Source organism: Sinorhizobium sp. M4_45 (assembly GCF_002885915.1).
Lineage (GTDB): Bacteria > Pseudomonadota > Alphaproteobacteria > Rhizobiales > Rhizobiaceae > Sinorhizobium > Sinorhizobium meliloti_A.
The window spans coordinates 57,672-284,596 of sequence record NZ_NWVE01000005.1; the positions used below are offsets into that span (position 1 = coordinate 57,672).

A 226,925-nucleotide genomic window follows, 5' to 3' on the forward strand; every position below is an offset into this window, starting at 1 on the left:
TCGTGCCCCTGATCGCGTCCGGCATCGGCGTGGCGGCCTTCTTCTGCTTCATGTTCTCGTGGGTCGAGCTGTTGATCGCCCGCACCCTGACGACGACCGACGCCAAGCCGATCGCCGCGACGATGACGCGCACGGTCTCCGCCTCCGGTCTCGACTGGGGCGTGCTCGCCGCCGCCGGCGTTCTGACGATCATCCCCGGCGCGCTGGTCATCTATTTCGTTCGCAACTACATCGCCAAGGGCTTCGCCCTGGGGAGGGTCTGATGGCAACCGTCGCCACTCGCAAGAACCGCTGGCCCGTCGCGCTTGCCGCCGTGCTCGTCGTCTACCTCACCGCGGCCGGCCTGCTTTTTTCCGTTCTGCCGGCCAAGGACGGCAAGACCGACTGGTTCGCCCCGCTGATCCCCGGCGGCTGGATGGCCTGGTCTTTCCCCACCGCCATGTTCTTTCTGACGATCTTCGCGCTCCTGTCGCTGATGGCCGTCTGGGAATATGCCCGGCCGGGCGGAAACCCGCGCGTCGGCATCCTGCGCTTCGAGACGACCCGCGGCGACCGGCTCTTCGTGTCGCTGCTCGGAAGCGCATTCATTCACCTCGCCTGGCTGGGGCTGGTCGGCGCAAATCTCTGGTGGGCGGTCGCCCTGTCGGTGATCTACGCGGTCGGCGTCTTCCGCTACGTCTGAGGAACCAAACGAAGGGCGCTCACCGCGGGCGCCCTTTGAAACTGCAAGTGAACGCAATCGCAAAACCCAAGGGAGGATTTAATGCGAAGGCATCTTTTGACAACGACGGCGGCTATGCTGCTGGCATTTACCGGCTCGGCATTTGCCGGGATGGACGAGGCAAAGCAGTTCCTGGACAAGGAAGTCGGCGACATGTCCTCGCTCGACCGCGCCGCCCAGGAAGCGGAAATGCAATGGTTCGTCGATGCGGCAAAGCCTTTTGCCGGCATGGAGATCAAGGTCGTTTCCGAAACGATCACCACGCATGAATACGAATCGAAGGTGCTCGCACCGGCCTTTACCGCGATCACCGGCATCAAGATCACCCATGACCTGATCGGCGAAGGCGACGTGGTCGAAAAACTGCAGACGCAGATGCAGTCGGGCGAGAACGTCTATGACGCCTATATCAACGACTCTGACCTGATCGGCACGCACTGGCGCTACCAGCAGGCCCGCAGCCTGACCGACTTCATGGCGAACGAGGGCAAGGACGTCACCAACCCCAACCTCGACATAGACGACTTCATCGGCAAATCCTTCACCACCGCTCCGGACGGCAAGCTCTACCAGCTTCCCGATCAGCAGTTCGCGAACCTCTACTGGTTCCGCTACGACTGGTTCAACGACGAGAAGAACAAGGCGGACTTCAAGGCCAAGTACGGCTACGAACTCGGCGTTCCGGTCAACTGGTCGGCCTATGAGGACATCGCCGAGTTCTTCACCGGCCGCGAGATCGACGGCAAGAAGGTCTATGGCCACATGGACTACGGCAAGAAGGACCCGTCGCTGGGCTGGCGCTTCACCGATGCCTGGCTGTCGATGGCCGGCAACGGCGACAAGGGCATCCCGAACGGCAAGCCGGTCGACGAGTGGGGCATCAAGGTCGACGAGAACTCGCGGCCCGTCGGATCCTGCGTCGCGCGCGGCGGCGACACCAACGGCCCGGCCTCGGTCTACGCCATCCAGAAATATCTCGACTGGATGAAGGCCTATGCGCCGGCTGCTGCCCAGGGCATGACCTTCTCGGAATCCGGCCCGGTACCATCGCAGGGCGAGGTCGCCCAGCAGATGTTCACCTATACGGCCTTCACCGCCGACTTCGTGAAGGAAGGCCTGCCGGTCGTGAACGAGGACGGCACACCGAAGTGGCGTTTTGCCCCGAGCCCGCACGGCGTCTACTGGAAGGACGGCATGAAGCTCGGCTACCAGGACGCCGGGTCCTGGACACTCCTGAAATCGACGCCGGACGATAGGGCCAAGGCTGCGTGGCTCTACGCGCAGTTCGTGACGTCGAAGACGGTGGACGTTAAGAAGAGCCATGTCGGCCTGACCTTCATCCGCCAGTCGACGCTGGACCATCAGAGCTTCACCGACCGCGCCCCGAAGCTCGGCGGCCTGATCGAGTTCTACCGTTCACCGGCCCGCCTGCAGTGGTCGCCGACCGGAACGAACGTGCCCGACTATCCGAAGCTGGCACAGCTCTGGTGGCAGGCGATCGGCGACGCTTCCTCCGGCGCGAAAACCGCCCAGGAAGCCATGGACTCGCTCTGCGCCGAGCAGGAAAAGGTGCTGCAGCGCCTGGAACGTGCCGGCGTCCAGGGCGACATCGGTCCGAAGCTCGCCGAAGAGCACGATCTGGAATACTGGAACGCCGAAGCCGTAAAGGCCGGCAACCTCGCACCGCAGCTCAAGATCGAGAACGAGAAGGAAAAGCCGACCACCGTCAACTACGACGAGCTGGTCAAGAGCTGGCAGACGAACTGATCGACAGACGCTGCGCGATCCGTCGGCGGCGTTGTTAAAAGGAGATGCGGCACCGGGGCTGGAAACGGCCCCGGTTTTTTCGTTTCGAATCGAGGGGGCCACCCCACGCCCGCCGCTGCGCTCACCGCAGCATTACCGCCCGCGAGGCGAAAACTGTTTCCCCTATTTCGGTAAGGCAGCGCCTCATCGTCGCTGACATTATTCGCCACCTTCTTCGTAAGAAGTGGATGACATGCAAAGGTATTGGAGGAGATTACCTTGGCAAACAGTGCAGAGGAAACCCTATCACCAACGCGTCCGGAGGATGAGAAGCTCGGAATCGGCGCCAATCTGGCCTATGGCCTGCAACACGTGCTGACGATGTATGGAGGCATCGTCGCCGTGCCCCTGATACTGGGTCAGGCCGCAGGCCTCGGCCCCGGCGACATCGGCCTGCTCATCACTGCATCCTTATTTGCCGGCGGCCTCGCCACCATCTTGCAAACAATCGGCCTGCCCTTCTTCGGAAGCCAGTTGCCGCTGGTCCAGGGCGTTTCCTTTTCCGGCGTGGCGACGATGATCGCCATTTCCGGCAATGGGGGGCTCCAGTCGGTGCTCGGCGCCGTCATTGCCGCCTCGCTGATCGGCCTGCTGATAACGCCTGTATTTTCGCGGATCACCCGCTTCTTTCCGCCGCTCGTCACCGGAATCGTGATCACCACCATAGGACTGACGCTGATGCCGGTGGCCGCGCGCTGGGCCATGGGCGGGAACAGCAGTGCCCCCGATTTCGGCAGTCCCGCCAATATCCAGCTTGCAGCGGTCACGCTCGTCATCGTGCTCCTGCTCAGCAAGCTCGGAAGCGCCGCGATCTCGCGGCTCTCGATCCTGCTCGCCCTGATCATCGGGACGGTGATAGCCTATTTCGCCGGCATGGCTGATTTCTCGCAGGTAACCGAAGGGCCTTTCTTCGCGCTTCCGCTGGTTTTCCACTTCGGCTATCCGACCTTCGAAGTCGCGGCGATCGCCTCGATGTTCATCGTCATCATGGTGACGCTGGTCGAGACTTCGGCGGACATTCTGGCGGTCGGCGAGATCATCGAAACGAAGGTGGATTCGCGCCGGCTCGGCGACGGACTCAGGGCCGACATGCTGTCGAGCCTGCTCGCTCCGATCTTCGGCTCCTTCACCCAGAGCGCCTTTGCCCAGAATGTCGGGCTGGTGGCGGTCACCGGAGTCAAGAGCCGCTATGTCGTTGCAACCGGCGGCCTGTTTCTCGTCACGCTCGGTCTTCTGCCGGTCATGGGCCGCATCGTCGCGGCGGTTCCGAGTTCGGTGCTCGGCGGCGCCGGCATCGTGCTCTTCGGCACGGTCGCTGCGAGCGGCATCCGCACCCTGTCGAAGGTGGACTACGCCAACAACATGAACCTTGTCATCGTCGCGACCTCGATCGGCTTCGGCATGATCCCGATCGCCTCGCCGACCTTCTACGAGCATTTCCCGGCCTGGGTCGAGACGATTTTCCATTCCGGCATCAGCTCCGCCGCGCTGATGGCGATCGGCCTCAACCTGATCTTCAACCATATGACCGCCGGGAACTCGGACCAGCAATCGGTGTTCGTCGCCGGGACGGAGCGGACGCTCCGCTACCAGGACATCGCGCGACTGCACGACGGCGACTATTTCCTCAACGGCAAGCTCTACGACGCCAACGGCACGGAAGTGCGCGTGCTTGCCGCGGAAGCGCATTGACGGCCGGCAAGCCGTTCCCCTGAACGCGATCCGGGCGCATGTCCGGATCGCCCGCGATACGCCCGATTACCCTCGAAAATCCGAAAGTGTTTTCACTTCCTGCACCCTTGCGGCATGCTCCCGCGGCGCGAAAAATTCCCCTCCTCGTTGGAGGACGGGAACGGACGGTGGCGGCGATGGAGGAGGAACCATGAACGACGCATCCAGCATACATCCCGTGGACGAGCGCCTGCCGATCGGCAGGCTTGCGACCCTCGGGATACAGCATGTTCTTGTCATGTATGGCGGCGCCGTCGCAGTGCCCCTGATCGTCGGCCGGGCGCTGCAGCTGAGCCCGGAGGACGTCGCCTTCCTGATCTCGGCGGACCTGTTCGTCTGCGGCATCGTCACCATCATTCAGTCGCTCGGGCTGACCAGGGGTATAGGCATCCGTCTTCCCGTGATGATGGGCGTCACCTTTGCCGCCGTCGGCCCGATGGTCTCCATGGCCGCCATGACGCCCGGAATCGACGGAGCAAGGACGATCTTCGGCGCGATCATCGGCGCCGGCCTCGTGGCCCTTCTCATCGCGCCCATCATGGGACGCCTGCTGAAGTTCTTCCCGCCCGTCGTCACCGGCACCATCATTCTCGTCATCGGGGTGACCCTGATGCGCGTCGGCGTCAACTGGATATTCGGCAACCCCTTCGGTCCGACGGCGCCGAAACTCGTCGATCCGGCTCACGCGCAATGGCTCGCCGATTTGAAGCAGCTCGCCGCAACCGGCGGTCCGGCCGTGCCGGACGGGCTGGTCCTGGGCGCCACGGTTCCGAACCCGATCTATGCCGAACCGGGCCATGTGGCGCTTGCCGCCTTCGTGCTGGTCTCCATTCTCGTAGTGGCCCGTTTCGGCAAGGGGCTCATCAGCAACATCGCGGTTCTGATCGGCATCGTGATCGGATGCGTCGCGGCAGCCATGCTCGGCATGATGCATTTCGATCGTGTGGCGAGCGCCGGCTGGTTCGCCGTCGTGACCCCATTGCGCTTCGGCATGCCGATCTTCGATCCGGTGCTGATCGCCACCATGTCGCTCGTCATGATCGTCGTGATGATCGAATCGACCGGCATGTTCCTGGCACTCGGCGAGATGACGAACCGCGAGGTCAAGCAACAGCAATTGACCGCCGGACTTCGGGTGGACGGTCTCGGCACCATCATCGGCGGTCTCTTCAATACATTTCCCTATACGAGCTTTTCGCAGAATGTCGGCCTCGTCGGCGTCACCGGCGTCAAGAGCCGCTACGTCTGCGTGATGGGCGGCGTCATCATGATCCTGCTGGGCATTGTCCCGAAGATGGGCGCGCTGGTCGAGGCGGTTCCGACCTTCGTTCTCGGCGGAGCGGGGCTCGTGATGTTCGGCATGGTGGCGGCAACCGGCGTCAGGATACTCTCGACGGTCGACTTCAAGACCTCGCGAAACAACCTGTTCGTGGTCGCCGTCTCCGTCGGCTTCGGCCTCATTCCGATGATCGCACCCAACTTCCTGATGTGGATGCCGCATGCGATCCATCCCATCATCGAGTCCGGCATAGTGCTCGCCGCGGCCTCGGCCGTCGTGCTCAATGCCTTCTTCAACGGCCTCAGCATCGAGCGTTCCGCATGCGTCGAGGCCGCGCGGCTGGCAGACGGCCATTGAACCGCGACCCCGCGAGCGAAGGCCCGCGGGATACGCGCCATACTTCGATCGGCACCGAAGCATCGCAGGGGCTCCGGACGCTAGGAATGGTCCGATGAACAACGATTCACAAGGACCGCATTCATGGACAGGCCACGTCTCGCTCTCGAACTGCTTCTGCTTGTCGCCCTGGCAACGCTCTGGGGCGCCTCCTACACCTTCATCAAGATCGGCGTCGAAACCATTCCCCCGGTGACGTTGATCGCCGCGCGAACGCTGCTTGCCGGCATGGTTCTTCTGGCGCTGATCGCATGGCGCGGCCTGACATTGCCGCGCGACGGGGCGATGTGGGGGCGGTTCCTGTTCCAGGCCTGCCTCAACAGCGTCGTCCCATTCACCTTGATCGCCTGGTCGGAGCGTACGATCGATGCCGGCGTCGCGGCCATCCTCAACTCCACGACGCCGATCTTCGCCTTTCTCCTGACGGCGCTGATCACCCGGCACGAGCCCGTTACCGCCCGCAAGTTCCTGGGCGTCCTTGCGGGCCTCGCCGGAATCGCGCTGATCATCGGTCTCGAGGCCTTCCGCGGCATCGGCAATCAGCTCATCCCGCAGCTTGCGGTCGTTCTTGCGACGGTTTGCTATGCCGGCGCGGCGATTTTCGGGAAGGGCTTCAGGGGCCTCGATCCGATGGTGCCCGCTTGCGGATCGCTTCTCGCGGGTGCGGCCCTGCTCATCCCGGCGAGCCTCGTCGTCGATCGGCCCTGGACGCTCGATCCCTCGCCGGAATCGCTGATCGCGCTCCTCTGCCTGTCCGTCTTCTCGACCGCGCTCGCCTTCGTCATCTATTTCCGTCTGATCCACACGCTCGGTTCCGTCGGCGCGACGGCACAGGCCTATGTGCGCGTTCCGATCGGCGTTGCGATCGGAGTGGTATTTCTCGGGGAAACGCTTTCGACCACCGCATGGCTCGGCCTCGGCTGCGTCATCGCCGGCGTCGCCGCCATGACCATGCCGACGCGCCCCAAGATTGCCGCCGTCGGAGGGTAATTCCGCTCAGTCCTTGCGCTTCCGGCAATAGAGCTCCAGCCGGTGGCGCACCAGGTCGTAGCCGAGTTCGGCAGCGATCTCCGCCTGCAACTGTTCGATCTTGTCGGAGCGAAACTCGATCACCGCACCCGTTTCGATATCGATCAGGTGATCGTGGTGGGGCGCATCCGCCGTCTCGAAGCGGGCAGTCGCATTCTCGAAGGCATGCCGCTGCACCACCCCTTGCTGCTCCAGCGCGGAAAGCGTCCGGTATACCGTCGAGAGCGACACCGTCGCGTCGATTTCCTTCGCGCGCCGGTGAAGTTCGCTGGCATCCGGGTGGTCCGCGGCCTCGGCCAGAATCTTGAGGATCGCGGCGCGCTGGCGCGTCACACGCACGCCGCCTTCCCGCAGGATTCCTTCCAGTTCCTCGATCCGATTCTTGCTCTGGCTCATCCCGCGACACTAGCCAAGGGGACGCCTTTTGGAAATAGCTAGTTGCAAATGCTTCTCATTTGCATTGACTTATGCAGACCATTCGCCTACCCATATTATGGTTCGCAAAGAGGAGAGCCGGATGATCCATCCAACGAGGCGCATGATCGTGGCGGCCGCAGCGGCGATGGCTGCTCTATCGCTCCTGCCGGCGGCGGCGCGGGCGGCGGAAAAGCTCAAGGCCGTCACCACCTTCACGGTCATCGCCGATATGGCGCAGAACGTCGCGGGCGACGCCGCGGTGGTCGAATCGATCACCAAGCCGGGCGCCGAGATCCACAATTACCAGCCGACGCCCCGCGATATCCTCAAGGCGCATGATGCCGACCTCATTCTCTGGAACGGGCTGAACCTCGAGCTCTGGTTCGAAAGGTTCTTCCAGAACTTCGACGGCGTTCCCGGCGTCGTCGTCTCCGAAGGCGTCGAGCCGATGGGCATCGCCGAGGGCCCCTATACCGGCAAACCCAACCCGCACGCCTGGATGTCGCCATCGGCCGCCCTGATCTATGTCGACAATATTCGCGACGCCTTCGTGCAACACGATCCCCCCAATGCCGAGGTCTACAAGGCCAATGCCGAGGCCTACAAGAAGAAGATCGAGGCGGCGGTCGCACCCATCCGCGCCGAGCTCGAAAGGATCCCGGCGGAAAGGCGATGGCTCGTTTCGAGCGAGGGCGCCTTCAGCTATCTCGCCCGCGATTTCGGCATGAAGGAGCTTTATCTTTGGCCGATCAATGCCGACCAGCAAGGCACGCCGCAGCAGGTGCGCAAGGTGATCGACGTGGTTCGAGCTAATCGGATACCCGTCGTCTTCTCCGAAAGCACCATTTCGCCGGACCCCGCTGAGCAGGTCGCGCGGGAGACGGGTGCAAAATACGGAGGCGTGCTCTATGTCGACTCCTTGAGCGAGGCCGACGGCCCCGTTCCGACCTATATCGATCTGCTGCGCGTTACATCGGAAACGATTGCGAAAGGCTTGTCGCAATGAACCTTCAGGAAAAGGCCCGCGCCTATCCGGGAGCTGCTCCGCAAGACGAGGATGGCGGCATTCGCGTCAGCGGTGCTACGGTGACCTACCGCAACGGCCACCGGGCGCTGCGCGACGCCTCCTTCGAAATCCCGACGGGCACCATCGCGGCCCTCGTCGGCGTAAACGGCAGCGGCAAGTCGACGCTGTTCAAAGCGATCATGGGCTTCGTCCGGCTGGCCAAGGGCGACATCTCGATCCTGGGCCTCACCGTGACGCAGGCATTGAAACAGAACCTCGTCGCCTATGTCCCGCAGGCCGAAGAGGTCGACTGGAATTTTCCCGTCCTGGTCGAAGACGTGGTGATGATGGGCCGTTACGGCCATATGAACATGCTGCGCATCCCCAAAAAGGCCGATCACGAGGCGGTCGAGACGGCGCTGACACGGGTCGGCATGAGCGAGTTCCGCAAGCGCCAGATCGGCGAGCTTTCCGGAGGCCAGAAGAAGCGGGTCTTCCTGGCCCGGGCACTTGCCCAGAACGGCCGCGTCATCCTGCTCGACGAGCCTTTCACGGGGGTCGACGTGAAGACGGAGGACGCTATCATCCGCCTGCTCGTCGCGCTTCGCGAAGAGGGTCGCGTAATGCTCGTCTCCACCCATAATCTCGGAAGCGTGCCGGAATTCTGCGACCGCACCATCCTTCTGAAAAATACGGTGCTCGCCTACGGTCCGACGGAAACCACCTTCACCCGCGAAAACCTGGAGCTCGCCTTCGGGGGCGTCCTGCGTCACTTCGTGCTCGGCGGAGAGAACCTCCATGACGATGCCGATCCACGCCAGCTCTCGGTCATCAGCGACGACGAGCGTCCGCTCGTCATGTATGGCGCCCGCGACCGCATGGTTGCGCAGCCGGCCAAACCGGAATCGGATTCCGAGGCGGACTCCGAATGATCGCCACGCTCATCGAGCCCTTCGCCTATAGCTACATGGTGAATGCCATGTGGGTAAGCGCACTCGTGGGCGCGGTCTGCGCGTTCCTTTCGGCCTATCTCATGCTGAAGGGCTGGTCGCTGATCGGCGATGCGCTCTCTCACTCGATCGTGCCGGGCGTCGCCGGGGCCTACATGCTCGGGCTTCCCTTCTCGCTGGGCGCCTTCTTTTCCGGTGCGCTTGCCGCCGGTGCCATGCTGTTCCTCAACCAGCGCACGCGGCTGAAGGAGGACACGATCATCGGCCTGATCTTCACCTCCTTCTTCGGTCTCGGCCTGTTCATGGTCTCTCTGTCGCCGACCTCGGTGAACATCCAGACGATCGTGCTCGGCAATATCCTCGCCATCACGCCGGCCGACACGTTGCAGCTCGCCATCATCGGCATCGTCTCGCTGCTGATCCTGTCCGCGAAGTGGAAGGACCTGATGGTGACTTTCTTCGACGAAAGCCACGCCCGCTCGATCGGCATCAACACCACCTTCCTGAAGGTGCTCTTCTTCACGCTCCTTTCGGCCTCGACCGTGGCGGCGCTGCAGACGGTCGGCGCCTTCCTCGTCATCGCCATGGTCGTCACCCCCGGCGCAACCGCCTATCTCCTGACCGACCGTTTCCCGCGGCTGATCGTGATCAGCGTCGCGATCGGGGCACTGACGAGCTTCGTCGGCGCCTATGCGAGCTACTTCCTCGACGGCGCAACCGGGGGCATCATCATCGTCCTGCAAACCGCGATCTTTCTGTTCGCCTTCGTATTTGCCCCGAAACACGGGCTGCTCGCCGCACGCCGCCGCGCATCCGAGGCTCTGGAGACCGCATGATGCCTTCGCTCGACATGCTCCTTGCCGTTTTCGACTTCGAGTTCATGCGCAATGCGCTCCTGATCTCGGTCTTGGTCGCAATTCCCACGGCGATGCTGTCCTGTTTCCTGGTCCTCAAGGGCTGGTCGCTGATGGGCGACGCGATCTCGCATGCGGTCTTCCCCGGCGTCGTCGTCTCCTACATTGTCGGCCTGCCGCTCGCCGTCGGCGCCTTTACGGCCGGCATGTGCTGCGCACTCTTGACCGGCTATCTGAAGGAAAACAGCCGCATCAAGCAGGACACGGTGATGGGCGTCGTCTTTTCCGGCATGTTCGGCCTTGGCCTTGTGCTCTACACCAAGATCCAGAGCGACGTGCATCTCGATCACATCCTCTTCGGCGACATGCTCGGCATCGGCTGGGGCGACATTCTGGAGACGGGCCTCATCGCGGTTCTCGCCGCCGGCATTCTCGGCCTGAAGTGGCGCGATCTGCTGCTCCACGCCTTCGATCCGGCTCAGGCACGCGCGATCGGTCTGAGGGTCGGTTGGCTGCACTACGGACTGCTGGCGATCCTGTCGCTGACGATCGTCGGCGCCCTCAAGGCGGTCGGGCTGATCCTGGCCATCGCCATGCTCATTGCCCCCGGCGCGATCGCCTATCTCGTCACGCGGACGTTCGGCCACATGCTGGCGGTCGCGGTGATCGTCGCCGTCGCCGCCTCCTTCTGCGGCGTCTATCTCTCCTTCTTCATCGACAGCGCACCGGCACCCACCATCGTCCTTCTGATGACGGCGATATTCCTGCTCGCCTTCGCCTATTCCACCTGGAAGGTGGCACGCGCCGAAGCGCAGCGGACAAGCGTGGAATAGAAGGAAGGAAGACCTCTCTTTCACCTCTTGGACGCCGGCGCCATGATCCCTTATGGTGCGCCACGACTGAAGGTTTGGAGCGGTCCGGTGGAATGCCGTGACCTTCCGTGGCGGAGCGACGGCGCAAGATGGAGAGGAAACAGCAAAGCCGTTCCGGCATCGCTTTCTTCCTCGTCGCCGTGGGGCTCGTCTTTACGGCGATCGCCGCGACCGTGCTCCTCGCCAACGAACAGCGCCACCTGAAGCAGCTGCTCGCAGGACTGGGTTTCTCGATGACGCCGCGGCAAGCGGAGCGGCTGCCGGAGACTGCCCGCAGTCCAAGTAAAAAGCCCGAACCGCCAAAGGCACTCCTGCCCGCCCACATCTTCGCGGATCTTGCAACGCCGGAACAGCAATTCATCCGTCAGATCCGCAGCGACCCGCGGGCGCTTTGCGAGGGACTGAGGGAAGCCGGCTTCCGCGATCTCGAATGGAAATCCGCCGAGAGCGGCCGCTGGGAGTGCTCGTCGCTCGTTCCCTTTGCCCGCCCGGGCCAGGAGCCGAGCTCGTCCATCTTTATCCTGGTCAAGGGCCGTGGCGAGGAGGAGATCACCTCCTTTCGCGTAAAACTCAACATCGAGCACAGCGGGGACACACCGGTCGTCACCAGCGCTGCTGCCAAGGCGGCATCCGTCTTCTTGAGGGAGGTTCGTTGGGCGGGGAGCGCAAGCGTCACTCTCCAGATTCAGGGTCTCCAGGAATTCGACCTCAAGCGCTTCGGCAGTCGTATCCAGTTCAAGCGGGAGATGGGGGACACGCCCCGCTACAACTTCCTTGCCAATCAGGCCGCACGCGCGCGGCCGAAGAGCATCGCCGAGCTCTATTTCGACCGCGAAAAATGGCTGATCCCGGGCGACGGCGCGAGCGTTTCCTATATCCGCGGCCCAAGCGCCTGGACGCGGCCGGTCCAATCGGCAGAACCGCAGAGTGCAGCGGGGCAGCCTGCCGGTCGGGGCGCAACGCCCGAGCATTGATGCGAACCTGCGTATCAGCGGTCGATGCGCGTCGAGAGAATGATGGAGGACAGGGTCTTTTCGACACCCTCGATTTCGCCGATCCGGTCGATCAACAGGTCCAGCTCGCTGATCGAGGCTGCAGCGACGACCGCGATCAGATCGAAGCTGCCGCTGACGGAATGCAGCATGCGGATTTCGCGAATGGCGGCGAGCTCGGGCGTGACCCGACCGAGCGCCCGCGGTGCAATCGTGATCAGAACATGCGCTCGCACGAGGCCTTTCTCGTAGTTTTCCGAGAGGCGCACGCCATAGCCTGCTATCACCCCCTCGCGCTCCAGCCGCTCGATGCGCGCCTGCACCGTGGTGCGCGACAGGCCGAGCCGACGGGCGATCGTCGCCGTCGGCATGCGGGCGTTCTCGCTCAGTATGGCGAGGAGTTCGCGATCCTTGTCCGTTACATGCATATCGTCGACCTTGATCGGCAAAATGCCGAATACAGACCGACGATTTAGCCATATCGACGCTTCAAATCAATATTCGGCCGCGAGACAATGGTGGTGAAAGAGGCTCATACCCCGGGGATACAAAATGAAAGACATCGTCGTCATCGGTGCCGGCAAGATCGGCTCCACCATCGCGCGCATGCTGGCACATAGCGGCGACTACCGCGTCTGCGTCGCCGATCGCGCCGAGCAGTTGCAGCAGGTCGAGAAGCACGATGCCGTCTCGACCGCAGTCGTCGACATCGCCGACATAAAGGCGCTCGTCGCCCTGCTCTCCGGAAAATTCGCCGTGCTCAGCGCCGCGCCGTTCCATCTGACGGTCGCGATCGCCGAAGCCGCAGCCGAGGCGAAAATTCACTATCTCGACCTGACCGAAGACGTCGAATCCACCCGCCAGGTCAAGGCGATCGCAGCTGAGGCCGACACCGCCTTCATTCCGCAATGCGGCCTTGCACCGGGCTTCATTTCGATCGTCGCCAACGATCTCAGCCGGCATTTCGATACGCTCGAAAGCGTGCGCATGCGCGTCGGCGCCCTGCCGCAATACCCGTCGAACGCTTTGAACTATAATCTCACCTGGAGCACCGACGGCGTCATCAACGAATATATCGAGCCCTGCGAGGCGATCGTCGAAGGTTCGCTGATCGAAGTTCCCGCGATGGAAGAGCGCGAGGAGTTCTCGCTCGACGGCGTCACCTACGAGGCCTTCAACACCTCCGGCGGCCTCGGCACGCTTTGCGAGACGCTGAAGGGCAAGGTCCGCACGCTCAATTACAAGACGATCCGTTATCCCGGTCATGCCGCGATCTTCAAGGCGCTCCTGAACGACCTCGGCCTGCGTCATCGCCGCGAGGTACTGAAGGACATCCTCGAAAACGCCCTGCCGACCACCACCCAGGACGTGGTCGTGATCTTCGTCACCGTTTCGGGCTTCCGCGAAGGTCGCCTGGTGCAGGAGACCTACGCCAACAAGGTCTATAGCGGCGTCGTTGCAGGACGCATGCAGAGCGGCATCCAGATCACCACCGCCGGCAGCATCTGCGCCGTTCTCGACATGCTCGCCCAGGGCAAGATCCCCACCAAGGGCTTCGTGCGCCAGGAAGACATCGCGCTCGACGCCTTCCTTGCCAACCGCTTCGGCCACTACTACGCCCAGAAGCACGAGACGGAACGCGCCGCGAGCTGAGGCCGAGGCTAGGTCGATTACCGAAATGCCCGGACCTCTCGTCCGGGCATTTTCGTTTCTGCTTTCCGCCCGCCCTAATCCGCCTGCCGGCACCTTCTCCCCGCAAGCGGGGCGAAGGAGACACGCGGCGGCGTCTGTTCTCTTTCCTCGAAGCGAGTGGCGGAATGGGGCTGGGCCCTCGCGGCTTGCCCCTTCCCGCCTGCGGGGAGAAGGTCGCGGCAGCGGGATGAGGGGCGGCAACGGGTGGAAAGTACCGGGTGTCTTGAGACGCTCTATCGGCCGCTTGCGGGGAGACACGAACTCGCTGAGACGAAAAACCCCGCTCGAGGCGGGGTTCGATAGGCATTATCCCTTATCGGGATGTCCCTTTCAGGCCGGGATCACGATCTCCCCGAGCTTCGTGAGTTCGGCGATGAATTGTTCCAGACGCGTCTTCTTCTCGTCACCGGCGCCTTCGAGTTCGGCGCGTGCCGCTTCGATGCGGTTTTCGAGAACCGTGCTGTCCAGTTCGTCGACATGGACGGCGGATTCGGCCAAAAGCGTGCAGCCGGAAGGCAGGATATCGGCAAAGCCGCCGAAGACGGCGTAGCGTTCGGTCTTGCCGGCGGCGGTCTTCACCGCCACGACGCCCGGCTTGACGGTCGTCATGGTCGGCGCGTGATTGGCCATCACGGTCATCTCGCCCTCGGTCGCCGGAATGACGACTTCGGTCACCTTCTCCGAGACAAGCAGACGCTCGGGGGAAACAAGCTCAAAATTGAAACTTTCGGCCATGACCATTCACTTCTGGTGAGCGCGCCGCTGGTCGGCGGGCTGTGCACGTTCTCCGCCTCAACTGTCAGGCGGGATGAAAGCCGTGGCGCAAGGAACTCCGCGCCACGGTTCCTGATGCAGATCAGGCCGCTTCGGCAGCCAGCTTCTTGGCCTTCTCGACGGCTTCCTCGATGGAGCCGACCATGTAGAAGGCAGCTTCCGGCAGGTGGTCGTACTCGCCGTTGACGAGGCCCTTGAAGCCCTTGATCGTGTCTTCGAGCGCAACCAGCTTGCCCGGCGAGCCGGTGAAGACTTCGGCGACGAAGAACGGCTGCGACAGGAAACGCTCGATCTTGCGGGCGCGGGCGACGGCGATCTTGTCCTCTTCGGAAAGCTCGTCCATGCCCAGGATCGCGATGATGTCCTGGAGGGCCTTGTAGCGCTGCAGGGTCGACTGCACTTTGCGCGACACTTCGTAATGCTCTTCGCCGACGATCATCGGGTCCAGCATGCGCGAGGTCGAATCCAGCGGATCCACGGCCGGATAAATGCCCTTTTCGGCGATCGAGCGCGACAGAACCGTCGTCGCATCGAGGTGCGCGAACGAGGTCGCCGGTGCCGGGTCGGTCAAGTCGTCGGCGGGAACGTAAATCGCCTGAACCGAGGTGATCGAGCCCTTGGTCGTGGTGGTGATGCGCTCCTGCATCTGGCCCATGTCGGTTGCAAGCGTCGGCTGATAGCCCACGGCCGAAGGAATACGGCCGAGCAGAGCCGACACTTCCGAGCCCGCCTGGGTGAAGCGGAAGATGTTGTCGACGAAGAAGAGAACGTCCTGGCCTTCGTCACGGAACTGTTCGGCGACCGTCAGGCCGGTCAGCGCGACGCGCGCGCGGGCGCCCGGCGGCTCGTTCATCTGACCGTAGACGAGTGCGGCCTTGGAGCCTTCGCCGCCGCCGTGCTTGTTCACGCCGGATTCGATCATTTCGTGATAGAGGTCGTTGCCTTCGCGGGTCCGCTCGCCGACGCCTGCGAAGACGGAGTAACCGCCGTGCGCCTTGGCCACGTTGTTGATCAGTTCCATGATCAGAACGGTCTTGCCGACGCCCGCGCCGCCGAACAGGCCGATCTTGCCGCCCTTCGCGTAGGGAGCGAGCAGGTCGACGACCTTGATGCCGGTGACGAGAATCTGCGCTTCGGTCGACTGTTCCACATAGGCCGGAGCGTCCTGGTGAATGGCGCGGCGGGCGGAAGTCTTCAGCGGACCGGCTTCGTCGACCGGCTCGCCGATGACGTTCATGATGCGGCCGAGCGTTTCCTTGCCGACCGGAACCGCGATCGGGCCGCCCGTGTCGGCGACCTTCTGGCCGCGAACGAGACCTTCGGTCGAGTCCATGGCGATCGTGCGGACGGAGTTTTCGCCGAGATGCTGTGCGACTTCGAGAACGAGGCGGTTGCCGTTGTTGTCGGTTTCCAGCGCGTTCAGGATCTGCGGGAGCTGGCCTTCTTCGAATGCGACGTCGACGACGGCGCCGATGACCTGCGTCACGCGGCCGACAGCACCCGTAGCCGCAACGACTGTCTTGGCGGAAGCTGCCTTCTTCGGAGCAGCCGGCTTCTTCGCCGCTGCGGTTTCTTTCGGGGTAGCTGCCTTAGCCATAATTCTTACCCTCTTCTCGTAACCTTAGAGCGCTTCCGCGCCAGAGATGATTTCAATGAGTTCCTTGGTGATCTGCGCCTGCCGCTGACGGTTGTAGCTGAGCGTCAGCTTGTCGATCATCTCACCCGCGTTGCGCGTCGCATTGTCCATGGCACTCATCTTCGCGCCCATTTCACCCGCGACGTTCTCGAGCAGGGCCCGGAAGATCTGCACGGAGATATTGCGCGGGATGAGATCGCTGAGGATCGCGCCGGCTTCCGGCTCATATTCGTAGATCGCCGATGCCCCTTCGCCTTCGGCGGCCACTTCGCCGGCCGATGCCGGGATGAGCTGCTGGGCGGTCGGGATCTGGGAAATGACGGACTTGAACTCGGAATAGAACAGGGTGCAGACGTCGAACTCGCCATTGTCGAAGAGCTCGATGACCTTGTGGCCGATCCGGTCCGCGTTCTCGAAACCGATCTTCTTGACTTCACGCAGGTCGACACGGTCGATGATCAGCGACGCGAAGTCGCGCCGAAGCATATCGAAGCCCTTCTTCCCGACGCAGATGATCTTGACCGTCTTGCCCTGGGCCAGAAGCTTGCGCACATGGTCGCGGGCAAAGCGGGCGATCTGCGAGTTGAAGCCGCCGCAAAGACCGCGCTCGGCCGTGCACACGATCACCAGGTGCGTGTCGTCCTTGCCGGTTCCCGTCATCAGCCGCGGCGCACTGTCGTCCGCGCCGACCGCCTGGGCGATATTGGCGAGAACGGCAGCCATGCGCTGCGAATAGGGCCGGGCGGCCTCGGCCGCCTCCTGCGCACGCCGAAGCTTCGCCGCGGCGACCATCTTCATCGCCTTGGTGATCTTCTGCGTCGCCTTGACGGAGGCGATCCGGTTCTTCAGATCCTTAAGTGAAGGCATCCGTTGTCCGTCCTAGTTGAGGTCCGCTCAGGCGAAGGATTTGGCGAAGCTGTCGATTGCGCCCTTCAGCTTGGCCTTGGTGTCGTCCGAGATAGCCTTTTCCGTACGGATGGTATCCAGAACGGCCTTGCCTTCCGAACGGAGGTAGGAAAGGAGACCGTGCTCGAACTTGCCGACCTCGCTGACCGGCAGCTTGTCGAGATAGCCGTTGACGCCGGCGAAGATGACCGCGACCTGCTCTTCCGTCTTCAGCGGCGAGAACTGCGGCTGCTTCAGAAGTTCGGTCAGGCGGGCACCGCGGTTGAGCAGACGCTGCGTCGCGGCATCGAGGTCCGAGCCGAACTGTGCGAAGGCCGCCATTTCGCGGTACTGGGCGAGCTCGCCCTTGATCGAGCCGGCGACCTGCTTCATCGCCTTGATCTGGGCGGAGGAGCCGACGCGCGAAACCGACAGACCGACGTTTACGGCCGGACGGATACCCTGGTAGAACAGGTCGGTTTCGAGGAAGATCTGGCCGTCGGTGATCGAGATCACGTTGGTCGGAATGAACGCGGACACGTCGTTGCCCTGTGTCTCGATGACCGGCAGAGCCGTCAGCGAGCCGGCGCCACGCTCGTCGGAGAGCTTGGCGGCGCGCTCCAGAAGGCGCGAATGCAGGTAGAAGACGTCGCCCGGATAGGCTTCACGGCCCGGCGGGCGGCGCAGCAGCAGCGACATCTGACGGTAGGCGACGGCCTGCTTGGAAAGGTCGTCATAGCCGATCAGGGCGTGCTTGCCGTTGTCACGGAAATATTCGCCCATCGCGCAGCCGGCGAACGGAGCCAGATACTGCATCGGCGCCGGATCGGAAGCCGTTGCGGCGACGATGATCGAATACTGCAGCGCGCCGCGCTCTTCGAGCACCTTGACGAACTGAGCGACCGTCGAGCGCTTCTGGCCGATAGCGACGTAGACGCAATAGAGCTTATCCCCTTCCGGGCCATTGTCGTGAATGGCTTTCTGGTTGAGGATCGTATCGAGAATGATCGCGGTCTTGCCGGTCTGGCGGTCGCCGATGACGAGCTCGCGCTGGCCGCGGCCGACCGGGATGAGGGCGTCGATGGCCTTGAGGCCGGTCGACATCGGCTCGTGGACCGACTTGCGCGGAATGATGCCGGGCGCCTTGACGTCGACGCGGGCGCGCTGCTTGGCATTGATCGGGCCTTTGCCGTCGATCGGATTGCCGAGTGCGTCCACGACGCGGCCGAGCAGCTCCGGACCTACGGGAACGTCCACGATGGCGCCGGTCCGCTTGACCGTGTCGCCTTCCTTGATGTCCCGGTCCGAGCCGAAGATAACCACACCGACATTGTCGGCTTCGAGGTTCAGCGCCATGCCGCGAATTCCGCCTGGGAATTCGACCATCTCGCCTGCCTGGACGTTGTCGAGGCCGTAGACGCGGGCGATACCGTCACCGACGGAAAGCACCTGGCCGACTTCGGAAACTTCCGCTTCCTGGCCGAAATTTTTGATCTGATCTTTAAGAATTGCGGAAATTTCCGCGGCGCGGATATCCATCAGCCGACCTCTTTCAGTGCAAGCTTAAGGGTAGAGAGTTTGGTGCGAAGGGAGGTGTCAATCTGGCGGGACCCGACCTTCACGATCAGACCTCCAAGAATAGACGGGTCGACGGTGACGTTTACCGCCACGTCTTTGCCGGTGACGCCTTTCAGCGCCGCCTTCAATTCGATTTCCTGCGCCAGCGTCAGCGCATGTGCCGACGTGACGTCGGCGGTGATTTCGCCCTTGTGACGGGCAGCGAGCAGACGGAACGCCTTGATGATGCCCGGCAGCACGAAGAGGCGGCGATTGCGCGCGACGACCTTCAGGAAGTTGCCGACCAGCCCGGAGAAGCCGAACTTCTCGACGAGGGCGGAAATGGCCTTGAACTGGTCGTCGGCGGAAAAGACCGGGCTTACGATCAGCCGCTTCAGATCGTCACTGCCGTCGATCAGCGCCTGGATGCGCGTCAGATCGGCGCCGACTGCTTCGATCGACCCGGCATCAAGGGCAAGCTCGAAAAGCGAGGAGGCATATCTTTCTGCAACACCGGAAATGAGCTGGGATGTGTCTGCCACGGGCACAAGCTTCTCTCAAAATCATCCAGGAATGCCAGGACAGGCGAACCGTCGACCTAACATCTTGAATTTGCTGCAATAACTCGCAGGATATCGAGGCCGGTCGACCCACTTCCCCCGCAGTTCGCGGTTCGTCTAGCATAGGATGTTTGGACTCGCAACACGCCAACGGCAGGAATGCGGCATTACCCGGCCGCTTCGGCCGAATTTTGCCGTAAATAGTGTCGCAGGCCCTTGTCGGCGATCAGATCAGCCCGAAAACATAGGCAAGAGGCAGGATCGCCAGCGCCGCCTGGACCAGGAGCGCGAGCCAGTTGAAGAGGGTCGCGCCGTTGTCGCTCATGATCGACAGGATGCGACCGAACGCCGCGAGTGCGAAAGCCGCGCCGACGGCGAGATACACCATTGGCTGGGCAAGCAGGATGGCGCCGAGGCCCAGGCCGAGATGCATGCCGCCCATGGTGGAGCGGGCCTCCGCCAGCCCTCCCCGCCGCCCCTCGGCGATGCCGATCCCGGCGGCGCGAAAGGTCAGGCGCGGCGCAAAGAGCATGACGAGCCCGATCAGCGCCGCGAGCGCGGCCGCACAAAAAGCCAGCAACTCCCCGGTTTCCGTCGGTATGTAGAACTCCATCTCCGTCCCCGCCCGTTGCTGTGGACCCTCCGCCTCGCGCCGAGCCGACGCGATGCGTGAAAGAGGTCTAGCCTATGTCCTTCCGGATGTGAATCGGTCGAAGGACGAAGATCCGGCAGTGATCACAAAAAACTCTGCGGATCGATGTCGAGCTGGACGCTGACCGATCCGCGCTCCTTGGGGCCGGCAGCGATCATCGCCCGGACGAAGGACTGCATGTCGCTGTTGCGCCGCCCGTGGACGAGAAGCCGGAAGCGATGTCGGCCGCGGATGAGCGCAAGCGGCGCTTCCGCCGGTCCGAGGATCGCTATGCCGTCGACGCGCGGCGCGGCATTGCGCAGTCCGCGGGCGTGGCCCTCGGCATCGCCGCGCGTATCGGCCGAAACGATGATCGAGGCGAGCCGGCCGAAAGGGGGCAGCACCGCCCTTTCCCGCTCATGGATCTCGCGTTCGTAGAAAGCGTCGGAATCGCCGGACACGATCGCCTGCATGACCGGATGCTGCGGCTGATAGGTCTGCAGAAGCCCGAGGCTCTTGAGGCCCGTCCGGCCGGCACGCCCCGTCACCTGGGAAAGGAGCTGGAACGTCCGTTCCGCAGCGCGCGGGTCGCCATTGGCAAGACCCAGATCCGCATCGACGATGCCGACCAGCGTCATGTTCGGGAAGTTGTGGCCCTTGGCGACGAGTTGGGTGCCGATGACGATGTCCGCCTCCCCGCGGGCGATCGCCTCGAGCTCCAGCCGCAGCCGCTTGACGCCCATCAGGTCGGAGGAGAGCACAATGGTGCGCGCGTCGGGGAAATGCCGCTCGACCTCTTCGGCGATGCGCTCCACCCCGGGGCCGCAGGCAACGAGATGATCGAGCGTGCCGCATTCCGGGCAGGCTTCCGGCGTCCTCTCCGAATAGCCGCAATGATGGCACTGGATCTGCCCGCGGAAACGGTGCTCGACCAGCCAGCTCGAGCAGTCCGGGCACTGAAAGCGATGGCCGCAGACGCGGCAGAGCGTCAGCGGCGCATAGCCGCGCCGGTTCAGGAACAGGAGCGCCTGCTCGCGCCGGCCGATCGTCTTGCCGATCTGGTTCACGAGCACCGGCGAAAGAAAGCCGCCGCGTTCCGGCGGATGGCGGCGCATATCGACTATGCCGAGATCGGGGAGCGCCGCATCGCCGAAGCGGGTGGGCAGATGGATCGGCCGGTAACGCCCCACCTCGCCGTTCACCCGGCTCTCGACCGAAGGTGTGGCGGAGACGAGCACGACCGGAAAATTGCCGATCCGCCCGCGTACCACGGCCATATCGCGCGCATTGTAGAAGACGCGGTCCTCCTGCTTGTAGGCGGGGTCGTGCTCCTCGTCGACGATGATGAGGCCGAGATCCTCGAAGGGCAGGAAAAGCGCCGAGCGGGCGCCGGCGACGACGCGCACCTGGCCGGTCGTCACCTGCCGCCAGACCTTTTCCCGCGTGCGCGGCGCGAGATCGGAATGCCACTCCGCGGGCTTCGCGCCGAAGCGCTCCTGGAAGCGTTCGAGGAAGCTTGCGGTCAGCGCGATCTCCGGCAGCAGGATCAGGACCTGCTTGCCGGCGCGCAACGTCGCCGCTATCGCCTCGAAATAGACCTCCGTCTTGCCGGAACCGGTAATGCCGTCGATCAGCGATACCGAGAATTTCCGCTCCTCGACGGCGACCAGCAGGTCGGCAGCCGCCTGCCTCTGCGGGCCTTCGAGGCGCGGCGCGGCGAAAGCCGGATCCGGCGCGGCGACGACCGGCGGCGGCGGCATGAACACGGTCTCGAACACGCCCTGCGACGTCAGGCCGTCGATGACGCTGGACGAGACCCCCGCGGCATGGGCAAGCCCCGAGCGGGTCCAGGAAAGCCCGTCGCTCGCGGTGGCGAGGACGCGCTCGCGCGCCGCAGTCATCCGTTCCGGCCGCATCTCGGTCAGACGCAGGGCCTCCACCATCGGCTCCGGATCGAACGCGGCCGGCGCCCGGAGTGCCATCCGGGCGACGAGGCCCGGCGGCGTCAGCGTGTAGCTCGCCACCCAATCAAGAAAGGCGCGCATGTCCGGGCCGAGCGGCGGGCAGTCGAAGACCTTCTCGATCTGCTTCAGCTTTTTCGGATCGACGCCGCCGTCGTCTTCGCCGTCCCACACGACGCCGACGACGAAACGGGGGCCGAGCGGCACCTGAACGATCGATCCCGGCTCGACCGCCATGCCGTCGGGCACCGCGTAGGAATAGGCCCTCGGCGCCGGCATGGGCACCAGGACGGGCACCACCCGGCGGTCGAGTACGGGGCCGAATAAATCGGTTGAATCAAGAGTCATTTTGCCGTGACCTTGCCACCGCTTTCAGTTAAAGAAAACTCGCAGCGAACCGCTGCCTTGCGGAAAGCAGGGTTTGTCACGGTTCCAACCGAGTTTCAACGCGCGCGATATCCGCCATGGAATTTCCTGCTGTGGAGATGCGCCCGAAACGGCTGAGTGCCAAAGGAAGACTCCGATGAAATTTTTCGTTGATACCGCCGATGTGAAGGACATCCGGGAACTGAACGATCTCGGCCTGCTCGACGGCGTCACCACAAATCCGTCATTGATCCTGAAGGCGGGCCGCGACATCGTCGAGGTTACCAAGGAAATCTGCTCGATCGTCGAAGGACCGGTTTCGGCCGAAGTGACCGCGACCGAATACAGCGCGATGATGAAGGAAGCGGCCGCGCTTTCGAAGATCGCCGACAATATCTGCATCAAGCTGCCGCTGACGCTCGACGGTCTCAAGGCCTGCAAGGCGCTGACCTCGGACGGCCACCAGACCAATGTGACGCTGTGCTTCTCGGCAAACCAGGCGCTGCTCGCCGCCAAGGCCGGCGCGACCTTCGTCTCGCCGTTCATCGGCCGCCTCGACGATATCGCCGTCGACGGCATGGACCTGATCCGCGAAATCCGCCAGATCTTCGACAATTACGGCTACGAGACGGAGATCCTCGCCGCCTCGGTGCGCACGGTCAACCACGTCAAGGAGGCCGCCCTCATCGGCGCCGACGTCGTCACCGCCCCGCCGGCAACGCTGAAGGCCCTGGTCAAGCACCCGCTGACCGACAAGGGCCTCGAAATGTTCCTCGCCGACTGGGCCAAGACCGGCCAGAAGATCGCCTGATCCTCCGCATCGAACGGAATTGACAAGGGGCCTCGCAGTGATGCGGGGCCTTTTTTCCGAGTTCGCCCGTCTTCTAAAGGTCGCTCTGCAGGCGGGCGAGGGGACGAGCACGCGGCCGTCATGTTGCCCTGCCTGCAGGGTGGCCGGCAGGCCAGATAAGAGAGCCCTTACTCGTCCTCCTCTTCGACCGCGCCGGTAAGGCGCATGCCGTCGATCCAGGTGGCTCCGTCCTTGCGAATCACACGCCGCGGACGAACGCCGCATTGCTGCCGGACCAGCTCGGCCAGGCGTTCGGAATGCGTGACGATCCAGATCTGGCTTTCCCGCGCGGCACTGGCGACCATGGCAGCCAGTGCCGGCAGCATATCCGGATGAAGGCTCGTCTCGGGCTCGTTGAGCGCGATGAACCGGGGACGGCGATAGGATAACAGCGCCGCCGCAAGTGCCAGGAAACGCATCTGCCCGTCCGAAAGCTCGCGCGGCGAAAATGCCCGGTGCGGAAAGTCCGGAAAGACGAGCGAGAATTCGGCGAACTGGCCGGGTTCGGGCACCTGCAGGCGGGCGCCTGCAAATGCGTCGGCAACCGCGCGATCGAGATCGACCGTATCCTGCCTCGTGTGCCGGAGTGTCGCGAAGACGGCGGCCATGTTGGCGCCGGTTTCGTCCAGCAATGGCGCGGTGATGGCGAGGCAGGGCATCCGCAGCGGCGATTCGCGGTCGGTGCGAAAGCCGTGAAAGAACCGCCATTGGTCGACCGCCCGGCGGAAGCTGCCGATTTCAGGGTAGTGGCCGGCGTCGCCGAGCAGCGCGATAGCCGTCTCCGAGGTCATCGCCTGCTCCGGATAGTCCACCATCCGGCCGCCCTCGCCGCGCACGAAGATACCGGGGCCGCTGCGCTTCATCACCGGAACCGGGCGCCGGCCCGTCTCGATCGTGAGCTCCTCCTCCTTGACCTGCGGCTCATAGGCGAAACCCGCCGCCGCTTTTGGCGGGCGGAAACCCGCCTCGATCCGGTAGCGGAAGGTGATCGCTCGCTCCTCGTCGATCAGTTCGGCGTCCAGCCGAATACGCGCCGGCTTGCCGACGCGCTGCGGGCCGCTCCAGATGGCGGACGCCATGCCGCCTTCTTCCGCAATCTCGCGGGCGAGATGGCCTCTCACGGCAGCCTGAACCAGCTGCAGGGCACGATAGAGGTTGGACTTCCCGACGCCGTTCTCTCCGATGAACAGATTGACGCCGGCCAAATCCATTCGGATCGAGCGCAGCGACCGGTAGTTCTCGGCGAACATCGAGCGAAGCATCATGGTGACGGCTTAGCCCGCTGCAACCGCCCTGGCAGACAGCTCGAACGCCGCGTCGCTGTCGGCAGCCAGTGCGTGTACCGTATGACGCTCCAGCGCACGCGTCACCTCCACCGGATCGCCGTCGAGCGCATCCGCCGGAATGAGATTGCCGATCCGGAAGTCGAAGCGGTCGCCCTTCTTGTTGAGGAGTTCGTGGAACACAGTCATGTCGCGCAGTTCCGTCGACCATTTGGCAAACCAGTAGAAGAGGCCGGAATTGCGCGCGCTCATATGCACCGGCAGGATCGGCAGGCCGTATTTGCGCGCGAAGCCGACCGCCGAGCTCTTCCAGGGGCGCTCGTTGAGCCGTCCCTCGGCCCAATAGGCGATGCGGCCGGAGGGGAAGAGCACGGTCGCCTTGCCCGCCTCGATGGCCCTGTTCGTCACCTGCAGCGTTTCGCGCGCCTTGAGCTTCGACTTGTATTCCTCGCGCCATTCGACCGGAATGACCATTTCCACGAAGCGCGGATTGACGCGGATCGCGTCGCGGTTCGCAAAGAACATCATGTCCGGCCGCCGGCTCTTCAGGAGATCGAAGACGGCGATGCCGTCGGCGATCCCCGTCGGATGGTTGCTGACGAGCAGGAACCCGCCCTTCTCGGGAATGCGCTCCGGCTTGTCGGCGCGGATCTCGAGAGCGAGAAGGGAACTCAGATGCTCGAAGGCCTGGAAGCCCGGCATATTGGCGACGGCATTGGCGAACTCGATCGCCTTGCGGTAGTTGAGCAGCGTGTAGAGAAAGGGCCGCATGACGGGCCACAGGGGATGGCAGACGATCTTCTGGCCGCGTTCCGCGATCAGCGTATCGACGATATGGCCGGGACGCCCTTGCGAGACCAGCGCAACTGCCTCCGCAAAATGCGCCAGAGCGCTCGCCGAATCACGTCTCGACATTGTCCCATCCGCTGTTGCTGGCCGAACATTGCAGTTCAATATGATCGAACAATGACAAATTCCAAGAGGCCGCAGCAGCAAACTTCAGCACGTTAGCAAAAACATAACACGCCCGATGCGATGCTCCGAGCCTGGATCAGTGAGCGCACCGCGCTGATGAACCCGCCGGGCCCGATGATGAACGAACTTCTTGCCATAGGCCATCCCGAAGTGATGGCGGAACGAAGGCGCTGGCTTGCGAGCCTCGCCGAGGAACGCCGGTTGTCCGAAAAGACGGTCGACGCCTATGAACGCGACACGCGGCAGTTCCTGACATTCCTGACCGGGCACCTCGCCGGTCCGCCGCGGCTCTCGGATATTCGCGCCCTTCGCCCCGCGGATCTGCGCGGCTTCCTGGCACAGCGCCGCAAGGGAGGCGCCGGCGCGCGCACGCTCGGTCGCGGCCTGGCAGGTCTGCGTTCCTTCCTGCGCTATCTCGAGAGAAACGGGCTCGCCAATGCGGCGGGTGCAGGGGCGGTGCGGTCCCCGAAGCAGCCGAAGTCTCTCCCCAAGGCATTGACCGACCGGGAAGCCCTGAAGGTCGTCACCGCGGACGCGCAACTGGCCGAGGAGCCCTGGATCGCGGCGCGCAATGCCGCAGTGCTGACCCTGCTCTATGTCTGCGGCCTGCGGATAGCGGAGGCGCTGGACCTGACCCCCGCCGATTTCTCAGGACCGGTGACGTCGCTCAGGGTCACCGGAAAGGGCGGCAAGACACGGATCGTGCCGATGATCGCCGCCGCCGCCGAAGCGGTCGAGACCTATCGAAAGCTCTGCCCCTACCATATCGAGCCCGGTGAGCCGATTTTCCGCGGCGCCCGCGGCGCGAAGCTCCAGCCGGCGATCATCCAGCGCGAGATGCAGAAGCTGCGCGCCGCACTCGGCCTGCCGGATTCGGCGACACCGCACGCGCTGCGCCACTCTTTCGCGACGCATCTTCTGGCGGGCGGAGGGGATCTCCGCACCATCCAGGAACTGCTCGGCCATGCCAGCCTGTCGACCACGCAGGTCTATACCGGCGTCGATTCGGCACGGCTTCTGGAAATCTACGACCGCGCCCATCCGCGCGCCTAAAATCTGACGTCCTTGGCCGTTAACCAAGCGTGTTAAGGAACCCGTGACCGTGGGGGAGTAGGGTTCCGTCAATGCCGGGGGCATCCATGAACACTTTCACCAGACCCGTCCGCGATCTCGCGGCCAAGGCGGCCGACGGCCTGTTGTGGCTGACGGCACTGCTCAATCTACTGACGGCGGCGAGCCTCGTTGCCGCCCTGCTCCATGTGTCGGAGGCACGGGCGGAAGAGACGGACTGCGCCGGCAGCAACATCTTGACCGGCCTCGAACATTCGGATCCGGCCCGCCTGGCGGCGCTGCGCGCGGAAGCGGCGGCGGTGCCCAACGGAAAGGGCCTGCTTTGGAAGATCGAAGGGCACGGTCAGGCGCCCTCCTTCCTGCTCGGCACCATGCATGTCACCGATCCGCGCGTGCTGGCGATGCCCGGCGGCGCGACGGAGGCCTTCGCAAGGGCTGAGACGGTGATCGTCGAGTCCGACGAGATCGTCGACCAGAACAGGGCAACCGCCGCGATCATGATGCAGCCGGAACTGACCATGTTCACCGGCGACAAGACGATCAACGATTTCCTGAAACCGGAGGACCGCGCGCTTCTCGAAAGCGGTCTCAAGGCGCGCGGCATCCCTCTGCCGCTCGTCACCAAGATGAAGCCCTGGATGATTGCCAGCTTCGTCGCCCTGCCGGCCTGCGAATTCTCGCGCAAGGCGGCCGGTGCCTCCTTCCTCGACAAGAAGCTCGCCGAGGACGCGTTGAGGGAGGGCAAGACGCTCAAGGGTCTCGAAACGCTGGTCGAGCAGCTTTCGGCAATGGATTCGCTGCCGGTCGAAATGCATCTCAAGGCACTGATCGAAACGCTTGCTCTCGGCAAGACGATCGACGACGTGATGACGACGACCACCGATCTCTACCTCTCCGGCGAGACGGGCACGATCATGCCCATGATGAAACTCGCCTCCGCTGGTATTTCATCCGACGACGCCGGCTATGCCGAATTCGAGCAGCGCATCATCATCGATCGCAACAGGATCATGGCAGATCGCGCCGCGCCCCTCCTGAAGGGCGGCGGCGTGTTCATGGCCGTGGGCGCGCTGCACCTTCCCGGGAAGGAAGGCCTCGTCGAACTCCTGCGTCAGCAGGGGTTCACTGTGACGCAGGTGGAATGACCGGCCGGTCAATGCGGTGGGAGGGCAGGGCCCTCCCGATAATCACATGTGGATCGGCTTGGCGAAGGTGGCGAGCGCCGCTTCCTTTACCGCCTCAGACATCGTCGGATGGGCGTGGCAGGTGCGGCCGAGGTCCTCCGACGATCCGCCGAACTCCATCAGCACCGCGATCTCGTGGATCATTTCGCCGGCGCCGAAGCCGATGATGTGGCCGCCGAGCACGCGGTCGGTCTCCTTGTCCGCAAGGATCTTCACGAAGCCGTCCGTTTGCAGCATTGCGCGGGCGCGGCCATTGGCGGTGAAGGGGAACTTGCCGACCTTGTAGGCGACGCCCGCGGCCTTCAGCTCTTCCTCGGTCTTGCCGACCGAGGCGACCTCCGGCTGGGTATAGACGACGCCCGGAATGACGTCGTAGTTCACGTGGCCGGCCTGGCCTGCGATGATCTCGGCGACGGCAACGCCTTCGTCCTCGGCCTTGTGCGCCAGCATCGGCCCACGCACGACGTCGCCGATCGCATAGACGCCGGTGATGCTCGTCTGAAAATGCTGGTCGATCTCGACGCGGCCGCGCGAATCGAGAACGACGCCCGCCTTGGCGAGACCCAAGCCGTCCGTCGAGGGCTTGCGTCCGGTAGCGATGAGCACGACCTCCGCATCGAGCGTGGTCGCATCGCCGCCCTTCACCGGTTCGAAAGTGACCTTGGCACCGTCGCCCGATTTCACGACACCGGTCACCTTGGCGCCGAGTTTGAAGTCGATGCCCTGCTTGGTCAGCATCCGCTGAAGCTGCTTGGCAACCTCGCCGTCCATGCCGCCGAGAATCGTGTCGAGGTATTCGACCACGGTCACCTTTGCGCCGAGACGCGCCCAGACGGAGCCGAGCTCGAGACCGATGACGCCGCCGCCGACGACGATCATGCTCGCCGGGACCTTTTCGAGCGCGAGTGCCCCGGTCGAGGAAACGATCACCTTTTCGTCGAACGCGACCTCCACGCCAGGAATGCCGGCGACATCCGAACCGGTGGCGATGACGACGTTCTTCGCCTCGAGCTCCTGCTCCTCTCCGTTTTCGTTCGTGACCGAGACCTTGCCCTGGCCGAGAACCTTGCCGGTACCCTGGAAGCCGTCGATCTTGTTCTTCTTGAAGAGGAAGGAGACGCCGTCGACATTGGACTTAACGGTCGCGTCCTTGTGGGCCATCATCTTCTGAAGGTTGAGCTTCGGGCTTGCGACCTCGACTCCCAACGCCTCCAGGCCGTGCTGCGCCTGATGGAACATTTCGGAAGCATGCAGCAGCGCCTTGGAGGGGATGCAGCCGACATTCAGGCATGTGCCGCCATAGGTGCTGCGCTTCTCGACCACGGCAACCTTCATGCCGAGCTGCGCCGCCTTGATGGCGCAGACATAGCCGCCGGGGCCGCTTCCGATAACGATGAGATCATAGGCCATTTGATAATCCTTCTTGGGAGGACGGTCTTGGGAGGGCTACCGCCCGCCACTGACGGTGAGAATGGTTCCCGTCACGTAAGTCGCCTTGTCGGACAGGAGATAGAGAATTGCATCGGCAACCTCGCCCGCCGTTCCGGGCCGCTGCATCGGGATCGTGGGTGCGAGGTCGCGGGCGCGGTCGGGCAGCCCGCCGGAGGCATGAATTTCCGTATCGATGACGCCGGGCCGGACCGCGTTCACGCGTATGCCCTCGGTGGCAACTTCACGCGCCAGGCCGACCGTGAAGCTGTCGATCGCGCCCTTCGTGGCGGCGTAGTCGACATATTGCCCCGGCGCGCCAAGCACGGCGGCGATGGAGGAGAGATTGACGATCGAGCCGCCCCGCCCGCCGTGGCGCGTCGACATCCGGAGCACCGCCTCGGCGGCGCAACGGATGGAGCCCGTCACGTTGGTGCGGAACAGCCGCTCGATCCGCTCGGGCGAAACCTCGTCTACGCGCTGCGGCGGACCGATGATCCCGGCATTGTTGACGAGGCCGTCGAGACGGCCGAAGGCGGTGTCGACGGCTGCAAAGATCGCCTTCACCCCCTCTTCCCTGCCCACGTCGCCCTCGACGGAAACGGCCGTGCCGCCGGCCTCCGCGATGCGACGGACCACGTCCTCGGCCGCATCGCGATTGGACGCATAGTTGACGGCGACCCGCCAGCCTTCGCTGGCCGCGGCAAGCGCGACCGCGGCGCCGATGCCGCGGCTGCCCCCGGTGACGAGAAGTACAGGTCCGCTGCTCATGATCCACACCCCTTGAACTGGAAGACATCCGAACTGTCGGTGGTGCCCTTGCCTTCGCCCCAGGCACTCGATTCACGCAGCGACGGTCCGAAATCCGGAAGCAGGATCCGATCGGCTGCGGGCGCGTCCTCTGGCTGAAGCAGCCCGATCTGGCCGGCCTTGTCGACCGCATAGATCGGGCCCTGCCAGACGGTGCAGGCCTCGAGTTCCGCGCCGGTCACGTCGCCGGTCGGGCAGTCGTTCATGACGATCCCGTTCGCCCGCAGCGGTTCACCGGACTGCATCACGACGCCATCGAGCAGAAGGCCGGTGTCCCCGATCCTGATCTTGAAGTGATTGCTGGTGACTGCTGCCTCCGATCCGACGGGCTCGAAGCGCAGCTCATAGGTTCCGGCCGGGTCGGCGTAGACCGCCTGCGCCTGGGTGCACTCGTCCGCAAGGGCCGGTGCTGCCGAAAGCATAAGCGAAACGAAGAGAACGTTGCGGCCGCAGATCATCACGCGGCCTTTTCCGTCGCCAGCTTCAGTCCGAGAGCGATGAAGACCATGCCACTCGCCCGGTCGATCCATTTGCTCGCGCGCGTGAAGGCCGCCCGCATCCGCGGCGTCGTCATGAACAGGCTGACCCCGACGAACCAGAGGATCAGCGCGCTCGCCATGACGAAGCCATAGCCGAACTTGACCGTCATCGGCGTATGGGCGCTGACGACCGTCGAGAAGATGGACAGGAAGAAGAAGACCGCCTTGGGATTGAGCGCGTTGGCGGCAAAGCCGAGGCCGAAGGCCTTCAGCGCCGACTGCTGCCTGCGGGCTTCGCCGGTCTCGGCCGCTGCCTCGACCGCGATTTCCGTCTGGCCGGCGCGAAGGGCTTTGATGCCGATGTAGATCAGGTAGGCGACGCCGCACCACTTGACGATGTTGAAGAGGTAGATCGACTGCGAGATGATCAGCCCGAGGCCGAGAATGGTGTAGGTCACGTGGAACATCAGCGACGCGCCGATGCCGAAGGAGGTGACGATCGCCGCGCGGCGGCCGTGCACCAGCGATTGGCGCAGCACCATGGCGAGGTCGGCGCCGGGCGAAACGATGGCGAAGGTGAAGATCGCCATTAGCGAAGCGAGTTCGATCAGATAGCTCATCATGGTTGCGACCGGTGCTTACGATGCCAACTGTCCGGGATGCGCGCATAGCGTGCCCCCAAAACCTAACCTCTGGTTCCGTGGCTGTCGATGCCCGTCAGACGTGCGTCCCGGTCCGGGCATCGGTGGAGATGGAAACGGGGGCACGCGGCCCCCGCCATTCAGGCCGATCCCGCCTAGATCACCGTAATCTAGAGATCCAGCACCAGGCGTTCCGGATCCTCGAGGCTTTCCTTGACGCGCACGAGGAAGGTCACCGCTTCCTTGCCGTCGACGATGCGGTGATCGTAGGAGAGCGCCAGATACATCATCGGCCGGATGACGACCTGACCGCCGATCGCGACCGGGCGGTCCTGGATCTTGTGCATGCCGAGGATGCCCGATTGCGGAGCGTTGAGGATCGGCGAGGACATCAGCGAACCGTAGACGCCGCCGTTGGAGATGGTGAAGGTGCCGCCCTGCATGTCGGCCATGGCCAGCGTTCCGTCGCGCGCTGCCTTGCCGAGACGGCCGATTTCCTTCTCGATTTCGGCGATCGACATCTGGTCGGCATCGCGCACGACGGGCACGACGAGGCCCTTGTCGGTACCGACGGCGACGCCGACGTGGCAGAAGTTCTTGTAGATGATCTCGGTGCCGTCGACCTCGGCGTTGACAGCCGGCAACTCCTTCAGCGCATGCGTCACCGCCTTGGTGAAGAAGCCCATGAAGCCGAGCTTCACGCCGTGCTTCTTCTCGAAGATGTCCTTGTACTTCGAGCGCAGGCTCATGACGGCGCTCATGTCCACCTCGTTATAGGTGGTGAGCATAGCCGCAGTGTTCTGCGCGTCCTTCAAGCGCCGGGCGATCGTCTGCCGCAGGCGGGTCATCTTCACGCGCTCTTCGCGAGAGGCATCTTCCGCCGGTGCCGGCGCGCGGGCCTGGATCTTGGCCGGCTCGGCTGCAGCCGGAGCCGAAATGCCCTTGGCGACGGCCGCGAGCACGTCACCCTTCAGCACCTGGCCACGCTTGCCCGAGCCGTCGATCTGATCGGCCGAAAGACTGTTCTCGGCCATGAGCTTGGCAGCCGCCGGTGCCGGCGGCATCGACGTGGACGTCTGCGTCGCGGCAGCGGCGGCCGGCTGTGCGGCCGCAGCCGGAGCAGCGGTAGCCGCCGCAGGCTCAGGCTTCTTCTCGGCCGCAGCCGGCGCAGCGGCGGCAGCACCCGCGCCGCCCTCGGAGATCTGGCCGAGCAGCGCGCCGAGGCCGACGGTTTCGCCCGCCTGCGCGACGATTTCGCTGAGCGTGCCGGCGGCCGGGGCCGGGACTTCGATCGTCACCTTGTCGGTCTCGAGCTCGAGGATCGGCTCGTCGGCCTTGATCGCGTCGCCGACCTTCTTGAACCAGGTGCCGACGGTCGCTTCGCTGACGGATTCGCCAAGAGTGGGAACGCGGATTTCTGTTGCCATGAGTTTTGTTCCGTTGATCAGATTTCTGTTTCTAGCTCTTCGAGTTACGCGCTCCCGGACGGAAAACCGCTACGCTGAAAGTGCCTCAGCGAGCGGCAGACCGTGAGGGGCTTGGTCAGCCCCCCAGCGCATCCTCGAGGAAGGCGGCAAGCTGAGCCAGATGCTTGGACATCAGGCCGGTCGCCGGCGAAGCGGCGGCCGGACGGCCGGTATAGCGCACCCGCTGGTACTTGGCATCGATATGGGCAAGGACCCACTCCAGATAGGGATCGATGAATGCCCAGGCGCCCATGTTCTTCGGCTCTTCCTGGCACCAGACCATCTCCGCGTTGCGGAAGCGGCTGAGCTCGTTGATGAGCGCCTTGGCCGGGAACGGATAGAGCTGCTCGACGCGCAGCAGGTAGATGTCGTCGATGCCGCGCTTCTCGCGCTCCTCCAGAAGGTCGTAATAGACCTTGCCCGAGCACATGACGACGCGACGGATCTTCGAATCCTTCTGCAGCTTGATCGGACCGTCCTTGATGACCTCGGCATCGTCCCAGAGGAGACGATGGAAGGAGCTCTCGCCGGCCATTTCCGACAGGCTGGAGACCGCCCGCTTGTGACGCAGCAGCGACTTCGGCGTCATCAGGATCAGCGGCTTGCGGAAATCGCGCTTCACCTGACGGCGCAGGATGTGGAAATAGTTCGCCGGGGTCGTGACGTTGGCGACCTGCATGTTGTCTTCCGCGCAAAGCTGCAGGAAGCGTTCCAGCCGGGCGGAGGAATGCTCCGGCCCCTGACCCTCGTAGCCGTGCGGCAGCAGGCAGACGAGGCCCGACATGCGCAGCCACTTGCGCTCGCCCGACGAGATGAACTGGTCGAAGACCACCTGCGCGCCGTTGGCGAAGTCGCCGAACTGGGCTTCCCAGAGCGTCAGGGCGTTCGGGCGAGCAAGCGAATAGCCGTATTCGAAGCCGAGGACGGCCTCTTCCGAGAGCATCGAGTTGATGACCTCGTAGCGTGCCTGGGTCGGCGACAGGTTGGCGAGCGGAATGTAGCGCTCTTCGGTCTCCTGATCGTAGAGAACCGAATGGCGCTGGGAAAAGGTGCCGCGCTCGCAATCCTGACCGGACAGGCGGATCTTGGTGCCCTCGGTCACCAGCGTACCGAAGGCGAGCGCTTCCGCCATCGCCCAGTCGATGCCCTCGCCGGTCTGGATCATGTTGGCGCGGTTTTCCATGAAGCGCTGGATTGTGCGGTGCGCGCTGAAGCCGGCCGGAATTTCGGACAGCTTGCGACCGACCTCCTTCAACTGCTTCATCGGCACCGAGGTGCGCCCGCGGCGCTGCTCATCCTGGTTGTCGGCCGTGCGCAGGCCCGACCAGGCGCCGTCGAGCCAGTCGGCCTTGTTCGGCTTGTAGGACTGACCCGCCTCGAATTCCTGTTCGAGATGGGCGCGCCAATCGGCCTTCATCTTCTCGACTTCGCCTTCGCTGATCAGGCCCTGGGCGATCAGCCGGTCCGAATAGAGCTGGACGACGGTCTTGTGCGCACGGATCGCCTTGTACATCTTCGGCTGCGTGAACGCCGGCTCGTCGCCCTCGTTGTGACCGAAGCGGCGGTAGCAGAACATGTCGATGACGACCGGCTTGTGGAACTTCATCCGGAATTCGGTCGCGACCTTGGCCGCATAGACCACCGCTTCCGGATCGTCACCATTCACGTGGAATATCGGCGCCTCGATCATCTTCGCCACGTCCGACGGATAGGGCGAGGAACGCGAGAAGGCCGGGTTCGTGGTGAAGCCGATCTGGTTGTTGATGATGAAATGCACCGTGCCGCCGACACGATGCCCGCGCAGGCCGGAGAGGCCGAGAATTTCGGCGACCACACCCTGGCCGGCAAAGGCCGCGTCGCCGTGCAGGATCAGCGGCATGACCTTGACGCGTTCGCGCAGCGGAATGATGTCGCCTTCGAATACGGTCGCCATCTGGTCCTGCTTGGCGCGCGCCTTGCCCATGACGACCGGATTGACGATCTCGAGATGCGACGGGTTTGCCGTCAGCGACAGGTGGACCTTGTTGCCGTCGAACTCGCGGTCCGAGGAAGCGCCCAGGTGATACTTGACGTCGCCGGAGCCTTCCACGTCATCGGGCGTGTAGGAGCCGCCCTTGAACTCGTGGAAGATGGCGCGGTGCGGCTTGGCCATGACCTGCGAGAGAACGTTGAGGCGGCCGCGATGCGCCATGCCCAGCACGATCTCCTTGAGGCCGAGCTGGCCGCCGCGCTTGATGATCTGCTCGAGCGCCGGGATCAGGGATTCGCCGCCGTCGACCCCGAAGCGCTTGGTGCCCTTGTACTTGACGTCGATGAACTGCTCGAAGCCTTCCGCCTCGATGAGCTTCTGCAGGATCGCCTTCTTGCCCTCGGGGGTGAATTCGACGCCCTTGTCCGGGCCTTCGATGCGTTCCTGTATCCAGCCCTTCTCTTCCGGGTTGGACATATGCATGAATTCGACGCCGATCGTCGAACAATAGGTCCGCTCGAGGATCTCGACCATCTCGCGCACGGTCGCATATTCGAGGCCGAGCACGTTGTCGATGAAGATCTTGCGGTCGTAGTCCTTCTCTTCGAAGCCGTAGGTCTTCGGGGAGAGTTCGTCGTAATCCTCGACCGGATCCGCAAGGCCGAGCGGGTCGAGCTTGGCGTGCAGGTGGCCGCGCATGCGATAGGCGCGGATCATCATGATGGCGCGGACGGAATCGCGCGTCGACTGATGCACCTCGGCCTCGCTGAGCGCCACGCCGGCAGCGGCTGCGGCCTCCTCGGCCTTGGCCTTGACCTTTTTTTCGATGACCTTCTCGACCGTGCCCCAGTCGCCGTCGAGGGCCGAGACGAGTTCGCCATTGGCGGGAATCGGCCAGTTCTGCTTCTTCCAGGAGGCGCCCTTGGCCGCCCTCACCACATCTTCGGGCCGGTCGGCAAGCGCCTTGAAGAAGGACTGCCACTCGGCCGAAACGGATGAGGGGTCCGCTTCATAGCGCGCATGGAGCTGCTCGATATAGGCGGCATTGGCGCCGTCCAGAAAGGATGTGAGCTGGAATTGCTCGTTGGCCTCTTGCCTTGTCATGGTCTATCGCGGACTTCAGCCCGCCTCCTGACTTAAGTTGGTGTGCCGGGTTGTCCCGGTCGTGTTTGCCTTCTGCCGGATCGGCGCCCTTCAACGGTCAGGCGCGTCGTTCCGGCTGCGTCGGCCCGATTCCGGCTGTTCGCCATCTGCACTGGACTTGACGCTCATCATCGTATCTTTCGTGGCTCCAATGGGGCGGCATGGCCTGCCGCCCCGCTGCACAGTGCCACGGCGACCTTTATGCGTCCGGCAGGACGCGCGGGCGCCGTGGGATTGTTCGTCAGCCCTTCAGGACTTCGACCAGCGTCTTGCCGAGGCGTGCGGGCGAAGGCGAGACGCGGATCCCGGCCGATTCCATCGCCGCAATCTTGTCTTCCGCACCACCCTTGCCGCCGGAGATGACGGCGCCGGCATGGCCCATCGTGCGGCCGGGAGGCGCGGTACGGCCCGCGATGAAGCCGACCATCGGCTTCTTGCGGCCGCGCTTCGCCTCGTCCTTCAGGAACTGCGCCGCTTCCTCTTCGGCCGAGCCGCCGATCTCGCCGATCATGATGATCGACTTGGTCTCGTCGTCTGCGAGGAACATTTCCAGCACGTCGATGAACTCGGTGCCCTTGACCGGGTCGCCGCCGATGCCGACTGCCGTCGTCTGGCCGAGGCCTTCATTGGTGGTCTGGAACACCGCCTCGTAGGTCAGCGTGCCGGAGCGCGAAAGCACGCCGACCGAACCCTTGCGGAAGATGTTGCCCGGCATGATGCCGATCTTGCACTCGTCCGGCGTCAGCACGCCCGGGCAGTTCGGGCCGATGAGGCGCGAAGACGACTTTTCGAGCCGGGCCTTGACCTTCACCATGTCGGCGACGGGAATGCCCTCGGTGATGCAGACGATGAGCGGGATTTCCGCATCGATCGCTTCGATGATCGCCGCAGCGGCACCGGCCGGCGGGACATAGATCACGGAAGCGTTGGCGCCGGTCGCATCGCGGCCCTCGGCGACCGTCGCGAAGATCGGCAGCTGCTCGCCCTTGGCACCGGTCCAGGTCTCGCCGCCCTTCTTCGGGTGGATGCCGCCGACCATCTTGGTGCCGTTATAGGCGAGTGCCTGCTCGGTGTGGAAGGTACCGGTCTTGCCGGTGAGGCCCTGAACGAGAACCTTGGTGTCTTTGTTGATCAGGATGGACATGAAACCTCAGGCTCCCTTCACGGCTGCAACGATCTTCTGGGCGGCGTCGTCCAGATCATCGGCGGAAATCACGTTGAGGCCCGATTCATTGATGATCTTCTTGCCGAGCTCGACATTGGTGCCTTCCAGGCGCACGACGAGCGGCACCTTGAGGCCGACTTCCTTGACCGCTGCAAGCACGCCCTCGGCGATGACGTCGCATTTCATGATGCCGCCGAAGATGTTGACGAGGATGCCCTTCACCGCCGGATCGGCCGTGATGATCTTGAAGGCCTGGGTGACCTTTTCCTTCGAGGCACCGCCGCCGACATCGAGGAAGTTCGCGGGCTCGGCGCCGTAGAGCTTGATGATGTCCATCGTCGCCATTGCGAGACCGGCGCCGTTGACCATACAGCCGATATTGCCATCCAGGGCGACGTAGGCGAGGTCGTATTTCGACGCCTCGATTTCCTTGTCGTCCTCTTCCGTCGTGTCGCGCAGCGCGACCACGTCCTCATGGCGGAAGAGGGCGTTGCCGTCGAAGGAGACCTTGGCGTCGAGGACGCGCATCCGGCCGTTCGTCATGACGATCAGCGGATTGACCTCGAGCAGGCTCATGTCCTTTTCGACGAATGCCTTGTAGAGGATCGGGAAGAGCTTCTCGGCATCGGCGCGCGCTTCGCCTTCGAGCTTCAGCGCGTCGGCGAGCGTCTTCAGATTTTCTGCGGTCACACCCTTTTCCGGATCGATCGCGACGGTGACGATCTTCTCCGGCGTATGTTCGGCGACTGCTTCGATGTCCATGCCGCCCTCGGTCGAAACGACGAAGGCCACCCGGCCCACGGAGCGGTCGACGAGGATCGAGAGATAGAGTTCGCGGTCGATATCGGCGCCGTCCTCGATATAGAGGCGGTTGACCTGCTTGCCGGCCGGACCGGTCTGCTTGGTCACCAGCGTGTTGCCGAGCATGTCCTTGGCATTGGCGACGACCTCGTCCACCGACTTGGCCAGGCGCACGCCGCCCTTGGCGTCGGGGCCGAGTTCCTTGAACTTGCCCTTGCCGCGGCCGCCGGCATGAATCTGGCTCTTCACCACGTAAAGCGGTCCCGGCAGCTTCTTCGCAGCCGCTTCTGCCTCGTCGGCGGAGAAGATCGCGACGCCTTCCGCGACCGGCGCGCCATAGCTCTTCAACAGAGCCTTGGCCTGGTATTCATGGATGTTCATGGGTTCTTTCCTGTCTGATAGGCCGGATGGCGGTTACTTCAGGCTGGGTGCGATGTTGATGCACGCTTCGCAAAGGCCGGCGACGGCCGCGACCGACTTGTCGAAGGCTTCCTTCTCGCCCTTGTTGAGGTCGATCTCGATGATGCGCTCGATGCCGCCGGCGCCGATCACGGTGGGCACGCCGACATACATGTCCTTGACGCCATACTGGCCGGAGAGATGAGCGGCGCAGGGCAGCACGCGCTTCTTGTCCTTGAGATAGGCCTCGGCCATTTCGATCGCCGAGGCGGCCGGCGCATAATAGGCCGAGCCGGTCTTGAGCAAGCCGACGATCTCGGCGCCGCCGTCACGGGTGCGCTGAATGATCTGGTCGAGCTTTTCCTTGGTGGTCCAGCCCATCTGGATCAGGTCGGGCAGCGGAATGCCGGCGACGGTCGAATAGCGCGCGAGGGGCACCATGGTGTCCCCATGGCCGCCGAGCACGAAAGCGGTGACGTCCTTGACCGAGACGTTGAACTCCTCCGCAAGGAAGAGCCGGAAGCGCGAAGAGTCGAGCACGCCGGCCATGCCGACGACCTTGTTCTTCGGCAGGCCGGAGAACTTCTGCAGCGCCCAGACCATGGCGTCGAGCGGGTTGGTGATGCAGATGACGAAGGCGTTCGGAGCGTATTTCTTGATGCCGGCGCCGACCTGTTCCATGACCTTGAGGTTGATGCCGAGCAGATCGTCGCGGCTCATGCCGGGCTTGCGCGGCACGCCGGCGGTGACGATGCAGACGTCGGCGCCCTCGATCGCGGAATAGTCGCTCGCACCGGTCATCGATGCATCGAAGCCCTCGACCGGAGAGGACTGCGCGATGTCGAGGCCCTTGCCCTGGGGAATGCCGTCGGCAATGTCGAAGAGGACGATGTCGCCCAGTTCCTTCAGGCCGGCGAGATGCGCCAGCGTGCCACCAATCATCCCCGAACCGATAAGTGCGATCTTGTTGCGCGCCATGAAAGTGCTTCCTTTGTGATCCCAAAATGATCAAGGCCTGAAACGCGGCAAACGCCAAACCTTCGCCGAAAGCCCTTAAACGGCAAAGTGAAAAATATCAATCGATACTTTTGAGCAGAGCAAATTCAATCGGTTAGATCGTAAAATTCTTACGTAAACGTAAGAATTCTTGTCGCCTAAGCGTCATTCCTCCGCTGAATCGTGCGGGTGAGCCGCAGCGTAATCCTGGCTTTGCATCTCGATGAGACGCGAAACCGTACGGTCGAATTCGAAGCCTTCGGTGCCCTTCCTGGCGGTCAGCAGATGCTGCGGTTCGGCGTCAGCCGAGGCGAACAGGCGGGCGCCCTGATCATAGAGAGCGTCGACCAGGATGATGAAGCGCTTCGTCTCGTTGCGCAGGTGGGGCCCGAGATGCGGAACGTGGTCGAGGAAGATGGTGCTGTACTGCGCGACGATCGCAAGGTAGTCGGCGGCGCCGAGCGGCTGCGCGCACAGGTCTGCAAAGGTGAACCGCGCGGCCCGGCCGGCGGCCGCCGGCACGCGGATCGTGCGCCCCTTGCGGCCGATTTCGGCCGAGGCGACCGGCGCTCCGCCCGTCTCCCGATACCAGGCGCGATCCATGGCGGCTTCCGTTTCGGGCCCGAGCGGCGACAGCCAGACGGGCGCGCCATCGGTCTTGCCCAGACGATAATCCGTTTCCGTGTCGAGCGAGATGATCTCGGCATTTGCCTTCAGAAGATCGATGAACGGCAGGAAGAGACCGCGATTGAGGCCGTCGCGATAGAGATTGTCCGGCTCGACGTTTGAGGTCGCGACAAGCACGCAGCCCTTGGCGAACAGTTCGCCGAAGAGCCGCGCCAGTATCATCGCATCGGCGATGTCGGTGACGGTGAACTCGTCGAAACACAGGAGCCGCGCTTCGCCGAAGAGATCGGAAGCGACGGGCGGGATCGGATCGGCCTGCTTGGTCTCGCCGTTCTTGAGCTTCTGCCGGTGCCTGTAGATGCGCTCATGCACATCGGCCATGAATTCGTGGAAATGGGCGCGGCGCTTGCGCTGGATCGGTACGGCGTCGAAGAACATGTCCATCAGCATGGTCTTGCCGCGCCCGACGCCGCCGTGGATATAGAGGCCCTTGACCGGCGGCTGGTCCTTTTTGCGCGCCGCAAAGAGCCAGCCGAGCGCATTGGTCTTGCGCGAGGGGCGGCTCGCCAGGAGCTTTGCCGTCAGGCTGTCTAGCCGTCTTGCGATTGCGAATTGAGCCGGGTCGCGCTGCCGCTCGCCGGCGGCAACGAGCGCCTCGAGCTTGCGAAGAATGCTGTCGTCGGGATTGAGCACGATGCGCTTCTATCGTTTCGTGGTTTTGCGGCTTTGGTCCATCATGCGGCGTGAAGCGGAGAAATGCTCAGATCACCTGCGGCATCACGCGCGCGTTCCAGTTCATAATGGCTTTGGAGATTAATCCAGAATTCCGGCGTCGTACCAAAGGCCTTGGAAAGCCGCAGAGCCGTATCGCCGGTCGTGATCGATTCTTGCAAGTTGAGATGCGGGATGCGGGCGAAACCGCACACACTTCTCCTCCGCCCTAGCGGCTGAGGCTGACCGGCTGCCCGCCATTGGTCGAGCCGTCGAAGCGCGCATCGGCCGTCTTGTAGAGCCGGGCGATCGGATTGCCGCTGCGGTCCTTGAGCACGACCTGCTTGCCCGCCACTTCCCAGGATCCCATGGCCGTCAGCTCGCCGGCGCAGCCGCGCGTGCCGCCGCGCGAACCGCTGCCGAGATTGGTGAGGGTCAGGAACATGTCGCAGGAACTGCCGGCGCTCGAAACGCGCCAGTTGCCGACCATCGACTCCTTCGTTACGTCGAGGGCATTGGTGGCTGCGGCCACTTCCGTGCCGGCCGCCGCGCCGGGCGCTGCGGTGCCCGTCGTCGGTGCGGCCGGGAACTGCGACGCCCCCGCCGGAGGCGGCAGTTGCCCCGCGGAGACGGAAGGTACGGGCTGCGCCTGCAGGGGAGCGGGAGCGCGAGAAACATCCTGAGACCCGAAACCACCGAAGGACGTCCGCTGGCATCCGGCTAGCGCAAGTACAACCGCCAACCCGGCCGCCGCATGTGAAACCCGCATATCTTTACCCCCGACATTGTCCGCGAACCATAACGCAACGCGATAATATAGGCCGAATTACAGCAAAACCACCTTTCAAATCAAGGCAAGCCATTTCGCGTCCGGCAGTTGCAGGATTGAGACGCCCGGCGGATTCGCTCGCATGTGCCTTCACACGGACATGGCCCGCGCCGGCGGACGGCCGGGTGTAATGCTCACAGTGCCGCGCCCGTCTGCCTGTCGAAGACATAGACCTGGCTGCGGTCCATCGCCGCCTTGAAGAGGGAACCATGGCGGGCGGGGTGGTCGCCGTCGACGACGGCGGTTATCTGTTCGCCGGCAAATTCGAAAAGCACATGCGTCTGGGCACCGGTCGGCTCAACCAGCAGCGTCTGGCCGGCAATAGCATTGCCCTCCCCGCCCGCGACGAAATGTTCCGGGCGCAGTCCGATCCGGACCGCCTGCCCGGGCCGCACCTTGCGCTCGGGCGCGATGCGGATCGCCGACCCGTCGCCGAGGCGCACCGCCGGCTCCCCGTCATCGGCATCGACCGTTCCGTCGAGCACGTTCATGGCCGGCGAACCGATGAAACCCGCAACGAAGAGGTTGGCGGGCGTGCGATAGAGCTCCAGCGGCGTGCCCACCTGCTCGATCCTGCCGCCGTTCAAGACGACGATGCGGTCGGCGAGCGTCATCGCCTCGATCTGGTCGTGGGTCACGTAGATCGAGGTGGTGGCGACCTTCTGGTGCAAGGCCTTGATCTCGGTGCGCATCTGCACCCGGAGCTTGGCATCGAGATTGGAGAGCGGTTCGTCGAACAGGAAGACGGCCGGGTCGCGGACAATCGCGCGTCCCATGGCGACGCGCTGGCGCTGGCCGCCGGAAAGCTGGCTCGGCTTGCGATCGAGAAGCTCCGTCAACGCCAGCATGCGCGCCGCCTCGCTGACCTTTCTGTCGATCTCGGGACGGGAGAGACCGGAGAGCTTGAGGTTGAAGCCCATATTCTCGGCCACCGACATGTGCGGGTAGAGCGCGTAGGACTGGAAGACCATGGCGATGTTGCGCTCGCGCGGCGTCAGCGGATTGACCACCTTGCCGCCGATCAGCACCTCGCCGTCGCTGATCTCTTCCAATCCGGCGATCATGCGCAGCAACGTGGATTTGCCGCAGCCGGACGGACCGACGAGCGCGATGAATTCGCCCTCCGCGATCGAGAGAGACACGCCGTGGACCACCTCGAGCGCAGCATAGCTCTTGCGGATGTCCCTGAGTTCGACCGATGCCATATGCTTTCTCCTTGGAACGACGCGTCAGGAAAGGGCTCAGGATTTCACCGCGCCGGCCGTCAGGCCTGCGATGATGTGCTTCTGGGCGAGAAAGAAGACGATCACCGTCGGCAGGATCGTCAGCGTGATGAAGGCGAGCACGAGCTGCCAATCGGTGCCGAACTCGCCGCGATAGACCATGATGCCGAGCGGCCAGGGATATTTCGCCTCCGTGTTCAGCATGATCAGCGGCAGGATGTAGCTGTTCCAGCTATGCACGAAGGTGATGATGCCGACCGTCGAGACGATGGGGCGGGAAAGCGGAAGGGAAATGTACCAGAAGAAGCGGATGTAGCCGCAGCCGTCGACGAAGGCGGCCTGGAAGAGTTCTTCCGGCAGGTTCCGGAAATAATTGCGGAAAAGCAGGATGCTCATGCCGAGGCCGAAGGCCACCTGGGGCAGGATCACGCCCCAATAGGTGTCGAGCAGGCCGAGATCGCGGATGCGGATGAAGAGCGGCAGGATCGCCGTTGCCGCCGGAAACATGAGCCCGATCAGGAAGTAGTTCAGCAAATGGTTCGAACCGAAGAACCTGACATGGGCGAAGGTGAAGGCGGCCATGGCCGAAACGATGACGGTCAGCGCCACCGTTATGGCCGCGATGAACAGCGAGTTCAGCATCTGCCGCCAGTAGCGGTCGCCGAAAAGGATATCGAGATAGTTCGACCACAGCCATTCGGAAGGCAGGCCGAACGGATTGACGCGCAGATCGCCGAGCGACTTGAAGCCGCCGAGCGCCGTGGTGACCAGGGGCAGCAGGACCAGCATCGCCACCAGCGACAGCGACACGTAGAGATAGAGGCGGGTGGCTGCGGTCATGCGAACGGAAGAAGTCGTGTCAGTCATGGCGCATGAATATCCGTTTGTAGCCGAAAGCGAGCGTGACGCAGATGACGAAGAGGACCACGCCGACCGCGCTTCCGAGCCCCACCTGCATGCGGGTGACGCCGTAGGTGTAGAGGAAGGTCACCATGGTCTGCGTCGAGTTCGACGGCCCGCCGCCCGTGAGGGGCATCACGAGGTCGAAGAGCTGCAGCGATCCGATGACGGCGAAGAAGATCGACAGCCTGACGGTCGAGCCGAGGAGCGGCAGGGTCACGTAACGGAATTTCTGCCAACCGGTCGCTCCGTCGATCTCGGCAGCTTCGAGCACGCTCCTGTCGACCGCCTGCAGGCCGGCGATGAACAGCATCATGTGGAAGCCGAAATACTTCCAGATGATGACGGCAAGCACCGCATAGATGGCAAGGCTGCGGTCGGCGAGCACGTAGGGGGTGGCGACGCCGAAGAAGCCGGCGACCGCGGCCACGAGCCCGTAGTCGCCATCATAGACGAAACGCCAGATGAGCCCGGCCGCGACATCCGCCAGCACGTAGGGCAGAAAGAAGATCAGCCGGAAGGCGACGACGCCGGCGATCCTGTGCGCGAGCATCATAGCAAGCCAGAGGGCGAGCGGAATCTGCAGGAGCACCGAAACGAGAATGATGATGCCGTTGTTGATCAGCGCCCGCGAGAAGGCCGCATTGTTGAACAGCACCTCGAAATTGCGCAGGCCTACGAACTGCGTCGGGGTTCCGTAGCCGTTCCAGCGATAGAGGCTGTACCAGGCCGCCTCTCCCATCGGCAGGATGACGAAGACCGTGAACAGCAGCAGGGCCGGCGGCAGAAAGAGGATGAGCACCGGCAGGCGCCCGCGCACGGTCGGGCTCTTGTACCGCACTTTCTTGCGGCTTGCCGTGGCCGGCGCCGCGGTGATCGTCGCAGTCGCGTCGGTCATCTGGTCCTCGCACCTTTCGTTCCGGATGGTCGAAGGAAAGCCGGGCGGCGGGAGCTCCCGCCGCCCTCGCTTACGCACTCATTCGAGTTCGCGGGCGTCCTGGATCATCCGGGCCGCCTCTTCCGAGGACATCTGTCCGGAGACGATTTCGACCGAAGCGTCGTTCACGACGCGGCCGAGGGAGGGGCCGAGATCCTGGTCGAAATAGTTCTGGTGCCAGGTAGAGGCCGCGAGCTGGTCGGCCGAAGCCCGCACCAGCGGGTTGGTGACGCCATCCTCGGCCCCTGCCGCCGCCGGGACGATCATGCCGATGCTCGCCATTAGCCGCTCGTTTTCCGCATTGGTCAGGTAGCGCAGGAAATCCAGCGCTTCAGGCGGAGCATTTTTGGTTACCGCCCAGCCGTTGAGACCGCCCAGTGTGTCGGTGGCAGCACCCGCCCCGCCCTCGACGGCGGGGAAGGGAAAGCGGCCGATATTCTCTGGCGCGAGGCCCTTGCCGTCGCCGGAATTGGCGCGCTGGGTGGCTTCGGTCGTCTCGAAGCTCAGGATCATCGCCGCCTTGCCGTCGCCGAACAGGCCGAGCGTCTGCGGCCAGCTCGCGCCGAGATAACCGCCCTGGAACGGCTCGAGCTTGCCGAGCTCGGCGAGCTGCTCGCCGGCCTTGATGATCGACGGATGCAGGAAGCCCTCGCCCTCGTTGTTCCTGGCATCCTCGAAGACCTGCTGGCCGCCATTGCGCATGACCAGGTAGCTCCAGTAGAAATGCAACGGCCACTTGTCGCCGCCGCCGCCGGCGATCGGCGTAATGCCGGCCTCCTTCAGCGTCTTCACGGCCGTGAGGAAATCGTCCCAGGTCTTGATGTCCTCGGCCTTGACGCCACCCTTCTGAAAGAGCTCCTTGTTATAGAAGAAGCTGATCGTTCCCATTTTGAAGGGAACCGCATAAATTCTGTCGTCAAAGGTGAAGCCCTTGAGCGCAGCGGGATTGTAGCTCTTCTCCCAGGCGCCGCCGTCGGCGCGCATCGCCTCCGTCAGATCCATGAGCGCCCCGGTCTCGGATTGCTGCTTCAGCACGCCGCCACCCCAGCTATAGAAGAAATGGGGCGCGTCGTCCGACTGCAGAAGCGTCGGCAGCTTCGCCTTGAATGCCTCGTTTTCCAGGAACTGGAGCTGAATATCGACGCCCGCATGTTCCGATTCGTACTTTGCGGCGATGTCCTCCCACATCTTTAAATAGGCCGGAACAGTCTCCAGATGAAGCCACCTGACCACCGTATCGGCGGATGCGTGGCTCGCATCGAAGAGAAGCGCCATGCCGGCTACGGCAGCAAGCGCGGAAAGTCTGGTGGCGCGCAGAGGCGCCGACCCACGTTCGAGCATCATCATCTTTCTCCTCCCAAACTCCTTCAAGGGGGCAAAACGTCCTCTTCATTTTGTCCCCAATACGGATTAATTCAGAGGAGATGCCGGCAAATGTCAACAGCCCTCGCGAATATTTCGGGAGCTCCGCTTGACAGGAGGCGCTAATTGCCCGTTATTTAATTCGTATTCCTGCTAAATGATTTCACCCCGCCCAGCCAACCAATCCAGCATGCGAGCATACTGAAGACCGATGAAGACCGCCGATCCCGAACTGATGCGCGCGATAAATCGCTTCAACGTGCTCGATACGATCCGCCGGCACGGCCCCATTTCACGCGTCGAGATCAGCGAACGCACCGAACTGTCCACGACCACCGTTTCCGCGATCACCGCGTCGCTGCTTGACGACGGCCTCATCCTGACCCGGCACGAGGGCGATATCCGCAACGCTGCCGCAAGGGGCCGCCCGCGCGTCATGCTGGAGCTCGACCCGGAGGCCGCTCGCGTCGTCGGTGCCAAGATCGCCGCCAATCGCATGGTTTTCGCCGTCTGCAACTTTCGCGGCGAAGTGCTCTCCGACCTGACTTTGCCGATCCGGGTCGACCGCCAGCCGATCGCCGTCATCGCCGATCTGATCGAGGACGGCGTGCGCCGCTGCGTGGTCGACGCCGACCTTTCGCTCGACGACATCGATTCGATCTGCATCGGTCTGCCGGGCGTGGTCGAACACCGCACCGGTCACGTCCGCTCCAGCCCGATCTTCCGGGAAACGGACGTCGATTTCGCAAGCGAAATGACGAGCAGGCTCAACGTCCCGACGATCGTCGAGAGCGACGCGCACGCCATCACGCTTGCCCATCACTGGTTCGGTCGCGCCCGCGACCTCGACGACATGGTTCTCGTTTCGCTGGAGCAGACCCTCGGGCTCGGCGTGCTGCATGGCGGCCAGCTTTTCCGAGGCGCCGGGGGCCTGAGCCACAATCTCGGCGATCTTGTGCTCGGCGTCGGCGAGAGCCGTACCGTCCGCCTTTCGACGCTCGCCGGGGAGAACGCGATTCTCGGCGAACACCCGATGGACGGGCGATTCGCCGAGGCGGTGCGCCTCGGACGGGGCATGACGCATGCGCAGATGCTGATCGCGGCCGAGGACGAAGCGCTGACCACGGCCGCCTCACGGGCCGGAGAAGCGGTCGGGCTCGCGGTCGCCAACATAGTTACGCTGTTCGGACCGCCGCGCGTCGTCATCGTCGGTTCGAGCCTGTCGCTCGGCACCGTTTTCGTGGAGAGCATCCGCCGGTCCTTTCAGAACGCGATCCCGCCCTCGATCTCGACGGTGGCCGAACTCGTCTTCGACGAATCGGCCGACGAGACCTGGGCTCAGGGGGCGGCGGTCGTGGCGCTCTGCGAACTCTACGAGTCCCCCTGGGGGACGACCGGACCGGCACCGGCGCTTTGATGCGCTGCGCCGAACTTATGTATCCATTTCGGGAGGAGACTGATGGAAAAACTCGGTATCGGCATCATCGGCTGCGGCAACATCTCGTCGGCCTATCTGAAGGCGATGGCAGCCTTTCCGATCCTCGACATCCGCGGCATCGCCGACCTGAACCGCAACCTTGCCGAAGAGCGCGCGGCGGAGTTCAAGGTCGAGGCGCGCGGCGTCGCCGATCTCCTCGCGGACCCGTCGATCGAGCTCATCGTCAACCTGACCGTGCCGAAGGCGCACGTAGCCGTCGCCATGCAGGCCCTCGAGGCCGGCAAGCACACCTATTCCGAAAAGCCGCTCGCCACCGACTTCGCTGACGGACGCAAGCTGGTGGCGCTGGCTCGGGAGAAAGGCCTGCGGATCGGCGCCGCCCCGGACACCTTTCTCGGCGGCTCGCATCAGACGGCACGCGCAATCGTCGATTCCGGCGTGCTCGGCACGCCCGTCGGCGGCACCGCCACCTTCATGTGCCCGGGTCACGAGCGCTGGCATCCCAATCCGGACTTCTATTACGACGTCGGCGGCGGACCGATGCTCGATATGGGTCCCTACTACATCACCGACCTCGTCAACCTTCTCGGCCCCGTCGCCAAGGTTGCCGGATTTGCCACGGCGGCACGGAAGGAGCGGACCATCACCAGCGAGGCGCGCAACGGCGAACGCATCCCCGTCCGCGTGCCGACCCATGTCGCCGGCATCATGGCCTTCGAGAATGGAGCCGTCGTGCAGATCGGCATGAGCTTCGATGTGGCGGGCCACAGGCATGTGCCTCTCGAGCTCTATGGAACCGAGGGCACGCTGATCGTCCCGGATCCGAACCATTTCGGCGGCCAGATCGAGCTACTGAAAAAGGGCGGCGCCTTCGAGCAGACCGCGACGAGCGAGCCCTATGCCGACGGCAATTACCGCTCGATCGGGGTGGCCGACATGGCACATGCGATCCGCTCGGGCCGGCCGCACCGGGCAAACGGAGACCTCGCCTTGCACGTGCTGGAGGTCATGGAAGCGTTCCACAAGGCGGCCGATACCGGTTCTACCGTCAGCATCAGCACGAAGGCCGAGCGGCCGGCCCCTCTGTCGCAATCGCTCGTCGACGGCCGCATCGGCCGCTAGTCAAATTTGAGGAGGAATGAGAATGCGCGAGGCACTGATCGTCTGGGGCGGCTGGAGCGGGCACGAGCCGCAGGAATGCGCCCATATCATCCGCGACATGCTGCAGGAGGACGGGTTCAAGGTCTATCTGGAACACACGACCGAAGCCTTCGCCGATCCGTCGATCCACGACCTGTCACTGATCGTTCCGATCATGACGATGTCGAAGATCGAGAAGGAAGAGGTAAAGAATCTCGCCGCGGCCGTCGAAGGCGGCGTCGGTATCGCCGGCTATCACGGCGGCGCGGGCGATGCCTTCCGCGAGAGCGTCGAATACCAGTTCATCATCGGCGGCCAGTGGGTGGCCCACCCGGGCAACATCATCGACTATCGCGTGAACATTACGCGCCCCGACGATCCGCTGATGGAGGGTATCTCCGATTTTCCCTATACCTCGGAGCAATATTACATGCATGTCGATCCGTCCAACGAGGTGCTGGCAACGACCACCTTCTCCGGCGAGCATGCCTCCTGGATCGAAGGCGTGACGATGCCGGTGGTCTGGAAGCGCAAGCATGGGAAGGGCCGGGTCTTCTACTCCTCGCTCGGGCATGTGGCCAAGGAATTCGAGGTGCCCGAGATGCGCACGATCTTCCGCCGCGGCGCGAATTGGGCTGCGCGCTGACGGGGGATACGGCGGATCGACCGGGTCCGCCGCGCTCGTCGATGGCGCTCCCTCGAGGTCTACGATGCAGCCCGGAGAAGCCTGCAGTGGCGGAGGACATCGAGCCGCAGTTTGACGCGCTCACCCAAGTCTGGCCACGGGGTAACTCAGCGCTGGACGTAGCCGCATAATTTACGTATTTTACGTATATTGGGAACGGAGCGACGCAGATGAAGCAATTCACTTTCAGCGAAATGAATCGCGCGTCCGGCGAGATCCTCGAGGCAGCGTTGATCGAGCCCGTAGCGCTTACCAAGCGCGGAAAGGAAAAGCTCGTCATCCTGTCCGCTGCTCAGTATCAGAAACTGGTTGGCCGACCTCACGCGGCCGCCTACACGCTCGAGAATGCGCCGGACGATATTCATGATGAACTCATGACCGGCCTCGATGCGATCATTGCCAGCGATGACCACGACGATGTTCAAGGCGGGTGACGTCCTTCGCTGCTACTATCTTTGGGCGAGGCAAGCCGGCGACGGTGAGGAATCGGGCCGCAAGGAGCGGCCGGTTTGCCTTTTGGTGAAGACACCGACGGAGCCGGTGAAGCTGTTTTTGTTCCCGATCACCTCACGGAGTCCGGATCCGTCGATCGTCCACATTGCCGTCAGCGAAATCGAATGCCGCCGTGGCGGGCTCCGTTTCCCGTCCTGGCTGATCCTGGACGAGTACAATCTGCTCCGTCTCGACGAAGCCTATGATCTCGCATCGACAACGCCGATCGGCACCTTCAGCCCGGCTTTCGTTCGCAAGGTGGCCACCCTGATCAAGCAAGCGGCGGCGCAACGCCGTCTGCGCGTTGTCATCCGAAAGTAGAAAGGATGCCTTCCGGACAGCGAAGGAGCGCGCTTCGAGAAACGCATTGACGCGGGCTACGCCCGCAAATGGGCTTGAAGAGAGGCCGGGCGCGAAAGCAAACCGGCCAATTGCATACCCAATCCTATCCAACACTTCTTATGCAGGATGCCGACGGGCGGATGAGGGGCAATCGATCAATGATCGACGCCTGCATAGGCGCGATCGCCCCAGAGCTTCTCGACAGTTCGGTTTCTGCCGCAGCCGTTGCGATAGTACCAGTAGCGGATCGGGTTCCGCTTGCCGAAGTCCTGATGGTAGTCTTCCGCCGGCCAGAATTTCGCTGCGCCTTCGACGGGCGTGACGATCGGCCGGCCGAGCTCCGCCTCGGCCTTGATCTTTTCCGCCTTCGCGTCCATCGCCTGCCGCTCGTTCAGCGCATAGATCGCGGTCGTATAGGCGAAGCCCCGGTCGCAGAACTGGCCACCGTCATCCGTCGGGTCCGTCGTACGGAACAGGACGCCGACGAGCTCCGCATAGGAGACCCGGTCCGGGTCGAACTTCACGCGCACCACCTCGCGGTGTCCACCCCTCGAATAATCTTCATAGGTCGGGTTCGCGCTCTTGCCGCCGGCATAGCCGGAGATCGTTTCGAGAACGCCGGGCACGGCGTCGAAGTCGCTCTCGACGCACCAGAAGCAGCCGCCGGCGAAGATAGCATATTGCGGTTCTGCCGCCCGCGCCGGCAGCAACAGGAAACAAGTGACGAGAAAACCGAGCAGCAGGCGAAGCATCGGCGACCCTCCATCCTCGGCTATTACCTAACTGCCTCGCGGCGCGTTTCAAATCACTTAGCAACACGTCGATGTGACGGACGTGAAAGCAAAACGGCGAGCCGAGGCCCGCCGTTGAAATGATGCTGAGAAACACCTGCAGGACGGAAGGGTCAGAACCGCCGCTCGACCAGCATCTTCTTGATCTCGCCGATCGCCTTGGCGGGGTTCAACCCCTTCGGACAGGCCTGGGCGCAGTTCATGATCGTGTGGCAGCGATAGAGCCGGAACGGATCTTCGAGATTGTCGAGACGCTCGCCAGTGGCCTCGTCTCTGGAGTCGATCAGCCAGCGATAGGCCTGCAGGAGGACGGCGGGGCCGAGGTAGCGGTCACCGTTCCACCAATAGCTCGGACAGGAGGTCGAGCAGCAGGCGCAGAGAATGCACTCATAGAGCCCGTCGAGCTTCAGGCGATCTTCGTGGCTCTGCCGCCATTCCTTGGCCGGCGTCGGCGAAACGGTTTTCAGCCAGGGCTCGATCGAACGGTGCTGGGCATAGAAATTGGTGAGGTCGGGCACGAGGTCCTTGACGACGGGCATGTGCGGCAGCGGATACACCTTCACGGCGCCCTTCACCTCATCCATGCCCTTGGTGCAGGCGAGCGTATTGGTGCCGTCGATATTCATCGCACAGGAGCCGCAGATGCCTTCGCGGCAGGAGCGGCGCAGCGTCAGCGTCGGATCGATGTTGTTCTTGATGTAGAGCAGACCGTCCAGAACCATCGGGCCGCAATCGTCGATATCGATGTAATAGGTATCGATCCGCGGGTTTTTGCCGTCGTCCGGATTCCAGCGATAGACCCGGTATTCGCGCAGGTTCGCCGCACCGACCGGTTTCGGCCACACCTTGCCTTCGGTGATCTGCGAGTTCTTGGGGAGAGCGAGTTCAACCATGTGCCTTAGTCCTCGAGATCAGTAGACGCGCGCCTTCGGCTCGATCTTGTAGGGATCGATGCCTTCGGCGATCAGCTCGGTGTGCACCGGACGAAAATCGAGCCGGACGTCGCCCGCTTCGTTGACCCAGGCAAGCGTGTGCTTGCGCCAGTTGACGTCGTCTCGACCGGCGAGCGGGCCGTCCTTGTAGTCCTCGCGCGCATGCGCGCCGCGGCTTTCCTTGCGCGCCTCGGCGCCGTAGACCGTGGTGATGGCGTTGGCCATCAGGTTTTCGAGCTCCAGCGTCTCGACGAGATCCGAGTTCCAGATCATCGAGCGGTCGGTGACCCTGACGTCCGGCAGTTCCTTCCAGATCGCAGACAGGCGACGGCAGCCGGATTCGAGCGACTCCTGCGTACGGAACACGGCCGCGTCTTCCTGCATGGCGCGCTGCATCTTGTCACGCAGCACTGCCGTGGGCGTGGTGCCGTTGGCGTGCCGCAGCCGGTCGAAACGCTCCATGATGCGGTCGCAGGAGGCCGTGTCGACGTCCGGCACCGCCTCGTTGCGGTCGATGATCTGGCCGGCGCGGATCGCCGCCGCACGGCCGAAGACGACAAGGTCGATCAGCGAGTTCGAGCCGAGCCGGTTGGCGCCGTGCACCGAGGCGCAGCCGGCTTCGCCGACGGCCATCAGTCCGGGCGCGATTCGCTCCGGGTTCTGGCCGTCCGCATTCAGCACTTCGCCCCAGTAATTGGTCGGCACGCCGCCCATATTGTAGTGAACGGTCGGCAGCACCGGGATCGGCTCGCGCGTGACGTCGACGCCGGCGAAAATCTTCGCCGATTCCGAAATGCCCGGCAGGCGCTCATGCAGCACTGCGGGATCGAGATGGTCGAGATGCAGGAAGATATGGTCCTTGTTCTTGCCGACGCCTCGGCCCTCGCGGATTTCCATCGTCATGCAGCGGGAAACGACGTCGCGCGAGGCAAGGTCCTTGGCAGAGGGCGCGTAGCGCTCCATGAAGCGCTCGCCCTCGGAATTGACCAGATAGCCGCCCTCGCCGCGGGCGCCTTCGGTGATGAGGCAGCCTGCGCCGTAAATGCCGGTCGGATGGAACTGCACGAATTCCATATCCTGCAGCGGCAGACCGGCGCGCGCAATCATGCCGCCGCCGTCGCCGGTGCAGGTATGCGCCGAGGTCGCGGAGAAATAGGCGCGGCCGTAGCCGCCGGTCGCCAGCACCACCATCTTGGCGGCGAACCGGTGGATCGTGCCGTCGTCGAGGTTCCAGGCGACCACGCCGGTGCAGCGGCCGTCAGCCGACATGATCAGGTCGATGGCGAAATATTCGATGAAGAATTCGGCATTGTTCCGGAGCGATTGGCCGTAAAGCGTATGCAGGATCGCGTGGCCGGTACGGTCGGCGGCGGCGCAGGTGCGCTGCACCGGCGGCCCTTCGCCGTAGTTCTGCATGTGGCCGCCGAAGGGGCGCTGATAGATCTTGCCTTCTTCGTTGCGCGAGAACGGAACGCCATAGTGCTCGAGTTCGTAGACCGCCTTCGGCGCTTCCATTGCGAGATACTGCATGGCGTCGACATCGCCGAGCCAGTCGGAGCCCTTGACGGTGTCATAAAGATGCCACTGCCAGCAGTCGGGCGTCATGTTCTGCAGCGAAGCGGCGATGCCGCCCTGTGCCGCGACCGTATGCGAACGCGTCGGGAAGACCTTGGTTATGCAGGCCGTCCTCAGGCCCTGCTCGGCCATGCCGAGCGTCGCGCGCAGGCCCGCCCCGCCGGCGCCGACGACGACGACGTCGAAGGAATGGTCGACATATTGATATGCCTTGCCGTTTGCAGCGGGTGAACTGATCGATGCCATGACGAAATTACCCTGCAAAAGCGATCTTCAGGACGGCGAAAAGACAGAGCCCGCCGACCGCGATCGTGAAGAATGTGTTGAGCATGAGAAGCGCTATCTTGGCGCCCTCCGCATGGACGTAGTCCTCGATGATGACCTGCATGCCGATCTTCATGTGAACGAGGCCGGCGACGACCATCAGCCCCATGGCAACCGCCACGAAGGGGTTCGAAAGGGCCGCGATCAGTTCCGCATGCGGTGCGCCCGCATAATGGGCGAGAAAGACGACGAAGAAGATCGTGAGAGGAATGCTGGCGACGGCCGTGAGGCGCTGCCGCCAGAAGTGATCCGTGCCTTCCTTTGCCGAACCGAGACCCCGGACCTTGCCGAGAGGTGTGCGCATATTCATGTCGAAGTCCCTTAACGAGCGAGGTAGCCGACGACCCAGATGACGAGCGTCAGCGTCGCCGATGCGACGATCATGGCCTTCGCCATTCTCGTGGCGAAGTGCTTCTCATAGCCGTAGCCGAGATCCCAGCCGAGGTGGCGGATGCCGCCCAGCAGATGGTGCACAAGGGCCCAGGTATAGCCGAAGAGGACGACCTTGCCGATGAACGTGCCGAACAGCCAGTTCACCCAGTCGTAGTAGGCAGCGCCCGAAGCAGCGGCGATCAGCCACCACGCCACCAGGACGGTGCCGAAATAGAGCGCGCCGCCGGTGATGCGGTGCATGATCGACATGATCATGGTGGGGATCGGCTTGTAGATTTGAAGATGCGGCGAGAGCGGCCGGCTTCTTGTGACATTCGTCATCGGAACCTCGCGGGATGACCGGATATGCGTCCAAAACTGGACTCTTTTCGTCCGGTATCGCACCCGATTGTGCGCAATTCAGTCACCCGGACCTTTAATCACCATAGGGCTTCACGACAAGTGTGTTTGCAGTGCAAAATCAATTTAATCGATTTGACGGAAAACGGCATTTTCCCGCCTCGGAGAGACATCCGGCCTTTTAACGATATGCACGAAAAAACCCAGCCGAATCCGTGACATTTCCCGTCGGTTGCCGCAGGATGCACTTTAACGGTTTGTTAACGATGATCCGGAGGCAGCGAGACATGAACCCCTCGCGAATGGTCCGCGCGGCCAAAGCTCTAGTCGTGGCCTTCGCACTTGCGATGCCCGCCGGTTTGCCGGCACGGGCAGCCGAAAGTGACGGTTTCGGCAATGTGGAGACCCGAACCCGCCATGTCCGGATCAAGCATCGCACGCCCCATCACACCTGGCGCAAGGCGCGCCACCGGTCAGTAACGACCGTCGGCGGTTTCGCATCTGCCGGTTCCATGGGCCTGCCCGATGTTCAGACCCGCACCCGGCACGTCCGGCCGAGATATCCCTGGCCGGGATATTCCCGGCATCGTTACGCTCCCCGCGGACGGGATCGTGGTCCTGTGATCGTCATCAATGGCGGCGGATACGCGTCCGGCGGTTACGGCAGCTATGGGAGTTACGACTTCCCGACACCCATTCCGGACATCGGCACCTATGCCGGCGGCCTTTCGGCGTTCCGCGATGAAGGAAACGGCATCTATTTCAGCCGGGACGGCGGCTACGCCTATCTTGCCGGCGAGACCGCAGCAGCCAACCCATCATCGAAACGCGCGAAGATCATCATCGTCTCGCCGCAGGTAAACGCCAGCGCTTGCTCCTGGGAGCACGGCGTCTGCGTCGTCCGGCCGTAGAGGGCGGACGTTCCTCTCAATCGTCGCCGGCGCCGACAGCCGGACCGAACCGCCAGACCGTCGTGCGCTTCACCTCGCTGTCTTCGAGCGCCCGGGTCACCGGCACCTCGTAGGTCGCAAGGTCAGTCATCCGCCCGCGTGGACAATAGGCCCGGCCCGGATCGCCGACGAGAACGACGGCACCGGCACGTTCGAGCGCGTCGAACCAGGGCAGAAGAAGATCGGCGAAGCTCTTGTCGTAGAAGACGTCTCCGGCGAGGTAGACGTCGGCCGCCCGTTCCGAGCCGACGATATCGTCTCCGGTGAAGGCGAGCGATACGCCGTTGAGCCCGGCATTCAGCCGCGCGGCCGTTTCGGACCATGGGTCGATGTCGGCGGCGGTGACCTCATCGGCGCCGGCCAACTTCGCCGCGATGGCGACGAGGCCGGAACCGGAGGCGAAATCGATGACGCGGCGGCCGCGCACCGTTTCGGGGTGATCGAGGACATAGCGGGCAAGCCCCTGCCCTCCCGCCCAGGCGAAGGCCCAGAAGGGCGGCGGCAGACCGATCCGTTCCAGCTCTTCCTCGGTCTTCAGCCACAATTCATGCGCCTCGCCCGCAAGATGCAGGCGGATTTCCGGCACGTGCGGCGGCGCGAGAATGTCGGTGTTGGCGCGGATGAAGCTTTCGGGATCGGTCTTCACGACATTCGGTTCGCTATCGAGGCGGATTGTCCAGCCCGCCCATGCGGCAGACCTCGATCCACTCGTCATCCGTCACCGGCTGCACCGAAAGACGCATCGACGTGACGAGCGACATCTTGGCGAGCTTCGGATTTTCCTTGATTTCCTTGAGTGAAACCGGCCGTGGCATGTCCATGACGGCGCGGATGTCGACGCAGTCCCAGCGGGCGTCGCCCTCTGCCGTCGAGTCCGGATGCGACAGCGCGCAGACCTCGGTGATGCCGACGATCTCGAGCCCCTCGTTGGAGTGATAGAAGAAACCCTTGTCGCCGATCGTCATCGCCCGCATGTTGTTGCGCGCCAGGTAGTTGCGCACGCCGGTCCATTCGGTGCCCTTCTCGCCGGCATCTTTCTGCATCTGCCAGGACCATTTCGCCGGTTCGGATTTGTAGAGCCAGAACGCCATCGCCCCTCAAGCCTCCGGATTGTTGAAGACCCAGTTGTAGGCCTTGATCTCGACATTGGCGAAGAGACCCGCCTTCGCATAGGGATCGGCCTCGGCAAGCGCCCTGGCCTCTTCGAGCGTGTCGGCCTTGACGATCACGAGGCTCCCCGTCGGCTTGCCGTCGGCGTCCAGGAAAGGTCCTGCGATCTTCAGGATGCCCCGGGCATTGAGGTCGTTGAGATAGGCGACATGGTCAGGTCGGGTGTCGACCCTGAGTTGCAGCGCGCCGGGCTTGTCGGTGCAGAGCAGTGCGAAGAGCATGGATCCTCCTGAAGACATCATTCGTGGGTGATCGGTCTGGACATCAGTTGTTCGAGAGCCGAGCGGACATCCAGCTTTCCGTCGACGATGGCTGCGACGGCCTCCGTGACCGGCATCTCGATGCCGAGTCCGCCCGCCACGCGGGCGGCGACGGATGCGGCAAAAGCGCCCTCCACCAATTCGCTGCCGGCGGCAGCCCGGCCGTCTTTACCGAGGGCTATGCCGAAGCGCAGGTTGCGCGACTGGTGGCTCGTCGCAGTCAGCACGAGGTCACCCAATCCCGAAAGGCCGCGCACAGTGTCCGCCTCGCCGCCCCTCGCGACGATGAAGCGCGACATTTCCGCAAGCCCGCGCGAGATCAGCGCAGCGCGGGCCGAGTCGCCGAGGCCGGCGCCTTCGACGATGCCGCAGGCGATCGCCAGCACGTTCTTGAGCGCCCCGCCAAGCTGAACGCCGGTGCGGTCCGCCGAGGGATAGAGCCGGAACGTCCGCCCGGAAAGCGCCTCCGCAAGCTCCGTCGCGATCGCGGTATCGGGGGCGGCGATCACCATGGCGGTCGGCAGGCCGCGAGCGATATCGGCGGCAAAGCCCGGGCCGGAAAGCACCCCGACGCGACTGCCCGGCAACTCCTCTTCGAGAACGTCGGTGAGGAGTCGGCCGGTCGATTGCTCCATGCCCTTGGCGCAGGTGACGACGATCGCCCTGGCGCCGATCGCGGCACCGTAGCACCGCGCCGCGTCCCGATGCGCTTGCGAAGGCATCGCAAAAAGCACGATGTCGGCGTCTTCGAGCGCGGTCGCCTGCGAAGAATAGGCAAGGCGCGGGGGAAGCGGAATTCCCGGGAGAACCGCGTCATTCCGCCCGGTACGGCGACACTGCGCGGCCGCTTCTTCCCGCCGGGCAAGCAGAGTGACATTCGCCTTGTCCTTCGCTGCCGCGACGGCCGAAAGCGCCGTTCCGAAGGCGCCCGCCCCGACGACCACGATTTTTTGCGCGCTCTTCGATTTGCCGCTCATCTTCCGTCCATCATGCCTTGGCGCCGCGTCTGCCGGAGCCGATCAATGCCTTGGCTTCGGAATCGAGCGGCCAGCGCGAACGCGGAGCCGCATCGAGCCCGTCCGCCGGCAGGCCCGCCGCGAGGCGCTCCGCACCGGCCCAGGCGATCATCGCGGCGTTGTCGGTGCAAAGCGAGAGCGGCGGCGCGATGAAGCGGAAGCCGTGCTCGTCGCAAAGCGACTGCAATGTCCGGCGCAATGTCTGGTTCGCGGCAACCCCGCCGGCCACGACAAGAGCCGGTTGGTCGACGGAAGCGAAGTCCGCCCTGAACCGTTTCAAGCCGCGTCCGACCCGATCCCTGAGCGTTCGGGAAATGGCGCGCTGGAAAGAGGCACAGACGTCTGCGATATCCTGATCCGTCACCGGCTCCAGCGACTGTGCGGCCTGGCGGACGGCGGTCTTGAGGCCCGAAAAAGAAAAATCGAGCCTGGCGTCACCGACGAGCGGCCGGGGAAAATCGAAGCGCTCCGCATTGCCGGCCTGCGCCGCCCGCTCGACGGCCGGCCCGCCCGGATAGGGAAGACCGAGCAGCTTTGCGGTCTTGTCGAAGGCCTCGCCGAGCGCATCGTCGATCGTCGTGCCCCAGCGTTCGTATTCGCCGACGCCCTTGACGAGGATCAGCTGTGTATGGCCGCCCGAGACGAGCAGCATCAGATAGGGAAATGAAAGGCCGTCGGTCAGCCGCGCCGTCAGCGCGTGACCTTCGAGGTGATTGACCGCATAGAGCGGCTTGCCGGTCGCCCGCGCGATCGCCTTGCCGGTCATCAGCCCGACGATGAGCCCGCCGATCAGGCCGGGACCGCTTGTCGCAGCGACCGCGTCGATGTCCCGGAGCGTCACGCCGGCGCGCAGGAGCGCTTCCTCGATCAGCGTGTCGAGCGCCTCGACATGGGCGCGCGCCGCAATCTCGGGAACGACGCCGCCATAGGCGCTGTGCTCTTCCAGCTGGCTCAGCACCACGTCGCCGAGAATCCGGCCGTGGCCCTCTTCGTCACGCAGCACGACCGAAGCGGCGGTTTCGTCGCAGCTTGTCTCAATGCCGAGGATGCGCAAAGGCGGGGACGTCACGTGCTATACTCAAAGATTGCGGTCGCAGTGAAAGGTGGTTACACGAAACTCAAACAGCGCCGTGCGCCTTCAGACGCACAAGGGACGCTGTAACGCTTTGAACTGCTGCATGGTTTTGTCCTGAACCGGTTCCGATCCAAGGAAGCATGCAGTAACAACGGATGGCGAAGGATGCAAACGAAACCTTTCCGCATCGGCACGCGCGGCAGCCCGCTGGCGATGGCCCAGACGCATGAAACGCGCGACCGGCTCGCCGCCGCCCATGGTCTGCCACCGGAAATGTTCGAGATCGTCATTCTTTCCACGAAGGGCGACCGGATCACCGACAGGTCGCTTGCGGAGATCGGCGGCAAGGGCCTGTTCACCGAAGAGCTCGAGCAGCAGCTTCTGTCGGGAGACCTCGACTTCGCCGTACATTCGTCCAAGGACATGCCGACGAAGCTGCCGGACGGGCTGTTCCTTTCGGCTTTCCTGCCGCGCGAGGACATCCGTGACGCCTTTGTCGGCCGCTCGGCCGAAAGGCTCGCCGATCTCCCGCAAGGCGCCACCGTCGGCTCGTCTTCGCTGCGCCGTCAGGCGCTGATCCGGCGGCTTCGGCCCGATATCGACGTGATCACCTATCGCGGACAGGTCGAGACACGCCTGCGCAAGCTTGCCGAAGGTCAGGTCGACGGCACGCTTCTGGCCTTCGCCGGCCTGAAGCGTCTCGGCATGGAGCATGTGCCGACGGAGCTGCTTGACCCGGAAGAATTTCCGCCGGCGCCGGCTCAGGGCGCGATCTGCGTCGAGGCCCGCATCGGCGACGACCGTATCAACACGCTGCTTGCGGCAATCGACGACCCCCGCACACACGAGGCGGTCTCCTGCGAGCGCGGCTTCCTGGCGACACTCGACGGCTCCTGCCGTACGCCGATCGCCGGCTACGCGCAATCGGACGGGACACATATCCGTTTCGCCGGCATGATCCTGACGCCCGACGGCACCACTTGCCACCAGATCGAAATCGACGGCAGAGCGGCAGACGCGGAAAGGCTTGGGCAGGAGGCCGGCGAGCGTATCCGCGCCAAGGCGGGACCGGGATTCTTCTCGAGCTGGAGCTGATCCGATGCGCGTGCTCGTGACCCGGCCACGCCCGGCCGCCGAAAGGACGGCGGCAAGGCTCAGCGCCATGGGTCATGAAGCGGTCATCCTGCCGCTCATGCAGGCGCAGCATCTCGCCGGCGCGGTTCGGGCAGCATTGAGCGAGCCCCACCAGGCGATCGCCGTCACCAGTGGGGAGGCGGTCCGCGTCCTCGGCGCGCTCGGTCCGGCGCTTGAGCCACACCTTGCAACACCGCTCTTTGCAGTCGGCGAAGCGACGGCGCGCGCCGCGGGCGATCTCGGATTTACCGACATCCGGATCGGACCGGGAACCGGCGAGGGACTCGCCGAGACGGTCGCCGCCCTTCTCCCCCCCGGCGAAATGCTGGTCTATCTCGCCGGTTCACCGCGGACCGAGGGTTTCGAACGGGCATTGCACCAACGGCAAATCGAGCACAGGATCGCCGAATGCTACCGGATGGCGCCGGTTCACTATCCTGCGGAGACGCTGCCGGGGCTCCTCCGCGCGGGCCCCTTCGATGCGGTAATGCTCTATTCCCGCGAGAGCGCGCGGCGCCTGGATGCAGCATTGCGGGAGAGCGGGCTTGAACCCGCGGACCTCGCCTCGCGCTTTCTCTGCCTGAGCTGGCCGATAAGAGAGACCCTGCCGGACGGTCTTGTTTGCGGGGTCGCGGCAGCGCCGGACGAGGAAAATCTCTTGCGGCTTCTTTGAGGCCAAATCAGCAAAGTCGGCGCCGGTTTTCCGCCTGCCTTGTGCACATTGCTCGGGTCATCTGGGCCATTTCCGTCAAAAAGCATGGTCTGGGGCTTTCCCTCGTCATCCTCGCTGACTAGGTTTGCGTTTAGAACGGAGGAAGGTGCGGAGCGTTCCTGCTGCAGATCCGCTCAGGCCCGACCGACAGGCAATGAAACGGTAATGAGGTGACCATGGCATCGGAAAAGCCGCCGCGCCGCTCGAAACCCGGGAAAGAACCGCTGACGATCGATCTCGAGGCGGAGAAGACCGAACCTGCAGCGGGCGAGGCAGCGGCCGGGCCGGATGCGACACCGGGCAAGCCGGCGGATATTTCGACGAGCGAGGCGGCGGAAGCCGGCGAAGTGAGGACCGGCGAAGTCGAAAGCAACGAAGCCGGCATCGGCGAATCTCCTTTGCCGGCGGGCGATCCGCAAGAGAAAGCAGAGACGGAGGAGGCACGCGCCGACGCGGCTGCGGCCGCCTTCGACGCGGAGCTTCCGCACGCGACCAACGGCGAACTGCCCGAGGCAAAGAGTAGACAGGCCACAGGCGCAGGTGCGCTTGCAGCCGGCATCCTCGGCGGTCTCATAGCGCTCGCCGGTGCCGGCGTGCTGCAATATGCCGGCTACGTTCCGGCGCCCGGACCGGAGCAGCCGGGTACCGAGCAGAACCTTGCGAGCGAGATCGAAGCGATCAAGGCGGAGCTTCAGGCGCAGGCCCCGGCGGCGGCGGTGGACGTCGCCCCTTTGGAAGACCGCCTCGCCGCTCTGGAACAGGCGGCCCGGGAGCCCGGCGCAGCTGCGGCGGACGCTCCCGAAATCAAGGCGCTCGAAGCGGAGGTCGCCAATCTGACGAATGAAATGGCCGCCCTGAAGACCGAGCTTGCCGAGGCTCGCCAGGCGGCGGACGCCGCCAGGGCGGAACTTGCCGGCCGTATCGACCAGGCGGAGCAGAAGCTCAACGAGCCTGCGAACGATATCGAGATGGCGAAAGCCGTTGCCGTCACCGCGCTGAAGACGGCGATCGATCGCGGCGGGCCGTTCCTCGCCGAACTCGACACATTGCGCAGCATCGCCCCCGAGGATCCGGTCGTCAAAGAGCTGGCCGATGTCGCCGCGACGGGGGTCCCCACACGGACGGAATTGAGGGAAAGTTTCCGGCCGGCGGCGGACGCGATGCTGGACGCGCTGCATCGGCCCGATCCCGATCAGGGCATTTTCGATCGCCTCGTCTCCAGCGCCATGTCGGGCATTCGCGTGCGGCCGGTCGGCAGCGTCGAAGGCGACACGCCGGAAGCGGTGATCGCCCGCATCGAAGACAAGCTCGACAACGGCGATCTCAAGGGCGCATCGCTCGAATGGGACAGCCTTCCCGAAGCGGCGAAATCCGCTGGCCAGGGGTTCAAGGAGAAGCTCGACCGGCGGCTTGGCGTCGAAACCGTGATCGATGCCGCCGTCGCCGGCACCATGACGCGCACGGGCAAGCAAGGTTAGCGGGAGAAAGAAGACCCATATGATCCGGATACTGTTCTTCGTACTCCTCGTCCTTTGCCTGGCTCTCGGCTTTGCCTGGCTCGCGGATCGTCCGGGGGAATTGTCGCTGATCTGGCAGGGCCAGCTCATCGAGATGAGCCTGATGCGCGCCGCCTCGATCTTGATCTCGCTCTTCGCTGCCGTTCTGATCGTCGTCTGGCTGCTTCGCACGATCTGGATGTCGCCGCACACCGTCACGCGTTACTTTCGCGCCCGCAAGCGCGACCGCGGCTACCAGGCATTGTCGACCGGCCTGATCGCGGCCGGCGCCGGCGACGCCAATCTCGCCCGCAAGATGGCCGCACGCACGCGAAACCTCATCAGCTCGGATCAGGAGCCGCTCATCCATCTGCTCGAAGCGCAGACCGCGCTGATCGAAGGCAAATACGACGACGCACGCAAGAAATTCGAGGCGATGGCGGACGACCCGGAGACGCGCGAACTCGGCCTGCGCGGGCTCTATCTTGAAGCCAAGCGCCTCGGCGCCAACGAGGCCGCGCGACAATACGCCGAGCGCGCCTCCGAGAAGGCGCCGCACTTGCCGTGGGCAACCCTGGCAACGCTCGACCATCGCAGCCAGGCGCGCCAGTGGGACGAGGCGATCCGTCTGCTCGACCAGAGCCGCGCCGCCCATGTGCTCGAAAGGAAAGAAGCGGACCGGAAAAAGGCCGTTCTTCTGACGGCGCGGGCAATGGAAAGATTGGATGCAGACCCGAAATCCGCGCGGGACGACGCGCAGGCGGCGCTGAAGCTCGACGACCGCCTCGTGCCGGCCGCCCTCGTTGCCGCCAAGGCGCTCTTTCGCGAGGACAATCTGCGCAAGGGTGCCTCGATCCTCGAGAGGATGTGGAAATCGGATCCGCATCCGGACATTGCGCGCCTCTATGTGCGGGCGCGCGGCGGCGATTCCACCCTCGACCGTCTGAAGCGGGCGAAGAAGCTCGAATCGCTCCGCAGCAACAATGCCGTCGCACTGGCGACCGTCGCCGAGGCGGCGCTCGATGCGCGCGAGCTCGCTCTTGCCCGGTCAAAGGCAGAGGCCGCCGCCCGGCTCGAGCCGAGGGAGAGCATTTTTCTGCTGCTCGCGGATATCGAGGAGGCCGACACTGGCGACGAGGGCCGTATCCGGCACTGGATGGCGCAGGCGCTGAAGAGCCCGCGTGATCCGGCCTGGACCGCCGACGGCGTCACCTCGCCCGTCTGGCTGCCGGTCTCGCCGGTCAGCGGCAGACTCGACGCTTTCGAGTGGAAGGCTCCGCCGTCGCAGATCGCGGCGGCAACGGAGGACGGGCATCTGAACCCCGACCAGGCAATTCGCAGCCTCCCGCCAGTCGCGACGGTGCTCCGCCCCGCCGAGGAACCGGCTTCTGAACGGACGGTCGAGGCTGCCCCGCCAGCGGAGCGCGAGCAAACCGAGAGAGAACGGGCCGAGGGAGAGCGGGACGAGAAAGAACGGGTCGAGCCGGAGAAGGCGATCACCGTTCCCGACCGGAAGGAACCGGCCGTATCGCCTGCAAAGGACAAGGATGCGGAGGAGGCGCCGGATCCCTTTTTCGGACGCCCCCCGGACGATCCGGGCGTGCGCGAACCGGCGGCGGCGGAACGGACCACCGCCAACTTCCGTCTTTTCTGAACCCCGACATATCCACAGGCTGCAGGCGATAGTGCATGTTTGAACGTTTTCGCGCATTTCTGGAAGGAATGACTGGCTCGGCGCGGATTGAAGTGGGGGACCCCCGCGTGGCGGTGATCGGCCTCTGCTTCCAGGTCATGGAAGCGGACGGCGCGGTCCGCAGCTCCGAGCGCCGCAAGATGCGCAAGCTCATCAAGGAGCATTACAAGCTTGACGATGCCGCTCTCAACGCCCTGGTCGCGGCCGGCGAGAGCGCCGAGAGCGAAGCGATCGATTTCTACCAGTTCACGTCAGATATAAAGCGGCACCTGCCCGAGGAGCAACGCATCGAGCTCGTCGGCATGCTGTGGGAAATCGTTTACGCGGACGGCGCGCGCAGCGAGATGGAAGATCACGTGATCTGGCGGATTGCCGACCTCCTCGGCGTTTCCGGGCGTGACCGGGTCTTGAAACGCCAGGAAGCAGCCGCCAAGATCGACATGGTGGAGGAAAACGAGGCGCAACAGGAAAGCTGACGATGCCGCCAGAGGTCCCAGACACCCAAAGAGACGCCAAGAGACCCATCCTCATCGTGCTTCACCAGGAGCGCTCAAGCGCCGGCCGTGTCGGCCACATTCTCGAGCGGAAGGGCTTTTCGCTCGACATCCGCCGCCCCGCGCTCGGCGACGAGCTGCCGCCCACGCTGGAAGCGCATTCGGGGACGATCATCTTCGGCGGACCGATGAGTGCCAATGACGAGGAGGAGTTCGTACGGCGCGAAATCGACTGGCTGTCCGTGCCGCTTCTGGAAAACAAGCCCTATCTCGGAATCTGCCTCGGGGCGCAGATGCTAGCCCGAAATCTCGGGGGCAAGGTCGCAGCCCATCACGAAGGCATCACCGAGATCGGCTGGTATCCCCTCAGAGCCACGCAGGCCGGCAAGGCCCTGATGGACTGGCCGGCGATGGTCTATCACTTCCACCGCGAAGGCTTCGACCTGCCGAAGGGCGCCGAATTGCTGGCAACCGGCGATACCTACCCCAACCAGGCCTTCCGCTACGGCGAAAATGCCTGGGGCATCCAGTTCCACGGCGAGCTGACGCGGGCGATGATGCATCGCTGGGTGGTGCACGGCGCCCATCGCTTCGACCTCCCCGGTGCCCAGCTGGGCAAAGCGCATCTGGAGGGCCGCATGCTGCACGACCATCCCTTGCGGACATGGATGGAGAATTTTCTGGAGCTGATTTTTATGGAGGGCGGGGCTGCAAGAGGGCGCGATCGCGGCGTGCAGCGGCAATTGCCCGCTTCCTGACCCCTCCCAATCACCCCCTCCGCTGCGCCTCCGGCACATCCAGCGTGTCGATCCGGCGCAATTGCGGAAAGCCGAGTGCCCACAGCAGCGACACGAAAAGCGTGCCTGCGCCGCCGAAGACGACCGCGAAGACCGCGCCGAAGCCGGACGCCATCATGCCGGCGCGGAACTCGCCGAGTTCGTTGGAAGCACCGACGAACACCATGTTGACGGCGTTCACGCGGCCGCGCAGCTCATCCGGGGTCCAGAGCGTAATCAGGATCTCGCGCACATAGACCGAGATCATGTCGGAAGCGCCCATGACGACGAGTGCGGCGATCGATATCCAGGGCGTCGCCGAAAGGCCGAAAACGACCGTCGCGAGGCCGAAAAGGGCGACGCCGACGAACATATAGAGACCGGCCCGATTGCGGATCGGGTGGGCGGCCAGCCACACCGCCATGCCGACCGCACCGACACCGGGTGCGGCCCGCAGGAGGCCGAGGCCCCACGGCCCGAGCGTCAGGACGTCCCGCGCGAAGACCGGCATGAGCGCGACGGCGCCGCCGAGCAGCACGGCGAAGAGATCGAGCGAGATCGCCCCCAGCACGATCTTCTCGGCCTTGATGTAGCGGAAACCCGCGGTAATCGTCTGCCAGCTTGCGGCCGACGGCGGGGAGCGCCTCGCGGGCTTCGGCACGGCGAAGACCATCAGGGCGCCGGCAGCGAAGAAGCCGAGGCTGACCGCATAGGGCACGGTCGGGCCGAATCCGTAAAGGAGCCCACCAGCCACCGGGCCGACGATCATCGCCGTCTGCCAGGAGGTCGAGTTCCAGGCGATTGCATTGGGCAGGTCTTCCGCAGGCACCAGATTGGGCGCCAGCGACTGGGAAGCGGGCCCCAGAAAGGCCCGCTCTATGCCGAAGACGACAAGAATCGCGTAAACCGGCCAAGGTGAAAACAGCCCCGTCACCGTCAAAAGGAGAAGTGCTGCGCCGCAGAGCGTGCTGACCAGCATGCAGATGCCCATGATCGCCCGGCGATTGTAGCGATCCGCCACGCTGCCCGTCACGAGAATGAGGGCGAGGGAGGGCAGGAACTGGAAAAGGCCGATGAGACCGAGCGAGAAAGGATCCCGCGTCAGATCGTAGATCTGCCAGCCGACGGCCACGGACATGATCTGGACGGCGAAATAGGCGAGCAGGCGGGAGAAGAAATAACGCCGGTAGCCGACATGCCTGAAGGCGGCGAAGCGGTGCGCGGCATGGACGGCCGACATGCTGGAATGCTCCTGCTGCAGGCTCCTGATATCGTCGCCGATCGACCGGCGGGAGCGTGCGGAAATTGAATCCTGCAGCGATCCTTGCGCATCGGAAGACCGCTGAGCACTGCAGGGAAGGTTAAAAAGGCGCGCTCCGTGCCATTAACATCATCGCGCGAGACGGGCCGGCGTACTTGCTCGTTTAGTTCCTAATGTCTACATGTCTGTCAACAACGAATTGGAGACTGGCATGCTTGCTGTCATCGGCACCTTGAATTTCATCATCAACATTGCGTGGTTTCTGATCATCGCCTCGGCCATCTTCTCCTGGCTCTATGCGTTCAACGTGATCAACGTGAACAATCAGGCGATCAACATGATCGGCCGCTCGCTCTATCAGTTGACCGAACCGCTCTACCGGCCGATCCGGCGCGTGCTGCCCGACATGGGCGGCGTCGACCTTTCGCCGCTTGTCGTGCTGGTGATCCTCTATTTCATCCAGCTCTTCCTGAACACCACCATCGCTCCTGCGCTGCTGCGCTAAGGAGATGTCGGCACGCATGGCGATGCGCTTGAATTCCTTCGTGCGCCACTGAACGTTTCCTTTGATCGTAGCCATTCAAAGGACAAAAACATGCAGCAGCTCAAAGTGCTACAGCGACCTGCGCGTCTCGTAAGACGCGCGGCGTCGTAGGAAACTTTTCGGAAACTTTAATCTCTCCTTCTTCCTTATCCCTGTGCTCGACACAGGGATGAGAGCAGCGCAGCGTCCGCAGCGCGGGAAGCGTTCTTTCAGCCCAAGGACTTGGTCTGGCTGGATTCCTGTGACAAGCACAGGAATGAGGAGATCAAACAAGCGGCGGCGGGTGGCCCGAATTTCAACAGGCCTCAGGAAGGTATCGGAGGACTGCAATCTCTCCTTTTGCCTCATCCCTGTGCTCGTCACAGGGATGAGAGCAGCGCCGCGTCTGCGGCGCGGGAAGAGCTCTTTCAGCCCAAGGACTTGGTCTGGCTGGTTTCCTGTGACAAGCACAGGAATGAGGAGATCAAACAGGCGGCGGCGACGGGCCCGGATCTCAACGCGCCCCAGAGCAGGGATGAGGAAAAGTGTGTGCGGTTTCGCCCGCGTCCCGTGCGCCTATTCGAGAGTTTACGGCGACCCGACCTAAGATCGTCCTGATCCAAGCGCAAAAAACCTCCGGGTCGAGGTCGAGCCGGAGGTTTTCAGTTTCGGAAAAACAGCGAAACGATTATTTCTTCGTCTTGGCGCGCTCGACCGCTTCCCGGATCAGCTGCTTGGCCATGCTGGCATCCTTCCAGCCGAAGATCTTCACCCACTTGCCGGGTTCCAGATCCTTGTAGTGCTCGAAGAAATGCTCGATCTGCTTGAGGGTGATTTCCGGCAGGTCGGTGTAATCGTGCACCTTGTCGTAGCGCTTGGTCAGATGGGCGGAGGGAACCGCGATGATCTTTTCGTCCTGACCGGAATTGTCTTCCATCATCATCACGCCGATCGGGCGGACATTGATGACGCAGCCGGGAACCAGCGGACGGGTATTGCAGATCAGCACGTCGATCGGATCGCCATCGTCGGAAAGCGTGTGCGGCACGAAGCCGTAATTGCCCGGATAGGTCATCGGCGTATAGAGGAAGCGATCGACCACCAGCGTGCCGGCCTCCTTGTCCATTTCGTATTTGATCGGATGCCCGCCGACCGGGACTTCCACGATTACATTGACATCTTCCGGTGGATTCTTTCCGATGGAAATCGCGTCGATCCGCATGAGCACCTCCAGGGGTCGTTTGAAAAGTCGTCCCGTCGGATAAAGGGAAACATGCCGCGATGCAACATGACTTTGGCTCCGGGCGGGCGGATTTGCTCTAGGCACGCCACGCGGCTAAAAAGGGGCGGGGCTGATATTTATCTTCGCAGGAGAGACAATGCGCCCGAAACTTCGCTGTTTTCTTTCCGCCGCCCTGATCTCTGCGCCTGCACTTGCCAATGACAGCGTCTACACAGACGTCAGCCGCGACAAGTGCCGGCTCCTGCGCGCGTGGGAAGGTGCCTCGTCGCAGAGCCTTTGTCCCGGGATAGGTGACTATCCCGTCCATTTCATCGAGAGCGATATCCGCCAGAGCTTCTTCTTCGGCCATGTCAGGCAAAGCTATCTGGAGAACGGCTTCGAGAGTTTCGGTCCCTTCAATCATGCCGAAACCACGGTCGAATGGCGCCTCGACGACAGCAGGAAGCCGGTCGCCGCCATCCTGCGCTGGATCATCGAGAACCCGGATCCGCAGACGGACAGGAGCACGAAGGCGTTCCAGGGACAGGTTCTGGTAATTTCGAAGGTCGCGCAGAAGGAGGACGGCGACGGCTGCGTCGTCGGCTATGTCGACGCGCTCGCCAATGCCGATGCGAACACGCTGGCCCGCAGGATAGCCGACGAAAGAGCGGCAAGCTTCCGCTGCGGCACGGACCAGGCATCCTATCACGGAAATCGCGGCGAGAAGGCGGGCGAACCCATGCACTTCCTGCCGGAATGAGGCTATCCTAAACGCCCGGACCGATGACAGCGCCTGGCGGCACTCCTCAACTCCAGACGAAGCCGACCTTCTTCAGATGCTTCTCGCCGAAATCCTCCATCCCTTCGGCAATATCGCGACCGCCTGCCGAATGGAAGAAATTACAGGCGTTCGCGCTGTCTTCCAGGCACCAGACGACCAGCCCTTCGCAGCCGAGCGATTTCAGAAGGCTCTTTGCTTCCCCGAAGAGGACACGTCCGAGGCCGATGCCCTGATATTCCGGCCTGAGATATATCTCGTAGATTTCGCCTTCCTGCGGCAGCGCCCGCGCCCGGCTCAGGCCCAGCGTCGCATAGCCGGCTATCGTGCCGGCGACGTCGACGACGAGAAGGGTCGCCGGTCCGCGCGTGGCCTTGCGCCACCAGGTCTCGTCGCGGCGATTGACCATTCGGACAAGGGGGCGGTGCGGAATGATGCCGCCATAGGCCTGCAACCAGGAAACGCGATGCACGTCGGCGATTGCCGCCGCCTCATGCGGCTCCCCAGGCCGAACCTCGATCGAAACAGTCTTCATGACTTGCGACTCTAAACACACGACGCGGCGGACAGGAATCCCGCCGGACTGTCGCGCGGCGTTAACCCACAGGCAACTTTAACGGCACCTGCCCCAAGGTTAACGCCTTTTTAACTTTATCCGCAAGCCGCCCGCGAAAGGCACACACAGCAAAAACCCCGGATCGCTCCGGGGTTCGTAAGATCGACGAAATCAGAAGGGTCGGACTCGCCCTCTCCTCGGGTCCAGCCCTTAAGCCGCGCCGGCCGTCCGCGACTTCTCGAAGCGCTTGCGCTCGTTCGGATCGAGATGCATCTTGCGGAGCCGGATCGACTTCGGCGTGACCTCGACCAGTTCGTCGTCCTGGATCCATGACAGCGCCCGGTCGAGCGTCATGCGGATCGGCGGCGTCAGCTTTACCGCCTCGTCCTTGCCGGACGCGCGCATGTTGGTGAGCTTCTTGCCCTTGAGGACGTTGACTTCCAGATCGTTGTCGCGCGTGTGGATGCCGATGATCATGCCGGCATAGACCTTTTCACCTGCGTCGATGATCATCGGGCCGCGATCTTCAAGGTTGAACATCGCATAGGCCACGGATTCGCCGGAGTCGTTCGAGAGCAGAACACCGTTCACCCGGCCGCCGATCTCACCCTTGTAGGGCTGATAGTCGTGGAACAGACGGTTCATGATTGCCGTGCCGCGCGTATCGGTCAGAAGCTCGGACTGATAGCCGATGAGACCGCGGGTCGGCGCGAAAAACACCAGCCGCACGCGGTTGCCGCCGGACGGACGAAGCTCGGCCATTTCGGCCTTGCGTTCGGACATTTTCTGGACGACGACGCCCGAATGCTCCTCATCGACGTCGATGACGACCTCTTCGATCGGCTCCAGAAGCTGCCCGTTCTCATCCTTGTGCATGACCACCCGCGGACGCGAGACGGCGAGCTCGAAGCCCTCGCGGCGCATCGTTTCGATCAGGACCGCGAGCTGCAGTTCGCCTCGGCCCGACACGTAGAACGAATCCTTCTCGGACGATTCCTCGATCTTCAACGCGACGTTGCCCTCGGCCTCCTTGAACAGACGGTCGCGGATGACGCGCGAAGTGACCTTGTCGCCTTCGGTGCCGGCAAGCGGAGAATCGTTGACGAGGAAGGACATGGTGACGGTCGGCGGATCGATCGGCTGCGCCTTCAGCGGCTCGTTGACGGCCGGATCACAGAACGTGTCGGCGACGGTACCCTTGGAGAGGCCGGCGATCGCTACGATGTCGCCCGCATGGGCTTCCTCGATCGGCTGACGCTCGATGCCGCGGAATGCAAGAATCTTGGAGATGCGTCCGGATTCGAGCACCTTGCCGTCCTGCCCGAGGACCTTGACCGCCTGGTTCGGCTTGATCGAACCGGAATGAATGCGCCCGGTGATGATGCGGCCGAGGAAGGGATTGGCTTCCAGAATGGTGCCGATCATCCGGAACGGACCTTCGCCGACGCTCGGCTCCGGAACGTGATCGAGAACGAGATCGAGGAGCGGTGCCAGGCCCTGATCCTGCGGACCTTCCGGCGCGACGTTCATCCAGCCGTTACGGCCGGAACCGTAGAGAATCGGGAAATCGAGCTGCTCATCGGTCGCGTCCAGCGCCGCGAAGAGATCGAATACCTCGTTGATGACTTCCTCGTGACGGGCATCGGGACGATCGATCTTGTTGATCGCCACGATCGGCCGAAGACCGACCTTGAGCGCCTTGCCCACGACGAATTTCGTCTGCGGCATCGGGCCTTCGGCGGCGTCGACCAGAACAATGGCGCCGTCCACCATCGACAGAATGCGCTCGACTTCACCGCCGAAGTCGGCGTGGCCGGGGGTATCGACGATATTGATGCGCGTACCCTTCCACTCGACCGAAGTCGCCTTGGCGAGGATGGTGATGCCGCGTTCCTTTTCCAGTTCGTTGGAATCCATCATGCGCTCGGCGACGCGCTGGTTTTCGCGGAAGGAGCCCGACTGCTTCAGGAGTTCGTCGACGAGCGTGGTTTTCCCATGGTCGACGTGCGCGATGATCGCGATGTTGCGAATGCTCATTTTTTGTCTCGGAAAGTTCGTGGGCACGCGCGACGAGGCAGGTACCGCTTTTCAGTTGCCGCGCTCATACAGGTTTTTTCCCGGAAGCGAAAGGGGGCCGGCGCGCAGGGCTGACCTGCGTGAAGCGCCGCCGGCTCAAACGGACACCGCCGGATCGAGGATTACCCGCCAGAGTTCCCGATCCTGCCGGTCCATCAGCCGCACCGTCATCTGCCGCGTCTGGCCGCTGATATCGACGATGCCGAAGAATTGCAGGCCCGCCGACGGCGGCAGGTTGCTGTCGATTCCTCCGCCCGACGCCTTGATGAAGCGAACCTCGGGGCCGAAGGTCATGTCGAGCTCCTTCGGTCCGTAGGTGCCGGAATGAAGCGGCCCGGAGACGAACTCCCAGAACGGCGAGAAGTCCTTGAAGGCGGCCCGCGAGGGATCGTAGTGATGCGCCGCCGTGTAATGCACGTCCGCCGTCAGCCAGACGATGTTCTCGATCGCGTTGTCGCGGACGAAGCGCAGGAGATCCGCAAATTCCGTCTCGCGCCCCTTCGGCGCGCCATTGTCGCCATCGGCGATGGCATCCGATCCGCGCCTTGCCGAATAGTCGTCCCAGACGATGAGGCCGATCGGCATGTCGCAGGCGATCACCTTCCAGGTGGCGCTGGACGCCGCAAGCTCGCGCTTCAGCCAGTCCGCCTGCCGCCAGCCGAAGAGGTCGCCACCCCCCTCGCCCTGGTTGGGGCCGCGATAGGAGCGCAGATCGACGAAGAAGACGTCGAGCAGCGGACCATAGGCGATCTTGCGGAAGATGCGGCCGGGCTCCGTCGGAAGCGTGCGGATCGCCGTCATCTCGTGGAAGGCGCGGGCCGCGCGGGCGGCATAGACGGCGACATCCTTCTCCGGATAGCGCGGATCGTCGCTGAGATCGGTCGAGGCCGACCAGTTGTTCAGGACCTCGTGGTCGTCCCACTGATAGAAGGTGGGACATTCGGCATGGAGCCTCCGCACATGCTCGTCGAGCAGGTTGTACTTCCACTGGCCGCGATATTCCTCGAGCGTGCGCGCGACGTCGCGCTTCTCGGGCGTGACGATCCGGTTCTTCCACATGCCGCCATCGCGCAGCCTGATCTCGTCGGGGATGGGGTTGTCGGCATAGATCGTGTCGCCGGAATGAATGAAGAAATCCGGCTCGTGCAGCCGCATGGTCGAATAGGTCTTCATGCCGATCTCGTCGATGCCCCAACCCTGCCCCGCCGTGTCGCCGGACCAGACGAAGCGCACGGAGCGGCGCCGCAAGGGAGCCGTCCGGAAGCGCCCGACGACCGGTTCGGAGACGCGATTGGCGTCGTAGAGATCGGTCGCGACGAAGCGATAGAAAATGTCCTGGTCCGGCAGCAGCTTGTCGAGCCGGCACTTGACGGCGCAGTCCGTCAGCGGCGTCGCATCGATATCGGCAAGCCTGACGGCATTCGAAAAGCTCTCGGTGGTCGAATATTCGACGGAAACGCGCGCCGGCCGATCGACCCGCGTCCAGATCATCCCCGAGCCCGTATCGACATCGCCGGACTGCACCCCATGGGCGAATTCCGGCCGCCCGTAGCCGCGCGCATAGAATGGCGTGGCGAGACCGGAAGAAGCGACAAGACCGGCGGCGCCGGCAGAGAAGAGGAAAGAACGCCTGGTGAGGGTGTTTCGAAGAGCGGCCAATCCCTGCCTCCGGTTCCGTTTCGCGAATCGTCGGTTCTCGCGAGCGGACCATTGGCCAGCCGGATGTCAGCGGCTTTACAGACGGATGAAACTATTCGGACTGTTTGGCGACAGTTCTGTGAAACGGGCGCGGGCCACCCGCCGCCGCTTGTTCGATTTCCTCATTCCTGTGCTTGTCACAGGAATCCAGCCAGACCAAGTCCTTGGGCTGAAAGAGCTCTTCCCGCGCCGCAGACGCGGCGCTGCTTGCATCTCTGTGACAAGCACAGAGATGCGGAAGAAGGAGAGATTTCAGTCCTCCGATACCTTCTTAAGGCCTGTTGAGATTCGGGCCACGCGCCGCCGCTTGTTTGATTTCCTCATTCCTGTGCTCGTCACAGGAATCCAGCCAGACCAAGTCCTTGGGCTGAAAGAGCTCTTCCCGGGCCGCAGACGCGGCGCTGCTTTCATCTTTTACAAGCAGAGAGATGACGAAGGAGGAGAGATTGCAGTCCTCCGAAATGAATCTCAGTAATGAAACAGGCCCTAATGCAGGAACCCGTAGTGATGGCGTATGTGCTGGTTGAAATAGTTGCCGGCGGAATCCGTATGCAACAGTTCCTCGTAAACCTCTTCCGGAACGTCGAGGTAGTGATAGGGCCTGCGGTTGCCGAGAAACCAGACGCTCAACGTCCGGCGCGGCGCATCGTATCTGACCTCGTGGATGGCGGAGGAGTCGAGGATTGCGGAGGATCGTAGAATTCGCATCGGCGTCTTCCAGATTGCTTGTCGCTATCGCCCCCTATTGTACATCAATCGTGCGATCCTTTAAATATTGGAGCGCTTCCAAGGACTTCCATCCGGACTTGGGCCGCAATTCACGAGGTTCCTTCCTTGCCCCCGTCAGATATGCCGTCCCGCGACCGAATCGAAGCCGTTCTCGCCCGACTTGACGGGCGGCGGAACGATGAACGCGTTTTTGTAAAGCTCTATCGGGAGCGAGCCCGCGCGGAAGCGGACGCTGCCGACGGGAGGCGGCGCGAGGGCACGAGCCTCGGGCCCCTCGACGGGCGGATCGTCTCCATCAAGGACCTCTTCGACATCGCCGGCGAGCCGACGCTTGCGGGCTCCATCATCCGCCGCGCGGCGCCTCCGGCAACAGCGGACGCGGCGATCGTCCGGCGCCTGCGCGCGGCCGGCGCCGTCATCATCGGCAAGTCTCACATGACGGAATTCGCCTTTACCGCCGTCGGCCTCAATCCGCATTACCCGGTGCCCGGCAACGCCGTCGACCCGAGCCTCATTCCCGGCGGTTCCTCCTCGGGTGCCGCTGTCTCGGCGGCGGAGGGCACGAGCGAGATCGCCATCGGCTCCGACAGCGGCGGCTCGGTGCGCATTCCGGCCGCCCTGCAGGGCCTGGTCGGCTTCAAGCCCACCGCCGGCCGCGTATCTCTGGAGGGCGCCTTTCCCCTGTCCCCCAGCCTCGATTCGATCGGCCCGCTTGCGCGCACGGTCGCCGATTGCGCGGCCGCCGACGCGGTCATGGCCGGCGAGACGCCGAGATCGCTCGAACCCGTACCGCTCGCCGGCCTGAAGCTCGGCATCCCCGAAGGCGCCCTTCTCGAAGGGCTTGCGCCGGAGATTGCGGCGGCTTTCGAAAGGAGCCTGCAGGCACTCTCCCGTGCGGGTGCGAAACTCGCCGCATGCAGGATCGACGATCTCCTTGCCCGCTTCGCCGAGGCAACCGCGATCGGCTCGCTCGCCGGCCTCGAGGCAAGCCGTGTGCACGCGGGCTGGCTCCTGAACGACAATGCGCCGGTCGACATCCGCGTAAAATCCACATTGCGCCGCCGCCTCACGGTCCCCGACGCCGCGATCCAGGACCTGCTGCGGACGCGGCAAGAGCTCATGCGCGCCATGGACGAGCGGCTGGCACCCTTCGATCTTACGCTGCTGCCGACCACACCCATCCCCGCCGTCAGCATCGCCTCGGTCGAAGAGGACAGGAGGGAATACCGCCGCGTGGAGGACCTGCTGCTGCGCAACACTCAGGTTGCCAACCAGTTCGACCTGACCGCAATAACCCTGCCGATGGCGGGCTCGAGCCGGCCGGCAGGGCTGATGCTGATGGGCCGGCACGGCGCGGACGCGATGCTGCTTGGCGCTGCGGCCGCAATGGAGGGTCTGCTCCAGAACGGGTGAACGGCTTCGCTTTCCCCTCGCGCGGGATGGCCGTTCGCGTGCAGGCTTACCGGCGATGCCTCAATGCATCGACCGGCTCGACCATTCCTCATTGAGAATCCGAAATGCGTCTTCGAGCGCGGCGACCAGCACGTCGGTCAGCTCGCCGCCATCATTATTCATGAGGTACAGCGCCACGGTCGCATCCTGCGGGTCGCCGTAGCGCTCAACATCGTCAGACATCGAATCGTCCTTCCTTCGCCGCATTCATTACGGCTGTCGGGCGACGTTAGAAAGGCTGACTTGTGCAGAACTGGAGCGGGACCGGCTTTCAAACCGAGGTTCAGCGGACACCGGATATTCGCTCGCCCCCATTCTGCCGGCGCTGGAGCGCTTCCAGGAAAGTGTGTAACGGTTTTCCGTCCGAAACTGCGTTGTATCCGTTAGAGAATTTCAGTGTTTCTATGAAACGGTGAAATGCTCTAGACCGCCCGGGAGAGTCACAAGCGGAGCCAAGATGGCGAAGAAAACCAAAGGCGACGACGCCCCCAACCTGCACCGCCTCAAGGCCGAATTTCCGGAAATCCACGCCGCGCTTGCCACCGGCAAAATCCCGTCGCTGCGCCAGGCGCTGGTCCTCGCCGGCCTGAAGCCGGAGCGCAGCCGTCTAGAGAAGCTCAAGAACTCCTGGGCGAAGGCAAGCGATGCCGAACGTGCAAGCTTTCTCGCCTGGCTCGTCTCCAAAGGCGCGCTGCCCGCGCCCGCCGCCGCCCCGCTGGAAGCCGGCCCGCAGCCCGCCGGAACCCCGATCGCCAGCGGCCGCTACCTGCTTCCCTCAGCAATCGCCGAGATCAGAACGATAATGGCCCGGCGCGGGCTGAAACCTGACGACGTGATGGCCGAACTGGGCTTCCCACCCGACGGCCGCCCGCTTGCCCGGGCGCTGACGCGCAACGCCAGTTTGAGGCTGTCGGTAATCGCGGGATTGGAGGCGTGGCTCAGCAGGAATGCGGGGGAGTGATGCTGAGGGGATGGATGAGGGCGCTTCGATGTTTGTGCTCACAGAATCAGACCGGGTTGAGATCCGCCTCTCGGGCTTGGTGAAGCCTACGACGGATGCAAAACCGGTGCGCAATTTCACCCCGCCTCATAAGATCGAGCGTGCCGGGAGCTATGGCAACGATGAAAAATTCGGAAATACGCAGTAAGGCATCTGGCGGAGAGGGGGGGATTCGAACCCCCGATGGGCTTGCACCCATGCCGCATTTCGAGTGCGGTGCATTCAACCACTCTGCCACCTCTCCGCGGGGCCGGTTGGCGCTTGTTCAGCGCGGCCGGTTCATAGCGGCAGTTTCTGCCGCTGGCAAGGGCTTGCGAGAAGAATATCTGCGATATGGTGGCTTTCGCCTTGACAAGCAAGGGCCGTTCCCGTAATCCGCGCCATGAGTTGGTGTGGGCTTAGCCCGTGCCGCGCCGGGTAAGTGTTGTGCCCGTTCACTGGCGAAGGTCGAGGATTTCCCAGACGCTTCGCTCCATGTAGCGACTGACAAAAAGACGGCCTTGTCTTCGGGCAAAGAGCCGGACCGAACATGAAAGGACAAAATATGTTCGCAGTCATCAAGACCGGCGGTAAGCAGTACCGCGTGGCGGCCAATGACGTCATTACCATCGAAAAGCTGGAAGGCGTTGCTGGCGACAAGATCGAATTCACCGAGATCCTGATGGTCGGCGTCGGCGCCGATGCCACCATCGGTGCTCCGTTTGTCGAAGGTGCCGTCGTCAGCGCCGAAGTCGTGGATCAGGGCCGCGCCAAGAAGGTCATCGCCTTCAAGAAGCGCCGCCGCCAGAACTCCAAGCGCTCGCGCGGCCATCGCCAGCATCAGACGATCGTCCGCATCCTGGACATCGCTGCCGCCGGCGGCAAGGCGAAGAAGGCTTCGAAGAAGACCGAAGCCGCCGCTGAAGCTGCAAACTGAGTTCCGGGATCGAAGGTTTAAAGGAGAACACCAATGGCACACAAGAAAGCTGGCGGTTCGTCGCGTAACGGTCGCGATTCCGAGTCCAAGCGCCTTGGCGTGAAGAAGTTCGGCGGCGAAGCCGTCATTCCAGGCAACATCATCGTGCGCCAGCGCGGCACGAAGTGGCATGCCGGCGTCAATGTAGGCCTCGGCAAGGACCATACGATTTTTGCGCTTACGACGGGCAACGTGGACTTCCGCAAGAAGGCCAACGGCCGAGTCTACGTGTCTGTAATGCCGAAAGCCGAAGCAGCGGAATAAGCCGGTAGCGCTCTAAAACAGCCGGCGTCTCATCGACCCGGCTGACGCACCGCAAGGTTCCAAAGCCAGACTTCAAAGGGGAGATGGGGCGATACCCAACTCCCCTTTTCGCATGTCTGGAGGAAGAACCATGCAAACCGAGCTCGTCAGGGAAGACCAATCCCGGTCTCCCGAACAAAGGCTGAGGCCTCAGCGGTCAAGGACCGATTGCCCGATATTGTTATCGCCCAGGCTCGTTTTGCGCGCGCCCCATGAAGACGATATCGACGCCCTTGCCCATCTTGCCAACAATGCCAACATCGCCAACATGGTCTCGCGCATGCCGCACCCCTATACGACGGCGGATGCGGCCGATTTCGTGCGACGCGCAAAAGCCGGCACGATTGGCAAGTGCGTCTACGCGATCACGAAAGCGGACAATGGCGCATTCCTCGGCTGCTGCGGTGTCGAGCCGCACGCCGACGAAAAAACCGTCGAGCTCGGCTATTGGCTCGGCGAGCCCTACTGGAACCAGGGCTATGCGACCGAGGCGGCACAGACTCTGACCGACATGGCCTTCCGCACCCGCGACATCGACCAGATCGATGCGCGCTGCCGGGTCATGAACATCGCGTCGCGCCGGGTCATCCAGAAGTGCGGCTTCCAGTTCCAGGGTTCCGGCATGGTCGGCAGCCTGGCGCTCGGCGGCATGGTCCCGGTCGAATGGTACAGGCTCGACCGCAAGACCTGGGTCTCGTTGAGAAGCTGGGGAGGTGTCCGATGAACGCCCTGGTCACAGAGCGCGCCCGGGCGGTCGCCCGTCCCGGCCCCGGCCCGGCGCCGGTCATCGAAACGGAACGGCTGCGGCTGCGGCCGCACCGGCTTTCCGATGCGGCGGCGATCGCCGACTCGCTCGGGGATTTCCAGGTCGCGCGGATGCTTTCGCGCGTTCCGGCGCCTTACCACCACCAGGATGCGCTCGACTGGCTCAACCGCCAGACGGCCGATGTGCTGTCGGACTGGACGCTCGCCATCACCACCCCGGGCGACGACGTTCATATCGGCTGCATCGGCATCGAGCTCCGGCACGGCCAATGGCATGTCGGCTACTGGCTGAACCGGTTCTACTGGGGCAAGGGGCTGGCGAGCGAGGCGGCCCATGCGGCGGTCGAGCGCTTCTTCCGCCGTATGCCGGAAACGGTGCTGCATTCGGGCGTCTTCGCCGACAACCCGGCCTCGCTCAAGGTGCAGGAAAAGCTGGGGTTCCGGATCACCGGCTGCAGCCAGATCTATGCGCTCGCCCGCAATGCGATGGTCGCGCATATCGAAACCCGGCTTGCGGCCGAGGACCTGCGCCGGCCGGACTGAACGGATAGGAAACCCCGCCGGTACAGCTCCTGGCGGGGTTCTTCATGTCGATAATCTTTGACCTCTGCCGGAAGCGCCTATATCGATGGCGCAAAAGCAGAGCGGGATCGGGAACGTGCGCGGGCTGCCCCGCATGCCGTCCTCGACTCGAAGCGATCACTCAGAAATGGCGAACCGATGAAATTCCTCGACGAAACGAAAGTCTATATCCGGTCAGGGGATGGCGGCGCGGGCGCCGTTTCCTTCCGCCGCGAGAAGTTCATCGAGTTCGGCGGCCCTGATGGCGGCGACGGCGGCCGCGGCGGCGATGTCTGGGTCGAAGCCGTCAATGGCCTCAACACGCTCATCGACTTCCGCTATCAGCAGCATTTCAAGGCCAAGACCGGCACGCACGGCATGGGACGCAACCGTACCGGGGCCAAGGGCGGCGACGTGACGCTGAAGGTGCCGGTCGGCACGCAGATCTTCGAGGAAGACAACGAGACGCTGATCGTCGACATGGTGGCGGAAGGGCAGCGCTACCGGCTCGCCGCCGGCGGCAATGGCGGCTTCGGCAACGCACATTTCAAATCCTCCACCAATCAGGCGCCGAGCTGGGCCAATCCGGGCCTGGAGGGCGAGGAAAAGACGATCTGGCTGCGGCTGAAGCTGATAGCCGATGCCGGCCTCGTCGGCCTGCCGAATGCGGGCAAGTCGACCTTTCTCGCCGCCTGCACCCGGGCTCGCCCGAAGATCGCCAACTATCCCTTCACGACTCTGCATCCCAATCTCGGCGTTGCCACCATCGACGAGAAGGAGTTCATAATCGCCGACATTCCGGGGCTGATCGAAGGGGCGCATGAGGGCGTCGGCATCGGCGACCGCTTCCTCGGCCATGTCGAGCGCACCCGGGTGCTGCTGCATCTCGTCTCCGCGCAGGAAGAGGATGTCGCCAAGGCCTACAGGACCGTGAAGCACGAGCTCGAAGCCTATGGCGGTGGGCTCGAGGAGAAGCCCCAGATCGTGGCCCTGTCGCAGATCGACGTGCTGGACGAGGAGGAATTGAAGGCGAAGGCCAAGGCGCTCGGCAAAGCCTGCGGCACGCCGCCGCTTCTCATCTCCGCCGTGACCAACAAGGGTATGACGGAGGCGCTGAGAGCATTGCGCAGCGTCATCGCCGCGGCCAAGGCGGGCGAAGAGGAAGCTTAGGCATGAACAAGGCCCGCAAAGCGCTCGAGAAATACCGCCGGGTCGTCATCAAGATCGGCTCGGCACTCCTCGTCGACCGCAAGACGGGGCTCAAGAAGAGCTGGCTCGACGCGCTCTGCGCCGATATTGCGGCCCTCAGGGCCAAGGGCGTGGAGATCCTCGTCGTCTCCTCGGGAGCGATCGCGCTTGGACGAACGGTGCTCGATCTGCCGGCGGGTGCGCTGAAGCTCGAAGAAAGCCAGGCGGCCGCCGCCGTCGGCCAGATCGTGCTGGCGCGTGCCTGGTCGGAGAGCCTCTCGACCCATGCGATCGTCGCCGGCCAGGTCCTCCTGACCCTCGGCGACACCGAGGAACGACGGCGCTACCTCAATGCCCGCGCGACGATCGGCCAGCTTATGAAGCTCGGCTCGGTGCCGATCATCAACGAGAACGACACGGTCGCGACCACCGAAATCCGCTATGGCGACAACGACCGGCTCGCAGCCAGGGTCGCGACCATGGTCGGCGCCGACCTTCTGGTCCTGCTCTCGGATATCGACGGGCTCTATACCGCGCCGCCGCATCTCGATCCGAACGCCTGTTTCCTCGAAACGGTCGCCGAAATCACGCCCGAGATCGAGGCAATGGCGGGCGGCGCTGCCTCCGAGCTTTCGCGCGGCGGCATGCGTACCAAGATCGACGCCGGCAAGATCGCCACCACCGCCGGCTGCGCGATGATCATCGCCTCCGGCAAGCCGGATCACCCGCTGGCCGCGATCGAGGCGGGCGCGCGCTCGTCCTGGTTCGCGCCGTCAGGCTCTCCGGTGACCGCCCGCAAGACCTGGATCGCCGGACAGCTCCTGCCGGCCGGTTCGCTCTCGATCGATGCCGGAGCCGAAGCGGCGCTGCGTTCCGGCAAGAGCCTGCTGCCGGCCGGTGTCCGGCAGGTGACGGGAAGCTTCAGCCGTGGTGATACGATTGCGATCATCGGCGATTCCGGCCGCGAGATCGCCCGCGGTCTTGCCGGCTACGATGCCGACGAGGCGCGCCAGATCGCCGGCAAGAAGTCGGCCGAAATCGCTGTTATCCTCGGCTATGCCGGCCGCACCGCCATGGTTCACCGCGACGATCTGGTCATGACGGCTCCATCGGGCGCGCGCCCTGCAGAGGAAAGCGACGAGGGAAAGGGCAAGCTCCATGCTTGAGACGGTCGAACAGGACAAGGACGCCAACGCGATGATGCTGGAGATCGGACGCCGCGCCAAAGCGGCCGCCCGACCGCTTGCGACTGCAAGCGCCGAGCGCAAGCATGCGGCACTCGTCGCCATGGCAGACGTCATCGTCGCACGGACCGCCGAGATCCTCGGCGCCAATGCGCTCGACCTCGAAAACGCGCGCGAAAGCGGTGTTGCCGCCGCCTTCATCGACCGGCTGACGCTGACGGAAAGCCGCATCCGCGACATGGCGGACGGCATCCGCGCGATCGCCGGACTCAGGGACCCCGTCGGCGAGGTGATCTCCGAATGGGACCGTCCGAACGGGCTCCACATCGAACGGGTGCGGACGCCCCTGGGCGTGATCGGCGTGATCTATGAAAGCCGTCCGAACGTCACGGCGGATGCCGGCGCGCTCTGCCTCAAGGCCGGCAATGCGGTGATCCTGCGCGGCGGATCCGACAGCTTTCACTCGTCGCGGGCGATCCATGCCTGCCTGACCGCGGGATTGAAGGCCGCCGGCCTGCCGGAAGATGCGATCCAGATGGTGCCGGTCGCCGATCGCGCTGCCGTCGGCGCCATGCTCACCGGCCTGAACGGCGCGATCGACGTGATCGTGCCGCGCGGCGGAAAGAGCCTGGTCGCCCGTGTTCAGAAAGAGGCGCGGGTGCCGGTCTTCGCCCATCTCGAGGGTCTCTGCCACATCTACGTCGATGCTTCGGCCGATCACGATATGGCGAAGAAGATCGTCGTCAATGCGAAGATGCGCCGTACCGGCATCTGCGGCGCCGCCGAGACGCTGCTGATAGACCGCAACGCAGCCGAGAAATTCGCAGAGCCGCTCCTTGAGGCGCTCGTCGATGCCGGCTGCGAGGTGCGCGTCTGCGACGACCTCGCAAGGCTCATGCCCGGCCTGAAAGCTGCGACCGACGAGGATTGGGCCACAGAATATCTCGATGCGATCATCTCGGTAAGACTGGTCGACGGCATTTCCGGCGCGATCGAGCACATCAACACCTGGTCGTCGGCCCACACGGAAGCCGTGATCGCCGAGGATCCCGCCGTGGTCGAGCGGTTCTTCTCCGAGATCGATTCGGCGATCCTCCTGCACAATGCCTCGACGCAATTCGCCGACGGCGGCGAGTTCGGCATGGGCGGCGAGATCGGCATCGCCACCGGCAAGATGCACGCCCGCGGGCCTGTCGGCGTCGAGCAGCTCACCTCGTTCAAGTATCGCGTGCGCGGCACCGGACAGGTGCGGCCCTGACGACACCGAACGAAGTGAATGCGCGCTATCTCAGCATGCCGCATGTCGAGTCCGGCATGGCCGTCGGCCTGTTCGGCGGATCCTTCAATCCGCCGCATGACGGGCATGCACTCGTCGCCGAGACCGCTTTGCGCCGGCTCCGGCTCGATCAGCTCTGGTGGATGGTGACGCCCGGCAATCCGCTCAAGGACCGCAACCATCTCGCACCTCTTGGCGAACGCATCGCGATGAGCGAGAAGATCGCCCGTAATCCGCGCATCAAGGTGACCGCTTTCGAGCAGGCGCTCGGCCAGAGCTACACGGCCCGCACGCTGGAGGCGATCCGCGCCCGCAACCGCGACGTCCGTTTCGTCTGGGTCATGGGCGCGGACAATCTCAAGAACTTTCACCGCTGGCAGGACTGGCGCAAGATCGTCGCCACTTTCCCTATCGCCGTTATCGACCGGCCCGGATCGACTCTTGCCTATCTCTCCTCGCCGATGGCGAGGGCTTTCAGCAAGGCCCGGGTCGACGAGGAGGATGCGGGAACCCTCGCTTTCCGCCGCGCGCCCGCCTGGACCTTCATTCACGGCCCGCGTTCGGGCTTGAGTTCGACGGCGCTTCGTTCGGCCAAATTCGGGTGATTTCCCGTAATTCGGATCTCGTGTCTTGAAACCGTATGGGTTTGATGCCTACATTTAAGTACGGTTCGAACAATTATTTCGAATCGAACGTGCCTGTTCTGTTCATTTGGAAAGGAAAAACCCTGACAACAGCACACGCCAAGGGATATGCGGCATCCGCATTCCCGCGCAGCACGGAATCGAGCGACGAAGCCGCTGTCCGTGCGCTTCAACTGGTCCTCGAAAGCCTAGAGGACTCGAAGGCAGAAAATATCGTTACCATCGACATTGCCGGAAAATCGGCGCTGGGAGACTTCATGGTCGTCGTCTCCGGGCGATCGAACAGGCATGTGATGGCCATTGCCGACCACTTGATCACGGACCTGAAGGACGACGGCCTCGGCAGGGCTCGCGTCGAAGGTCTCGAGGGTGGCGACTGGGTACTGATCGACACCGGCGATGTGATCGTTCACATCTTCCGGCCGGAAATCCGGGCGTTCTACAACATCGAAAAGATGTGGGCGGCTCCCGAGATCGAAGACGGTACCCTGCACTGAGACACGTCGCCCGATCCTGACCATCGACTCAGGACGGAGCGGCGGCCGGTGCCGAACGTGACATGCGATTGCCATCGCCGACAAGGCGGATGGCGGCAAGAATTTTGCCGGTCGATAACAACCGATCGGCGCCGGCGGGGACGGATCGGGTCATGCGTATCGGACTTTTCGCAGTCGGCCGCCTCAAGGCGGGGCCGGAAAAGGACCTTGCGGGCCGCTATCTCGACCGGTTCGCCAAGGCGGGTCCAGCCGTCGGCCTCGAATTGGCCCGTGTCGTGGAGACAGTCGAAAGCCGCGCCGGCAACGCGGAGACGCGCAAGCGCGAGGAAGCCGGACAGCTTGAAAAAGCGCTCGCCGACGGCAGCCTGCTCGTGCTGCTCGACGAGCGCGGCAAGGCGCTCGACTCGGAAGCTTTCGCACACCTGCTCGCTACCTTCAGGGATAGCGGCAAGCGCGATCTGATGATAGCGATCGGCGGTGCCGACGGACTTGATCCCGCGCTCCACGCCCGCGCCGACGCCGTGCTCAACCTCGGCAGGATGACCTGGCCGCACCAGCTCGTGCGCATCCTCATCGCCGAGCAGCTTTATCGCTCCGTGACGATCCTTTCGGGGCATCCTTATCATCGGGCCTGATCCGGCTGCCGCACCCCGCTGCCGCGCTTTCTTTCCGTAGATCCGGCCCGGTCCGCCTCCCGATACGATAACGCGAATATGTATTGGTTTGCCCAGCCAAATCAGATTAGGGTCTCCTAACTTTTGGACTTATGAGACGGGATGAGACCTCCAACGAATAGAGCCTGTTTGAAGCGGGGCGCGCGGCGGTTCGGCTGCGGTACTGCGGTCATGGCGCTTTTCCTGTCGGTGATCGGCCCGACTGCGGCTCAGGACGCGCCCGCCGCCGCGCCGGCCGATGCGGGTGCCGCCAAGCCGGCGCCGCCGGATCCGGCTGCCGATCTGGCGGTCCGGCGCGACAGTACCGCGAGCGAGCTCGAGGCACTGTCGAAGACGATCACGCTTTCGCGGGATCGCTCCGAGGCACTCGAAAAGACGATCGCCGAGATCGACAAGAGCAACGAGACCCTCCGCGAAGCCCTCGTGGATTCGGCAGCCAAGCGGCAGGAGCTCGAACGCCGGATCGCCGACGGCGAAAGGAAGCTCGGCGATCTGCGCGTCAAGGAGGATGTGGTGCGGCGTTCGCTGCGGGCCCGTCGCGGCCTTTTGGCCGAGGTGCTCGCCGCTCTCCAGCGCATGGGCCGCAATCCGCCGCCGGCAATCCTCGTGACTCCGGAGGATGCGCTCGGCTCCGTACGCAGCGCCATTCTGCTCGGCGCCGTCGTTCCTGAGATACGCGAGCAGACCGACAGCCTCGTCGCCGACCTGCAGGCGCTCGCCGATATCCGCAGCGGCATCGCCAGCGAACGCGAGGAACTGACCGCGGCAATGACCGCCCGGCTCGAGGAAGAGCGGCGGATGTCGATGCTCGTCGCCGAAAAGGAGAAGCTGAGGCAACGCAATGCGGCCGATCTGGCGGTCGAACAGCGCAAGGCCGAGGAACTCGCCCTGCAGGCGGAGAACCTCGAGGGCCTGATCTCATCGCTCGAAAACGAGATCTCCTCCGTGCGCGAAGCGGCCGCCGCCGCCCGCGCCGAGGAGGAGGAACGCCGCCGCATGAGCGAGGCCGAGCGCGAGGCTGCGCGGGAGCTCGCCCGGAGTGCCGTGCCTGACAAAAACCGCATTGCGCCGGCATATGTCTTTTCCGAGCTGCGGGAGCGGCTGACTTATCCCGTTGCGGGTTCGCTTGTGCGCCGTTTTGGCGACGCGGACGGAACGGGGCATTCGCTGCAGGGGATCATGCTCGAGACCAATGCAGGCGCGCTGGTGACTACGCCGGCGGACGGGTGGATCGTCTATGCCGGGAGTTTCCGCAGCTACGGGCAGATGATCATTCTCAATGCCGGTGACGGGTATCATATCGTGCTCGCCGGCATGGAAAACGTCAGTGTCCGGCCGGGGCAATTCGTCGTGGCCGGGGAGCCGGTGGCGGCGATGGGTGCAAAAAGAGTGGCGAGTGCGGCGGCCTTGGCGCTGGAAACCGACAGGCCAACGCTTTACATTGAATTCAGAAAAGACGGGAAGCCGGTTGATTCCCGACCGTGGTGGACCGCAGCAGAGGTTGGAAGGGCGCGAAATGATACGTAGAGCTTCACTTGTCCTGGTCGGGGCGCTGATGGGCGCGACGGCGATGGGCGTCGTCTACTCGGCAACCATGCCGGCCGTGGCCGCAAATTCGTCGACATACCGCGAACTGGCGATCTTCGGCGACGTGTTCGAGCGCGTGCGCGCGCAATACGTGACGCCGCCGCAGGATGACAAGTTGATCGAGAACGCCATCAACGGCATGCTCTCGTCTCTAGACCCGCATTCGAGCTACATGAACTCGACCGACGCCGAAGATATGCGTACCCAGACGCGCGGCGAGTTCGGCGGCCTCGGCATCGAGGTCACCATGGAAGAAGATCTCGTCAAGGTGACGAGTCCGATCGACGACACGCCCGCCGCGCGCGCCGGTGTGCTCGCAGGCGATTTCATCTCGAAGATCGACGGTCAGGACGTCCGCGGCCTCAAGCTGGAGGAAGCGGTCGACAAGATGCGCGGCGCCGTCGGCACGCCGATCAAGCTGACGATCCTGCGCAAGGGAGCCGAAAAGCCGATCGAACTGACGATCGTACGCGACGTGATCGCGGTCCGCGCGGTGAAGGTCCGTGTCGAAGGGGATGTCGGCTATCTCAGGGTCATCTCGTTTACGGAAAAGACCTTCGAGGACCTGAAGAAGGGCATCGAGAAGATCCAGGCGGAAGTTCCCGCGGACAAGCTCAAGGGCTATGTCCTCGACCTGCGCCTCAATCCGGGCGGCCTGCTCGACCAGGCGATCAATGTCTCGGACGCGTTCCTGGAGCGTGGCGAGGTCGTTTCGACCCGCGGCCGCAATCCGGATGAAACCCGCCGCTTCAATGCGACCCCGGGCGACCTGACCGGCGGCAAGCCTGTCGTCGTGCTCGTCAACGGCGGCTCGGCATCCGCGTCGGAAATCGTGGCCGGTGCTCTCCAGGACCTGAAGCGCGCCACCGTTCTCGGCACGCGCTCCTTCGGCAAGGGCTCGGTACAGACGATCATCCCGCTCGGCGACGCCGGAGCGCTGCGTCTGACGACGGCGCTCTATTACACGCCGTCCGGCAAGTCGATTCAGGGCACCGGCATCACGCCCGACATCAAGGTGGAGCAGCCGCTGCCGCCCGAGCTTCTGGGCAAGGTGGAAGCGCAGGGCGAATCCGATCTGCGCGGTCACATTCCGGGCCAAGAAGAGACCGAAGAGGGCTCCGGCTCGGTCGCTTACGTGCCGCCGGAAACCAAGGACGACATTCAGCTGAACTATGCGTTCGACCTGTTGCGCGGCAAGAAGACGGATCCGGCCTTCCCGGCCAACCCGGAACAGGCGCAGCTGAAGGAATAAGCCCCTCACCTGCAGAGTTCCAGGTGAGAGGAATCAAGGAGGCGCCGGGCTGTTCAACCCGGCGCCTTTATATTATCCATCGGCATGCAGTCGCATGTGCGATGATTCTGGCCTCCTTCAAGTCCATCGTCATGGCCAGCGGCGATTCGCGCCAGGATCGAAGCTCGACCGAGGCCCCGTTTGGCAACTGACCTCAACGCCCCGCTGGGCCAGAACCGCAAGGAGAGACCGGCACGCAAGCGCGATCTCCGTCGCGTCCTGCGTTACTGCGGCCTCAGCCTCGGAGCCCTTGCGGTCATCGGGCTTTCCGCATGGAGCGCCCTTTCTCCCGGCCACCAGACCCGTTCGCCTGCAATGCCGGCAGCGACCGCGACCCTCGCCACCGAACCGGCGCCACCCTCGGAGGGCCGAAAAGCCAGGCCGGAGGCGCTCCACCGGAGCGGCGCTCTCTCCGGCGCACATGTCGAGGCCGTTCTAACCGATGATGGCGCGACGGTCAGGAAATACACGCCCCGTTCGCGCGAAACCGGCGGCCCCGCGCTGATCGGTGTCGAGCCCACGCGAGGGCAGGACCCTCGCATGGCAGCCCTTCCAAATGAAAGCCTGCTGGAAGACCGCCCCGAAGGCCGCCTGCCGGTCATCGGCCCGGACGGGCTGAGGCCGATGGAGCAATATGCGCGCCCCTGGTCCGGCGCCCGCGGAACGCGGATCGCCATCGTCGTCGGCGGCCTCGGCCTCAGCCAGACGGGGACGCAGCGCGCCCTCCGCGCACTGCCGGCGGAAGTGACGCTTGCCTTCGCCGCGGCCGGAAACAGCCTGCAGCGCTGGATGCAGGAGGCGCGGCGTAACGGCCACGAGATCCTGCTGCAGGTGCCGATGGAACCGTTCGATTATCCGAACAACGATCCCGGCCCACACGCGCTGCGCGTTTCCTCCGATGCCGGGAAGAACCTTGCGGAACTGCATCGAAGCATGGGACAGATCACCAATTACACCGGCGTGATGAACTATCTCGGAGGCCGGTTTCTCTCCGATTCGGATGCGCTCGAGCCCGTCATGCGCGATCTCGGCAAGCGGGGCCTCCTGTTCCTGGACGACGGGACGTCGGCGCAATCGCTCTCGGGCACGCTCGCCGGCGCCTTCGACGTGCCGCACGGTTTCGCCGATCTCGTGCTCGATGGCGAGCTCAGCCGCAATGCCATCCTGCGCAGACTCGACGAGCTGGAGCGCATCGCGCGGAGGAACGGCACCGCGATCGGGGTCGCTTCCGCCTTCGACGAAAGCGTGGCGGCCATTTCCGAATGGATCGAGGAAGCCGGCGGGCGGGGCATCGAGGTGGTCGGCGTGGCCGCACTCGTCAAAGATCCGAAACAAAACTGATTTAAGCGCAGTGGACCATCGAGTCATACGGCTCGCGGCAACATGCAAAGGAAGGACGATATGGGGAAGGATAAGGGGCGCGTCATGACGGCTGAGGATCTGCCCTATCGGCCATGTGTCGGCGTCATGGTTCTCAACCGGCAGGGACTTGTCTGGGCCGGGCACCGGCTCGCCGTCGGCAATTCCGAATACGACGGTTCGCCGCAGCTCTGGCAGATGCCGCAAGGGGGCATCGACGAGGGCGAGGACCCGCTCGCGGCCGCCTATCGCGAACTCTACGAGGAGACCGGCATCCGCTCGGTCTCGCTCCTGGCGGAGGCGCCGGATTGGATCAATTACGACCTCCCGTCGCATCTGATCGGGATCGGTCTCAAGGGCAAGTACCGCGGCCAGAGGCAACGCTGGTACGCCTTCCGCTTCGAGGGCGAGGAGAGCGAGATCGCCATTAACCCGCCGCCCGGCGGCCACGAGCCGGAATTCGACGCCTGGGAATGGAGGCCCATGCACGAACTTCCGGGTTTGATCGTGCCCTTCAAGCGCAAGGCCTATGAAGAGGTCGTCGCGGCATTTTCGCATCTGGTGCGATGAGCGAAAGGATACCGGAATAAGCCCCTCATCCGGCTGCCGCCACCTTCTCCCCGCTTGCGGGGAGAAGGACACGCGGCTCCGCCTTGCCCCGCATTCGACGGCGGAAGACGCCTGGCGTTTGCCGCCTGTCCCCTTCGCCCCGCTTGCGGGGAGAAGGTGGCCGGCAGGCCGGGCTGATTTAATTCGCCGCCCTTGAGGGGGCTGGGATTTACTCGGCTTCGTCGGCGGAAGCGGCGTTGAGCTGGCCGTATTTTTCCTCACCGATCTTGCGGAGCAGATCGAGCTGCGTTTCGAGGAAGTCTATGTGGCCCTCCTCGTCGGCGAGCAGTTCCTCGAAGAGCTTCATCGAGACGTAATCGCCGGCCGCGTGACAGATGTCGCGGGAGTTCTTGTAGGCGGTGCGCGCGTCGTACTCGCCGGCAAGGTCGGCTTCCAGGACTTCCTTGACGTTTTGCCCGATGCGCAGCGGCGCGACCGTCTGCAGATTCGGATGACCTTCGAGAAAGATGATGCGGGAGACGAGCTTGTCGGCGTGGTGCATTTCCTCGATCGATTCGGCGCGCTCCTTCTTGGCGAGCAGCGTGTATCCCCAATCTTCGAGAAGGCGGTAATGCAGCCAGTACTGGTTTACGGCACCGAGTTCGAGATAGAGCGCTTCGTTAAGCTGCTCGATGACCTTTGCGTCGCCTTTCAAGATCCGCCCTCCGGTTTTCTTCATGGAATTGTCTGAGGCGGTTCATGAAATCAAATATATCGGCGTCCGTCGAGTCGCGGCGGGCGTGATATTGCTCGGTGGTGCGGATGATGATGTCGACGACGTTGGGAAAACATCCGCAGCAACGGCCGCGTTTTTCCATCGCATGATAGACTTTCGCCGGCACGATCAACTGCCAACAGTCCTCGTCGAGGAGGCCGACGATCGTGTCCTCGATCTCTTTCTCGGTGATGAAGTTGCAACTGCAAACCAGCATTTCGTCGTGTCCATCATACGCAACGCTCTGATTTTGCGATAAAGCAAAAGAGGACATTTGCCGTCAACTAAAAACTCTTCTCCATATGGTTGAAGGGTGCATTAGAGCGATTCTAAACTTGACGGAAATCGTCGCATTATCATTACATTAGGCGATTCTAAGGAGAGGATTTTTCCTCCATGACTTGTAATTCCGGCAACGGTGCCTGCGACATTTTTACACAGGTCGCCTTGGAGGCCTCAATCGCAAGGCGACGACTTCGCTGCGAGTAATGACGGGGCTCAATGAAAATTGCGCCCCTTCGGCATGACCTCCGCTACCTGGGCGGCCGCCTCGCCTTCCGGTGCTGCGCGAGCGGGCAGGCCCAGGCGCAATTGCCGGAGTTTTTTCTTTTCGCGGGCGTCCGCGCTCGGCCGCAAGACCTCGTCCGCGCGGTCGTTGACGCCGAAACGCCGCGCCTCCCGGCGCAGCAGGCCAAGCATCGGCGTTATATCCTCCAGATGATCGGCGACCACGTGAATGACGCCGCTCTGGTTCTGCAAGCGGCCGCGGACTTTCACAAGCCGCGATCCCATGACCTGCCGCCGGTATTTCTGGAACGTCTTTTCCCAGACGATGATATTGGCGATGCCTGTTTCGTCCTCGATCGTCATGAAGATGACGCCATTGGCAGAGCCCGGCCGCTGCCTGACCAGTACAAGGCCCGCCACAGTCACCCATCTCCCCGTCGCGGTTGCCGCCAGATCCCGGCTGCGCAGGATACCCATTCGCGAAAAATCCTCCCGCATGAAGGACACGGGGTGCGCCTTCAGGGAGAGCGTCAGGGTGCGATAGTCATGAATGACCTGTTCGCCTGCCGGCATTTCGGGAAGAGCGACCTTGGGCTCGATCTGCAGATCGTCGGAACCCGCCCCTTCGAAAAGCGGCAACCGCTCCACCGCCGACTGCTCGTCGAGCGCCTTTACCGCCCAAAGGGCCGCTCGCCGGTCGAGACCTACCGACCGGAAGGCATCGGCATCCGCAAGGCGCTCCAGAACGGCGCGGGAAAGCCCGGACCGAAGCCACAGGTCATGAACGGAGCGGTATCCCTCCCCCCGGCGCGCGACGAGCGCTTCCATATCCGTCTGCTTCAGGCCCTTGACCAATCGGAAGCCCAGCCGCACGGCCTTCCGGGTTTTGATCACCTCCCGCATGCTGGCGTGGCGCGGGTGGACAGCATTCTTGTCGAAGGAACCCTCGCCTTCGAGCAGGGCGTCCCAATCCGAATGGTTGATGTCGACCGGCAGCATTCTGACCCCGTGCTCGCGGGCATCGCGCACCAGTTGCGCCGGTGCATAGAAACCCATCGGCTGCGCGTTCAGGAGCGCGGCGCAGAAGATGTCCGGATAATAGGTCTTGAGCCAGGCCGAGGCATAGACGAGAGAGGCGAAGGAGGCAGCATGGCTTTCGGGGAAGCCATATTCGCCGAATCCCTTGATCTGGTTGAAGCAGCGCTCGGCGAATTCCCTCTCGTAGCCATTCGCGACCATGCCCTCCACCATCTTCCGCTCGAAGGTGTGGATCGTTCCGGTCCGCTTGAAGGTGGCCATGGCGCGGCGCAGGCGGTCGGCCTCGCTGGGCGAAAAACCGGCGGCGGTGATGGCGATCTGCATCGCCTGCTCCTGGAACAGCGGCACGCCCAGCGTCCTTTCAAGGACCGCCTTCAATTCCGGGCTGGGATACACGACCGCCTCGCCGCTGCGCTGGGCTTCGCGCCGTTTCAGATAGGGATGCACCATATTGCCCTGGATGGGACCGGGGCGAACGATCGCTACCTCGATCACCAGATCGTACATTTCGCGCGGCTGCAGGCGCGGCAGCATGCTCATCTGCGCCCGGCTTTCGATCTGGAAGACGCCGACCGTATCGGCGCGGCAGATCATGTCGTAAACCGCGTCCCGATGATCCTGGTAGATTTCAGCCAGCGTTATCGGCTTGCCGTAATGCGCCTCGAGCAGCTTGAAGCCCTTGGCAAGGCAGGTCAGCATGCCGAGCGCCAGCACGTCGACCTTCAGTATCTTCAGCTCGTCGAGATCGTCCTTGTCCCATTCGATCATGTAGCGGTCGGGCATGGCCGTGTTCATGATCGGCACGACCTCGTCGAGCCTGTCGCGGGTAATCACGAAGCCGCCCACATGCTGCGAGAGGTGGCGCGGAAAATTCATGAGCAGACTGGCATAGGCAAGCACGCGCCTGGTGAGAGGGTCCGCCGCGTCGAGCCCCGCCCCTTTCGCCTGCTCCTCGGTGAAAGGCGAGGTGCCCCAGCCCCAGATCGAACTGACGAGAGCCGATTGAACGTCTTCCGAAAGGCCGAAGGCCTTGGCGACCTCGCGCCCGGCGGAGCGCGAGCGATAGCTGATCACCGCGGCGGTCAGGCCAGCATGCTCCTTGCCGTAAGTCCTGTAGATATACTGGATCACCTCTTCGCGCCGCTCGTGCTCGAAGTCGACATCGATATCGGGCGGCTCGTCGCGATCCTTCGACAGGAAACGGTCGAACAGCAGGGTGAATTTCTGCGGATCGACATCGGTGATGCCGAGGCAGAAGCAGACCGAGGAATTGGCCGCCGATCCCCGCCCCTGGCAGAGAATATTCACGCTGCGGGCAAATTTCACGAGCTTGTGCACGGTCAGGAAATAAGGCTCGTATTTCTTGTCGTGGATGAGTTCGAGCTCATAGTCTATCTGACGCATCACCTTTTCCGGCACGCCTTCGCGATAGCGCTCGGCCGCACCTTCCGCGACGAGCCGCCGCAAGCTTTCGGCCGGCGTCTCGCCATCGGCGTTTTCATCCGGATATTGATGGCTGAGCTCGTCGAGGCTGAAGGTGAGCTCGCTGAAAAATTTCCGCGTATTGGCAAGCGCCTCGGGATAGTCGCTGAAAAGCCTGGCCATTTCCCTTGGGCCCTTCAGGTGCCTTTCGGCATTCTTCTGCAGAAGGAAGCCGGCGCCGGCGATCGGCACATGCTCCCGGATGGCGGTGACGACATCCGCGAGCGGCCTGTAATGCGGATCGTGATAGAGCGCGTCATTGGTGGCGAGCAACCCGATGCCGGTCTTTCGGGCAATGGCTGCCAGGACGGCAAAATCATGCCGGTCGAAACCGTCATAATGCGGCGCCAGCCCGAGATAGAGCCGGTTGCCCGCATGCTCCTGCAATGTCCCGAGCAGCACCTCCAGGCTCTCCGCCTCCGGCCGTCCTTCGCTTTGCATGACGATCAGAAGAAGCTCCTCCTGCCATTCGAGCAAGTCGGCGAGATGGAGCGTGCAGTCGCCCTTCTTCGAGCGCAGGTTCCCGGCGCTGAGCAGGCGGCAGAGATGCCCCCAGCCCCGCCTGTTTTTCGGATAGGCGAGAATGTCCGGCGTGCCGTCGGCAAAAACCAGGCGGGCGCCCGGCTGGAAGGGGTAGCCCTCCACCTTCGCCTTGGCATGGGCCCTGACGACGCCGGCGACGCTGTTGCGGTCGGCAATGCCGAGACCGGCAAGCCCCGCCTTCTTGGCGAAGACGACCATCTCTTCGGCCGGCGCCGCCCCTTCGAGGAAGGAGAAATTCGTGCGCGCACCGAGCTCGCAGAAGACAGTATCCGCGCTCATGCGAAAACTCCGTGCATGAACCAGCGGGGTGAGGCGGTCTCCCTTCCGTAAAGGCCTTCGCGAAACAGCCAGAAGCGGCGGCCCTCCTGATCCTCTATCCGGAAATAATCGCGCGTCGGATGATTCTCCCCGTCGATCCACCATTCGGCGGCGATGCGCTCCGGCCCCTCGGCACGGGCGACGCGGTAGCGGGTCTTGCGCCAGTTGAAGCTTCGCGGAGCGCCCTCGGGCACTTCCGCCGTCGCCTCCACCGGTTCGGGATGCGCGAAAATCCGAAGCGGACGGTTCTCGGGGAAAGCCTTCTCTTCAGGGGCAGGCGGCCTCAGGACCGCCGCCACGTCCGTCACGGCGGCAAATCCGCCCGCCCGTTCCGGCAGATGGCTTTCGGCAAGGGTCGCCTGCATCAGACACCCGGGCCCGAAACGGGCGGAGACCTTGTCGACGAAGGCCGCGAGCGGCTGGCTTTCGTCGGGGGCGCCGGAAAAATCCTGCTGCGCCGGATCGAGCCTTTCGCTTCCGAGGACCGAAAGCCGGACGATTTCGAAACCATATCCGGCATCGAGATCGTCATGAACCGCCTGCAGCCGCTCGCGAAAGAGGGCGGCTATGCGGGCGGCATCGTTCAAGGGCACGGCCGCATGGGCTCGGACGCGGAATACCCGGCCGTCGACGCGGAACAGGAGGAGCTCGAAGAGCCGCCCGCCTTCGCCATGCCGCTCAAGCGAGGAGCGGACATCCCTGGCGAGGTGACGGGTCAGTTCGAGAATGTATTCCTCGTCCTGCACCGGCTCGGCGAGCCGGCGCTCGGCGGAGAAGCTCGGCACGGGCAGCCGGGGCGAAAGCGGCTCGTCCTCGAAGCCTCTCGCCTGATCGAGTCTGAGGAGAAGGGAGGAGCCGAAGCGGCGGGCGAGCGGCGCCCGGGGCGCTTCGAGAAGATCGCCGATCTGTTTCAGCCCGACCCGTTCGAGTGCGGCCGCGGTGTCCGCCGGCAGTCGCAGCGCGGCGACCGGCAAGGGTGCAAGCACCGGGTCCCCGTCCTCGGGCGCAATGACGTCGGCATCGCCGTAACGGGCGACAGCCCAGGAAAGCCCGGCTGCGGAGGAGACGGTCGCCCGCGCCTCGACGCCGAGAGAGAAAAGACGCGACAGGACATCGCTGACGAGCGCCTTCTCGCCGCCTTGAAGATGGGCGCAGCCGGTGATGTCGAGAAACAGGCCATCCGTGCCGTCGAGTGCCACGAGCGGCGTATAGCGGTCGCACCAGTCGGCAAGCGCCTCCAGAAAGGCCTGGTCGGCGGCCGGATCGGCGGCAATCACGTCGAGCGAGGGACACATGGCGCGGGCTTCCGCCGCCCCCTGGCCGCGCTTCAGGCCGATACGCTCTGCAAAAGTATCGAGCGCAACGAGCCGCATGGCATTGTCGATCTTGGCGGCGAAGACGACGGGCGGATGGTCAGGACGCCCGCGCGAAAGCCAGGAGGCGCCCCATCGGCTGCGCGCGACGCGATCGGCCGGCAGATGCGGAAAGTGGATCGACAGGATCCGTTGGCTCATCGTTTGTCTGAAGAGCGGCGCTCCGGCGCTCATCGAGTGAGTAGAAGCGGCGGTCATGGGCGTTCCATTCGAGAAAGATGTCGTCAGAGGCTTGGCGCCTGCTTTTTTCGACAAGGAGGTGAAAGGCGGAATGGCCGATGCTGCCGCAAAGCACCGAACCATCGGGAAGAGGACGTTCGCCGGCCGGTGCCGGCTTGACCTGGATCCGGAAGAAGGCGCTGCTCGCCTCCTCCTCGCCCGCCTGACGCAAGACGAGAAGAGGCACGCCGCCCGCCCGGGCCCTCACATGCAGACGCCGGCTCTCGCTCAGGGCGAGACAGGCAGGGTTGCCGCGGATTTCCAGAACGACCACGGCGAAGACCGGTACCGAAAGCGCCGTCTCGGCGATCCACAGCGCATCCTTCACCGTGCGTGCCGAAACGAAGAGGAAGCGCTCGGCGTCGAGTCCATAGGCCTTGAGGCCCGGCGCATAAGGCTGACCCGCCTCACAGGCAGCAAGCGTCTGGCTGATCCAAAGGACCGGGGCCAGACGGCCATTCTCCTTCTTCTGCCGCTGATAGAGCACCGCAAGCGCCGCCACGAAGCCGGCGGCCGCGCCCGCATCCCGGGTCTCGGCATTGCGGATTTCCATCATGCCCTCGAGCGGCAACCCGCCCTGGAGGGCCTCATCGAATTGCGGGATGCCCAGCGGCAGGACCTTGCGGCGGGGCGCCTCCTCCTTGTCGCGGCGAAAGCCGGCGGGATCGGCCGACTTGGCCGGCCGGACGCATCCCGGCACCCCGCGATCTTCAATCCGCGCAATGGTCTCGCGAAGGGAAAGAACGGTTTGCCGTTGCACGGCGTTTCCGGCCATGACGGTCAGCTCCATCTGCATGTTCATGTTATGTTCTTATGGATTCCAGAGCTGCCCTCAAGAGTCAACAACCAATATTGAGAATATATTCCTCCTTCTTTCCGGGTTAGAATTCATCACTCGAAAAACAAAGGCAAAATCGCTATATGAGGGGCAACAAGGAGTGCCCATGGCCCGCATTGACCAAACCGATGATTGGCGGGAACGCCACGCACCGTCGCTTACCGTATTCGAACAGCTCGCGTTTGAAGCCTACAGCCATCTGCCTGAGGAATTCCGCAAGCTGACGACGGATCTCACGATCGAAATCGCCGACTTTCCAAGCGACGATGTCTTCGAAGACATGGCGCTCGAAACGCCGTTCGACCTGCTGGGCCTGTTCGAAGGCCGCGGCCTCGGCGAGCGCTTCACCATGGAAACCGGGGAGTTCCCGAACCGCATCACCCTTTACCGCCGCCCGATCATCGACTACTGGGCCGAAAACGAGGAAACGCTCGGCGATATCATCACCCATGTGCTGATCCACGAGATCGGCCACCATTTCGGCCTGTCGGACGACGATATGGAGCGGATCGAGGAAAGCGTGGAACACGTGGGCGGCTGAGGCCTGCCGAGAATCGCGCCACCCGCCGCCGCCTGTTTGATTTCCTCATTCCTGTGCTCGTCACAGGAATCCAGCCAGACCAAGTCCTTGGGCTGAAAGAACGTTTCCCGCGCCGCAGACGCGGCGCCGCTCTCATCCCTGTGACGAGCACAGGGGTGAGGCGAGGAGAGATTGCAGTCCCTACTGCTCCGACAGCTTCATGTCGGGATGATAATCCTTCCCCTCCACTTCCTTCACCACCGCCTGTCCGCATTGCATATGCTGGGTGTCGGCATTGAAGGCGTAGGTCGGCGGACCGTGCAGCGTCCACCCCTGGTTCAATGCCGCCGTCACCTTGTGGCAGAAGGAGGCATCGTCGGGGCCGGTGAGAAAGCGATAAAGTTTCAAGAGTTTGCCTTTCGTTTTTCGATGATGTCCGCCTTGGCGGCGATCCTCATCGCCTGTTCGAGATGGAGGCGCTCGACCATCCGCCCATGAAGGTTGATGACGCCCTTTCCGGCATTGTCCGGCAAGGCAAAGGCCTCGATGATCGCGCGCGCCTCCTCGACCGCAGCCTCGTCCAGGCCGAAATGCCGATTGGCCGCATCGATCTGCGCCGGATGGATCAGCATCTTGCCGTCATAACCCATGTCGCGCCCCTGCCGGCACTCCGCCTCGAAGCCTTCCGGATCGCGGAAATCGTTGAAGACCGCGTCGATGACGTCGAGCCCGCTGCCGCGCGCGGCAAGAAGGATCTGCATCAGCCACGGAACGAGATAGGTCCGGCCCGGAAAGGCGGGCACGCCCGTCTCCTTGCGAAGATCGTTCAGCCCGACGACGAAGCAGTCCAGCCGGCCGCCGGAGGTGCGGCCGGTCTCGGCGATCGCCGGCCCGTTCACGACCCCGCGCGGCGTCTCGATCATCGCCCAGAGCCTCAGCTCATCCGGCGCGTCCCTTTCCGCAAGCCAATCGAGCGCGCCCTGAATATCGGCGGGGCTTTCGACCTTGGGCAGGAGGATAGCATCGGGCCGCGCGGCAAGAGCCGCTGCGAGATCGGCCTCGCCGAAGCCGGAGCCCGCCGCATTGACGCGGATGACCGTTTCGCCCTGCGGCCGGTTGCCGGCAAGATGCCGGACGAGCGCATCGCGCGCCGCAGCCTTGCGGTCCGGCAAGACGGAATCCTCGAGGTCGAAGATCACGGCGTCCGCGGCCAATTCACAAGCCTTGGCGAGCGCGCGCTGATTGTCGGCCGGAACCGAAAGCACCGAGCGGCGCAGCCGCACGGGATGGTGGTCGATCGCTCTCATGCCGTTCCCTGTCATGCCGTTCGTTGTGCCTGCCTTTCAACCTTTGCGCAAGACGAGACGGGCGGACCCTCTTGCAAGCGGCGTGGCCAGCACCCACATGCCGAGCAGAAAGGTGACAATCATGCAAAGCATCCGCTCTGTTCTCTTCACGGCCGCCGCCATCACCATAACGTTGGTGGCCTTCGTGTTCACCGCCTCGCTCGCCCTGGCGCTCGCTGGGATCGCCGCCATTATTGCGGTCGGCAGCGCGATCGCCGCCAAGCTCAACGGACGGCCCGTGCATGCTCGAGCGGGCGCACGCGCCAATCCGGGAAGCACTCAGCGCGAGATGCGGGTGTGGAACGACGGGCGCGGGACGATCATCGATCTTTAGAATCGGATTGCCGGAAGCGGGAGAAGCGGTTTCCGCCCGCATCCCGCTCCATGAAAGCAGATTCTCCTTCATTTCGGCGCAAAACTGATCTAAACGCTTCTCGAACATTTCCGCTGAAATCGAAGGCCAAGTCATGGACAAGTTCGTCAAGCTCACCGGCGTTGCCGCTCCCCTGCCCGTCGTCAACATCGACACGGACATGATCATTCCGAAGGATTACCTGAAGACGATCAAGCGCACCGGTCTCGGCACCGGGCTTTTCGCCGAGGCGCGCTACAACGAGGACGGTACCCCCAACCCGGACTTCGTTCTCAACAAGCCTGCCTATCAGAACGCCAAGATTCTCGTCGCCGGCGACAATTTCGGCTGCGGCTCCTCGCGCGAGCATGCACCTTGGGCGCTCCTCGATTTCGGCATCCGCTGCGTCATCTCGACCTCCTTCGCCGACATCTTCTACAACAACTGTTTCAAGAACGGCATCCTGCCCATCGTCGTCAGCCAGGAAGACCTCGACAAGCTGATGGATGACGCCAGCCGCGGCTCCAATGCCATTCTCACGGTCGATCTCGAAGCGCAGGAGATCACCGGTCCGGACGGCGGCTCGATCAAGTTCGAGGTCGATGCCTTCAAGCGCCATTGCCTGCTGAACGGCCTCGACGATATCGGCCTCACGCTCGAAAAAGGCCGCTCCATCGACAATTACGAGAAGGCGACCGCCGCTTCCCGCCCCTGGGCATGAGCTGTCGGATGACGCGCAAGCTCATCTCGTCCGGTTCGCCCTTCGAAAAGACGGCAGGTTATTCGCGTGCCGTCGCGAAGGGCGACTGGTGCTTCGTCTCCGGCACGACCGGCTACGACTACGCCACCATGACCATGCCGGAAACGGTGGAGGAACAAGCCCGCAACTGCCTGAAGACGATCGAAGGCGCCCTGAAGGAAGCCGGCTTCTCGCTGTCGGACGTCGTTCGCAACCACTACTACGTCACCGATGCCAGCTTTGCCGACCGCGTATTCCCGATCTTCGGCGAGACCTTCGGCGAGATCCGCCCGGCCGCGACGATGATCGTCTGCGACCTCATCCGCCCGGAAATGCTGATCGAGATCGAGGTTACGGCATTTCGGGGATAAGGCCGCCCCGACGCCGGCGAATCCTTTTTCATTGACCGCGCGGCCCTCCTCGCGCTATCTACGATCCGTGGTGATTTGGCCGGCCGGCTTGCAGCCACGTTAAAGAAGTCGCTAAAGGGCCGAGGGAACAATGGATTTCCGAGGACCGGTCGCGATCGTTTCGCCGCCGGTTTTTTTGTATTGATCGAGTGGACGCCCATGCCCATCAAGATACCCGATACGCTGCCCGCCTTCGAAACTCTCGTTCACGAGGGTGTGCGGCTGATGACCGAGACCGAGGCGGTCCGCCAGGACATCCGGCCGCTGCAGATCGGGCTCTTGAACCTGATGCCCAACAAGATCAAGACCGAGATCCAGATGGCGCGGCTGATCGGCGCCACGCCGCTTCAGGTCGAATTGACGCTCGTCCGCGTCAACGGCCACCGGCCGAAGAACACGCCCGAAGAACATCTGCTCGCCTTTTACGAGACCTTCGAGGAGGTGGAGGCCCGTAAGTTCGACGGCTTCATCATCACCGGCGCGCCGATCGAGACGCTCGAATACGAAGAGGTCACCTACTGGAAGGAGCTGCAGCGCATCTTCGATTGGACGACGACCAACGTCCATTCGACGCTGAACGTCTGCTGGGGCGGGATGGCTGCGATCTACCATTTCCACGGTGTTCCGAAATATCCGCTGAAGGAAAAAGCCTTCGGCGTCTACCGCCACCAGAACCTGCAGCCCTCTTCGGTCTATCTGAACGGCTTTTCCGACGATTTCGCCGTGCCCGTTTCGCGCTGGACCGAGGTGCGCCGCGCCGATATCGACCGGGTGCCGGATCTCGAAATCCTGATGGAATCAAAGGAAGTGGGCGTCTGCCTCGTGCACGAGAAGAAAGGCAACCGGCTCTACATGTTCAATCACGTCGAATATGATTCGACGTCCCTGTCGGAGGAATATTTCCGCGACGTCGATGCCGGCGTGCCGATCAAGCTGCCGCACGACTATTTCCCGCACAATGACTCCGCACTTCCGCCGCAGAACCGCTGGCGCAGCCATGCACATCTCTTCTTCGGCAACTGGATCAACGAGATTTACCAGACGACGCCCTACGAGCTGGCGAAGATCGGAACCGAAGCGCGTTGACGTAAAAAGTATGACTTTCCGGTTGCCGCCTCGGCGGAAATGCAGCAGGTTGACGCCGACTCGCGGAAATGGGGAGATGCATGGGAACAGACACGGAAATCTTCGGCCACCTGCCCTCCGGCGAGCCCGTACAGCGCGTGACGCTTCAGGGCGGTGGGCTGACGGCGTCGGTGATCACATGGGGCTCGGTCATCCAGGATCTTCGGCTCGAAGGACATGCAGCCCCGCTCGTGCTCGGCTTCGAGGATTTCGAAAGCTATCCGGCCCATTCCTCCTATTTCGGCGCCACGCCCGGGCGCAACGCCAACCGCATCGGCGGTGGCCGCTTCGTGCTCGAAGGCAAGGCCTATCAACTCGAGCTCAATGAGAAGGGCGCCACGCATCTCCACGGCGGCAGCGACAATATCGCCAAGCGCAACTGGTCGATCCTCAGGCGGGCCGAAGACAGCGTAACGCTCGAGATCACCGATCCGGACGGCCGCGCCGGCTATCCGGGCAATTGCACGATCACCTGCACCTATACGCTGAAACCGGGCGGCACGCTCAACGTCGTCTACGAAACTCAGACCGACGCGCCGACCCTCGCCAATGTCTGTCAGCACAGCTATTTCAACCTCGACGGCGGCGCGGACGCATTCGGCCATGACATCATGATTGCGGCAGACCACTACCTGCCCACCGATGAACGGCAGATTCCGACGGGCGAGATCCGCCCCGTCGCCGGCACCGCCTTCGATCTGCGCGAAATGACCTCGCTGAGAAGGCAGCTGGACGGCGACGGGATCGCTTACGACCACAATTTCTGCCTCTCGCCGGAACGGACGCAGAAACGCTCCGTGGCGCTGGTACGCAGCATCAATTCCGGTGTGTCGCTGGAAGTGCTGACCACGGAGCCCGGCGTGCAGCTCTATACCGGAGAAAAGCTCGACGTACCGGTTCCCGGCCTCGACGGCCGCCGTTACGGCCCCTTCGCCGGCTTCTGCCTGGAAACCCAGATCTGGCCCGATGCGGTGAACCACGAAGGTTTCCCGAAGGCGGTGCTGAGACCCGGCGAAACGCTCCGGCAGGAAACGGATTACGTTTTTACGAAAAGCTGAGGCAGGGCAGGCCGTTAGAGCACTTTCAGTTTCACCGTTTCATCGAACAGTGAAACGCTTCCTGTCGCTCCTATCCGACCGATAACCGCCAACACCCACCGGCAGCGTGAGACCGGTGACGAATTCGGCTGCCGCAAAGGAAAGAAGAGAGCCCCAGCGTTTCAGTGTCAGAATCTGACTTGACAACTCCCGGCGATGTTACGTTATTACGTTCAATAAAACGAAATGTAATAACGTATCCACGAAGCCGGAGCATTGCCTCCGGCCGTCCATGCGACAGTGAGGTTCTCGTCAATGCCCGATCAGCTTGTCCCCACCCCCGTCACCGTCCTCACCGGCTATCTCGGAGCAGGAAAGACCACGCTTCTCAACCGCATCCTCTCCGAGCCGCATGGCAAGAAGTTCGCGGTCATCGTCAACGAGTTCGGCGAGGTCGGCATCGATAACGATCTCATCGTCGATGCCGACGAGGAGGTGTTCGAAATGAACAATGGCTGCATCTGCTGCACGGTGCGCGGGGACCTGATCCGCATCATCGAGGCGCTGATGCGCAGGCGCGAGCGGTTCGACGGCATCCTGATAGAGACGACGGGCCTCGCCGACCCCGCGCCGGTCGCCCAGACTTTCTTCGTCGACGAGGATGTCCGCTCCAAGACACGGCTCGACTCCATCATCACCGTCGTCGATGCCAGGCACCTTCTCGGCGAGATCGACCGCGCACATGAAGCGCAGGAGCAATTGGCCTTCGCCGACACGATCATCCTCAACAAGACCGATCTCGTATCGCCCGAAGGGCTGCAGGCCGTGGAGGATCGCATCCGCCGCATCAACCCGACGGCCGGCATCCTGAGGACGCAGCGCTGCAATCTCGACATCGCCAGCCTTCTCGATCGCAATGCCTTCGATCTCGACCGCATTCTCGAGGTCGAGCCCGACTTTCTCGAAGCGGACCACGGTCACGAGCATGACGACCATGTCACGAGTTTCTCTCTGGTCGAACGCCGACCCGTCGACCCGGAAAAATTCTTCCGCTGGCTACAGACGACCGCCCGGGCCTTCGGCACGGACATGCTGCGGATGAAGGGCATCATCGCCTTTGCCGGCGACACCGACCGCTATGTCGTCCAAGGCGTCCACATGCTGGTGGAAGGCGACCACCAGCGCCCCTGGAAGGCGGGCGAAGAGCGCGTTTCGCGCCTCGTCTTCATCGGCCTCAACCTTCCGAAGGACATCATCGCCGACGGCTTCGTGGCATGCTGCGCGAGCGCGGCCGACGTCGGATAGTCGTCAGCTCAGCACGATGCCGCCGTCGACATTCAGCGTCTGGCCGGTCACGAAAGCCGCATCGTCCGAAGCAAAGAAGGCCACCGCACCGACAACATCCTCGGGATCGCCGATGCGACGCATGGCGGTTTTGTCCTGCCACGTCCTCCTGACCGCGGGATCGTCGAGATTGACCCGCCCCATATCGGTGAGGACGATTCCGGGGCACACGCAGTTGGCGGTGATCCCGTCGGCACCCACTTCCTGTGCCAGCACGCGCGTCACGGAAAAATGCCGCATCGCTCCCGCTGTAGCACGGCGGGGCGAACGAGAATGCCCGAAGGGCTCATCAATCTGCTGAATTGTCCGAGGAATTTGGAGCGGGTGAGGCGATTCGAACGCCCGACCCCAACCTTGGCAAGGTTGTGCTCTACCCCTGAGCTACACCCGCTCATTAGAACCCAGGCCCGGGGGTAGTCGGTGGACCAGGGGTGTCGCCCGTCTTGCGGCGACGGGCGCTATATGGCCTAAGCCCTTTTCAAATGCAACAGGGAAATGACGCGGATGCCAAGATTTTTTTCGCGAGCGCGTTCGATGACCGGGAACGCCGCGTTTCCGGCCGCGCTGCGCCGCGCATGAGATTGCGGAACCTCTCGCTCCTCTTTAAAGCAGGCCGAGAGAAAATCGCGACGGCAGGAAGGATGGAGCATGAGCAAGGCTGAGCCGAAGACTGCGGAAGACCTCTTCCGCTTTCTCGACGAACTCGGGATCGAACACAGGACGAAGCGGCACGCGCCGGTCTTCACGGTGGCCGAATCGGTGGCGCTGCGCGATGAAATCCCCGGCGGACATACAAAAAACCTGTTCCTGAAGGACAAAAAGGACAATTATTTCCTTCTGACCGTCGAGGAACACGCGACGGTGGACCTGAAGACCGTTCATCAGATCATCGGCGCTGCAAGCAAGGTCTCCTTCGGCAAGCCGGAGAAGCTGATGGAGTATCTGGGCGTGATACCGGGCGCCGTCACCGCCTTCGGCGCGATCAACGACACCGAGGGCAAGGTGAAGATCATTCTCGACGAGACCCTGATGGAGTTCGAGACGGTCAACTGCCATCCGCTCTCCAACGACCAGACGACCTCGATCGCGTCGAAGGACATGCTGCGCTTCATGGAGGCAACCGGGCACGAGCCGCTTGTCTTGAAAGTGACGGCCTGACATACGATCTTTGGCGCGAATGCATGAAGCCGGACGCCCAAGTCCGCGAGGAGAGAAGAATGAGCGGTAGCGACAATCCCTATCAAGGTTCCTTCGGCACCCAGATGACGGGCTCGGCCTCCTTCGGCGGACAGCCGGCAAGCACTTCGAGCGCCCCGAACGGCCCGATCCCGGACGACCTGATCAGGGAGACGACCACCGCCGCCTTTACCCGCGACGTGCTCGAGGCATCGCGCCAGCAGCCGGTGCTCGTCGACTTCTGGGCGCCCTGGTGCGGGCCCTGCAAACAACTGACCCCCATCATCGAGAAGGTGGTGAGGGAGGCCGCCGGCCGGGTGAAGCTCGTCAAGATGAACATCGACGACCATCCATCGATCGCCGGCCAGCTCGGCATTCAGTCCATTCCCGCGGTGATCGCCTTCATCGATGGACGCCCGGTCGATGGTTTCATGGGCGCCGTGCCCGAAAGCCAGATCAAAGAGTTCATCGATCGGATCGCCGGTCCGGCCGCAGACGACGGCAAGGCAGAGATCGAGAGCGTGCTTGCCGATGCCAAGGCGCTGATCGATGCAGGCGACGCGCAGAACGCCGCCGGACTCTACGGTGCCGTTCTCCAGGCCGACCCGGAAAACGCCGCGGCTGTCGCCGGTATGATCGAATGCATGATTGCGCTCGGGCAGGTCGCCGAGGCGCGCCAGGCGCTTTCGGGCCTGCCGGAAGCACTCGCCGCGGAAGCGGCCGTCGCCGCCGTCTCGAAAAAGCTCGACCAGATCGAGGAGGCCCGCAAGCTCGGCGACCCGGCCGCGCTGGAGCGCCAGCTCGCGCTCGATCCGGACGACCATGCGGCACGGCTCAAGCTCGCCAAGCTCCGCAATGTCGAGGGCGACCGCACCGCCGCCGCCGAACATCTCCTGACGATCATGAAGCGCGACCGCAGCTTCGAGGACGACGGCGCCCGGCGCGAACTGCTGTCGTTCTTCGAGGTATGGGGACCGAAGGACCCCGCAACGATCGCGGCGCGGCGCAAGCTGTCGTCGATTCTCTTTTCGTAAGCGGCCTCCGCGTCGAATTTTTCGGCTCCACGTGATCGATTCCGGTGTATTTCTCCCTTGAGATTTCGAAGGGCCGCACCATTTTTTGGTCCTACGGCACCGCGCTTCGATGAGGCGCGGCCGCTATCTGCAGGGTCTGTCGGAATGCATGTCGGAAATGCGCGCTATCTCGGTCCGAAGGACTTACCGGAGATTCTTCCGGTGTTTCCCTTGACGGGCGCGCTGCTGCTTCCCGGCGCACAGCTTCCGCTCAACATCTTCGAGCCGCGCTATCTCGCCATGTTCGACGATGCGCTCGCCGGCAACCGGCTGATCGGCATCGTTCAGCCCTCCTTCGCGGAAGGCCGCAACGAGATCGACGCCTCGTCGGTGCCGGCGCTTTGCCAGGTGGGCTGCATCGGCCGGATCACCTCTTTCGCCGAAACCGGCGACGGCCGCTACATCACCTCTCTCACCGGCGTGTGCCGCTTCCGGCTTTTCGCGGAGGTGGCCGGCTGTCGCGGCTACCGCCGGTTCCGCATCGGCCCCTTCGGGAGCGATCTCGAAAATCCGGACGACGAGAGCCTCGTCGACCGGGAGGCGCTTCTCGCAGCCTTTCGGGCCTATCTCGACGCCAACAAGCTCGAAGCCGACTGGGAAAGCGTGGAACGCGCAAGCAACCGAACCCTCGTCAACTCCATGGCAATGATGTCGCCCTATGGACCGGCGGAAAAACAGGCATTGCTGGAGGCCCCCGACCTGAAGACGCGGGCCGAAACGCTGATCGCCATCACCGAGATCGTGCTCGCTCGCAATTTCGGCGACCTCGACAATATTCTGCAATGAAACGAGCGATGGACATCAACGCCAGCAAGGTCGATCCGAAACTCCTGGAACTGCTCGTCTGCCCTCTGACCAAGGGCCGCCTCAGCTACGATCCGGAAGCCAACGAACTGGTGTCCGAAAAGGCCCGCCTCGCCTATCCGATCCGCGACGGCGTGCCGATCATGCTGGTCTCCGAGGCGCGCAAGATCGAGGATTGAAGATCGATGTTTCGGCGGTCAGCCTGCCTGATCTGCCGTGTGGTTTGCCGCTCTCCGCGGGTTTAACGCGAAACTGGCCTTTCCCCGGGCCGACACAGGCGCAAGCCGTGGCGTTCAAATCGGCTCGCCGGCGAGCAGCCGCGGATCGGCTCTGCCGGGAGTGCCCGCCGCTTGGCGGATGAAGAACTTCTTGAGCGACGGCAGGCGATCGACGAGGCCGAGGCCGAGATCGCGCACGACCCGCACGGGCATGATGTCGTTGGAGAAGAGCCGGTTGAGGACATCCGTCGTAACGCCCATCCGGAAGGTATCGAAGCGTCGCCACGTCTGGTAGCGCTCCAGAACCGCGAGCGAACCGATATCGAGGCCCAGGCGGTCCGCCTCGACGATCGTTTCGGCGAGGGCCGCGACATCCTTGAAGCCGAGATTGAGCCCCTGGCCGGAAATCGGGTGGATGCCGTGTGCGGCATCCCCGGCGAGCGCGAAACGCGGCGCGACGAAGTCGCGGGCAAGCGTGAGGCCGAGCGGGAAGGCACGTCGGCCGCCGACCACCTTGAGACGGCCGAGCTTATGGCCGAAACGGCGCTCCAGTTCCTCCTCGAAGATGAAATCGTCCTCCTTCACCAGACGCTCGGCATCATAGGTGCTCTCGGTCCAGACGAGCGAGGAGCGGTTATTCTTGAGCGGCAGCGTCGCGAAGGGACCGGCAGGCAGGAAATGCTCCTCCGCCGTCCCGCCGTGCGGGCGCTCGTGCTCGACGGTGGTGACGATGCCCGACTGGCCGTAATCAAACTCCACGACCTTGATGCCCGCCGCCTCGCGCAGCCTCGAACGAACACCGTCGCAGGCGACCAGCAGCCGCGCCTCGATCGTCTCGCCGCCCGCCAGAGTGACGGCGACGGAATGATCTCCGCTCCGGAAACTCTCCACCACGGTCGACTGCCGGATCGGGGCGCCAAGTTCGTCGCAGGCGCGGCGCAGCGCACCGACGAGCGCCGTATTCGGCACCATATGAGCGAAGGGGCGGCCGTCGCCGCCATTGTCCTCGCCCGCGCCCCCGCCCTCGCCTCCGCCCTCGAATGTAAGGAATACCGGTCGGACCGGATCGGCCGTCTTCGAATCGGTGATCACCATCCTGCGGATCGGCTCGGCCTCGGGCGCGATCGCCTGCCAGACGCCCAGGACGTCGAGCATCCGCTCGGCAGCGGCGGCGACGGCCGATGCCCGTTCGTCCTTCTTCCACACGCCTTCCGGCGCGGCATCGACGACCATGACATCGAGATGGGGGGCCGCCTTTTTCAGCGATACGGCAAGCGAGAGGCCGACATAGCCGCCCCCGGCAATCAGAACGTCGATCATCCGTCTCGTCTCCCGTCGCACTTGAAGCATCATCTGGTGCCTATATAGATCAATGCCAACGCCGTTCCTACCATCGGAGACCGCCGAAAATGTCGCGCCCTACCGAGACCGCCACGCCCATGGATGCGCTCCTTGCGATACTCGACCTCGAGAAGCTCGAGGAAAACCTGTTCCGGGGCTTGAGCCCGCAGGTCGGCTGGCAGCGGGTCTTCGGCGGCCAGGTGATCGGCCAGGCGCTGGTCGCCGCCCAGCGCACGGTCGACGGGGGACGCTACGTTCACTCGCTGCACGCCTATTTCATGCGTCCGGGCGACCCTTCCGTTCCGATCATCTACGAGGTCGACCGGATCCGCGACGGCTCGAGCTTCGCGACGCGCCGCGTGGTGGCGATCCAGCACGGCAAGGCCATCTTCGCCATGTCCGCCTCCTTCCAGTACGACGAGGATGGATTCGAGCACCAGTTCGACATGCCGGAGGTGCCGATGCCGGAGACGCTGCCGGGCGAGCAGGAACTCAAGGAGAAGTTTCTCGTTCACGCGCCGGAGGCGATCCGCCGCTATTGGGAGCGGCCGCGGCCGATCGAGATCCGGCCCGTCTCGCTCGAACACTATTTCTCGCGCGCGAAGGCGTCCCCGAAGCAGGACGTATGGGTGAAAGCGGTCGGGACGGTGCCTGACGAGCGTCATCTCCAGGCCGCGGTCCTCGCCTATCTTTCCGACATGACGCTCCTCGACACGTCGCTTTACGCACACGGCACATCGGTCTTCGACCGCAGCCTCCAGGTCGCCAGCCTCGACCACGCCATGTGGTTCCACCGGCCCTCGAAAATGGACGATTGGCTGCTCTATACCCAGGACAGTCCCAGCGCGCACGGTGCCCGCGGAATGACCCGCGGCAGTCTTTTCGACCGCTCCGGCGTTCTGATCGCCTCTGTCGCCCAGGAAGGATTGATCCGCAAAAAGGCAATTGCGTAAATTTTTGCCATTTTTTGGATTCTGCTTATATTTTAATCATTCCGACTGGCCTATTTTCAGCGTTCCGCGGCAGCCCTCTCGCCGAACGTGTTTTTTCCATTAGATTTCAGTGGTTTGTTCTGCCTCATCGAATCTGGCACGCCCCTTGAATGTAGCTATCCGGTTGCCAGCGCGTCAGGCGCTCAAGCAGCAAGGAGAGACGGCCTCCGCTGGAGGCAGACAAGGATGGGAACTCGATGAAAATTGTGATGGCCATTATCAAGCCGTTCAAGCTCGATGAGGTTCGCGAAGCCCTCACTGCCGTTGGCATCCAGGGTTTGACCGTGACCGAAGTGAAGGGCTACGGCCGCCAGAAGGGGCACACCGAGATTTACCGCGGCACCGAATATGCCGTGAGCTTTCTGCCTAAGCTGAAAGTCGAGATCGCGGTCGCGACGGAGATCGTCGACAAGGCCGTCGAAGCCATCGCTTCGGCCGCCAAGACCGGCCAGATCGGCGACGGCAAGATCTTCGTCTACTCGATTGACCATGCCGTGCGCATCCGCACCGGCGAGACCGACTCAGAAGCGTTGTAAACCACGCCGTTCAGGGAGCTATTTTCGATGTCGTCATTCACCCTTTCCACCTCTCTTCGACGCGTGGGAGCGACTGCTGCCGCGATGCTCGCGCCGGTCGTCGCGTTTGCCCAGGAAGCGGCGCCCGCCGCGGCCGCAACGCCGGTGCCGGACAAGGCCGATACCACCTTCATGTTCCTTTCGACGCTTCTCGTGCTGTTCATGCTGATTCCGGGCCTCGCCCTATTCTACGGCGGCCTCGTGCGCGCCAAGAACATGCTGTCGGTGCTGATGCAGTGCACGGTCATCGGCGCCGTCATGATGATCGTCTGGGTCGTCTACGGTTATTCCTTTGCCTTCGGCGGCTCGACGAGCGCCTATTTCGGCGGCTTCGCCAAGCTCTTCCTCGCGGGTGTGACCGTCGACAGCACCGCGGCGACCTTCTCCGACGGCGTCGTCATTCCGGAATATCTTTTCATGCTGTTCCAGATGACCTTCGCCGCGATCACCCCGGCGCTCATCGTCGGAGCCTTTGCCGAGCGCATCAAGTTCTCGGCCGCGATCCTCTTCGCCATCCTCTGGGCGACATTCGTCTATTTCCCGATTGCGCACATGGTCTGGGACGCCAACGGCCTGCTCTTCGGCATGGGCGCGCTCGATTTCGCCGGCGGCACCGTGGTCCACATCAATGCCGGCGTCGCCGGCCTCGTCGGTGCATTCATGGTCGGCAAGCGCACCGGCTACGGCCGGGACATGATGGCCCCGCATTCCATGACCCTGACGCTCGTCGGCGCTGCCATGCTGTGGTTCGGATGGTTCGGCTTCAACGCCGGCTCCAATCTCGAAGCCTCCGGCGGTGCGGTTCTCGCCACCGTCAACACCTTCCTCGCAACGGCTGCCGCAGTCCTTTCGTGGTCGCTCGTCGAGACGCTTACGCGCGGCAAGGCGTCGATGCTCGGTGCCGCTTCGGGCATGATCGCCGGGCTTGTCGCCGTCACGCCGGCGGCCGGTATCGCCGGTCCGATGGGCGCGATCATCATGGGCTTGATCGTCTCGCCGCTCTGCTACTTCTTCGTCTCGGTGATCAAGAACAAGTTCCACTATGACGACACGGCAGACGTCTTCGGGGTGCACGGCGTCGGCGGCTTCTTCGGCGCGATCGCGACCGGCGTCTTCGCCTCCTCCTCGCTCGGCGGCATCGGCTATGCCGACGGCGTGACCATGGGAAGCCAGTTGATGACCCAGATCACGGCCGTCGCCATCACGATCGTCTGGTGCGGTATCGTTTCCGCCATCCTCTACAAGGTGGTCGATGCGCTTGTCGGCCTTCGCGTATCGATGGAAGCGGAGCGGGAAGGGCTCGACCTCTCCTCGCATGGCGAAGCCGCCTATCACGCGAGCTGAGCAGCGTCGGCAAACGACGCCGCCAACAGTCCCGTCGCGGTCCGCAGTCTGCGGATCGCCCTTGGCCCGGATCTCGCGATCCGGGCTTTTTTTCGCTGCATACGCGTCCCCAGCGGCAATTTTGCCGGCACACGCGCATGGTTAATGTCACATTAACCCTACTTCGCTTAGGTTGATTCCATGGGCACGCAATGTGCCCGGAGCATCCCGCTTTTCGCCCTGATTGAGGGTGAGAAGGCTGCTCCTCACCAAAAGGGCTGGAATATTCACGGGCGGCCTTTTCGCGCGCTCTCGTTCCGGCGGATCGAAACGGGCAAAGCAGGCAACATGAGCAGAAGCAATACCGCAACGCTTGACAGCCGTTCCAACCGGTTCGTGCTGACCCACTTCGTCTGGCGGCAGATCGCCTCGCTGGCGGGGTTCGTTCTCGTCGGTGCGCTGGCGCTCGCCATTGCCGCCCTTTCGACATGGAACGTCGCGGATCCTAGCTTTTCCTATGCAACTTCGAACGAGCCGACCAACCTGCTCGGCTATGGCGGCGCCGTCTTCGCGGACATCTTCATGCAGTTCTTCGGCCTTGCGAGCGTCGTGGCGCTGCTGCCGGCCGTCGCCTGGGCTCTCGTTCTCATCCGCGGCACGCATTTCGACAAGGTGGTCAAGCGGCTCGGCCTGTGGTTCGCCGGCTCGGTGCTGGCGAGCGCGGCCTTGAGCTGCGTTCCGGCGCCGATCACCTGGCCGCTGCCGAACGGCCTCGGAGGCGTCTTCGGCGACATGATCCTGCGTTTTCCCGCGCTCTTCACCGGAACCTTCCCGACGGGCACCTTCGCGACCGTACTCGCCTGCCTCTTCACCGCACCGGCAGCCTGGTGCCTCGTCTTCAGCGCCGGCCTCATCGGCGTCAGCGAGGATGAAGAAGCAGAACCGGCACCGGAGCCTGCACCCAGCAAGGCGCGCACCATACGCGACGAACTCGAAGAGGAAGACGAAGAAGGCCCCCTTACGGTGCTGATGGGCTCGCTCGCCCATATGCGCTACACGGCGCAGGCCAGGCTTCGCCGTGCCTTCGGCATGGGAGCAAAGCCGGCGAAGCGTCAGTATGACGAGCCCTACGACTTCAACAACGACGAATTCGGCACATTGAACGAGCCGGTCCGGCCGAAGGCGCAGGCCGGTCGTATCGAGCCCTCGCTCGATCGCACCGAGCGCCGCATCGTCACTCCGCCGCCGATCACGGGCGACGAAGACGACCCGCCCTTCGATATCGACGAGCGACGGCCCGCCGGCATCCTGCCGGACGACGAAGACGACGTGGCCGCAGACTGGGCTCCGCGGCCTGCACCGCCGAAGCCGGCTCTGGCAATGGCGGGTTCGCGCGTCGCCCCGCCGCCGCCCCGGCCGAAAGCCGGGCAGCGCGTCGAGCGCGAGGCGCAGCGCTCGTTCGTCGATGAAGACGGCGATTTCACGCTTCCGCCGATCCATTTCCTCGCCGAGCCGAAGAATGTCGCCCGCGACGCCTCCCTTTCGGCCGATGCGCTCGAGCAGAACGCCCGCATGCTCGAAGGCGTTCTCGAGGATTTCGGCGTCAAGGGCGAGATCATCCATGTCCGCCCCGGCCCCGTCGTCACCCTCTATGAGCTGGAACCCGCGCCCGGGATCAAATCGTCGCGGGTCATCGGTCTCGCCGACGACATCGCCCGTTCCATGAGCGCGATCGCCGCACGCGTCGCCGTCGTACCCGGCCGCAACGCCATCGGCATCGAGCTGCCGAACCAGCGGCGCGAGATGGTCTATCTGCGCGAACTGATCGGCTCCCGCGACTTCGAGACGACCAAGACGAAGCTCGCCATGGCGCTCGGCAAGACGATCGGCGGCGAATCCGTCGTTGCCGATCTCGCCAAGATGCCGCATCTGCTCGTCGCCGGCACCACCGGCTCGGGCAAATCGGTGGCGATCAACACCATGATCCTGTCGCTGCTCTACCGGCTGAGACCCGATCAGTGCCGCCTCATCATGATCGATCCGAAAATGCTCGAGCTCTCCGTCTATGACGGCATCCCGCACCTTCTCTCGCCGGTCGTGACGGACCCCAAGAAGGCGGTCGTGGCGCTGAAATGGACCGTGCGCGAGATGGAAGAGCGCTACAAGAAGATGTCGAAGATCGGCGTGCGCAACATCGACGGCTTCAACAGCCGCGTCGAGCAGGCGCTGGCCAAGGGCGAGGCGATCACGCGCACCGTCCAGACCGGTTTCGACCGACAGACCGGCGAGGCGGTCTACGAGACGGAGGAATTCGATCTTTCGCCGATGCCCTATATCGTCGTCATCATCGACGAGATGGCCGACCTGATGATGGTCGCCGGCAAGGATATCGAAGGCGCCGTCCAGCGGCTTGCGCAGATGGCGCGTGCTGCCGGCATCCACGTCATCATGGCGACACAGCGCCCCTCGGTCGACGTCATCACCGGCACGATCAAGGCGAACTTCCCGACCCGCATCTCCTTCCAGGTGACCTCCAAGATCGACAGCCGCACCATCCTCGGCGAACAGGGAGCCGAACAGCTCCTGGGCATGGGCGACATGCTCTACATGGCCGGCGGCGGCCGTATCCAGCGCGTGCACGGACCCTTCGTCTCGGACACCGAGGTCGAAGAGGTCGTTGCCTATCTGAAGACGCAAGGCGTGCCGCAATATCTCGACGCGATCACCGAGGACGACGAGGACGAGAGTGACGGCGGCGGTCCGGCCGGCACCTCCAACCTCGCCGATTCCGAGGACCCCTACGACCAGGCGGTGGCGATCGTGCTGCGCGACGGCAAGGCTTCCACCTCCTACGTGCAGCGCCGCCTCGGTATCGGCTATAATAGGGCCGCCTCGCTGATCGAGCGGATGGAGCAGGAAGGCATCATCAGCCCCGCGAACCACGCCGGAAAGCGCGAGATACTGGTGCCGACCGAAGCGGAGATCACCGGCCGGTAAGACAGCGCCACAGCGGCGTGATCAGCGCGCGGCGGGCGGTAACGGTCATTTGAAGGCGTCGTGTTTTCGGGATTTTCCAACGCCTTGAAGGCGCCCCACTTGCCCTTCAAATGGTCACGAATGAAGGAGACTGCGATGATGGAGACCAAAACCGACGGCCGCAACGGGGCAATCTCGCGGCGCGTCTTCGTTGGCGGCCTGGCGGCTCTCGCCGGCTTCGGCGCCACGACGTTGGGCGCCGGCGACGCTTCGGCTCAGGCGTCCGCCGTTGCCCAGAGGATCGCGGATCATTTTTCGTCCGTGAAGACCATGGCCGGCGAATTCGTCCAGTTCGGCCCGCGCGGCGAACAGACGGGCGGCAAGTTCTATATCCGCCGGCCGGGACGCATCCGCTTCAATTACGAAGCACCCTCGCCGATGCGGGTCATCGCCGACGGCAAGTCCGTCGTCATCGGCAATATGAAGCTCAAGACCTGGGATATCTATCCGCTCTCGAAGACCCCGCTCAATCTGCTGCTCAGCGAAAGGATCGACCTGAGCAGCAGGATGGTACGCGACGTGAGGGTGGAAGCGGACCTCATCACCATCGTACTCGGCGACCGCTCCATCTTCGGAGATTCGACCATCACGATGATGTTCGACCCGAAGAGCTACAATCTGCGGCAGTGGACGATCACCGATGCGCAAAAGAAGGACACCTCGGTGATGATCTTCAACGTCCGGACCGGCATCGCGCTCGACGACAAGGTCTTCCGCATCCCCTATGACGAGGTGCGCAACAAGCGCCGCGGCGGCTGATCGCGAAATGCTCCGACTTTGAAACCAGGCACTTCAGAACGGAAGACATTCTTCCTGGAAGTGCTTTAAGCCTGTTTAAATTCGGGATACCCCGCCGCGGGCTCGCGTCGCAGAGACGACACAAATCCCCGCGCTGACCGATGCGCTCGACAAGCTTGCCCGCTTGCCGTTCGTCTTGGCGACATGGTGGCTTAATCCGCCGGCAGATCCGCGCGAGAACGCGTCTTGACTGCCGGCTGCGAAAGCAGCGCCGGCAGCAAGCCTTGCGCGATCTCCGCACCGGGCGATTTTTTCAAGCTTGTCGATCGGTGGCTAACCTGTTTAAACGCTCCCGTTGCCGGACGCGTGATCCTTTTCCGGCAATTTCCCGGGAGAACGAGGAATGCCTCTTTCCATCGCCACATGGAACATCAACTCCGTTCGCCTGCGCATGCCGCTGGTCGAACATTTCCTCAAGACATGGCAGCCGGACATCCTCTGCCTGCAGGAAATCAAGTGTCGGAACGACCAGTTCCCCTCGGCGCCGCTGAGGAAGCTCGGCTACGAACACATCGAGATGCACGGGCAGAAGGGCTATCACGGCGTCGCCACCATCTCTCGCCTGCCGCTTCATGAGCTCTCCGACCGCCGCGACTATTGCGGCGTCGGCGATGCACGCCATCTCTCCGTCGTCTTCGCGGCCGGTGGAAAGACGATCCGCCTCCATAATTTCTATGTACCGGCCGGCGGCGACGAGCCGGACCGCACGGTCAATCCGAAGTTCGGACACAAGCTCGACTTCGTCGACGAGATGAAGCTCCTGCACGCGGAGGCCGAGGCCGGCGTCTCGTCGATTCTGGTCGGCGACCTCAACATCGCGCCGCTCGAGCACGACGTCTGGTCGCACAAGCAGCTTCTCAAGATCGTCAGCCATACGCCGATAGAGACCGAGGGCCTGGTCTCGGTGATGACCGGAGGTGCATGGGTCGACCTGATGCGCCTCCACACGCCGCCGCCGGAAAAGCTCTACACCTGGTGGAGCTATCGGGCGAAGGACTGGACCGCCGCCGACCGCGGACGCCGGCTCGACCACATCTGGTCCTCCGCCGATCTCGCGAGCCAGCTCGTGCGCGTCGAGATCCTCAAGGAAGCGCGCGGCTGGGAGCGTCCGTCCGACCATGTGCCCGTCATAGCCCATTTCGAGCTTTGACGGCGCCGTCCGCTTACGTAAACCGCCCGGCAAGCGCCTCCACGCGGCGGATCATCGCCTGGATGTTTTCCCGGATGCGGGTTTCCACCATGGCGGTCACCTCGGGATATTCCTCCAGCATCCGACGGAAGAGCGGACGGTTGATCCGGATCACTTCGCTGTCCTCCTGCGCCGTCGCGGTGAACTTGCGCTCGACCATCGAGATGAGCGCGAGCTCGGACAGGAGCGCGCCGCGGCCGACGGTCATCACCTGCTGCTGGCGGCCTTGCGCATTCGCATTCGAAAGCGCGAAGCTGCCGGCCGCCACGGCATAGGCGCAATCGGCCGGCGCGCCTTCCCGGAAGAGTTCGTGCCCCTTGGCCACCCGGCGGCGCTCTGCGCCGAAGGCGATAAGCCTCAGCTTGTCCTCGCCGATGTCGGCGAAGAGCGACACGTTGGACAAGAGTGCGATGTCGTCATTGAGCGCCAAGCGGCAAATCTCCCCCGGTCATGTCGTCCGGCTTAGGGAACGATCTTGTAGCCGCCGTTCTCTGTCACCAATATCTCGGCATTGGAAGGGTCGCGCTCGATTTTCTGGCGCAGCCGGTAGACATGCGTCTCGAGCGTATGGGTCGTGACGCCGGAATTATAGCCCCAGACCTCCTCGAGCAGCACGTCGCGGGTAACCACTTTCTGGTCGGCGCGGTAGAGATAGCGGATGATTGCGGCTTCCTTCTCCGTCAGGCGGATCTTCTGGCCGTTCTCCATGGTAAGCAGCTTCTGACTGGGCTTGAATGTGTAAGGGCCGACATTGAAGGTCGCGTCCTCGCTCTGCTCATGCTGGCGGAGCTGGGCGCGAATGCGGGCAAGCAGCACGGCGAAGCGGAACGGCTTCGTCACATAATCGTTGGCGCCGGCCTCGAGGCCGAGGATCGTGTCGGAATCGGTGTCGTGACCGGTCAGCATGATGATCGGGGCCTTGAAGCCGCCCTTGCGCAAGAGCTTCACCGCCTCGCGCCCGTCCATGTCGGGAAGACCGACATCCATGATCAGGAGGTCGACCTGTCGGCCACGCGCCATCTGAATGCCCTTCCCGGCGGTCGATTCCTGCAGAAGGTCGAACTCTTCGTAAAGGGAGAGCTGTTCTATCAGCGTCTCACGCAGATCATCGTCGTCGTCGACAAGGAGGATGGTGCGAGTCGCCATGGGACAGTTCCTGTTGCTTCCTGGTTCAAAACTAACTCAAATGCCGCTCTTGGCAAGCGCGGCAGTCGCTGCCGCATGTTTCCGTAAATCCTAACCTATTTAGGATAGAAACAGGCCGCAACTGAAAGTGGCCGCAGCGCCGTCTGCGCGTCTGATGAGACGCACGGCGCCGCAGGCATCGTCATATAGGAAAACCCGCTTAAGGTCGCGGCGCGATCACGGCAAAGCAAGAATTTGTGAGACCGATGCGCAAGAAGGCGTCGACAACAGGATCGAGAAAAGGGACCATCGTCGTCAGAACCGCTCCGCGCGACCGCAAGCGCGCCCTCGTGCTTTTCGACGGACGGGTCGAGCAGGCTGCGATCGGGCGGAGCGGCGTCACTGCCATCAAGCGCGAAGGCGACGGGGCGACGCCCCGCGCGGTCATGCGGCTCATCGGCGGCTATGTCAGGCGCGATCGCGTCCCGTTTCCCTCGACGCGCCTGCCGATGCGGGCCGTGCGGCGTGACATGCTCTGGTGCGATGCCCCGCAACACCCGTGCTACAATCGCCCCGTCAGGGCGCCGTTTCGTGCCGGACATGAACGCATGATGCGCGACGACGGGCTCTACGACATCTGCCTCGTCATGGATTGGAACATTTCCTCCCGAAGGCGCAATGCCGGCTCGGCGATCTTCTTCCACCTCATCCGTCCGGGCTACGAGCCGACCGAGGGCTGCGTGGCCGTCAGCCTTTCGGCCATGCGGCGACTGATCCGGCAAATGCACCGCGGGATGATCGTGAAGGTGGTGTAGCTTCGGTCGCGCAGCAAAGCCGAACGGGCACTCCGCATCAGCCCGACCGTTCCTCCTCAAGCATGCGCGGCGTCACGAAGCGAACCAGGCGGCCGGTGCCGGGCGCTATGTCCGACCAGCGCTCGACGTCGAAATCCATGACCGCAAGCCCGGCCGTCGGAAACTTCTCCCTCAGCCGCTCCAGAGCCGCTTCATCGCCGCGCCCGGCAAGCAGAAGCGCAAGATCGGCCATTCCCGGATTGTGGCCGACGAGGAGCAGTTTCTCCACCGTCGGCTCGACCCTGCGGATGGCGTCGAGAATGGCCGAGGCGGCGACCTCGTAAATGCCGGCCGCATCGCGCTCGGGGATCTTGTGCGGCAACGCCCCGGCGACGAGCTCCCAGGTCTCCTGGGCGCGCCGCGCGGTCGAAACGAGCGCCAGGTCCGGAGCAAGCCCTTGCCGGGCGATGAAGGCGCCGACGACGGGCGCCGCATTGCGCCCACGCTCCGAAAGCGGCCGGCGATGGTCGGCAACGCCGTCCGGCCAGGCGGACTTCGCATGGCGGAGCAGCATGAGTCGGCGTGTCGAGGGCCGGGCGTCATCGGGCATGAAAGCTCCTCAGGGCAGCGAACCGGGGGCGGCAGCGCATTGTCGCATCATCATGCGCATAAAAAAAGCCGCCCCGAAGGGCGGCTCAAACGCCGGAAAAGCTCAGAACCGGCTATTTCCACTCGCGAATGTCGACAAAATGACCAGCAACCGCCGCCGCGGCTGCCATTGCCGGAGAAAGCAGATGCGTGCGCCCCTTGAAGCCCTGGCGGCCTTCGAAGTTGCGGTTCGATGTGGAGGCACAACGTTCGCCGGGCTTCAGGCGGTCGTCGTTCATCGCCAGGCACATGGAGCAGCCGGGCTCGCGCCAGTCGAAGCCCGCTTCCTTGAAGATCTTGTCCAGGCCTTCCGCTTCCGCCTGTTCCTTGACGAGGCCGGAGCCCGGAACGATCATCGCCGAAACGGTCGGGGCGACCTTGCGGCCTTCGACCACCTGGGCGACGGCGCGCAGGTCCTCGATGCGGCCATTGGTGCAGGAGCCGATGAACACCCGGTCGATGGCGATGTCGGTGATCTTCGTGCCGGGCTTCAGGCCCATATAGTCGAGCGCACGCCACTTGGAGGTCCGCTTCGTCTCGTCCTGGATGTCGTCCGGGTCGGGAACGACGCCCTGGACGGAGACGACGTCTTCCGGCGAGGAGCCCCAGGAAACGATCGGCGGCAGATTGCCGGCATCGAGCACGACGACGCGGTCGTAATGGGCGCCTTCGTCCGTGTGCAGCGTCTTCCAGTATTCGACCGCCCTGTCCCAGGCCTCGCCCTTGGGGGCGCGCGGCTTGTCCTTGATGTACTCGAAGGTGGTTTCGTCCGGTGCGATCAGCCCGGCGCGCGCGCCGCCTTCGATCGTCATGTTGCAGACGGTCATGCGGCCTTCCATCGACAGCGACCGGATCGCCTCACCGGCAAACTCGATGACGTGGCCGGTGCCGCCTGCCGTGCCGATCTCGCCGATGATCGCAAGGATGATGTCCTTTGCGGTGACGCCCGGCGGCAATTGGCCGTCGACGCGCACCAGCATGTTCTTCGCCTTTTTCTGGATCAGCGTCTGCGTCGCAAGGACATGCTCGACCTCGGACGTGCCGATGCCGTGCGCCAGCGCGCCGAAAGCGCCGTGCGTCGAAGTGTGGCTGTCGCCGCAGACGATCGTCATGCCCGGCAGCGTGAAGCCCTGCTCCGGACCGACGATGTGAACGATCCCCTGGCGCTTGTCGTTCTCCGAATAATATTCGACGCCGAAATCCGCGGCGTTCCTGGCAAGCGCCTCGACCTGGATGCGGCTTTCCTCGTTCTTGATGCCGAGATGGCGGTCCGGTGACGTCGGAACGTTATGGTCGACGACGGCCAGCGTCTTTTCCGGGGCGCGAACCTTGCGTCCGGCCATGCGCAGTCCTTCGAAGGCCTGCGGGCTCGTCACCTCGTGAACGAGGTGACGATCGATGTAGAGGAGACAGGTTCCGTCGGCCTGGCTGTCCACCAGGTGATCGTCCCAGATCTTGTCGTAGAGAGTACGCGGTGCGCTCATGGGTTATGTATCCATCGTATTTTCAAGAATGTGGAATGGGGGCCGGCGCCAATGCGGCCGGTAACGCTGATCGTGCGATCAGGATAGGCGGCTGGTGAGCGCCCCTGAAACGCGCGCAAAAAAGCGTGCCGGCAGGCGCTTGTGATCCTGCAGCACGACGATCTTCTGCTCGCGACATCCGAATTTGGATTCCATGACCGTGCTCATATCAATTTTTTGACAGTTCGGCAATCGGCGAGGCGGGGAGCGAAACCCGATGACGGGCGTGCTCGCGTTGAATGGGCGGAACGGATATGATAAGCAAAACTTATTATTCAACGCGATCGATCAAATGCCCAGGAAACTCGAGTCCGATACGATCGGGATGCTCCTCACCGATGTCTCCCGCCTGTTGCGCGGCGCCTTCGATCGGAAGGTCAATGCGATGGACCTCGGGATCACGCCCGGCGAGGCGCGCACATTGGTCCAGGTGGCCGTCACCGAAGGCATCAAGCAGGCGGAGATTGCGACCCGCATGGGGATCGAGCCCATGACCCTCTCCGCCTATCTCGACCGCCTGGAAGCGATGGGCCTCGTCGCGCGTATCCCGGATCCGGCGGACCGGCGCGCCAAGAACGTCGTCGTGACCGACAAGGCCGACCCGCTCATCACCGAGCTGATGTCGGGCCTGCGTGAAATGATGAATGCTTATACCGAGGACCTGGGCGACGACGGACGGGAGGTCCTGCGCGCAAACCTGAGGATCCTGCGGGACAGTCTCCGCCGCCTCGACCCGTGTCTCGCCGGCAAGGAGAAGGGGGCGGCCGAATGACGCTCAGGATGAGCGAGCGGCGCACGAGCATCATCGGCGCCTTCCTGGTGGCGCTCGGCCCCATCTCGATGGCGCTCTACACGCCGGCAATGCCGGAGCTCGTGCGCGCCTTCGCCTCCACCGAAGCGGCGATCAAGATGACGCTGTCTCTCTATTTCGGTGGCTTCGCCCTTGCCCAGCTCGCCTCGGGCACGCTTTCCGACGTCATCGGCCGGCGACGAACAACGCTGATCTTCATGGTTATCTATCTCGCCGGCAGCCTCATGGCGGCCTTCGCGCCCTCCGTCCCGGTGCTGCTCGCGGGGCGCCTCGTGCAGGGAATCGGCGCCTCCGTCGGAATGACCGTGGCGCGCGCCATCGTTCGCGACCAGTTCACCGGCACAACGGCGGCGCGCATCATGAACATGATCGGCATGATGCTGGCGCTCGGGCCGGCGGTCTCACCGACCCTCGGCGGTATCGCGCTTGGCCTCTTCGGCTGGCAGTCGATCTTTCTGCTGATGGTCGGCTTCGCGCTGATGGCGTGCTTCATCGTACAGCTCTTCATGGCGGAGACGACGACGCCGGATCGCAACAAGGGGCATTTCCGGCCCATTCTCGCAGCCTATGGCGAGCTTATAAGGGACAGCCGCTTCGTGTCTTCGACATTGGTGATCGCCGGCGCGGTCGGCGCGCTCTATGCATGGGCGACCATGCTGCCCTTCGTGCTGATCAGCCAGGTCGGGCTTAGCCCGACCGAGTTCGGCATCGGCATGCTCATGCAATCGGGCCTGTTCTTTTCGGGCACGGTCACGATGCGTCTCATGATGCGTCGCTTCACGCCGCAGGCGCTCGTGCCGGCCGGTCTCTTCTTCATCGGCGCGGCGAGCCTCGCCCTCGCCTTCACCATGCATGCGCTGGAACCGACTTTCCTCTCGGTGATGACGCCGATCGGGATCTATGCCTTCGGCATCGCCTTCGTCATGCCCTATATGATGACGGCGGCGATGGCCCCCTTCCCGCATATCGCCGGCACGGCTTCGGCGATGATGGGCTTCATCCAGATGAGCGCCGGACTCCTCGGCGGCGCGCTTGCCGCTCTCGTCGGGGTGCCGGCCATGGCGCTCGGAACGATCATTCCGAGCTTCGGCCTTCTCTCGCTTGCAAGCTATTTCTGGTACCGCAGGTCCGTACGCCTAAGGCCGCTGGTCGCACCGGCGGCTGCGGAGACGCCGCTGAACGAAGCGGCGGAGTGAGCAAATAAAAAAACCGCGGCGGAGCGATCCACCGCGGCTCCCAACCTGCAATCCTTCAGAGCTTAGCGGTTGCGCGCTGCCAGCGTGCGCAGGCGCAGTGCGTTGAGCTTGATGAAGCCGGCGGCATCCTTCTGGTCGTATGCGCCCTGATCGTCCTCGAAGGTGACGAGCTTGTCGGAATAGAGCGACTTGCCGCTCTCGCGGCCGATGACCATGACATTGCCCTTGTAGAGCTTCAGCGTCACTTCGCCTTCCACATGCTCCTGGCTCTTGTCGATCGCCGCCTGCAGCATTTCGCGCTCCGGAGAGAACCAGAAGCCGTAATAGATGAGCTCGGCATAGCGCGGCATCAGTTCGTCCTTCAGATGCGCCGCACCGCGGTCGAGCGTGATGCTCTCGATCGCACGATGGGCCGCAAGCAGGATCGTGCCGCCGGGAGTCTCGTAGACGCCGCGCGACTTCATGCCGACGAAACGGTTCTCCACGAGGTCGAGGCGGCCGATGCCGTTGTCGCGGCCGTATTCGTTGAGCTTGGCAAGGAGCGTTGCCGGCGACATGCGCACGCCGTCGATCGACACGGCATCGCCACGTTCGAAGCCGACCTTGATGATGGTCGCCTTGTCGGGTGCCGCTTCCGGCGAAATGGTGCGCATATGCACATATTCGGGAGCTTCCTGGGCCGGGTCCTCCAGCACTTTTCCTTCCGAGGAGGAGTGCAGGAGGTTGGCGTCGACGGAGAAAGGCGCCTCGCCCTTCTTGTCCTTGGCGACCGGGATCTGGTGCTTTTCGGCGAATTCGAGCAGATCGGTGCGGCTCTTGAACGACCAGTCGCGCCAGGGGGCGATGATCTTGATGTCCGGATTGAGCGCGTAAGCAGAAAGTTCGAACCGCACCTGGTCGTTGCCCTTGCCGGTCGCGCCATGGGCGATCGCATCGGCGCCGGTCTTCCTGGCGATATCGATGAGGTGTTTGGAGATCAGCGGACGGGCGATCGAGGTGCCGAGCAGGTAGACGCCTTCATAGACGGCATTGGCGCGGAACATCGGGAACACGAAGTCCCTCACGAATTCCTCGCGGACGTCCTCGATATAGATCTCCTTGATGCCGAGCATCTCGGCCTTCTTGCGAGCCGGCTCCAGTTCTTCGCCCTGGCCGAGGTCGGCGGTGAAGGTCACCACTTCGGCGCCCAGTTCCGTCTGCAGCCATTTGAGGATGATCGAGGTGTCGAGACCGCCGGAATAGGCGAGAACGACCTTCTTGACGTCTTTATACGATGCCATGGTTTTTGTCCGTCTGCTCGTTTTGTCAGGCTCTCGGGCGCGGCGCTGCCGCATCGAAAATCTGCGGCACTTTAGCCAGAACTTGAGGGGATACAAGCGGAACTACTGCATGTCGCCCAAAACTGTGCCGCGTTTGAGCGCGGAGGACAGGCGCAAGAAAATGCAAGGCGGTCGCCAGATCGCGTGAATCCACTGGCAAAAGCCTCAGGCCGGAGGTATCAGCAAGGATCGTCGTTCGAGGAATGCGTCATGGATTTCGTTCCCAACCTGCCGACACTCATCGCTTTCGCCGCAGCAAGTCTCCTCCTCGCCGCGACACCGGGTCCGGACATGACGCTTTCGATCAGCCGGGCGCTGGCGCAGGGGAAGAAGGCCGCGCTTTTCGTCGTGCTCGGCACCGGACTTGGCATCGTCGTCCATACGCTGCTCGTCGCCTTCGGCATTTCGGCACTGATCACGGCATCTCCGACCGCCTTTCTGGTTCTGAAGACCGGCGGTGCCGCCTATCTCCTCTGGCTTGCGATCCAGGCGATCCGCTACGGATCCAGCCTGTCGGTGACGAAGGTGACGGAGGCGAAGGGAACTGCGCTTTCGAACGTCGCGACCGGCTTTTCGGTGAACATTCTGAACCCGAAAGTCGTGATATTCTTCATGACCTTCCTGCCGCAGTTCGTCAGCGCCGGAGATCCCGCCGTCACGGGCAAGCTCCTGTTCCTCGGCTTTTTCTTCATCGTCATCGGCATGCCGGTCAATGCGATGGTCGTGCTCGCCGCCGATTGGCTTGCCGCGTGGCTGCAGCGCAACAGGCGCGTCATGCGGGCGATCGACTACAGCTTCGCCGGAGTCTTCTCGATTTTTGCCGTGAAGATTTTCCTGACGCAGGCGCGCTGAGATTATCTCCGGGCGCTTGGGGTTATTTGCCGCTCATCTGCCTGCCTGCATCTTCTCCCCGTCCTGACGGGGAGAAGAGACAAGCGGCAAGATCCGCTACCCAAATTTCGAGCCGATATTCAAGGTTGCGGATCGAGCGCCGAGATCGCGGCGTGCGCTCTTCTCCCCGTCCTACGGGGAGAAGATGCCGGCAGGCAGATGAGGGGCCACACCCGCCTAAACCTTGTCACCCGATCAGCAGCGCATCGTCGTCCAACGTCTGCCCGCGAATGCGGCGGAACATGGCGATGAGGTCCTCGACCTGAAGCGTCTTGCGGCTGTCGCCCGCAACATCGAGCACGATCTCGCCGCCGTGGAGCATGACGGTGCGGTGGCCGAAATCGAGCGCCTGGCGCATCGAATGCGTGACCATCAGCGTCGTCAGCTTGCGGTCCGAGACGATCTTCTGGGTGAGGTTCATGATGAACTCGGCCATTCCCGGGTCGAGTGCCGCCGTGTGCTCGTCGAGCAGCAGCACCTCGGAGCCCGCAAGCGTCGCCATCACCAGCGAGACCGCCTGGCGCTGGCCGCCCGAAAGCAGGTCCATGCGGTCACGCATGCGGTTTTCGAGACCCAGATTGAGTTCGGCGATACGCTCGCGGAAATGCTCGCGCCGCCGCGAGCCGAGCGCCGGCGTCAGGCCGCGTCTTTCGCCGCGCCTGGCGGCCAGCGCCAGGTTTTCCTCGATCGAGAGAGCGCCGCAACTGCCGGCGAGCGGATCCTGGAAGACACGCGCGACGAGCCCGGCGCGGGCCGCCGTGCCCTTGCGCGTCACGTCGGTCGTGCCGATCGTGACGCGGCCGCCGCTCGGCAGCACGTCGCCTGCGAGAACCCCGAGCAGCGTCGACTTGCCGGCACCGTTTGAGCCGATGACCGTGACGAAGGAGCCTTCCTCGATAGTGAGGCTGACGCCGTTCAGCGCCTGCTTCTGGAGCGGCGTGCCCTTGCCGAAGACGACCTGGATGTTTTCGACGTTGATCATGCGGCACCTCCGCGGCGCAGGCGGGGCAGAATGAGCGCTATCGTCACCAGCAGCGCGGTCACGAAATTGAGGTCGGAAGCCTGCAGGCCGAGCGTATCGGTCGAAAGCGCCACCTGGATGGCGATGCGGTAGAGGATCGACCCGAGCACGCAGCCGATGAGCGCGATCAGAATGCCGCGGGCGCCGAGCAACGTCTCGCCGATGATCACGGCGGCAAGCCCCACGACGATCGTCCCGACACCCGAGGTCACGTCGGCAAAGCCGTTGGTCTGGGCAAACAGTGCACCGCCCAGGGCGACGAGTGCGTTGGAGATCGCCATGCCGAGATAGATCTGCCGGCTGGTGTCGACCCCTTGCGCCCGCGCCATGCGGGAATTGGCGCCGGTCGCCCGCATCGCAAGGCCCGCATCGCTTTCAAGAAAGCGCCAGACGAGAACGACGGCAAGGGCGACGAGAATGCCGACGAAAAGCGGGCGCACATAGAAGTCCCGCAGACCGAGGCCGTAGAAGGGCGAAAGCATCGTGTCGGCATTGATCAATGCGACGTTGGGCTTGCCCATGATGCGAAGATTGACCGAGAAGAGCGCAATCATCGTCAGAATCGAGGCGAGCAGGTTCAGAATCTTGAACCGCACGTTCAGGAGCGCCGTGACCATGCCTGCGGCAGCACCGGCGACCATCGCCACCGCTGCGGCAAGCCACGGATTGACGCCGGCGATGATCAGGACCGCGGTGACTGCGGCGCCAAGCGGAAAGGAGCCGTCAACGGTCAGATCCGGAAAGTCGAGCACCCGGAAGGCGAGAAAGACGCCGACGGCGACGAAGGCATAGACAAGCCCCAGCTCCACGGCTCCCCAGAAAGCGATTTGACTCAACGCCGGTAGTCCTCTTCTCGGATGCTCCGCAGGCGTAAGGCGCTGCGGAGCACGTATTCTGAAGTTGAAGCGGGATGCGTACCATTTCCGTATCCCGCTCGATAAGCGAACCGCCCCCGTATGGAACGGGGGCGGCAAAAAGACAATGATCGCCCGGAAAGGGGATCGCCCGGAGAGGGGGATCGTCCGGAGAGGGGGGATCGTTACTCGATCGTGCGGGTCGCCCGTCCGACGACGCTCTCCGGCAGTGTGACGCCCATCCGGGTGGCGGCGCCCTTGTTGATCACGAGATCGGTTCCGGCGGCGACCTTGACGGCGATATCGCCGGGGTTTTCGCCCTTGAGGACGCGAACGACGACCTCGCCCGTCTGCTTTCCGACGTCATAGTAATTGAAACCGAGGGCCGCCAGTGCGCCGCGGGAGACGGAATCGGTGTCGGCGGTGAAGAGCGGCAGCTTGCTTTCCTCTGCGACGGCGACGGCACCTTCGAGGGCGGAGATGATGGTGTTGTCCGTCGGGACATAGATCGCGTCGGCGCGGCCGACGAGCGCACGAGCCGCACCCTGAACTTCGGCCGATTTCGTCGCGGCGGATTCGATCACCGTCAGGCCGGCCTTTTCAGCCTCTTCCTTGAGGACCGCCAGCAGCGAGACGGAGTTCGCTTCGCCCGAATTGTAGAGATAGCCGATGGTCTTGACGTTCGGCAGGATCTCCTTGATCAGCGCCACGTGCTCGGCGACCGGGGACAGGTCGGAAAGACCGGTGACGTTGCCGCCGGGCTTCTCCATGTCCTTGACGAGCTGCGCGCCCAGCGGATCGGAAACGGCGGTGAAGACAACGGGAATATCGCGGGTGGAGGAAACCACGGCCTGGGCCGACGGGGTGGAGATCGGCACGATCACGCTCGGGGCTTCGCCCGCGAACTGGCGGGCGATCTGTGCTGCGGTCGCCGGGTTACCCTGCGCCGACTCGTAAATGAACTTGAGGTTCTCGCCTTCCTTGTAGCCGGCGGCGGCCAGCGCATCCTTGACGCCGTCGCGTGCGGCATCGAGCGCGGGATGTTCGACGATTGCCGTAACGGCAACCGTGACTTCGTCGGCGCGTGCCGGTAGAGAAAGCGCGACCGTGGCGGCAAGCGCGATAAGAAGCGAACGCATGGGTGTCCTCCGGTTTATGGTTGGCGATTTCCGGGAAGGCCGGCTAACGTCCCTCCCGCATCGCTTCAGAATAATTCCGCCGCTTTCTTAGGAAAGCAAGGGCCCGAAATCAATCGGCGCAAACAGCTTCATCCATCAAACTTCTTCATCGATCGCGGTGATCGTGCGGCACGCCCGAAACTGGTGGAAGGACGATGAGCCGCCTCAGTCCTCGCCGTGATTGGCGATCATCATCGCCTCGAAGGCGAGGCGGTCGACCTTGCGCATGCGTTCCGATTCCGACTTGAGCTGTCCGCAGGCGGCAAGAATGTCGCGGCCGCGCGGGGTGCGGATCGGCGAGGCGTAGCCGGCCTGATTGATGAAGTCGGCGAACTTCTCGATCTGCTCCCAGTCCGAGCACTGATAATTGGTGCCCGGCCAGGGATTGAAGGGGATCAGGTTGATCTTGGCCGGAATGCCCTTCAGCAGCTTCACCAGTTCCTTGGCGTCTTCCAGGCTGTCGTTGACGTCCTTCAGCATCACATATTCGAAGGTGATGCGGCGGGCATTCGACAGGCCCGGATAGGCGTGGCAGGCCTCCATCAGCTCCTTCAGCGGATATTTCTTGTTGATCGGCACCAGCATGTCGCGCAGATCGTCGCGCACGGCATGAAGCGAAATCGCGAGCATTACCCCGATTTCCTCACCGGTGCGGTAGATCTCCGGCACGATGCCTGAGGTCGAAAGAGTGATGCGCCGCTTCGACAGCGACAGCCCGTCGCCGTCGGACGCGATCAGCAGCGCCGTCTTGACGTTTTCGAAATTGTAGAGCGGCTCGCCCATCCCCATCATCACGATATTGGTGATCTTGCGGCCTTCCGCCGGCACGATCGCACCCTGCGGCGTGTCGCGCTCGGGGAAATCGCCGAGCCGGTCGCGGGCGAGCAGAAGCTGCGCGAGGATCTCTTCCGCCGTCAGATTGCGCACCAGCTTCTGCGTGCCGGTGTGGCAGAAGGAACAGGTGAGCGTGCAGCCGACCTGGCTCGAAATGCAAAGCGTGCCGCGGCCCTCCTCCGGAATGTAGACCGTCTCGATCTCTACCGGACGGCCGGCGCCGCGTGGGGGAAAGCGCAGCAGCCACTTGCGCGTGCCGTCGCCCGAAACCTGCTCTTCGACGATCTCCGGCCGTGCGATGGTGAAATGCTCCTTGAGCATCTCGCGCATGTCCTTGGAGACGTTGGACATTTCGTCGAAATCCGAGACGCCGCGAACATAAAGCCAGTGCCAGAGTTGGCTGACGCGCATCTTCACCTGCCGCTCCGGCACGCCCTTTTCGGCGAGCAGCTTCGCGATGTCTTCGCGCAACAGGCCGATCAGCGACGGCTTTTCCGGCTGTGGCGCAAGCCGCACCTGGGGCGCCTTGACGATGTCCGGCCTGTTTAGAATCTCGGTGGCTGCCATGCTCATCTGGTCCTGTCGTAAAGCGACGGCTCGTCCGGAGACGTTTCCGGATCCTGTTCCGATGCTCGAATTGAAATCTGGCGAGCCTCGGTCACGCGCTCAACGGGGGCGCGGGGGCTCCGAATTTGGGGGCGCTTTAGCATTCTTTTGGCGGCGAGTCACCATGGGACATTATTCTGCCCCTGGTCCGCCTGAACACCCGACGCAAAAAGGCCGACCTCATGGCCGGCCCTTGCATCGTCAAGCGCGCTTGGCTCTTACTTGCAGGCCTCGATCTGCTTCAGGGCGGCCGAAATGCCGGAGAGCGAATAGGAGTAGGAGGTTTCCGTGCCGCGCCGCGATTTCGCATTGACCGACATGGCCTTGCCCGATTTCATCGCAGCGACCAGTGCCGGCTCCTCGGCGGCGTTTTCCACCCAGGCGGAATTGCCCTTGGTGAACATGACGAAGGTGCGGCCGTCGACCACCACGTTGACCTTGGAATTGTCCTGCAGCGGGTACCCCATCATCGCCTGCGGCTCATAGCTGATGTTCTGTCCCGGACGCTGCGAAACGAGGAAGAAGATATCGCCGTGATCGACACCGGCCGGGGCCTTTTCCTTCGGCACGGACAGCACATAGCAGACCTTGCCGTTGCCGGCCTGGTAGGAATATGCGCCCCAGGCGTTGAACTGCTGGATTCGCGTCGGAGATTGAGCGGAAGCCACGCCGGATGCAGCCATTACGAGTGCGAGTGCAGTTGCGATCTTTCTTACAAACATGAGTTCCTGCCGCTTGTCTTGCTTACGGTCGCCCGAAACCGCGTGGGATGGGCAACGCATAATCACGATTTAAGTTTATTTTGACTTAATCCGGGTTACCAAACCGTCAACGATTCGGGAAAACGCCCCTTTTTGCGCCCGAATGCGCCTCAAGGTCCATTCGCACGCGGATTGCCGATCCGGTCGACGTCGATACTGGAGAGCCGCCCCTTGCCTCCCTCTATGTCACAAAGAATCGGGCAAGAGTTTGACTTTCCGGGCGGGATTGCGGCAAGGCGCCTCCGGCGCGGGCGGTATGAACAGACCCGCAAAGGCCGCAGCAGCGGGACAACTCACTGCTCGGCGCTGTCTCGCAGCACTTCGTCGGCCTTCTGGTAATGCCGTTCCTTGATCTGGCCGCTGATCGCGGCGAAGGCGGCCGTCAATACGGCGATGTCGTCGGAGAAGCCGATCATGGCCAGCATGTCCGGTACGAAATCGAGCGGCAGGACGAAATAGCCGAGCGCCGCGAGCAGAATGCCGCGCGTGCGCGTCGGCGTCGCCGGATCCACTGCGCAATAATAGGCGGCGACGAGGTCGCGGCTGAAGGGAATCTGCCGGGCCGCGCGCCGGAAGGTCGGCCAGAACCGGCGGCGCACCTTGTGTTCCTTGCGCTCCTGCTCGGATTCCTCGCCGGGGAGGAGAATTTCACCGATCTTGATATCGTCCATCGCGTCGATTCCGGTCGTTCAGGGTACTGCGCGGCATTGTAGTGCCGCAGCCTGATATGGGAACGGTGGCCGCTATTTCAAATGGCCGGGCATGCGCCTCTTATTCGATATGGTCGGGCATGAGGCCCTTATTTCATATGGTCGGGCATGCGGCCCTCGGCCGCCCGGTCCATCTTTGCCGCCAATTTGAAATCGAGTTCGGTCAGTCCTTCCGCGTCGTGAGTCGACAGGGTCACGTCCACCTTGTTGTAGACGTTGAACCATTCCGGATGATGATTGAGCTTTTCGGCGGCGAAGGCGCATTGCGTCATGAAGGTGAAGGCCTCGGCGAAGGTCTTGAACCGGAAGGTCTTCCATATAGAGCCGCCGTCCTCCGCAAGGACCCAGCCCTCCATCTTGTGCAAATGCTCGGCGATGGCCGCCGCGTCCAATTTTTCCGGCCGCATGCTGTTCCTCCTTGTGCATCCCGTCCTTATCAACGAACTTGCCCGCGACAATGTTCACGCGCAAGCCCGCCGCTCGACGAGGACGTTCCGATCCCTGTCCGGGAGCCGGCGGAGGCCTTCGGGGCGCTTTACCAGACGCTCGAAGCAGGATGCTCCTCATTGCTCGCGAGGTTCGAGCGCTCTTCGTGAAGCGGGAAGACCTCTTCCGTGAGATAAGGGCCGCCGCCGACCGAATCGCGTGACGACAGGAGCACGAAGCGGGAGACGGTGAAGGGAGCGGTGACGAAATTACCGCGCCCGGAGAGATATTCGACGACATCCTCGACGCGCGAGGAGCGCAGGCGCGCCAGCGTCACATGCGGGGTGAACTTTCGCGGATCCGAGGGCAGCCCTATGCGCTGGCAGATGCGCTCGATTTCGGCCTGAAGGGCGAACATTTCGGAAGCCATGCTGACGCCGGCCCAGACGGAGTGCGGTTTCTTGGAACCGAAGGCGCCGGTGCCCGACAGCTGCAGCTGAAACTCGGGCCGTTCGATGCGGTCAAGCCTGTCGATGATCTCGTCGGCGGTTCGCCAGTCGACGTCGCCGATGAAGCGGAGCGTGATGTGGTAATTCTCCACATCGATCCAACGAGCTCCGGGAAGACCTCCGCGCAGCAAGGAAAGACTCATTGCTGCATTGCGCGGAATTTCGAGGGCGGTGAATAGTCTCGGCATGGCGAGCTCCCCGAATCTCTTGCAGATGCTTGAAGCGAATCACGCATCGCATCTGCACGCAACCATTATTTGTCCCGTCGGAACGTTTACTTTCCCTTAACTGTGGATGCGCTGTCATTCTCCTTTCGCAAGTGAGCGGACGAAAAGCTCCGCCGTCGGCAGGAAGCGCTCTACCATGACGCCGACACCCCCGCCGTTCGGATGCATGCCGTCGTCGAGCTTAAGGCCGACCTCGGTCACGACGCCGTCGAGGAAGAAAGGGTAGAAGACGAGATTGTGTTCCTTTGCGAGGTCGGGATAGATCGGATTGAAGCGCGCCGCATAATCCGGCCCCATGTTCGGCGGCGCCATCATTCCCGCGAGCAGGACGGCGATGCCGCGCTCCTTGAGGCGCGCGACCATCGCCTCCAGATTCTTGCGCGTCTCTTCCGGCGGGATGCCGCGCAGCGCGTCGTTGGCGCCGAGCTCGAGGATTACGCCGTCTGTTCCGTCGGGGATCGACCAATCGATGCGGGCAAGACCGCTGGAGGTGGTGTCGCCGGATACGCCGGCATTGGCGATCGTGACGGCGAGCCCCTTGTCCTTAAGGGCCTTTTCGAGGCGGGCGGGGAAGGCATCTTCCGGGGGGAGTTGGTAGCCGGCCATCAGGCTGTCGCCGAAGCCGACGAGGCTGACGGGCTCGGCGCGAGCCGCCGCCGATAACACGATTGTCATTGTCAGGCCGAATAAAATGGGCAGAAAGTCTTTTAATGCCATAGGCTCGTTCCTAAATCGGCGGACAATTGTTTGATGATCCGTATCAAATTTTCATATAGGGCTCTTTCGCGTGGCAAAAACCATCATCGAGTTGAAAAATGCGGATCTGACGCTGGGCGAAGCCGCGGCGTCCGTGCATGTGCTGAAGGGCGTAAGCCTCGCGATCGATGCCGGCGAATCGGTGGGTATCGTCGGCCCCTCGGGCTCGGGCAAATCGACTCTGCTCATGGTCATGGCCGGGCTGGAGCGGCTCGACGGCGGCGAAATCATCATTGACGGCACGGCGCTCCACCGCCTCGGCGAGGACGCAGTCGCCGATTTCCGCGGCCGCAATGTCGGCATCGTTTTCCAGTCCTTCCATCTCATCCCGAACATGACCGCGCTCGAGAACGTCGCGGTGCCGCTCGAGCTCGCGAATGTCCGCAATGCATTCGACATAGCGCGTAAGGAACTGATCGCCGTGGGGCTCGGCGAACGGCTGACGCACTACCCCGGGCAGCTTTCCGGCGGCGAACAGCAGCGCGTGGCGATCGCCCGGGCGCTCGCGCCCTCTCCGAAGCTGCTGATCGCCGACGAGCCGACGGGCAACCTCGACGCGGAGACCGGCCGACAGATCGCCGACCTCCTCTTTGCCGAACAGCGCGAGCGTGGCATGACGCTCGTTCTCGTCACGCATGATGCGGCGCTCGCCGGACGCTGCGAAAGACAGATACGCGTCCGCTCCGGTGAAATCGTCCCCGACGCTGAACGGCTCTCCGCCTCGGCCCGGCAGGGAGCCGTGTCCGCATGAGCGGGACGGTTGCCGTCCGGCGGCTGCTCCCGACGATTTCCCTGCGCCCTCTGCTCGCGCTTCGCCCGCTGTTCGCGCTTCGTCTGGCGCTCCGGGAAATGCGCGGGGGCCTGAGGGGCTTCTATATTTTCCTCGCCTGCATCGCCCTCGGTACGACCGCGATCGCCGGGGTCAACTCGCTGTCCCAGTCGATCAGCGAAACGATCGCCTCGCAAGGGCAGGAACTGCTCGCCGGCGACATCCGGTTCGAGCTCAACAATCGGGTGGCGACCGCGGACGAGCGTGCCTTCCTCCAGGGTCTCGGCGAGGTTTCGGTATCCGCGGGTCTGCGTTCCATGGCGCGGCTCCCGGACGGCTCCAACCAGGCGCTGGTGGAGCTCAAGGCCGTGGACGGCGCCTACCCGCTTTACGGCAAGCTCGAAAGCGAGCCGGCAAAGCCGCTCCCTGAATTGCTGGCGAAGGACGGCGAGGTGTTCGGCGCAGTCGCCGCACCGCTGCTTCTCGAGCGCCTCGGCATCTCGCCGGGCGCGGAAATTCTCATCGGCAATGCGCGTATCCGGGTCGGCGCGGTACTCGCCAGCGAACCCGACGCTCTTTCCGACGGCTTCGGTTTCGCGCCGCGGCTGATGATTTCCTCCGATGCGCTTGCCGCTTCCGGGCTCGTGCAGACCGGCAGCCTTGTCGAACACACCTACAAGGTCCGCCTGCCGGATCCCGCAGACGTGCCGCTCATTCGCGTGCAGGCCGAGACGCGCTTTCCCTCCGCCGGCTGGTCGATACGGACGAGCGGCAATGCCGCACCCTCCCTCAATGCAAACATCACGCGTTTCTCCCAATTCCTGACGCTCGTCGGGCTGACGGCGCTGATCGTCGGAGGCGTGGGGGTTGCCAACGCCGTACGCTCCTATCTCGACGGCAAGCGCAGCGTCATCGCGACTTTCAAATGTCTCGGCGCTCCGGCGTCGCTGGTCGCGATGATCTACCTTGTGCAGATCCTGATGATCGCCCTCATCGGGATCGCGATCGGCCTCGTGCTCGGCGCTCTCATCCCCTTCGTGGCAGCGCAGTTCCTTGCCGGCCTGCTGCCCGTATCCACCGCATTCGTGCTCTATCCCTCGGCCCTGGGTCTTGCGGCGCTTTTCGGCCTTCTGACGGCGCTGACCTTCGCCATCCTGCCGCTCGGGCGGGCGCGCCGTGTGCCGGCAACCGCGCTTTTCCGGCAGCAGGGTTTCGAGCCGGCCGGCTTGCCTGCCCTGCCCTATCTCGCCGGCGCCTTCATCTGCCTGGCAGGACTTGCCGGGCTCGCGGTCTGGGCCGCCTATGACCGTTCCATTTCGCTGATCTTTCTTGGCGCGATCGCCTTTGCCTTCATCGTGCTGCGCGGGGTTTCGCTCCTCATATCCTGGCTGGCGCGGCGCAGCCCGCGCGTCAATTCGCCGGCGCTGAGACTGGCCATCGGCAACATTCACCGGCCGGGTGCCTTGACGCCGTCGGTGGTGCTGTCGCTCGGCCTCGGCCTCACTCTTCTGGTGACGCTGGCGCTCATCGACGGCAATCTGCGGCGCGAGCTCACCGGCGACATGGCCGAGCGCGCGCCCAACTTCTTCTTTGTCGACATTCAGGGCAGCGAGATCGAAGGCTTCCGCTCCGTGCTCGCGGGAGCGATGCCGGAGGGCAAGATCATCGAAGTGCCGATGCTGCGCGGGCGCATCGTCGCGCTCAACGGCGAGGATGTGAACAGCCGCAACGTTCCCCCCGGCGGCCAATGGGTGCTGCGCGGAGATCGCGGCATCACCTATGCCAAGAACAGGCCGGAAAATTCCAAACTCACCGAAGGCAGCTGGTGGCCCGAGGACTATGGCGGCGAGCCGCTCGTCTCCTTCTCGGCGGAGGAGGCCCGCGAGCTCGGGCTGAAGCTCGGCGATACGGTGACCGTCAACGTGCTCGGCCGCAACATCACGGCCCGGATCGCCAATTTCCGCGAGGTCGAGTGGGAGTCCCTTTCGATCAATTTCGTCATGGTCTTCTCGCCGAACACCTTCGCCGGCGCCCCGCATGCCTGGCTCGCGACCATCATCGATCCCGACGCCTCGGCCGAGGAGGAGGCGGCGGTGTTGAAGAGAGTGACGAATGCCTACCCGACGATCACCAGCGTGCGCGTGAAGGACGCGCTCGACATCGTCAATACGCTGCTCGGGCAGCTTGCAACTGCGGTGCGCGCGGCCGCGGCGGTCGCGCTTGTCGCTTCTATCCTCGTGCTTGCCGGCGCACTTGCCGCCGGCAACCGTGCCCGCATTCACGATGCCGTGGTCCTGAAGACGCTCGGCGCGACGCGGGCGACCCTGATCCGCGCCTTCAGCTACGAATACGTCATTCTCGGCCTGGCGACTGCCGTCTTCGCGCTTTTCGCCGGCAGCGTTTCGGCCTGGTTCGTCGTCAGCCGCATCATGACCCTGCCGTCGAGCTTCCTGCCGGACGTTGCGGTCGCGACCATCGTTCTTGCGCTGGTCGTGACGGTCGGGATCGGCCTCGCCGGAACCTGGCGCGTCCTCGGGCAAAAGGCCGCTCCGGTACTGCGGGAACTCTGATCCTGCCATGCCTGATGCGCGATTTCGGCCATGACGGCCGAGTTAACCGTAAATCACTCCAGTTTGATGGTCCGGCGGGCCGACTTTGTTCGATTCCAAGCGCTTCGCCCTTGTGCATGACGGCGTTCACCATCATATTTGTCCACAGGCATGCTGGAGCCCCGCAGCGGCGCCTGGGCGCGCAAAGGAACGACAAGGTTCGCCGCCCGACACCGTAACTTCAACCGGGGCTTAAATGAGGAAACAATGGCTGATCTGAGAAACTACCAAACCCGAATGTCGCCCGCCGGCGCTCAGGCGGGTGCCGTGATCGACGAAGGCCTTCGCGCTTATATGCTGAAGGTCTACAACCTGATGGCCCTCGGCCTGGCGATTACCGGCGTGGCAGCTTACGGAACCTATGCGCTTGCCGCCTCTAATCCGGCATTCGCCCAGCTTATCTACGGTTCTCCCCTGAAGTGGGTCGTGATGCTGGCGCCTCTTGCGCTGGTGTTCTTCCTGAGCTTCCGCATCAATTCCATGAGCGTTTCCGCGGCGCAGACGACTTTCTGGGTCTATGCGGCGTTGATGGGCCTGTCTCTGTCGTCGATCTTCCTGGTCTTCACCGGCCAGAGCATCGTGCAGACGTTCTTCGTGACGGCTGCTTCGTTCGGTGCCCTGTCGCTTTACGGCTATACGACGAAGAAGGACCTTTCGGGCCTCGGATCGTTCCTGATCATGGGCCTCTTCGGCGTGATCATCGCATCCGTCGTCAACATCTTCCTTGCCTCTTCGGCACTCGGCTTCGCGATCTCGGTGATCGGCGTGCTCATCTTCGCCGGCCTGACCGCCTACGACACGCAGAAGCTCAAGGAAATGTACTTCGAAGGCGATGACGCCTTGGTCGCCGGCCGCAAGGCCATCATGGGTGCGCTGACGCTCTACCTCGACTTCATCAACCTGTTCATGTTCATGCTGCAGTTCCTTGGCAACAGGAACGAGTAGTAGCGAACCGGTTTGACGGAAAAGGCGGCTTCGGCCGCCTTTTTGTTTGCCCGAAACCGGCCTTGATCGATCCGGCGCATCCATGCGAGACAGTACATCTCCAGCCATAATGCGCGAAGAATTCCATGACCGCCACGCTCCGCGACGCCGTTGCCGCCGACCTCCGCTCGATCACCGAGATCTATCGCGAGTCCGTTTTGAACGGGGTCGCGACCTATGAGGAGACGCCGCCATCCGAAGCCGAGATGGCGCTCCGCTTCTCCACGATCACCGGCAACGGCTACCCCTATGTGGTCGCGCTGGACGAGCGTGGCGCGGTTATCGGCTATGCCTATGCCTCCGCCTTCCGCAACCGCACCGCCTATCGGTTCCTGGTGGAGGATTCGATCTATCTTTCGCCGGAAGCACGGGGCAAGGGCATCGGCAAGGCGCTGCTTTCCGAACTGATCGGGCGCTGTACGGCTCTCGGCTTCCGCCAGATGATAGCGGTAATCGGCGGGGCGCACCCCTCATCGATCGCCCTGCACCGGGCGCTCGGCTTCGAACTGCAGGGGCTGATGAAGGCAACCGGCTTCAAGCATGGCCGGTGGCTTGATACGGCCTTCATGCAGCGGCCGCTCGGAGAAGGAACCGCAACGAAGCCCGCCGAGGGCGTCTATCCGGATACGCTTTATAGGAGCTGAGCTTGCGCAGGTGAGCTTCAAGCGTCAAATTCAGCGCCCAATTCCCGTTCGGTGAGGATGCGGTCGATCAGACCCCACTCCAGAGCTTCTTCCGCCGTCATGAAACGGTCGCGATCCATCGCGCGCTCGAATTCTTCATATGTTCGCCCGCAATGCTCGGCATAAAGCCGCGTCATGCGGTGTTTGGTTCGCCTGATTTCCTCGGCATGGATGAGCATATCGGAGGCCCGTCCCTGAAAGCCGCCCGAAGGTTGATGGACGAGGATGCTTGCATTGGGCAGGGCGGTGCGCTCGCCCGCTTCGCCTGCCATCAGCAGGAACGAACCCATCGAACGGGCCGTCCCCATGCAAAGCGTATGCACGGGCGCCCGGATGTAACGCATCGTGTCGTACATCGCGAAGCCGCTGGTAACGACACCGCCGGGCGAGTTTATATAGAGTTGGATCGGTTTTTTAGGGCTTTCGGCTTCCAGGAACAACAACTGTGCGCAAACGAGAGCAGACACTGCATCGTTCACCTCGCCGTTCAGAAAGATTATTCGCTCACGCAGCAGGCGGGAATAGATGTCGAATGAGCGCTCGCCACGGCTGGATTGCTCGACGACCATAGGGACGAGTTGCATCGCTTCGCGCATAGGCGAACTCCTGTCTGATGAGCTTGTTTTGGTAGAATGAGGCGTCAGGCGGCGCGCATCAGCCAAAGCCGGTTGCTGTTCGCCGCCGGCGGAGTTCGCGGAGCCAGCCGCTCATCCTCCAGCCCATGGATAATTTTCAGAATCGTGCCGCCGTCATTGCTGGGCCTGACCTGGAACGCCACGAGGCTTTCGAGAAAGGGAGGTTCGTCGTCGCGCATTCTGTAGCGAATTTCCTTGCCCGGTGCGGTGGAGACAGGCTCAGCCCCAGCCAGTTCCCGCCTGGGCAGCCATCGCTCACGGAACTCAGGCATGCTGATTGCCCGCCACACCTTTTCGGGCGATTCATCGAGTTCGTATTCGAGCACCAGATTCCTTGCCGGCTCGTTCAGTTCCACATCGTTCATTGATCCATATCCCTCAGCAAGACCTTCAACGCATCGATCCGCGCCGGCCAGTAGGCGCGATACTTCGCCAGCCATCCGGCAACGAGCGCCAGCCCCTCCGGGTCGACCTCGTAGTTCACGAAGCGCCCCTGCCGTTCCTCCCGAACCAGCTTTGCATTACGCAACACGTGGAGATGTTGGGACATGGCCGGCTGGCTGATGTCCATTCCGTTGCGCAAGGCACTGGCGTTCATGCTTCCGCTCGCCAGCTTCTCGAAGATTGCACGGCGTGTCGGGTCGGCGAGCGCTTTGAATATGTCGTTCTCAGTCATGACGTCAGATAAGCATACACTTATCTGATTCGCAACACGGATGGCACGCTTCGATGCAAGCGGTTTGGCGCCGCCAACCGATTCAGGGATAAATCCGCACGCGGGAAGAGGGGGCCGAGGCGAAGCGCTGCCGCTTGTCCCTTCGCCCCGCCTGCGGGGAGAAGGTGCCGGCAGGCGGATGAGGGGCGGCTCCGAGTGATATGTCGGTCAGGTTTTGACGAGCTTCAGCACCTTGTCGAAGGCCTTGAGCACCTGGGCGAGCTCGTGGCCTCGCTTCAATATCGTCCCGTGAGCGTTGAGCACGCTGAAGGCGCCCTGTTTCGCGGCGAGCTTCGGGTTTTTCTCGATGCGGTAGAGAGGCACTTCTCCGGCGCGCTTGAACACCGAAAAAACGGCCCGGTCCCTCAGGTGGTCGATCGCATAGTCGCGCCACTCCCCTTCGCCCACCATACGGCCGTAGACCTTGAGAATCAGGTCGAGTTCGCGGCGATGGAAGGTGACGGGCGGGGGGTTCTTGGCTTGCTTGTATTCGTGAAGATCGACGACCACATCGGAGGTGGTCTGGCCGTAGTGACGTGCTTCGCCTCGCGGCAAATCCGTTTCATCAGTCATCGGCATTTCGGCCTTCTAATGTGACAGGACCACGACAGTGTGCCTCACACGATCGGAAAAGCAAGCCGGAAGCTGTTGATCAATGTCAGCAATTCTTGGGGCTGCCGCAATTCAGTCAAAACGCCGCCCCAATTCGCCGCAACACTCCGACCGCTGCCGGACAGAGTCGTTGCCACCGTATGTCCGGCCAGCCGTCATGCTGCGGGAGGTTCTCGAACGCAGACATGGCTGGTTCGGTCCGGTAACTTCGAACCCTCAGCCCCAGCCCCTCGATGCTGCCGGGCCGAACCATCCCCTGTTCCGCCGCAAGCGATGCGGAACATTTCCTGTCATCAGAGCTTTCCCTGCGGCCCCGCGAGAACCGTTGCGGCACCGATAATGGCTCCCGGCGTTTCCTTGTCCTTCATCGATTGCAGCAGCACCGCGCAACCGCTGTTGCCCTGGCCTTCGAACAGGACGGAGGCCGGCAGCGTGAACTCCGCGGGCTTGCCCTCCCACATGCCGATGGTCTGGATGTCGCGCACGGCATGCCAATACGCGATCTCCTTGCCGCTGTTCTCGCCCTTCTCGACCTTGACCACCCTTGCCCGGTCGAAATAGACGACGACGACATTCGCCCTGCCTTTGCCGGCACCGACCTTGATGGAGATTTCATCGCCGCCGATCGAGGCGGCGATCGGCACCGACAGGCCCTTGCCCTTCTCGTCCATCAAGGCAAGCCGGTTCCTGATGGCCGGCAGGTCCGCGCCGTTGGCGTGGTCGCGCCCGTTCAGGATCGCCTGCGGCGTATAGACGCCGTAGCGGCCGAGCATGCGCGCATAGGCATATTGCCGCTCGGTATTTTCCTTGGAAGCGAGCGTGTCCGCCCATCCGAGATAGTTCCAATAGTCGACATGATAGGCGAGCGCGACGACCTCGCCTTCATCGACGAGCTTCTTGAGCGCCGCGTCCGCCGGGGGACAGGAGGAGCAGCCCTGGCTGGTGAAGAGTTCGACGACGCCTTTGAGCGCCCCGTCCTTGACCGCTCCATCCTTCACCGGCCCGCTCTCGGCCGCCCTGCCGTCATCCGCTGCGGATGCTCCGCAGAACGCACCAAACAGCCCGATCGCCAGGGCGAGACGTCGGATTGTTGGTGTGCAGGCGGATATCATGGCGTCTTTGTTCGTGCTCGTTAGAGCACTTCCGGGAAAATGTGGAACGTTTCCATCCGGAAGTGCGTCGCTTCAACGCGTTTGCCGCGCGGGGAGACCCCTACATACGACGGGTATTCTTCAACGAAAAGTCACGTTGGAGTGACTGCCGCAAAGCCGGCCAAAACCCTGTGGACCGGACAATAAAAAGCCGGGGCGTCGATGTGGACGCCCCGGCCTTTCTGTTCATACGTCGCCGATCAGGCGGCGAGATCGCGCAGAACCGTCTGCAGGATGCCGCCATTGTTGACGTAGGTGACCTCGTCGAGCGTATCGATGCGGCAAATGAGCGGGACCTCCTTCACCGAGCCGTCGCCATAGGTGATCTTCGCCACGCGCTTCTCGCGCGGCTGGACATTGGCGAGATTCTCGATCGTCACGACTTCGTCGCCCTTGAGAGCCAAAGATTCCCAGGTCGTGCCTTCCTCGAAGACGAAGGGTACGACGCCCATGCCGACCAGGTTCGAACGATGGATGCGTTCGAAGGACTGGGCAATCACGGCCTTGACGCCGAGGAGGTTGGTGCCCTTGGCCGCCCAGTCACGCGAAGAGCCGTTGCCGTATTCGACGCCGGCGAAGATGACGAGCGGAACGCCCTCCTCCTTGTACTGCATGGCCGCGTCATAGATCGACATCTCCTCCTTTGAGGGATAGTGGATCGTATAACCGCCTTCCTTGCCGTTCGGGCCGAGCATGTGGTTGCGGATGCGGATATTGGCGAAGGTGCCGCGCATCATCACCTCATGATTGCCGCGGCGCGTGCCGTATTGGTTGAAGTCGGCAATCCCGACGCCGTGCTCGAGCAGATAGGCGCCGGCAGGCGAGGCCGCCTTGATCGAACCGGCCGGGGAAATGTGGTCGGTGGTAATCTTGTCGCCGAAGAGACCGAGGACACGGGCGTTCTTGATGTCGGAAATGCCGGCGCCCTTCTTGCCCATGCCGACGAAGTAGGGCGGGTTCTGGACGTAGGTGGACCCCTCGTCCCAGGCATAGGTCTGGCCGGCCGGAACCTGGACAGCCTGCCAGTTGGCGTCGCCCTTGAACACGTCCGCATATTTGGTCGCGTAGAGCTCGCGGGTGACGTATTTGAAGATGAACTCCTGGATCTCCTGCGAAGTCGGCCAGATGTCCCTGAGGTAGATGGGTTGCCCATTCTGGTCTTCGCCGATCGGCTCCTTTGTCAGGTCCTTCTGGACGGAACCCGCCAGCGCGTAGGCGACGACGAGCGGCGGCGAGGCGAGATAGTTCGCCTGTACGTCCGGCGAGATGCGGCCTTCGAAGTTGCGGTTGCCGGAAAGCACGCCGGCGGCGATCAGACCCTTGTCGTTGATCGTCTTGGAGATCTCCGTCGGCAGCGGGCCGGAATTGCCGATGCAGGTTGTGCAGCCGAAGCCGACCAGATTGAAGCCGAGCTTGTCGAGATCTGTCTGGAGGCCGGATTTCGACAGGTACTCGGCGACGACCTGCGATCCGGGCGCCAGCGACGTCTTGACCCAGGGCTTCGTCTTCAGGCCCTTGGCGACCGCCTTGCGGGCAAGCAGGCCGGCGGCGATCAGCACCGAGGGGTTCGACGTGTTGGTGCAGGAGGTTATCGCGGCGATCGCGACGTCGCCATGACCAAGATCGTAGTCGGTGCCCTCGACCGCGTAGCGGTTGGCGAGCTGGCCGGGCTTCTTGTAGTCGTTGTCGAGCGCCGCCGCGAAGCCGGAGGCGATGTTCTCGAGCGCGATGCGGCCCTCGGGGCGCTTGGGGCCGGCCATCGACGGCACGACGTCGCCGAGGTCGAGTTCCAGCGTGTCGGTGAAGACGAGCTCGGAACCATCCCCTTCCCGCCACATGCCTTGGGCCTTGGAATAGGCTTCGACCAGCGCGATGCGGCTCTCTTCACGACCCGAGATGGTGAGGTAGTTGATCGTTTCGGCATCGACCGGGAAGAAGCCGCAGGTGGCGCCGTATTCCGGGCCCATATTGCCGATCGTCGCGCGATCCGCGAGCGTCATGTTGTCGAGGCCGGAGCCGAAGAATTCGACGAACTTGGAGACGACGCCCTTCTTGCGCAGCATCTGCACGACGGTAAGCACGAGGTCGGTCGCGGTCACGCCTTCCTTGAGCCTGCCGGTGAGCTTGAAGCCGATGACTTCCGGCAGGAGCATGGAAACCGGCTGGCCGAGCATCGCCGCTTCGGCTTCGATGCCGCCGACGCCCCAACCGAGCACGCCCAGCCCATTGATCATCGTCGTGTGGCTGTCCGTGCCGACGCAGGTATCCGGATAGGCGGTGACTTCGCCGTCCTCTTCCCTGGTCCAGACGGCCTGGCCCAGATATTCGAGATTGACCTGGTGACAGATGCCGGTGCCGGGCGGCACGACGCGGAAGTTCTTGAAGGCCTGCTGGCCCCATTTGAGAAAGCGGTAGCGCTCGCCGTTGCGCTGGTATTCAAGCTCGACATTGCGGGCAAAAGCGGTCGGCGTGCCGAATTCGTCGACGATCACCGAGTGGTCGATGACGAGATCGACGGGAACGAGCGGATTGATCTTTTCCGGGTCGCCCCCGAGCGAAACCATCGCGTCGCGCATTGCCGCGAGGTCGACGACGGCCGGAACGCCGGTGAAGTCCTGCATCAGCACGCGCGCCGGGCGATAGGCGATCTCGTTCTCGGCCGTGCCCTTGTCGCCGAGCCATGCGGCGATGTTTTCGATGTCCTTCTTGGTGACCGAGCGTCCATCTTCATTGCGCAACAGGTTTTCCAGCAGAACCTTCATCGAATAGGGAAGCTTCGAGATGCCGGCGAGGCCGTTCGCCTCCGCCGTCGGCAGGCTGTAGTAGACATAGTCCACGCCGTTGACCGTGAGCGTGGAGCGACAATTGAAGCTGTCTAGGGATTTGGACACTGGATGATACCCCGTTCCGTCTGATCGCCAAAAACTGACGTACGAACGCCCGAGCACCTGTGAGGCGCGAAGTGGGATGCGGGTACGGTCATTTCCGCTGTCCGTACGTGGAAGCTCGTTCCATGTTCGGCGCTAGGATGAAATTCACGCCGACCGCTGGCGTGTTGGCCGCCTTATAGATAATTTCTCCAAATCGTGCCAGACCAACCAAGGTTCAATCGGAACTTTTTTTGCTCCGCGCAAAGACACGTCAAGGGAAGCTGGAAATTCATGCGCCTCATGGCTGAAGGTTTGAGTGCGAGGCGCGGCGAGGACCTGATTTTCAACGATATTTCGTTCGCGCTGGCTGCCGGCGAGGCGCTTGTGGTAACGGGTCCGAACGGTGCCGGCAAGTCGACGCTCCTGCGCGTCCTGGCGGGGCTTCTCGAGCCGGAATCGGGCCGCGTCCGGCTGGAGGACGGCCCATCGGGATACGAACATCCGCGCGAACTCAGCCACTATCTCGGCCACCGCAACGCGATGAAGCGCGAGCTGACGGTGGAGGAAAACCTCACCTTCTGGCAGCGCTTCCTTGGCGATTCGCCGGGCGGCTCCGGCATCGGCCTCGTCGAAGCGGCGGAGGCAGTGGGGCTCGCCGACATCATTCATCTGCCCTTCGGCTATCTTTCCGCCGGTCAGCAGCGGCGCATGGCCATGGCGAAGCTCATTGTCGCCTTCCGGCCCATCTGGCTTCTCGACGAGCCGACGGCGGCGCTCGACGTCAGCGCCGACAGGCTTTTTGCCGGCCTGGTCGCCGCCCATCTCGACCGCGGCGGCGTCGTCGTCGCGGCCACCCACCAGCCGCTTGGATTCGCGGGGGCGAAAAGCCTTGAAATGACGGGGTTCGTCCATTGATCGCGCTCTTCTTCCGGGATCTCAAGCTTTCGGTGCGCGCCGGCGGCGGCGCGATGATCGGCGTGCTTTTCTTCATGACCGTCGTCGCGGTCATCCCCTTCGGCGTCGGCCCCGATCTGAACCTGCTCGCCCGCATCGGCCCGGCGATTCTCTGGATCGGCGCGCTGCTCGCGGCGCTGCTCGGGCTCGACAGGCTCTTTCAGGCGGAGCGGGAAGACGGTTCGCTCGACCTCATCATGATGCAGGAGACGCCATTGCTCCTGGCCGTCCTCGTCAAATGCGCCGCTCATTGGACCGCCACCGGCCTGCCGCTGGTGATCGCCTCGCCCTTTCTCGGACTGTTCATGAACATGGACGAAGGCGCCATCGGGGCCACCATGGTCACCCTGCTCGCGGGGACGCCGGCGATAACCTTCATCGGCGCGGTCGGCGCTGCGGTCGCGGTGGCGCTGCCGCGCGGCGGGCTGCTCGTCTCGATCCTCGTCCTGCCGCTTGCGGTACCGGTGCTCATCTTCGGCGTCAGCGCGGTCTATGCGGCGATCGAGGATCCGGCCCCGTTTCTGCCGCCTTTCATGATATTGATGGCGATAACCCTGTTCTTCGCGGTGATCGGACCAGTGGCGGCCGCGGCGGCACTCAGGCACTCGGCCGACTGACGAGACGCGGCACCTTAGGATGAATTGCGGAAGCCGGCCTTCCGCGTTAAAGAACGGTCATGAGTGAAAACAGCCTGGCCATACGGAAATTCAGCGAGCTCGCCAACCCCACCCGGTTCCTGGCGCTGACGGATCGCGTGCTGCCCTGGCTTGCTGCTCTCACGCTGCTCGTCTTTGCGGCCGGGCTCTGGCTCTCCTTCACCACCGAGGGCGACTACCAGCAGGGCGAGACGGTGCGCATCATGTATGTGCATGTGCCTTCGGCCTGGCTTTCCATGATGTGCTACACGGTCATGGCGATCTCCGCACTCGGCACGCTCGTCTGGCGTCATCCGCTCGCCGACGTCTCGGCAAGAGCCGCAGCGCCGATCGGCGCCTGCTTCACCTTTCTGGCCCTCGTCACCGGCTCGCTCTGGGGCAAGCCGATGTGGGGCACCTGGTGGGTCTGGGATGCGCGGCTGACCTCGGTCTTCGTGCTCTTCCTCATGTATCTAGGGCTGATCGCACTGAACCGCGCCATGGAGGAGCCGAGCCGATCGGCGCGCGTCTCGGCCGTGCTTATCCTCGTCGGTTTCGTCAACATCCCGATCATCAAGTTCTCGGTCGAATGGTGGAACACGCTGCATCAGCCTGCAAGCGTCATGCGCCTCGACGGGCCGACGATCGATCCGGAATTCCTGCGGCCGCTCATCGTCATGGCGATCGCCTTCACGCTCCTGTTCTTCACCCTGCATATCGCCGCCATGCGCAACGAGATCTGGCGCCGTCGCGTGGCCTCGCTCAGACGCCAGGCGGCGCGCAATGCCGGCCGGGAGCAGCTTACGCCATGATGAGCCATGCCGCCTATGTCATTGCCAGCTACGCGGTTGCCGCCGCCACGGTAGCCGGACTCATCCTCTGGGTCCTCACCGACGGCCGCGCCCGCAGGCGCGAATTGCAGCAGCTCGAGGCCGCCGGGATCCGCCGCCGCTCCGCGGAACTGCCGGCCGGAGGGGGCAAATGACGAACGCTGAGACGCCGCAGGACGAGCGCAGGCCCGGAGCCTTCCGCTATCTCATGGCGGCGCTTCCGCTCCTCATCTTCGCGGTGCTCGCACTTATCTTCTGGAGCCAGTTGAACTCCGGCAGGGACGTCAGCGAAATCCCCTCGGCGCTGATCGGCACCAAGGCGCCGATGCTCGCCATGCCGCCGCTCGAAGGGGCTGCAACGCCATCGGGCGAACCCATGCCGGCTCTCGACGACACGGCGGTCAAGGGCAAGCTCACGCTCGTCAATGTCTGGGCCTCCTGGTGCGTGCCCTGTCGGCAGGAGCATCCGATCATTCTTCAGCTGTCGAAAGACCCGCGCCTCACCGTCGTCGGCATCAACTACAAGGACCGGAACGAAAACGCGCTGCGCTTCCTCGGCGAACTCGGCAACCCTTTTTCTGCAATCGGCGTCGATCCGAACGGAAAGGCGGCGATAGACTGGGGCGTCTACGGCATCCCGGAATCCTTCCTCGTCGCCGCTGACGGCACGATCCTCTACAAGCGTGCCGGCCCCTTCGACGAAAAGAGCCTCAGGGAAGGGCTGCTGCCGGCGATCGACAAGGCGCTTGCGGGCTCGTAGACCGCGACCGCCCTCATCCGGCCTGCCGGCCACCTTCTCCCGCAAGGGGGGCGAAGGAGACTCGCGACACCTCACTTCCCTATCGAAGGAGCGGCTAAACGCCCGCCTGCCAAGCCTTCACCGCATCGAGCGGCCAGACCAGCATCAGCACGTTGAGCGTCAGGTTGTCGCGCACCATATAGCCGGTGAAGAGTTCGAAAACGATGGCGATCGCGACCGTGGCTGCGACCGGCAGCCGCAAGGCGATGAGAAAGCCGACAGCCATGGCGAGCGTGTCCATGGCCGAATTCAGGATGCTGTCGCCGAAATAATCGAGCGAGATCGTCGCGGCCCGGTAACGGTTGATCACCACCGGCGTGTTCTCCGCGATCTCCCAGGCGGACTCGATCACGGTCGCGAGAAGCAGGCGAGCGCTCCAGGGTTTGCCGCGCATGAGAAGGTGACCGAGGCCGTAGAAGAGAAAGCCGTGGATGACATGGGACGGCGTGTACCAGTCGGAAAGGTGCTGGGAGTTGCCGCTGGATTTGACGACGCCTTCCCAGAGCTTGATGTAGCCGCATTCGCAGATCCATAACCGCCCCATCAGGTGCTGCACGAGGACCTGGATCGCCAGCACGCCGAGGCAGGCAAGCAACCAGAGCGCCGCTCGTCGCTGATTGTCCTGCGAGGCGGCCGCGATCGTCACTCCGCGCTATCCTGTTCGAGCGAATGCTTCATGATCAGCGGCATCTGGGCGAGCGTGAAGAGGATGGTGATCGGCATGGTGCCCCAGACCTTGAAAGCGACCCAGAAATCCGTCGAGAAGGAGCGCCAGATCACCTCGTTGAGCACGGCGAGGAACAGGAAGAACACGCCCCAGCGGATCGTCAGCTTCCGCCATCCCTCCTCGTCCAGCTTGAAGGCGGCGTGGAAGACGTAGCCGAGCAGCGATTTGCCGAAGAGGAGGCCGCCGAGCAGGATCGCGCCGAAGAGCGTGTTGACGATGGTCGGCTTCATCTTGATGAAGGTGTCGTTCTGCAGCCAGAGCGTCAGCGCGCCGAAGACGAAGACGACGATGCCGGAGACGAGCGGCATCATCGGCAGCGTGCGGGTCATGATCCAGGAAGCAATCAGCGCCGCCGCCGTTGCCGCCATGAACAGGCCGGTCGCGATGAAGATCGGCCCGCCGAGCTCGGCCAGCGCGGGAAAACGGCCAGCCAGCCACTCGCCCCGCGAATTGGCGAAGAAGAAGACCATCAGGGGGCCGAGTTCCAGCACGAGCTTGAGCAGCGGGCTTACCTCTGTCTTCGGCTTGGCGGCCTCGATCGTCGACATGTGCGGATCCTGTTCTGTCATCTTCTGCCGCTCATAGCATCAGGATTGCGGCAAAACCATATCAACCGCGGTTTTGGCGCAAACCTCCTCCGCTTCGTCAAGGAGCAGCAACGCCGGCGATCGCCTCGGCGAAGTCCTTGGCTTCGAACGGTTCGAGGTCGTCAATCCCTTCGCCGACGCCGATGAAGTAAACCGGCAGCTTGTGCTTGGCGGAGATCGCCACCAGAATGCCGCCGCGTGCGGTGCCGTCGAGCTTGGTCATGATCAAGCCGCTGACGCCGGCGACGTTGCGGAATATCTCGACCTGCTGCAGGGCGTTCTGCCCGGTCGTCGCGTCGAGCGTCTGCAGCACCGTATGCGGCGCGTCCGGATCGAGTTTTCCGAGAACGCGCACGATCTTTTCGAGCTCCGCCATCAGTTCGGCCTTGTTCTGCAGCCGTCCGGCGGTGTCGATGATCAGCACGTCCGCCTTCTGCTCGCGGGCACGCTGGAACGCCTCGTAGGCAAGCCCGGCCGCATCGGCGCCGAGCTTCGAAGAGACGATTTCGGATTTCGTCCGTTCGGCCCAGATCTTCAGCTGCTCGATCGCCGCCGCCCGGAAAGTATCGCCGGCGGCCAGCATGACCTTAAGTCCCGCGCCGGAAAGCTTTGCCGCAAGCTTGCCGATCGTCGTCGTCTTGCCGGTTCCGTTGACGCCGACGACGAGGATCACGTGCGGCTTATGGCTGAGATCGAGTTCCAGCGGCCTGGCGACGGGCGCCAGCACCTTGGTGATCTCGCCGGCCATGATGCGCGAAACGTCCTCGCCGGACACATCCTTGCCATAGCGCTCCGAGGCGAGCGTATCGGTGATGCGCATCGCCGTCTCGACGCCGAGGTCCGCCTGGATCAGCAGGTCCTCGAGGTCCTGCAGCGTCGCCTCGTCGAGCTTGCGCTTGGTGAAGAGGCTGGCGATCTGGCCGGTGAGTTGCGACGAGGTGCGCGCAAGGCCCAGGCGAAGGCGCTGGTACCAGTTGAGCTTGGCTGGCGGGGCGGGCGCTTCTTCCCTGGGGCGCCTCTCGGCGGCGGCGAAACCTTTGGGAAGGCTGGGTGCGAGGGGCTCGGATGGAGGCTCGCCCCCCTCTGCCCTCCCCGGCGTCTCCCCCTCGAGGGGGAGGATTGGGAGAGGCACGCTCTCGTCCTCCGACGCTCCCGTTTCATCTTCCGAAGAGCCTGTGCCTCCCGCACGGTCGTCTGCGGCAATCTCCACCTCTTCGACGTCGGCTGCGGCGGCGGCTTCGCGCTCCTCCTGCTCTCCCGAAGGGACAGAGGCGGGTGCCGAGAGCTCGTCGACAGTCGTCGGGTGTTCGGAAGGCGACTCACCCTCCTCTGCCCTGCCGGGCATCTCCCCCGCAAGGGGAGAGATCGGATGCCGGACGCTCTCGCCCTGCTCCACAGTGTTTTCATCTGCGGTGACAGCAGTGCTTACTGGGCCTTCCTCACGCGTGGTTTCGGTCGTTGGCGTGTCCGGCGCGAAGGAAACATCGCGATCGTCCGTGCTAGCTTCCGTTACCTCGACTGTACTACGATCTTCCTCGACCGGTGCCTGGGTCCCGCCCTGTTCTCCCGAAGGGACAGGGGGGGTTACCGCGACCTCATCGGCAACGGCCGTCTCCTGCGGCGGCGCCGGTTTTTCTTCGACGGCATCCTTGCCGAAGGAGAAGATCTTCTTGATGAAACCAATCGCCATGGGAATGTCCGCTGTCAGGCCGCAGCCATCTGTTTGCGCTCGATCGTCAGATGCTTGCCATTGTGGCCGGTGATTCCGACCGCCACAAGCGACCGCGGCTCAAGGCCGGCCGCATCTACGAGCGTGAAGTTTTCCGTATGGGCCAGACCGTTCATTTCCACAAGGATCGTCTGGCTGCTGCCGATCATGCCCTCGAGGTGGCCCGCATGAAGCTCCGCCCCCTTCGCACGCAGGCGCGCGGCACGCTCCTTGACAAGCGCGCGGTCGAGTTGCGGCATGCGGGCGGCCGGGGTGCCGGGGCGCGGGCTATAGGGGAAGACGTGAAGATGCGCGATGCCGCAATCCTCGGCGAGCCGCATGGCGTTCTCGAACATCGGCTCGGTCTCGGTCGGAAATCCGGCGATCATGTCCGCACCTAAGCTGATCTCGGGGCGCAGGCGCCGGACCTCGTCGCAGAAGGCGCGCGCATCGGCGCTCGAATGCCGCCGCTTCATGCGCTTCAGGATCAGGTCGTCGCCGTGCTGCAGAGAAAGATGCAGATGCGGCATGAAGCGCGGCTCCTCGGCGATGAGGTCGAGGAGGTGGCCGTCCGCCTCGATGCTGTCGATGGAGGAAAGCCGCAGGCGGAGGATTTCCGGCACCTGTTTCAGCAGGGTCTTCCCGAGAAGCCCGAGGGTCGGCGTTCCGGGCAGATCGGCGCCGTAGCTGGTGGCGTCGACCCCGGTCAGAACGATCTCGCGATAGCCGCTTTCGGCAAGGCGTCTCGCCTGGTCGACGACGGCGCCCATCGGCACGGAGCGCGAATTGCCGCGGCCATAGGGAATGATGCAGAAGGTGCAGCGGTGGTCGCAGCCGTTCTGCACCTGGATGAAGGCGCGCACGTGCCCGTCTATGTGCTTCACCATCTGCGGTGCGGTGGCGCGCACGCTCATGATGTCGTTGACACGGAGTTTCTCTTCGGCCGAGACGCCGAAATCCGGCAGCGCGCGATAGGAGGCGCTGGCGAGCTTCTCCTCGTTGCCGAGCACCGCGTCCACCTCCGCCATTTCGGCGAAGGTTTCCTTCTCGGTCTGGGCGGCGCAGCCGGTGACGATGATGCGGGCGTGCGGATTTTCGCGCCGCGCCCGGCGGATCGCCTGTCGGGCCTGGCGCACGGCCTCGGCGGTGACGGCGCAGGTATTGACGAGGATGGCGTTGTTCAGCCCCGCCTTTTCGGCCTCCGCCCGCATCACTTCCGACTCATAGGTGTTCAGCCGGCAGCCGAAGGTTATGACCTCGACCCCGCTCAAAGGGCTCTCGCTCCGTTGTCGCCGCTCTCCGGCTCGTTGCGCGAAAAGGTGCCGGTGACGGGATCGACGGTGCCGGACCATTCCCATTCGGCCGGCCCCGTCATGATGACGTGGTCGTCGCGCTCGCGCCATTCGATCTTGAGCGGACCGCCGGGCACGTTCACGATAACCATCCGCTCCGTCCGGCCGGTTCTCGCACCGCTGACGGCGGCGGCACAGGCGGCCGAGCCGCAGGCAAGCGTCAGGCCGGCGCCGCGCTCCCAGGTCCGCAGGTCCATCTCCTGGCGGGAGCGGATGCGCGCGATGGAGATATTGGCGCGCTCGGGGAAGATCGGATGGTTCTCGAGGAGTGGTCCGAACCGGTCGAGCTCGTAGCTCCACACATCGTCCTCGACCCAGAAGATCGCATGCGGATTGCCCATGGAGGCGACCGAGGGAGAGTGCAGCACGGGCGCATCGATCGGCCCGATCTGCAGCTCGATGCGCCGCGTGTCGTGGAATTCCTCCGCGAGCGGGATCTGGTCCCAGCCGAAACGGGGCTTGCCCATGTCGACCGAGATCGTGCCGTCGTCGTGTTCCTTGGCTTCGAGAAGGCCCGCGACCGTATGGAAGAGGAAGGCTTTCCTGCCGGTCTCGGCCGCAAGCGCCTGGACGACGCAGCGGGTGCCGTTGCCGCAGGCCTGGGCCATCGACCCGTCGGAATTGACGATGTCGATCCAGGCATCGGTCCCGGCAGACTTCGGGTCGTGAATTGCCATGATCTGGTCGAACTCGGTCGCCGGGTCGGCATTGAGCGCGATCGCCGCCTGCGGCGTCACGCGGTCCTTGCGCCCGCGCATGTCGACCACCAGGATCTTGTTTCCAAGCCCGTTCATCCTGGCAAATTGCACCTGATCGGCCATGTCGCGACTGTCCAAACCCTGGCCCCCGCTTCGGAGGCGCCCTTCATTCGGGCTGTATATGGCGGAAAAGCCCGGAAATTACCAGTGCCGGCGTCATTCCCGTGCCGTCGGCGGGAGCGGGACGTCGAAGACTTCCCCCGGTCGCAGCGCCCGGAAACGGTTTCGATCGATACCGTGCTTGGCGAGCGCAGTCTCCAGCGCCCGGAGCGGCTCCTCGACCCCCTCGTTGGTCAATCGGAAGGTGCCCCAATGGTGACCCGCCGCGTATTCGGCGCCGCATGCGACCATGCCCAGGACCGCCTCTTCCGGATTCTGGTGCTGAGAGGCCATGAACCAGCGTGGCTCGTAGCTGCCGAAGGGCAGGTTGGCGAGGCGGAAGCATCCGTGTTTTTCGCGCGCCGCACGATAATTGATGCCGTCGTGAAAACCTGTGTCGCCGACATGATAGATCTTGCCGGCCGGCGTCTCGATGACGAAGGCGGCCCAGAGCGCCATGCGCCGGTCGTTCGAGCGGCGAGCCGACCAATGGTGGCATGGCTCCGCATGGATGACGACGCCATCACCGAGGTCGAGCCGGTCGCCCCAGTCGACGACGGAAATCTCGGCACCCGCGACGGCGCGGCGAATGATCGTGTCGTTGCCGAGCGGCGTTACGAGATGCGGCGCGTGCTTGGTGTGGAGCGAGCCGAGCGTGGCGAGATTGAGGTGGTCGTAGTGGTTATGGGTGACGAGCACGATATCGATCCGCGGCAGGTCGTCCATGAGAATGCCTGGCGGGTTGCGGCGGCGGGGTCCGGCAAACGTAAAGGGGCTGGCGCGATGCGACCAGACCGGGTCGGTCAGGATGTTGAGGCCCGCGACCTGGATCAGCAGCGTTGCGTGACCGACCATGGTGACGCGGAGCCGCTCGCCGTCGACACTGGTATCCGGCCTCGCCTGCGGAAAGGGGCTGTCATAGTGGCGCGGCCATTGCTCGCGTCCGCCGCCGGACTGCCAGCGCAGGAGGTCGGCGAAGCCGCGCGGCGGTGTGCCGCCCGGATTGTAGAAGCGAATGCCGTCGAAGTGGTCCGAAACGGGCCCGCTATAGTAGGGATTGCCGCTTTTCTTCATCGCTGCCTCGGTTGAGGGACACCTGCAGAGAAATAGGCGCATTTGCCGCCGGATCACAGGACTCGGGCAGGAGCGGCCGGCAATTTCCTGATGATGCGACCGGACGGAGGTGGTGGTCCTGCTCGCGTGTGGGATCATAGGTGGAGCCCGAGCGCAGCGTCTCCGCGGTCGATCCTTGACTTTTCTCCCGGTTTCCTGTTTATCGCGGCGAATTCCTTCGCAAGTGATGACTTCCGAAGCCACCGACCGGGCCCCGCAAAGGTATAAAGAGAGCCCGGAGGTCAACACCCGACAGCGCGCTGCGCCCTCGGGTGGTTTTTGGCTTTGCGTCTTGTTTTCCGCGCGAAGGGACCCACGTTTCCGGACGAGCCGATCTATCGCAATCCGGAGACAAGAAGGAAGAGAATATGTTCGAGAGCCTCCAGGACCGTCTTGGTTCCATATTGAATGGACTGACCGGCCGCGGCGCCCTGTCGGAAGCCGATGTTTCCGCAGCGCTTCGGGAGGTTCGCCGTGCGCTGCTCGAAGCGGACGTGGCGCTCGATGTGGTGCGGTCCTTCACGGAGAAGGTTCGCGAAAAGGCGGTCGGCGCCGAAATCGTAAAGTCGATCAAGCCCGGCCAAATGGTCGTCAAGATCGTTCATGACGAGCTCATAGCGATGCTCGGCTCCGAGGGCGTCACGATCGATCTCAATGCGGCGGCTCCGGTCGTCATCATGATGGTCGGCCTGCAGGGCTCGGGCAAGACGACGACGACCGGCAAGATCGCCAAGCGGCTGACCGCGCGGGACAAGAAGAAGGTCCTGATGGCCTCGCTCGATACCCGCCGCCCGGCCGCGCAGGAACAGTTGCGCCAGCTCGGCGTGCAGACCGGCGTCGATACGCTTCCGATCATCGCCGGCCAGTCGCCGACCGATATCGCTGCGCGCGCCGTGCAGGCGGCCAAGCTCGGCGGCCACGACATCGTCATCCTCGACACCGCCGGCCGCACCCATATCGACGAGCCGCTGATGATCGAGATGGCGGAGATCAAGCGGAAATCCAACCCGCATGAGATCCTGCTGGTCGCCGATGCGCTGACCGGACAGGACGCCGTCAACCTCGCCCGCAACTTCGACGAACGCGTCGGCATCACCGGCCTGGTGCTCACGCGCATGGACGGCGACGGCCGCGGCGGTGCGGCGCTCTCCATGCGCGCCGTCACGGGCAAGCCGATCAAGCTCATCGGCGTCGGCGAGAAGATGGACGAACTCGAGGAGTTCCATCCGCGCCGCGTCGCCGACCGCATCCTCGGCATGGGCGACATCGTCTCGCTCGTCGAAAAGGCGGCGGAGAACATCGACGCCGAAAAGGCGGCCGCCATGGCCGCCAAGATGGCCAAGGGCAAGTTCGACCTCAACGACCTCGCCGATCAGCTGCAGCAGATGCAGAAGATGGGCGGCATGGGCGGCATCATGGGTCTGATGCCTGGCATGGCCGGCATGAAGGACAAGATGTCCGCCGCCGGCCTGGATGACTCGCTCTTCAAGCGCCAGCTCGCGATCATCTCCTCGATGACTAGGGCGGAGCGCGCCAATCCGGATATTCTCAAGCATTCGCGCAAGAAGCGCATCGCCAGCGGCTCCGGCACCGATGCCTCCGACATCAACAAGCTTCTGAAAATGCACCGCCAGATGGCGGACATGATGAAGATGATGGGCGGCAAGGGCAAAGGCGGCATGATGAAACAGATGATGGGCGGCCTCGCCGGCAAGATGGGCCTCGGCGGCCTGGGCGGCGGAATGCCCGATCTTTCGAAAATGGATCCGAAGCAGCTCGAGGCCCTGCAGAAGCAGGCCCAAGCCGCCGGTCTCGGCAAGCCTGGCGGCGGCCTGCCTGGCCTTGGCGGTGGTTTGCCCGGTCTGGGCGGCGGTTTTCCCGGCCTCCCCGGCCTACCGAAGAAGAAGTGAGGATCGCGACGAATGCTTGATCCCGAGATCAAAGAGGAATTGGCGAGCTACCGGCAGTCGATCGACAATATCGATGCCGCGCTCGTCCACATGCTGGCCGAACGCTTCCGCTGCACCAAGGCGGTTGGCGTGCTCAAGGCCAAGCACCAGCTGCCGCCGGCCGATCCGGCGCGCGAAGAATACCAGATCGAACGCCTCCGCCACCTGGCGAAAGACGCCAATCTGGATCCGGATTTCGCCGAGAAGTTCCTGAACTTCATCATCAAGGAAGTCATCCGGCATCATGAAGCCATCGCCGCCGATTGCTCGCAGAACGCGGGCAGCGCCGGCACCACCCATTCCGCTTGAGTCAAGCGGTCAAGAAAGCCTGCAAGGAGTAAATTGAAATGGCACTGAAAATTCGTCTCGCCCGCGGCGGTTCCAAGAAGCGTCCCTACTACCAGATCGTCGTTGCCGACGCGCGCAGCCCGCGTGACGGCCGCTTCCTCGAAAAGCTCGGCTCCTGGAACCCGATGCTTGCCAAGGACGACGAAAAGCGCATCGAACTGAACGCCGAGCGCGTTCAGCACTGGATCGCCCAGGGCGCCCAGCCGACCGACCGCGTCATGCGCTTCCTCGACCAGGCCGGCCTTGCCAAGCGTCCGGCCCGCAACAACCCGACCAAGGCGCTGCCCGGCAAGAAGGCACAGGAACGTGCCGCTGAAGCCAAGCAGAAGGCGGAAGAAGCAGCCGCCGCGGCTGCGGAAGCTGCCGCGGAATAATTTCCGGCGGAATGGCATTGAGAACGGGCGGCATTTCCATGCCGCCCGTTTTGCTTTATGTGCACCGGAAAATCGCATGTTCTCATCCCGATGTGGTTCGGGAAACATGCAGCAAGTTCACCCTGGATGCCCGACGATGACACAGCTGAAGAACCCTGTCCTGATGGCGACGATCGGCGCGGCGCAAGGGCTGCGCGGCGAGGTGCGGGTAAAGTCCTTCACCGACGATCCGGCCGCACTCGGCGACTATGGCAAACTCCACAGCGAGGACGGCCGCGTCTTCGAGGTGCTTGAAATCCGCGAGGCCAAGAACGTCGTCGTCGTGCGGTTTCGGGGCATCAACGATCGGACTGCTGCCGAAGCGCTCAACGGTCTCGAACTCTTCATCGAGCGCGACAATCTCCCCGACGACGATCTCGACGAGGGCGAATTCTTCTACGCAGACCTCGAGGGCCTGGAAGCGGTCGATCGCACCGGAAAGAGCTATGGTTCGGTGACCGGCGTCTTCGATTTCGGCGCTGGCGATCTCCTCGAACTGAAAGGCCCGGGCCTCAGGCCGGTGCTTATTCCCTTCACGGAATGGTCGGTACTCGAAATCGATCTCGAAGCGGGCAAGCTCGTCATCGACCCGACGGCCGCCGGGCTCGTCGACGACGAGAAGAGCGGGCCTGGCAAGCCCTTTCCGACCAAGCGCAAGTGAGCCCACGGCAATGCCCTATCGCGCGACCGTCCTGACGCTCTACCCGGAGATGTTTCCGGGGCACCTCGGCGTTTCGCTCGCCGGAAAGGCGCTGGAGCGCGGAGACTGGTCGATGGAGGCCGTGCAGATTCGCGACTTTGCCGGTGACAAGCACCGCACCGTCGACGATACGCCGGCGGGGGGCGGTGCCGGAATGGTATTGAAGCCCGACGTTCTTGCCCGCGCCATCGATCATGTCGCTGCAGACGACGGGCGGCCGCGGCTTCTGATGAGTCCGCGCGGACGGCCGCTGACACAGGAACGGGTGCGGGCGCTGGCCGCCTGTCCCGGCGCTGTCATCGTTTGCGGACGTTTCGAGGGCGTCGACCAGCGGGTCATCGACACGCGTGGACTCGAGGAAGTCTCGATCGGCGACTACATTCTTTCCGGCGGCGAGCCGGCAGCACTCGTTCTGCTCGACGCCGTGGTGCGTATCCTGCCGGGCGTGATGGGCAATCAGCTGTCAGGCGTCCACGAGAGCTTCGAGGGAGGGCTCCTCGAACACCCCCACTACACGCGTCCCCAGATCTTCGAAGGTCACGAAATCCCGGCCGTCCTCACCTCCGGCAACCACGCGGCCATTGCGCAATGGCGGGAAGCGGCGGCGCGCCGGCTGACGGCGGAACGCCGGCCGGATCTTCTGGAGCGTGATCCGGCTCAGCCCGTGAAGAAATAATAGGCCGCGAGCAACAGACCCACCGCCACCACCACGGCTCGGATGACCGCCTGCGGGACGCGTCGTGCCGCCCAGACGCCCATGTAGCCGCCAAGCGCTGCGCCCGGCACCATGATTGCCGCGTGCAGCCAGGAGACGACGCCGCCCGCAGCGAAAACCACGATGGCGATTGCGGCGATGACGATGGAGATGAAGTTCTTGAGTGCATTCAGCCGGTGATAGCCGCCGCCGGTGGCAAGTCCGAGCACGGCGAGCATCATGATGCCCATGCCGGCGCCGAAAAAGCCGCCATAGACGGAGGTCGCCAGCTGGCTCGCAACGCCCAGCGGTCCGATGCGATGCTCGTCACTGCGCGCCTTCGGCTTCAGGAGGGGGCCGGCGGCGAAGATCGCCGTTGCCGCGATCAGCAACCAGGGCACCATCGCACGGAAGGCCGGATTGGAGAGCGACAGAAGCAGGAGGGCGCCGGCGAGCCCGCCGATCGCCGAAATGATGCCAAGGACGATGGCGTTCTTCCGGTCGGCGCGGATCTCCTTGGCATAGGCAAGCGTCGACGTGATATAGCCGGGGAACTGGATGATGGACGAGGTCGCGTTGGCGACGATCGGCGGGAGCCCGCCAAGCGTCATCGCTCCGAAAGTCAGGAAGGTGCCGCCACCGGCAATGGCATTGACGACGCCGGACAGGAAGCCGGCGACGAAGAGCAAAAAGACCTGGAGCAACGTCATGACTTTCCCCCGAAACGCGTGAATCGGGATAGCCGGTGGCGCGGTCGACCGCAAGTCCGTGGGGAGGGGCATTCTTGAGGCGGGAGCGCGACAAAATCCGCTTTCGGGGATGACAAGGCCGGCCATATGGTGTATGTGCCGGCCCGGTTCGGGTTCCTTGCCCGTCGACCGTCAACAAAGAATGGCGAATACGCTCCTGCCGCAAATGCGGCAAGGCCTGAAGGAAAGTCCGACAGGCCGATAGAGAGCGCTCTGGCTGTTTCAGAAAAACGCAAAGGTTAGACCGATGAACATCATCCAGCAGCTGGAAGCCGAACAGGCCGCCAAGATCGCCGCAAAGCGCACCCTTCCCGAATTCTCCCCGGGCGACACCGTCCGCGTCAATGTACGCGTTGTCGAAGGCAACCGCACCCGCGTACAGGCTTACGAAGGCGTCTGCATCGCCCGCTCCGGCGGCGGCATCAACGAGAGCTTCACCGTTCGCAAGATTTCCTACGGTGAAGGCGTCGAGCGCGTATTTCCCGTCTACTCCCCGCTCGTCGAGAGCGTCGACGTGGTTCGCCGCGGTAAGGTGCGCCGCGCCAAGCTCTACTATCTGCGCGACCGCCGCGGCAAGTCGGCTCGTATCGTCGAGAACACCGGCACCCGCGCCCGCAAGCTGAACGACGCCGAGCGTCAGGCCGTTGTCGAGGAGAAGGCACGCATCGAGGCTGAAAAGGTCGCAGCCGCCCAGGCTCTGGCCGCCGAGAAGGCAGCAGCCGAAGCCGCTGAGGCAAAGGCGGCGGAAGAAGCAAAGGCTGCGGAAGCTGCAGCAGAATAAGTTTTCAACTCTTCGGAGTTGTGCGGAAAGGCGGCCCTCGGGCCGCCTTTCTTTTTGGTTATCGGCCGCTTGTGTTCCCCATAGATTTTATGACATTTTCTGTCGCCACAATCTGGGAGTTCCTCAATGACAATTCTTCGCCACGTGCTTGCAGGCATTGCCGCAGTTCTTGCCGTTCCATTCGCAGTCCCGGCGCCCGTTTTCGCCAGCGACCTGCCCGACCTCGGTGGCAAGACGGTCGTCGTGGTGACGGAGAACGCCTATCCGCCGCTGCAGTTCGTCGATCCGAAATCCGGTCAGGCCATCGGTTGGGAATATGACGCGATGAACGAAATCGCCAAGCGCTTGAATTTCAAGGTCGAGTATCAGAACACGAGCTGGGACGCGATGATCCAGGCGGTTTCCGACAGTCAATACCAGATCGGCATGACCGGAATCACCATCAAGGACGACCGCAAGGAGAAGGTCGATTTTTCGGATCCCTATATGCGCTCGCAGCAGTTCATGCTGGTGCGCGGCGACGAGACCCGGTTCGACGACGCCAAGAGCTTCGCCGCGCTCGAAAGCGGTCTGGTCGGCGCCCAGCCCGGCACTTCGCCTTTCTACACGGCCGTCTACGAGGTTCTCGACGGCAACGAGCAGAACCCGCGCATCAAGCTGTTCGAAACCTTCGGTGCGACGGTGCAGGCGCTGAAGGCCGGCGACGTCGATCTGGTCTTGACCGACAGTGTCGCGGCCAAGGGGTATGTCGAATCCTCCGACGGCCAGCTCAAGGTGGTCGGCGAGCCGCTCGGCACCGAGGATTTCGGCTTCATCTTCCCGAAGGGATCGGAACTCGTGGCGCCGGTCAATGCCGCCATAAAGGCGCTCAAGGAGGACGGCACCTTCGACGCGCTCAACAAGAAGTGGTTCCTCGACTACAAGATGGGCGGCTGACCGCGGAACGGGATAAACACATGGGCGGTTTTCCGCCCATGTCCCGCTTCCCCTTATTGGAATTGCAATGACGCCGATCCAATCATCCGACGCTTCCGGGAAGGGCGATTATCCCTGGTGGCTTATCGCCCTTCTCGTTATCGCTGCGGCACTGGCCGTGGTCATCGCCGCCAATGATATCTTCACGCAGGTGTTCACCGTCGTCCTGAAGGGGTTGGGCGTCACCGTTTTCGTCACTCTCGTCGGATTCGTGCTCGCAACGGTGCTCGGCCTCGGCGTGGCCCTGATGGCGCTTTCCGAGCACGTGGTCCTGCGTCAGATCGCGCGCTTCTATACGGAAGTCATCCGCGGCGTACCGATCCTCGTGCTGCTGTTCTATATCGCCTTCGTCGGCGCGCCTGCGCTGGTGACGATCGCGAATTTCCTGTCGGCGCCGTTGATTTCGGCGGGCTGGATCGAGCCGTTCGTCGTTCGCGACGTGTCGCTGATGTGGCGGGCGATCATGGCGCTGATGATCGGCTATTCGGCCTTCATCGCCGAAGTCTTCCGCGCCGGCATCCAGTCGGTCGACAAGGGCCAGGTGGAGGCGGCAAAGGCGCTCGGGCTCTCCCGCTACCAGCGCTTTCGCCTCGTCGTCTTTCCGCAGGCGATCCGCGTCATCCTGCCGCCGCTCGGCAACGACTTCGTGGCGATGGTCAAGGATTCCTCCCTCGTCTCGGTGCTCGGCGTCGCCGACATCACCCAGATGGGCAAGGTCTATGCCTCGGGCTCCTTCCGCTTCTTCGAGACCTATTCCATCGTCGCCTATGTCTATCTCGTGCTGACGATAGGACTGTCGCTGGCCCTTCGGGCGGTCGAGCGGCGGTTGAGGCGGTCGCAAGTCCGGTAGGCAGAAGGGGTACTGCACCTCCAACGCTGCCGTCACAGGTCCGCCCGCTCAGCCCTCGATTTCCTCGCGCAGCATTTCCAGTTCGAGCCATTCCTCTTCCATGCGCGTGAGGTCCGTCCTGAGCTTCTCGAGCTCGGCGGCGAGCCTGGCAAAGCCGTTCGGGTCGCGCGAGAATAGGTCGGGATCCGCCATCTTCTCTTCTCGCTTCGCGATCTCCGCCTCCGATCTGGCAATCTCCTTCGGCAGGTTCTCGAGTGCGAATTTCTGCTTGAAGGAGAGCTTGCCTTTCGCCTTCTGAGGTTCGCTCGGCAAGGGGGAGGCGCCGCTCGATCTGGCCTTTTCGGCTTTTTCGCTCCGGCGCCTTTCCTCGACTGCGCCGCGGCGCTGCGCCATCATGTCGGAGTAGCCGCCGGCATATTCGATCCAGCGACCATCGGGCGCCTCCGGGTTGGCCGGCGCGATGGTCGAGGTCACGGTACGGTCGAGGAAATCGCGGTCGTGGCTGACCAGGATCACCGTTCCGGAAAATCCGGCAACGATCTCCTGCAGCAGATCCAGCGTCTCGATATCGAGATCGTTGGTCGGTTCGTCGAGGATCAGGAGGTTGGTCGGGCGTGCCAGGATGCGGGCGAGCATGAGACGCGCGCGTTCGCCGCCGGACAGATCGCGGATGGGCGTTCGCGCCTGCTCCGGCTGGAAGAGGAATTCCTTCATGTAGCCGGTGACATGGCGCTGCTCGCCATTGACGAGGAGGGTCTCGCCGCGCCCGTCGGTCAGATAATGCGCCAGCGTCTCGTCGAGGTTCAGTTCCTCGCGTTTCTGGTCGAGCGTGGCGATCTCCAAATTGGTGCCTAGCTTGACGCTGCCCGTGTCCGGCGCGAGCTGACCGGTCAGGAGCTTCAGCAGCGTCGTCTTGCCGGCGCCGTTCGGCCCGACGAGGCCGATGCGGTCGCCGCGGTGGACACGGATCGAGAACGGCGCGACGATCGTGCGATCGCCATAGGCCTTGGTGATCTTTTCCGCCTCGATGACGAGCTTGCCCGATTCCCTGGCGTCGGCAACGGTGGCCTGGACCGTACCCTGCGGCCCCTTGTGCCCGCGATGGCGGGCGCGCATGTCCTGCAGCTCCCCGAGCCGACGCATGTTGCGCTTGCGCCTTGCGGTCACGCCGTAGCGCAGCCAGTGCTCTTCGCGCTCGATCGCCTTACCGAGCTTGTGCTGCTCGAGCTCTTCCGCCTCCAGCACCTCGTCGCGCCAGGCCTCGAAATGCGCAAAGCCGCGATCGAGGCGGCGCGATTGGCCGCGGTCCAGCCAGACCGTCGCCGTCGATACCTTTTCGAGGAAGCGACGGTCGTGCGAGATCAGCACGAGCGCCGAACGGCTGCGGACGAGCTCGTCTTCCAGCCATTCGATCGTCGGCAGATCGAGATGGTTCGTCGGCTCGTCGAGAAGCAGAATGTCGGGCTCCGGCGCAAGCACACGGGCAAGGGCGGCACGACGTGCCTCGCCGCCGGAAAGGCGCGTCGGCTCTTCCTCCCCGGTCAGCCCCAGATGCTGCAGCAGGTAGGCGACCCGGTAGGGATCGTCGCCTGGCCCGAGGCCGGCTTCGGCATAGGCCTGAACCGTATCGAAGCCGTCGAAGTCGGGCGCCTGGTGCAGATAGCGGATCGTCACCGATGGATGCCGGAAGATCTCGCCCGACTGGGGTTCTGCAATTCCGGCGGCGATCTTCATCAGCGTCGATTTGCCCGAACCATTGCGGCCTACGAGGCAGATGCGATCGCCGGGCTCGACCTGCAGGCCCGCACCCGCAAGCAGCGGCGTGCCGCCGAAGGTCAGTAGAATGTCGTCAAGCTTCAGGATGGGAGGCGCCAAGGCATCAGGCTCCGGAAAGATCATAGGGGCGGGCGAGAACGACGGCCCGGCCGGATTTCAGGGTCAAGCGGACCGTGCCATCCGCGATGTTCGAAATGGTGCGCGACGAGCCGAAGGGCAAATGAAAATCCTTCAGCGGGTAGCGCACGTTCTCGATCGAAAGACCGTCAAGATCGGCAAAGCCGAGGATCGAGAAGAGGCTGCCTTTCGGCAGCTCGATCTCCTGCGAGCCGGGCAGCAGCGGATAGGCCTCCTCCTCGCCGGAGGTCATCATCACCGCAACGCCGCTCTGGGCAAGCGCGACGGTACCGAGGAGATGCAGGAAAGCATGGTCGCTGCGCGCGCCGCCGAGTCCGCCCGCGAAGACGAGCGAGGTCGCGCCACGCTCGAGGGCTGCCTCGACGGCGATCTCCCCGTCGGTCGCGTTCTTGGCAGCTGGATGGCGTTCGCGCGGGACGCCGGCAAACTCCGCCAGAAGCGCCTCATCCGTGGAATCGAAATCGCCGACCCAGAGATCGGGAACGATCCCCAGCGTCCTTGCATGGCGCATGCCGCCGTCGGCGGCGACGAAGCGGCTGCCTTCGAGCTGTCGAGCGAGCCGGTCTGTCGGCGTCAGCGCGCCGCCGAGCAGGATGGTGAAGGGTGATCGGGTCATGGCAGAAGCCCATAGCGCAAAGCAGCGGCGAAGGAAAAGGGCTCCGGCTGCTGTTTTGCGAACGCATGCTGCGCGGATCAGGTTCCGGACGCCGGATCCCCGGGAAAGAGCATGCCGTCGTAGATGCCGGGCGTCGACCCGGCGATCTCCACCGCACCCACCGCACGGGCATAGAATTCGGCAGGGCCGACGCCGCCGATGATCGCATATGCATAGCCGGCGGCGCGCATGGATAGCAGGCTTTCGACGAGCAGGGCCTCGCCGATGCCCTTGCCGCGCATAGTCTCGTCAACTCCGGTCGGACCGAAGAAGCCGAGCGCGGTTACGTCATGGCAGGCAAAGCCCACGATCCGGTCCCGATGGTGAGCGACATGGATGCGCGCCGGCGTCGAGGAGAAGGCGGTTTCGGCCTCGCCGGCCCACCCGGTCCCGAAGCGCTCCTCGATCCAGGGAATGACGGCCCGCCGCTCGGCCGCAAGCGCCCGGCGGATGCGGATGTCGGGGTCGAGACGCGATGGGCGGCCCTCGGGCAAGGCATAGAGGCGGACGAGCATGTCTGGCATGAAATTGTCTCCGCTTTCGGCGAACAAACTGCGCCGGCAATTGTTTGACTTTTAATAGCGCGGCTGACGCGGACGGCAAACGCCCCTGCTGAAACTCAGCTTGCCTAAGCCGTCGCCGGAAGCTAAATCTCTTGCTGCTCTAACGGGGTGCCCTGGTCGGCTTTTGCGACCGTGGCTGAGAGGCTTCGAGCCAACCCGCGGAACCTGATCCGGCTCATACCGGCGGAGGGATTAGAAGCGATCGGACCGATACGCGCTTTTCCCATGCAGCAACAACAAAGGGAGAGGTGCCAGAATGTCCAATTCACTCCATCGAAAGATCCTTGGCCGGCTTGCGATCGCCGCAGCTTCGATCGCGGTATTTTCCGTGAGCGCGGCGGCCGCGGAAAAAACCCTGACGGTCTATACCTATGAGAGCTTCATCACCGAATGGGGGCCGGGCGCCAAGGTGGCGGAAGCGTTCGAGAAGACCTGCGACTGCAAGGTCGACTATGTAGGCGTTGCCGACGGGGTCGAACTCCTGACGCGGCTGAAGCTCGAAGGTCAGGGATCCAAGGCCGACATCGTACTCGGTCTCGACACCAATCTGGTGGCGGAGGCGAAAGCGACCGGCTTCTTCGCGCCGCACGGCGCCGATACCGCCTCCGTCAAGGTCCCGGGCGGCTTCTCCGACGACACCTTCATACCGTATGACTACGGCCATTTCGCCGTTGTCTACGACACCGAGACGCTGAAGGATCCACCGAAGAGCCTCAAGGAACTGGTCGAGGGCGATCCGTCGCAGAAGATCGTCATCGAGGACCCGCGGACCTCAACCCCCGGCCTCGGCCTCCTGCTGTGGGTGAAGTCGGTCTATGGCGACCAGGCCGGCCAGGCCTGGTCGCAGCTCAAGGACCGCGTGCTGACGGTCACGCCGGGCTGGTCGGAAGCCTATGGCCTCTTCACGAAGGGCGAGGCCCCGATGGTTCTCTCCTACACGACCTCGCCCGCCTATCACATGGTGGCGGAAAACACCGAGCGCTACCAGGCGGCCCCCTTCGCCGAAGGCCATTATATCCAGATCGAAGTCGCCGCATTGACGAAGAATGCGAAGGACCCGGAACTCGCCCGGAGCTTCCTGACCTTCATGATCGGCCCGGAATTCCAGTCGATCATCCCGACGACCAACTGGATGATGCCGGTGACCGCGACCAAGGAGCCGCTGCCGGAAGCCTTCAGCAAGCTCGTCGACCCGCAAAAGACGCTCCTCATTCCCGCCGAGGAGGTCGCCGCCAACCGCAAGGCCTGGGTCGACGAATGGCTGGCCGCCATGAGCCGGAACTGAGGCCGGATTGTCCGGCACGAAGGAAAGCAAGATGACAATCGCCGCCGGGGCCTTCGCCTTCGGCGGCATCCTGCTTTTCGTCGGCCTCGCCGGCGCGGCACTGCTTGCCCAGTCGGCCGGCAGCGCCGGCGCCGGTCCGCTTTTCGATGCCTATATCTGGCGCATCACACGCTTCACGCTGCTGCAGGCCAGCCTCTCGACGCTTCTTGCCATCCTTTTCGCGATACCGGTGGCCCGGGCACTTGCCCGCCAGGCTTCGTTCCCCGGCCGCATCTGGGTGCTGCGGCTTCTGGCGCTGCCACTCGGCCTGCCGGCGATCGTCGCCGCACTCGGGCTGATCGAAATCTGGGGCCGGCAGGGGCTCTTGAACAGGGTGCTTTCGGCAGGCGGGCTGGAGCAGCCGGTCAGCATCTATGGCCTCTCCGGCATTCTCATTGCCCATGTCTTCTTCAACATGCCGCTCGCCGCACGCTTGATGCTTGCCGGCATCGAGCGCATTCCGGCCGAATACTGGCGCAGCTGCGCCAATCTCGGCATGGGTTCCTTCGCCACCTTTCGCTTCATCGAGTGGCCGGTGATCCGTGGATTGCTTCCCGGCATCGCCGGGCTCATCTTCATGCTCTGCGCCACCAGCTTCACGCTCGTGCTGACGCTTGGCGGGGGGCCGGCCGCGAGCACGCTCGAAGTGGCGATCTACCAGGCGCTGCGCTTCGACTTCGACCCGCCGCGGGCGATCGCCCTTTCGGCACTTCAGGTCGCCCTTACCGGAGCGCTGCTTCTCGTCTTGAAATTGATCGCGCCGGCGCCGCTGGAGGGAGAGACGAGCGGCAGGGCCATCCGGCGTTTCGACGGCGCGAGCGGTCTGTCGCGGCTTGCCGACCGTATCTGGCTGGTACTCGCCGTCATCCTCGTCGGCCTGCCCTTTGCGGCTATCGCCTATAGCGGATCGAAGGCCGACCTCTTCCGTCTCGTGAACGAGCCGGCATTCCGTCGGGCGCTCGCCATGAGCGCGACGATCGCCCTTGTCTCCGCCACGATTTCGGTCGTCATCGCGGCGCTGATGATCCGTACCGAACGCCTCGCGCTGGCGCGGCGGCGCCCGGGTCCCGCGGCTCGCCTCTTTGCCGGAGGGATCGGCGCAAGCACCTCCTTCATACTGCTCGTGCCTCCCGTCGTGCTCGGCGCCGGATGGTTCCTGCTCCTGAGGCCGTTCGGCGACGTCGCCCGTTTCGCGCCGGCCGTCGTCGTCGCCATCAATGCGCTGATGGCGCTTCCCTTCGTTCACCGGGTGCTGGCGCCGGCCATGGCGACGCATGCCGCTCGCACCGCGCGCCTTGCCGCGAGCCTCGGCATCGGGGGCTTCCACCGCCTGCTGTGGATCGACTGGCCGGGTCTGCGCAAACCTCTCTTCGTCGCCTTTTCCTTTGCCATGGCCCTCTCGCTCGGCGATCTGGGAGCCGTCGCTCTTTTCGGCTCCGAGGACATGGTAACCCTCCCTTATCTGCTCTATAGCCGGATGGGCAGCTATCGCACCGCGGATGCGGCCGGACTGGCGCTGGTTCTCGGCCTTCTCTGCCTTGTCCTGACGGTGCTCGGCACGGCGGGAGAGGAGAGGCGGCCGGAGGGTAAATACACATGAGTTCCACCGCTCTCGCCGTAAAGGGCATCGAGATAGGCTTCGAAACAACGACGCTCGCCTTCGACTGCACGGTTCCCGCGGAGCGGATCGTCGCCGTGGCCGGCGCCTCCGGCTCGGGCAAGTCGACGCTCTTCAACGTCATCGCCGGCTTCGAGCAACCGGAGCGCGGGGAAGTCCGCATCTTCGGCGAGGAAATGACCGGTCGCCCGCCTGCGGAACGGCCGGTATCGATCATATTTCAGGAACATAACCTCTTCGCACATCTCGACGCCGCCACCAATGTCGGCTTCGGCATCAGCCCGGCGCTGCGACTGGATGCGGCCGACCGCATGAAAGTGGAGGACGCACTGGCCCGTGTCGGGCTCGCCGGTTTTGGCAAGCGGCTGCCGCCGACGCTTTCAGGCGGCGAACGCCAGAGGGTCGCGCTCGCGCGCGCCTTCGTACGGCACCGCCCGATCCTCCTGCTCGACGAACCTTTCGCTGCGCTCGACCCAGGCATGCGCGCCGAGATGCGGACACTCATCAGCGATCTGCACGAGGAGGAAGGCAACACGATACTGATGATCACGCATCATCCCGATGACGTGAGGGCGCTCGCCGACAGCGTTCTTTTCCTCGACCGGGGCCGGATTGTCGCCCATGATGAAGTCGATCGGTTTCTCAAGCGCCGCGACATCACGGCCATCAACCGGTTCCTCGGCAAGGAGGGATGACGAACTGTTCGCGGCGACCGATCCGACGCCGGACGAACTAAATTCGCCGGACGCCACAATTTGACCGCCGCGCCGTGCGAGGCGCGGGAGACACCAAGGGGTATCTCGCAAAATTCGCGCATCCGTTGCTGCGATACCACGGGGCAACTATTTCTACTGGGGTCGGCTAGGCAGGCGGCGCTGAAATCGGATACAGCAGAATCCTGGCTGAAACACCCGCGCCGGTGCGCCGCATCCGGCTGAAAAAGTAGGACTTTTCGCCGATTGCGATGAATGGCTTCGAGCCGCGGGTCGCGCCGGCGGATGGGGACGGGCTGAGGCATGATAAGGCAGGCAGTCATGAATGGCTGGTTTCCGCGGCGGCATGGAACCGTTCGCGCACGAGCGCTGGTCGCATTGGCTGCCACGACGCTGCTGGCTGGCTGCCAATCCGTCATCGAGCAGACCTACGAGCCCACCGTTTCGCCATCCTCCAATCCGCAGATCGTCGAGGAAGTGCAGAAGAACGACCCGCGGGCCCAGCTCGGCGCGCGCGAGCATCCGCGCATCGTGGCAAGCTACGGCGGAGAATACCGCGACGCCAAGACCGAGCGGCTGGTCGCCCGGATCACCGGCGCCCTGACGGCGGTTTCGGAAAACCCGCAGCAATCCTACCGCATCACCATTCTCAACTCGCCGGCAATCAACGCTTTCGCGCTTCCGGGCGGCTATCTCTACGTGACGCGCGGCCTGCTGGCGCTCGCCAACGACGCCGCGGAAGTGGCCGCCGTGCTCTCGCACGAGATGGCGCATGTGACGGCCAATCACGGCATCCAGCGCCAGCAGCGCGAGGAGGCGGAGGTGATTGCGAGCCGCGTCGTCTCCGAGGTGCTCTCCTCCGATCTTGCCGGCAAGCAGGCGCTTGCCCGCGGCAAGCTGCGCCTTGCCGCCTTCTCGCGCAATCAGGAACTGCAGGCCGACGTGATCGGCGTCCGCATGCTGGGCGAGGCGGGGTACGACCCCTATTCGGCGGCGCGCTTCCTCGATTCCATGGCCGCCTATAGCCGCTTCAGCGCGGTCGATCCGGAGGCGGACCAGAGCCTCGACTTCCTGTCGAGCCACCCCAACGCGCCGCAACGCGTCGATCTCGCGCGCCGGCATGCCCGTGCCTTCGGCCCCGAGGGGACGAGCGGCGATCGCGGGCGCGACTATTATCTCGCCGGCATCGACGGTATCCTCTATGGCGACAGTCCGCAGGAGGGCTATGTCCGCGGACAGACCTTCCTGCACGGCCAGCTAGGCATACGCTTCGACGTGCCCGCCGGCTTCCAGATCGACAACAAGGCCGAGGCGGTGCTAGCCACCGGCCCGGGCGAGGTCGCCATTCGTTTCGACGGCATCGCCGACACGAGCCGGCGCAGCCTCACCGACTACATCGCCAGCGGCTGGGTAACGGGCCTCAAGCCCGATACGATCCGCCCGATCACCGTCAACGGCCTCGAAGCCGCAACGGCGCGCGCATCGGCCGACCGCTGGGATTTCGACGTCACGGTGATCAGGTTCGGCGAGCGCATCTACCGCTTCCTCACGGCCGTTCCGAAGGGCTCGAGCGCACTCGAGCCGACGGCAAACCAGTTGCGAACCTCCTTCCGCCGCATGACGTCCGGCGAGGTCCAGTCGTTGAAGCCGCTGCGCATTCGGGTGGTCACGGTCAGGTCCGGCGATACGATCGCGACCCTTGCGGCCCGCATGATGGGTACGGACCGCAAGCTCGACCTTTTCCGGCTGATCAATGCGATGCAGATCACATCGACGGTCAGACCCGGCGACAAGGTGAAGATCATTTCGGAGTGAGGGGGCGTAACGGGCCGCAGCCGCGACCTTCTCCCGCTCGCGGGGAGAAGAGGACTCACGCCGCCGTTTCGCTCAGCCGCTCAGTTTAGAAACGCCGAGCGCGAGGCTCGTCCCCCGGGCCCGTTTGCGGGGAGAAGGCGCCGGCAGGCGGATGAGGGGCAAATGGCCTTGCGAAGCATCGCGCTTCAATGCATCGCCGCCGTCAGGGCGGGTGCCTTGGCGGTGAGCGCCGCACGAAGCTTCTCGAGCGCGCGCGTTTCGATCTGCCGCACCCGTTCCTTCGATATGCCAAGCGCGACGCCGAGCTCCTCCAGCGTGGCGCCATCCTCCGTCAGGCGGCGGGCGCGAATGATCTTCATTTCGCGTTCGCTGAGTTCTCCGAGCGCGATCTGCAGCCATCGGCGGGCGCGCTCGCCGTCGATCAGATCGCTCACCTGCTCGTCGGGCAGAGGTGCTTCGCTCGCCAGAAAATCCAGCCGGGCGCCGGCATCCGGGTCGCCGCCGCCGATCGGCGCCTGCAGCGACGCGTCGTTTCCGGAAAGGCGCGCATCCATTGTCTGCACGTCGGCAAGGCTGACGCCGAGCGCCGCGGCTATCTCTTCGTGCATCGCCTGAGAGGTCAATTGTCTGTCCCCCTGGGCGAGCCTCGCGCGCAACCGGCGCAGGTTGAAAAACAGCGCCTTCTGCGCCGAACTGGTGCCGCCGCGTACGATCGACCAGTTGCGCAGCACGTAATCCTGCATCGATGCGCGGATCCACCAGGTCGCATAGGTCGAGAAACGCACCTCCCGGCTCGGCTCGAAACGCGCTGCGGCCTCCAGGAGCCCTATATGCCCCTCCTGCACGAGATCTCCCATGGGCAGCCCGAAACTGCGGAACTTCGCCGCCATCGAAATCACCAGACGCATGTGCGACATTGCGATCTTGTTGCGCGCCTCCTGATCGTTATCGTTCCGCCAGGCCTGTGCGAGCGCATGTTCCTCGTCCCGCTCGAGATAGGGCGCTTCCATGGCAATCTTGATCATACGCCTGTCTGCTGTGAGGGTCTTCATCGATTGCTCCGTAGCTGGCGGCGAGCGCCATTTCACGATTGAACTCCAAACGCCGAGCGCTCTCTTGCTGCGTTCGGCAACGGGACGGATGGCGCTGGTTGACGAAATGACAGGGCGCCCTAGATGGAAGAATACGAACCTGAGGCGTGAGGAAATCACGGGGCCAAGATCGCTCGGCAGCACAGGCGAAGACCTCCCTGCCGGGAGTGTTAAACGTGCGCGGGCGCGAAAAGTTCCGCGGGCGACAGCGATTCTTGATTGTGAGGCCGCCGCGATACGCCCCAACGATTGTAACGCGGCTTCGCCGCGCCCCGGCTCCCGCCTTCTTGCGCAATCCAGCGCTCAGCTTCGGGAATATACGACAACAAAAAAGCCCGGCCTTTGTGAAGGCCGGGCCTGTCTGGTTGATTGACGCAAGGAGCGCTTAAGCGGCTTCGTCCTGTGCGTCGTCTTCTTCGATAGCCTTGCCGCGCTTCGGACCCTTGTTGAGATTGGCCTCGACGAGGCGAACGGCCTCCGTTTCCGACATCCTGTTCACGGCAGCGATTTCGCGCGCCATCCGGTCAAGCGCGGCTTCATAGAGCTGGCGCTCGGAATAGGACTGTTCCGGCTGGTTCTCGGCGCGATAGAGGTCGCGTACGACTTCCGCGATGGAAATGAGATCGCCGGAATTGATCTTGGCATCGTATTCCTGAGCGCGACGCGACCACATGGTCCGCTTCACGCGCGCCTTGCCCTGCACGACCTTCAACGCGCGGTCGACGAAATCGGTTTCGGACAGCTTACGCATGCCGATGCCCACGGCCTTCGCCACCGGCACCTTGAGACGCATCTTGTCCTTCTCGAAGTCGATGACAAAGAGTTCGAGCTTCATGCCCGCGACTTCCTGCTCCTCAATCGCGACGATCTGGCCAACGCCATGGGCCGGGTAAACGATCGATTCACCGGTCTTGAAGCCTTGGCGCGTTGAAGATTTCTTCTGCTGGGTGGTCATTCGTTTCAAACACTCCCTAGTGCGCACCCGGCCTTCACAGGGGCCGGGGCCGGGTCAGTCAGGCCCGGGATAGACGGGGGTACCGCCGGGTGGGTCCACCTGGTCCTCCAACGAAACGCAAACAAGCTCTTAGGGCGCAGTCACAAGCAACGGGCCGTTGCATATCTCAAAAGTGCCGCGCGGTGGGGATCGTTTGCTTTCGTGCTGGTTTTCGGGCGCGCAAAAGCACCCTCTGTGGATCAGTGCGTGAAAACTATCACAAAAAAGAGCGGAAATCAATAATTTGCTGCACGGCAACGATCAAGTCGCCGTGCTCGCAAGCGCGAAGTGCCGGCGGGATTTCCCCAGCTTTCCGGCCTCGCCATCTGCCGTCCGTCAGCAGCGACGAACCGAGCGGCCGAAACCCGTCTCAGTCGCCCTGTCCCGGTTCGGAAGAAAAATACTTCTCGTATTTTTCTTCTACGCCATCCATCTCCTTGGCCTCCGGCAGCGGGTCGCGCTTAACGGTGATATTCGGCCATTGCGTGGAAAATTCCGCGTTCAGTTTCAACCACATATCGAGGCCCGGCTCGGTATCCGGCTTGATTGCACCCGCGGGACATTCCGGCTCGCATACGCCGCAGTCGATGCATTCATCCGGATGGATGACGAGGAAGTTCTCCCCCTCATAGAAACAATCCACCGGGCAGACTTCAACGCAGTCCGTGTACTTGCAGCGAATGCAGTTATCGGTCACGACATACGTCATGAGGTACTCCAGCCAATGCTCACATTTGATGGCAGACGGCAATCAACGGTGATACTCGATCGACCGCGCATGCTAGGCATGTCCGGCGCGCATAGCTGCCGATGCAGACCCGAATGCCATCCTCTGCATGGCTTCGTGAATCGGAAGCGATCCGGTGAAACCACACTTCGGTTCAAGCTGCTACACCAACCTTCGCCCTTCGAACTGGACGTTCGGCACTGTAGCGTTGCTTGTCACGTAAAGGCTTTGACAGGCCTTTGCAAGAATTATCCATGCGCGATTTGCCCCTGTGGGGGCACAGTTTTCCAGCCTCGGGACGCGCGTGCCGAAATCGGTTGCAGGCCGCCTGCGACAGTGTACGGCGCCGGGTCCAAAGGCAGAAAATCAGTCGTCTTCGGGGTCCGGCCCCGGCCGCAAGCGGTCCGTCTCGCGGCGCTCCCGCTTTGTCGGCCGCCCCGCGCCTCGGTCGCGCGTCGCCTGCTCGAAAAGCGTGGGCCTGCCGGCGGGTACGGCGGGAGTCAGATCCTCGTAGAGGAGGCGCGCTTCCTCATAGGGGCCGCGGCGGGACCCGGGCAGCAGCACGCGCACGACGAGATCGCGCCGCTCCAGCGACACCTCGAGCATGTCGCCGGCCCTGATCTGGGCGGACGATTGCGTCTCACGCTTGCCGTTGACGGCCACATGGCCCGCCTCGATCGCCTTCTGGGCGAGCGAGCGCGATTTGATCAGCCGGGCGAAGAACAGCCACTTGTCGAGCCGCTGGCGCATTGCAGGGGCAGACGGCGGCTGTTTTTCCATGGGCTTGACCTACTTCTTCATCTGCTCCTTCAGAGCAGCGAGTTTGGCGAAAGGCGAATCCGGATCAATCGGCTTTTCCTTGCGGGGTGGGCGCCCTTCGAACTTGGAGGGAGACGACTTGTTTCGATCGTGCCGGTCGCCGCGGTCCTTTCGCTGACCGCCCGGCCTTCCTTCGGACCCCTTGCCTTCCTGCGGCTTGCCTTCCCAGGGCTTGCCCTGCGACTTGCCATGAGGAGCCTGCCTGCGGCCGCCCTCGCGGCCTTCGGTCTGGCCATGGCGCTGGCCCCCTCGGCGCTGTTCGCCCTGGCGGCCGCCCTGTCGCTGATTGTCCTGACGGGTGCCCGGACGCCACAGGAGCACCGGCTTGGCTTCAACCGGGGCCTCCGGCTCAGCCGGTGCCGCTGCATCGTCGCTTGCCGGCGCCGCCGGCGTCGTTGCAGTGGCGGTATCGACGGCGGCTTCCGTCTCTGTTTCCGTCTCTGCGGCAGGCGTCTCGGCAGCCGCGGTTCCGGCCGTTTCCGTCTCTGCGGCAGGCGCATCCGCGGCCTCGGCCTCGACGCCCGCATCCGCTACGCTCGCACCGGCCTCTTCGGCAGACGCCGTGTCCCCATTCTGACTTGCCAGGAAAGCTGCCGCCTCCTCCGCTGGCACGGCGTCGGCGCGATAGCCGAGACCCTTGAGGATTTCCTCCATGTCATCCGGCGTCGCCCCGAGGATGGACAACATCGACGTCGTCGCGACGAAACGGCGGCCGTCATAGGCGCCTTCCGGACGCGGCGACGTCCCCGGCTTCCACTGCAGGAGCGGACGGATGAGATCGGCAAGCCGCTCGAGGATATCGATCCGCACCGCGCGCTTGCCGAGGAAGCGGAAGCCCGCGAGCTTGTAGAAGGTCCGCTCGAAAGATGGATCGGTGACGACCGAGGTACGGCCGGCAGCCAGCATCGGGATGAGCTCGCCGTAACCGGGCTTGTCCAGCCCGTCGTTCTTCAGTGCCCAGAGAAGCGTGATCAGCTCCGCCGGAGCCGGCTTCAGAAGCGCGGGGAGGAAGATGTGATAGGCGCCGAAGCGTACACCGTATCTGCGAATCGACGCGCGGCTCTCCTGATCGAGCGACTTCACGTCTTCGGCGACGTCGCGACGGAAGAGCACGCCGAGATTCTCGACGATCTGGAAGGCGAGACCCTTGGCGAGACCCTCCAGATCCTCGGCGCGCGAAATGTCGTCCAGCGGCTTCAGCACCGTGCTGATGTGATGGTTCACGAAACGCTCGATCCGCGCCAGGACATGTTCGCGGGCATTAGCCTGAAGCTGATCGTCGGCAAGCAGGATGACGCGGGGACGCATGACGTGGTCGCTCGCCGTGAGCCGCGCGACCGGATCGCCGAGCCAACGGACAAGACCGTCCGACGACAGAGCCAGGTCGCCATTGCCGGCCGCATGGAGACGAGCGGCGCGCGCTTCGAATTCCAGCGCGAGCGCCTTATGGGCGGCACCCTGAACGGCCTTCGCGTCCGTTCCCTCGCTGCCCGCGGCGAGCGTGAACCGGAAACCGGCTAGCTGACCCACATGGTGTCCCTCGACGAAGACATCACCATTCACACTGATTTCTGCTTCCAGCATCGCATTCTCTCTCAGGCGCTTCATGAGCACAGATGTCCTGCGATCAACAAAGCGTTTCGTCAACCTTTCATGTAGCGCGTCGGACAATCGATCTTCGATTTCCCGCGTCTTTTCTTGCCAGTGTGTCGGATCGGCAAGCCACCCGGGCCGGTTGGATACATAGGTCCAGGTCCTGATCTGCGCAATTCGCGCCGAAAGTGTGTCGATTTCGCCGTCCGTATGATCGGCGCGCCGGACCTGTTCGGCCATGAAATCTTCGTTGACCGTGCCATGGCGAACGAGGTCCGCATAGATGGTCGAGATCAGATCCGCATGCTGAGCCGGCGTGATGCGGCGATAATCCGGGAGCGCGCAGGCTTCCCAGAGCTTCTCGACGCGCTCGGACGCCGTGGCGACGTCGACGATCTCCGGGTAGCGGGTCAGATGCTCGAGCGCCTGCTGATCGACGGCCGGGAGCGCCCGCGCCAGGCCGGATACCGCCGGTGCGGCCTCAAGGCTCTTTTTCAGTGCCTTCAGCGAAGAAAAGTCCAGCGCCTTGGAGCGCCATTGCAGCACGCGGACCGGGTCGAACTCATGCGATTCGATGCGGTGCACCAGCTCCTCGTCGAACGGATCGACGCGTCCGGTCACGCCGAAGGTCCCGTCCCGGACGTGCCTGCCCGCGCGCCCCGCGACCTGGGCGAGCTCCGCCGGATTGAGGTTACGGTACTGGTAGCCGTCGAACTTCCTGTCCTGAGCGAAGGCGACATGATCGACGTCGAGGTTCAGCCCCATGCCGATGGCGTCGGTCGCCACGAGGTAGTCGACGTCCCCCTCCTGATAGAGCGCCACCTGGGCATTGCGGGTTCGCGGCGAAAGCGCGCCCAGTACGACGGCCGCGCCGCCGCGCTGGCGCCGGATGAGCTCCGCGATCGCATAGACCTCGTCGGCCGAAAAGGCGACGATTGCCGAGCGGTTCGGCAGGCGGGTGATTTTCTTGGAGCCGGCATAGAGAAGCTGCGACATGCGCGGCCGCTCGACGACGGTGATGCCGGGCAGCAGATATTCGAGGATCGGCCGCATCGTCGCGGCGCCGAGCAGCAGCGTCTCGCCGCGGCCGCGCAGGTGCAGTATCCGGTCCGTGAAGATATGGCCGCGTTCGAGATCGCCCGCCAGCTGAACCTCGTCGATCGCCACGAAGGAGGCCGTGGTCTCGCGCGGCATCGCTTCCACCGTGCAGACCGAAAAGCGGGCGCGATGCGGGGCGATCTTTTCCTCGCCCGTGATCAGCGCGACATTGTGGTGGCCGACCTTCTCCACGAGACGGGTATAGACCTCGCGTGCGAGCAATCTCAGCGGCAGCCCTATGACGCCGCTGTCATGCGCGATCATGCGCTCGATCGCATAATGGGTCTTGCCGGTATTGGTGGGTCCGAGCACCGCGGTCACGCCGCGGCCGCTCAGGATCATGGATTGAAAAGACAAGGTCTCGATCCCGGACAGTCTCTACAGCACCGCGCTTCCTTGGTCGCGCAAAGCTCGCTGCAGTGCTGATTTGGCGTATGTATTATCCTTAAAACGGCTCCGATTTAAGGAACACGTATGGTGAGCCGGCGCGCGTTCACGCTCCGGCGGGAAACAGATGCCTATGCGGCATGCCAAACGCAAGGGTTCACGGGGAATAAATGCACCAAACGGCCAACCATATCTTGCGGCTCCCCTTTCAACTGCAGTTCAGGATTCTGGAACAGCGACGGAACGAATCAGAGACGAATCGCTGACTCCCGCTGATTCACTTTATGTTCACGGCTATATATAGATATCAACATCTAGTTACGCACCAGATGCTGAATCCAAGGGAGGATCACCCCTCAGAAGCTGCCGATCGGCTTCGGCTGTCGTCACTGCAGCCTTTGACCACGCAAAGGATTCCGAATCCAAGAGTCTGGAAAGATTGAAAAATTTTAACGGGATTCGCCGCCGATCGGCCGAGTCCGGAAATAGGAATCGCTTCACAGGCACCCGCTCCTGCCCGGGAAGAGCGACGCCGACTCGCCCGGAGGAACGTTTTCCCCTTTCGTTCGCCACAACATCTAGTGGCACCTGTAGAGATCGGGGGGCGGCTTCAGGATGGACACGGATGCGAGATCGAAGGGCAAAACGAATCCGGCGCCCCGAAGGGCGCCGAAAAAAGCCGCAGGCACCACGCCTCAGGCGAAGTACTGGCCCCCATTGGCCGAAATCGTCGAGCCGGTGATGAAGCCCGCGTCGTCGGAAGCGAGAAACACGACGCAGCGTGCCACTTCCTCCGGCTCGCCCAGGCGTCCCACCGGTATCTGCGGAATGATCCGCTCGTTGAGCACCTTTTCCGGAACGGCGCGCACCATCTCGGTGCCGATATAGCCGGGGCAAATCGCGTTGACGGTGATCCCCTTCGCCGCCCCTTCCTGGGCCAGCGCCTTGGTCAGGCCGAGATCGCCGGCCTTGGCGGCGGAATAGTTCACCTGGCCCATCTGCCCCTTCTGGCCGTTGATCGACGAGATGTTGACGATGCGCCCGAAACCGCGGTCGCGCATGCCCGACCAGACCGGATGCGTCATGTTGAACACGCCGGTGAGATTTGTGCCGATCACTTCGCCCCACTGTTCCGGCGTCATCTTGTGGAACATGGCGTCACGGGTGATGCCGGCATTGTTGACGAGGATGTCGACCGGTCCGAGGTCCGCCTCGACCCTGGCGATGCCATCGACGCAGGCCTGATAACTCGATACGTCCCATTTGTAGACGGGAATGCCGCTTTCCTGCTCGAAGGCCTTGGCCCTCTCGTCATTTCCGGCGTAGTTTGCGGCCACCTTGTAGCCCGCAGCCTTCAACGCCACGCAAATTGCGGCGCCAATGCCGCGGGATCCGCCCGTTACCAGTGCTACCCTGCTCATACTCGCCTCCCGCTCGGTTGATTCAAATTCGCAAAAGCACACCCCTGCAGCCCGGCGAGCCCGGGCCGCTGATTTCCATCGTCTGATCCGAAACTTGCCCGCATTGCAGGCGGCCGGTTACAGGCGTTCCACGCACATGGCGACGCCCATGCCGCCGCCGATGCACAGGGTGGCAAGCCCCTTGGAGACGCCGCGCCGCTTCATTTCGAAAAGAAGCGTGTTCAGCACGCGGGCACCGGAGGCACCGATCGGATGGCCGATGGCGATCGCTCCGCCATTGACGTTGACGATCGAAGGATCCCAGCCGAGGTCCTTGTTGACGGCGCAGGCCTGAGCCGCGAAAGCCTCGTTCGCTTCCACGAGCTCGATGTCGGCGACCGACCAGCCGGCTTTTTCGAGGGCCTTGCGCGATGCGGGGATGGGGCCGGTGCCCATGATCTGCGGGTCGACGCCTGCCGTCGCCCAGGAGACGATGCGGGCAAGCGGCTGGATGCCGCGCCGGGCCGCCTCGGCCTCGGTCATCAAGAGCGCCGCGGCGGCGCCGTCGTTGAGACCCGAAGCATTGCCCGCGGTCACGGTACCTTCCTTGTCGAAGGCCGGGCGGAGCTTTGCGATCGAATCGAGCGTGGCACCGTGGCGGATGTACTCGTCCTGATCCACGGTTACGTCGCCCTTGCGCGTCTTCACGACGAAAGGCACGATCTCGTCGGCAAAACGCCCGGCCTTCTGGGCCGCTTCCGCCTTGTTCTGGGAGGCAAGCGCGAATTCGTCCTGTTCCTCGCGCGTCAGCTGCCATTTTCGCGCAACGTTCTCGGCGGTGATGCCCATGTGGTAGCCGTAGAAGGCATCCGTCAGGCCGTCCTTGATCATCGTGTCGATCATCTTGTAGTCGCCCATCTTCACGCCGCCGCGCAGGTGCGCGCAATGCGGCGCCATGGACATCGACTCCATGCCGCCGGCAACGATGACCTTCGCATCGCCGGTTGCGATCTGCTGCATGCCGAGCGCCACGGCGCGCAGGCCCGAGCCGCAAAGCTGGTTCATGCCCCAGGCGGTCTTTTCCTGCGGGAGGCCGGCCTTCATCGCCGCTTGCCGTGCAGGATTCTGCCCCTCGCCCGCCGGCAGCACCTGGCCGAGGATCACCTCGTCCACCTCGCCCGCTTCGACGCCCGCCCGCTCGAGCACCGCCTTGATGGCGGCCGCGCCCAGTTCGTGCGCGGGAGTGTTGCCGAAGGCGCCATTGAAGGAGCCGACGGCCGTGCGGGCCGCGCTGGCGATGACGATCGAGGGATTGCTCATGGGACGTTCCTCATATTTGCTTTGCCTGATGGAGGCAGACTGGCAAAGGGAGGAGCGCGAGTCAAACGGCTAGTTGCACTGCCGCAAAAGCTTCACGGTGACTTGTCGGCGCCTGTTCGCAGCTGCGTCGCCGCATTGCACAAAGAGATTGTCAGTGGCGCTCTTTTGCGGATACTCTGAAAAATACAATAAAGACGGGACCATGGGTAAGAGGAGACCCTGATGGGGAAAAACGAAGGCCAGATCGTCATCAAGAAATACGCGAACAGGCGCCTCTACAATACCGGTACGAGCACTTACGTGACCCTCGACGACCTGGCTGTCATGGTGAAGAGGGGCGAGGACTTCATCGTGCAGGATGCCAAGTCCGGCGAAGACATAACCCATTCCGTGCTGACGCAGATCATCTTCGAGCAGGAGTCGAAGACCGGCAACACGCTTCTGCCGATTTCCTTTCTCCGCCAGTTGATCTCCTTTTATGGCGACCAGATGCAGATGGTCGTACCGAGCTATCTCGAGCACTCGATGCAGGCCTTCACCGAACAGCAGGCGCAGATGCGCGAGCAGATCACCAAGGCCTTCGGCGACACGCCGATCGGCAAGAACCTGAAGGTGCCGTTGCAGCTCGTCGAGGAACAGGTCCGGCGCAACACCGAAATGTTCCATCAGGCCATGCAGATGTTTTCGCCCTTCATGGCCGCCCCGCCGGCCAAGGAAACCAGGAAGGCCGAGGCGAAGGACATCGACGAACTGAAGGAACAGCTTCGCGCCCTTCAGACGAAACTGGACAATCTGGGCTGAACTTCCGCGATGCTTCTCCGTGATGGCAGGGGATCCAGCCCCTCACCCCGCTTGCAGGGAGAAGGTGGGCGGCAGGCCGGATGAGAGGCGCGCTCGTCCAAGCCATCAGACGCACCAAAAGAAAAAGGGCCGGCAATGCCGACCCTTCGAACTTCATCCGCAGGCGGAAACGCTTATGCGCTTTCCTTCGGCGTCAGGACCTGGCGGCCGCGATACATGCCGGTCTTCAGGTCGATATGATGCGGGCGGCGCAGTTCGCCGGAGTTCTTGTCTTCGATGTAGGTCGGAGCCTTGAGGGCGTCAGCGGAACGGCGCATGCCACGCTTGGACGGGCTCGTTTTTCTTTTCGGTACAGCCATTTCATTCTCCACTTATCGGGCAAAACACTGTTCAGCAGCCGAAAATGGCCGGGTCAAACAGATGTCGATCTCGGAATTTCGCGCGCTTATACATGTCGAACCGCACTTTGACCAGTCCCCGCGCGCAAATTTTCGACTCCCCGCGGGAAGCCTCGATCCGCTTCAGGCCTCGTCCTCCGGCACGATCCAGGGTTCGGCTCTTGCGGCCTCCTCCCACCTGCGGAAGGCCGGATGCGCCTTGACGGCGTCCATATAGGCGAGCGTCGCCGGGTCCGTCACGAGCTCATAGGTTTCGAAACGGTTGACGACCGGGGCGAACATCGCGTCGGCCGCGGTGAACCGGCCGAAAAGGAACGGTCCCCCTGATCGCTCGACCGACTCCCGCCAGATCGTCTCGATCCGCGCCACATCCACACTGACGCCATCCGGCAGAGCGATCGACTTTCTCGGCCGGCGGATATTCATCGGGCAGGCGCCGCGCAGCGCCCGGAAGCCGGAGAGCATCTCCATCGAGTAGCTGCGCGCACGGGCACGATCCGCGCGCTCCTCCGGCCAGAGACCCGCATCCGGGAAAAGCTCCGCCGCGTATTCGATGATCGCGAGCGACTCCCAAACGCGGTTTTCGCCATGGTGGAGCACCGGAACGCGCCCTGTCGGCGAGATTTCGCGGAACCGCGGATTGCCGGCCGCGAAATCGAAGGGAATAACGACATCCTCGAACGGAATGCCGCAAGCCGTGAGCGCGAGCCAGGGGCGCATCGACCAGGACGAATAGTTCTTGTTGCCGACATAGAGGACGAGCTTGGTCATGATCTGTCTCCGCTGAAACCGAGGGCAGACTTGCCACATCGGCACCGGACAAACCAATGAATTGGTTTCATCTTATTCATAAAGGCAGGTGATGTAACCGCCGGAGCGGCTGGCACGGCGCTCGATCACGCCGGCGAGGCGCCTGAGACCGCGCCCCGGCTTTCCCGCATTGCGGTCGATCGGGTTGGGCAGCGAAACGGCGAGGAGAGCGGCCTGCCGGCGCGAAAGCTTCGCCGCCGAAACGCCGAAATGATGACGGGCGGCGGCCTCGATCCCGTAGATGCCCTCGCCCCATTCGGCGACGTTCAGGTAGATCTCCATCAGGCGCCGCTTGCTCCAGACGAAATCGGCTGCGATCGCCAGCGGCAGTTCCATCGCCTTGCGCACGAAGGAGCGGCCGTTCCAGAGGAACAGGTTCTTGACCGTCTGCATCGGGATCGTGCTGGCGCCGCGCGTCTGTTCGCCGTCGAGCGCGTCCTCGACGACACCACGCATCTGCGCCCAATCGATGCCGGCATGAGCGCAGAACTGCCCGTCCTCCGACATCATCACCGACTGGACGAGCACCGGCGCGATATCGTCGAATTCCACCCACTGCCGGTCATAGCCCCGCAGCAGCACGAGGTCGCGCAGCATCAGTGTCGAGACCGGGTGAATGAACTCCAGAAGATAGAGGCCGATCAAGGCATAAGGCAGGATGAGAACAGAGAGGACGACGAGAACGAGCCGACGCCGCCACGAGCGCCACGTCCTGCGCGTGGCTGCCCGGCGACCGGCGGGCAACTCCGCCTCCTCGCGTTCTTCCGAAACGATCTCCACGCCCCGTCCGTCCACCTCTTTTCCGCCCGCCTCTTGTCCCATTCACCCTCTCATATGCGATGGCGAGCGAAAGTTGAACGGCCTTTCTCGCAAAAGGCAAGGCTCTGCAGCGCCGTCGTCCCCGGACCGGCCCTGTGCGCGCGACGCAAAACCCCGTTGAAAGCCGCTCCGCCGCATGTCAAAGAGCCTCTATGACAGACGAAAGATCATCCTTTCCGGCGCGCCTCAGGACCAACGCGGCCGCAGTCGAAGCGCTGCTCGAGACGTTGCTCGGCCCGACCGTGGGCGTGGGCGAAATCGCCCGCCCGGAAAACCTGCTCGGCGCCATGCGCCATGGCGTGCTCAACGGCGGCAAGCGGCTGCGGCCTTTTCTCGTCGCCGAAAGCGCGGCCCTCCTCGGCGGCGATGCGGAAGCGGCGCTCAGAACAGGCGCCGCGCTCGAATGCATCCACTGCTATTCGCTCGTCCATGACGACCTTCCGGCCATGGACGACGACGACATGCGCCGCGGAAAGCCGACGGTGCACGTCGCCTTCGACGAGGCGACGGCGATCCTCGCGGGCGACAGCCTGCTGACCTTCGCCTTCGACATCATCGCGGCGCCGGAAACGGCGCTCTCCGACCGCCAGAAGACGACGCTCGTGCTGGCGCTCGCGCGCGCAGCGGGGCATGGCGGCATGGCCGGCGGTCAGGCGCTCGACCTTGCCGCCGAAAAGAGTGCTCCCGACGAAGCGGGCATCGTCCTCTTGCAGTCGATGAAGACGGGGGCCCTCATCCGCTTCGCCTGCGAGGCGGGCGCAATCATCGCCGATGCGCCGGCAGAGGACCGCCGACGCCTGCGCGCCTTCGGAGAGAAGATCGGCCTCGCCTTTCAGCTCGCCGACGACCTTCTCGACCTCACCGCCGATGCAGCAATCGTCGGCAAGGCGACCGGCAAGGATGCGGCACGGGGGAAGGGTACGCTTGTCTCCCTGCACGGCCAGCCCTGGGCCGAGCGCCGGCTCGAAAGCCTGGTGGCCGAGGCGGAAGGCCTGCTCGAACCCTACGGGCCAAGCTCGGCGATCCTTACCGAAACCGCCCGCTTCATCGCCAATCGCAGGAACTGAGCTCATGAGCAAATTCTGGTCGCCGATCGTGGCCGCGCTGAAACCCTACGTTCCCGGTGAACAGCCGCGCATGGCCGATCTCGTCAAGCTCAACACCAATGAGAGCCCCTATGGGCCCTCGGAAAAGGCGCTGGAGGCGATCCGGGCGGCGGCGGACACGGATCTCCGCCTCTATCCGGATCCCGTCGCTCTCGGGCTGCGGGAGACGATCGCCGCGCGCCACAAGGTATCGGTCGGGGAGGTCTTCGTCGGCAACGGTTCCGACGAGGTCCTGGCACACGCTTTCGCCGCGCTGCTGAAGCACGACGGGCCGCTGCTTTTTCCGGACATCTCCTACAGCTTCTACCCGACCTATGCGGGCCTTTTCGGCATCGAGGCGGTGGAGGTGCCGCTCGACGCCGCATTCCGCATCGACATCGCCGATTATCGCCGTCCCGCGGGCGCGGTCATCCTGCCGAACCCGAACGCCCCCACCGGCATCGGCCTGCCGCTTGACGATATCGAAAGGCTGGTGGCCGAGCATCCCGATCAGCCGGTGGTGATCGACGAGGCCTATATCGATTTCGGCGGCGCATCCGCAATCGCGCTCGTTCCGAAATACGACAACCTGCTCGTCGTTCAGACCTTCTCCAAGTCACGCGCGCTGGCCGGCCTGCGCGTCGGCTTCGCGATCGGCCAGCGCCCGCTGGTCGAGGCGCTGGAGCGCGTCAAGGACAGCTTCAACTCCTATCCGCTCGGACGCACCGCCCAGGCGGGTGCAACGGCTGCGATGAAGGACGAGGCATGGTTCGAGGCTACCCGCGGCAAGATCATCGCCTCGCGGGCGAAGCTGACGAGCCAACTCGAAAAGCGCGGCTTCGAGGTCCTGCCGTCGCAGGCAAACTTCGTCTTCGCCCGCCACCCCCGACATGCGGGCCGGACGCTGGCGGCGAAACTGCGCGAAAGGGCTGTGATCGTCCGCCATTTCGCCAAGCCCCGAATTGCGGATTTCCTGCGCATCACCATCGGCACCGACGCGGAATGCGCCAAGCTGGTCGCGGCACTCGACGAGATTCTGTAAGGCAGCACAGAATTGGGTGCTGCAGCAAAATGCTGCAGGTGGTTACGGCCAACCTCCCATTGGCATCAACGGGGGCCTCGGCTACTGTCCCCGCAAGGACAATCGGACGCCGTCATGCTGGACCTTACGCCCTATCTGCCGCAGCTCCTCGTCGCCTGGACGGCCTATGTCATCGCCGTTGCCTCGCCGGGGCCCGCGGTTCTGGCGATCATCGCCACCTCGATCAGCCGGGGGAGAAGCGCAGGCCTCGCGCTCGCCTTCGGCGTGCTGAGCGGCAGCTACACCTGGGCGATGCTGACGGCTTCCGGCCTGTCGGCCCTGATCCGGACCTATGGCCAGGCGATCATCGTCCTGAAGATCGCCGGCGCCTGCTACCTGTTCTGGCTTGCCTATAATGCGCTGAGAGCGGCGATGCGGGGCGACGCCCGACCGTCCGCCCTTCGTGTGCCCCCGACTTCCTCGCTGAAGAAGCTTTACCTCAAAGGCCTCGGGATCCACCTGACCAATCCGAAGGCGATCTTCGCCTGGATGATGCTGGTTTCGCTCGGAATGCCGGAGGGAGCGCCGGTCGGCGTCACCGCCGCCTTCATCGTCGGCTGCATGCTGATCGGTCTCGTGACCTTCTGCGGCTTCGCGATCGTCTTCTCGCTCGCGCCGGTCCATCGGGCCTATCTGAAATCGCGGCGGATCATCGAGAGCCTGATGGCGGGCTTCTTCGCCTTTGCCGGCTTCAAGCTTTTGACGGCGCGGCTTTGATTGGAGCTCCTGCCCGGCGATTTCACCAGCAGCAGAAGCCGCCATCGACGAGAAGATCGACGCCGGTTACGAAGCTCGCCGCATCGGACAGGAGAAAAACGGCCGGGCCGACCATTTCGTCCACGCTCGCCATGCGCTGCATCGGCGTCTGCTCCTCAAAGAGCTTGGTCTGGTGCACCATTTCCGGCCGGGTGTTCATGGGTGTTGCCGTATAGCCCGGGCTGATCGTGTTCACGCGGATGCCGCGGTCCACCCACTCCATCGCCATTGACTTCGTCATGTGGATCACGCCCGCCTTGGAGGCGTTGTAGTGGCACTGGTTGAGACCGCGATTTACGATGACGCCGGACATCGAGGCGATATTCACGATCGAACCGCGGCCGTTCTTCAACATGGCGCGTGCTTCCGCCTGGCAGGAAAGGAAAACACCTTTCAGATTGATGTCCATCATCGTCTGGAATTGACTTTCCTCCATCTCCTCGGCCGGATTGGCATTGGCGATGCCTGCAGCGTTAAGCGCGAGGGTCAGCGGGCCCAGTTCCGCTTCCGTACGCGCAACCGCGTCGTTGAGCGCCGCACCGCTGGTGACGTCTGCGGCGATCTGGATGCTGCGACGTCCCGCCTTTTCGATGAAACCGGCCGTCTTCGCAAGACCATCATCGGTGCGGCGGTCGAGCAGCGCGACATCGGCACCGCACTGGGCGAGTCCCATGGCGATGCGTTGGCCGATACCGCTGCCCGCGCCGGTCACGAGAGCGACGTTTCCGGAAAGATCGAACAATTTCGGCGCGTCGAGACTGATTTGAGACATATGAATGGCTTCCTGCTTAAGTCGTTGCGAGTTCCATGACCGAAACGTCGTTCGCATCGTCGCGATTCAGGATGCCGGCTTGCCTGCCCTGTGCCATGACCAGGATGCGGCTGGAGACGCCGAGCACCTCCTCGAGATCCGAGCTGACCACGATGACCGCGACGCCTTCGCGAGCCAGATCGATGATGAGATCGTAGATCGACGAGCGGGCGCCCACGTCGATGCCGCGCGTCGGCTCGTCGAGCACGACCACCTGCGGCTTGCGCGCCAGCCATTTGGCGAGCACCACTTTCTGCTGGTTGCCGCCGGAAAGCTCTCCCGCACTCTGCCCGCCGCGGCCCTTTACCCCGAACTTCTTGATGCAGTCCTCGGCGAACTGCTGGACACGGCGCGACGAGATCCAGCCGCCGCGGGAGATTTCGCCGAGATTGGCATAGCCGATGTTTTCCGAAATCGAATGATCGAGCACGACACCCTGGAGCTTTCGATCCTCCGGCACGAGAACGATGCCATTGCGGATCGCATCGATCGGCGAGCGGGGCGTAACGGGCCTGCCGTGCAGCAGGACCTCGCCGCCGGAGATGGGGTCGGCGCCGCTGATGGCCCGTACGAGTTCGGTCCGGCCGGCTCCCATGAGGCCCGCAATGCCAAAAATCTCGCCCTTGCGAACCGAGAAGCTGATATCCCGGAAGGCGTTGGACGGGGACGAGAGCTTTCGCACCTCCAGTGTCACTTGGTCCGTCGGCGCCGGAAGAGCCGGAAACATGCGCTCGAGGGAGCGCCCGACCATGGCCTCGACGATCGTGCGTATCGGTACGTCGCCACTCTCGAACTCCTGCACCTTGGCGCCGTCGCGCATCACGACGATGCGGTCGGCGATCTGGCGGATTTCCTCCAGACGGTGCGAAATGTAGATGATGCCGACACCCTCCGACTTCAGCCGTTCGATTTGCTGGAAGAGAAGCTGGCTCTCCTCGCCGCCGAGCGCGGCTGTCGGTTCGTCGAGGATGAGGAGGCGCGCATTGAGCGTCAGTGCCTTTGCGATCTCGATGAGCTGCTGCTTGCCGGTCGAAAGCCCCTCGACGAGGCGATCCGGCGAGATATCGAGACCCAGCCGGTGAAGGCCGCTGCGCGCCCGGTCTTCCATCGCCTTGCGATCGATCCGACCCGCCTTCATCGGGTAGCGACCGACGAACACATTCTCTGCGATGGAGAGCTTCGGAAGTAGTTTCAATTCCTGATGGATCATGCCCACCCCCTCGTTCAGCGCAGCACGGGGATCGGCGGGGGCATAGGCCCTCCCCAGCCAGGTCATCTCGCCCGCCGAGGGTTGCACGGTGCCGGAAATAATGTTCGACAGGGTCGATTTTCCGGCACCGTTTTCGCCAAGCAGCGCCACGACCTCTCCCGGATAGATATCGAGATCTACACCGTGGAGAACCTTGATCGGACCGTAGGACTTCTGGATTCGACGGAGCGACAGGATTGGAGAGCGGGTCGTCATGGCGCTGGTGCCTTTCGGCTATCAGGTTACGGGTGGTTCTTTACGAATTCCGGAGCGTTGTCGCAGGTCGTCAGCACGGCATTGGGCGTCTGACGTTCTTCGACCTTCTCGCCCGCCGCAACGGCAAGCGCGGATTCGACGGCAAGAACGCCCATCTTCTGCGTGCTCTGCGTGGCGGTGGCGATGAACGGCCCCTTGCACTTGGCGAGGTATTCCAGGGCCGAGACGTCGCCGTCATAACCGCCGATGATCACCTTGTCCGAGAGATTGGCGACGTCGACCGCCTTGGCCGCCCCCATGGCGAGACCGTCGGCCTGGCCGAAAATGATCGTGATGTCCGGATTTGCCTGCAGCATGTTCTGCGCGATCGAGAAGCCTTCGTCGGCCGACCACATGTTGCTCCACTGCTGATCGACCAGCTCGACACCCTTGTTCTCGTCGATGGCGCGCTTGCAGCCGGTAAAGCGGTCTACTTCGGGCGTCGTGCCCTTCTGTCCGTGGATGATCGCCATCTTGCCCGAGCCACCGGCCTTCTCGATGATGTGCTTGCAGACAGCGTAGGCCGATTCGACGCTCTCGCCGGCGATGAAGGTGTCGCCTGGTGCGCCATCCGGAACGCGATCGACGTTGATCACCGGAATGCCGGCTTCGCGGGCAAGGCGGGTCGGCACGGCAGCGGCCGCGGCACCGGCCGGGATATAGATGAAGGCATCGATGTCCTGGATCATCAGGTCCTGCACCTGGCTGACTTGCGTGTTGGTGTCGTTCTTCGCGTCGACGACGACTACTTCGAGGCCCTTTTCCCTGGCGTGCTTTTCGACCCCGAGCTTGATCTGGTTGAAGAAGTCGGCCTGGAGGTTCGGAACGGCAAGGCCGATCTTCTTGACCTCGGCGGCGGATGCGGGAAGCGCAAGGCCCGAAGCGGCGGCTGCCGCCATCAGCAGTGTGGAAAGTTTCATGGTTTCTCCTCCGAGTTGCCCGGTGGCGCCCTGCCCTCGCAGGAAGTCACCTTCTCCTTTTCCGGCCTGCACCATTGCTGGCCGTTTTCAGCACCCCGCCGCACCTCGGCAGCGGGGCGAAAGTCGTTATTTCCGCTTTCGGTAGGTTTCTGCCGTGACGGCGAGCACGATGACGGCACCGATGATCACCTGCTGCATGAACGGAGACACGCTCAGCAGGTTGAGACCGTTTCGCAGGACACCGATGATGAGCACGCCGATAATGGTGCCGCCGATCCCGCCGGTGCCGCCGGAAAGCGAGGTACCGCCGATGACCACCGCCGCGATGGCGTCGAGCTCGTAGGATACGCCCGACGACGGCTGGACCGAGTCGAGACGAGCCGCGAGCACCATGCCGGAAAGGCCCGCGAGGAAGCTGCAGACGACATACACGAGCACGGTCGCGCGCTGGACGTTGATGCCAGCAAGGCGTGCCACTTCGGCATTGCCGCCGATGGCGTAGAGCACGCGCCCGCCATGCCGGTAGCGCTGGTAAAGAAGCCCCACGATGAAGACCACGATCATCACGGCAACCGTCAGCGTCAGGAAGTCGCCAAAGCGCACGATGGCCATCATGTTGAACCAGGCCGGAAAGCCTATGATCTGCTGGCCGTCGGTAATCATGTTCGCAAGGCCGCGCGCGATCGACATCATCGCCAGCGTCGCGATGAAGGCCGGTACGTTGAAGCGCGTTATGAGGAGGCCCGCGACGAGGCCGTTTAGCGATGCGGCGGCGAGCGCCAGGGGAATAGCGAGCCACATCGGTACGCCGGCCACCACGTTGAGGTAGCCGAGCACCATCATCGCAAGCGCCATGACCGAGCCGACCGCAAGGTCGATACCTCCGATCAGGATGACGAAAGTCATGCCGACGGCCATGACGCCGAGCACCGTAATCTGGTCGAGCACATTGAGGAAATTCCGCACCGATAGGAACTTGTCCGTTGCGAAGGTGAGGAAAAGGCACAGCACGATGAGCCCGATCAGCGGGCCGGTCGCGCCCTTCAGTGACGGAAGCTGCCTCACGGCAGTCCCTTGCTTCTCTTGCACTGCAGCCCGCATGCGTCGTCCTCCCGCATAATCCGCCTCCTGACCGGCGGTTGGCATATTTATTCATCACTGTGTGTAAATGCGTACATGACAGATCGTGGGCGTGTCAATACGACCACGCCGTGAATTTTCATGGGGTGCGAAACGCATTTTCGCTTGACTTGCCGGATCGAGATGCAAGTATACGTGCAATCGCATAATTATTCATCAAGAGGATTTCATGCAGCCGAACGATCTCGACCGCATCGCTCGACAGATCCGCCTTCGCGATCTGCAAGCGGTTTTCGAAGCCGGCGCCGGCCACATCGGCGGGGAGATGTCCGCCATCGACATACTGACGGCACTCTATTTTCGCGTGCTGCGCATCCGGCCCGAACAGCCGAAGCATCCGGAGCGCGACCGTTTCGTGTTGTCGAAAGGCCATGTGGCGCTGGCGCTCTATGTGACGCTGGCCCGGCGAGGCTTCATTCCGGAGGAAGAGATCAGCACATTCCTGAAGCCTCATTCGCGTCTCAACGGGCACCCGAACTGTACCAAGGTACCGGGTGTCGAGACCAATACCGGCCCGCTCGGCCATGGCCTTCCGGTGGCGGTCGGCATGGCGAAGGCCGCAAAGGTAACAGGCGCGAAATACCACACCTATGTGTTGACCGGTGACGGCGAGATGCAGGAAGGATCCAACTGGGAGGCTATCGCGTCAGCCGCGCAGTTCGGACTCGACAACCTGACCCTGATCATCGACCACAACCGCTTCCAGCAAGGCGCGACTCTGAAGGACACCAACAACCTCGCCCCATTCCCCGCCAAACTCGAAGCCTTCGGCTGGGATGTGACCGAGATCAACGGGAACGCCATGGACGAAATCGTTCCGGCGCTGGAAAAACGCGGCGAGCGCCCACACTGCATCGTCGCCCATACCAACAAGGGCCATGGTATTTCCTTCATGCAGGACAAGGTCGATTGGCACCACAAGGTGCCGAATGCCGAACAATACGAGATTGCCGTGGCTGAGCTCTCGGAGGCGCTGTGATGAAGGACGTGATGACCTCTCCCAAACTGCATGATTGCCGCGACGCCTTCGTTGCCGTGTTGGAGCGCCTCGGCGCGGAGAACCCCAGGATCGTGGCCGTCTGCAACGATTCCGTCGGCTCCTCGAAGCTCGGCGGCTTCAAATCCAAATGGCCCGAACGGCTGGTCAATGTCGGGATCGCCGAACAAAACATGGTTGGCGTCGGCGCCGGCCTTGCCAATGGCGGGCTGCTGCCCTTCGTCTGCGGCGCCGCATGCTTCCTCACTGGCAGGTCGCTGGAGCAGATCAAGGCCGACATCGCCTATTCAAACGCAAACGTAAAGCTCATCGGCATTTCTTCCGGCATGGCCTATGGCGAGCTTGGGCCGACGCACCATTCCATCGAAGATTTCGCCTGGACCCGCGTATTGCCCAACCTTCCGGTCATCGCGCCATGCGACTCGATCGAGACCGCCGCGGCCGTCGAATGGGCCGCCCGCTATGACGGTCCGGTCTTCCTGCGCCTGTCGCGCGTCGGCGTTCCGGACCTGCTGCCGGCTGACCACACATTCGAAGTAGGCAAGGCCAACCTGCTGCGCGACGGCGACGCGATCACCCTCGTCGCCAACGGCACGGTGTCACACCGCATGATGAAAGCCGCCGATCTGCTGGCGGCAGAGGGCATAGAGGCACGCGTGCTGAACATGGCGACGGTCCGTCCGCTTGATATCGATGCCGTCGTGGCCGCCGCTCACGAGACCGGCGCGATCCTGACGGCGGAAGAGCACTCCACCTTCGGCGGCCTCGGTTCGGCCATCGCCGAGTTCGTCGTGGCCGAAGCCCCCGTGCCGATGAAGATTCTCGGCGTTCCGGGCATCTTCGCGCCTACCGGATCGGCGGAATTCCTGCTTGACGAGTTCGGCATGTCCCCTGCCGCCATCGCCGAAGCGGCCGTTGCATTGATCGCACGGAAGCCTTCCCGCGCATGATCACGCGCGATTAGATTTTTCGTGCCGGGCGCGGCAATCCTCCTGCCGCGCCCACAATTCCTGCCTGCCGGAGCCGCCATGACGACTGCCATTCTCGCCATCGACCAGGGCACCACGAATTCCAAAGCCGTGCTCGTTTCGACGACCGGGGAGATCCTTTCGCGCGGCGCATCTCCGGTCGGCATCGAACATCCGCAGCCTGGCTGGGTGGAGCAGAACCCGCTTCGCATCTGGGAATCGGTTCTGGAGGCGATTGCCGCGTGCCTGGAAACGGGACCTTGCGCCGACATTCTCGGGATCGCGATCTCCAATCAGCGCGAGTCGGTCACCGTCTGGGATGCCGTGACGGGCAAGCCGCTCGGCCCGGTGGTCAGCTGGCAATGCCGCCGCAGCGCGCCTGCTTGCGCCGAACTCACCGTCGCGGGCCATGCCGAACGCGTTCAGGCGCTCACGGGTCTCCCCATCGACCCAATGTTCCCCGGTCCCAAGATGAAGTGGCTGCTCGATCGCGTGCCGGCAGGCCGCGAGGTCCGACTGGGCACGATCGACGCTTGGCTGATCCATTGCTTCACGGATGGCGCGATCCATGCCTGCGATGCCGCCAATGCCGCGCGCAGCCAGCTTTACGACCTCAACCACCAAGTCTGGAGCGACGAGCTTTGCGACTTGTTCGGCGTGACGAAGTCCGCCCTGCCCGAGGTGCGCGACAGCGCCGCCCGCTTCGGCGTGACGAAGAATGTGCCGGGGCTGAAGGACGGCATCCCGATCGCCTCGGCGATCGGCGACAGCCATGCCGCGCTTTTCGGCCATGGCGCCTTTAATCCCGGCGACGGCAAAGTGACCTTCGGCACCGGCTCGTCGGTCATGACGACTCTGCCTCGCTTCATCGCACCCCAGCAGGGCATCACGACCACGATCGCCTGGTCGATCGCCGGCCGGCCGACCTATGCATTCGAGGGCAATATTCTCGTTTCGGCCGCAGCCCTCCCCTGGATGACCGAAATGCTCGGCCTTTCCGATGTCCAGGCCCTGATCGATCTCGCCGCCACCGCCGAGCCGGGAGGGCCGGGTTTCGTGCCGGCTTTCGTGGGTCTCGGTGCGCCCTATTGGCAGGCCGATGCACGAGCACTGTTTTCCGGCATCACCTTCAACACGACACGCGCCCAGATGGCGCGTGCGGTCACGGATTCGATGGCCTTCCAGGTCCATGACGTCTTCAAGGCGATGTCCGCGCAATCGCCGACACCGCTCGGCCGTCTCTATGCGGATGGCGGGCCGAGCAAGAACACCTTCCTGATGCAATGCGTCGCCGATACTCTAAGCCACGTCATTATCCAATGCGACGCGCCTGAGGCCTCCGCTCTTGGCGCGGCCTATCTGGCGGGTCTCTCGCTGGGCGTCTGGCCCGATCTCGCCGCTGTCGCTTCCCTGCCGCGCGCCGGCAATCCCCTCCTCCCGCGCGTATGCGACGCCACAGATCGCCTTGTGATTTGGCAGGACGCAATCTACCGCTCGACCGTGCGAGGTCCGTCGATTATGAGTGAATAAAAATTCACTGCTGGAGGACCCCAATGGGACGGCTCAACGAGCTTCGACTGATCGCCCGCGTTGCCCAGATGTACCATATCGAAAGCAAGAGGCAGGCGGAGATCGCCGAGATCATGCACATGTCGCAGGCGACGGTTTCGCGCATGCTGAAGCGCGCCGAGCAGGAAGACATCGTGCGCACGACGGTCATCCCCCCGGCCGGCACCTTTGCGGATCTGGAAACCGCGCTGCGAGAGCGCTACGGCCTGACCGAAGCCATTGTCATAGACTGTTCGGAGGATCGCGATGGGGCGATCATGGCTCGTATCGGCGAGGCGGCCGCCCATTTCCTCGAAGTCACTCTGAAGCAGGACGAGATTGTCGGCGTCTCGAGCTGGAGTCAGACCATTCTGCGCATGGTCGACAACATCCACCCGTTGAAGAACGCCAAGGCCAAGTACATCGTTCAGATCCTCGGCGGCATGGGCGACGCCTCGGTGCAGACCCATGCCACGCAACTGACCGCGCGCCTCGCAAGACTCACCGGCGGCGAGCCGAGACTGCTTCTCGTCCAGGGCATCACCTCCTCACGCGAGGCGAAACTCGTCATGCTCGCCGACCCGGTCGTGCGCGAAACAATGGACCTCTTCGGCCGCCTTAGCCTTGCCATCGTCGGCATCGGCGCGGTGGAACCATCCGAGCTGCTCGCCCGCTCCGGCAACACCTTCTCCCGCCAGGAAATGGCGATGCTGCATGAGGCAGGGGCGGTTGGCGAGATTTCCTACCGGTTTTACGACAAGGACGGAAAGCCGGTCGAAACTCCGCTCAACGACCGCGTAATCGGCATCTCGCTCGAAGACCTGCGCAGGACCGACCGCGTCATGGCGCTCGCGGGCGGAGAATCCAAAACTCAAGCCATCGCCGGCGCGCTTAAACTGGGCGTTATCGATGTGCTCGTCACCGACAAGTTCACAGCAGCTCGGCTCACGGCCTGATCCGGCGATCAGTCTTGGCCCGTTGCGCATATGGAGGAAAAAACCATGAGACGTTTCGCAGGCCAAACGGTTTTCGTCACCGGCGGCAACAAGGGAATCGGGCGCGGCATCGCCAAACGCTTTGCCGAAGAGGGAGCAAAGGTCGCCATCGCCGCAATCGAGAAGGATACGTCCGCGGCGGCCGAGACACTGGCTGAGGAGACCGGCACCGATGTGATCGGACTGACGCTGGATGTAACCGACGTCCGAGCGGTTCAGGAAGCCTATGGTGAAGCCGAGGCGAAGCTGGGCGCGGTATCCGTATCCGTCCAAAACGCAGGCGTCATCACCATCGCCAAGGTCGAAAACCTCACCGAGCGCGAGTGGGACCTCAATCTCGACGTGAACACCAAGGGCGTCTTCCTCTGCTGCCAGGAAGCCATTCGCCGCTTCCGCGCCAGCGGAACCAAAGGGCGACTCATCAACACCGCCTCCGGCCAAGCCCGCCAAGGCTTCATCTATACTCCGCACTACGCCGCCTCGAAATTCGGCGTGGTCGGCTTGACGCAGAGCCTTGCCAAAGAACTCGCTGGCGAGGGCATCACAGCCAACGCAATTTGCCCCGGTATCATTCACACCGAGATGTGGGATTACAATGACCGCGTCTGGGGTCAGATGCTCGGTGAGTACGGCCCCGGCGAACTGATGGCCGAGTGGGTCCGCGGCATCCCTATGGGGCGCGCCGGAACGCCTGCCGAAGTCGCAGCGCTGGTCGCATTCCTGGCCTCGGAAGATGCCGCCTACATCACAGGTCAGACGATCAACGTCGATGGCGGCTTGATCATGTCGTGACGTTCAGCCCATCCGATGGGATGACGGCGCGCGTAATCTGACGCGCGCTATCAGATCGTCGGAAAGCGAAGGCGCCGCCTGGTCACTCCGCGGCCGCCTGGCCGTGGCCGAAGCGTTTCTCGATATAATCGGCGACGAGCAGCTGAAAGTCCTCGGCGATCTTCGGTCCGCGCAGCGTCAGCGCCTTCTGCCCGTCGATAAAGACGGGTGCGGCCGGCATTTCCCCGGTTCCAGGAAGCGAAATACCGATATCGGCATGCTTGCTCTCGCCGGGGCCGTTGACGATGCAGCCCATCACGGCAACCTTCAGCGCCTCGACGCCCGGATATTTCTCACGCCAGACCGGCATGCTCGCGCGGATATCCTCCTGGATCTTCTGGGCCAGTTCCTGGAACACGGTCGAGGTGGTGCGGCCGCAGCCCGGACAGGCCGCGACCACCGGAATGAACTGACGGAAGCCCATCACCTGCAGAAGCTCCTGCGCCACCTGCACCTCGCGCGTGCGGTCGCCGCCGGGCTCGGGCGTCAGGGAAATGCGGATGGTGTCGCCGATGCCCTGCTGCATCAGAATGCCGAGCGAGGCGGAAGAGGCGACGATGCCCTTGGTGCCCATGCCCGCCTCGGTGAGGCCGAGATGAAGCGCATGGTCGGAACGGGCGGCAAGCATCGCATAGACGGCGATCAGGTCCTGCACGCCAGAAACCTTGGCGGACAGGATGATGCGGTTGCGCGGCAGGCCCAGCTCCTCTGCAAGTTCCGCCGAGAGAAGCGCCGACTGCACGATCGTCTCGCGCATCACCTGCTGTGCCGTCAGAGGGGAGCCATTCGCCTGGTTCGCGTCCATCAGGCGCGTCAGCAGTTCCTGATCGAGCGAGCCCCAGTTCACCCCGATGCGCACCGGTTTGTCGTAGCGGATCGCCATCTCGATGATTTCGGCGAACTGCTTGTCCTTCTTGTCCTTGAAACCGACATTGCCGGGATTGATGCGGTATTTGGCAAGCGCCTCGGCACAGGCCGGATGATCGGCGAGCAGCTTGTGCCCGATATAATGAAAATCGCCGACGAGCGGCACGTCCATGCCGAGGCGCAGGAGCCGCTCGCGGATCTTCGGCACGGCCGCGGCGCTCTCGTCGCGATCGACCGTGATGCGCACCAGTTCCGAACCTGCCTTGTGGAGTGCGGCCACCTGCGCCACCGTCGCATCGATATCGGCCGTATCGGTGTTCGTCATCGACTGGACGACGACCGGAGCACCACCGCCGACGATCACGCCGCCGACATCGACGGCGACCGAGGCGCGGCGCGGCTGTGGCTCGAAATCGAAGGCAGAAGACATGAAGGCCTCTTCTTGGGTCCGTTGCTGCAGAGCGGAACGCGCACGGACCGCCCGATACTTTCACTTTTCAGGTGGCGAAGGAACGCCCGCTTGTCAACGGCAACATCACGCGCTGACGGCGAATTGATGGCAGCGGCTACGCGAGCAGTCGCTTGCGCCAGTCTGCGCCCCGCCCGAAGGACGATCACCCCTTGCCATGATCCGCATGAACGGCGTGATGCGAAAGCAGCAGCACCACGATGAACAGCACGGGGACACAGGCGAAGATGATCGCGAAGCCGCTGTGTTCCGCGATGAAGCCGATCAATGAGGGCGCAAACAGCATGCCGGAATAGCCCATGGTGGTCGCGACCGACAGCCCGATGCCCGGCTGCAGACCCGGCATATTGCCGGCGGCCGAAAAGGCGATCGGCACCATGTTGGAAATGCCGATGCCTGCAAGCGCAAAACCGAGGATCGCGAGAACGGCATTGGGAGCGAGACCGGCCAGCACCATGCCGACGAGAGCGGTCACGGTGCAGATGCGCAGGGTCAGAGTGGCGCCGAGCCGGTCGCGCACGTGATCGCCGGCAAAGCGCATCGCCGCCATGGTCCCCGAGAAGGCCGCAAAACCGAAGCCTGAAAGCTCGACGGAGGCGCCGAGTTCATCCTTCAGATAAAGTGCACCCCAGTCGAGAACGGCCCCCTCGGGCACCATCGAGAAAAGCGCCATGATGCCGATCAGCCAGGGCAGCGGTGTCATCGGCAGCCTGAGCTTCTCTTTGGTTGCCGCATGATGCGGCCGGTCGGCAAGGATCATCGGCCAGGCAACCGCGAGTATCGCAAGGCACAGACAGGTGACGACGATCGCATGCGGCAGCACGCCGAAGCGGGCCATCAGAAAGCCGCCGATCCCGGCGCCGATCAGCCCGCCGAGGCTCCAATAGGCATGGCACGAGGACATGATTGCACGGCGCATCGACTTCTCGACCTCGACGGCATTGGCATTCATGGCCACATCCATCGCGCCGACGAAGCCGCCGAGCAGGAACATGCCGAGTGCTGCCGTCCACAGATCCGGCAGAAGCGTCAGAAGGAGAAGCAGCGGTGAAAGGATGATCGCCGTGACCTTGACCACCTTCTGCGAGCCGAGACGGGCGATGAAGCCGCCGGCAATCGGCATCAGCACCAGCGAGCCGATGCCGAAACCGAGGATGAGAAGACCGAGAACGCTCTCGCCGATGCCGAGGCGCTCCTTGAACTCCGGGATTTTCGGCGCCCAGCTTCCGGTGACGAAGCCGTTCATCAGAAACAGGAGAGACACGGCTAGCCGGTTTTTCGACATGTAGCCCTGCCGGCCAACGGCTTTCTGGGCGGAATCTGTACGCTGATCCATGGGTTAACCTTCCGCTGCCGGATCGTCCGGCTCAATTGGTAATTTCGATGAGATTGCCGTCGGGATCGCGGATCACCGGATAGGCTCCTTCGCGAGAACGACGTTCGCCCCCCGCGCCGTGAAGGCCGCGACATGGGCTTCCGGCGCATCCGCCTCGAGAACGAGCGTGGAGGCACCGTCTATGGCGACCACCGGATGCGGCGCAGCGGTACCGAGCTTGTCGGTCGTGACGGCCGCAAGCAGGGCGCGGCTCCTGGAAGCGATCAGCCGCTTGAATTCCGCATCCTCGAAGTGGAAGGCGGTCAGCCCTGCTTCGGCATCCGCACCGCAGGTCCCGAGTATCGCGAGATCGGGCCGCAAGAGCTCGGCGTCGCGCTGCGCCCGCGCACCGACCGCCGCGCCGACAGCGCGGTTCAGCGGCCCGCCCACCAGAATGACTTCGATGCCCGGCTTCTCCATCAAAGCCGCCGCGATCGGCGGCGTATTGGTGATGATCGTCGCGGGGAGGTCCGGTCCGATCGCCTGCGCAATCGCCAGATTGGCAGAGCCGGCGTCGAGGAACACGGTCATGCGCGGCCTTAGAAAGGCGACCGCAACCTGCGCCAGCGCCGCCTTCCGTTCGGGCGCGCGCGATATCCGGCCCACGAGCGAGCCTGCGTCGGGCGCAACCGGCAACGCTCCGCCATAGACGCGCTCGCAAAGACCGGCGGCGGCCATTTCGCGCAGGTCGCGGCGGATCGTGTCTTCCGACACGCCGAATTCGCGCGCGAGATCGGCCGCAAGCACCCGGCCCTCGGTTCTGAGCCTTTCCTGGATCAGACTCTTTCTCTCTCGCAGCAGCAGATCGATGGACATCCTGAAACCGTGCATAATCGTGCATGAATCGATGGAAACGTGATTATCACTCCCGACCACGGCTTTCAATCCCGCCTGCCGCAAAACTGCAGGCACGCAACGGAACATTTCACGCCGCAGCGTTTTCGGTAGGAATCGGCCATCTGAGGAAAAATCTTCATCGAAACCGTTCGGAATTGGTCTTTTATACGCTTGGAAACTGGCGGGTTTATGCGAAATTCGCTGCAATCCGGATGACGGGCCGGAGAACCAGAACTGGAAACAACCATGAAACTCCTTCCGACGCTTTTTGCTGCCGCCCTCCTGCAACTCGCCGCCTTCGTTCCCGCTGAGGCGGGGCAGAACCTGGACGAGGTCAAGTCCGCAGGCGTGCTGAAGATCGGCACCGAGGGCACTTACGCCCCCTTCACCTATCATGACGCGAGCGGCGCTCTCGTCGGCTTCGACGTCGAGATCGGTCAGGAAGTCGCCAAGCGCCTCGGCGTGAAGCCGGAATTCCTGGAAGGCAAGTGGGATGGCCTGATCGCCGGCCTCGACGCAAACCGTTACGACGCGGTCATCAACCAGGTCGGCATCACCGAGGAACGCAAGAAGAAATACGACTTCTCCGAACCCTATATCGCCTCCAAGGCGGTGCTGATCGTCCGCGGCGACGACGAGGAGATCAAGGACTTCGCCGACCTGAAGGGCAAGAAGTCCGCACAGTCGCTGACCAGCAACTTCGGCAAGCTCGCGCAAGCCTCGGGCGCCGAGCTCGTCGGAACCGACGGTTTCGACCAGTCGATCCAGCTCGTGCTGACGGGCCGGGCCGACGCGACCATCAATGACAGCCTTTCCTTCCTCGACTTCAAGAAGCAGAAGCCGGATGCGAATGTGAAGATCGCCGCCGAAAAGCCCGATGCCGATTATTCGGGCATCATCATCCGCAAGGGCGAGCCGGAGCTGCTCGAAGCGATCAACAAGGCGCTGGCCGAGATCAAGGCCGACGGCACCTATGAGAAGATCTCGCAGAAATATTTCGGCGCCGACGTTTCGAAATAGGGCCTGCGGAAGCGCGACCGGTCGAACAACCGCCCCCGCTCTTCACGTTGCACGGATGTGGGCTTCACACCTTTCCCCATCCTGCTTATGAATCGCGATCCGTCCCGGCATCCGGGACGGATCGCGCGTTTTGAAAGGTTCTCCCTTGCCCCACTGGCTTCAACTGATGGCGGATTCGTTGCCGGCCCTGCTCTGGGCGGGGCTGATCTTCACGATCCCGCTAACGCTCCTCTCCTTCACCCTCGGCCTGGCTCTCGGCCTCGTCACCGCCGTCGTCCGGCTGTTTGCTCCGGCTCCTTTCGCGGCCGTGGCCCGGTTTTATGTGTGGGTCATCCGCGGCACGCCGCTGCTCGTGCAGCTCTTCGTCATCTTCTACGGCCTGCCGAGCATGGGCATACTGCTCGACGCCTTTCCCGCAGCGCTGATCGGCTTTACGCTCAATATCGGCGCCTACAGTTCCGAAATCATCCGCGCGGTGATCTCGTCGGTTCCGAGGGGGCAGTGGGAAGCGGCCTATTCGATCGGCATGAGCTGGAGCCAGGCGATGCGCCGGACGATCCTTCCGCAGGCGGGCCGCGTCGCCGTTCCGCCGCTGTCGAACACCTTCATCTCGCTCGTCAAGGACACCTCGCTCGCCGCCGCGATCACGGTGCCGGAGCTATTCCAGACGGCGCAGCGCATCGTCGCCACCAGTTATGAACCCTTGGTCCTCTACATCGAAGCCGCCCTGATCTATCTTGTCATGAGTTCCGTCCTTTCGGCGCTGCAGGGGAAACTGGAGCAGCGCTTCGCCCGCTATGGCGGCTTCCTGGAGGCGCGCGCATGATCGAACTCTCCCACATCGTCAAGCGCTTCGGCACCAACACCGTGCTGAACGACATCAGCGTCTCGCTCGCGGAAGGCAGCGTGACTGCGCTCGTCGGACCGTCCGGCGGCGGCAAGAGCACGCTGCTGCGCTGCGTCAACCTGTTGGAGATCCCGACGGCGGGGGCAATCCGCCTCGGCGACGAGCGGCTCGAATTCGCGGAAGGCCGGAAGGTCGGCTGGCAAGCGATCCAGAGACTGCGCCGTCAGACGGGAATGGTGTTCCAGAACTTCCAGCTTTTCCCGCACCAGACGGCGATCGGCAATGTGATGGAAGGCCTCGTCACCGTCCTCAAGTGGCCGGCCGACCGGGCCCGCACCCGGGCGCTCGAGCTGCTGGAGAAGGTCGGCATGGCGCATAAGGCGGATGCCTGGCCGGCCACGCTATCCGGCGGCCAGCAGCAACGCGTCGCGATCGCCCGGGCACTTGCTCCCTCGCCGCGCGTGCTCCTTTGCGACGAGCCGACCTCGGCGCTGGATCCGGAACTGGCGGAAGAAGTGGTGGAGGTCCTGAGCCGCCTTGCGCGGGAAGGCACCACGATGATCATGGCCACCCACGACCTTCGCCTCGCCTCCCGCGTCGCCGATCACGTCGTCTTCCTGGATGGCGGCGTCGTCGTCGAAAGCGGTCCCCCGCGCAAGATCTTCTCGACGCCGGAGCGCGAGCGGACGAAGCGGTTCATCGCCTCGCTGAGCGCGCCGATGAGCTATGACATTTGAGGTATCGGGCGGTGCCTAACCCCCGAACACGACCAGCAGATCTTTCGCATCGATCTGATCGCCGGCCCTGACGAGCACCTCGGAAATCACCCCGTCCTTCTCGGCATGAAGCGCCGTCTCCATTTTCATCGCCTCGATGGAGAGCAGCACGTCTCCGGCCTTGACCGATTGGCCGGAGACCACCGCGACGGTCGAGATCACGCCCGGCATCGGCGCGCCGAGATGGGCGGCGTTGCCGGCTTCCGCCTTGCGGCGGACGGCGGCCGAGGCGCCGCGATTGCGGTCGGGCACCTTGATGGACCGCGGCTGGCCGTTCAATTCGAAGAACATCTTGACCATGCCCTTCTCGTCGATCTCGCCCTGCGCCTGGTTGAGGATGACGAGCGTCTTGCCCTTTTCGATGTCGGCGAAGAGTTCCTCACCCGGCGCCATACCGTAGAAATAGGCGGGCGTCGGCAGCACGCTGACGGGGCCGTAGGTTTCGCAGGCCACCGCATAATCGGTGAAGACCTTCGGATACATGAGGTAGGAGGCGAACTCGAAATCGGTCACTTCACGGCCGAGCTTCTCCTCGATGCCCTTGCGCTCGGCGTCGAGATCCGCGTCTTCGAGAAGCGAGCCCGGACGGGCGTCATAGGGCTCTTCGCCTTTGAGCGCCTTCTTCTGCAGCGCCTCCGGCCAGCCGCCCGGCGGTTGGCCGAGATCGCCCTTGAGCATGGAGACGACCGATTCCGGGAAGGCGATGTCCTTGCCCGGATTCTCGACATCGGCGACCGTCAGATCCTGGGAGACCATCATCAGCGCCATGTCGCCGACGACCTTGGAAGACGGCGTCACCTTGACGATATCGCCGAACATCCGGTTGGCGTCGGCATAGGCCTGCGCCACCTCGTGCCAGCGGGTCTCGAGGCCGAGCGAGCGGGCTTGTTCCTTCAGATTGGTGAACTGGCCGCCCGGCATCTCGTGCAGATAGACTTCCGAAGCCGGTCCCTTGAGGTCGCTTTCGAAGGCCGCATATTGATGGCGTACCGCCTCCCAGTAGAAGGAGATGCGGCGGATCCATTCCGGATCGAGGCCCGGGTCGCGCTCCGAGCCGGACAGCGCCTCGACGATCGAGCCGAGGCAGGGCTGCGAGGTGTTGCCGGAGAGCGCGTCCATCGCCGCATCGACGATGTCGACGCCGGATTCGACCGCCGCGAGCACGGTCGCCGCCGCAATGCCCGAAGTGTCGTGGGTGTGGAAATGGATCGGCAGATCGGTCGCTTCCTTCAGCGCCTTGAACAGCACCCGGGCGGCGGCCGGCTTCAATAGCCCGGCCATGTCCTTGACGGCGATGATATGGGCGCCGGCCTGTTCCAGCTCGGCCGCGAGCGCCGTGTAGTATTTCAGGTCGTATTTCGGCCGGGCGGAATTGAGGATATCGCCGGTATAGCAGATCGCCGCCTCGCAGATCCTGTCCTCCTCGGCCACCGCATCCATCGCGACGCGCATGTTCTCGACCCAGTTCAGGCAGTCGAAGACGCGGAAGACGTCGATGCCGCCTTTCGCGGCCTGGCGGACGAAATATTTGACGACATTGTCCGGATAGTTCTTGTAGCCGACGCCGTTGGCCCCACGCAGAAGCATCTGCAGGAGCAGGTTCGGCGCACCCTCGCGCACCATCGCCAGCCGCTCCCACGGGTCCTCTGTCAGGAAGCGCATCGACACGTCGAAGGTCGCGCCGCCCCAGCATTCGAGCGAGAAGAGGCTCGGCAGCGCCCGCGCATAGGTGCCGGCGATGCGGGCGATATCGTAGGTGCGCATGCGGGTGGCGAGCAGCGACTGGTGGCCGTCGCGCATCGTCGTGTCGGTGATCAGCACCTCCGGCTGAGCCTTGACCCATTCGGCGAATTTTTTCGGGCCGAGCTGATCGAGGCGCTGCTTCGTACCGGGCTTCACCTCGCCGCCGATGAACGGCACGACGGGCGCGGCGATATCGTCGGAGGGCTTCGGCCGGCCCTTGACTTCGGGATGGCCGTTGACGGTGACGTCGGCGAGGTAGGTGAGAAGCTTGGTGGCGCGGTCCTGGCGCTTGACCTGCTGGAACAATTCCGGCGTCGTGTCGATGAAGCGCGTCGTATAGCTGTTATCCTGGAACTTCGGGTGGCTGATGATAGCCTCGAGGAAGGTGAGGTTGGTCGCCACGCCGCGGATGCGGAATTCTCTCAGAGCACGGATCATCCGCTGGATCGCTTCGCCCGGGTTCGGCGCCCAGGCGGTGACCTTCTCGAGCAGCGGATCGTAGTAACGGGTGATCACCGCCCCGGAATAGGCCGTGCCGCCGTCGAGGCGGATGCCGAAGCCGGTGGCGCCGCGATAGGCGGTGATGCGGCCATAATCCGGAATGAAGTTCTGCTCCGGGTCTTCCGTGGTGATGCGGCACTGCAGCGCATGGCCGTTGAGGCGGATGTCCTCCTGGCGCGGCACGCCCGATTCCGGCGCACCGATGGCGAAGCCGTCGAGAATGTGGATCTGCGCCTTGACGATGTCGATGCCGGTTACGACCTCGGTGACCGTATGCTCGACCTGGATGCGCGGATTGACCTCGATGAAGTAGATCTTGCCGGTGTCGGAATCCATCAGATACTCGACGGTGCCGGCGCCGATATAGTTGGTCGCCCGGGCGATCTTCAGCGAATAATCCGCGAGTTCCTGGCGCTGCGCATCATCGAGATAGGGCGCCGGCGCCCGCTCCACGACCTTCTGGTTGCGACGCTGGATCGAGCAGTCGCGCTCGAAAAGATGGACGACGTTGCCATGCGTGTCGCCGAGGACCTGGCTTTCGACGTGCCGGGCACGCTCGACCAGCTTTTCGAGATAGACCTCGTCCTTGCCGAAGGCGGCCTTGGCCTCGCGCTTGGCCTCGGTCACCTCGCGGATCAGGTCCTTGGGGTCGCGGATCGCCCGCATGCCCCGGCCGCCGCCGCCCCAGGACGCCTTGAGCATGACCGGATAGCCGATCTCCTCGGCCAGTCGCTTGATCTCTTCCGGATCGTCCGGCAGAGGCTCGGTCGCCGGTACGACCGGAACGCCGATCGAGATCGCCAGGTTGCGGGCCGCGACCTTGTTGCCGAGCTGGCGCATCGTCTCCGGCTTGGGGCCGATGAAGGTGATGCCGTTTGCGGCACAGGCCTCGGCGAATTCCGGGCTTTCGGAGAGCAGCCCATAGCCCGGGTGTATGGCGTCGGCGCCGGACAGTTTGGCGACGCGGATCACCTCGTCGATCGACAGGTAGCTCTCGATCGGCCCGAGGTCGCGGGGAAGGTGCGGCCCGCGTCCGACCTGATAACTCTCGTCCGCCTTGAAGCGGTGCAGCGCCAGCTTATCCTCCTCAGCCCATATCGCGACCGTTTTAAGCCCCAGCTCATTGGCCGCGCGGAAGACGCGGATGGCGATTTCGGAACGGTTGGCAACAAGGATCTTGGAAATGGACAAGTCGGACTCCTCATAGACTTGGACACGCGGGAATGCTGCACCCGCGAAAAGAACTATTAGCGAGTCAAGGAATGAAGCGCAATTTCAGATGCGACACGAATGCTGACCCATTCGGTCAGGAGCACGGGTCGTCAGGAGATCAGTCCCAGACGGAAGGCGATCGCCACGACGTGATGCCGGTTCTTCGCCTTCAACTTTTCCTGGATGCCGTTCATGTACCAGTCGACCGTGTGGCTGGAAATGTCGAGGACCTTGCCGATGTCGTTCGATGTCATGCCGTCGGCGAGATAGTGGAGCGCCTCCATTTCGCGCCGCGTCATCTGGACTTCGACGCGCGAGACGAGTTCCGCCATGATCTCCGGATCGGTGAGTTCGAGCAGCTTCCAGAAAAGCCGCTTGGCGATGGCGTCGAAAAGGCTCAACTCCACCGGGCTCAGATCGACCACCCGGCCGCCCACGGTCAGGTTGCCCATGAGCCCGCGCCGGCCGTGCACCGGAAAGATATAGCCGTCGAAGAGGCCGTGATTGCGTGCCTCGACCATCATGCTTTCCATGCGCTTGCGGTGCGGGTCCGAGCGGAAGGCCACGAGCGTGTCGCGCCAGCGGAAGCCGCGCTGGGCATGACCGAGGAAGCGAATAGTCGGATCAATGACGACGTATTTCTTGCGGATGTAAATCTGCGGCCAGCCCTCCGGCCAGCGTCCGGCCAGAAGAAGTCTCAGCGGATTCTCGTGCGGTTTCGGCTGACGCACGATGCCGTAGAAGTCGAAACCGCACCGGTCGAGCAGGCGCTCGAACTCGGGCAGGATCTCCTCGCGCGTCTTCATCTCTTCCAGTAGCGCCAGAAACTGTACGAGCAACGTAATATTCATAGAGCATCCTCGAATCAAAAACGCGCCGCGCAACCCGCCAGGCCATATGAATACGCCGTTCAGAAGCCATTCATGTTGCAACCGCGATAATTCTTCATATCACGCCCGGTCTTGCAGGAAACCTGCAAAAACTCGGAGTCGGGGCATCAAGATAGCTAACGATGGATCATCCCGCCAACCCTCCCATGGTATCGGATGATCCTTCTCGCTGATCCGCCCCGTCTACCGCGTTTTTTGGGAAGAACGCAAAGGCCGTCACCCGCGGCTTTGCCGGCACGCAAGGTGGATGAAGATCATCTTGCCGTCGGTTCAAGACGCAACGCATCGCCGCTTCGTGCCGTTGCGGCGAAATTCCGATACCCGAAAGGGGTGAGACAGTGTCCTTGTTTCAGGTGTATGCAAGAGCGCTTCAGTATCTTGCTGTCCACAAGTTTCGCGTCGGGGCGATCGTCATAGCCAATATCGTCCTGGCTGCCATCACCATTGCGGAGCCGATTCTGTTCGGCCGAATCATCGACGCGATCTCCTCACAGAAGGACGTCGCGCCGATGCTGCTCCTGTGGGCGGGCTTCGGCGTCTTCAATACGATCGCCTTCGTGCTCGTTTCCCGAGAGGCGGACCGTCTCGCCCACGGTCGCCGCGCTTCGCTCCTGACCGAAGCCTTCGGCCGGATCGTCTCGATGCCTCTCTCCTGGCACAGTCAGCGCGGCACTTCGAATGCGCTGCATACGCTGCTGCGCGCCTGCGAGACGCTCTTCGGCCTCTGGCTCGAATTCATGCGGCAGCATCTGGCGACGGCAGTGGCGCTCGTCCTTCTCATTCCGACCGCCTTTGCCATGGACGTCCGTCTGTCGCTCATCCTCGTCGTGCTCGGTGCTGCCTATGTGATGATCAGCAAGGTCGTGATGAGCCGCACGAAGGAGGGTCAGGCTGCCGTCGAGGGCCATTACCACACGGTCTTCTCGCACGTGTCCGACTCGATCAGCAACGTTTCGGTGGTTCACAGCTACAACCGCATCGAAGCTGAAACGCGCGAGCTGAAGAAGTTCACGCAGCGCCTGCTGTCGGCCCAGTATCCGGTGCTCGACTGGTGGGCTTTGGCGAGCGGCCTCAACCGTATTGCCTCGACCATCTCGATGATGGCGATCCTCGTCATCGGCACCGTTCTGGTGCAGCGCGGCGAGCTCGGCGTCGGCGAGGTGATCGCTTTCATCGGCTTCGCCAATCTGCTGATCGGCCGCCTCGACCAGATGAAGGCCTTCGCCACGCAGATCTTCGAAGCGCGCGCCAAACTCGAAGATTTCTTCCAGCTCGAGGATTCCGTGCAGGACCGCGAGGAGCCGTCCGATGCCGGGGAACTGAAGGGTGTCGTCGGCGAGGTCGAATTCAAGGACATTTCCTTCGACTTCGCAAACTCCGCCCAAGGCGTGCGCAACGTCTCGTTCAAGGCCAAGGCCGGCCAGACGATCGCCATCGTCGGCCCGACCGGTGCCGGGAAGACCACGCTCGTCAACCTCCTGCAGCGGGTCCACGAGCCGAAGCACGGCCAGATCCTGATCGACGGCGTGGACATCGCGACCGTCACCCGCAAATCGCTGCGCCGGTCGATCGCCACGGTCTTCCAGGATGCCGGCCTCATGAACCGCTCGATCGGCGAAAATATCCGCCTCGGCCGTGACGACGCCTCTTTGGACGAGGTGATGGCAGCCGCCGAGGCCGCCGCCGCGAGCGATTTCATCGAGGACCGCCTCAACGGCTACGACACGGTCGTCGGCGAACGCGGCAACCGGCTGTCGGGCGGCGAACGCCAGCGCGTCGCGATTGCCCGCGCGATCCTGAAGAACGCGCCGATCCTGGTGCTCGACGAGGCGACCAGCGCGCTCGACGTCGAGACCGAGGCCCGCGTCAAGGATGCCATCGACGCCTTGCGCAAGGACCGGACGACCTTCATCATCGCCCACCGCCTGTCGACGGTGCGGGAAGCCGATCTGGTCATCTTCATGGATCAGGGCCGGATCGTGGAAATGGGCGGCTTCCACGAACTCAGCCAGAGCAACGGCCGCTTCGCGGCACTGCTTCGCGCCAGCGGTATCCTCACGGACGAGGATGTCCGCAAGAGCCTTACGGCAGCGTGATCGCCTCACCGACCATCGGATCTACAACGAAATGCCCCGGATTCCGGGGCATTTCTATGTGACCGGGAAGGTCGCGAGATCCGAGAGCGTCATGAGCGCAAGGGCAAATCCATCGAACGGTTGCGCGGACTGTGACATACGGCCACGCCGGGAGGGGACGACTCTCCTCCCGGCGTGCGGATAAGGGTCCCTCACGCCGCCTTCAGTGGCGGCGCCACGGAGACCTCCTTCAGCCATTCGAGGTAATAGGCATAGGCGAAGTGCAGGCCGATGCCGCCGATGACGAAGATCGTGCCGATGATCCGGTCCCGGTCGGTGACGAGAAGCAGCACCTGGCCCGCCATTGCGAGGATCGTCCCGAAAATAAAGACGGCAAGCGAATGGCGCCCGATCATCACCAGGGGGTGGTTGCTTCCGACCCGCGTCAGCCGGCTGAAGACGGGGACGGTTGCGAGAATATAGGCGAGCGCCAGCACATGCAGCAGCCGCGTCAGCGACAGGAAGGTCTTGTCGAAGCCGGTCAGCACCGCAGGCAGGCCGAAGGAGAGATCGATGTTCCACCAGGAAAACAGCACCCAGAAGGCGGAAATCGCGAGATAGGCGACGGAAAGGCCGAGAAGCCAGGGGCTCCGCGGGAGACTCCCGCCCCGCCGCACATGGCTCATGCACAGAATGCCGATCACGAACAGGAACTGCCAGGACCAGGGATTGAGGAACCAGTAGCCGTCGTCGAGAAAGTTATAGGGCACCATTTTGAAGCAGCCGGCAGCGAGCCAGAGCGTCGCGGAAAACGCGAACAGCAATCTGGGGCGCACGGCATTCAGCCACAGAAACCCGGGCAGCAGCAGGAACAGCACCGCATACATCGACAGAATGTTGTTGTAGCCGAGCTGGTGCCCGAGCAGCACCATGGCGACGATCCCCTGCTCCGTCTGCTCGACGATCGGCCGGATGTTGATCTCGCCGATCAGCTCCTGACGGCCGAAATAGAGGGCGCCGCCGGCGAAGATCGCAAGCGTCACCACGCTCGTCATGATGTGCGCAACATAGAGCGCCAGGGCGCGCCGCCATATCTTCAGCGTGAGGGCGAGCCGGCCGCCGGCCAGGAACTTGCCGGAATAGGCCGCCCCCACCGACAGGCCGGAAATCAGCACGAAGGCCTCTGCCGAATCGGAAAAGCCGAAGTTCTTGTGGGTCAGATATTCGAGATACTGGCCCGGTACATGGTTGACGAAGATGGTCAGCAGGCAAAGTGCCCGAAAAACGTCGAGGCGTGTGTCGCGCCCGGTCGGCATCGGAGGGGCGACCCCTCTCTGATCGTTGCCGCCCTCAAAGGTCTTCTGCAGCATGCGCGTTCATATCCGGGATTTGGCGCCCCGCCCCACCCCTGTTGAAACCGGCGCCGCCGTGCCGGCCCGATGCGGGCGGCGCCGACGCCATGAATGAATGACGAACCTGACACGGCAAAGAAAAGCCGGCCTTGCCTCCGAGCGGAATGAGGAAAAGTGTGTACCGTTTTGCGCCCTGCATTCCGCTCGACTTGTTGGATCGGATCACGATTGCTTTGGGTCGTTCGATCCAAGTCATCGTGATCCAAGAAAACAAAGCCGGTTCAGCTCGTGCTTCAAGCCGGCAGCTACAGCAAAACCCCTTCATGCGCGTTTTCTGTGACACTATTATTTACGCTTACGACCGGTTCGCCAGTTTTTGGATCGCGGCTGACGGAAATCCGGTGCGTGGTGCCGTTCACGCGCACTTCGGCCGAATAGCCCGGCCATTCGGAGGGTAGGACGGGCCGGATCAAGAGCTTGTCGCCCCGCTTGCGGATGCCGAGAATCCCCTCGACACCGGCGCGGTAGAGCCAGCCGGCGGAGCCCGTGTACCAGGTCCAGCCGCCGCGGCCGGCAAGCGCGCCTTCTCCATAGATATCGGCAGCAACCACATAGGGCTCGACACGATAATGCTCGGCGTCCTCCTGGCTGAGAGCATGCGACACGGGGTTGAGCATGCTGAAGGTGCGCCAGGCCTCTTCCGCCCGCTCCTGGGCGGCGAATGCCAGCACCACCCAGGTGGCCGCGTGGGTATATTGCCCGCCATTCTCCCGCACGCCCGGGGGATAGGCCTTGATGTAGCCCGGGTCCTGCTTCGTCGTCTCGAGCGGCGGCGTGAACAGCCGGACGATGCGCTTTTCGGGATCTACGAGCTCCGCCATCACCGCGTCCATCGCGCGCAGAGAACGCTCCTTGTCGCCCTCTCCCGAAAGCGTGCTCCAGGATTGCGCGATCGAATCGATGCGGCACTCGCCGTTCTCCGCCGATCCGAGCGGCGTGCCGTCGTCGTAATAGCCGCGGCGATAGTAATCGCCGTCCCAGCCTGCCTGTTCGAGCGCATCCTTCAGTGCTTCGAGATGCCGCTCCCATAGGGCCAGGCGCGGCTTGTCCTTGCGGGCACGGGCATAGGGCAGGAACGCGCGCAGGGTGCCTGCCAGGAACCAGCCGAGCCAGACGCTCGTGCCCTTTCCGGCCTCCCCGACACGGTTCATGCCGTCGTTCCAGTCGCCGCCGAGAATGAGCGGCAGACCGTTGGCGCCGGTCCGGCGGATGGCGAGATCGACCGCACGGGCGCAATGCTCGTAGACGTCGCCCACCTCGTCGGCCACATCCGGCTTGTAGAAGCTGTCGTGCTGGCCTTCTTCCAGAGCCGGCCCGGTAATGAAAGGAACTTTCTCCTTGAGGATGTCTTCCTCGCCGGTGACGGCGCAATAATGCGCAACCGCATGAGCGAGCCAGACCACGTCGTCCGAGATCATCGTGCGGACGCCCGCGTCCGTGCCGGGCAGCCACCAATGCTGCACGTCGCCTTCGACGAACTGCCGCGCCGCGGCATTGAGGATCTGCGCACGGGCAAGCGCCGGCCGATGGATGAGGAAGGCAAGCGTATCCTGCAGCTGATCGCGGAAACCGAAGGCACCGCTTGCCTGGTAGAAGGCCGAGCGTGCCATGATCCGGCAGCCGAGCGCCTGGTAGGGAAGCCAGTGGTTGATCATGTGGTTGAAGGCGCGATCGGGCGTCTCCACCTTCACGACTCCGGTGAAATCACCCCAGAACGCCTTCGCCGCCTCGAGCGCAGCGTCGAAACTGTCCGCCCTGAGTTCCTCCAGCACCGCCTGCACCTGATCGGAATTGTCGGCATCACCGAGGAAGAAGGTGACCTGTCGCTCCACCCCCGCCTCGATGGTGAGATCCGTCGCGAGCGCCGCGCAGGCATCCCCGTCCACATCCGTCGATCCGGTGAGCTCGGCGCCGGCGACCACTGCCTGCGGGGCGAGGATTCCTCCGGCCCGGCCAAGGAATTCCCGCCGGCTCGCCGTATAGCCGGCGATATCTCCGTCGCTGGCGAAGAACGCGCACCGGCCCGGATAGTCGATGCTGTAGGGATTGGTGGCGACGAGCGTCTTCGCGCTTTCGTCCCACTCGCTGAGGACGAAGGGCGCGGTACGGCTGCGATTGTTGCCGAGCACCCACTCCGCATAGCCGTAGACGCGCAGCTTGCGTGCGGCCGAACTGCGGTTGCGGATCGTCAGCCGGACGAGCTTGGCCGGCAGGCTCCTGTGGATCGTATGCATGGCCTCGATCTCGAGCTCGTCCTGCGTGCTGAGAAAGCGCGAATAGCCGAGGCCGTGACGGGTCTCGAACCGGGCGGACTTGCGTCGCGACAGTGCGGCATAGGGCGTCAGCACCGCGCCGTTTTCCATGTCGCGCACGAAGATCGCCTCGCCCGGACGATTGACGACCGCATCGTTGCTCCAGGGCGTCAACTGATAGTCGCGGGAATTGCGGCTCCAGGAGAAGGCCGCACCTTCGGCGGAGATATGGAAGCCGAATTGCTCGTTGGAGATGACGTTGATCCAGGGTTGCGGCGTCGCCTCGCCTCCGCGCAGCCGCACGGCATATTCGCGGCCGTCCTCGGCAAAGCCGCCGAAGCCGTTCCAGTAATCCAGGTCGCCGCCGTCGAGTTCGACCGCCACCGGCTCGTCGGTCTCCCGTATCACCGGCAGCAGCATCTCGGCGCCCTCCTCCTTCTTTTCGGAAGGTTTGGAGTAGAGCGATGTGGCGCGGGCTATCTGATCCGAGATCGTGCCGTTGCGGGCATGGAAGACGGCCCGCGATGCCGAGATCAGCGTCGACCAGGTTTCCGGTTCCATCAGGTCCCGGCGCACCGCAAAGATGTGCTGGCGCGGGCCGTCCGAAAGGCCGCGAAGCCTCAAATTCTCGCACATGGAGTCGAGCGTGTGCTGCAGATCCTGCGCATAGGAGGAGGCGCGCTCGTTGACCACCACCAGATCGGCGGTGATGCCGCGAGCTCTCAGATATTCCTGCGCCCGCAAGGCCTCGCGGGCGATGCCGAGATCGCCGTCGTCGTTGATCCTGAGGCAGAAGATCGGGAAATCGCCGGAGATCGCCAGCGGCCACAGCGCCGATTGCGAGGCAAGCCCGGTCTTGACGGTCTCCGTGTCGGCGCGAAGGTGCATATCCGGATAGACAAGATAGCGGCCGAGCATCTGGAAGCTCGCGGCCTCCTTCGAGGTGATCCCGACATGGCGCATCTGCACCTGGCTGCGGGTCCAGGCATGGATGAGCTCGTGATTGAAGGTTTCCGGATGCCGGTAGCGGTCGATCGCCCGATCGACGCCTTCCCTGTCCGGGGCGGCGATCGTCCAGAAGATGACGCTCACCTTCTTACCCGCCGGCACGCGTACGACGCGACGCAGCGACACGATCGGATCGAGCGTGAAGCCGTCGGTGCCGGAAAGCGTGGCGCCCGGGTCGAATGCGGCCGCCTCGGCAATCGTGCGGCCCTGGCCGAGGAAGCGCCGGCGATCGGTCTCCGCCTGCGTGTGGCGATCGCTGCCGGCATTGTCGGTGACGAGATGGGCGACCTCGATGTCCGGATCGCCAGGGCTGCGCTTGTTGCGCGAGACCCATATCACGTCTCCGTGACGGCTGATCTCGGTGCGGATGAACATTTTCGAGAAGGTCGGGTGCGAGCTGTCGGCATCGTCCATGGCAAGCACGGGCTCGGCATAAGACGTCACCTCGATGAACCGGTCTTCCGTGCCCGTGTTGAGCAGGATAACCCGACGGCCTTCGGCATCGTGCTCGGTGGCGACGATGCATTCCACCTCGCTTGTCAGATCGCCGACGGTCTTGACGTATTCGGCCTTGTCGTCGCCGAAGCGGGTAACGGTCTTTTCGCCCGGCGCACGCCGCGGCTCGGCCGTCGCCGACCACCAGTCGCCCGTCACCGTGTCGCGCAGGAAGATGAAGGTCCCCGTCCTGTCCTCCACCGGGTCCGGAGTCCATCTCGTGACCGCCTGACCGTTCCAGCGGGCATAACCCGCCCCTGTCGCCGTCAGCATGACGGAGTAGTGACCGTTCGACAGAAGAACCGTCTCGCGATCCTGGTTGATCGGGTCTTCGACGACGCGGACTTCGGGGCGCAGGAGATCGGCCTGGCCCTTGCCCAGCGCTTCCGGCTCGCGCTTGGCGGCCATCACCGGAATGTCGCGCGGCGCCTTCTCCTGCAGGAGGAGTTCGGCGGCCTCGATGACGGGATCGGCATGGAACCACTCGCGCAGCTGCCCGTTGAAGACGACATTGGCGACCGCCGCGACCGACATGCCGTGATGATGGGCATAATAGTTGCGCACGACGGCGCATTTCTGGCCTTCCGGCACGCGCGTCGGCGTGAAGTCGACGGCGTCGTGATAGCCGTAGGCCCCAAGGGCGCCGACCTCCCGGAGCCGCGCCAGATTGGCGAGCGCCGATTTCGGATCGTACATGCAGGCGAGAATGGACGCGTAAGGTGCGATGACGGCATTCTGCCCGAGGCCGCGCTTCAGACCCAGCGTCGGCACGCCGAAGTTCGTATACTGGTAGGTCAGCTCGTGGTCGCGCGCATTAAACGCCGCCTCGGAAATGCCCCAGGGCGTCCCGAGCCGGCGGCCGTGATTGATCTGCTCCTGGACCACCAGATTGTTGGTCTGGTTGAGGATGCCGCCCTGCCGCTCCTGCATGACGAGCGGCGGCATCAGATATTCGAACATCGAACCCGACCAGGAGACGAGCGCACCGCGCGCGCCGATCGGCACGATCGGACGGCCGAGCTTGTACCAGTGCTCGGTCGGCAGATCCCCCTTGGCAATCGCGAAAAGGCTCGTCAGCCGCGCCTCGGAGGCGAGCAGATCGTAGCAGGCCTCGTCGAGCTCGTTGGCGTTGACCCGGTAGCCGATCGACAGCAGCCGCCGCTCCGGCCGGAACAGGAAGCTGAAGTCCATGGAGAAGGCGATGTCGCGTGCGCGCTCCTTGAGCACCAGCAGACGCTGGCGCAGAGCCTCGATGGCACCGAGGTCGAAGACGCCGTCGGCGATATGGGCCTCGCAGGCGGCCACCAGCGAACCCGCCCATGTCGCCACTTCGCCGCTGGGGACGGTGCGCACCTCATGGTCGAGATTGACCGTCAGCTTGTGCATGTCGCGTGCGAGCACCGCGAGGTTGATCACCCGGATGGAGGCGAATTCGCGCTCGCGCTTGACCGCGGCAAGCGCGTTCTGGAAGCCGGCGATGCGCTCCTCGATCAGGCGCCTCAGCGGCCGTACGGTCTTGCGGTCGTCGGGAAGCTCGCTCAACACCTCCTTGAGGATCGCCGCGACGTCGCCGATGCCGTCGAGATTGCCCTGGACGTGGGCGGATGGGGCTTCGGCCCATTCGCGGCACATGGACGAGACCGCGATCAGGTGTCCGGCGAGGTTGCCGCTGTCGACCGAGGAGACATAACGCGGCTCCATTGGTTCGAGCCCGCGCGTGCGATACCAGTTGAAGAGATGGCCGCGATATTTCGGCATGCGGTCGATCGTGGCGATCGTCTGCTCGAGGCGCGTGATCGTCTCCTCGAAACCGATCCAGCCGAAGGAGCGCGCCGACATGACCGACAGGAGATAGACGCCGATATTCGTCGGCGAGGTACGCTCCGCGAGTACCGGCTGCGGCGTTTCCTGGAAGTTGTCCGGCGGCAGGAAGTTCTGCTCGGCGGTGACGAACGCCTCGAAGTAGCGCCATGTCCGCCGGGCGATCTTGCGCATCTCCTCGATCGCCTCATCGGAAACGGCGAGCTGGTCTTCAGTCTCGGCGGACTGGCTCACGAACCAGGCGACCGCGGGCGAGGCGGCCCAGATAAGGGCGAAGGGCAGCCCGATGAAGGGCAGCCCCGTATCGGAGATGGCGGCAAGCGCCAGCGACACCAGCGCAAGCGCCGGTGCCGTCCACATTGCGCGGAAGTAGTCGCCGATCGAACCGTGGCCGGCGCTCTGCACCTGCGCGGCGGTGCGCCATTCGAGCATCAGCTTGCGGCTGACGAAGGTGCGATAGAGCGAGCGCACGATCGCATCGGCCATCATCGCCGCATTGTGCGCGATGAAGACGATGCGCAACGCGACCTGCGCGTTGGCGGCGCGGATGTCCGACAGCACCGTGTGGAGATGCGCACGCGCGACGATGTCGTTGCGCCGGGGCATGATCCCGGAGATCAGCGACAGTGTCGGCGCGACGAACAGGCTGAAAATCAGCACGAGCTGCCAGATCAGCGCCGGGGTCGGCTCCATGTAGTACCAGCCCATGACCGAGGCGGCGAGCCAGGCGACGGGAATGAGCGAGCGGCGCAGGTTGTCGTACATCTTCCAGCGCCCGAGCATCGAAAGGCCGTTCTTCGGATTGAAGATATACGGCAGGAGCTGCCAGTCGCCTCGCGCCCAACGATGCTGGCGCGACATCTCGACCTCGTAGCGGATCGGAAAATCCTCGACGAGCTCGATGTCGGTCACCAGCGCGCAACGCGCATAGGAACCTTCGAGAAGGTCGTGGCTGAGCACCGCATTTTCTTCGATCCTGCTCTTGAGAGCAGCCTCGAAGGCGTCGACATGATAGAGGCCCTTGCCGGTGAAGCTGCCTTCGCCGGCAATGTCCTGATAGACGTCCGACACGGTGAAGACGTAAGGGTCGATGCCGCGATTGATGGTGAAGATGCGCTGGAAGGCCGAGGCCTCGCTGCCGGTGGTGAGCGACGGCGTCACGCGCGGCTGCAGGAGGCTGTAGCCGGTCACGACCTCCTGTGTCCTCGGATTGACGACCGGCCGGTTGATCGGGTGATAGAGCTTGCCGACGAGCTTGGTCACCGCGTCGCGCATGAGACGCGTGTCGGAGTCGAGCGTCATCACATATTGCACGCCCTCCGGCACCGTGTTGGCGCCCTGAAGGAAGGAGGTATCGCGGTCGCCGCGAAGCAGCAGATTCAACTCGTGCAGCTTGCCGCGCTTGCGCTCCCATCCCATCCACACGCCCTCGGCCTCGTTGTAGAGGCGGCGGCGGTGCAGCAGGAAGAAGCGCGTCTTGCCGTCATAGGCATAGCGGGCAGAGAGAGACGCGATCTCGCGCTTGGCATATTCGAGAACATCCGTGTCGGCAGGAGCCTCCTCCGACTTGCTGTCGGCCCAATCGCTCAGGAGCGCGAAATAGATCTCGCCGCGCGGATTGGCGAGATAGTGAACCTCGAGGTTGCGCACGAGCTCGTCTACATGATCGCGCTTGGCAATCAGGCAAGGCACCACGACCAGCGTACGTCCATCCTCGGGTATTCCGTCGAGAAACTCGTAACCGACCAGCCGCGACGGTTTGGCAAACAGCGTGAAGACCGTGTTGAACAGGCCCATCGCGCCTTCGGAGGCAGGCAGCGCGAAGAGCAGGAGCATGATCAGCTTCGCGCCGCTCGGAATATCCATCGGGCTGACGAAGGCATAGACGACGATCATCGCCAGGATCGTCAAGAGAATGTTCGGCCCGGCTATGGCGAACCAGTCGAGCTTGCGGACCGACCGGATGATGTGCTGGAAGATCGAGGGCGAATAGCCGATCCTCTTCTCGAGTGCCAGCCGCTGCTTGCCGACCAGGAAGGAGCCGACATTCGGCTCCTGCAGAGGCGCTTCGACGGCCGCGGCGGCCTTCGCCTCCTCGACCATCTCGATCGCGATCTTCGTGACTTCATGCTCGCTGTGGCCGGACCGGCGGGCAAGCTTCTCGATCGTGTCGCGATACGTGTTGCGCGATCCGAAATCGAGCGCCGCATAGTCGGACCCTTCGCGCAGCGTCGCATCGATCTTGCTGACGCTTTCGAACCAGACGGCCCAGTCCGTGTCGTCGATCTCGCGCAGACTGCGGATGATATTGCTCATCGTCGCGTTGCCCGACGACAGGCGGTTCTGCTCCGCTACCAGCGCCTCCTCGACGTCGGTGCCACGCCTCTCCAGCCTCTCCTCGATCCAGGCGATGACGGCACCCGAGCTCTGGGAACCGTCACGCATGCGGTAAAGGAGCTGTGCGATGAAGGTGTTGTCGGCGGCAAGCGCCTCGGACTCCACCAGAAGCGTCCGGCAGCCTTCCGGATCGTTCAGCCGGATGAGCTGGTCCGCGACCTCGTTCGCCTTCCGCCGCATGCCGCGCGAGCGCTCGACGCGGATGGCGATGCGCCTCAGATTTTCGATGAGGACGAAACGCAGGATCGACGGCAGCGCCCACAATTCGCCGATCTTGAGGGTCTCGTGCTCCTGGAAGCCCCCCACCATCGCGGTGATGCTTTCCCGCGTGACGGTACTGTGGGTATGGGCAACGTAGAGCCAGGCAAGGGCCATCGTGCGCGGGATGACGGTTCCGGAGACCGAGAGCGTCGGCAGTTGCCGGTAGAAACGGCGTGGAAAGTCCCGCCGTACCTCCTGGATCGCCTCTTCGACGACGTGGTGGTTGTCGAGCAGCCATTCGGCTGCAGGCGTGATCGAGGCGCCGGCTTCCACGTCGGCTGCGGTCGCCCGGTAGACGCGCAGGATTTCCTTCTCGTTCTCCCGATGGCGGACGCGAAATTCGAAAGGAAAGAAGCCCGGCAGAGCGGAAGTGCCGTGTTCGGCGAGGCTCGCGCCGCATGCTCGCAGGTCGTCGATCGAGAAATAGGTCGAGCGGATCGAATCGTTGTAGTCGATCTGCTTCGCTTCCGGTTCGCGCGGTAAGTTGGACTGCGTTGTGTTCTGGAGCATGGGTACGGATTCTGGTTCCACTCGGGACTGATCGGCCCGGTTGTCGTTGTTCTGCCGGTGTGGCTGCGACCCCGAGGATGCAGACGGCGCCGGCGCGTTTCTAGACACGGTCATGTGCCCTCCTTCGCCGTCATTGTCCCGGGAAGAGAGTATGGGTGAAGGCAGGCGCCGAACGCAAAGCCGGCGGCGCGCTGGATTTCACGGCCGCGTGGTGCATGAAGATGGCATTTTTTAGCCGTGATGTCAGCAGCTTGCAAGGAATGCGAGCATCGCCCGCAGCCGGCTCCGGAGACCCGTACCGCGAGGAGCCGGACTGGCCGGCGAGCTCCCTCGATTCGATGGATATCTCTGTCAAAGTCCGCCCTTCCTGGTGTAAGCCCGTCCGCAGGCTGAGATCCGTAGGCCCTCAACCGGACTTGCTACTGCGACCGATCACCGACCTGTTCGGTGATCCACTCCCGGAAAGCGCGACTGATCGGATTTTCGAGCTTGCCTTCCGGAATGGCGAGATAATAGCTGTTCTCCGTCTGCATCGGTCGATCGAGAACGATCCGCAGGGTGCCTGCGGTAAGTTCCTGCTCGATCAGATAGCGAGGCAAAAGGGCAAAACCGAGACCTGCAGTCGCCGCCTCGATTACCATCGAGAATTGATCGAAGCGGTTGCCGCGATAGGCGCCGTCCTGTTCGACGCCGTTTACCTCGAACCATTGCGCCCAGAGCTTGGGCCGCGTCGCCAGATGCAGCAGCGGGCCGCCGCCGATGTCCGCAGGCGCCTCCACCGGATGCATCGAGAGAAGGGTCGGGCTGGCGGCCGGCACGATGACTTCGCTGCAGAGATAGTTGCAAATGGCGCGCGCCCAGACGGGCTGGCCGTAATGGATCGCGAGGTCGAAGTTCTGCTCTTCGAAGTCGAACGGCTCCGAACGGGAGGCGATATTGACGACGGTGCCCGGGTGGCGCCTCAGGAAATCGGGCAGGCGCGGCACCAGCCAGCGGCTGCCGAAGGTCGGAAGCGATGCGATGGAGAGGCTCGAGTCGGCCCGCGCCGACGCCATGGCGCGCACCATCAGCTCTTCGGTCTGGTTCAGAAGCCGGCGTACCTCCGGCAGGAATTTCTGCCCCGCATCGGAAAGAATGACCCGCTGGCGCACCCGCTCGAAGAGCAGCACGCCCAGCTGGTTTTCGAGATCCTTGATCTGCCGGCTGACGGCGCTCTGCGTGAGATTGAGCTCCGCGGCGGCCTGGGTGAAACTGCCATGGCGCGCCGCGCATTCGAAGGCCTGCAGCGTCGTCACGTCGGGAACCAGTCGGCGGCTCAACTTCATTCCAGCCTCGCATCAACATAGTCAGAAGCAGCGCGATCCAAGCTCACAGCCTTCCGATATGATCAGAATTAAGAATGACCTTGTCCTTCATCCATAGCGCGAGGCGAGCCCCAGTGAAAGAGAATAGTTTCGTATCCGCCGACGATATCCGCTCGGCCTTTTCCGCTGCGATGTCGCTGATGTACCGCGAAGAAGTACCCGCCTACGGCACGCTGATGGAGCTCGTCGCAAGGGTCAACGGCGAAACGCTCTCGGCCGACGCCACCCTCAAGGAGAGGCTGGAGGCGACGGATTCGCTCGAACGCATTTCCGAGGAGCGTCACGGCGCGATCCGTCTCGGCACGCCGGCGGAGCTTTCGATGATGCGCCGTGTATTTGCCGTGATGGGCATGTATCCGGTCGGCTACTACGATCTGTCGACCGCCGGGGTGCCGGTCCACTCCACGGCCTTCCGGCCGGTTGGAGACGCGGCCCTGAAGCGCAACCCCTTCCGCGTCTTCACCTCGCTTCTGAGGCTCGACCTCATTGCCGACGAGGCCCTTCGCGCCGAGGCGGAGGCGATCCTGAAAGAGCGCCGGATCTTCACATCCGGTGCGGTCGATCTTACCGAAAAGGCCGAGCGCGACGGCGGCCTCGACGAGCGCGATGCCGACCGTTTCGTCGCCGAAGTGCTCGAGACCTTCCGCTGGCACGACGAGGCGAATGTCGGCGCCGACATGTACGAGCGCCTGCACGATGCGCACCGGCTGATCGCCGACGTGGTCTCCTTCAAGGGGCCGCATATCAACCATCTGACGCCACGTACGCTCGACATCGACCGCGTCCAGGCGCTGATGCCGGAATATGGCATTGCCCCGAAGGCCGTGGTCGAAGGGCCGCCGACACGCAAGTGCCCGGTCCTGCTTCGCCAGACCTCCTTCAAGGCGCTCGAAGAGCCGGTTTCCTTCCGCGGCGCCGATGGCGGCTGGAAGACCGGCTCGCATACCGCCCGCTTCGGCGAGATCGAGCAGCGCGGCATCGCCTTGACGCCGAAGGGCCGCGGTCTCTACGACCGGCTGCTCGACGAATCGCGCAAGATCGTACGTCCGGCCGCCGATGGTTCAAATGCCAGAGAATACGAAGCGGCCTTGACCCAGGTCTTCGAGGCCTTCCCCGACAGCTGGGCGGAAATCCGGCAGGCCGGCCTCGGCTATTTCAGCTATTCCCTGACGGAGAAGGGCCGGCGGACGAAGCTGCCCGGCCGGCGCGATCTCAATTCCCTGATCGCCGACGGTCTTATTCGGTTCGATCCGATCGTCTATGAGGACTTCCTTCCCGTCAGCGCCGCCGGTATCTTCCAGTCGAACCTCGGCGACGGTGCGCAGCAGGAATTCGAGGCGAGCCCGAACCAGAAGCGCTTCGAGACCGACCTCGGCGTCGCCGTCCTCAACGAATTCGATCACTATGCCGGCATCGAGCAGGCATCGATCGAAGGCTGCCTCAAGGCGCTTACCGCCGCCATGGCAGCGGAGTGATACGCCGGCAATGATTGACGAGCACCATATCGACGCATTGACGAAGCTCCTTGGCGACAAGGGCGTCGTCACGCGTCGGGAGGACATGGAGGCTTACGAGACCGGCGCACGCTACGACCGCGGCCGCGCGGCGGCCGTCCTGCGTCCGGCAACGACGGAAGAGGTCTCGGCCGCCGTCGGTTACTGCGTCCGCAGCGGCATCGCCCTCATCCCCCAGTCGGGCAATACGGGCCTGGTCTCGGGGTCGACGCCGGACGAGTCGGGCAGCGAGGTCGTCGTCAGCCTCGACCGGCTGACCCGCCAGTTTGCGCTCGACGTGGACAATCGCTCAGTGCGCGTCGACGCCGGCTTTCGCCTGTCCGAGCTCAACCGCCGGCTGGAGGAACACGGCCTGTTCTTCCCGATCGATCTCGGCGCCGACCCGCGGATCGGCGGCATGACCGCCACCAATACCGGCGGCTCGCGCTTTCTCAAATATGGCGACGTGCGCCGCAACATGCTGGGTCTGAAAGTGGTCCTCGCCGACGAAGCGGGCACGGTGCTCGACCTCGGCTCGGACCTGCGCAAGAACAATACCGGCATCGACTGGAAGCAGATCTTCATCGGCACCTCGGGCGCCTTCGGCATCGTCACCGAATGCGTGCTCAATCTCGAGCGCCTGCCGAAGCAGACGGCGACCGCCTTCCTCGTGCCGGCGAGCGGCGCGCATGTCCTGCCGCTCCTGAAGGCCATGGAAGAGCGGCTCGGCGCCTATCTCTCGGCCTTCGAGGGAATGTCGGCGAACGCGATCGCCGCGGCCTTCGCCCATGTGCCGGCGCTGAAGAACCCCTTCCAGGGCGGCAAGGTCCCCGACTACGTGATCCTTGCCGAGATCTCCCGCACCTCGAGCCCGCGCGAGGGCGAGCAGCCGCTCGACGCGGTTCTCGAAAGCGTGCTCGCGGAGATATGGGAAATGGATGAGGCGCCGCTCGCCGATGCACTCGTCGGCCCGCCGCACGAGATCTGGTCGCTGCGCCATGCGCTTTCGGAGGGCGTAAAGCACCTCGGCAAGCTGATCGCTTTCGATCTCTCCTTCCGCAGGGGTGACATCATGGTCTTCTGCGACCATATGAAGGCGGAAATGCCGGAAAAATTTCCGGGCGTCACGGTCTGCGATTTCGGCCATATCGGCGACGGCGGCGTTCACTTCAACCTGGTCGTCGCAAAGGATAGTTCGCTACTGGCCGATGCGACCTTCGAGCAGCGTCTGCGCGATTGGGTCTTTGCGGTCGCGGTCGAGCAATATCACGGCAGCTTCAGCGCGGAACATGCGCTCGGCCGCCGCAATCAGGCTTATTACGATCTCTACACGCCGGAAAAATTGAAGAACATGGCGGCCGGCCTCAAGACGCTCACCTCGCCGGGCAAGCTCGGCAGCGTGCGCTTCGGTTAGGTCATCGCGCCAGCTACAAGACGGGAGTCACCACATGAACATTGCAGCCAAGAAAATCGACGTCGCGAGCGAGGCAGCCGCGCTCCTCGAGAAAATGGGCGTCGCCAAGGACCTCTACACCGGCGGCGACATGCCGTCCTTCAGCCCGGTCACCGGCGAGAAGATCGCCAGTCTCAAGACCGTGTCTGCCGCTGAAGCCGCCAGGAAGATCGAGAAGGCCGACGAGGCTTTCCGCGTCTGGCGTCTCGTGCCGGCGCCGAAGCGCGGCGAGCTCGTCCGGCTTCTCGGCGAGGAACTGCGCGCCTTCAAGGCCGATCTCGGCCGCCTCGTCTCGATCGAAGCCGGCAAGATCCCGTCCGAGGGCCTCGGCGAAGTGCAGGAGATGATCGATATCTGCGATTTCGCCGTCGGCCTTTCCCGCCAGCTCTACGGCCTGACGATCGCCACCGAGCGTCCCGGTCACCGGATGATGGAAACCTGGCACCCGCTCGGTGTCGTCGGCATCATTTCCGCCTTCAACTTCCCCGTCGCGGTCTGGTCGTGGAATGCGGCGCTCGCGCTCGTCTGCGGTGACGCCGTCGTCTGGAAGCCGTCGGAAAAGACGCCGCTCACCGCGCTCGCCTGCCAGGCGATCCTGGAACGCGCCATCGCCCGTTTCGGCGACGCTCCGGAAGGCCTGTCGCAGGTCCTGATCGGCGACCGTGCGATCGGCGAGGCCCTCGTCGACCATCCGAAGGTGCCGCTGGTCTCGGCGACCGGCTCCACCCGCATGGGCCGCGAGGTCGGTCCGCGGCTTGCCAAGCGCTTTGCCCGTGCGATCCTGGAACTCGGCGGCAACAATGCGGGCATCGTCTGCCCGTCCGCAGACCTCGACATGGCGCTGCGCGCCATTGCTTTCGGGGCCATGGGCACCGCCGGCCAGCGCTGCACGACCCTGCGCCGCCTCTTCGTCCATGAAAGCGTCTACGACCAGCTCGTGCCGCGCCTGAAGAAGGCCTATCAGTCGGTCTCCGTCGGCAACCCGCTGGAATCGGCCGCACTCGTCGGGCCGCTCGTCGACAAGGCGGCCTTCGACGGGATGCAGAAGGCGATCGCCGAGGCAAAGAGCCATGGCGGTGCCGTCACCGGCGGCGAGCGCGTCGATCTCGGCCACGAGAACGGCTATTACGTCAAGCCGGCACTGGTCGAAATGCCGAAGCAGGAAGGCCCGGTTCTCGAAGAAACCTTCGCGCCGATCCTCTACGTCATGAAGTACAGCGACTTCGACGCCGTGCTCGCCGAGCACAATGCGGTTGCCGCCGGACTTTCCTCCTCGATCTTCACCCGTGACATGCAGGAATCGGAACGGTTCCTCGCGGCCGACGGCTCGGATTGCGGCATCGCCAACGTCAATATCGGCACCTCCGGCGCCGAGATCGGCGGCGCGTTCGGCGGCGAAAAGGAGACCGGCGGCGGCCGCGAATCCGGCTCCGACGCTTGGAAGGCCTATATGCGGCGCGCCACCAACACGGTGAACTATTCGAAGGCTCTGCCGCTGGCGCAGGGCGTCTCTTTCGACATCGAATAATCGAACAGGATCGGCCATGACCATCAATGCAACGGTCAAGGAGGCGGGCTTTCAGCCCGCCTCGCGGATTTCCTCGATCGGCGTTTCGGAAATCCTGAAGATCGGCGCCCGCGCCGCCGCCATGAAGCGCGAAGGCAAGCCGGTGATCATCCTCGGCGCCGGCGAGCCGGATTTCGACACGCCGGAACACGTGAAGCGGGCCGCCTCGGATGCGATCCACCGCGGCGAAACGAAATACACCGCACTCGACGGCACGCCGGAATTGAAGAAGGCTATCCGCGAGAAATTCCAGCGCGAGAACGCGCTGGCCTACGAGCTGGACGAGATCACGGTCGCGACCGGCGCCAAGCAGATCCTCTTCAACGCCATGATGGCGTCGCTCGATCCGGGCGACGAGGTCATCATTCCGACGCCCTATTGGACCTCCTATTCGGACATTGTCCAGATCTGCGAGGGCAAGCCCGTTCTGATCGCCTGCGACGCCTCTTCCGGCTTCCGCCTGACGGCGGAGAAGCTGGAGGCGGCCATCACGCCGCGGACCCGATGGGTGCTCTTGAACTCGCCCTCCAACCCGTCGGGCGCCGCCTACAGTGCGGCCGACTACCGGCCGCTGCTCGAGGTACTTCTGAGGCACCCGCATGTCTGGCTGCTCGTCGACGACATGTATGAGCACATCGTCTATGACGGTTTCCGCTTCGTCACCCCCGCGCAGCTGGAGCCGGGCCTGAAGAACCGCACGCTGACCGTAAACGGCGTTTCGAAGGCCTATGCGATGACCGGCTGGCGGATCGGCTATGCCGGCGGCCCGCGCGAGCTCATCAAGGCGATGGCCGTCGTCCAGAGTCAGGCGACCTCCTGCCCCTCTTCGATAAGCCAGGCGGCTTCGGTCGCGGCGCTGAACGGACCGCAGGACTTTCTGAAAGAACGGACAGCCAGCTTCCAGGGCCGCCGCGATCTCGTGGTCGACGGCCTGAACGCGATCGACGGCCTCGACTGCCGCGTTCCCGAGGGCGCCTTCTACACTTTCTCCGGCTGCGCCGGCGTTCTCGGCAAGGTGACGCCATCGGGCAAGAGGATCGAGACGGATACGGATTTCTGCGCCTATCTTCTGGAAGACGCCCATGTCGCCGTCGTCCCGGGCTCGGCTTTCGGCCTCTCACCCTTTTTCCGCATTTCCTATGCGACTTCGGAGGCGGAGCTGAAAGAGGCGCTCGAATGCATCGCGGCGGCCTGCGAGCGGCTTTCGTAAGCGAAGGGCGGGAGTCTCCTCAAAAGGCCCCCTCCCCAACCCCTCCCCACAGGTGGGAGGTGGGTGGGGAGGGGCGTTCTCGCCCGGTCAAAACGTCGGCGGCGTACAGGCGCTGATCACTTCGCAGGGTACCGGTCCGATACAGCGAAAGCGGTGCGGCCGCCGGCTTTCGAAATAATAGGCATCGCCCGGCCCGAGGATGCGCCTCTCGTCGTCCACGGTCACTTCCAGCCGGCCTGAAAGCACGATCCCGCCTTCCTCGCCCTCATGCACCAGCGGAACCTTGCCGGTGTCCGCGCCCGGCTGGTAGCACTCCTTCAGGATCTGAAGGCTGCGGCCGAAAAGGTTGTCGCCGATCTGGCGATAGGAGATCGGTCCCTTGCCGATCTCCACCAGCTCCTCCGCCGCATAGAAAGCCCTGCGCGGCTTCTCCGGCTCGAAGGAGAAGAACTCCGCAAGGCCGATCGGAATGCCGTCGAGGATACGCTTCAATGCGCCGACCGAGGGGTTCGATGCATTCGATTCGATCAACGAGATGGTGGAGTTGGTAACCCCCGCCCTCTTGGCGAGTTCGCGCTGGGAAAGCTTGTGCCTCAGCCGAACATGCCGCAGGCGGTTGCCGATATCGACGCTCATGGCGAACCCCGGTGTTGCCCTTGTTTGAAATAGCGAAATTCTAGCAAACTGACCTATTTAAATACAATAGCTTAGATGGCCATAGAAAAGGACTTGTTCGGAAATCCAAATCATGGCGTCAATCAGCTAACGACAGGAGGATGCCATGAACGCCCACAACAAGCCCAACGCTCCGGTTCTCGACAGCTACTGGATGCCCTTCACCGCCAACCGTCAGTTCAAGGCGGCGCCCCGGCTGCTCGCCGCCGCTGAGGGCATGCACTATACCAGCGTCGACGGCCGGACGGTTCTCGACGGCACCGCCGGCCTCTGGTGCGTGAATGCCGGGCACGGCCGCCGGCAGATCGCCGCCGCGGTCGAGCGGCAGCTTTCGACCATGGACTTCGCGCCGTCCTTCCAGATGGGACATCCGATCGCCTTCGACTTCGCCGAGCGGCTGGCCGAGATTGCGCCCGGCCCGGTCGGCGCCAAGCTCGACCGGGTGTTTTTCACCGGCTCGGGCTCGGAATCCGTGGACACAGCGCTGAAGATCGCACTTGCCTATCAACGTTCGATCGGCCAAGGCACGCGCACCCGCCTCATCGGCCGCGAACGCGGTTATCACGGCGTCGGCTTCGGCGGCATCTCCGTCGGCGGCATCGTCAACAACCGCCGCGTCTTCCCGCAGCTTCCCGGGTCCGACCATCTGCGCCACACCCATGACCCGGCGAAGAACGCCTTCGTCAAAGGGCAGCCGGAGCATGGGGCCGAGCTTGCCGACGACCTCGAAAGGCTCGTGGCGCTCCACGGCGCCGAGACGATCGCCGCCTGCATCGTCGAGCCCGTCGCCGGCTCGACCGGCGTGCTGATCCCGCCGAAGGGCTATCTCGAGCGGCTGCGCGCGATCTGCGACAAGCACGGCATTCTCCTGATTTTCGACGAGGTGATCACCGGTTTCGGCCGGCTCGGTGCGGCCTTCGCGACCGACTATTTCGGTGTCACGCCGGACATCGTCACCACCGCCAAGGGGCTTACCAACGGCGCGATCCCGATGGGCGCTGTCTTTGCCAGCCGCAAGGTGCACGACGCCCTGATGCACGGCCCGGAAGGCCAGATCGAGCTCTTCCACGGCTATACCTATTCCGGACATCCGGCCGCCTGTGCCGCCGGCATCGCCACGCTCGACATCTATCGAGACGAAGGCCTGATGACGCGCGCCGCCGAAATCGAGGGCGACTGGCACGAGGCGATGCATTCCATGAAAGGCCTGCCGCATGTCATCGACATCCGCACCATCGGCCTCATCGCCGGTATCGAGCTCCAGTCGCGCGACGGCGCGCCCGGCGCTCGCGCCTATGACGTTTTCGTCGATTGCTTCGAGCGGGGCCTGCTGATCCGCGTCACCGGCGACATCATCGCCTTCTCGCCGCCTCTGATCGCGGAGAAGCAGCATTTCGGCGAGATCGTCTCGACCCTTGCCGATGCGTTGAAGCGGGTGAAATAACGGCGCTTGAGATAGTTTAAATGCCCCCTCCCGACGCCTTGGAGGGGGCATTCTCACATTCATCCAGGGGTCGCTTCAGCGTATCAGGATGGCCCGCAGATCATTGACATTCGTCCCCGTCGGCCCGGGTACGAACAGGTCGCCGCTGGCCGCGAAGGCCGTCCAGGCGTCATGGCGCGCGAGGTGAGCGCGGGGATCGGCGCCTGCCGCCCGCATCCGGCCGACGCTTGCGCCGTCGGCAAAGGCGCCGGCATTGTCCTCGGATCCGTCGATGCCGTCGGTGTCGGCGGCAAGCGCATCGATACCGCCGATGCCGTCGATGTCGAGCGCGAGCGACAGGAGGAATTCGCTGTTGCGTCCGCCCTTCCCGTAACTTTCGCCGGAGATCGTCACTGTCGTCTCGCCGCCGGAAAGCAGCACGACCGGCTTCGAAAAGGGACGGTTGCGCGAGGCCACTTCCCGCGCGAGCGCCGCATGCATACGGCCGATGTCGCGCGCCTCGCCCTCGATCGCATCCGACAGGATCATCGCCTCGATGCCGCTTTCCCGCGCCCGTGCCGCCGCCGCTTCCAGCGAAACGGCCGCCGAGGCGATGACGTGCACTTCGTTGCCGCCGAATGCAGGATCGTCGGGCCGGGGTGCCCGCGCCGCTTCGGAAGCGAGATGCGCCGTCACCCGCTCGGGCAGGGCGATAGCGTATCGCGCGACGATCTCGCGCGCTTCTTCGAGACTGGACCGGTCGGCCACCGTCGGGCCGGAGGCGACGAAGGCCGGATTGTCGCCGGGCACGTCGGAGACGACGAGGCTCACGACTCGCGCCGGGGCGGCGGCAAGTGCAAGCCGCCCGCCCTTGATCCGCGAGGCATGCTTGCGCACCACATTCATGGCGGAAATCGGTGCTCCGGAGGCAAGCAGCGCCTTGTTGACGGCGATCTCGTCCTCCAGGGTCAAGCCGCCGGGCGGGGCCGGTAAGAGAGCGGAGCCTCCGCCGGAAATGAGCGCCACCACGAGATCATCCGCCGTCAGTCCCCCGACGGTTTCGAGGAGCGCCGAGGACGCGGCAAGCCCCGCCTCGTCCGGCACCGGGTGAGCCGATTGCAGGACCCTGATCCGCTCGCATTTCTCTATGGGCCCGTGGCGGGCAACGACGGCGCCTGCAAGCGGCCCGTCCCAGAGCCGCTCGAAAGCGGCCGCCATCTGGCTCGCGGCCTTGCCGGCGCCGACCACGATCGTGCGGCCCTTCGGCCGCGCCGGAAGGTGCGCCCGAATGGCGGCTTCAGGATCGGCCGCGGCAACGGCGGCCTCGAAAAGCGATATGAGAAAAGGGCGCGGCTCTATTGACGTCATGGAATCAGACCGAAGTTTCTAGATACGGAGGCACCTTGAACGCCGCCTTCGGCCGCCGCAACGTTTTTCGACCGGCCGCCCAAAACTGCAACGCCCGATCGCTCCTTCAGCGGACCTCCGCGCGCGCCCGCGGGCGCGCGTCGTTACGTTCGTGCTGGAACACGGCCGGGGGCAGCGGCGGCAATCCGCGGATGATGTCGGCCCCCTTTTCACCCATCATGATCGTCGGGCCGTTGGTGTTGCAGGACGGGACCCGCGGCATCACCGAGCTGTCGCAGACGCGCAGCCCCTCGATCCCGCGAACCCTGAGCTCCAGGTCGACCACCGCCGCCGCGTCGGTCCCCATCCTGCAGGTGCCGACCGGGTGGTGGTCGGTCTTGGCGTTGGCGCAGCCATAGTCGAAGAGCTGCTCCTCGGTGCGCACATCCTTGCCCGGCAAACGTTCGTCTAGGACGAAGGGCTTCAGCGCAGGCTGCTGCATGATTTCCCGCGCGATCTTCAAACCTTCGAGCGACATCTGCCGATCGTGCGGATCCTCCCAGTAGTTCGGATCGATCAGGGGCGCGGCCGCCGGGTCGGCCGAGGAGAGCCGGACGGTGCCGCGCGAGCGCGGGTGCAGATAGGCGGAATTGAGTGTGACCCCGGCATTCTTGAGCCGGGC

The 226,925-nt window shown here is 63.7% G+C and carries 211 protein-coding genes, 2 tRNA genes, 2 pseudogenes and 2 riboswitches (2 of these 217 cut by a window edge); of the genes and pseudogenes, 105 read left to right on the forward strand and 110 right to left on the reverse strand.

Annotation, left to right across the window (positions count from 1 at the left end; genetic code table 11):
• The 6 genes from CN933_RS15435 to CN933_RS15460 form a co-directional block, all read left to right on the forward strand.
• Positions 1–263, forward strand: the 3' end of a protein-coding gene (locus CN933_RS15435; RefSeq protein WP_010970356.1) for a carbohydrate ABC transporter permease. 562 nt of this gene lie to the left of the window's left edge; only the last 263 of its 825 coding nucleotides appear in the window; the start codon falls outside the window, past its left edge; the stop codon is at positions 261–263.
• Positions 263–682: a DUF2160 domain-containing protein gene (locus CN933_RS15440; RefSeq protein ID WP_018097261.1), complete on the forward strand. Its 420-nt coding sequence runs from the start codon at positions 263–265 to the stop codon at positions 680–682. Before CN933_RS15435 ends, CN933_RS15440 begins: the two co-directional genes overlap by 1 nt.
• A gap of 81 nt (positions 683–763) precedes the next feature.
• On the forward strand, positions 764–2,488 hold the full coding sequence (locus CN933_RS15445) for an ABC transporter substrate-binding protein (protein WP_018097262.1): 1,725 nt from the start codon (positions 764–766) through the stop codon (positions 2,486–2,488).
• A gap of 258 nt (positions 2,489–2,746) precedes the next feature.
• Positions 2,747–4,219 (forward strand): nucleobase:cation symporter-2 family protein, encoded by a 1,473-nt coding sequence (locus CN933_RS15450; RefSeq protein ID WP_018097263.1) that lies wholly within the window; start codon positions 2,747–2,749, stop codon positions 4,217–4,219.
• A gap of 190 nt (positions 4,220–4,409) precedes the next feature.
• On the forward strand, positions 4,410–5,894 hold the full coding sequence (locus CN933_RS15455; protein WP_018097264.1) for a nucleobase:cation symporter-2 family protein: 1,485 nt from the start codon (positions 4,410–4,412) through the stop codon (positions 5,892–5,894).
• 123 nt (positions 5,895–6,017) lie between these two features.
• Positions 6,018–6,923: a DMT family transporter gene (locus tag CN933_RS15460; RefSeq protein WP_018097265.1), complete on the forward strand. Its 906-nt coding sequence runs from the start codon at positions 6,018–6,020 to the stop codon at positions 6,921–6,923.
• 6 nt (positions 6,924–6,929) lie between these two features.
• Here CN933_RS15460 and CN933_RS15465 read toward each other — a convergent pair whose 3' ends face one another.
• Positions 6,930–7,358 carry a Fur family transcriptional regulator gene (locus tag CN933_RS15465; protein ID WP_018097266.1) on the reverse strand — a complete coding sequence of 143 codons (429 nt, stop codon included), beginning with the start codon at positions 7,356–7,358 and terminating at the stop codon, positions 6,930–6,932.
• 121 nt (positions 7,359–7,479) lie between these two features.
• Here CN933_RS15465 and CN933_RS15470 point away from each other — a divergent pair, with 121 nt between their 5' ends.
• The 5 genes from CN933_RS15470 (at position 7,480) to CN933_RS15490 (ending at position 12,035) form a co-directional block, all read left to right on the forward strand.
• The gene (locus CN933_RS15470) at positions 7,480–8,385 is read left to right on the forward strand and encodes a metal ABC transporter substrate-binding protein (protein ID WP_018097267.1); all 906 of its coding nucleotides are present in this window, start codon (positions 7,480–7,482) and stop codon (positions 8,383–8,385) included.
• On the forward strand, positions 8,382–9,317 hold the full coding sequence (locus CN933_RS15475) for a manganese/iron ABC transporter ATP-binding protein (RefSeq protein ID WP_018097268.1): 936 nt from the start codon (positions 8,382–8,384) through the stop codon (positions 9,315–9,317). Before CN933_RS15470 ends, CN933_RS15475 begins: the two co-directional genes overlap by 4 nt.
• The gene (locus tag CN933_RS15480) at positions 9,314–10,171 is read left to right on the forward strand and encodes a metal ABC transporter permease (protein ID WP_018097269.1); all 858 of its coding nucleotides are present in this window, start codon (positions 9,314–9,316) and stop codon (positions 10,169–10,171) included. Before CN933_RS15475 ends, CN933_RS15480 begins: the two co-directional genes overlap by 4 nt.
• Positions 10,168–11,022 (forward strand): metal ABC transporter permease, encoded by an 855-nt coding sequence (locus tag CN933_RS15485; RefSeq protein WP_018097270.1) that lies wholly within the window; start codon positions 10,168–10,170, stop codon positions 11,020–11,022. Before CN933_RS15480 ends, CN933_RS15485 begins: the two co-directional genes overlap by 4 nt.
• A gap of 128 nt (positions 11,023–11,150) precedes the next feature.
• Positions 11,151–12,035, forward strand: coding sequence for a DUF6030 family protein (locus CN933_RS15490; protein ID WP_018097271.1), 885 nt, complete (start codon positions 11,151–11,153; stop codon positions 12,033–12,035).
• A gap of 14 nt (positions 12,036–12,049) precedes the next feature.
• On the opposite strand, the gene CN933_RS15495 is transcribed toward CN933_RS15490, so the two are convergent.
• Entirely contained in the window at positions 12,050–12,481 is a 432-nt protein-coding gene (locus CN933_RS15495; protein ID WP_033047599.1) for an Lrp/AsnC family transcriptional regulator, read from the reverse strand.
• A 124-nt stretch (positions 12,482–12,605) separates the two neighbouring features.
• Here CN933_RS15495 and CN933_RS15500 point away from each other — a divergent pair, with 124 nt between their 5' ends.
• Positions 12,606–13,706 (forward strand): saccharopine dehydrogenase family protein, encoded by a 1,101-nt coding sequence (locus CN933_RS15500; RefSeq protein WP_102761820.1) that lies wholly within the window; start codon positions 12,606–12,608, stop codon positions 13,704–13,706.
• A gap of 369 nt (positions 13,707–14,075) precedes the next feature.
• Here CN933_RS15500 and CN933_RS15505 read toward each other — a convergent pair whose 3' ends face one another.
• The 7 genes from CN933_RS15505 to CN933_RS15535 form a co-directional block, all read right to left on the reverse strand.
• The gene (locus tag CN933_RS15505) at positions 14,076–14,480 is read right to left on the reverse strand and encodes a F0F1 ATP synthase subunit epsilon (protein WP_026168835.1); all 405 of its coding nucleotides are present in this window, start codon (positions 14,478–14,480) and stop codon (positions 14,076–14,078) included.
• 121 nt (positions 14,481–14,601) lie between these two features.
• Entirely contained in the window at positions 14,602–16,116 is a 1,515-nt protein-coding gene (atpD, locus tag CN933_RS15510; RefSeq protein WP_018097275.1) for a F0F1 ATP synthase subunit beta, read from the reverse strand.
• A 24-nt stretch (positions 16,117–16,140) separates the two neighbouring features.
• Entirely contained in the window at positions 16,141–17,022 is an 882-nt protein-coding gene (locus CN933_RS15515) for a F0F1 ATP synthase subunit gamma (RefSeq protein WP_018097276.1), read from the reverse strand.
• Between the two features lie 27 nt (positions 17,023–17,049).
• Positions 17,050–18,579 carry a F0F1 ATP synthase subunit alpha gene (gene atpA, locus CN933_RS15520; protein WP_018097277.1) on the reverse strand — a complete coding sequence of 510 codons (1,530 nt, stop codon included), beginning with the start codon at positions 18,577–18,579 and terminating at the stop codon, positions 17,050–17,052.
• Positions 18,579–19,145 (reverse strand): F0F1 ATP synthase subunit delta, encoded by a 567-nt coding sequence (locus CN933_RS15525; RefSeq protein WP_010970368.1) that lies wholly within the window; start codon positions 19,143–19,145, stop codon positions 18,579–18,581. The genes atpA and CN933_RS15525 overlap by 1 nt, the downstream gene beginning before the upstream one ends.
• A gap of 238 nt (positions 19,146–19,383) precedes the next feature.
• Positions 19,384–19,770, reverse strand: coding sequence for an AGROH133_08824 family phage infection protein (locus CN933_RS15530; protein ID WP_003530294.1), 387 nt, complete (start codon positions 19,768–19,770; stop codon positions 19,384–19,386).
• Between the two features lie 122 nt (positions 19,771–19,892).
• Positions 19,893–22,097 carry a primosomal protein N' gene (locus tag CN933_RS15535; protein ID WP_018097278.1) on the reverse strand — a complete coding sequence of 735 codons (2,205 nt, stop codon included), beginning with the start codon at positions 22,095–22,097 and terminating at the stop codon, positions 19,893–19,895.
• 175 nt (positions 22,098–22,272) lie between these two features.
• On the opposite strand from CN933_RS15535, the gene fsa reads away from it, so the two are divergent.
• Entirely contained in the window at positions 22,273–22,926 is a 654-nt protein-coding gene (fsa, locus tag CN933_RS15540; protein WP_003530290.1) for a fructose-6-phosphate aldolase, read from the forward strand.
• A 167-nt stretch (positions 22,927–23,093) separates the two neighbouring features.
• Here the strand turns inward: fsa and CN933_RS15545 are convergent, their stop codons facing one another.
• Both CN933_RS15545 and CN933_RS15550 read right to left on the reverse strand, forming a co-directional pair.
• The gene (locus CN933_RS15545; RefSeq protein WP_018097279.1) at positions 23,094–24,230 is read right to left on the reverse strand and encodes an AAA family ATPase; all 1,137 of its coding nucleotides are present in this window, start codon (positions 24,228–24,230) and stop codon (positions 23,094–23,096) included.
• A gap of 9 nt (positions 24,231–24,239) precedes the next feature.
• The gene (locus tag CN933_RS15550) at positions 24,240–25,163 is read right to left on the reverse strand and encodes a lysophospholipid acyltransferase family protein (protein WP_018097280.1); all 924 of its coding nucleotides are present in this window, start codon (positions 25,161–25,163) and stop codon (positions 24,240–24,242) included.
• Positions 25,164–25,340: 177 nt separating this feature from the next.
• On the opposite strand from CN933_RS15550, the gene CN933_RS15555 reads away from it, so the two are divergent.
• Positions 25,341–26,276, forward strand: coding sequence for a tyrosine recombinase XerC (locus CN933_RS15555; protein WP_180980716.1), 936 nt, complete (start codon positions 25,341–25,343; stop codon positions 26,274–26,276).
• 86 nt (positions 26,277–26,362) lie between these two features.
• Positions 26,363–27,439 (forward strand): TraB/GumN family protein, encoded by a 1,077-nt coding sequence (locus CN933_RS15560; protein WP_018097282.1) that lies wholly within the window; start codon positions 26,363–26,365, stop codon positions 27,437–27,439.
• A gap of 42 nt (positions 27,440–27,481) precedes the next feature.
• Here the strand turns inward: CN933_RS15560 and lpdA are convergent, their stop codons facing one another.
• From lpdA to CN933_RS15640, 16 genes and pseudogenes are all read right to left on the reverse strand, one after another.
• The gene (gene lpdA / locus CN933_RS15565; protein WP_018097283.1) at positions 27,482–28,888 is read right to left on the reverse strand and encodes a dihydrolipoyl dehydrogenase; all 1,407 of its coding nucleotides are present in this window, start codon (positions 28,886–28,888) and stop codon (positions 27,482–27,484) included.
• A 36-nt stretch (positions 28,889–28,924) separates the two neighbouring features.
• Positions 28,925–29,677 carry an SDR family oxidoreductase gene (locus CN933_RS15570; RefSeq protein WP_018097284.1) on the reverse strand — a complete coding sequence of 251 codons (753 nt, stop codon included), beginning with the start codon at positions 29,675–29,677 and terminating at the stop codon, positions 28,925–28,927.
• On the reverse strand, positions 29,674–30,174 hold the full coding sequence (locus CN933_RS15575) for a hypothetical protein (protein WP_018097285.1): 501 nt from the start codon (positions 30,172–30,174) through the stop codon (positions 29,674–29,676). The genes CN933_RS15570 and CN933_RS15575 overlap by 4 nt, the downstream gene beginning before the upstream one ends.
• Positions 30,174–30,818 (reverse strand): LysE family transporter, encoded by a 645-nt coding sequence (locus CN933_RS15580; protein ID WP_018097286.1) that lies wholly within the window; start codon positions 30,816–30,818, stop codon positions 30,174–30,176. The genes CN933_RS15575 and CN933_RS15580 overlap by 1 nt, the downstream gene beginning before the upstream one ends.
• Positions 30,819–31,006: 188 nt before the next feature.
• Positions 31,007–32,263: a 2-oxoglutarate dehydrogenase complex dihydrolipoyllysine-residue succinyltransferase gene (gene odhB / locus CN933_RS15585; protein ID WP_018097287.1), complete on the reverse strand. Its 1,257-nt coding sequence runs from the start codon at positions 32,261–32,263 to the stop codon at positions 31,007–31,009.
• A gap of 115 nt (positions 32,264–32,378) precedes the next feature.
• Positions 32,379–35,375, reverse strand: coding sequence for a 2-oxoglutarate dehydrogenase E1 component (locus tag CN933_RS15590; RefSeq protein WP_018097288.1), 2,997 nt, complete (start codon positions 35,373–35,375; stop codon positions 32,379–32,381).
• Between the two features lie 280 nt (positions 35,376–35,655).
• Positions 35,656–36,558, reverse strand: a complete 903-nt coding sequence (gene sucD, locus CN933_RS15595) for a succinate--CoA ligase subunit alpha (RefSeq protein WP_003530262.1) — start codon at positions 36,556–36,558, stop codon at positions 35,656–35,658.
• A 6-nt stretch (positions 36,559–36,564) separates the two neighbouring features.
• Positions 36,565–37,761, reverse strand: coding sequence for an ADP-forming succinate--CoA ligase subunit beta (gene sucC, locus CN933_RS15600; RefSeq protein ID WP_018097289.1), 1,197 nt, complete (start codon positions 37,759–37,761; stop codon positions 36,565–36,567).
• Between the two features lie 33 nt (positions 37,762–37,794).
• Positions 37,795–38,757 carry a malate dehydrogenase gene (gene mdh / locus CN933_RS15605; RefSeq protein WP_018097290.1) on the reverse strand — a complete coding sequence of 321 codons (963 nt, stop codon included), beginning with the start codon at positions 38,755–38,757 and terminating at the stop codon, positions 37,795–37,797.
• A 183-nt stretch (positions 38,758–38,940) separates the two neighbouring features.
• Entirely contained in the window at positions 38,941–40,095 is a 1,155-nt protein-coding gene (zapE, locus tag CN933_RS15610) for a cell division protein ZapE (RefSeq protein ID WP_018097291.1), read from the reverse strand.
• 41 nt (positions 40,096–40,136) lie between these two features.
• Positions 40,137–40,280, reverse strand: a pseudogene (locus tag CN933_RS15615) (helix-turn-helix transcriptional regulator); the annotation flags it as partial.
• 62 nt (positions 40,281–40,342) lie between these two features.
• On the reverse strand, positions 40,343–40,882 hold the full coding sequence (locus CN933_RS15620) for a protease inhibitor Inh/omp19 family protein (RefSeq protein ID WP_018097293.1): 540 nt from the start codon (positions 40,880–40,882) through the stop codon (positions 40,343–40,345).
• A 194-nt stretch (positions 40,883–41,076) separates the two neighbouring features.
• Complete coding sequence (locus tag CN933_RS15625) at positions 41,077–42,147, reverse strand: ABC transporter ATP-binding protein (RefSeq protein WP_018097294.1); 1,071 nt, start codon at positions 42,145–42,147, stop codon at positions 41,077–41,079.
• 36 nt (positions 42,148–42,183) lie between these two features.
• Positions 42,184–43,032, reverse strand: a complete 849-nt coding sequence (locus tag CN933_RS15630; RefSeq protein ID WP_018097295.1) for a carbohydrate ABC transporter permease — start codon at positions 43,030–43,032, stop codon at positions 42,184–42,186.
• Positions 43,025–43,963 carry a carbohydrate ABC transporter permease gene (locus CN933_RS15635; RefSeq protein WP_018097296.1) on the reverse strand — a complete coding sequence of 313 codons (939 nt, stop codon included), beginning with the start codon at positions 43,961–43,963 and terminating at the stop codon, positions 43,025–43,027. The genes CN933_RS15630 and CN933_RS15635 overlap by 8 nt, the downstream gene beginning before the upstream one ends.
• Positions 43,964–44,041: 78 nt before the next feature.
• A complete protein-coding gene (locus CN933_RS15640; protein ID WP_026168836.1) occupies positions 44,042–45,346 on the reverse strand; it encodes an ABC transporter substrate-binding protein in 1,305 nt (434 codons plus the stop codon).
• Positions 45,347–45,575: 229 nt separating this feature from the next.
• Here CN933_RS15640 and CN933_RS15645 point away from each other — a divergent pair, with 229 nt between their 5' ends.
• The 5 genes from CN933_RS15645 (at position 45,576) to CN933_RS31530 (ending at position 49,440) form a co-directional block, all read left to right on the forward strand.
• Positions 45,576–46,781 carry an ROK family transcriptional regulator gene (locus CN933_RS15645; protein ID WP_018097298.1) on the forward strand — a complete coding sequence of 402 codons (1,206 nt, stop codon included), beginning with the start codon at positions 45,576–45,578 and terminating at the stop codon, positions 46,779–46,781.
• Positions 46,782–46,823: 42 nt separating this feature from the next.
• A complete protein-coding gene (locus CN933_RS15650) occupies positions 46,824–47,924 on the forward strand; it encodes a Gfo/Idh/MocA family protein (RefSeq protein WP_102761822.1) in 1,101 nt (366 codons plus the stop codon).
• 22 nt (positions 47,925–47,946) lie between these two features.
• On the forward strand, positions 47,947–48,588 hold the full coding sequence (locus CN933_RS15655; protein WP_018097300.1) for a ThuA domain-containing protein: 642 nt from the start codon (positions 47,947–47,949) through the stop codon (positions 48,586–48,588).
• Positions 48,589–48,797: 209 nt separating this feature from the next.
• Positions 48,798–49,061 carry a type II toxin-antitoxin system prevent-host-death family antitoxin gene (locus tag CN933_RS15660; protein ID WP_018097301.1) on the forward strand — a complete coding sequence of 88 codons (264 nt, stop codon included), beginning with the start codon at positions 48,798–48,800 and terminating at the stop codon, positions 49,059–49,061.
• Positions 49,033–49,440, forward strand: a complete 408-nt coding sequence (locus CN933_RS31530; RefSeq protein WP_234704945.1) for a hypothetical protein — start codon at positions 49,033–49,035, stop codon at positions 49,438–49,440. The genes CN933_RS15660 and CN933_RS31530 overlap by 29 nt, the downstream gene beginning before the upstream one ends.
• Before the next feature lie 176 nt (positions 49,441–49,616).
• On the opposite strand, the gene msrA is transcribed toward CN933_RS31530, so the two are convergent.
• The 5 genes from msrA to sdhC form a co-directional block, all read right to left on the reverse strand.
• The gene (gene msrA, locus CN933_RS15670) at positions 49,617–50,213 is read right to left on the reverse strand and encodes a peptide-methionine (S)-S-oxide reductase MsrA (RefSeq protein WP_018097303.1); all 597 of its coding nucleotides are present in this window, start codon (positions 50,211–50,213) and stop codon (positions 49,617–49,619) included.
• Positions 50,214–50,365: 152 nt separating this feature from the next.
• Positions 50,366–51,145, reverse strand: a complete 780-nt coding sequence (locus tag CN933_RS15675; RefSeq protein WP_003531162.1) for a succinate dehydrogenase iron-sulfur subunit — start codon at positions 51,143–51,145, stop codon at positions 50,366–50,368.
• A gap of 18 nt (positions 51,146–51,163) precedes the next feature.
• On the reverse strand, positions 51,164–53,005 hold the full coding sequence (gene sdhA, locus CN933_RS15680; protein ID WP_026168837.1) for a succinate dehydrogenase flavoprotein subunit: 1,842 nt from the start codon (positions 53,003–53,005) through the stop codon (positions 51,164–51,166).
• A gap of 7 nt (positions 53,006–53,012) precedes the next feature.
• The gene (gene sdhD, locus CN933_RS15685; RefSeq protein ID WP_018097305.1) at positions 53,013–53,393 is read right to left on the reverse strand and encodes a succinate dehydrogenase, hydrophobic membrane anchor protein; all 381 of its coding nucleotides are present in this window, start codon (positions 53,391–53,393) and stop codon (positions 53,013–53,015) included.
• A gap of 11 nt (positions 53,394–53,404) precedes the next feature.
• The gene (gene sdhC, locus CN933_RS15690) at positions 53,405–53,797 is read right to left on the reverse strand and encodes a succinate dehydrogenase, cytochrome b556 subunit (RefSeq protein WP_018097306.1); all 393 of its coding nucleotides are present in this window, start codon (positions 53,795–53,797) and stop codon (positions 53,405–53,407) included.
• 305 nt (positions 53,798–54,102) lie between these two features.
• On the opposite strand from sdhC, the gene CN933_RS15695 reads away from it, so the two are divergent.
• On the forward strand, positions 54,103–54,726 hold the full coding sequence (locus CN933_RS15695) for a hypothetical protein (protein ID WP_018097307.1): 624 nt from the start codon (positions 54,103–54,105) through the stop codon (positions 54,724–54,726).
• 16 nt (positions 54,727–54,742) lie between these two features.
• Here CN933_RS15695 and CN933_RS15700 read toward each other — a convergent pair whose 3' ends face one another.
• Genes CN933_RS15700 through tsaD form a run of 5 tightly spaced genes read right to left on the reverse strand, consistent with a single transcriptional unit; the run spans position 54,743 to position 58,280 of the window.
• On the reverse strand, positions 54,743–55,411 hold the full coding sequence (locus CN933_RS15700; protein WP_018097308.1) for a class I SAM-dependent methyltransferase: 669 nt from the start codon (positions 55,409–55,411) through the stop codon (positions 54,743–54,745).
• 13 nt (positions 55,412–55,424) lie between these two features.
• Positions 55,425–55,856, reverse strand: a complete 432-nt coding sequence (locus tag CN933_RS15705) for an EVE domain-containing protein (RefSeq protein WP_018097309.1) — start codon at positions 55,854–55,856, stop codon at positions 55,425–55,427.
• A 6-nt stretch (positions 55,857–55,862) separates the two neighbouring features.
• Complete coding sequence (locus CN933_RS15710) at positions 55,863–56,156, reverse strand: YciI-like protein (RefSeq protein WP_018097310.1); 294 nt, start codon at positions 56,154–56,156, stop codon at positions 55,863–55,865.
• Positions 56,157–56,173: 17 nt separating this feature from the next.
• Complete coding sequence (locus CN933_RS15715) at positions 56,174–57,172, reverse strand: NAD(P)H-dependent glycerol-3-phosphate dehydrogenase (RefSeq protein ID WP_018097311.1); 999 nt, start codon at positions 57,170–57,172, stop codon at positions 56,174–56,176.
• Positions 57,173–57,182: 10 nt separating this feature from the next.
• Positions 57,183–58,280: a tRNA (adenosine(37)-N6)-threonylcarbamoyltransferase complex transferase subunit TsaD gene (tsaD, locus tag CN933_RS15720; protein ID WP_018097312.1), complete on the reverse strand. Its 1,098-nt coding sequence runs from the start codon at positions 58,278–58,280 to the stop codon at positions 57,183–57,185.
• A 171-nt stretch (positions 58,281–58,451) separates the two neighbouring features.
• Here tsaD and hemC point away from each other — a divergent pair, with 171 nt between their 5' ends.
• The 6 genes from hemC to CN933_RS15750 all read left to right on the forward strand — a co-directional run bounded on the left by hemC (position 58,452) and on the right by CN933_RS15750 (position 64,573).
• Complete coding sequence (hemC, locus tag CN933_RS15725; protein WP_018097313.1) at positions 58,452–59,381, forward strand: hydroxymethylbilane synthase; 930 nt, start codon at positions 58,452–58,454, stop codon at positions 59,379–59,381.
• 4 nt (positions 59,382–59,385) lie between these two features.
• Positions 59,386–60,093 (forward strand): uroporphyrinogen-III synthase, encoded by a 708-nt coding sequence (locus CN933_RS15730; RefSeq protein WP_018097314.1) that lies wholly within the window; start codon positions 59,386–59,388, stop codon positions 60,091–60,093.
• 215 nt (positions 60,094–60,308) lie between these two features.
• Positions 60,309–61,610 (forward strand): COG4223 family protein, encoded by a 1,302-nt coding sequence (locus CN933_RS15735; RefSeq protein WP_018097315.1) that lies wholly within the window; start codon positions 60,309–60,311, stop codon positions 61,608–61,610.
• A gap of 19 nt (positions 61,611–61,629) precedes the next feature.
• Complete coding sequence (locus CN933_RS15740) at positions 61,630–63,282, forward strand: heme biosynthesis protein HemY (RefSeq protein ID WP_018097316.1); 1,653 nt, start codon at positions 61,630–61,632, stop codon at positions 63,280–63,282.
• 35 nt (positions 63,283–63,317) lie between these two features.
• A complete protein-coding gene (locus CN933_RS15745; RefSeq protein WP_018097317.1) occupies positions 63,318–63,797 on the forward strand; it encodes a tellurite resistance TerB family protein in 480 nt (159 codons plus the stop codon).
• Between the two features lie 2 nt (positions 63,798–63,799).
• Positions 63,800–64,573 carry a glutamine amidotransferase gene (locus tag CN933_RS15750; protein WP_018097318.1) on the forward strand — a complete coding sequence of 258 codons (774 nt, stop codon included), beginning with the start codon at positions 63,800–63,802 and terminating at the stop codon, positions 64,571–64,573.
• Between the two features lie 10 nt (positions 64,574–64,583).
• Here the strand turns inward: CN933_RS15750 and CN933_RS15755 are convergent, their stop codons facing one another.
• Entirely contained in the window at positions 64,584–65,831 is a 1,248-nt protein-coding gene (locus tag CN933_RS15755; RefSeq protein ID WP_018097319.1) for an MFS transporter, read from the reverse strand.
• A 232-nt stretch (positions 65,832–66,063) separates the two neighbouring features.
• On the opposite strand from CN933_RS15755, the gene CN933_RS15760 reads away from it, so the two are divergent.
• Positions 66,064–66,357, forward strand: coding sequence for a YggT family protein (locus CN933_RS15760; protein WP_003531184.1), 294 nt, complete (start codon positions 66,064–66,066; stop codon positions 66,355–66,357).
• A gap of 706 nt (positions 66,358–67,063) precedes the next feature.
• Here CN933_RS15760 and ppa read toward each other — a convergent pair.
• A complete protein-coding gene (gene ppa / locus CN933_RS15770; RefSeq protein ID WP_003531185.1) occupies positions 67,064–67,597 on the reverse strand; it encodes an inorganic diphosphatase in 534 nt (177 codons plus the stop codon).
• A 157-nt stretch (positions 67,598–67,754) separates the two neighbouring features.
• Between ppa and CN933_RS15775 the strand changes: the two genes are divergently transcribed.
• Positions 67,755–68,357: a hypothetical protein gene (locus tag CN933_RS15775; RefSeq protein ID WP_018097321.1), complete on the forward strand. Its 603-nt coding sequence runs from the start codon at positions 67,755–67,757 to the stop codon at positions 68,355–68,357.
• 46 nt (positions 68,358–68,403) lie between these two features.
• On the opposite strand, the gene CN933_RS15780 is transcribed toward CN933_RS15775, so the two are convergent.
• From CN933_RS15780 to CN933_RS15800, 4 genes are all read right to left on the reverse strand, one after another.
• The gene (locus tag CN933_RS15780; protein ID WP_018097322.1) at positions 68,404–68,910 is read right to left on the reverse strand and encodes a GNAT family N-acetyltransferase; all 507 of its coding nucleotides are present in this window, start codon (positions 68,908–68,910) and stop codon (positions 68,404–68,406) included.
• A 231-nt stretch (positions 68,911–69,141) separates the two neighbouring features.
• The gene (typA, locus tag CN933_RS15785; protein ID WP_018097323.1) at positions 69,142–70,968 is read right to left on the reverse strand and encodes a translational GTPase TypA; all 1,827 of its coding nucleotides are present in this window, start codon (positions 70,966–70,968) and stop codon (positions 69,142–69,144) included.
• A 135-nt stretch (positions 70,969–71,103) separates the two neighbouring features.
• Entirely contained in the window at positions 71,104–72,666 is a 1,563-nt protein-coding gene (locus tag CN933_RS15790) for an alkaline phosphatase D family protein (protein ID WP_018097324.1), read from the reverse strand.
• Positions 72,667–73,191: 525 nt separating this feature from the next.
• Positions 73,192–73,413, reverse strand: a complete 222-nt coding sequence (locus CN933_RS15800) for a KTSC domain-containing protein (protein ID WP_018097326.1) — start codon at positions 73,411–73,413, stop codon at positions 73,192–73,194.
• Between the two features lie 126 nt (positions 73,414–73,539).
• Here CN933_RS15800 and CN933_RS15805 point away from each other — a divergent pair, with 126 nt between their 5' ends.
• Positions 73,540–74,847 carry an amidase gene (locus CN933_RS15805; RefSeq protein ID WP_018097327.1) on the forward strand — a complete coding sequence of 436 codons (1,308 nt, stop codon included), beginning with the start codon at positions 73,540–73,542 and terminating at the stop codon, positions 74,845–74,847.
• Between the two features lie 60 nt (positions 74,848–74,907).
• Here CN933_RS15805 and CN933_RS15810 read toward each other — a convergent pair whose 3' ends face one another.
• Positions 74,908–75,069: a hypothetical protein gene (locus CN933_RS15810; protein WP_018097328.1), complete on the reverse strand. Its 162-nt coding sequence runs from the start codon at positions 75,067–75,069 to the stop codon at positions 74,908–74,910.
• A gap of 274 nt (positions 75,070–75,343) precedes the next feature.
• Here CN933_RS15810 and CN933_RS15815 point away from each other — a divergent pair, with 274 nt between their 5' ends.
• Positions 75,344–75,847, forward strand: a complete 504-nt coding sequence (locus CN933_RS15815; protein WP_018097329.1) for a hypothetical protein — start codon at positions 75,344–75,346, stop codon at positions 75,845–75,847.
• 193 nt (positions 75,848–76,040) lie between these two features.
• On the opposite strand, the gene CN933_RS15820 is transcribed toward CN933_RS15815, so the two are convergent.
• Positions 76,041–76,130 (reverse strand) — tRNA-Ser (locus tag CN933_RS15820).
• A 300-nt stretch (positions 76,131–76,430) separates the two neighbouring features.
• On the opposite strand from CN933_RS15820, the gene rplU reads away from it, so the two are divergent.
• From rplU to CN933_RS15890, 14 genes are all read left to right on the forward strand, one after another.
• Entirely contained in the window at positions 76,431–76,802 is a 372-nt protein-coding gene (gene rplU, locus CN933_RS15825) for a 50S ribosomal protein L21 (protein ID WP_003531204.1), read from the forward strand.
• 33 nt (positions 76,803–76,835) lie between these two features.
• Entirely contained in the window at positions 76,836–77,105 is a 270-nt protein-coding gene (gene rpmA / locus CN933_RS15830) for a 50S ribosomal protein L27 (RefSeq protein WP_018097331.1), read from the forward strand.
• A 130-nt stretch (positions 77,106–77,235) separates the two neighbouring features.
• Positions 77,236–77,868: a GNAT family N-acetyltransferase gene (locus CN933_RS15835; protein WP_018097332.1), complete on the forward strand. Its 633-nt coding sequence runs from the start codon at positions 77,236–77,238 to the stop codon at positions 77,866–77,868.
• Entirely contained in the window at positions 77,865–78,452 is a 588-nt protein-coding gene (locus CN933_RS15840; RefSeq protein WP_018097333.1) for a GNAT family N-acetyltransferase, read from the forward strand. Before CN933_RS15835 ends, CN933_RS15840 begins: the two co-directional genes overlap by 4 nt.
• 177 nt (positions 78,453–78,629) lie before the next feature.
• Positions 78,630–79,640 (forward strand): GTPase ObgE, encoded by a 1,011-nt coding sequence (gene obgE / locus CN933_RS15845; RefSeq protein WP_026168838.1) that lies wholly within the window; start codon positions 78,630–78,632, stop codon positions 79,638–79,640.
• Between the two features lie 2 nt (positions 79,641–79,642).
• Complete coding sequence (proB, locus tag CN933_RS15850; protein ID WP_018097335.1) at positions 79,643–80,824, forward strand: glutamate 5-kinase; 1,182 nt, start codon at positions 79,643–79,645, stop codon at positions 80,822–80,824.
• Positions 80,817–82,100, forward strand: a complete 1,284-nt coding sequence (locus CN933_RS15855) for a glutamate-5-semialdehyde dehydrogenase (protein ID WP_018097336.1) — start codon at positions 80,817–80,819, stop codon at positions 82,098–82,100. Before proB ends, CN933_RS15855 begins: the two co-directional genes overlap by 8 nt.
• Positions 82,101–82,156: 56 nt before the next feature.
• Positions 82,157–82,723, forward strand: a complete 567-nt coding sequence (locus tag CN933_RS15860) for a nicotinate-nucleotide adenylyltransferase (RefSeq protein ID WP_234704947.1) — start codon at positions 82,157–82,159, stop codon at positions 82,721–82,723.
• A gap of 44 nt (positions 82,724–82,767) precedes the next feature.
• Complete coding sequence (gene rsfS / locus CN933_RS15865; RefSeq protein ID WP_026168839.1) at positions 82,768–83,259, forward strand: ribosome silencing factor; 492 nt, start codon at positions 82,768–82,770, stop codon at positions 83,257–83,259.
• Positions 83,260–83,411: 152 nt separating this feature from the next.
• Positions 83,412–83,894: a 23S rRNA (pseudouridine(1915)-N(3))-methyltransferase RlmH gene (gene rlmH, locus CN933_RS15870; protein ID WP_026168840.1), complete on the forward strand. Its 483-nt coding sequence runs from the start codon at positions 83,412–83,414 to the stop codon at positions 83,892–83,894.
• Positions 83,895–84,035: 141 nt separating this feature from the next.
• Complete coding sequence (locus CN933_RS15875) at positions 84,036–85,460, forward strand: murein hydrolase activator EnvC family protein (RefSeq protein ID WP_018097340.1); 1,425 nt, start codon at positions 84,036–84,038, stop codon at positions 85,458–85,460.
• Positions 85,450–86,772 carry a S41 family peptidase gene (locus CN933_RS15880; protein WP_018097341.1) on the forward strand — a complete coding sequence of 441 codons (1,323 nt, stop codon included), beginning with the start codon at positions 85,450–85,452 and terminating at the stop codon, positions 86,770–86,772. The genes CN933_RS15875 and CN933_RS15880 overlap by 11 nt, the downstream gene beginning before the upstream one ends.
• Before the next feature lie 180 nt (positions 86,773–86,952).
• Positions 86,953–88,152 carry a divergent polysaccharide deacetylase family protein gene (locus CN933_RS15885; protein ID WP_018097343.1) on the forward strand — a complete coding sequence of 400 codons (1,200 nt, stop codon included), beginning with the start codon at positions 86,953–86,955 and terminating at the stop codon, positions 88,150–88,152.
• Between the two features lie 60 nt (positions 88,153–88,212).
• On the forward strand, positions 88,213–88,740 hold the full coding sequence (locus CN933_RS15890) for an RNA pyrophosphohydrolase (protein WP_018097344.1): 528 nt from the start codon (positions 88,213–88,215) through the stop codon (positions 88,738–88,740).
• A 208-nt stretch (positions 88,741–88,948) separates the two neighbouring features.
• Here the strand turns inward: CN933_RS15890 and bfr are convergent, their stop codons facing one another.
• The 5 genes from bfr to CN933_RS31535 all read right to left on the reverse strand — a co-directional run bounded on the left by bfr (position 88,949) and on the right by CN933_RS31535 (position 95,776).
• Positions 88,949–89,434: a bacterioferritin gene (bfr, locus tag CN933_RS15895; protein ID WP_003531268.1), complete on the reverse strand. Its 486-nt coding sequence runs from the start codon at positions 89,432–89,434 to the stop codon at positions 88,949–88,951.
• Positions 89,400–89,711, reverse strand: coding sequence for a (2Fe-2S)-binding protein (locus tag CN933_RS15900; RefSeq protein ID WP_018097345.1), 312 nt, complete (start codon positions 89,709–89,711; stop codon positions 89,400–89,402). The genes bfr and CN933_RS15900 overlap by 35 nt, the downstream gene beginning before the upstream one ends.
• Before the next feature lie 281 nt (positions 89,712–89,992).
• Complete coding sequence (locus tag CN933_RS15905) at positions 89,993–93,343, reverse strand: error-prone DNA polymerase (protein ID WP_018097346.1); 3,351 nt, start codon at positions 93,341–93,343, stop codon at positions 89,993–89,995.
• Positions 93,340–94,896 (reverse strand): DUF6504 family protein, encoded by a 1,557-nt coding sequence (locus tag CN933_RS15910; protein WP_018097347.1) that lies wholly within the window; start codon positions 94,894–94,896, stop codon positions 93,340–93,342. Before CN933_RS15910 ends, CN933_RS15905 begins: the two co-directional genes overlap by 4 nt.
• Positions 94,796–95,776 carry an ImuA family protein gene (locus CN933_RS31535; RefSeq protein ID WP_018097348.1) on the reverse strand — a complete coding sequence of 327 codons (981 nt, stop codon included), beginning with the start codon at positions 95,774–95,776 and terminating at the stop codon, positions 94,796–94,798. Before CN933_RS31535 ends, CN933_RS15910 begins: the two co-directional genes overlap by 101 nt.
• Before the next feature lie 142 nt (positions 95,777–95,918).
• On the opposite strand from CN933_RS31535, the gene CN933_RS15915 reads away from it, so the two are divergent.
• Positions 95,919–96,353 carry a metallopeptidase family protein gene (locus CN933_RS15915; RefSeq protein ID WP_003531284.1) on the forward strand — a complete coding sequence of 145 codons (435 nt, stop codon included), beginning with the start codon at positions 95,919–95,921 and terminating at the stop codon, positions 96,351–96,353.
• A 180-nt stretch (positions 96,354–96,533) separates the two neighbouring features.
• On the opposite strand, the gene CN933_RS15925 is transcribed toward CN933_RS15915, so the two are convergent.
• Positions 96,534–96,740: a DUF1737 domain-containing protein gene (locus tag CN933_RS15925; RefSeq protein ID WP_003531285.1), complete on the reverse strand. Its 207-nt coding sequence runs from the start codon at positions 96,738–96,740 to the stop codon at positions 96,534–96,536.
• A complete protein-coding gene (locus CN933_RS15930) occupies positions 96,737–97,639 on the reverse strand; it encodes an HpcH/HpaI aldolase/citrate lyase family protein (RefSeq protein ID WP_018097349.1) in 903 nt (300 codons plus the stop codon). The genes CN933_RS15925 and CN933_RS15930 overlap by 4 nt, the downstream gene beginning before the upstream one ends.
• A gap of 121 nt (positions 97,640–97,760) precedes the next feature.
• On the opposite strand from CN933_RS15930, the gene CN933_RS15935 reads away from it, so the two are divergent.
• The 6 genes from CN933_RS15935 to CN933_RS15960 all read left to right on the forward strand — a co-directional run bounded on the left by CN933_RS15935 (position 97,761) and on the right by CN933_RS15960 (position 102,646).
• A complete protein-coding gene (locus tag CN933_RS15935) occupies positions 97,761–98,012 on the forward strand; it encodes a hypothetical protein (RefSeq protein ID WP_018097350.1) in 252 nt (83 codons plus the stop codon).
• A 133-nt stretch (positions 98,013–98,145) separates the two neighbouring features.
• Positions 98,146–98,751, forward strand: coding sequence for a 3-isopropylmalate dehydratase small subunit (gene leuD / locus CN933_RS15940; protein ID WP_018097351.1), 606 nt, complete (start codon positions 98,146–98,148; stop codon positions 98,749–98,751).
• A gap of 8 nt (positions 98,752–98,759) precedes the next feature.
• Positions 98,760–99,140 (forward strand): RidA family protein, encoded by a 381-nt coding sequence (locus CN933_RS15945; RefSeq protein ID WP_003531294.1) that lies wholly within the window; start codon positions 98,760–98,762, stop codon positions 99,138–99,140.
• Between the two features lie 57 nt (positions 99,141–99,197).
• Positions 99,198–99,275, forward strand: a riboswitch (SAM riboswitch).
• Positions 99,276–99,338: 63 nt separating this feature from the next.
• Entirely contained in the window at positions 99,339–100,265 is a 927-nt protein-coding gene (metA, locus tag CN933_RS15950) for a homoserine O-acetyltransferase MetA (protein ID WP_026168842.1), read from the forward strand.
• A gap of 80 nt (positions 100,266–100,345) precedes the next feature.
• Positions 100,346–101,362: an aldose epimerase family protein gene (locus CN933_RS15955; RefSeq protein WP_018097353.1), complete on the forward strand. Its 1,017-nt coding sequence runs from the start codon at positions 100,346–100,348 to the stop codon at positions 101,360–101,362.
• 294 nt (positions 101,363–101,656) lie between these two features.
• Entirely contained in the window at positions 101,657–102,646 is a 990-nt protein-coding gene (locus CN933_RS15960; RefSeq protein ID WP_018097354.1) for a CobW family GTP-binding protein, read from the forward strand.
• A 3-nt stretch (positions 102,647–102,649) separates the two neighbouring features.
• On the opposite strand, the pseudogene CN933_RS15965 reads toward CN933_RS15960, so the two are convergent.
• Together CN933_RS15965 and CN933_RS15970 are read right to left on the reverse strand one after the other, a co-directional pair.
• Positions 102,650–102,907 (reverse strand): annotated as a pseudogene (locus tag CN933_RS15965) (SDR family NAD(P)-dependent oxidoreductase); the annotation flags it as partial.
• 94 nt (positions 102,908–103,001) lie between these two features.
• A tRNA-Gly gene (locus CN933_RS15970) sits at positions 103,002–103,076 on the reverse strand.
• Positions 103,077–103,333: 257 nt separating this feature from the next.
• Between CN933_RS15970 and CN933_RS15980 the strand changes: the two genes are divergently transcribed.
• The 4 genes from CN933_RS15980 (at position 103,334) to CN933_RS15995 (ending at position 105,917) form a co-directional block, all read left to right on the forward strand.
• Positions 103,334–103,843 (forward strand): prolyl-tRNA synthetase associated domain-containing protein, encoded by a 510-nt coding sequence (locus tag CN933_RS15980; protein WP_018097357.1) that lies wholly within the window; start codon positions 103,334–103,336, stop codon positions 103,841–103,843.
• A 59-nt stretch (positions 103,844–103,902) separates the two neighbouring features.
• The gene (gene trxA, locus CN933_RS15985; RefSeq protein WP_018097358.1) at positions 103,903–104,895 is read left to right on the forward strand and encodes a thioredoxin; all 993 of its coding nucleotides are present in this window, start codon (positions 103,903–103,905) and stop codon (positions 104,893–104,895) included.
• A 144-nt stretch (positions 104,896–105,039) separates the two neighbouring features.
• Positions 105,040–105,720, forward strand: a complete 681-nt coding sequence (locus CN933_RS15990) for an LON peptidase substrate-binding domain-containing protein (RefSeq protein WP_018097359.1) — start codon at positions 105,040–105,042, stop codon at positions 105,718–105,720.
• A gap of 8 nt (positions 105,721–105,728) precedes the next feature.
• Positions 105,729–105,917 carry a Trm112 family protein gene (locus CN933_RS15995; protein WP_003537577.1) on the forward strand — a complete coding sequence of 63 codons (189 nt, stop codon included), beginning with the start codon at positions 105,729–105,731 and terminating at the stop codon, positions 105,915–105,917.
• A gap of 114 nt (positions 105,918–106,031) precedes the next feature.
• Here CN933_RS15995 and CN933_RS16000 read toward each other — a convergent pair whose 3' ends face one another.
• A complete protein-coding gene (locus tag CN933_RS16000) occupies positions 106,032–107,276 on the reverse strand; it encodes a ubiquinone biosynthesis hydroxylase (RefSeq protein ID WP_018097360.1) in 1,245 nt (414 codons plus the stop codon).
• An 89-nt stretch (positions 107,277–107,365) separates the two neighbouring features.
• Between CN933_RS16000 and tesB the strand changes: the two genes are divergently transcribed.
• The 6 genes from tesB to CN933_RS16030 all read left to right on the forward strand — a co-directional run bounded on the left by tesB (position 107,366) and on the right by CN933_RS16030 (position 115,171).
• Positions 107,366–108,250 (forward strand): acyl-CoA thioesterase II, encoded by an 885-nt coding sequence (gene tesB, locus CN933_RS16005; RefSeq protein ID WP_018097361.1) that lies wholly within the window; start codon positions 107,366–107,368, stop codon positions 108,248–108,250.
• A 236-nt stretch (positions 108,251–108,486) separates the two neighbouring features.
• Positions 108,487–108,825, forward strand: a complete 339-nt coding sequence (locus CN933_RS16010) for a P-II family nitrogen regulator (RefSeq protein WP_018097362.1) — start codon at positions 108,487–108,489, stop codon at positions 108,823–108,825.
• Positions 108,826–108,852: 27 nt separating this feature from the next.
• Entirely contained in the window at positions 108,853–110,208 is a 1,356-nt protein-coding gene (locus tag CN933_RS16015; RefSeq protein WP_018097363.1) for an ammonium transporter, read from the forward strand.
• 327 nt (positions 110,209–110,535) lie between these two features.
• On the forward strand, positions 110,536–113,184 hold the full coding sequence (locus CN933_RS16020) for an FtsK/SpoIIIE family DNA translocase (protein WP_018097364.1): 2,649 nt from the start codon (positions 110,536–110,538) through the stop codon (positions 113,182–113,184).
• A 135-nt stretch (positions 113,185–113,319) separates the two neighbouring features.
• A complete protein-coding gene (locus CN933_RS16025) occupies positions 113,320–113,982 on the forward strand; it encodes an outer membrane lipoprotein carrier protein LolA (protein WP_026168843.1) in 663 nt (220 codons plus the stop codon).
• Between the two features lie 382 nt (positions 113,983–114,364).
• Complete coding sequence (locus CN933_RS16030) at positions 114,365–115,171, forward strand: exodeoxyribonuclease III (RefSeq protein ID WP_018097367.1); 807 nt, start codon at positions 114,365–114,367, stop codon at positions 115,169–115,171.
• Positions 115,172–115,184: 13 nt separating this feature from the next.
• On the opposite strand, the gene CN933_RS16035 is transcribed toward CN933_RS16030, so the two are convergent.
• Together CN933_RS16035 and CN933_RS16040 are read right to left on the reverse strand one after the other, a co-directional pair.
• Positions 115,185–115,640 (reverse strand): cyclic nucleotide-binding domain-containing protein, encoded by a 456-nt coding sequence (locus tag CN933_RS16035; protein WP_018097368.1) that lies wholly within the window; start codon positions 115,638–115,640, stop codon positions 115,185–115,187.
• 32 nt (positions 115,641–115,672) lie between these two features.
• Positions 115,673–116,356 carry a response regulator transcription factor gene (locus CN933_RS16040; protein ID WP_003529672.1) on the reverse strand — a complete coding sequence of 228 codons (684 nt, stop codon included), beginning with the start codon at positions 116,354–116,356 and terminating at the stop codon, positions 115,673–115,675.
• Positions 116,357–116,601: 245 nt separating this feature from the next.
• Here CN933_RS16040 and CN933_RS16045 point away from each other — a divergent pair, with 245 nt between their 5' ends.
• Positions 116,602–117,150: a L,D-transpeptidase family protein gene (locus tag CN933_RS16045; protein ID WP_018097369.1), complete on the forward strand. Its 549-nt coding sequence runs from the start codon at positions 116,602–116,604 to the stop codon at positions 117,148–117,150.
• 37 nt (positions 117,151–117,187) lie between these two features.
• Here CN933_RS16045 and CN933_RS16050 read toward each other — a convergent pair whose 3' ends face one another.
• Entirely contained in the window at positions 117,188–117,739 is a 552-nt protein-coding gene (locus CN933_RS16050; protein ID WP_018097370.1) for a SixA phosphatase family protein, read from the reverse strand.
• A 112-nt stretch (positions 117,740–117,851) separates the two neighbouring features.
• Entirely contained in the window at positions 117,852–119,261 is a 1,410-nt protein-coding gene (gene leuC, locus CN933_RS16055) for a 3-isopropylmalate dehydratase large subunit (RefSeq protein WP_018097371.1), read from the reverse strand.
• Between the two features lie 331 nt (positions 119,262–119,592).
• Between leuC and CN933_RS16065 the strand changes: the two genes are divergently transcribed.
• Positions 119,593–120,072 carry a MarR family winged helix-turn-helix transcriptional regulator gene (locus CN933_RS16065; RefSeq protein WP_026168844.1) on the forward strand — a complete coding sequence of 160 codons (480 nt, stop codon included), beginning with the start codon at positions 119,593–119,595 and terminating at the stop codon, positions 120,070–120,072.
• Entirely contained in the window at positions 120,069–121,307 is a 1,239-nt protein-coding gene (locus CN933_RS16070) for a multidrug effflux MFS transporter (protein ID WP_018097373.1), read from the forward strand. The genes CN933_RS16065 and CN933_RS16070 overlap by 4 nt, the downstream gene beginning before the upstream one ends.
• 62 nt (positions 121,308–121,369) lie before the next feature.
• Here the strand turns inward: CN933_RS16070 and CN933_RS16075 are convergent, their stop codons facing one another.
• Positions 121,370–122,587, reverse strand: coding sequence for an argininosuccinate synthase (locus CN933_RS16075; RefSeq protein ID WP_018097374.1), 1,218 nt, complete (start codon positions 122,585–122,587; stop codon positions 121,370–121,372).
• A 249-nt stretch (positions 122,588–122,836) separates the two neighbouring features.
• Between CN933_RS16075 and CN933_RS16085 the strand changes: the two genes are divergently transcribed.
• Entirely contained in the window at positions 122,837–123,478 is a 642-nt protein-coding gene (locus CN933_RS16085) for a LysE family translocator (protein ID WP_018097376.1), read from the forward strand.
• Between the two features lie 226 nt (positions 123,479–123,704).
• On the opposite strand, the gene CN933_RS16090 is transcribed toward CN933_RS16085, so the two are convergent.
• The 9 genes from CN933_RS16090 to CN933_RS16130 all read right to left on the reverse strand — a co-directional run bounded on the left by CN933_RS16090 (position 123,705) and on the right by CN933_RS16130 (position 131,360).
• The gene (locus CN933_RS16090) at positions 123,705–124,499 is read right to left on the reverse strand and encodes an ABC transporter ATP-binding protein (RefSeq protein WP_018097377.1); all 795 of its coding nucleotides are present in this window, start codon (positions 124,497–124,499) and stop codon (positions 123,705–123,707) included.
• A complete protein-coding gene (locus CN933_RS16095; RefSeq protein WP_018097378.1) occupies positions 124,496–125,374 on the reverse strand; it encodes an ABC transporter permease in 879 nt (292 codons plus the stop codon). The genes CN933_RS16090 and CN933_RS16095 overlap by 4 nt, the downstream gene beginning before the upstream one ends.
• A 203-nt stretch (positions 125,375–125,577) precedes the next feature.
• Entirely contained in the window at positions 125,578–126,531 is a 954-nt protein-coding gene (locus CN933_RS16100; protein ID WP_018097379.1) for an ABC transporter substrate-binding protein, read from the reverse strand.
• A gap of 204 nt (positions 126,532–126,735) precedes the next feature.
• On the reverse strand, positions 126,736–127,971 hold the full coding sequence (gene rlmN / locus CN933_RS16105) for a dual-specificity RNA methyltransferase RlmN (protein ID WP_018097380.1): 1,236 nt from the start codon (positions 127,969–127,971) through the stop codon (positions 126,736–126,738).
• A gap of 257 nt (positions 127,972–128,228) precedes the next feature.
• Positions 128,229–128,732, reverse strand: coding sequence for an invasion associated locus B family protein (locus CN933_RS16110; RefSeq protein ID WP_018097381.1), 504 nt, complete (start codon positions 128,730–128,732; stop codon positions 128,229–128,231).
• Positions 128,733–129,064: 332 nt separating this feature from the next.
• Positions 129,065–129,442 (reverse strand): YkvA family protein, encoded by a 378-nt coding sequence (locus CN933_RS16115; RefSeq protein ID WP_018097382.1) that lies wholly within the window; start codon positions 129,440–129,442, stop codon positions 129,065–129,067.
• 128 nt (positions 129,443–129,570) lie between these two features.
• Entirely contained in the window at positions 129,571–129,888 is a 318-nt protein-coding gene (locus tag CN933_RS16120; protein WP_018097383.1) for a 4a-hydroxytetrahydrobiopterin dehydratase, read from the reverse strand.
• 128 nt (positions 129,889–130,016) lie between these two features.
• Positions 130,017–130,604, reverse strand: a complete 588-nt coding sequence (thpR, locus tag CN933_RS16125) for an RNA 2',3'-cyclic phosphodiesterase (protein ID WP_018097384.1) — start codon at positions 130,602–130,604, stop codon at positions 130,017–130,019.
• Positions 130,605–130,718: 114 nt separating this feature from the next.
• On the reverse strand, positions 130,719–131,360 hold the full coding sequence (locus tag CN933_RS16130; protein WP_018097385.1) for an arylesterase: 642 nt from the start codon (positions 131,358–131,360) through the stop codon (positions 130,719–130,721).
• A 70-nt stretch (positions 131,361–131,430) separates the two neighbouring features.
• On the opposite strand from CN933_RS16130, the gene CN933_RS16135 reads away from it, so the two are divergent.
• The 4 genes from CN933_RS16135 to CN933_RS16150 all read left to right on the forward strand — a co-directional run bounded on the left by CN933_RS16135 (position 131,431) and on the right by CN933_RS16150 (position 136,405).
• Positions 131,431–132,150 carry an ABC transporter ATP-binding protein gene (locus tag CN933_RS16135; protein ID WP_018097386.1) on the forward strand — a complete coding sequence of 240 codons (720 nt, stop codon included), beginning with the start codon at positions 131,431–131,433 and terminating at the stop codon, positions 132,148–132,150.
• Positions 132,147–134,738, forward strand: coding sequence for an ABC transporter permease (locus CN933_RS16140; RefSeq protein ID WP_102761824.1), 2,592 nt, complete (start codon positions 132,147–132,149; stop codon positions 134,736–134,738). The genes CN933_RS16135 and CN933_RS16140 overlap by 4 nt, the downstream gene beginning before the upstream one ends.
• Before the next feature lie 246 nt (positions 134,739–134,984).
• Positions 134,985–135,722, forward strand: a complete 738-nt coding sequence (locus CN933_RS16145) for a Bax inhibitor-1/YccA family protein (protein WP_018097388.1) — start codon at positions 134,985–134,987, stop codon at positions 135,720–135,722.
• A 125-nt stretch (positions 135,723–135,847) separates the two neighbouring features.
• Positions 135,848–136,405, forward strand: coding sequence for a GNAT family N-acetyltransferase (locus CN933_RS16150; RefSeq protein WP_018097389.1), 558 nt, complete (start codon positions 135,848–135,850; stop codon positions 136,403–136,405).
• 17 nt (positions 136,406–136,422) lie between these two features.
• Here CN933_RS16150 and CN933_RS16155 read toward each other — a convergent pair whose 3' ends face one another.
• The 6 genes from CN933_RS16155 to acnA form a co-directional block, all read right to left on the reverse strand.
• On the reverse strand, positions 136,423–137,040 hold the full coding sequence (locus CN933_RS16155; protein ID WP_026168845.1) for an ATP-dependent Clp protease proteolytic subunit: 618 nt from the start codon (positions 137,038–137,040) through the stop codon (positions 136,423–136,425).
• Between the two features lie 44 nt (positions 137,041–137,084).
• A complete protein-coding gene (locus tag CN933_RS16160) occupies positions 137,085–137,444 on the reverse strand; it encodes an SRPBCC family protein (RefSeq protein WP_018097391.1) in 360 nt (119 codons plus the stop codon).
• Positions 137,441–137,755: an ArsR/SmtB family transcription factor gene (locus CN933_RS16165; protein WP_018097392.1), complete on the reverse strand. Its 315-nt coding sequence runs from the start codon at positions 137,753–137,755 to the stop codon at positions 137,441–137,443. The genes CN933_RS16160 and CN933_RS16165 overlap by 4 nt, the downstream gene beginning before the upstream one ends.
• A 207-nt stretch (positions 137,756–137,962) precedes the next feature.
• A complete protein-coding gene (locus CN933_RS16170) occupies positions 137,963–138,373 on the reverse strand; it encodes a DUF2794 domain-containing protein (protein WP_018097393.1) in 411 nt (136 codons plus the stop codon).
• A gap of 326 nt (positions 138,374–138,699) precedes the next feature.
• Positions 138,700–139,518: a DUF1223 domain-containing protein gene (locus CN933_RS16175; RefSeq protein WP_018097394.1), complete on the reverse strand. Its 819-nt coding sequence runs from the start codon at positions 139,516–139,518 to the stop codon at positions 138,700–138,702.
• 239 nt (positions 139,519–139,757) lie between these two features.
• On the reverse strand, positions 139,758–142,448 hold the full coding sequence (gene acnA, locus CN933_RS16180; RefSeq protein ID WP_018097395.1) for an aconitate hydratase AcnA: 2,691 nt from the start codon (positions 142,446–142,448) through the stop codon (positions 139,758–139,760).
• 279 nt (positions 142,449–142,727) lie between these two features.
• Between acnA and ccmA the strand changes: the two genes are divergently transcribed.
• From ccmA to CN933_RS16205, 5 genes are read left to right on the forward strand one after another with little or no spacing between them, the layout of a single operon-like run.
• Entirely contained in the window at positions 142,728–143,342 is a 615-nt protein-coding gene (ccmA, locus tag CN933_RS16185; protein ID WP_411932396.1) for a heme ABC exporter ATP-binding protein CcmA, read from the forward strand.
• Complete coding sequence (gene ccmB / locus CN933_RS16190; protein ID WP_018097397.1) at positions 143,339–143,998, forward strand: heme exporter protein CcmB; 660 nt, start codon at positions 143,339–143,341, stop codon at positions 143,996–143,998. Before ccmA ends, ccmB begins: the two co-directional genes overlap by 4 nt.
• A 59-nt stretch (positions 143,999–144,057) precedes the next feature.
• Entirely contained in the window at positions 144,058–144,828 is a 771-nt protein-coding gene (locus CN933_RS16195) for a heme ABC transporter permease (RefSeq protein ID WP_018097398.1), read from the forward strand.
• The gene (gene ccmD, locus CN933_RS16200) at positions 144,825–145,001 is read left to right on the forward strand and encodes a heme exporter protein CcmD (protein WP_018097399.1); all 177 of its coding nucleotides are present in this window, start codon (positions 144,825–144,827) and stop codon (positions 144,999–145,001) included. Before CN933_RS16195 ends, ccmD begins: the two co-directional genes overlap by 4 nt.
• Entirely contained in the window at positions 144,998–145,606 is a 609-nt protein-coding gene (locus tag CN933_RS16205; protein WP_018097400.1) for a DsbE family thiol:disulfide interchange protein, read from the forward strand. The genes ccmD and CN933_RS16205 overlap by 4 nt, the downstream gene beginning before the upstream one ends.
• Positions 145,607–145,700: 94 nt before the next feature.
• Here CN933_RS16205 and CN933_RS16210 read toward each other — a convergent pair whose 3' ends face one another.
• The 6 genes from CN933_RS16210 to CN933_RS16235 form a co-directional block, all read right to left on the reverse strand.
• A complete protein-coding gene (locus tag CN933_RS16210) occupies positions 145,701–146,291 on the reverse strand; it encodes a DUF2585 domain-containing protein (protein WP_018097401.1) in 591 nt (196 codons plus the stop codon).
• Positions 146,288–146,920 carry a septation protein A gene (locus tag CN933_RS16215; RefSeq protein ID WP_010970512.1) on the reverse strand — a complete coding sequence of 211 codons (633 nt, stop codon included), beginning with the start codon at positions 146,918–146,920 and terminating at the stop codon, positions 146,288–146,290. The genes CN933_RS16210 and CN933_RS16215 overlap by 4 nt, the downstream gene beginning before the upstream one ends.
• A gap of 97 nt (positions 146,921–147,017) precedes the next feature.
• Positions 147,018–148,649 carry a signal recognition particle-docking protein FtsY gene (gene ftsY / locus CN933_RS16220; RefSeq protein WP_018097402.1) on the reverse strand — a complete coding sequence of 544 codons (1,632 nt, stop codon included), beginning with the start codon at positions 148,647–148,649 and terminating at the stop codon, positions 147,018–147,020.
• A gap of 14 nt (positions 148,650–148,663) precedes the next feature.
• Positions 148,664–149,938, reverse strand: a complete 1,275-nt coding sequence (gene mtaB, locus CN933_RS16225) for a tRNA (N(6)-L-threonylcarbamoyladenosine(37)-C(2))-methylthiotransferase MtaB (protein WP_018097403.1) — start codon at positions 149,936–149,938, stop codon at positions 148,664–148,666.
• Positions 149,935–150,840: a diaminopimelate epimerase gene (dapF, locus tag CN933_RS16230; protein WP_018097404.1), complete on the reverse strand. Its 906-nt coding sequence runs from the start codon at positions 150,838–150,840 to the stop codon at positions 149,935–149,937. Before dapF ends, mtaB begins: the two co-directional genes overlap by 4 nt.
• 93 nt (positions 150,841–150,933) lie before the next feature.
• Positions 150,934–151,950, reverse strand: coding sequence for an MBL fold metallo-hydrolase (locus CN933_RS16235; RefSeq protein WP_018097405.1), 1,017 nt, complete (start codon positions 151,948–151,950; stop codon positions 150,934–150,936).
• 407 nt (positions 151,951–152,357) lie between these two features.
• On the opposite strand from CN933_RS16235, the gene ffh reads away from it, so the two are divergent.
• From ffh to trmD, 5 genes are all read left to right on the forward strand, one after another.
• Entirely contained in the window at positions 152,358–153,899 is a 1,542-nt protein-coding gene (ffh, locus tag CN933_RS16240; protein ID WP_018097406.1) for a signal recognition particle protein, read from the forward strand.
• 12 nt (positions 153,900–153,911) lie between these two features.
• The gene (locus tag CN933_RS16245) at positions 153,912–154,247 is read left to right on the forward strand and encodes a chorismate mutase (RefSeq protein WP_003529740.1); all 336 of its coding nucleotides are present in this window, start codon (positions 153,912–153,914) and stop codon (positions 154,245–154,247) included.
• Between the two features lie 38 nt (positions 154,248–154,285).
• Positions 154,286–154,660 (forward strand): 30S ribosomal protein S16, encoded by a 375-nt coding sequence (gene rpsP, locus CN933_RS16250; RefSeq protein WP_018097407.1) that lies wholly within the window; start codon positions 154,286–154,288, stop codon positions 154,658–154,660.
• A gap of 136 nt (positions 154,661–154,796) precedes the next feature.
• Positions 154,797–155,360 (forward strand): ribosome maturation factor RimM, encoded by a 564-nt coding sequence (gene rimM, locus CN933_RS16255; RefSeq protein ID WP_102761825.1) that lies wholly within the window; start codon positions 154,797–154,799, stop codon positions 155,358–155,360.
• Between the two features lie 10 nt (positions 155,361–155,370).
• The gene (gene trmD, locus CN933_RS16260; RefSeq protein ID WP_018097409.1) at positions 155,371–156,075 is read left to right on the forward strand and encodes a tRNA (guanosine(37)-N1)-methyltransferase TrmD; all 705 of its coding nucleotides are present in this window, start codon (positions 155,371–155,373) and stop codon (positions 156,073–156,075) included.
• On the opposite strand, the gene CN933_RS16265 is transcribed toward trmD, so the two are convergent.
• The gene (locus CN933_RS16265) at positions 156,057–156,803 is read right to left on the reverse strand and encodes a sulfite exporter TauE/SafE family protein (RefSeq protein ID WP_010970518.1); all 747 of its coding nucleotides are present in this window, start codon (positions 156,801–156,803) and stop codon (positions 156,057–156,059) included. The two genes, trmD and CN933_RS16265, sit on opposite strands and share 19 nt — an antisense overlap.
• A gap of 286 nt (positions 156,804–157,089) precedes the next feature.
• On the opposite strand from CN933_RS16265, the gene rplS reads away from it, so the two are divergent.
• From rplS to CN933_RS16280, 3 genes are all read left to right on the forward strand, one after another.
• Positions 157,090–157,623 carry a 50S ribosomal protein L19 gene (rplS, locus tag CN933_RS16270; protein ID WP_003529750.1) on the forward strand — a complete coding sequence of 178 codons (534 nt, stop codon included), beginning with the start codon at positions 157,090–157,092 and terminating at the stop codon, positions 157,621–157,623.
• A gap of 126 nt (positions 157,624–157,749) precedes the next feature.
• The gene (locus CN933_RS16275) at positions 157,750–158,559 is read left to right on the forward strand and encodes a basic amino acid ABC transporter substrate-binding protein (protein ID WP_018097410.1); all 810 of its coding nucleotides are present in this window, start codon (positions 157,750–157,752) and stop codon (positions 158,557–158,559) included.
• Positions 158,560–158,626: 67 nt separating this feature from the next.
• Positions 158,627–159,448, forward strand: a complete 822-nt coding sequence (locus tag CN933_RS16280; protein ID WP_018097442.1) for an amino acid ABC transporter permease — start codon at positions 158,627–158,629, stop codon at positions 159,446–159,448.
• Positions 159,449–159,496: 48 nt separating this feature from the next.
• Here the strand turns inward: CN933_RS16280 and CN933_RS16285 are convergent, their stop codons facing one another.
• The 3 genes from CN933_RS16285 to CN933_RS16295 form a co-directional block, all read right to left on the reverse strand.
• A complete protein-coding gene (locus CN933_RS16285; protein WP_026168847.1) occupies positions 159,497–161,323 on the reverse strand; it encodes an ABC-F family ATP-binding cassette domain-containing protein in 1,827 nt (608 codons plus the stop codon).
• A gap of 4 nt (positions 161,324–161,327) precedes the next feature.
• Positions 161,328–161,978, reverse strand: a complete 651-nt coding sequence (locus CN933_RS16290; protein WP_018097411.1) for a thiamine diphosphokinase — start codon at positions 161,976–161,978, stop codon at positions 161,328–161,330.
• Positions 161,979–162,055: 77 nt separating this feature from the next.
• Positions 162,056–162,541 carry a GNAT family N-acetyltransferase gene (locus tag CN933_RS16295; protein WP_026168848.1) on the reverse strand — a complete coding sequence of 162 codons (486 nt, stop codon included), beginning with the start codon at positions 162,539–162,541 and terminating at the stop codon, positions 162,056–162,058.
• Positions 162,542–162,674: 133 nt separating this feature from the next.
• Positions 162,675–162,789: riboswitch (TPP riboswitch) on the forward strand.
• 47 nt (positions 162,790–162,836) lie between these two features.
• Here CN933_RS16295 and thiB point away from each other — a divergent pair.
• The 4 genes from thiB to CN933_RS16315 all read left to right on the forward strand — a co-directional run bounded on the left by thiB (position 162,837) and on the right by CN933_RS16315 (position 168,050).
• Positions 162,837–163,865, forward strand: a complete 1,029-nt coding sequence (gene thiB, locus CN933_RS16300; RefSeq protein ID WP_018097413.1) for a thiamine ABC transporter substrate binding subunit — start codon at positions 162,837–162,839, stop codon at positions 163,863–163,865.
• 7 nt (positions 163,866–163,872) lie between these two features.
• Complete coding sequence (thiP, locus tag CN933_RS16305; protein ID WP_018097414.1) at positions 163,873–165,504, forward strand: thiamine/thiamine pyrophosphate ABC transporter permease ThiP; 1,632 nt, start codon at positions 163,873–163,875, stop codon at positions 165,502–165,504.
• Positions 165,501–166,217: a thiamine ABC transporter ATP-binding protein gene (locus tag CN933_RS16310; RefSeq protein WP_018097415.1), complete on the forward strand. Its 717-nt coding sequence runs from the start codon at positions 165,501–165,503 to the stop codon at positions 166,215–166,217. Before thiP ends, CN933_RS16310 begins: the two co-directional genes overlap by 4 nt.
• Positions 166,218–166,556: 339 nt before the next feature.
• Entirely contained in the window at positions 166,557–168,050 is a 1,494-nt protein-coding gene (locus CN933_RS16315; protein WP_018097416.1) for a M48 family metalloprotease, read from the forward strand.
• Between the two features lie 185 nt (positions 168,051–168,235).
• Here CN933_RS16315 and CN933_RS16320 read toward each other — a convergent pair whose 3' ends face one another.
• From CN933_RS16320 to CN933_RS16350, 7 genes are all read right to left on the reverse strand, one after another.
• Positions 168,236–169,102 carry an RNA polymerase factor sigma-32 gene (locus tag CN933_RS16320; RefSeq protein WP_018097417.1) on the reverse strand — a complete coding sequence of 289 codons (867 nt, stop codon included), beginning with the start codon at positions 169,100–169,102 and terminating at the stop codon, positions 168,236–168,238.
• A gap of 424 nt (positions 169,103–169,526) precedes the next feature.
• Positions 169,527–170,096 (reverse strand): CarD family transcriptional regulator, encoded by a 570-nt coding sequence (locus tag CN933_RS16325; RefSeq protein WP_003535785.1) that lies wholly within the window; start codon positions 170,094–170,096, stop codon positions 169,527–169,529.
• Between the two features lie 409 nt (positions 170,097–170,505).
• Complete coding sequence (gene fdxA, locus CN933_RS16330; RefSeq protein ID WP_003535779.1) at positions 170,506–170,844, reverse strand: ferredoxin FdxA; 339 nt, start codon at positions 170,842–170,844, stop codon at positions 170,506–170,508.
• Between the two features lie 384 nt (positions 170,845–171,228).
• Positions 171,229–171,642 carry an Hsp15 family ribosome-associated heat shock protein gene (gene hslR, locus CN933_RS16335; RefSeq protein ID WP_018097418.1) on the reverse strand — a complete coding sequence of 138 codons (414 nt, stop codon included), beginning with the start codon at positions 171,640–171,642 and terminating at the stop codon, positions 171,229–171,231.
• Positions 171,643–171,651: 9 nt separating this feature from the next.
• Entirely contained in the window at positions 171,652–174,714 is a 3,063-nt protein-coding gene (locus CN933_RS16340; protein ID WP_018097419.1) for a helicase-related protein, read from the reverse strand.
• A gap of 740 nt (positions 174,715–175,454) precedes the next feature.
• Positions 175,455–176,180, reverse strand: coding sequence for a beta-ketoacyl-ACP reductase (locus tag CN933_RS16345; RefSeq protein WP_018097420.1), 726 nt, complete (start codon positions 176,178–176,180; stop codon positions 175,455–175,457).
• 117 nt (positions 176,181–176,297) lie between these two features.
• Positions 176,298–177,479 (reverse strand): acetyl-CoA C-acetyltransferase, encoded by a 1,182-nt coding sequence (locus tag CN933_RS16350; protein ID WP_018097421.1) that lies wholly within the window; start codon positions 177,477–177,479, stop codon positions 176,298–176,300.
• Positions 177,480–177,701: 222 nt separating this feature from the next.
• On the opposite strand from CN933_RS16350, the gene phaR reads away from it, so the two are divergent.
• Positions 177,702–178,280: a polyhydroxyalkanoate synthesis repressor PhaR gene (gene phaR / locus CN933_RS16355; RefSeq protein WP_003535770.1), complete on the forward strand. Its 579-nt coding sequence runs from the start codon at positions 177,702–177,704 to the stop codon at positions 178,278–178,280.
• Positions 178,281–178,453: 173 nt separating this feature from the next.
• On the opposite strand, the gene rpmF is transcribed toward phaR, so the two are convergent.
• The 3 genes from rpmF to mtgA all read right to left on the reverse strand — a co-directional run bounded on the left by rpmF (position 178,454) and on the right by mtgA (position 180,310).
• The gene (gene rpmF, locus CN933_RS16360; protein ID WP_012067326.1) at positions 178,454–178,639 is read right to left on the reverse strand and encodes a 50S ribosomal protein L32; all 186 of its coding nucleotides are present in this window, start codon (positions 178,637–178,639) and stop codon (positions 178,454–178,456) included.
• A 162-nt stretch (positions 178,640–178,801) separates the two neighbouring features.
• The gene (locus CN933_RS16365; RefSeq protein WP_018097422.1) at positions 178,802–179,449 is read right to left on the reverse strand and encodes a glutathione S-transferase family protein; all 648 of its coding nucleotides are present in this window, start codon (positions 179,447–179,449) and stop codon (positions 178,802–178,804) included.
• Positions 179,450–179,521: 72 nt separating this feature from the next.
• Complete coding sequence (gene mtgA / locus CN933_RS16370) at positions 179,522–180,310, reverse strand: monofunctional biosynthetic peptidoglycan transglycosylase (protein ID WP_018097423.1); 789 nt, start codon at positions 180,308–180,310, stop codon at positions 179,522–179,524.
• Positions 180,311–180,459: 149 nt separating this feature from the next.
• On the opposite strand from mtgA, the gene CN933_RS16375 reads away from it, so the two are divergent.
• The 3 genes from CN933_RS16375 (at position 180,460) to CN933_RS16385 (ending at position 183,190) form a co-directional block, all read left to right on the forward strand.
• The gene (locus tag CN933_RS16375) at positions 180,460–181,374 is read left to right on the forward strand and encodes a polyprenyl synthetase family protein (RefSeq protein WP_018097424.1); all 915 of its coding nucleotides are present in this window, start codon (positions 180,460–180,462) and stop codon (positions 181,372–181,374) included.
• 4 nt (positions 181,375–181,378) lie between these two features.
• A complete protein-coding gene (hisC, locus tag CN933_RS16380; RefSeq protein ID WP_018097425.1) occupies positions 181,379–182,434 on the forward strand; it encodes a histidinol-phosphate transaminase in 1,056 nt (351 codons plus the stop codon).
• Positions 182,435–182,548: 114 nt separating this feature from the next.
• Positions 182,549–183,190, forward strand: coding sequence for a LysE family translocator (locus tag CN933_RS16385; protein WP_018097426.1), 642 nt, complete (start codon positions 182,549–182,551; stop codon positions 183,188–183,190).
• Between the two features lie 22 nt (positions 183,191–183,212).
• Here the strand turns inward: CN933_RS16385 and CN933_RS16390 are convergent, their stop codons facing one another.
• The 4 genes from CN933_RS16390 to CN933_RS16405 form a co-directional block, all read right to left on the reverse strand.
• On the reverse strand, positions 183,213–184,001 hold the full coding sequence (locus tag CN933_RS16390; RefSeq protein WP_018097427.1) for an SDR family oxidoreductase: 789 nt from the start codon (positions 183,999–184,001) through the stop codon (positions 183,213–183,215).
• 16 nt (positions 184,002–184,017) lie between these two features.
• Positions 184,018–185,505 carry a sugar ABC transporter ATP-binding protein gene (locus CN933_RS16395; RefSeq protein ID WP_018097428.1) on the reverse strand — a complete coding sequence of 496 codons (1,488 nt, stop codon included), beginning with the start codon at positions 185,503–185,505 and terminating at the stop codon, positions 184,018–184,020.
• A gap of 26 nt (positions 185,506–185,531) precedes the next feature.
• Positions 185,532–186,464, reverse strand: coding sequence for a substrate-binding domain-containing protein (locus CN933_RS16400; protein WP_020487502.1), 933 nt, complete (start codon positions 186,462–186,464; stop codon positions 185,532–185,534).
• Positions 186,465–186,590: 126 nt separating this feature from the next.
• Positions 186,591–187,565: an ABC transporter permease gene (locus tag CN933_RS16405; protein WP_018097430.1), complete on the reverse strand. Its 975-nt coding sequence runs from the start codon at positions 187,563–187,565 to the stop codon at positions 186,591–186,593.
• Between the two features lie 208 nt (positions 187,566–187,773).
• Between CN933_RS16405 and CN933_RS16410 the strand changes: the two genes are divergently transcribed.
• The 5 genes from CN933_RS16410 (at position 187,774) to CN933_RS16430 (ending at position 192,904) form a co-directional block, all read left to right on the forward strand.
• The gene (locus CN933_RS16410; RefSeq protein WP_018097431.1) at positions 187,774–188,583 is read left to right on the forward strand and encodes a transketolase; all 810 of its coding nucleotides are present in this window, start codon (positions 187,774–187,776) and stop codon (positions 188,581–188,583) included.
• Positions 188,583–189,551 carry a transketolase family protein gene (locus tag CN933_RS16415; protein WP_018097432.1) on the forward strand — a complete coding sequence of 323 codons (969 nt, stop codon included), beginning with the start codon at positions 188,583–188,585 and terminating at the stop codon, positions 189,549–189,551. Before CN933_RS16410 ends, CN933_RS16415 begins: the two co-directional genes overlap by 1 nt.
• 78 nt (positions 189,552–189,629) lie before the next feature.
• Positions 189,630–191,099: an FGGY family carbohydrate kinase gene (locus tag CN933_RS16420; protein WP_018097433.1), complete on the forward strand. Its 1,470-nt coding sequence runs from the start codon at positions 189,630–189,632 to the stop codon at positions 191,097–191,099.
• Between the two features lie 23 nt (positions 191,100–191,122).
• The gene (locus CN933_RS16425; RefSeq protein WP_018097434.1) at positions 191,123–192,073 is read left to right on the forward strand and encodes a sugar-binding transcriptional regulator; all 951 of its coding nucleotides are present in this window, start codon (positions 191,123–191,125) and stop codon (positions 192,071–192,073) included.
• 45 nt (positions 192,074–192,118) lie between these two features.
• Positions 192,119–192,904, forward strand: coding sequence for an SDR family oxidoreductase (locus CN933_RS16430; RefSeq protein ID WP_018097435.1), 786 nt, complete (start codon positions 192,119–192,121; stop codon positions 192,902–192,904).
• A gap of 82 nt (positions 192,905–192,986) precedes the next feature.
• Here the strand turns inward: CN933_RS16430 and ispG are convergent, their stop codons facing one another.
• The 3 genes from ispG to CN933_RS16445 all read right to left on the reverse strand — a co-directional run bounded on the left by ispG (position 192,987) and on the right by CN933_RS16445 (position 196,485).
• Positions 192,987–194,240: a flavodoxin-dependent (E)-4-hydroxy-3-methylbut-2-enyl-diphosphate synthase gene (ispG, locus tag CN933_RS16435; RefSeq protein ID WP_018097436.1), complete on the reverse strand. Its 1,254-nt coding sequence runs from the start codon at positions 194,238–194,240 to the stop codon at positions 192,987–192,989.
• Between the two features lie 184 nt (positions 194,241–194,424).
• Positions 194,425–195,615 (reverse strand): MFS transporter, encoded by a 1,191-nt coding sequence (locus tag CN933_RS16440; protein WP_018097437.1) that lies wholly within the window; start codon positions 195,613–195,615, stop codon positions 194,425–194,427.
• Positions 195,616–195,687: 72 nt separating this feature from the next.
• On the reverse strand, positions 195,688–196,485 hold the full coding sequence (locus CN933_RS16445; RefSeq protein ID WP_018097438.1) for a DeoR/GlpR family DNA-binding transcription regulator: 798 nt from the start codon (positions 196,483–196,485) through the stop codon (positions 195,688–195,690).
• Between the two features lie 252 nt (positions 196,486–196,737).
• Between CN933_RS16445 and CN933_RS16450 the strand changes: the two genes are divergently transcribed.
• The 3 genes from CN933_RS16450 to CN933_RS16460 all read left to right on the forward strand — a co-directional run bounded on the left by CN933_RS16450 (position 196,738) and on the right by CN933_RS16460 (position 199,095).
• On the forward strand, positions 196,738–197,511 hold the full coding sequence (locus CN933_RS16450; RefSeq protein WP_018097439.1) for an amino acid ABC transporter substrate-binding protein: 774 nt from the start codon (positions 196,738–196,740) through the stop codon (positions 197,509–197,511).
• A gap of 145 nt (positions 197,512–197,656) precedes the next feature.
• Positions 197,657–198,337 carry an amino acid ABC transporter permease gene (locus CN933_RS16455; protein WP_018097440.1) on the forward strand — a complete coding sequence of 227 codons (681 nt, stop codon included), beginning with the start codon at positions 197,657–197,659 and terminating at the stop codon, positions 198,335–198,337.
• The gene (locus CN933_RS16460; protein ID WP_018097441.1) at positions 198,334–199,095 is read left to right on the forward strand and encodes an amino acid ABC transporter ATP-binding protein; all 762 of its coding nucleotides are present in this window, start codon (positions 198,334–198,336) and stop codon (positions 199,093–199,095) included. Before CN933_RS16455 ends, CN933_RS16460 begins: the two co-directional genes overlap by 4 nt.
• Before the next feature lie 15 nt (positions 199,096–199,110).
• Here the strand turns inward: CN933_RS16460 and pyc are convergent, their stop codons facing one another.
• Positions 199,111–202,569, reverse strand: coding sequence for a pyruvate carboxylase (gene pyc, locus CN933_RS16465; protein ID WP_102761826.1), 3,459 nt, complete (start codon positions 202,567–202,569; stop codon positions 199,111–199,113).
• A 131-nt stretch (positions 202,570–202,700) separates the two neighbouring features.
• Positions 202,701–203,441 carry a helix-turn-helix transcriptional regulator gene (locus CN933_RS16470; RefSeq protein WP_003535227.1) on the reverse strand — a complete coding sequence of 247 codons (741 nt, stop codon included), beginning with the start codon at positions 203,439–203,441 and terminating at the stop codon, positions 202,701–202,703.
• Between the two features lie 377 nt (positions 203,442–203,818).
• Between CN933_RS16470 and CN933_RS16475 the strand changes: the two genes are divergently transcribed.
• Positions 203,819–205,576: a glucan ABC transporter ATP-binding protein/ permease gene (locus CN933_RS16475; RefSeq protein WP_018098745.1), complete on the forward strand. Its 1,758-nt coding sequence runs from the start codon at positions 203,819–203,821 to the stop codon at positions 205,574–205,576.
• 191 nt (positions 205,577–205,767) lie between these two features.
• Here CN933_RS16475 and CN933_RS16480 read toward each other — a convergent pair whose 3' ends face one another.
• The 3 genes from CN933_RS16480 to CN933_RS16495 all read right to left on the reverse strand — a co-directional run bounded on the left by CN933_RS16480 (position 205,768) and on the right by CN933_RS16495 (position 217,036).
• Positions 205,768–206,925, reverse strand: a complete 1,158-nt coding sequence (locus tag CN933_RS16480) for an OpgC family protein (protein WP_018098744.1) — start codon at positions 206,923–206,925, stop codon at positions 205,768–205,770.
• Positions 206,926–207,212: 287 nt separating this feature from the next.
• Positions 207,213–215,711 (reverse strand): cyclic beta-(1,2)-glucan synthase, encoded by an 8,499-nt coding sequence (gene ndvB / locus CN933_RS16485; protein WP_437405734.1) that lies wholly within the window; start codon positions 215,709–215,711, stop codon positions 207,213–207,215.
• Positions 215,712–216,130: 419 nt separating this feature from the next.
• Entirely contained in the window at positions 216,131–217,036 is a 906-nt protein-coding gene (locus CN933_RS16495; RefSeq protein ID WP_018098742.1) for a LysR family transcriptional regulator, read from the reverse strand.
• 113 nt (positions 217,037–217,149) lie between these two features.
• Here CN933_RS16495 and hglS point away from each other — a divergent pair, with 113 nt between their 5' ends.
• Genes hglS through CN933_RS16515 form a run of 4 tightly spaced genes read left to right on the forward strand, consistent with a single transcriptional unit; the run spans position 217,150 to position 222,798 of the window.
• Positions 217,150–218,550, forward strand: a complete 1,401-nt coding sequence (gene hglS / locus CN933_RS16500; protein WP_018098741.1) for a 2-oxoadipate dioxygenase/decarboxylase HglS — start codon at positions 217,150–217,152, stop codon at positions 218,548–218,550.
• Between the two features lie 10 nt (positions 218,551–218,560).
• On the forward strand, positions 218,561–219,982 hold the full coding sequence (locus tag CN933_RS16505; protein ID WP_018098740.1) for an FAD-binding oxidoreductase: 1,422 nt from the start codon (positions 218,561–218,563) through the stop codon (positions 219,980–219,982).
• Between the two features lie 34 nt (positions 219,983–220,016).
• Complete coding sequence (gene amaB / locus CN933_RS16510; RefSeq protein ID WP_018098739.1) at positions 220,017–221,549, forward strand: L-piperidine-6-carboxylate dehydrogenase; 1,533 nt, start codon at positions 220,017–220,019, stop codon at positions 221,547–221,549.
• Between the two features lie 16 nt (positions 221,550–221,565).
• Positions 221,566–222,798 (forward strand): pyridoxal phosphate-dependent aminotransferase, encoded by a 1,233-nt coding sequence (locus tag CN933_RS16515; RefSeq protein WP_018098738.1) that lies wholly within the window; start codon positions 221,566–221,568, stop codon positions 222,796–222,798.
• Between the two features lie 87 nt (positions 222,799–222,885).
• Here the strand turns inward: CN933_RS16515 and relB are convergent, their stop codons facing one another.
• Complete coding sequence (gene relB, locus CN933_RS16520) at positions 222,886–223,434, reverse strand: type II toxin-antitoxin system RelB family anti-toxin (RefSeq protein WP_018098737.1); 549 nt, start codon at positions 223,432–223,434, stop codon at positions 222,886–222,888.
• 145 nt (positions 223,435–223,579) lie between these two features.
• Here relB and aptA point away from each other — a divergent pair, with 145 nt between their 5' ends.
• The gene (gene aptA / locus CN933_RS16525; RefSeq protein ID WP_018098736.1) at positions 223,580–224,917 is read left to right on the forward strand and encodes an omega-aminotransferase AptA; all 1,338 of its coding nucleotides are present in this window, start codon (positions 223,580–223,582) and stop codon (positions 224,915–224,917) included.
• Positions 224,918–224,992: 75 nt separating this feature from the next.
• On the opposite strand, the gene CN933_RS16530 is transcribed toward aptA, so the two are convergent.
• The gene (locus CN933_RS16530; RefSeq protein ID WP_018098735.1) at positions 224,993–226,264 is read right to left on the reverse strand and encodes a glycerate kinase type-2 family protein; all 1,272 of its coding nucleotides are present in this window, start codon (positions 226,262–226,264) and stop codon (positions 224,993–224,995) included.
• A 106-nt stretch (positions 226,265–226,370) separates the two neighbouring features.
• Positions 226,371–226,925 carry the 3' portion of a GMC family oxidoreductase gene (locus CN933_RS16535; RefSeq protein ID WP_026169016.1) on the reverse strand. It continues 1,101 nt past the right edge of the window, so only the last 555 of its 1,656 coding nucleotides appear in the window; its start codon lies off the right edge, out of view; its stop codon occupies positions 226,371–226,373.

Excerpts from the sequence above, each read along its gene's own strand:
- CN933_RS15440 (WP_018097261.1), top strand. The coding sequence starts at position 263 with ATGGCAACCGTCGCCACTCGCAAGAACCGCTGGCCCGTCGCGCTTGCC.
- CN933_RS15445 (WP_018097262.1), top strand. The coding sequence starts at position 764 with ATGCGAAGGCATCTTTTGACAACGACGGCGGCTATGCTGCTGGCATTT.
- CN933_RS15455 (WP_018097264.1), top strand. The coding sequence starts at position 4,410 with ATGAACGACGCATCCAGCATACATCCCGTGGACGAGCGCCTGCCGATC.
- CN933_RS15460 (WP_018097265.1), top strand. The coding sequence starts at position 6,018 with ATGGACAGGCCACGTCTCGCTCTCGAACTGCTTCTGCTTGTCGCCCTG.
- CN933_RS15465 (WP_018097266.1), bottom strand. The coding sequence starts at position 7,358 with ATGAGCCAGAGCAAGAATCGGATCGAGGAACTGGAAGGAATCCTGCGG.
- CN933_RS15470 (WP_018097267.1), top strand. The coding sequence starts at position 7,480 with ATGATCCATCCAACGAGGCGCATGATCGTGGCGGCCGCAGCGGCGATG.
- CN933_RS15475 (WP_018097268.1), top strand. The coding sequence starts at position 8,382 with ATGAACCTTCAGGAAAAGGCCCGCGCCTATCCGGGAGCTGCTCCGCAA.
- CN933_RS15480 (WP_018097269.1), top strand. The coding sequence starts at position 9,314 with ATGATCGCCACGCTCATCGAGCCCTTCGCCTATAGCTACATGGTGAAT.
- CN933_RS15485 (WP_018097270.1), top strand. The coding sequence starts at position 10,168 with ATGATGCCTTCGCTCGACATGCTCCTTGCCGTTTTCGACTTCGAGTTC.
- CN933_RS15490 (WP_018097271.1), top strand. The coding sequence starts at position 11,151 with ATGGAGAGGAAACAGCAAAGCCGTTCCGGCATCGCTTTCTTCCTCGTC.
- CN933_RS15495 (WP_033047599.1), bottom strand. The coding sequence starts at position 12,481 with ATGCATGTAACGGACAAGGATCGCGAACTCCTCGCCATACTGAGCGAG.
- CN933_RS15500 (WP_102761820.1), top strand. The coding sequence starts at position 12,606 with ATGAAAGACATCGTCGTCATCGGTGCCGGCAAGATCGGCTCCACCATC.
- CN933_RS15505 (WP_026168835.1), bottom strand. The coding sequence starts at position 14,480 with ATGGCCGAAAGTTTCAATTTTGAGCTTGTTTCCCCCGAGCGTCTGCTT.
- atpD (WP_018097275.1), bottom strand. The coding sequence starts at position 16,116 with ATGGCTAAGGCAGCTACCCCGAAAGAAACCGCAGCGGCGAAGAAGCCG.
- CN933_RS15515 (WP_018097276.1), bottom strand. The coding sequence starts at position 17,022 with ATGCCTTCACTTAAGGATCTGAAGAACCGGATCGCCTCCGTCAAGGCG.
- atpA (WP_018097277.1), bottom strand. The coding sequence starts at position 18,579 with ATGGATATCCGCGCCGCGGAAATTTCCGCAATTCTTAAAGATCAGATC.
- CN933_RS15530 (WP_003530294.1), bottom strand. The coding sequence starts at position 19,770 with ATGGAGTTCTACATACCGACGGAAACCGGGGAGTTGCTGGCTTTTTGT.
- CN933_RS15535 (WP_018097278.1), bottom strand. The coding sequence starts at position 22,097 with ATGACTCTTGATTCAACCGATTTATTCGGCCCCGTACTCGACCGCCGG.
- fsa (WP_003530290.1), top strand. The coding sequence starts at position 22,273 with ATGAAATTTTTCGTTGATACCGCCGATGTGAAGGACATCCGGGAACTG.
- CN933_RS15545 (WP_018097279.1), bottom strand. The coding sequence starts at position 24,230 with ATGATGCTTCGCTCGATGTTCGCCGAGAACTACCGGTCGCTGCGCTCG.
- CN933_RS15550 (WP_018097280.1), bottom strand. The coding sequence starts at position 25,163 with ATGTCGAGACGTGATTCGGCGAGCGCTCTGGCGCATTTTGCGGAGGCA.
- CN933_RS15555 (WP_180980716.1), top strand. The coding sequence starts at position 25,341 with ATGAACGAACTTCTTGCCATAGGCCATCCCGAAGTGATGGCGGAACGA.
- CN933_RS15560 (WP_018097282.1), top strand. The coding sequence starts at position 26,363 with ATGAACACTTTCACCAGACCCGTCCGCGATCTCGCGGCCAAGGCGGCC.
- lpdA (WP_018097283.1), bottom strand. The coding sequence starts at position 28,888 with ATGGCCTATGATCTCATCGTTATCGGAAGCGGCCCCGGCGGCTATGTC.
- CN933_RS15570 (WP_018097284.1), bottom strand. The coding sequence starts at position 29,677 with ATGAGCAGCGGACCTGTACTTCTCGTCACCGGGGGCAGCCGCGGCATC.
- CN933_RS15575 (WP_018097285.1), bottom strand. The coding sequence starts at position 30,174 with ATGATCTGCGGCCGCAACGTTCTCTTCGTTTCGCTTATGCTTTCGGCA.
- CN933_RS15580 (WP_018097286.1), bottom strand. The coding sequence starts at position 30,818 with ATGATGAGCTATCTGATCGAACTCGCTTCGCTAATGGCGATCTTCACC.
- odhB (WP_018097287.1), bottom strand. The coding sequence starts at position 32,263 with ATGGCAACAGAAATCCGCGTTCCCACTCTTGGCGAATCCGTCAGCGAA.
- CN933_RS15590 (WP_018097288.1), bottom strand. The coding sequence starts at position 35,375 with ATGACAAGGCAAGAGGCCAACGAGCAATTCCAGCTCACATCCTTTCTG.
- sucD (WP_003530262.1), bottom strand. The coding sequence starts at position 36,558 with ATGTCCATCCTGATCAACAAAGACACCAAGGTTCTCGTTCAGGGCCTC.
- sucC (WP_018097289.1), bottom strand. The coding sequence starts at position 37,761 with ATGAACATCCATGAATACCAGGCCAAGGCTCTGTTGAAGAGCTATGGC.
- mdh (WP_018097290.1), bottom strand. The coding sequence starts at position 38,757 with ATGGCGCGCAACAAGATCGCACTTATCGGTTCGGGGATGATTGGTGGC.
- CN933_RS15620 (WP_018097293.1), bottom strand. The coding sequence starts at position 40,882 with ATGCGGGTTTCACATGCGGCGGCCGGGTTGGCGGTTGTACTTGCGCTA.
- CN933_RS15625 (WP_018097294.1), bottom strand. The coding sequence starts at position 42,147 with ATGGCATCGGTCGAACTCAGGGACATCCGCAAGAGCTATGCTGCGCTC.
- CN933_RS15630 (WP_018097295.1), bottom strand. The coding sequence starts at position 43,032 with ATGACTGACACGACTTCTTCCGTTCGCATGACCGCAGCCACCCGCCTC.
- CN933_RS15635 (WP_018097296.1), bottom strand. The coding sequence starts at position 43,963 with ATGACCGACGCGACTGCGACGATCACCGCGGCGCCGGCCACGGCAAGC.
- CN933_RS15640 (WP_026168836.1), bottom strand. The coding sequence starts at position 45,346 with ATGATGCTCGAACGTGGGTCGGCGCCTCTGCGCGCCACCAGACTTTCC.
- CN933_RS15645 (WP_018097298.1), top strand. The coding sequence starts at position 45,576 with ATGAAGACCGCCGATCCCGAACTGATGCGCGCGATAAATCGCTTCAAC.
- CN933_RS15650 (WP_102761822.1), top strand. The coding sequence starts at position 46,824 with ATGGAAAAACTCGGTATCGGCATCATCGGCTGCGGCAACATCTCGTCG.
- CN933_RS15655 (WP_018097300.1), top strand. The coding sequence starts at position 47,947 with ATGCGCGAGGCACTGATCGTCTGGGGCGGCTGGAGCGGGCACGAGCCG.
- CN933_RS15660 (WP_018097301.1), top strand. The coding sequence starts at position 48,798 with ATGAAGCAATTCACTTTCAGCGAAATGAATCGCGCGTCCGGCGAGATC.
- CN933_RS31530 (WP_234704945.1), top strand. The coding sequence starts at position 49,033 with ATGACCACGACGATGTTCAAGGCGGGTGACGTCCTTCGCTGCTACTAT.
- msrA (WP_018097303.1), bottom strand. The coding sequence starts at position 50,213 with ATGCTTCGCCTGCTGCTCGGTTTTCTCGTCACTTGTTTCCTGTTGCTG.
- CN933_RS15675 (WP_003531162.1), bottom strand. The coding sequence starts at position 51,145 with ATGGTTGAACTCGCTCTCCCCAAGAACTCGCAGATCACCGAAGGCAAG.
- sdhA (WP_026168837.1), bottom strand. The coding sequence starts at position 53,005 with ATGGCATCGATCAGTTCACCCGCTGCAAACGGCAAGGCATATCAATAT.
- sdhD (WP_018097305.1), bottom strand. The coding sequence starts at position 53,393 with ATGAATATGCGCACACCTCTCGGCAAGGTCCGGGGTCTCGGTTCGGCA.
- sdhC (WP_018097306.1), bottom strand. The coding sequence starts at position 53,797 with ATGACGAATGTCACAAGAAGCCGGCCGCTCTCGCCGCATCTTCAAATC.
- CN933_RS15695 (WP_018097307.1), top strand. The coding sequence starts at position 54,103 with ATGAACCCCTCGCGAATGGTCCGCGCGGCCAAAGCTCTAGTCGTGGCC.
- CN933_RS15705 (WP_018097309.1), bottom strand. The coding sequence starts at position 55,856 with ATGGCGTTCTGGCTCTACAAATCCGAACCGGCGAAATGGTCCTGGCAG.
- CN933_RS15710 (WP_018097310.1), bottom strand. The coding sequence starts at position 56,156 with ATGCTCTTCGCACTGCTCTGCACCGACAAGCCCGGCGCGCTGCAACTC.
- CN933_RS15715 (WP_018097311.1), bottom strand. The coding sequence starts at position 57,172 with ATGAGCGGCAAATCGAAGAGCGCGCAAAAAATCGTGGTCGTCGGGGCG.
- hemC (WP_018097313.1), top strand. The coding sequence starts at position 58,452 with ATGCAAACGAAACCTTTCCGCATCGGCACGCGCGGCAGCCCGCTGGCG.
- CN933_RS15730 (WP_018097314.1), top strand. The coding sequence starts at position 59,386 with ATGCGCGTGCTCGTGACCCGGCCACGCCCGGCCGCCGAAAGGACGGCG.
- CN933_RS15735 (WP_018097315.1), top strand. The coding sequence starts at position 60,309 with ATGGCATCGGAAAAGCCGCCGCGCCGCTCGAAACCCGGGAAAGAACCG.
- CN933_RS15740 (WP_018097316.1), top strand. The coding sequence starts at position 61,630 with ATGATCCGGATACTGTTCTTCGTACTCCTCGTCCTTTGCCTGGCTCTC.
- CN933_RS15745 (WP_018097317.1), top strand. The coding sequence starts at position 63,318 with ATGTTTGAACGTTTTCGCGCATTTCTGGAAGGAATGACTGGCTCGGCG.
- CN933_RS15750 (WP_018097318.1), top strand. The coding sequence starts at position 63,800 with ATGCCGCCAGAGGTCCCAGACACCCAAAGAGACGCCAAGAGACCCATC.
- CN933_RS15755 (WP_018097319.1), bottom strand. The coding sequence starts at position 65,831 with ATGTCGGCCGTCCATGCCGCGCACCGCTTCGCCGCCTTCAGGCATGTC.
- CN933_RS15760 (WP_003531184.1), top strand. The coding sequence starts at position 66,064 with ATGCTTGCTGTCATCGGCACCTTGAATTTCATCATCAACATTGCGTGG.
- ppa (WP_003531185.1), bottom strand. The coding sequence starts at position 67,597 with ATGCGGATCGACGCGATTTCCATCGGAAAGAATCCACCGGAAGATGTC.
- CN933_RS15775 (WP_018097321.1), top strand. The coding sequence starts at position 67,755 with ATGCGCCCGAAACTTCGCTGTTTTCTTTCCGCCGCCCTGATCTCTGCG.
- CN933_RS15780 (WP_018097322.1), bottom strand. The coding sequence starts at position 68,910 with ATGAAGACTGTTTCGATCGAGGTTCGGCCTGGGGAGCCGCATGAGGCG.
- typA (WP_018097323.1), bottom strand. The coding sequence starts at position 70,968 with ATGAGCATTCGCAACATCGCGATCATCGCGCACGTCGACCATGGGAAA.
- CN933_RS15800 (WP_018097326.1), bottom strand. The coding sequence starts at position 73,413 with ATGCGAATTCTACGATCCTCCGCAATCCTCGACTCCTCCGCCATCCAC.
- CN933_RS15810 (WP_018097328.1), bottom strand. The coding sequence starts at position 75,069 with ATGTCTGACGATGTTGAGCGCTACGGCGACCCGCAGGATGCGACCGTG.
- CN933_RS15815 (WP_018097329.1), top strand. The coding sequence starts at position 75,344 with ATGGCGAAGAAAACCAAAGGCGACGACGCCCCCAACCTGCACCGCCTC.
- rplU (WP_003531204.1), top strand. The coding sequence starts at position 76,431 with ATGTTCGCAGTCATCAAGACCGGCGGTAAGCAGTACCGCGTGGCGGCC.
- rpmA (WP_018097331.1), top strand. The coding sequence starts at position 76,836 with ATGGCACACAAGAAAGCTGGCGGTTCGTCGCGTAACGGTCGCGATTCC.
- CN933_RS15835 (WP_018097332.1), top strand. The coding sequence starts at position 77,236 with ATGCAAACCGAGCTCGTCAGGGAAGACCAATCCCGGTCTCCCGAACAA.
- CN933_RS15840 (WP_018097333.1), top strand. The coding sequence starts at position 77,865 with ATGAACGCCCTGGTCACAGAGCGCGCCCGGGCGGTCGCCCGTCCCGGC.
- obgE (WP_026168838.1), top strand. The coding sequence starts at position 78,630 with ATGAAATTCCTCGACGAAACGAAAGTCTATATCCGGTCAGGGGATGGC.
- proB (WP_018097335.1), top strand. The coding sequence starts at position 79,643 with ATGAACAAGGCCCGCAAAGCGCTCGAGAAATACCGCCGGGTCGTCATC.
- CN933_RS15855 (WP_018097336.1), top strand. The coding sequence starts at position 80,817 with ATGCTTGAGACGGTCGAACAGGACAAGGACGCCAACGCGATGATGCTG.
- CN933_RS15860 (WP_234704947.1), top strand. The coding sequence starts at position 82,157 with ATGGCCGTCGGCCTGTTCGGCGGATCCTTCAATCCGCCGCATGACGGG.
- rsfS (WP_026168839.1), top strand. The coding sequence starts at position 82,768 with ATGCCTACATTTAAGTACGGTTCGAACAATTATTTCGAATCGAACGTG.
- rlmH (WP_026168840.1), top strand. The coding sequence starts at position 83,412 with ATGCGTATCGGACTTTTCGCAGTCGGCCGCCTCAAGGCGGGGCCGGAA.
- CN933_RS15875 (WP_018097340.1), top strand. The coding sequence starts at position 84,036 with ATGAGACCTCCAACGAATAGAGCCTGTTTGAAGCGGGGCGCGCGGCGG.
- CN933_RS15880 (WP_018097341.1), top strand. The coding sequence starts at position 85,450 with ATGATACGTAGAGCTTCACTTGTCCTGGTCGGGGCGCTGATGGGCGCG.
- CN933_RS15890 (WP_018097344.1), top strand. The coding sequence starts at position 88,213 with ATGGGGAAGGATAAGGGGCGCGTCATGACGGCTGAGGATCTGCCCTAT.
- CN933_RS15900 (WP_018097345.1), bottom strand. The coding sequence starts at position 89,711 with ATGCTGGTTTGCAGTTGCAACTTCATCACCGAGAAAGAGATCGAGGAC.
- CN933_RS15905 (WP_018097346.1), bottom strand. The coding sequence starts at position 93,343 with ATGAGCGCGGATACTGTCTTCTGCGAGCTCGGTGCGCGCACGAATTTC.
- CN933_RS15910 (WP_018097347.1), bottom strand. The coding sequence starts at position 94,896 with ATGAGCCAACGGATCCTGTCGATCCACTTTCCGCATCTGCCGGCCGAT.
- CN933_RS31535 (WP_018097348.1), bottom strand. The coding sequence starts at position 95,776 with ATGAACATGCAGATGGAGCTGACCGTCATGGCCGGAAACGCCGTGCAA.
- CN933_RS15915 (WP_003531284.1), top strand. The coding sequence starts at position 95,919 with ATGGCCCGCATTGACCAAACCGATGATTGGCGGGAACGCCACGCACCG.
- CN933_RS15930 (WP_018097349.1), bottom strand. The coding sequence starts at position 97,639 with ATGAGAGCGATCGACCACCATCCCGTGCGGCTGCGCCGCTCGGTGCTT.
- CN933_RS15935 (WP_018097350.1), top strand. The coding sequence starts at position 97,761 with ATGCAAAGCATCCGCTCTGTTCTCTTCACGGCCGCCGCCATCACCATA.
- leuD (WP_018097351.1), top strand. The coding sequence starts at position 98,146 with ATGGACAAGTTCGTCAAGCTCACCGGCGTTGCCGCTCCCCTGCCCGTC.
- CN933_RS15945 (WP_003531294.1), top strand. The coding sequence starts at position 98,760 with ATGACGCGCAAGCTCATCTCGTCCGGTTCGCCCTTCGAAAAGACGGCA.
- metA (WP_026168842.1), top strand. The coding sequence starts at position 99,339 with ATGCCCATCAAGATACCCGATACGCTGCCCGCCTTCGAAACTCTCGTT.
- CN933_RS15955 (WP_018097353.1), top strand. The coding sequence starts at position 100,346 with ATGGGAACAGACACGGAAATCTTCGGCCACCTGCCCTCCGGCGAGCCC.
- CN933_RS15960 (WP_018097354.1), top strand. The coding sequence starts at position 101,657 with ATGCCCGATCAGCTTGTCCCCACCCCCGTCACCGTCCTCACCGGCTAT.
- CN933_RS15980 (WP_018097357.1), top strand. The coding sequence starts at position 103,334 with ATGAGCAAGGCTGAGCCGAAGACTGCGGAAGACCTCTTCCGCTTTCTC.
- trxA (WP_018097358.1), top strand. The coding sequence starts at position 103,903 with ATGAGCGGTAGCGACAATCCCTATCAAGGTTCCTTCGGCACCCAGATG.
- CN933_RS15990 (WP_018097359.1), top strand. The coding sequence starts at position 105,040 with ATGCATGTCGGAAATGCGCGCTATCTCGGTCCGAAGGACTTACCGGAG.
- CN933_RS15995 (WP_003537577.1), top strand. The coding sequence starts at position 105,729 with ATGGACATCAACGCCAGCAAGGTCGATCCGAAACTCCTGGAACTGCTC.
- CN933_RS16000 (WP_018097360.1), bottom strand. The coding sequence starts at position 107,276 with ATGATCGACGTTCTGATTGCCGGGGGCGGCTATGTCGGCCTCTCGCTT.
- tesB (WP_018097361.1), top strand. The coding sequence starts at position 107,366 with ATGTCGCGCCCTACCGAGACCGCCACGCCCATGGATGCGCTCCTTGCG.
- CN933_RS16010 (WP_018097362.1), top strand. The coding sequence starts at position 108,487 with ATGAAAATTGTGATGGCCATTATCAAGCCGTTCAAGCTCGATGAGGTT.
- CN933_RS16015 (WP_018097363.1), top strand. The coding sequence starts at position 108,853 with ATGTCGTCATTCACCCTTTCCACCTCTCTTCGACGCGTGGGAGCGACT.
- CN933_RS16020 (WP_018097364.1), top strand. The coding sequence starts at position 110,536 with ATGAGCAGAAGCAATACCGCAACGCTTGACAGCCGTTCCAACCGGTTC.
- CN933_RS16025 (WP_026168843.1), top strand. The coding sequence starts at position 113,320 with ATGATGGAGACCAAAACCGACGGCCGCAACGGGGCAATCTCGCGGCGC.
- CN933_RS16030 (WP_018097367.1), top strand. The coding sequence starts at position 114,365 with ATGCCTCTTTCCATCGCCACATGGAACATCAACTCCGTTCGCCTGCGC.
- CN933_RS16040 (WP_003529672.1), bottom strand. The coding sequence starts at position 116,356 with ATGGCGACTCGCACCATCCTCCTTGTCGACGACGACGATGATCTGCGT.
- CN933_RS16045 (WP_018097369.1), top strand. The coding sequence starts at position 116,602 with ATGCGCAAGAAGGCGTCGACAACAGGATCGAGAAAAGGGACCATCGTC.
- CN933_RS16050 (WP_018097370.1), bottom strand. The coding sequence starts at position 117,739 with ATGCCCGATGACGCCCGGCCCTCGACACGCCGACTCATGCTGCTCCGC.
- leuC (WP_018097371.1), bottom strand. The coding sequence starts at position 119,261 with ATGAGCGCACCGCGTACTCTCTACGACAAGATCTGGGACGATCACCTG.
- CN933_RS16065 (WP_026168844.1), top strand. The coding sequence starts at position 119,593 with ATGCCCAGGAAACTCGAGTCCGATACGATCGGGATGCTCCTCACCGAT.
- CN933_RS16070 (WP_018097373.1), top strand. The coding sequence starts at position 120,069 with ATGACGCTCAGGATGAGCGAGCGGCGCACGAGCATCATCGGCGCCTTC.
- CN933_RS16075 (WP_018097374.1), bottom strand. The coding sequence starts at position 122,587 with ATGGCATCGTATAAAGACGTCAAGAAGGTCGTTCTCGCCTATTCCGGC.
- CN933_RS16085 (WP_018097376.1), top strand. The coding sequence starts at position 122,837 with ATGGATTTCGTTCCCAACCTGCCGACACTCATCGCTTTCGCCGCAGCA.
- CN933_RS16090 (WP_018097377.1), bottom strand. The coding sequence starts at position 124,499 with ATGATCAACGTCGAAAACATCCAGGTCGTCTTCGGCAAGGGCACGCCG.
- CN933_RS16100 (WP_018097379.1), bottom strand. The coding sequence starts at position 126,531 with ATGCGTTCGCTTCTTATCGCGCTTGCCGCCACGGTCGCGCTTTCTCTA.
- rlmN (WP_018097380.1), bottom strand. The coding sequence starts at position 127,971 with ATGGCAGCCACCGAGATTCTAAACAGGCCGGACATCGTCAAGGCGCCC.
- CN933_RS16110 (WP_018097381.1), bottom strand. The coding sequence starts at position 128,732 with ATGTTTGTAAGAAAGATCGCAACTGCACTCGCACTCGTAATGGCTGCA.
- CN933_RS16115 (WP_018097382.1), bottom strand. The coding sequence starts at position 129,442 with ATGGACGATATCAAGATCGGTGAAATTCTCCTCCCCGGCGAGGAATCC.
- CN933_RS16120 (WP_018097383.1), bottom strand. The coding sequence starts at position 129,888 with ATGCGGCCGGAAAAATTGGACGCGGCGGCCATCGCCGAGCATTTGCAC.
- thpR (WP_018097384.1), bottom strand. The coding sequence starts at position 130,604 with ATGCCGAGACTATTCACCGCCCTCGAAATTCCGCGCAATGCAGCAATG.
- CN933_RS16130 (WP_018097385.1), bottom strand. The coding sequence starts at position 131,360 with ATGGCATTAAAAGACTTTCTGCCCATTTTATTCGGCCTGACAATGACA.
- CN933_RS16140 (WP_102761824.1), top strand. The coding sequence starts at position 132,147 with ATGAGCGGGACGGTTGCCGTCCGGCGGCTGCTCCCGACGATTTCCCTG.
- CN933_RS16145 (WP_018097388.1), top strand. The coding sequence starts at position 134,985 with ATGGCTGATCTGAGAAACTACCAAACCCGAATGTCGCCCGCCGGCGCT.
- CN933_RS16150 (WP_018097389.1), top strand. The coding sequence starts at position 135,848 with ATGACCGCCACGCTCCGCGACGCCGTTGCCGCCGACCTCCGCTCGATC.
- CN933_RS16155 (WP_026168845.1), bottom strand. The coding sequence starts at position 137,040 with ATGCGCGAAGCGATGCAACTCGTCCCTATGGTCGTCGAGCAATCCAGC.
- CN933_RS16160 (WP_018097391.1), bottom strand. The coding sequence starts at position 137,444 with ATGAACGATGTGGAACTGAACGAGCCGGCAAGGAATCTGGTGCTCGAA.
- CN933_RS16165 (WP_018097392.1), bottom strand. The coding sequence starts at position 137,755 with ATGACTGAGAACGACATATTCAAAGCGCTCGCCGACCCGACACGCCGT.
- CN933_RS16170 (WP_018097393.1), bottom strand. The coding sequence starts at position 138,373 with ATGCCGATGACTGATGAAACGGATTTGCCGCGAGGCGAAGCACGTCAC.
- CN933_RS16175 (WP_018097394.1), bottom strand. The coding sequence starts at position 139,518 with ATGATATCCGCCTGCACACCAACAATCCGACGTCTCGCCCTGGCGATC.
- ccmA (WP_411932396.1), top strand. The coding sequence starts at position 142,728 with ATGGCTGAAGGTTTGAGTGCGAGGCGCGGCGAGGACCTGATTTTCAAC.
- CN933_RS16195 (WP_018097398.1), top strand. The coding sequence starts at position 144,058 with ATGAGTGAAAACAGCCTGGCCATACGGAAATTCAGCGAGCTCGCCAAC.
- ccmD (WP_018097399.1), top strand. The coding sequence starts at position 144,825 with ATGATGAGCCATGCCGCCTATGTCATTGCCAGCTACGCGGTTGCCGCC.
- CN933_RS16205 (WP_018097400.1), top strand. The coding sequence starts at position 144,998 with ATGACGAACGCTGAGACGCCGCAGGACGAGCGCAGGCCCGGAGCCTTC.
- CN933_RS16215 (WP_010970512.1), bottom strand. The coding sequence starts at position 146,920 with ATGTCGACGATCGAGGCCGCCAAGCCGAAGACAGAGGTAAGCCCGCTG.
- ftsY (WP_018097402.1), bottom strand. The coding sequence starts at position 148,649 with ATGGCGATTGGTTTCATCAAGAAGATCTTCTCCTTCGGCAAGGATGCC.
- dapF (WP_018097404.1), bottom strand. The coding sequence starts at position 150,840 with ATGGCCGATCAGGTGCAATTTGCCAGGATGAACGGGCTTGGAAACAAG.
- CN933_RS16235 (WP_018097405.1), bottom strand. The coding sequence starts at position 151,950 with ATGAAGAAAAGCGGCAATCCCTACTATAGCGGGCCCGTTTCGGACCAC.
- ffh (WP_018097406.1), top strand. The coding sequence starts at position 152,358 with ATGTTCGAGAGCCTCCAGGACCGTCTTGGTTCCATATTGAATGGACTG.
- CN933_RS16245 (WP_003529740.1), top strand. The coding sequence starts at position 153,912 with ATGCTTGATCCCGAGATCAAAGAGGAATTGGCGAGCTACCGGCAGTCG.
- rpsP (WP_018097407.1), top strand. The coding sequence starts at position 154,286 with ATGGCACTGAAAATTCGTCTCGCCCGCGGCGGTTCCAAGAAGCGTCCC.
- rimM (WP_102761825.1), top strand. The coding sequence starts at position 154,797 with ATGACACAGCTGAAGAACCCTGTCCTGATGGCGACGATCGGCGCGGCG.
- trmD (WP_018097409.1), top strand. The coding sequence starts at position 155,371 with ATGCCCTATCGCGCGACCGTCCTGACGCTCTACCCGGAGATGTTTCCG.
- CN933_RS16265 (WP_010970518.1), bottom strand. The coding sequence starts at position 156,803 with ATGACGTTGCTCCAGGTCTTTTTGCTCTTCGTCGCCGGCTTCCTGTCC.
- rplS (WP_003529750.1), top strand. The coding sequence starts at position 157,090 with ATGAACATCATCCAGCAGCTGGAAGCCGAACAGGCCGCCAAGATCGCC.
- CN933_RS16275 (WP_018097410.1), top strand. The coding sequence starts at position 157,750 with ATGACAATTCTTCGCCACGTGCTTGCAGGCATTGCCGCAGTTCTTGCC.
- CN933_RS16280 (WP_018097442.1), top strand. The coding sequence starts at position 158,627 with ATGACGCCGATCCAATCATCCGACGCTTCCGGGAAGGGCGATTATCCC.
- CN933_RS16290 (WP_018097411.1), bottom strand. The coding sequence starts at position 161,978 with ATGACCCGATCACCCTTCACCATCCTGCTCGGCGGCGCGCTGACGCCG.
- CN933_RS16295 (WP_026168848.1), bottom strand. The coding sequence starts at position 162,541 with ATGCCAGACATGCTCGTCCGCCTCTATGCCTTGCCCGAGGGCCGCCCA.
- thiB (WP_018097413.1), top strand. The coding sequence starts at position 162,837 with ATGTCCAATTCACTCCATCGAAAGATCCTTGGCCGGCTTGCGATCGCC.
- CN933_RS16310 (WP_018097415.1), top strand. The coding sequence starts at position 165,501 with ATGAGTTCCACCGCTCTCGCCGTAAAGGGCATCGAGATAGGCTTCGAA.
- CN933_RS16315 (WP_018097416.1), top strand. The coding sequence starts at position 166,557 with ATGAATGGCTGGTTTCCGCGGCGGCATGGAACCGTTCGCGCACGAGCG.
- CN933_RS16320 (WP_018097417.1), bottom strand. The coding sequence starts at position 169,102 with ATGAAGACCCTCACAGCAGACAGGCGTATGATCAAGATTGCCATGGAA.
- CN933_RS16325 (WP_003535785.1), bottom strand. The coding sequence starts at position 170,096 with ATGACCACCCAGCAGAAGAAATCTTCAACGCGCCAAGGCTTCAAGACC.
- fdxA (WP_003535779.1), bottom strand. The coding sequence starts at position 170,844 with ATGACGTATGTCGTGACCGATAACTGCATTCGCTGCAAGTACACGGAC.
- hslR (WP_018097418.1), bottom strand. The coding sequence starts at position 171,642 with ATGGAAAAACAGCCGCCGTCTGCCCCTGCAATGCGCCAGCGGCTCGAC.
- CN933_RS16340 (WP_018097419.1), bottom strand. The coding sequence starts at position 174,714 with ATGATCCTGAGCGGCCGCGGCGTGACCGCGGTGCTCGGACCCACCAAT.
- CN933_RS16345 (WP_018097420.1), bottom strand. The coding sequence starts at position 176,180 with ATGAGCAGGGTAGCACTGGTAACGGGCGGATCCCGCGGCATTGGCGCC.
- CN933_RS16350 (WP_018097421.1), bottom strand. The coding sequence starts at position 177,479 with ATGAGCAATCCCTCGATCGTCATCGCCAGCGCGGCCCGCACGGCCGTC.
- phaR (WP_003535770.1), top strand. The coding sequence starts at position 177,702 with ATGGGGAAAAACGAAGGCCAGATCGTCATCAAGAAATACGCGAACAGG.
- rpmF (WP_012067326.1), bottom strand. The coding sequence starts at position 178,639 with ATGGCTGTACCGAAAAGAAAAACGAGCCCGTCCAAGCGTGGCATGCGC.
- CN933_RS16365 (WP_018097422.1), bottom strand. The coding sequence starts at position 179,449 with ATGACCAAGCTCGTCCTCTATGTCGGCAACAAGAACTATTCGTCCTGG.
- mtgA (WP_018097423.1), bottom strand. The coding sequence starts at position 180,310 with ATGGGACAAGAGGCGGGCGGAAAAGAGGTGGACGGACGGGGCGTGGAG.
- CN933_RS16375 (WP_018097424.1), top strand. The coding sequence starts at position 180,460 with ATGACAGACGAAAGATCATCCTTTCCGGCGCGCCTCAGGACCAACGCG.
- hisC (WP_018097425.1), top strand. The coding sequence starts at position 181,379 with ATGAGCAAATTCTGGTCGCCGATCGTGGCCGCGCTGAAACCCTACGTT.
- CN933_RS16385 (WP_018097426.1), top strand. The coding sequence starts at position 182,549 with ATGCTGGACCTTACGCCCTATCTGCCGCAGCTCCTCGTCGCCTGGACG.
- CN933_RS16390 (WP_018097427.1), bottom strand. The coding sequence starts at position 184,001 with ATGTCTCAAATCAGTCTCGACGCGCCGAAATTGTTCGATCTTTCCGGA.
- CN933_RS16395 (WP_018097428.1), bottom strand. The coding sequence starts at position 185,505 with ATGACGACCCGCTCTCCAATCCTGTCGCTCCGTCGAATCCAGAAGTCC.
- CN933_RS16400 (WP_020487502.1), bottom strand. The coding sequence starts at position 186,464 with ATGAAACTTTCCACACTGCTGATGGCGGCAGCCGCCGCTTCGGGCCTT.
- CN933_RS16405 (WP_018097430.1), bottom strand. The coding sequence starts at position 187,565 with ATGCGGGCTGCAGTGCAAGAGAAGCAAGGGACTGCCGTGAGGCAGCTT.
- CN933_RS16410 (WP_018097431.1), top strand. The coding sequence starts at position 187,774 with ATGCAGCCGAACGATCTCGACCGCATCGCTCGACAGATCCGCCTTCGC.
- CN933_RS16415 (WP_018097432.1), top strand. The coding sequence starts at position 188,583 with ATGAAGGACGTGATGACCTCTCCCAAACTGCATGATTGCCGCGACGCC.
- CN933_RS16420 (WP_018097433.1), top strand. The coding sequence starts at position 189,630 with ATGACGACTGCCATTCTCGCCATCGACCAGGGCACCACGAATTCCAAA.
- CN933_RS16425 (WP_018097434.1), top strand. The coding sequence starts at position 191,123 with ATGGGACGGCTCAACGAGCTTCGACTGATCGCCCGCGTTGCCCAGATG.
- CN933_RS16430 (WP_018097435.1), top strand. The coding sequence starts at position 192,119 with ATGAGACGTTTCGCAGGCCAAACGGTTTTCGTCACCGGCGGCAACAAG.
- ispG (WP_018097436.1), bottom strand. The coding sequence starts at position 194,240 with ATGTCTTCTGCCTTCGATTTCGAGCCACAGCCGCGCCGCGCCTCGGTC.
- CN933_RS16440 (WP_018097437.1), bottom strand. The coding sequence starts at position 195,615 with ATGGATCAGCGTACAGATTCCGCCCAGAAAGCCGTTGGCCGGCAGGGC.
- CN933_RS16445 (WP_018097438.1), bottom strand. The coding sequence starts at position 196,485 with ATGCACGGTTTCAGGATGTCCATCGATCTGCTGCTGCGAGAGAGAAAG.
- CN933_RS16450 (WP_018097439.1), top strand. The coding sequence starts at position 196,738 with ATGAAACTCCTTCCGACGCTTTTTGCTGCCGCCCTCCTGCAACTCGCC.
- CN933_RS16460 (WP_018097441.1), top strand. The coding sequence starts at position 198,334 with ATGATCGAACTCTCCCACATCGTCAAGCGCTTCGGCACCAACACCGTG.
- CN933_RS16470 (WP_003535227.1), bottom strand. The coding sequence starts at position 203,441 with ATGAATATTACGTTGCTCGTACAGTTTCTGGCGCTACTGGAAGAGATG.
- CN933_RS16480 (WP_018098744.1), bottom strand. The coding sequence starts at position 206,925 with ATGCTGCAGAAGACCTTTGAGGGCGGCAACGATCAGAGAGGGGTCGCC.
- ndvB (WP_437405734.1), bottom strand. The coding sequence starts at position 215,711 with ATGCTCCAGAACACAACGCAGTCCAACTTACCGCGCGAACCGGAAGCG.
- CN933_RS16495 (WP_018098742.1), bottom strand. The coding sequence starts at position 217,036 with ATGAAGTTGAGCCGCCGACTGGTTCCCGACGTGACGACGCTGCAGGCC.
- CN933_RS16505 (WP_018098740.1), top strand. The coding sequence starts at position 218,561 with ATGATTGACGAGCACCATATCGACGCATTGACGAAGCTCCTTGGCGAC.
- amaB (WP_018098739.1), top strand. The coding sequence starts at position 220,017 with ATGAACATTGCAGCCAAGAAAATCGACGTCGCGAGCGAGGCAGCCGCG.
- CN933_RS16515 (WP_018098738.1), top strand. The coding sequence starts at position 221,566 with ATGACCATCAATGCAACGGTCAAGGAGGCGGGCTTTCAGCCCGCCTCG.
- relB (WP_018098737.1), bottom strand. The coding sequence starts at position 223,434 with ATGAGCGTCGATATCGGCAACCGCCTGCGGCATGTTCGGCTGAGGCAC.
- aptA (WP_018098736.1), top strand. The coding sequence starts at position 223,580 with ATGAACGCCCACAACAAGCCCAACGCTCCGGTTCTCGACAGCTACTGG.
- CN933_RS16530 (WP_018098735.1), bottom strand. The coding sequence starts at position 226,264 with ATGACGTCAATAGAGCCGCGCCCTTTTCTCATATCGCTTTTCGAGGCC.